This window comes from Halomonas alkalicola (genome assembly GCF_030704205.1).
Lineage (GTDB): Bacteria > Pseudomonadota > Gammaproteobacteria > Pseudomonadales > Halomonadaceae > Halomonas > Halomonas alkalicola.
In genome coordinates this window covers 2,197,614-2,428,299 of the sequence record NZ_CP131913.1, presented here as the reverse complement: position 1 = coordinate 2,428,299, position 230,686 = coordinate 2,197,614, and the positions used below count along the sequence as shown (strand labels likewise).

At 65.9% G+C, this 230,686-nt stretch carries 180 protein-coding genes, 6 tRNA genes, 3 rRNA genes, 9 pseudogenes, 5 CRISPR repeat arrays and 1 riboswitch (2 of these 204 only partly in view); of the genes and pseudogenes, 84 read left to right on the top strand and 114 right to left on the bottom strand.

Annotated elements, in window-relative coordinates:
- From rpoB to B6N23_RS11420, 22 genes are all read right to left on the bottom strand, one after another.
- Positions 1-36 carry the 5' portion of a DNA-directed RNA polymerase subunit beta gene (rpoB, locus tag B6N23_RS11525; protein ID WP_305498997.1) on the bottom strand. Its footprint begins 4,044 nt before the window's first position, so the window shows 36 of its 4,080 coding nt (coding positions 1-36); its start codon is at positions 34-36; its stop codon lies off the left edge, out of view.
- 236 nt (positions 37-272) lie between these two features.
- Positions 273-644: a 50S ribosomal protein L7/L12 gene (gene rplL / locus B6N23_RS11520; protein WP_305498995.1), complete on the bottom strand. Its 372-nt coding sequence runs from the start codon at positions 642-644 to the stop codon at positions 273-275.
- A gap of 119 nt (positions 645-763) precedes the next feature.
- Complete coding sequence (gene rplJ, locus B6N23_RS11515; RefSeq protein WP_305498993.1) at positions 764-1,267, bottom strand: 50S ribosomal protein L10; 504 nt, start codon at positions 1,265-1,267, stop codon at positions 764-766.
- A 277-nt stretch (positions 1,268-1,544) separates the two neighbouring features.
- Complete coding sequence (rplA, locus tag B6N23_RS11510) at positions 1,545-2,237, bottom strand: 50S ribosomal protein L1 (protein WP_119022619.1); 693 nt, start codon at positions 2,235-2,237, stop codon at positions 1,545-1,547.
- Positions 2,238-2,239: 2 nt separating this feature from the next.
- Complete coding sequence (rplK, locus tag B6N23_RS11505; protein ID WP_305498990.1) at positions 2,240-2,671, bottom strand: 50S ribosomal protein L11; 432 nt, start codon at positions 2,669-2,671, stop codon at positions 2,240-2,242.
- 89 nt (positions 2,672-2,760) lie between these two features.
- Positions 2,761-3,294 carry a transcription termination/antitermination protein NusG gene (gene nusG / locus B6N23_RS11500; protein WP_119022620.1) on the bottom strand — a complete coding sequence of 178 codons (534 nt, stop codon included), beginning with the start codon at positions 3,292-3,294 and terminating at the stop codon, positions 2,761-2,763.
- A gap of 8 nt (positions 3,295-3,302) precedes the next feature.
- On the bottom strand, positions 3,303-3,671 hold the full coding sequence (gene secE, locus B6N23_RS11495; RefSeq protein ID WP_162899963.1) for a preprotein translocase subunit SecE: 369 nt from the start codon (positions 3,669-3,671) through the stop codon (positions 3,303-3,305).
- 71 nt (positions 3,672-3,742) lie between these two features.
- Positions 3,743-3,818, bottom strand: a tRNA-Trp gene (locus tag B6N23_RS11490).
- Positions 3,819-3,960: 142 nt separating this feature from the next.
- Positions 3,961-4,035 (bottom strand) — tRNA-Thr (locus B6N23_RS11485).
- A gap of 23 nt (positions 4,036-4,058) precedes the next feature.
- Positions 4,059-4,132: transfer RNA gene (locus tag B6N23_RS11480), tRNA-Gly, on the bottom strand.
- A gap of 49 nt (positions 4,133-4,181) precedes the next feature.
- Positions 4,182-4,265, bottom strand: a tRNA-Tyr gene (locus tag B6N23_RS11475).
- 121 nt (positions 4,266-4,386) lie between these two features.
- On the bottom strand, positions 4,387-5,226 hold the full coding sequence (locus B6N23_RS11470; protein WP_305498988.1) for a type III pantothenate kinase: 840 nt from the start codon (positions 5,224-5,226) through the stop codon (positions 4,387-4,389).
- Entirely contained in the window at positions 5,223-6,206 is a 984-nt protein-coding gene (locus tag B6N23_RS11465; protein WP_305498987.1) for a biotin--[acetyl-CoA-carboxylase] ligase, read from the bottom strand. Before B6N23_RS11465 ends, B6N23_RS11470 begins: the two co-directional genes overlap by 4 nt.
- A gap of 152 nt (positions 6,207-6,358) precedes the next feature.
- Positions 6,359-6,474: ribosomal RNA gene (gene rrf, locus B6N23_RS11460) — 5S ribosomal RNA — on the bottom strand.
- A gap of 90 nt (positions 6,475-6,564) precedes the next feature.
- A 23S ribosomal RNA gene (locus B6N23_RS11455) occupies positions 6,565-9,456 on the bottom strand.
- Between the two features lie 227 nt (positions 9,457-9,683).
- Positions 9,684-9,759 (bottom strand) — tRNA-Ala (locus tag B6N23_RS11450).
- Positions 9,760-9,951: 192 nt separating this feature from the next.
- Positions 9,952-10,028: transfer RNA gene (locus B6N23_RS11445), tRNA-Ile, on the bottom strand.
- A 93-nt stretch (positions 10,029-10,121) separates the two neighbouring features.
- Positions 10,122-11,660, bottom strand: a 16S ribosomal RNA gene (locus tag B6N23_RS11440).
- Together the 16S, 23S and 5S rRNA genes with 2 tRNA genes alongside form the textbook arrangement of a ribosomal RNA operon.
- Before the next feature lie 584 nt (positions 11,661-12,244).
- Positions 12,245-15,097 (bottom strand): FAD-binding and (Fe-S)-binding domain-containing protein, encoded by a 2,853-nt coding sequence (locus B6N23_RS11435; RefSeq protein WP_305498985.1) that lies wholly within the window; start codon positions 15,095-15,097, stop codon positions 12,245-12,247.
- On the bottom strand, positions 15,097-15,774 hold the full coding sequence (locus tag B6N23_RS11430; protein WP_305498983.1) for a LutC/YkgG family protein: 678 nt from the start codon (positions 15,772-15,774) through the stop codon (positions 15,097-15,099). The genes B6N23_RS11435 and B6N23_RS11430 overlap by 1 nt, the downstream gene beginning before the upstream one ends.
- Entirely contained in the window at positions 15,771-17,225 is a 1,455-nt protein-coding gene (locus tag B6N23_RS11425) for a LutB/LldF family L-lactate oxidation iron-sulfur protein (RefSeq protein ID WP_305498981.1), read from the bottom strand. The genes B6N23_RS11430 and B6N23_RS11425 overlap by 4 nt, the downstream gene beginning before the upstream one ends.
- Complete coding sequence (locus tag B6N23_RS11420) at positions 17,222-17,977, bottom strand: (Fe-S)-binding protein (RefSeq protein ID WP_305498979.1); 756 nt, start codon at positions 17,975-17,977, stop codon at positions 17,222-17,224. Before B6N23_RS11420 ends, B6N23_RS11425 begins: the two co-directional genes overlap by 4 nt.
- 294 nt (positions 17,978-18,271) lie before the next feature.
- Here B6N23_RS11420 and B6N23_RS11415 point away from each other — a divergent pair, with 294 nt between their 5' ends.
- Genes B6N23_RS11415 through B6N23_RS11405 form a run of 3 tightly spaced genes read left to right on the top strand, consistent with a single transcriptional unit; the run spans position 18,272 to position 22,339 of the window.
- On the top strand, positions 18,272-19,063 hold the full coding sequence (locus B6N23_RS11415; protein ID WP_305498977.1) for a GntR family transcriptional regulator: 792 nt from the start codon (positions 18,272-18,274) through the stop codon (positions 19,061-19,063).
- Positions 19,060-20,964: a sensor histidine kinase gene (locus tag B6N23_RS11410; RefSeq protein ID WP_302139687.1), complete on the top strand. Its 1,905-nt coding sequence runs from the start codon at positions 19,060-19,062 to the stop codon at positions 20,962-20,964. Before B6N23_RS11415 ends, B6N23_RS11410 begins: the two co-directional genes overlap by 4 nt.
- Positions 20,957-22,339: a sigma-54-dependent transcriptional regulator gene (locus tag B6N23_RS11405; protein WP_305498974.1), complete on the top strand. Its 1,383-nt coding sequence runs from the start codon at positions 20,957-20,959 to the stop codon at positions 22,337-22,339. The genes B6N23_RS11410 and B6N23_RS11405 overlap by 8 nt, the downstream gene beginning before the upstream one ends.
- On the opposite strand, the gene B6N23_RS11400 is transcribed toward B6N23_RS11405, so the two are convergent.
- From B6N23_RS11400 to B6N23_RS11390, 3 genes are all read right to left on the bottom strand, one after another.
- Positions 22,315-22,986: a metal-dependent hydrolase gene (locus B6N23_RS11400; RefSeq protein ID WP_305498972.1), complete on the bottom strand. Its 672-nt coding sequence runs from the start codon at positions 22,984-22,986 to the stop codon at positions 22,315-22,317. The genes B6N23_RS11405 and B6N23_RS11400 overlap by 25 nt on opposite strands.
- A gap of 138 nt (positions 22,987-23,124) precedes the next feature.
- Complete coding sequence (locus B6N23_RS11395; protein WP_302139691.1) at positions 23,125-23,676, bottom strand: gamma carbonic anhydrase family protein; 552 nt, start codon at positions 23,674-23,676, stop codon at positions 23,125-23,127.
- Between the two features lie 20 nt (positions 23,677-23,696).
- A complete protein-coding gene (locus B6N23_RS11390) occupies positions 23,697-25,037 on the bottom strand; it encodes a sodium-dependent transporter (protein ID WP_305498969.1) in 1,341 nt (446 codons plus the stop codon).
- 139 nt (positions 25,038-25,176) lie between these two features.
- Between B6N23_RS11390 and prlC the strand changes: the two genes are divergently transcribed.
- The 5 genes from prlC to B6N23_RS11365 all read left to right on the top strand — a co-directional run bounded on the left by prlC (position 25,177) and on the right by B6N23_RS11365 (position 32,822).
- A complete protein-coding gene (gene prlC / locus B6N23_RS11385) occupies positions 25,177-27,225 on the top strand; it encodes an oligopeptidase A (protein WP_305498967.1) in 2,049 nt (682 codons plus the stop codon).
- A 91-nt stretch (positions 27,226-27,316) separates the two neighbouring features.
- Positions 27,317-27,562 (top strand): YheV family putative zinc ribbon protein, encoded by a 246-nt coding sequence (locus B6N23_RS11380; protein ID WP_302139695.1) that lies wholly within the window; start codon positions 27,317-27,319, stop codon positions 27,560-27,562.
- Position 27,563: 1 nt separating this feature from the next.
- Complete coding sequence (locus B6N23_RS11375) at positions 27,564-29,270, top strand: Na/Pi cotransporter family protein (protein ID WP_305498965.1); 1,707 nt, start codon at positions 27,564-27,566, stop codon at positions 29,268-29,270.
- Between the two features lie 276 nt (positions 29,271-29,546).
- Positions 29,547-30,530, top strand: coding sequence for a TAXI family TRAP transporter solute-binding subunit (locus B6N23_RS11370; RefSeq protein ID WP_305498963.1), 984 nt, complete (start codon positions 29,547-29,549; stop codon positions 30,528-30,530).
- A gap of 96 nt (positions 30,531-30,626) precedes the next feature.
- Complete coding sequence (locus tag B6N23_RS11365) at positions 30,627-32,822, top strand: TRAP transporter permease (protein WP_305498961.1); 2,196 nt, start codon at positions 30,627-30,629, stop codon at positions 32,820-32,822.
- A 105-nt stretch (positions 32,823-32,927) separates the two neighbouring features.
- Here the strand turns inward: B6N23_RS11365 and metF are convergent, their stop codons facing one another.
- The gene (gene metF, locus B6N23_RS11360) at positions 32,928-33,770 is read right to left on the bottom strand and encodes a methylenetetrahydrofolate reductase [NAD(P)H] (RefSeq protein ID WP_169956630.1); all 843 of its coding nucleotides are present in this window, start codon (positions 33,768-33,770) and stop codon (positions 32,928-32,930) included.
- A gap of 181 nt (positions 33,771-33,951) precedes the next feature.
- Here metF and B6N23_RS11355 point away from each other — a divergent pair, with 181 nt between their 5' ends.
- Positions 33,952-34,887 (top strand): AEC family transporter, encoded by a 936-nt coding sequence (locus B6N23_RS11355; RefSeq protein WP_305498958.1) that lies wholly within the window; start codon positions 33,952-33,954, stop codon positions 34,885-34,887.
- On the opposite strand, the gene ahcY is transcribed toward B6N23_RS11355, so the two are convergent.
- Together ahcY and metK are read right to left on the bottom strand one after the other, a co-directional pair.
- A complete protein-coding gene (ahcY, locus tag B6N23_RS11350; RefSeq protein WP_305498954.1) occupies positions 34,888-36,297 on the bottom strand; it encodes an adenosylhomocysteinase in 1,410 nt (469 codons plus the stop codon).
- 102 nt (positions 36,298-36,399) lie between these two features.
- A complete protein-coding gene (gene metK, locus B6N23_RS11345) occupies positions 36,400-37,620 on the bottom strand; it encodes a methionine adenosyltransferase (RefSeq protein WP_305498952.1) in 1,221 nt (406 codons plus the stop codon).
- 228 nt (positions 37,621-37,848) lie between these two features.
- Between metK and tkt the strand changes: the two genes are divergently transcribed.
- Positions 37,849-39,843, top strand: coding sequence for a transketolase (gene tkt / locus B6N23_RS11340; protein ID WP_305498949.1), 1,995 nt, complete (start codon positions 37,849-37,851; stop codon positions 39,841-39,843).
- 78 nt (positions 39,844-39,921) lie between these two features.
- Here tkt and B6N23_RS11335 read toward each other — a convergent pair.
- Positions 39,922-40,595, bottom strand: a pseudogene (locus B6N23_RS11335) (beta/alpha barrel domain-containing protein).
- A 231-nt stretch (positions 40,596-40,826) separates the two neighbouring features.
- On the opposite strand from B6N23_RS11335, the gene B6N23_RS11330 reads away from it, so the two are divergent.
- From B6N23_RS11330 to fba, 5 genes are all read left to right on the top strand, one after another.
- Complete coding sequence (locus B6N23_RS11330) at positions 40,827-41,186, top strand: CidA/LrgA family protein (RefSeq protein WP_169956623.1); 360 nt, start codon at positions 40,827-40,829, stop codon at positions 41,184-41,186.
- Positions 41,179-41,895, top strand: a complete 717-nt coding sequence (locus tag B6N23_RS11325) for an LrgB family protein (RefSeq protein WP_305498946.1) — start codon at positions 41,179-41,181, stop codon at positions 41,893-41,895. Before B6N23_RS11330 ends, B6N23_RS11325 begins: the two co-directional genes overlap by 8 nt.
- Positions 41,896-41,961: 66 nt before the next feature.
- Positions 41,962-43,005, top strand: a complete 1,044-nt coding sequence (locus B6N23_RS11320) for a type I glyceraldehyde-3-phosphate dehydrogenase (protein ID WP_305498944.1) — start codon at positions 41,962-41,964, stop codon at positions 43,003-43,005.
- 34 nt (positions 43,006-43,039) lie between these two features.
- Entirely contained in the window at positions 43,040-44,209 is a 1,170-nt protein-coding gene (locus B6N23_RS11315) for a phosphoglycerate kinase (RefSeq protein ID WP_305498942.1), read from the top strand.
- An 85-nt stretch (positions 44,210-44,294) separates the two neighbouring features.
- Positions 44,295-45,359: a class II fructose-bisphosphate aldolase gene (gene fba / locus B6N23_RS11310; RefSeq protein ID WP_305498940.1), complete on the top strand. Its 1,065-nt coding sequence runs from the start codon at positions 44,295-44,297 to the stop codon at positions 45,357-45,359.
- Between the two features lie 159 nt (positions 45,360-45,518).
- On the opposite strand, the gene B6N23_RS11305 is transcribed toward fba, so the two are convergent.
- Positions 45,519-45,827, bottom strand: a complete 309-nt coding sequence (locus tag B6N23_RS11305; protein ID WP_302139704.1) for a hypothetical protein — start codon at positions 45,825-45,827, stop codon at positions 45,519-45,521.
- A gap of 401 nt (positions 45,828-46,228) precedes the next feature.
- On the opposite strand from B6N23_RS11305, the gene B6N23_RS11300 reads away from it, so the two are divergent.
- Together B6N23_RS11300 and B6N23_RS11295 are read left to right on the top strand one after the other, a co-directional pair.
- Positions 46,229-46,921 carry an HAD family hydrolase gene (locus tag B6N23_RS11300; RefSeq protein WP_305498935.1) on the top strand — a complete coding sequence of 231 codons (693 nt, stop codon included), beginning with the start codon at positions 46,229-46,231 and terminating at the stop codon, positions 46,919-46,921.
- A 104-nt stretch (positions 46,922-47,025) separates the two neighbouring features.
- Positions 47,026-47,400: a translation initiation factor Sui1 gene (locus B6N23_RS11295; RefSeq protein ID WP_305498932.1), complete on the top strand. Its 375-nt coding sequence runs from the start codon at positions 47,026-47,028 to the stop codon at positions 47,398-47,400.
- Positions 47,401-47,406: 6 nt separating this feature from the next.
- On the opposite strand, the gene B6N23_RS11290 is transcribed toward B6N23_RS11295, so the two are convergent.
- Positions 47,407-48,270, bottom strand: coding sequence for an NAD-dependent protein deacetylase (locus B6N23_RS11290; protein WP_305498930.1), 864 nt, complete (start codon positions 48,268-48,270; stop codon positions 47,407-47,409).
- Positions 48,271-48,393: 123 nt separating this feature from the next.
- Here B6N23_RS11290 and B6N23_RS11285 point away from each other — a divergent pair, with 123 nt between their 5' ends.
- A complete protein-coding gene (locus B6N23_RS11285) occupies positions 48,394-49,296 on the top strand; it encodes a nuclease-related domain-containing protein (RefSeq protein ID WP_305498928.1) in 903 nt (300 codons plus the stop codon).
- A 13-nt stretch (positions 49,297-49,309) separates the two neighbouring features.
- On the opposite strand, the gene B6N23_RS11280 is transcribed toward B6N23_RS11285, so the two are convergent.
- Complete coding sequence (locus B6N23_RS11280) at positions 49,310-50,659, bottom strand: deoxyguanosinetriphosphate triphosphohydrolase (protein WP_305498926.1); 1,350 nt, start codon at positions 50,657-50,659, stop codon at positions 49,310-49,312.
- Between the two features lie 97 nt (positions 50,660-50,756).
- Between B6N23_RS11280 and B6N23_RS11275 the strand changes: the two genes are divergently transcribed.
- The 6 genes from B6N23_RS11275 to B6N23_RS11250 are packed head-to-tail and all read left to right on the top strand — an operon-like array spanning position 50,757 to position 58,066.
- Entirely contained in the window at positions 50,757-52,232 is a 1,476-nt protein-coding gene (locus B6N23_RS11275) for a DUF3375 domain-containing protein (protein WP_305498924.1), read from the top strand.
- A complete protein-coding gene (locus tag B6N23_RS11270; RefSeq protein ID WP_305498922.1) occupies positions 52,229-52,834 on the top strand; it encodes a DUF4194 domain-containing protein in 606 nt (201 codons plus the stop codon). The genes B6N23_RS11275 and B6N23_RS11270 overlap by 4 nt, the downstream gene beginning before the upstream one ends.
- A 1-nt stretch (position 52,835) precedes the next feature.
- On the top strand, positions 52,836-56,219 hold the full coding sequence (locus B6N23_RS11265) for an ATP-binding protein (RefSeq protein WP_305498920.1): 3,384 nt from the start codon (positions 52,836-52,838) through the stop codon (positions 56,217-56,219).
- A gap of 1 nt (position 56,220) precedes the next feature.
- Positions 56,221-57,432 carry a Wadjet anti-phage system protein JetD domain-containing protein gene (locus B6N23_RS11260; RefSeq protein WP_305498918.1) on the top strand — a complete coding sequence of 404 codons (1,212 nt, stop codon included), beginning with the start codon at positions 56,221-56,223 and terminating at the stop codon, positions 57,430-57,432.
- Between the two features lie 41 nt (positions 57,433-57,473).
- Entirely contained in the window at positions 57,474-57,743 is a 270-nt protein-coding gene (locus B6N23_RS11255) for a type II toxin-antitoxin system Phd/YefM family antitoxin (protein ID WP_305498916.1), read from the top strand.
- Between the two features lie 2 nt (positions 57,744-57,745).
- Positions 57,746-58,066 (top strand): type II toxin-antitoxin system RelE/ParE family toxin, encoded by a 321-nt coding sequence (locus B6N23_RS11250; RefSeq protein WP_305498914.1) that lies wholly within the window; start codon positions 57,746-57,748, stop codon positions 58,064-58,066.
- Positions 58,067-58,095: 29 nt separating this feature from the next.
- On the opposite strand, the gene ntrC is transcribed toward B6N23_RS11250, so the two are convergent.
- The 4 genes from ntrC to glnA form a co-directional block, all read right to left on the bottom strand.
- Positions 58,096-59,508 (bottom strand): nitrogen regulation protein NR(I), encoded by a 1,413-nt coding sequence (ntrC, locus tag B6N23_RS11245; protein ID WP_119021372.1) that lies wholly within the window; start codon positions 59,506-59,508, stop codon positions 58,096-58,098.
- Positions 59,501-60,547 carry a nitrogen regulation protein NR(II) gene (glnL, locus tag B6N23_RS11240; protein WP_119023602.1) on the bottom strand — a complete coding sequence of 349 codons (1,047 nt, stop codon included), beginning with the start codon at positions 60,545-60,547 and terminating at the stop codon, positions 59,501-59,503. Before glnL ends, ntrC begins: the two co-directional genes overlap by 8 nt.
- Before the next feature lie 426 nt (positions 60,548-60,973).
- On the bottom strand, positions 60,974-61,540 hold the full coding sequence (locus B6N23_RS11235) for a DUF4124 domain-containing protein (RefSeq protein WP_169956593.1): 567 nt from the start codon (positions 61,538-61,540) through the stop codon (positions 60,974-60,976).
- Between the two features lie 168 nt (positions 61,541-61,708).
- Positions 61,709-63,115 (bottom strand): glutamate--ammonia ligase, encoded by a 1,407-nt coding sequence (glnA, locus tag B6N23_RS11230; RefSeq protein WP_305498908.1) that lies wholly within the window; start codon positions 63,113-63,115, stop codon positions 61,709-61,711.
- Between the two features lie 539 nt (positions 63,116-63,654).
- On the opposite strand from glnA, the gene B6N23_RS11225 reads away from it, so the two are divergent.
- From B6N23_RS11225 to B6N23_RS11175, 11 genes are all read left to right on the top strand, one after another.
- Positions 63,655-64,200, top strand: a complete 546-nt coding sequence (locus tag B6N23_RS11225) for a hypothetical protein (RefSeq protein ID WP_305498906.1) — start codon at positions 63,655-63,657, stop codon at positions 64,198-64,200.
- Between the two features lie 139 nt (positions 64,201-64,339).
- The gene (locus B6N23_RS11220) at positions 64,340-64,807 is read left to right on the top strand and encodes a hypothetical protein (RefSeq protein ID WP_305498901.1); all 468 of its coding nucleotides are present in this window, start codon (positions 64,340-64,342) and stop codon (positions 64,805-64,807) included.
- 1 nt (position 64,808) lies between these two features.
- On the top strand, positions 64,809-66,332 hold the full coding sequence (locus B6N23_RS11215; protein ID WP_305498892.1) for a tripartite tricarboxylate transporter permease: 1,524 nt from the start codon (positions 64,809-64,811) through the stop codon (positions 66,330-66,332).
- A gap of 54 nt (positions 66,333-66,386) precedes the next feature.
- Complete coding sequence (locus B6N23_RS11210; protein WP_305498885.1) at positions 66,387-67,355, top strand: Bug family tripartite tricarboxylate transporter substrate binding protein; 969 nt, start codon at positions 66,387-66,389, stop codon at positions 67,353-67,355.
- Between the two features lie 213 nt (positions 67,356-67,568).
- On the top strand, positions 67,569-69,416 hold the full coding sequence (gene typA, locus B6N23_RS11205; RefSeq protein ID WP_305498882.1) for a translational GTPase TypA: 1,848 nt from the start codon (positions 67,569-67,571) through the stop codon (positions 69,414-69,416).
- A 128-nt stretch (positions 69,417-69,544) separates the two neighbouring features.
- Positions 69,545-69,889 (top strand): hypothetical protein, encoded by a 345-nt coding sequence (locus B6N23_RS11200; protein ID WP_305498880.1) that lies wholly within the window; start codon positions 69,545-69,547, stop codon positions 69,887-69,889.
- Positions 69,890-70,014: 125 nt separating this feature from the next.
- The gene (locus tag B6N23_RS11195; protein ID WP_305498878.1) at positions 70,015-71,460 is read left to right on the top strand and encodes a sodium-dependent transporter; all 1,446 of its coding nucleotides are present in this window, start codon (positions 70,015-70,017) and stop codon (positions 71,458-71,460) included.
- A 107-nt stretch (positions 71,461-71,567) separates the two neighbouring features.
- Positions 71,568-72,347 carry an ABC transporter ATP-binding protein gene (locus B6N23_RS11190; RefSeq protein WP_305498876.1) on the top strand — a complete coding sequence of 260 codons (780 nt, stop codon included), beginning with the start codon at positions 71,568-71,570 and terminating at the stop codon, positions 72,345-72,347.
- Positions 72,334-73,038 carry an ABC transporter ATP-binding protein gene (locus tag B6N23_RS11185; RefSeq protein ID WP_305498874.1) on the top strand — a complete coding sequence of 235 codons (705 nt, stop codon included), beginning with the start codon at positions 72,334-72,336 and terminating at the stop codon, positions 73,036-73,038. Before B6N23_RS11190 ends, B6N23_RS11185 begins: the two co-directional genes overlap by 14 nt.
- A 24-nt stretch (positions 73,039-73,062) precedes the next feature.
- Complete coding sequence (locus B6N23_RS11180; protein ID WP_305498873.1) at positions 73,063-74,070, top strand: branched-chain amino acid ABC transporter permease; 1,008 nt, start codon at positions 73,063-73,065, stop codon at positions 74,068-74,070.
- Positions 74,070-75,380, top strand: a complete 1,311-nt coding sequence (locus B6N23_RS11175; protein ID WP_305498870.1) for a branched-chain amino acid ABC transporter permease — start codon at positions 74,070-74,072, stop codon at positions 75,378-75,380. Before B6N23_RS11180 ends, B6N23_RS11175 begins: the two co-directional genes overlap by 1 nt.
- A gap of 218 nt (positions 75,381-75,598) precedes the next feature.
- Here the strand turns inward: B6N23_RS11175 and B6N23_RS11170 are convergent, their stop codons facing one another.
- On the bottom strand, positions 75,599-76,804 hold the full coding sequence (locus B6N23_RS11170; RefSeq protein ID WP_305498869.1) for an ABC transporter substrate-binding protein: 1,206 nt from the start codon (positions 76,802-76,804) through the stop codon (positions 75,599-75,601).
- 193 nt (positions 76,805-76,997) lie between these two features.
- On the opposite strand from B6N23_RS11170, the gene B6N23_RS11165 reads away from it, so the two are divergent.
- The 4 genes from B6N23_RS11165 to B6N23_RS11150 all read left to right on the top strand — a co-directional run bounded on the left by B6N23_RS11165 (position 76,998) and on the right by B6N23_RS11150 (position 81,577).
- Positions 76,998-77,753, top strand: a complete 756-nt coding sequence (locus B6N23_RS11165; protein ID WP_169956571.1) for a dienelactone hydrolase family protein — start codon at positions 76,998-77,000, stop codon at positions 77,751-77,753.
- A 2-nt stretch (positions 77,754-77,755) separates the two neighbouring features.
- Positions 77,756-78,817 carry a C45 family autoproteolytic acyltransferase/hydrolase gene (locus B6N23_RS11160; RefSeq protein ID WP_305498866.1) on the top strand — a complete coding sequence of 354 codons (1,062 nt, stop codon included), beginning with the start codon at positions 77,756-77,758 and terminating at the stop codon, positions 78,815-78,817.
- Between the two features lie 140 nt (positions 78,818-78,957).
- On the top strand, positions 78,958-80,382 hold the full coding sequence (locus B6N23_RS11155) for a bifunctional enoyl-CoA hydratase/phosphate acetyltransferase (RefSeq protein ID WP_305498864.1): 1,425 nt from the start codon (positions 78,958-78,960) through the stop codon (positions 80,380-80,382).
- Position 80,383: 1 nt separating this feature from the next.
- The gene (locus B6N23_RS11150; protein WP_305498862.1) at positions 80,384-81,577 is read left to right on the top strand and encodes an acetate/propionate family kinase; all 1,194 of its coding nucleotides are present in this window, start codon (positions 80,384-80,386) and stop codon (positions 81,575-81,577) included.
- On the opposite strand, the pseudogene B6N23_RS11145 reads toward B6N23_RS11150, so the two are convergent.
- Positions 81,574-82,161, bottom strand: a pseudogene (locus B6N23_RS11145) (DUF4202 domain-containing protein). The gene B6N23_RS11150 and the pseudogene B6N23_RS11145 overlap by 4 nt on opposite strands.
- A 122-nt stretch (positions 82,162-82,283) precedes the next feature.
- Between B6N23_RS11145 and B6N23_RS11140 the strand changes: the two are divergent.
- Positions 82,284-82,598 (top strand): antibiotic biosynthesis monooxygenase family protein, encoded by a 315-nt coding sequence (locus tag B6N23_RS11140; RefSeq protein ID WP_305498860.1) that lies wholly within the window; start codon positions 82,284-82,286, stop codon positions 82,596-82,598.
- 282 nt (positions 82,599-82,880) lie between these two features.
- Here the strand turns inward: B6N23_RS11140 and B6N23_RS11135 are convergent, their stop codons facing one another.
- Together B6N23_RS11135 and B6N23_RS11130 are read right to left on the bottom strand one after the other, a co-directional pair.
- Positions 82,881-83,627: an HIRAN domain-containing protein gene (locus B6N23_RS11135; RefSeq protein ID WP_305498857.1), complete on the bottom strand. Its 747-nt coding sequence runs from the start codon at positions 83,625-83,627 to the stop codon at positions 82,881-82,883.
- A 1-nt stretch (position 83,628) separates the two neighbouring features.
- On the bottom strand, positions 83,629-83,934 hold the full coding sequence (locus B6N23_RS11130) for a hypothetical protein (protein ID WP_305498854.1): 306 nt from the start codon (positions 83,932-83,934) through the stop codon (positions 83,629-83,631).
- 89 nt (positions 83,935-84,023) lie between these two features.
- Between B6N23_RS11130 and istA the strand changes: the two are divergent.
- Positions 84,024-85,337, top strand: a pseudogene (gene istA, locus B6N23_RS11125) (IS21 family transposase).
- Positions 85,337-86,131: an IS21-like element helper ATPase IstB gene (gene istB / locus B6N23_RS11120; protein WP_305499182.1), complete on the top strand. Its 795-nt coding sequence runs from the start codon at positions 85,337-85,339 to the stop codon at positions 86,129-86,131. Before istA ends, istB begins: the two are co-directional and overlap by 1 nt.
- A 29-nt stretch (positions 86,132-86,160) precedes the next feature.
- Here the strand turns inward: istB and B6N23_RS11115 are convergent, their stop codons facing one another.
- The 10 genes from B6N23_RS11115 to B6N23_RS11070 all read right to left on the bottom strand — a co-directional run bounded on the left by B6N23_RS11115 (position 86,161) and on the right by B6N23_RS11070 (position 105,423).
- A complete protein-coding gene (locus B6N23_RS11115) occupies positions 86,161-86,463 on the bottom strand; it encodes a hypothetical protein (protein ID WP_305498852.1) in 303 nt (100 codons plus the stop codon).
- 13 nt (positions 86,464-86,476) lie between these two features.
- A CRISPR array of direct repeats spans positions 86,477-88,832; the repeat unit is 33 nt; unit sequence GTTTCTATCCGCGCGGCCCGGGCGGGCCGCGAC.
- Positions 88,833-88,940: 108 nt separating this feature from the next.
- Positions 88,941-90,624: direct repeats of the CRISPR family, unit length 33 nt; unit sequence GTTTCTATCCGCGCGGCCCGGGCGGGCCGCGAC.
- 105 nt (positions 90,625-90,729) lie between these two features.
- A CRISPR array of direct repeats spans positions 90,730-91,779; the repeat unit is 33 nt; unit sequence GTTTCTATCCGCGCGGCCCGGGCGGGCCGCGAC.
- Between the two features lie 111 nt (positions 91,780-91,890).
- Positions 91,891-94,106: a CRISPR direct-repeat array (repeat unit 33 nt; unit sequence GTTTCTATCCGCGCGGCCCGGGCGGGCCGCGAC).
- A gap of 107 nt (positions 94,107-94,213) precedes the next feature.
- A CRISPR array of direct repeats spans positions 94,214-95,133; the repeat unit is 33 nt; unit sequence GTTTCTATCCGCGCGGCCCGGGCGGGCCGCGAC.
- A gap of 189 nt (positions 95,134-95,322) precedes the next feature.
- The gene (gene cas2, locus B6N23_RS11110) at positions 95,323-95,613 is read right to left on the bottom strand and encodes a CRISPR-associated endonuclease Cas2 (RefSeq protein WP_305498850.1); all 291 of its coding nucleotides are present in this window, start codon (positions 95,611-95,613) and stop codon (positions 95,323-95,325) included.
- A gap of 24 nt (positions 95,614-95,637) precedes the next feature.
- On the bottom strand, positions 95,638-96,678 hold the full coding sequence (gene cas1c, locus B6N23_RS11105; protein WP_305498849.1) for a type I-C CRISPR-associated endonuclease Cas1c: 1,041 nt from the start codon (positions 96,676-96,678) through the stop codon (positions 95,638-95,640).
- A 5-nt stretch (positions 96,679-96,683) separates the two neighbouring features.
- Positions 96,684-97,322 (bottom strand): CRISPR-associated protein Cas4, encoded by a 639-nt coding sequence (cas4, locus tag B6N23_RS11100; protein ID WP_169956559.1) that lies wholly within the window; start codon positions 97,320-97,322, stop codon positions 96,684-96,686.
- 9 nt (positions 97,323-97,331) lie between these two features.
- Entirely contained in the window at positions 97,332-98,201 is an 870-nt protein-coding gene (cas7c, locus tag B6N23_RS11095; RefSeq protein WP_169956558.1) for a type I-C CRISPR-associated protein Cas7/Csd2, read from the bottom strand.
- 11 nt (positions 98,202-98,212) lie between these two features.
- Positions 98,213-99,997 carry a type I-C CRISPR-associated protein Cas8c/Csd1 gene (gene cas8c, locus B6N23_RS11090; RefSeq protein WP_305498844.1) on the bottom strand — a complete coding sequence of 595 codons (1,785 nt, stop codon included), beginning with the start codon at positions 99,995-99,997 and terminating at the stop codon, positions 98,213-98,215.
- Entirely contained in the window at positions 99,994-100,662 is a 669-nt protein-coding gene (gene cas5c / locus B6N23_RS11085) for a type I-C CRISPR-associated protein Cas5c (RefSeq protein ID WP_305498842.1), read from the bottom strand. The genes cas8c and cas5c overlap by 4 nt, the downstream gene beginning before the upstream one ends.
- A 340-nt stretch (positions 100,663-101,002) precedes the next feature.
- Positions 101,003-103,234: a CRISPR-associated endonuclease Cas3'' gene (locus B6N23_RS11080; protein WP_305498840.1), complete on the bottom strand. Its 2,232-nt coding sequence runs from the start codon at positions 103,232-103,234 to the stop codon at positions 101,003-101,005.
- A gap of 433 nt (positions 103,235-103,667) precedes the next feature.
- The gene (locus B6N23_RS11075; RefSeq protein WP_305498838.1) at positions 103,668-104,051 is read right to left on the bottom strand and encodes a DUF4168 domain-containing protein; all 384 of its coding nucleotides are present in this window, start codon (positions 104,049-104,051) and stop codon (positions 103,668-103,670) included.
- Between the two features lie 121 nt (positions 104,052-104,172).
- On the bottom strand, positions 104,173-105,423 hold the full coding sequence (locus B6N23_RS11070; RefSeq protein ID WP_305498837.1) for a YbfB/YjiJ family MFS transporter: 1,251 nt from the start codon (positions 105,421-105,423) through the stop codon (positions 104,173-104,175).
- 210 nt (positions 105,424-105,633) lie between these two features.
- Here B6N23_RS11070 and B6N23_RS11065 point away from each other — a divergent pair, with 210 nt between their 5' ends.
- Both B6N23_RS11065 and B6N23_RS11060 read left to right on the top strand, forming a co-directional pair.
- Positions 105,634-106,227, top strand: a complete 594-nt coding sequence (locus B6N23_RS11065) for an SAM-dependent methyltransferase (RefSeq protein WP_305498835.1) — start codon at positions 105,634-105,636, stop codon at positions 106,225-106,227.
- Positions 106,228-106,244: 17 nt separating this feature from the next.
- Positions 106,245-107,249: an aldo/keto reductase gene (locus tag B6N23_RS11060; protein ID WP_305498833.1), complete on the top strand. Its 1,005-nt coding sequence runs from the start codon at positions 106,245-106,247 to the stop codon at positions 107,247-107,249.
- 73 nt (positions 107,250-107,322) lie between these two features.
- Here the strand turns inward: B6N23_RS11060 and B6N23_RS11055 are convergent, their stop codons facing one another.
- From B6N23_RS11055 to B6N23_RS11045, 3 genes are all read right to left on the bottom strand, one after another.
- Positions 107,323-108,009, bottom strand: coding sequence for a phosphate signaling complex PhoU family protein (locus B6N23_RS11055; protein WP_305498831.1), 687 nt, complete (start codon positions 108,007-108,009; stop codon positions 107,323-107,325).
- 24 nt (positions 108,010-108,033) lie between these two features.
- A complete protein-coding gene (locus tag B6N23_RS11050) occupies positions 108,034-109,233 on the bottom strand; it encodes a Na/Pi symporter (RefSeq protein WP_305498829.1) in 1,200 nt (399 codons plus the stop codon).
- Positions 109,234-109,350: 117 nt separating this feature from the next.
- On the bottom strand, positions 109,351-110,403 hold the full coding sequence (locus B6N23_RS11045; RefSeq protein WP_305498827.1) for a DUF4349 domain-containing protein: 1,053 nt from the start codon (positions 110,401-110,403) through the stop codon (positions 109,351-109,353).
- Positions 110,404-110,564: 161 nt separating this feature from the next.
- Here B6N23_RS11045 and B6N23_RS11040 point away from each other — a divergent pair, with 161 nt between their 5' ends.
- The 10 genes and pseudogenes from B6N23_RS11040 (at position 110,565) to B6N23_RS10995 (ending at position 121,269) form a co-directional block, all read left to right on the top strand.
- The gene (locus B6N23_RS11040) at positions 110,565-111,242 is read left to right on the top strand and encodes a hypothetical protein (RefSeq protein WP_305498825.1); all 678 of its coding nucleotides are present in this window, start codon (positions 110,565-110,567) and stop codon (positions 111,240-111,242) included.
- 86 nt (positions 111,243-111,328) lie between these two features.
- Positions 111,329-111,481, top strand: coding sequence for a hypothetical protein (locus tag B6N23_RS11035; protein ID WP_302139763.1), 153 nt, complete (start codon positions 111,329-111,331; stop codon positions 111,479-111,481).
- A complete protein-coding gene (locus tag B6N23_RS11030) occupies positions 111,481-112,215 on the top strand; it encodes a metal ABC transporter ATP-binding protein (RefSeq protein ID WP_302139764.1) in 735 nt (244 codons plus the stop codon). The genes B6N23_RS11035 and B6N23_RS11030 overlap by 1 nt, the downstream gene beginning before the upstream one ends.
- A complete protein-coding gene (locus tag B6N23_RS11025) occupies positions 112,199-113,089 on the top strand; it encodes a metal ABC transporter permease (RefSeq protein ID WP_305498820.1) in 891 nt (296 codons plus the stop codon). The genes B6N23_RS11030 and B6N23_RS11025 overlap by 17 nt, the downstream gene beginning before the upstream one ends.
- A 42-nt stretch (positions 113,090-113,131) precedes the next feature.
- Positions 113,132-114,181, top strand: coding sequence for a metal ABC transporter solute-binding protein, Zn/Mn family (locus tag B6N23_RS11020; RefSeq protein WP_305498818.1), 1,050 nt, complete (start codon positions 113,132-113,134; stop codon positions 114,179-114,181).
- 274 nt (positions 114,182-114,455) lie between these two features.
- Positions 114,456-115,679: an ABC transporter substrate-binding protein gene (locus B6N23_RS11015; RefSeq protein WP_305498816.1), complete on the top strand. Its 1,224-nt coding sequence runs from the start codon at positions 114,456-114,458 to the stop codon at positions 115,677-115,679.
- Between the two features lie 12 nt (positions 115,680-115,691).
- A complete protein-coding gene (locus B6N23_RS11010; protein WP_305498814.1) occupies positions 115,692-117,236 on the top strand; it encodes a fatty acyl-CoA synthetase in 1,545 nt (514 codons plus the stop codon).
- A 44-nt stretch (positions 117,237-117,280) separates the two neighbouring features.
- The gene (locus B6N23_RS11005; RefSeq protein ID WP_305503781.1) at positions 117,281-118,387 is read left to right on the top strand and encodes an acyl-CoA dehydrogenase family protein; all 1,107 of its coding nucleotides are present in this window, start codon (positions 117,281-117,283) and stop codon (positions 118,385-118,387) included.
- Positions 118,388-118,402: 15 nt separating this feature from the next.
- A complete protein-coding gene (gene bktB, locus B6N23_RS11000) occupies positions 118,403-119,590 on the top strand; it encodes a beta-ketothiolase BktB (RefSeq protein WP_305498812.1) in 1,188 nt (395 codons plus the stop codon).
- A gap of 22 nt (positions 119,591-119,612) precedes the next feature.
- Positions 119,613-121,269 (top strand): annotated as a pseudogene (locus B6N23_RS10995) (fatty acid--CoA ligase).
- A 17-nt stretch (positions 121,270-121,286) separates the two neighbouring features.
- Here the strand turns inward: B6N23_RS10995 and B6N23_RS10990 are convergent.
- Positions 121,287-122,294 carry an AraC family transcriptional regulator gene (locus tag B6N23_RS10990; protein WP_305498809.1) on the bottom strand — a complete coding sequence of 336 codons (1,008 nt, stop codon included), beginning with the start codon at positions 122,292-122,294 and terminating at the stop codon, positions 121,287-121,289.
- Between the two features lie 147 nt (positions 122,295-122,441).
- Between B6N23_RS10990 and B6N23_RS10985 the strand changes: the two genes are divergently transcribed.
- The 4 genes from B6N23_RS10985 to B6N23_RS10970 all read left to right on the top strand — a co-directional run bounded on the left by B6N23_RS10985 (position 122,442) and on the right by B6N23_RS10970 (position 127,664).
- Complete coding sequence (locus B6N23_RS10985) at positions 122,442-123,122, top strand: ABC transporter ATP-binding protein (RefSeq protein ID WP_305498807.1); 681 nt, start codon at positions 122,442-122,444, stop codon at positions 123,120-123,122.
- Positions 123,122-125,647 carry an FtsX-like permease family protein gene (locus tag B6N23_RS10980; protein WP_305498805.1) on the top strand — a complete coding sequence of 842 codons (2,526 nt, stop codon included), beginning with the start codon at positions 123,122-123,124 and terminating at the stop codon, positions 125,645-125,647. The genes B6N23_RS10985 and B6N23_RS10980 overlap by 1 nt, the downstream gene beginning before the upstream one ends.
- Entirely contained in the window at positions 125,647-126,828 is a 1,182-nt protein-coding gene (locus B6N23_RS10975) for a lipocalin-like domain-containing protein (RefSeq protein ID WP_305498802.1), read from the top strand. Before B6N23_RS10980 ends, B6N23_RS10975 begins: the two co-directional genes overlap by 1 nt.
- Positions 126,829-126,926: 98 nt before the next feature.
- On the top strand, positions 126,927-127,664 hold the full coding sequence (locus B6N23_RS10970; protein WP_305498799.1) for a DODA-type extradiol aromatic ring-opening family dioxygenase: 738 nt from the start codon (positions 126,927-126,929) through the stop codon (positions 127,662-127,664).
- A 75-nt stretch (positions 127,665-127,739) separates the two neighbouring features.
- Here B6N23_RS10970 and gloA read toward each other — a convergent pair whose 3' ends face one another.
- The gene (gloA, locus tag B6N23_RS10965) at positions 127,740-128,273 is read right to left on the bottom strand and encodes a lactoylglutathione lyase (RefSeq protein ID WP_305498796.1); all 534 of its coding nucleotides are present in this window, start codon (positions 128,271-128,273) and stop codon (positions 127,740-127,742) included.
- 206 nt (positions 128,274-128,479) lie between these two features.
- Between gloA and B6N23_RS10960 the strand changes: the two genes are divergently transcribed.
- The 4 genes from B6N23_RS10960 (at position 128,480) to thiE (ending at position 131,012) form a co-directional block, all read left to right on the top strand.
- Positions 128,480-128,824 (top strand): DUF6482 family protein, encoded by a 345-nt coding sequence (locus B6N23_RS10960; RefSeq protein ID WP_119021328.1) that lies wholly within the window; start codon positions 128,480-128,482, stop codon positions 128,822-128,824.
- A 64-nt stretch (positions 128,825-128,888) separates the two neighbouring features.
- Positions 128,889-129,383 carry a C40 family peptidase gene (locus tag B6N23_RS10955; RefSeq protein ID WP_305498792.1) on the top strand — a complete coding sequence of 165 codons (495 nt, stop codon included), beginning with the start codon at positions 128,889-128,891 and terminating at the stop codon, positions 129,381-129,383.
- Positions 129,384-129,445: 62 nt separating this feature from the next.
- A riboswitch (TPP riboswitch) is annotated at positions 129,446-129,548 on the top strand.
- A 35-nt stretch (positions 129,549-129,583) separates the two neighbouring features.
- Positions 129,584-130,405, top strand: coding sequence for a hydroxyethylthiazole kinase (gene thiM, locus B6N23_RS10950; protein WP_302139785.1), 822 nt, complete (start codon positions 129,584-129,586; stop codon positions 130,403-130,405).
- Positions 130,395-131,012 carry a thiamine phosphate synthase gene (thiE, locus tag B6N23_RS10945; protein WP_305498772.1) on the top strand — a complete coding sequence of 206 codons (618 nt, stop codon included), beginning with the start codon at positions 130,395-130,397 and terminating at the stop codon, positions 131,010-131,012. The genes thiM and thiE overlap by 11 nt, the downstream gene beginning before the upstream one ends.
- Positions 131,013-131,146: 134 nt before the next feature.
- Here thiE and mntR read toward each other — a convergent pair whose 3' ends face one another.
- Positions 131,147-131,623 (bottom strand): manganese-binding transcriptional regulator MntR, encoded by a 477-nt coding sequence (gene mntR, locus B6N23_RS10940; RefSeq protein ID WP_169959439.1) that lies wholly within the window; start codon positions 131,621-131,623, stop codon positions 131,147-131,149.
- A 215-nt stretch (positions 131,624-131,838) separates the two neighbouring features.
- Here mntR and B6N23_RS10935 point away from each other — a divergent pair, with 215 nt between their 5' ends.
- From B6N23_RS10935 to B6N23_RS10925, 3 genes are read left to right on the top strand one after another with little or no spacing between them, the layout of a single operon-like run.
- Positions 131,839-132,708, top strand: a complete 870-nt coding sequence (locus tag B6N23_RS10935) for a metal ABC transporter solute-binding protein, Zn/Mn family (RefSeq protein ID WP_249322229.1) — start codon at positions 131,839-131,841, stop codon at positions 132,706-132,708.
- Positions 132,689-133,489 (top strand): metal ABC transporter ATP-binding protein, encoded by an 801-nt coding sequence (locus tag B6N23_RS10930; protein WP_305498768.1) that lies wholly within the window; start codon positions 132,689-132,691, stop codon positions 133,487-133,489. Before B6N23_RS10935 ends, B6N23_RS10930 begins: the two co-directional genes overlap by 20 nt.
- 43 nt (positions 133,490-133,532) lie before the next feature.
- Entirely contained in the window at positions 133,533-134,411 is an 879-nt protein-coding gene (locus tag B6N23_RS10925) for a metal ABC transporter permease (protein ID WP_169959438.1), read from the top strand.
- Here B6N23_RS10925 and B6N23_RS10920 read toward each other — a convergent pair.
- The 7 genes from B6N23_RS10920 to B6N23_RS10890 all read right to left on the bottom strand — a co-directional run bounded on the left by B6N23_RS10920 (position 134,406) and on the right by B6N23_RS10890 (position 142,464).
- A complete protein-coding gene (locus B6N23_RS10920; RefSeq protein ID WP_305498766.1) occupies positions 134,406-135,281 on the bottom strand; it encodes a DMT family transporter in 876 nt (291 codons plus the stop codon). The genes B6N23_RS10925 and B6N23_RS10920 overlap by 6 nt on opposite strands.
- 126 nt (positions 135,282-135,407) lie before the next feature.
- Positions 135,408-136,772 (bottom strand): D-alanyl-D-alanine carboxypeptidase, encoded by a 1,365-nt coding sequence (locus tag B6N23_RS10915; protein WP_169956520.1) that lies wholly within the window; start codon positions 136,770-136,772, stop codon positions 135,408-135,410.
- Positions 136,773-136,916: 144 nt separating this feature from the next.
- Positions 136,917-137,957 carry an ABC transporter ATP-binding protein gene (locus B6N23_RS10910; protein WP_305498763.1) on the bottom strand — a complete coding sequence of 347 codons (1,041 nt, stop codon included), beginning with the start codon at positions 137,955-137,957 and terminating at the stop codon, positions 136,917-136,919.
- Positions 137,954-138,982, bottom strand: a complete 1,029-nt coding sequence (locus tag B6N23_RS10905) for an ABC transporter ATP-binding protein (RefSeq protein WP_305498761.1) — start codon at positions 138,980-138,982, stop codon at positions 137,954-137,956. Before B6N23_RS10905 ends, B6N23_RS10910 begins: the two co-directional genes overlap by 4 nt.
- A 61-nt stretch (positions 138,983-139,043) precedes the next feature.
- Positions 139,044-140,021, bottom strand: coding sequence for an ABC transporter permease (locus B6N23_RS10900; RefSeq protein ID WP_305498759.1), 978 nt, complete (start codon positions 140,019-140,021; stop codon positions 139,044-139,046).
- Positions 140,018-140,998 carry an ABC transporter permease gene (locus B6N23_RS10895; protein WP_305498754.1) on the bottom strand — a complete coding sequence of 327 codons (981 nt, stop codon included), beginning with the start codon at positions 140,996-140,998 and terminating at the stop codon, positions 140,018-140,020. The genes B6N23_RS10900 and B6N23_RS10895 overlap by 4 nt, the downstream gene beginning before the upstream one ends.
- 68 nt (positions 140,999-141,066) lie before the next feature.
- On the bottom strand, positions 141,067-142,464 hold the full coding sequence (locus B6N23_RS10890; RefSeq protein ID WP_305498751.1) for an ABC transporter substrate-binding protein: 1,398 nt from the start codon (positions 142,462-142,464) through the stop codon (positions 141,067-141,069).
- Between the two features lie 74 nt (positions 142,465-142,538).
- Between B6N23_RS10890 and B6N23_RS10885 the strand changes: the two are divergent.
- Positions 142,539-143,963: pseudogene (locus tag B6N23_RS10885) on the top strand (IS1380 family transposase).
- Between the two features lie 528 nt (positions 143,964-144,491).
- Here B6N23_RS10885 and B6N23_RS10880 read toward each other — a convergent pair.
- The 13 genes from B6N23_RS10880 to B6N23_RS10820 form a co-directional block, all read right to left on the bottom strand.
- Entirely contained in the window at positions 144,492-145,871 is a 1,380-nt protein-coding gene (locus B6N23_RS10880; RefSeq protein ID WP_305498749.1) for an L-serine ammonia-lyase, read from the bottom strand.
- Positions 145,872-145,908: 37 nt separating this feature from the next.
- Positions 145,909-146,775: a formyltetrahydrofolate deformylase gene (gene purU / locus B6N23_RS10875; RefSeq protein ID WP_305503777.1), complete on the bottom strand. Its 867-nt coding sequence runs from the start codon at positions 146,773-146,775 to the stop codon at positions 145,909-145,911.
- A 54-nt stretch (positions 146,776-146,829) separates the two neighbouring features.
- Positions 146,830-147,174, bottom strand: coding sequence for a cupin domain-containing protein (locus tag B6N23_RS10870; protein ID WP_305498747.1), 345 nt, complete (start codon positions 147,172-147,174; stop codon positions 146,830-146,832).
- A gap of 14 nt (positions 147,175-147,188) precedes the next feature.
- On the bottom strand, positions 147,189-147,857 hold the full coding sequence (locus B6N23_RS10865) for a sarcosine oxidase subunit gamma (protein ID WP_305498745.1): 669 nt from the start codon (positions 147,855-147,857) through the stop codon (positions 147,189-147,191).
- On the bottom strand, positions 147,850-150,912 hold the full coding sequence (locus B6N23_RS10860) for a sarcosine oxidase subunit alpha family protein (RefSeq protein ID WP_305498743.1): 3,063 nt from the start codon (positions 150,910-150,912) through the stop codon (positions 147,850-147,852). Before B6N23_RS10860 ends, B6N23_RS10865 begins: the two co-directional genes overlap by 8 nt.
- Entirely contained in the window at positions 150,909-151,277 is a 369-nt protein-coding gene (locus tag B6N23_RS10855; protein ID WP_305498741.1) for a sarcosine oxidase subunit delta, read from the bottom strand. The genes B6N23_RS10860 and B6N23_RS10855 overlap by 4 nt, the downstream gene beginning before the upstream one ends.
- A 12-nt stretch (positions 151,278-151,289) precedes the next feature.
- On the bottom strand, positions 151,290-152,540 hold the full coding sequence (locus B6N23_RS10850) for a sarcosine oxidase subunit beta family protein (RefSeq protein ID WP_169956495.1): 1,251 nt from the start codon (positions 152,538-152,540) through the stop codon (positions 151,290-151,292).
- A 49-nt stretch (positions 152,541-152,589) separates the two neighbouring features.
- Positions 152,590-153,894: a serine hydroxymethyltransferase gene (gene glyA, locus B6N23_RS10845; protein ID WP_305498738.1), complete on the bottom strand. Its 1,305-nt coding sequence runs from the start codon at positions 153,892-153,894 to the stop codon at positions 152,590-152,592.
- 307 nt (positions 153,895-154,201) lie between these two features.
- Complete coding sequence (locus B6N23_RS10840) at positions 154,202-155,257, bottom strand: GlxA family transcriptional regulator (RefSeq protein ID WP_305498736.1); 1,056 nt, start codon at positions 155,255-155,257, stop codon at positions 154,202-154,204.
- Positions 155,258-155,384: 127 nt separating this feature from the next.
- The gene (locus B6N23_RS10835; RefSeq protein ID WP_300270446.1) at positions 155,385-156,086 is read right to left on the bottom strand and encodes an isochorismatase family protein; all 702 of its coding nucleotides are present in this window, start codon (positions 156,084-156,086) and stop codon (positions 155,385-155,387) included.
- 170 nt (positions 156,087-156,256) lie between these two features.
- Positions 156,257-157,774: an NCS1 family transporter gene (locus tag B6N23_RS10830; protein WP_305498731.1), complete on the bottom strand. Its 1,518-nt coding sequence runs from the start codon at positions 157,772-157,774 to the stop codon at positions 156,257-156,259.
- An 86-nt stretch (positions 157,775-157,860) separates the two neighbouring features.
- The gene (locus B6N23_RS10825) at positions 157,861-159,621 is read right to left on the bottom strand and encodes a hydantoinase B/oxoprolinase family protein (RefSeq protein WP_305498729.1); all 1,761 of its coding nucleotides are present in this window, start codon (positions 159,619-159,621) and stop codon (positions 157,861-157,863) included.
- An 18-nt stretch (positions 159,622-159,639) separates the two neighbouring features.
- Entirely contained in the window at positions 159,640-161,733 is a 2,094-nt protein-coding gene (locus B6N23_RS10820) for a hydantoinase/oxoprolinase family protein (protein ID WP_305498727.1), read from the bottom strand.
- 223 nt (positions 161,734-161,956) lie between these two features.
- Between B6N23_RS10820 and B6N23_RS10815 the strand changes: the two genes are divergently transcribed.
- Positions 161,957-162,865 carry a LysR substrate-binding domain-containing protein gene (locus tag B6N23_RS10815; RefSeq protein ID WP_305498725.1) on the top strand — a complete coding sequence of 303 codons (909 nt, stop codon included), beginning with the start codon at positions 161,957-161,959 and terminating at the stop codon, positions 162,863-162,865.
- A gap of 91 nt (positions 162,866-162,956) precedes the next feature.
- Here the strand turns inward: B6N23_RS10815 and codA are convergent, their stop codons facing one another.
- The 4 genes from codA to B6N23_RS10795 all read right to left on the bottom strand — a co-directional run bounded on the left by codA (position 162,957) and on the right by B6N23_RS10795 (position 168,558).
- Positions 162,957-164,234 carry a cytosine deaminase gene (codA, locus tag B6N23_RS10810; RefSeq protein ID WP_305498722.1) on the bottom strand — a complete coding sequence of 426 codons (1,278 nt, stop codon included), beginning with the start codon at positions 164,232-164,234 and terminating at the stop codon, positions 162,957-162,959.
- A gap of 19 nt (positions 164,235-164,253) precedes the next feature.
- On the bottom strand, positions 164,254-165,447 hold the full coding sequence (locus tag B6N23_RS10805) for a PucR family transcriptional regulator (protein WP_305498720.1): 1,194 nt from the start codon (positions 165,445-165,447) through the stop codon (positions 164,254-164,256).
- A gap of 23 nt (positions 165,448-165,470) precedes the next feature.
- Positions 165,471-166,727, bottom strand: coding sequence for a cytosine permease (codB, locus tag B6N23_RS10800; RefSeq protein ID WP_305498719.1), 1,257 nt, complete (start codon positions 166,725-166,727; stop codon positions 165,471-165,473).
- Positions 166,728-167,106: 379 nt separating this feature from the next.
- Complete coding sequence (locus B6N23_RS10795; RefSeq protein WP_305498717.1) at positions 167,107-168,558, bottom strand: sodium:solute symporter family protein; 1,452 nt, start codon at positions 168,556-168,558, stop codon at positions 167,107-167,109.
- A 273-nt stretch (positions 168,559-168,831) separates the two neighbouring features.
- On the opposite strand from B6N23_RS10795, the gene B6N23_RS10790 reads away from it, so the two are divergent.
- Positions 168,832-169,716, top strand: coding sequence for a LysR family transcriptional regulator (locus B6N23_RS10790; protein WP_251309176.1), 885 nt, complete (start codon positions 168,832-168,834; stop codon positions 169,714-169,716).
- A gap of 13 nt (positions 169,717-169,729) precedes the next feature.
- Here B6N23_RS10790 and B6N23_RS10785 read toward each other — a convergent pair whose 3' ends face one another.
- Complete coding sequence (locus B6N23_RS10785) at positions 169,730-170,938, bottom strand: M24 family metallopeptidase (protein WP_305498712.1); 1,209 nt, start codon at positions 170,936-170,938, stop codon at positions 169,730-169,732.
- 448 nt (positions 170,939-171,386) lie between these two features.
- Between B6N23_RS10785 and B6N23_RS10780 the strand changes: the two genes are divergently transcribed.
- The gene (locus B6N23_RS10780) at positions 171,387-171,839 is read left to right on the top strand and encodes an META domain-containing protein (RefSeq protein ID WP_305498710.1); all 453 of its coding nucleotides are present in this window, start codon (positions 171,387-171,389) and stop codon (positions 171,837-171,839) included.
- Between the two features lie 285 nt (positions 171,840-172,124).
- Here B6N23_RS10780 and B6N23_RS17140 read toward each other — a convergent pair whose 3' ends face one another.
- Positions 172,125-172,310, bottom strand: coding sequence for a hypothetical protein (locus tag B6N23_RS17140; RefSeq protein ID WP_379687926.1), 186 nt, complete (start codon positions 172,308-172,310; stop codon positions 172,125-172,127).
- 116 nt (positions 172,311-172,426) lie between these two features.
- Here B6N23_RS17140 and B6N23_RS10770 point away from each other — a divergent pair, with 116 nt between their 5' ends.
- From B6N23_RS10770 to B6N23_RS10755, 4 genes are all read left to right on the top strand, one after another.
- On the top strand, positions 172,427-173,347 hold the full coding sequence (locus B6N23_RS10770; protein ID WP_305498708.1) for a beta-keto acid cleavage family enzyme: 921 nt from the start codon (positions 172,427-172,429) through the stop codon (positions 173,345-173,347).
- Positions 173,344-174,300 carry an L-carnitine dehydrogenase gene (locus B6N23_RS10765; protein WP_305498705.1) on the top strand — a complete coding sequence of 319 codons (957 nt, stop codon included), beginning with the start codon at positions 173,344-173,346 and terminating at the stop codon, positions 174,298-174,300. The genes B6N23_RS10770 and B6N23_RS10765 overlap by 4 nt, the downstream gene beginning before the upstream one ends.
- Positions 174,300-174,755 (top strand): thioesterase family protein, encoded by a 456-nt coding sequence (locus B6N23_RS10760; protein WP_305498704.1) that lies wholly within the window; start codon positions 174,300-174,302, stop codon positions 174,753-174,755. The genes B6N23_RS10765 and B6N23_RS10760 overlap by 1 nt, the downstream gene beginning before the upstream one ends.
- A gap of 165 nt (positions 174,756-174,920) precedes the next feature.
- Complete coding sequence (locus B6N23_RS10755) at positions 174,921-176,534, top strand: BCCT family transporter (RefSeq protein WP_305498701.1); 1,614 nt, start codon at positions 174,921-174,923, stop codon at positions 176,532-176,534.
- A 23-nt stretch (positions 176,535-176,557) separates the two neighbouring features.
- Here B6N23_RS10755 and B6N23_RS10750 read toward each other — a convergent pair whose 3' ends face one another.
- The 12 genes and pseudogenes from B6N23_RS10750 to B6N23_RS10695 all read right to left on the bottom strand — a co-directional run bounded on the left by B6N23_RS10750 (position 176,558) and on the right by B6N23_RS10695 (position 190,746).
- Complete coding sequence (locus B6N23_RS10750; protein WP_305498699.1) at positions 176,558-177,532, bottom strand: GlxA family transcriptional regulator; 975 nt, start codon at positions 177,530-177,532, stop codon at positions 176,558-176,560.
- Between the two features lie 15 nt (positions 177,533-177,547).
- Positions 177,548-178,535, bottom strand: a pseudogene (gene moaA / locus B6N23_RS10745) (GTP 3',8-cyclase MoaA).
- The gene (locus B6N23_RS10740) at positions 178,532-178,942 is read right to left on the bottom strand and encodes a putative zinc-binding protein (protein ID WP_305498697.1); all 411 of its coding nucleotides are present in this window, start codon (positions 178,940-178,942) and stop codon (positions 178,532-178,534) included. Before B6N23_RS10740 ends, moaA begins: the two are co-directional and overlap by 4 nt.
- Positions 178,943-178,986: 44 nt before the next feature.
- Positions 178,987-179,730, bottom strand: coding sequence for a Crp/Fnr family transcriptional regulator (locus B6N23_RS10735; RefSeq protein WP_119021293.1), 744 nt, complete (start codon positions 179,728-179,730; stop codon positions 178,987-178,989).
- Positions 179,690-180,943, bottom strand: a complete 1,254-nt coding sequence (locus tag B6N23_RS10730; RefSeq protein ID WP_305498685.1) for a molybdopterin molybdotransferase MoeA — start codon at positions 180,941-180,943, stop codon at positions 179,690-179,692. Before B6N23_RS10730 ends, B6N23_RS10735 begins: the two co-directional genes overlap by 41 nt.
- Positions 180,940-181,536, bottom strand: coding sequence for a molybdenum cofactor biosynthesis protein B (gene moaB / locus B6N23_RS10725; RefSeq protein ID WP_305498683.1), 597 nt, complete (start codon positions 181,534-181,536; stop codon positions 180,940-180,942). The genes B6N23_RS10730 and moaB overlap by 4 nt, the downstream gene beginning before the upstream one ends.
- Positions 181,537-181,617: 81 nt before the next feature.
- A pseudogene (locus B6N23_RS10720) lies at positions 181,618-182,441 on the bottom strand (peptidylprolyl isomerase).
- A 12-nt stretch (positions 182,442-182,453) separates the two neighbouring features.
- Entirely contained in the window at positions 182,454-183,143 is a 690-nt protein-coding gene (gene narI / locus B6N23_RS10715) for a respiratory nitrate reductase subunit gamma (protein ID WP_302139814.1), read from the bottom strand.
- Positions 183,144-183,156: 13 nt separating this feature from the next.
- Positions 183,157-183,936, bottom strand: coding sequence for a nitrate reductase molybdenum cofactor assembly chaperone (gene narJ, locus B6N23_RS10710; protein WP_119021288.1), 780 nt, complete (start codon positions 183,934-183,936; stop codon positions 183,157-183,159).
- Positions 183,929-185,509 carry a nitrate reductase subunit beta gene (narH, locus tag B6N23_RS10705; RefSeq protein WP_305498680.1) on the bottom strand — a complete coding sequence of 527 codons (1,581 nt, stop codon included), beginning with the start codon at positions 185,507-185,509 and terminating at the stop codon, positions 183,929-183,931. The genes narJ and narH overlap by 8 nt, the downstream gene beginning before the upstream one ends.
- Positions 185,506-189,261, bottom strand: a complete 3,756-nt coding sequence (locus B6N23_RS10700) for a nitrate reductase subunit alpha (RefSeq protein ID WP_305498678.1) — start codon at positions 189,259-189,261, stop codon at positions 185,506-185,508. Before B6N23_RS10700 ends, narH begins: the two co-directional genes overlap by 4 nt.
- Positions 189,262-189,474: 213 nt before the next feature.
- Positions 189,475-190,746 (bottom strand): MFS transporter, encoded by a 1,272-nt coding sequence (locus tag B6N23_RS10695; protein WP_305498676.1) that lies wholly within the window; start codon positions 190,744-190,746, stop codon positions 189,475-189,477.
- A gap of 139 nt (positions 190,747-190,885) precedes the next feature.
- On the opposite strand from B6N23_RS10695, the gene B6N23_RS10690 reads away from it, so the two are divergent.
- Positions 190,886-192,823, top strand: a complete 1,938-nt coding sequence (locus B6N23_RS10690; RefSeq protein WP_305498674.1) for a type IV pili methyl-accepting chemotaxis transducer N-terminal domain-containing protein — start codon at positions 190,886-190,888, stop codon at positions 192,821-192,823.
- A gap of 7 nt (positions 192,824-192,830) precedes the next feature.
- Positions 192,831-193,496: a two-component system response regulator NarL gene (narL, locus tag B6N23_RS10685; protein WP_305498668.1), complete on the top strand. Its 666-nt coding sequence runs from the start codon at positions 192,831-192,833 to the stop codon at positions 193,494-193,496.
- Between the two features lie 74 nt (positions 193,497-193,570).
- Here narL and brxL read toward each other — a convergent pair whose 3' ends face one another.
- Genes brxL through B6N23_RS10650 form a run of 7 tightly spaced genes read right to left on the bottom strand, consistent with a single transcriptional unit; the run spans position 193,571 to position 205,765 of the window.
- Positions 193,571-195,622 carry a BREX system Lon protease-like protein BrxL gene (gene brxL / locus B6N23_RS10680; RefSeq protein WP_305498665.1) on the bottom strand — a complete coding sequence of 684 codons (2,052 nt, stop codon included), beginning with the start codon at positions 195,620-195,622 and terminating at the stop codon, positions 193,571-193,573.
- A gap of 12 nt (positions 195,623-195,634) precedes the next feature.
- On the bottom strand, positions 195,635-198,148 hold the full coding sequence (pglZ, locus tag B6N23_RS10675; RefSeq protein ID WP_305498664.1) for a BREX-1 system phosphatase PglZ type A: 2,514 nt from the start codon (positions 198,146-198,148) through the stop codon (positions 195,635-195,637).
- On the bottom strand, positions 198,145-200,025 hold the full coding sequence (locus B6N23_RS10670) for a DUF262 domain-containing protein (RefSeq protein ID WP_305498662.1): 1,881 nt from the start codon (positions 200,023-200,025) through the stop codon (positions 198,145-198,147). Before B6N23_RS10670 ends, pglZ begins: the two co-directional genes overlap by 4 nt.
- Positions 200,026-200,045: 20 nt before the next feature.
- Positions 200,046-201,797: a BREX-1 system adenine-specific DNA-methyltransferase PglX gene (pglX, locus tag B6N23_RS10665; protein WP_305498660.1), complete on the bottom strand. Its 1,752-nt coding sequence runs from the start codon at positions 201,795-201,797 to the stop codon at positions 200,046-200,048.
- Positions 201,790-202,074 carry a hypothetical protein gene (locus B6N23_RS10660; RefSeq protein ID WP_305498658.1) on the bottom strand — a complete coding sequence of 95 codons (285 nt, stop codon included), beginning with the start codon at positions 202,072-202,074 and terminating at the stop codon, positions 201,790-201,792. The genes pglX (B6N23_RS10665) and B6N23_RS10660 overlap by 8 nt, the downstream gene beginning before the upstream one ends.
- Entirely contained in the window at positions 202,071-205,109 is a 3,039-nt protein-coding gene (locus B6N23_RS10655; RefSeq protein WP_305498652.1) for an RNA-directed DNA polymerase, read from the bottom strand. The genes B6N23_RS10660 and B6N23_RS10655 overlap by 4 nt, the downstream gene beginning before the upstream one ends.
- A complete protein-coding gene (locus B6N23_RS10650; RefSeq protein WP_305498650.1) occupies positions 205,106-205,765 on the bottom strand; it encodes an Eco57I restriction-modification methylase domain-containing protein in 660 nt (219 codons plus the stop codon). The genes B6N23_RS10655 and B6N23_RS10650 overlap by 4 nt, the downstream gene beginning before the upstream one ends.
- Positions 205,766-205,894: 129 nt before the next feature.
- Here B6N23_RS10650 and B6N23_RS10645 point away from each other — a divergent pair.
- A pseudogene (locus B6N23_RS10645) lies at positions 205,895-207,318 on the top strand (IS1380 family transposase).
- Positions 207,319-207,528: 210 nt separating this feature from the next.
- Here B6N23_RS10645 and pglX (B6N23_RS10640) read toward each other — a convergent pair.
- The 8 genes from pglX (B6N23_RS10640) to B6N23_RS10605 form a co-directional block, all read right to left on the bottom strand.
- Entirely contained in the window at positions 207,529-208,644 is a 1,116-nt protein-coding gene (gene pglX, locus B6N23_RS10640; protein WP_305498648.1) for a BREX-1 system adenine-specific DNA-methyltransferase PglX, read from the bottom strand.
- 5 nt (positions 208,645-208,649) lie between these two features.
- On the bottom strand, positions 208,650-210,029 hold the full coding sequence (locus B6N23_RS10635) for a DNA-processing protein DprA (RefSeq protein ID WP_305498646.1): 1,380 nt from the start codon (positions 210,027-210,029) through the stop codon (positions 208,650-208,652).
- Between the two features lie 3 nt (positions 210,030-210,032).
- Positions 210,033-212,129 carry a RecQ family ATP-dependent DNA helicase gene (locus tag B6N23_RS10630; RefSeq protein WP_305498644.1) on the bottom strand — a complete coding sequence of 699 codons (2,097 nt, stop codon included), beginning with the start codon at positions 212,127-212,129 and terminating at the stop codon, positions 210,033-210,035.
- Between the two features lie 141 nt (positions 212,130-212,270).
- On the bottom strand, positions 212,271-213,941 hold the full coding sequence (locus tag B6N23_RS10625; RefSeq protein ID WP_305498642.1) for an ATP-binding protein: 1,671 nt from the start codon (positions 213,939-213,941) through the stop codon (positions 212,271-212,273).
- A gap of 40 nt (positions 213,942-213,981) precedes the next feature.
- Positions 213,982-217,563 carry a BREX system P-loop protein BrxC gene (gene brxC / locus B6N23_RS10620; RefSeq protein ID WP_305498640.1) on the bottom strand — a complete coding sequence of 1,194 codons (3,582 nt, stop codon included), beginning with the start codon at positions 217,561-217,563 and terminating at the stop codon, positions 213,982-213,984.
- Between the two features lie 43 nt (positions 217,564-217,606).
- On the bottom strand, positions 217,607-218,218 hold the full coding sequence (locus B6N23_RS10615; protein ID WP_305498638.1) for a DUF1788 domain-containing protein: 612 nt from the start codon (positions 218,216-218,218) through the stop codon (positions 217,607-217,609).
- A complete protein-coding gene (locus tag B6N23_RS10610) occupies positions 218,215-218,829 on the bottom strand; it encodes a DUF1819 family protein (RefSeq protein ID WP_305498636.1) in 615 nt (204 codons plus the stop codon). Before B6N23_RS10610 ends, B6N23_RS10615 begins: the two co-directional genes overlap by 4 nt.
- Positions 218,826-219,035 carry a helix-turn-helix domain-containing protein gene (locus B6N23_RS10605; protein WP_008174223.1) on the bottom strand — a complete coding sequence of 70 codons (210 nt, stop codon included), beginning with the start codon at positions 219,033-219,035 and terminating at the stop codon, positions 218,826-218,828. Before B6N23_RS10605 ends, B6N23_RS10610 begins: the two co-directional genes overlap by 4 nt.
- A gap of 157 nt (positions 219,036-219,192) precedes the next feature.
- Here B6N23_RS10605 and B6N23_RS10600 point away from each other — a divergent pair.
- The 8 genes and pseudogenes from B6N23_RS10600 to B6N23_RS10565 form a co-directional block, all read left to right on the top strand.
- Positions 219,193-219,360 (top strand): annotated as a pseudogene (locus tag B6N23_RS10600) (LuxR C-terminal-related transcriptional regulator); the annotation flags it as partial.
- A gap of 275 nt (positions 219,361-219,635) precedes the next feature.
- A complete protein-coding gene (locus B6N23_RS10595; protein WP_305498627.1) occupies positions 219,636-221,228 on the top strand; it encodes an MFS transporter in 1,593 nt (530 codons plus the stop codon).
- Between the two features lie 85 nt (positions 221,229-221,313).
- Positions 221,314-221,772, top strand: coding sequence for a universal stress protein (locus B6N23_RS10590; RefSeq protein ID WP_305498625.1), 459 nt, complete (start codon positions 221,314-221,316; stop codon positions 221,770-221,772).
- Between the two features lie 58 nt (positions 221,773-221,830).
- Positions 221,831-223,330: an MFS transporter gene (locus tag B6N23_RS10585; protein ID WP_305498622.1), complete on the top strand. Its 1,500-nt coding sequence runs from the start codon at positions 221,831-221,833 to the stop codon at positions 223,328-223,330.
- 178 nt (positions 223,331-223,508) lie between these two features.
- Positions 223,509-223,931, top strand: coding sequence for a DUF4870 family protein (locus B6N23_RS10580; RefSeq protein WP_302139824.1), 423 nt, complete (start codon positions 223,509-223,511; stop codon positions 223,929-223,931).
- Between the two features lie 12 nt (positions 223,932-223,943).
- Positions 223,944-224,510 carry a hypothetical protein gene (locus B6N23_RS10575; RefSeq protein WP_305498619.1) on the top strand — a complete coding sequence of 189 codons (567 nt, stop codon included), beginning with the start codon at positions 223,944-223,946 and terminating at the stop codon, positions 224,508-224,510.
- 59 nt (positions 224,511-224,569) lie between these two features.
- Positions 224,570-225,172 carry a cytochrome c oxidase subunit 3 family protein gene (locus B6N23_RS10570; RefSeq protein ID WP_305498617.1) on the top strand — a complete coding sequence of 201 codons (603 nt, stop codon included), beginning with the start codon at positions 224,570-224,572 and terminating at the stop codon, positions 225,170-225,172.
- Positions 225,173-225,176: 4 nt separating this feature from the next.
- Entirely contained in the window at positions 225,177-225,488 is a 312-nt protein-coding gene (locus B6N23_RS10565; RefSeq protein WP_302139828.1) for a cytochrome C oxidase subunit IV family protein, read from the top strand.
- A gap of 153 nt (positions 225,489-225,641) precedes the next feature.
- Here B6N23_RS10565 and B6N23_RS10560 read toward each other — a convergent pair whose 3' ends face one another.
- The 5 genes from B6N23_RS10560 to B6N23_RS10540 all read right to left on the bottom strand — a co-directional run.
- A complete protein-coding gene (locus B6N23_RS10560) occupies positions 225,642-225,854 on the bottom strand; it encodes a hypothetical protein (RefSeq protein ID WP_305498614.1) in 213 nt (70 codons plus the stop codon).
- Positions 225,855-225,866: 12 nt separating this feature from the next.
- On the bottom strand, positions 225,867-227,807 hold the full coding sequence (locus tag B6N23_RS10555) for a nitric oxide reductase activation protein NorD (protein WP_302139830.1): 1,941 nt from the start codon (positions 227,805-227,807) through the stop codon (positions 225,867-225,869).
- A 399-nt stretch (positions 227,808-228,206) separates the two neighbouring features.
- Positions 228,207-229,247, bottom strand: coding sequence for an IS110 family RNA-guided transposase (locus tag B6N23_RS10550; RefSeq protein WP_169957516.1), 1,041 nt, complete (start codon positions 229,245-229,247; stop codon positions 228,207-228,209).
- A gap of 165 nt (positions 229,248-229,412) precedes the next feature.
- Positions 229,413-230,222: a CbbQ/NirQ/NorQ/GpvN family protein gene (locus tag B6N23_RS10545; protein WP_305498607.1), complete on the bottom strand. Its 810-nt coding sequence runs from the start codon at positions 230,220-230,222 to the stop codon at positions 229,413-229,415.
- 61 nt (positions 230,223-230,283) lie between these two features.
- Positions 230,284-230,686, bottom strand: partial view of a cbb3-type cytochrome c oxidase subunit I gene (locus tag B6N23_RS10540; protein ID WP_305498605.1) — the 3' end only. It continues 551 nt past the right edge of the window; the window shows 403 of its 954 coding nt (coding positions 552-954); its start codon lies off the right edge, out of view — the gene reads right to left on this strand; its stop codon occupies positions 230,284-230,286.

Below are 230,686 nucleotides of genomic sequence, written 5' to 3'. Positions count from 1 at the left end.
GCGGATGCGTTTTTTCTCAGTGTATGAGTAAGCCATCTGTATTCCCCAGCTTGTTCACCATGGGTGACCGATGCGTGGTCGGCGCCACCCGACGGACGCGACGCCGTCAGGCGATGAAGGCAAGCGCCTGGCATGGGCGCTCGCCTTCGGAATTCGGCTGGCGGTTCTGCCCTGTCGGCAGAGGCCAGTGACAACAGAAAAAGGCCGGCAGCGGGTGTCCCGCCACCAGCCATGGAAGCTTACGCAGCGCGTGAAGCCATGGAGCCCAAGTCTTACTTGAGTTCCACGCCTGCGCCGGCTTCTTCCAGCTTGGCCTTGGCCGCTTCTGCGTCTTCCTTGGACATGCCTTCCTTGATGGTCGCCGGCGCGCCATCGACGGCACCCTTGGCTTCCTTCAGACCCAGGCCGGTGATCTCGCGAACGACCTTGATCACGTTGACCTTCTTGTCGCCGGCGCTGGTCAGCACCAGGTCGAACTCGGTCTGCTCTTCGGCAGCGGCTTCACCGCCGGCAGCCGGGCCAGCCATGACGGCGGCAGCGGCAGAGACGCCGAACTTCTCTTCCATCGCTTCGATCAGCTCGACGACTTCCATGACGGACATGTCGGCGACGGCGTTGATGATGTCTTCTTTGGTCAGTGCCATTGTCACGTTTCCTAACTTTGCGGGAGTCGCGGTGACCCGACGACTCGGGATTCAATATACGATTCAGGCGGCCAGCAGGAGTTCGCCAATCAGACGGCCTGCGATCAGACGGCCTGCGATCAGGCGGCTTGTTCCTGCTTCTGGTCGCGCAGGGCGGCCAGGGTACGGACCAGCTTGCCGGCAGACGCTTCCTTCATGACGGACATCAGCTTGGCGATGGCCTCGTCGTAGGTCGGCAGGGTCGCCAGGCGGTCGATATCAGCAGCCGGGATCAGCTCGCCTTCGTAGGCCAGCGCCTTGACTTCGAAGTCCTTCTCCGACTTGGCGAACTCCTTTAACAGACGGGCGGCGGCGCCCGGATGCTCGGTGGAGAAGGCCAGCAGGGTCGGGCCAACAAAGCTCTCGTTCAGACACTCCCACTGAGTGCCTTCGAGGGCGCGGCGTGCCAGGGTGTTGCGAACAACACGCAGCTGGACGCCATTCTCGCGGGCCTGCTTGCGCAGATCGGTCATCTTCTCGACCGTGACGCCACGAGAATCGGCAACTACGACGGAGAGCGCACCCTTGGCCGCTTCACTGACCTCGGCAACAATCGCCTTCTTGCCTTCGAGTGCTAGTGGCACAGTGATCACTCCTTCGTGCCGGAACCTCGCGATGAGGACTCCGGTGGTTACCATCTCCCCCACCGCTTGCCCGGAGGCGCCTGGCGGGGGTCCTGGGTGATGGTGCTCACCAGACACCTGGCGGCCACACCATCTGCGCAGGCCATCCCGGAGGGATGATTAAGCCGCCCTTCACGGGGAAGGGCGGCACCTGCGGTCTTTGACGGTGCCCCGCCGGCGAATATCGACTCCGCTCGGGGACCGCAAAGTTCTTGCAATCGTTCGATCCGCTGCCCGATCAGACCAGGGCAGAGTGATCCAGAGTCACGCCCGGGCCCATGGTGGTGGACAGGGTGATCTTCTTGAAGTAGATGCCCTTGGAGGAGCTCGGCTTCAGACGCTTCAGGTCAGCGACCAGCGCTTCCAGGTTGCCCTGGATGGCAGCGGCGTCGAAATCGACCTTGCCAAGGGTGGTGTGGATGATGCCGTTCTTGTCGGTACGGAAACGCACCTGACCGGCCTTGGCGTTCTTGACCGCAGTGGCCACGTCCGGGGTCACGGTGCCGACCTTGGGGTTCGGCATCAGGCCGCGCGGACCGAGGATCTGGCCCAGCTGGCCGACCACACGCATGGCGTCCGGGGAGGCGATGACCACGTCGAAGTCGAGCTGGCCCTTCTTGACCTGCTCGGCCAGGTCGTCCATGCCGACGATGTCGGCACCGGCTTCCTTGGCGGCATCGGCGTTGGCACCCTGGGTAAAGACGGCAACGCGCACGTCCTTGCCGGTACCGTTGGGCATCACGGTTGCACCGCGAACCACCTGGTCGGATTTACGCGGATCGACGCCCAGGTTGATGGCGACGTCCAGCGACTCCTTGAACTTGACGGTGGAGAGCTCGGCGAGCAGTGCCACGGCCTCTTCCAGAGAGTAGGCCTTGGTCGGATCGACCTTCTCGCGAATCAGTTTTGCACGCTTGGTCAGCTTGGCCATGATCAGAGACCCTCCACGTTCAGGCCCATGCTGCGGGCGCTACCGGCAATGGTACGCACAGCGGCGTCGAGATCGGCAGCCGTCAGATCCGGCTCCTTGGTCTTGGCGATCTCTTCGAGCTGCTCACGGGTCACGGTGCCGACCTTCTTCTTGTTCGGCTCACCGGAGCCGGACTTGATGCCAGCGGCCTTCTTCAGCAGGACCGCGGCGGGCGGGGTCTTGGTGATGAAGGTGAAGCTGCGGTCGGAATAGACGGTGATCACCACGGGAGTGGGCAGACCCGGCTCGATCTCCTGGGTCGCGGCGTTGAACGCCTTGCAGAACTCCATGATGTTCACGCCGTGCTGACCCAGAGCGGGACCGACGGAGGGACTCGGGTTGGCTTTGCCAGCTGCAACCTGCAGCTTGATGTAAGCCTGTACTTTCTTGGCCATGGTAAGACTCCAGTTGGGTAGTAGCGCCTTGCGGCTCCCCGGTGATGCGGCCACCTCGGCGGCCGCCTTGCTTGGTCAGGCCGAGCGGATTATTCCTTCTCGACCTGAGCGAATTCCAGTTCGACGGGAGTCGAGCGACCGAAGATCAGCACGCTGACCTGGACGCGGCTCTTGTCGTAGTTGACCTCTTCGACGACGCCGTTGAAGTCGGCGAAGGGGCCGTCGATGACACGCACGGACTGACCCGGCTCGAACAGCGTCTTGGGACGCGGCTTGTCGGTACCGTCCTGGACGCGACGAAGGATGGCATCGGCCTCCTTCTGGGTAATCGCGGCCGGCTTCTCCTTGGTGCCACCGATGAACCCCATGACGCGCGGGGTCTCGTTGACCAGGTGCCAGGTCTCGTCATCCATCTCCATCTCGACCAGCACGTAGCCGGGATAGAACTTGCGCTCGCTCTTGCGACGCTTGCCGTCACGCATCTCGACGACTTCTTCGGTCGGCACCAGGATCTCGCCGAAGCGATCTTCCATGCCGTACATCTTCACGCGCTCCTTGAGGGAGCGCATGACATGCTTCTCGAAGCCGGAGTAGGCGTGAACGACGTACCAACGCTTGGACATGGAGACTCCTAACCAATGACGCCGGACATCGCCCAGCCAAGAAGGGTGTCGATCAACCACAGCATCAGGCCGACCACCAGCACGGCCACCAGCACGATGGCGGTGGTCTGCACGGTCTCGGGACGCGTCGGCCAGACCACGCGCTGGATCTCTTTCTTGGCGGCGCGGGCCAGTTCGGCGAGCTCGCGGCCGCGGGCGGTGGTCAGGGCCACTACGCCAGCCAGCGCACACAGCGCGACGACACCCAGCACGCGGTAGAGCAGGGCCTGATCGGCGAAATAGGTATTACCGACCACGGCCAGAACCAGCAGAGTGACGACAGCCGCCCACTTGAGCCCGTCGTGGCGCGACTCCTGCACCTCGGCGCTATGCTTCATGAAAAGAGACTCCTCAGGGTGCGGCAATCGAAACATGAAATCTTTCGGGGACTCGCCAGCCTGGGGAAGGCTGGCAGGCCAGGAGGGAATCGAACCCCCAACCTGCGGTTTTGGAGACCGCTGCTCTGCCAATTGAGCTACTGGCCTGTATCTGCCTCTCGACCACCCTTTGCAGGCGGTCCGACACAGCGGGCGCCATGATAGCGGATAGGCATCCGCCTGGCAACCCCTTCCGCCAGAGGGGGGGGGCGGAAAGAGAAAAGGCGAGCCTCGGCTCGCCTTTTCAATGTGGAGCTCATGGACGGATTTGAACCGTCGACCTCACCCTTACCAAGGGTGTGCTCTACCCCTGAGCTACATGAGCAAAACCTTTGCATCCGGAGATGCTGGAGCGGGCAGCGGGAATCGAACCCGCACCATCAGCTTGGAAGGCTGAGGTTCTACCATTGAACTATGCCCGCCTACCCACTCTTGCTGCCTGCGCGCCTCGAGAGGCGCCTGGCGAAAATCTGGTGGAGGGGGAAGGATTCGAACCTTCGAAGCTTTCGCGGCAGATTTACAGTCTGCTCCCTTTGGCCACTCGGGAACCCCTCCAGCTGGTGGCATATCCTACCACCCTTTCTCTCGGTGTCAAGATGCTGTTTTATCAGCCTTCCCGACCGGAAACCTGTCGCCTTGCCGGCGCCGGCTTCCCCTTGGAACGCGGCGCATTGTGTCAAAGCAGCATGGAGAATGCAAGCCCAGCGCGAATCTTTTCCAGCGCCACCGGCGCCGGCACCCTGGGCGCCCCTGACATCCCGCCGGCACGCTCGGCGGCCGTGAGCGGGAAGCAGGCCTCCAGTCCGCCATAGACCATATCCGGCCACACCGCATGGGGCACCTGGAGGCCCCTGGCGACCACCCGCGCATCGCCGCCGGTGAGCAACAGCGGCAGCGCCACCCCCTCCATGTCGCAGACCTCGGCGTAGACGCGGTTGATGGCGCTCACCGCCGCCATGTAGATGCCGTGGTTGACCGCCTCCACCGTCCGCCTGCCGGGCACCAGCAGCTCCTCGGCCTCGCTGTCGGGATCGATCGCCACGTTGCGGGTACCCAGCTTGAGACTCTCCTTCATCAGCCGCAGCCCGGGCAGGATATAGCCCCCCAGAGGGCGTCCGCCCGGCAGCACGAAGTCGATGGTGATGGCACTGCCGCAGTCCACGGCACAGCAGCCGCCCGCCAGCTGGTAGCCCGCCAGCGCCCCGAGCCAGCGGTCGACGCCCAGCCGCTCGGGCTCCTCGTAGCCGTTGGTCACCCCGAGCGCCTCCGGGGTCGAGCGCGCCACGTGAACGTGCCCCACCTGGCGATGGAGCAACGCCACGGTCTCCTCCAGCACGGCGCGTCGCGCCACGCTGGAGATGCGCACCGCCTCCACGATGTCCAGATCGGGGATATCGGCGCCCGGGCGCCACTCCTCCCGGGTCCATACCGCGCCCCGGGAGCGAATCTCGCTGCTGTCGGCATCCTTCAGCCGCCACTTGGAGAGAGTGTTGCCGATATCGAGGTCGAGGATCATGAGCGCGCTCGCACGCTGATCTCGCCGCCAGCCAGCCGCTCGAGCCGACCCTCCCGGCGTACCAGCAGGTTGCCCGAGCCATCGACCCCTTCGGCCACCGCCGCCTCGCGGCGCTCGCCGCGCAGGATATCCACCTCATGATCCGCGAAGGCGTGACGCTCGTTCCAGGCCGCCTGCCAGGCGGGAAAGCCCTGCGCCTCGAAGCCGGCCATCAGCGACAGCAGCGCCTCGATCAGCTCCACGGCGAGCTCATTGCGCGACACGCCGGGCGCCTGGTCATGCACGGCGGCGGCGGGCTGATCCAGCCCCGCGCGAAACGCCGCGGGCAGGCCGACATTGATCCCCATGCCGATCACCACCTCGCAGGGCCCCGCGGTATCCCCCGTCACCTCGACCAGGATGCCGGCCAGCTTGCCGAACCCACCGTCCGGCTGCTCCAGGAGGACATCGTTGGGCCACTTGAGGCGAGGCGCCGCGCCGTGGCGCTCCAGCGCCTGAGCCAGCACCACGCCTATCGCCAGGCTCAGCCCCTCCAGCGCCGTCACACCGGAATCGACCCGCCAGCCGAGCGACAGCATCAGGCTCTGCCCCCAGGGAGTGTTCCAGGGGCGCCCCCGCCGGCCGCGCCCTGCGCTCTGCTGCTCCACCAGGCAGACCTCGCCATGGCCGGCGCCCTGGTCGAAGCGCTCACGCAGGAAGGCGTTGCTCGACGGCAGGGTCTCCTCGACGAACAGCCGCGTCAGCAGCCCGCGCGACTCCCGCGACAGGCCGGCGACGATGCGCGCCCCGTCGAGGAGCTCGAGCGGCTCGGCAAGCCTGTAGCCCTGCCCCTTCACCGCCTCCATGGCGATCCCCAGCGCCTCCAGCTTGCGCAGCTGCTTCCACACGGCCGCCCGCGCCACGCCGAGCCGCTCACCGAGCTGCTCGCCGGAGTGGAACTCGCCGTCGCTGAGCAGGCGAATCAGGTCTCCGATGGTCATTCGTAACCCTCAGACGGGAAAGGGCATCATTCTAGCGGATGCGAGGCGCCCCCGGAAACGTCGGAGATACAAACCTCCCCACCGGCGAGCCCGGGGCCCAAACGCGAAAAGCCCCGACCATCTCACGATGATCGGGGCTTTTCTCTATAAGTGCCTGACGATGACCTACTCTCACATGGGGAGACCCCACACTACCATCGGCGCTGAGCGGTTTCACTGCTGAGTTCGGCATGGGATCAGGTGGTTCACGCACGCTATGGTCGTCAGGCGAAAAGGGGGTGAATCATGCTCACGTCGAGACGTCTCTTGCGTATCCGCTGTCATCTGTCATCGACAGACAGACACACTTGGGTGTTATATGGTCAAGCCTCACGGGCAATTAGTATCGGTTAGCTCAACGCCTTGCAGCGCTTCCACACCCGACCTATCAACCAGCTGGTCTCGCTGGGCCCTTCAGGAGGCTCAAGGCCTCAGGGAAGTCTCATCTTGAAGGGGGCTTCCCGCTTAGATGCTTTCAGCGGTTATCCTGTCCGCACATAGCTACCCGGCAATGCCACTGGCGTGACAACCGGAACACCAGAGGTGCGTCCACTCCGGTCCTCTCGTACTAGGAGCAGCTCTTCTCAAACTTCCAACGCCCACGGCAGATAGGGACCGAACTGTCTCACGACGTTCTAAACCCAGCTCGCGTACCACTTTAAATGGCGAACAGCCATACCCTTGGGACCGACTTCAGCCCCAGGATGTGATGAGCCGACATCGAGAGGTGCCAAACACCGCCGTCGATGTGAACTCTTGGGCGGTATCAGCCTGTTATCCCCGGAGTACCTTTTATCCGTTGAGCGATGGCCCTTCCATACAGAACCACCGGATCACTAGAACCTACTTTCGTACCTGCTCGACGTGTCTGTCTCGCAGTCAAGCACCCTTATGCTCTTGCACTCAATGCACGATTTCCAACCGTGCTGAGGGTACCTTCGTGCTCCTCCGTTACGCTTTGGGAGGAGACCGCCCCAGTCAAACTACCCACCACACACGGTCCTCGATCCGGATAACGGACCTGAGTTAGAACGCCAATGATGCCAGGCTGGTATTTCAAGGTTGGCTCCACCCGAACTGGCGTCCGGGTTTCAAAGCCTCCCAGCTATCCTACACAAGCAACATCAGCGTCCAGTGTGAAGCTATAGTAAAGGTTCACGGGGTCTTTCCGTCTAGCCGCGGGTACACAGCATCTTCACTGCGATTTCAATTTCACTGAGTCTCGGGTGGAGACAGCGTGGCCATCATTACGCCATTCGTGCAGGTCGGAACTTACCCGACAAGGAATTTCGCTACCTTAGGACCGTTATAGTTACGGCCGCCGTTTACCGGGGCTTCGATCAGGAGCTTCGCTTGCGCTAACACCATCAATTAACCTTCCGGCACCGGGCAGGCGTCACACCCTATACGTCCGCTTGCGCGTTTGCAGAGTGCTGTGTTTTTAATAAACAGTTGCAGCCACCTGGTATCTTCGACCGCCTCGTGCTCCGGGAGCAAGTCCCTTCACACTAACGCGGCGTGCCTTCTCCCGAAGTTACGGCACCATTTTGCCTAGTTCCTTCACCCGAGTTCTCTCAAGCGCCTTGGTATTCTCTACCTGACCACCTGTGTCGGTTTGGGGTACGGTCCCACTGTATCTGAAGCTTAGAGGCTTTTCCTGGAAGCGTGGCATCGATGACTTCCTGACCGTAGTCAGTTCGTCTCGCCTCTCGGCCTTAGGATCCCGGATTTGCCTGAGATCCCAGCCTACTGGCTTTCACCAGGACAACCAACGCCTGGCTCACCTAGCCTTCTTCGTCCCCCCATCGCAATACAGTGAGGTACGGGAATATTGACCCGTTTCCCATCGACTACGCCTTTCGGCCTCGCCTTAGGGGCCGACTCACTCTGCTCCGATTAGCGTCGAACAGAAACCCTTGGTCTTCCGGCGGGGGAGTTTTTCACTCCCCTTGTCGTTACTCATGTCAGCATTCGCACTCGTGATACCTCCAGCAGACTTCTCAATCCACCTTCATCGGCTTACACGACGCTCCTCTACCGCTCATCCAGAGGATGAACCCGTAGCTTCGGCACCTGGTTTGAGCCCCGTTACATCTTCCGCGCAGGCCGACTCGACTAGTGAGCTATTACGCTTTCTTTAAAGGATGGCTGCTTCTAAGCCAACCTCCTAGCTGTCTGAGCCTTCCCACCTCGTTTCCCACTTAACCAGGATTTCGGGGCCTTAGCTGACGGTCTGGGTTGTTTCCCTTTTCACAACGGACGTTAGCACCCGCTGTGTGTCTCCCACGCTGCACTCACCGGTATTCGGAGTTTGCCTCGGGTTGGTAAGTCGGGATGACCCCCTAGCCGAAACAGTGCTCTACCCCCGGCGGTGATACGTGAGGCGCTACCTAAATAGCTTTCGAGGAGAACCAGCTATCTCCGGGCTTGATTAGCCTTTCACTCCGATCCACAAGTCATCCAAATCTTTTTTCAACAGATCCTGGTTCGGCCCTCCAGTTGATGTTACTCAACCTTCAACCTGCTCATGGATAGATCGCCCGGTTTCGGGTCTATTCCCAGCGACTGGTCGCCCAGTTAAGACTCGGTTTCCCTACGCCTCCCCTATACGGTTAAGCTCGCCACTGAAAATAAGTCGCTGACCCATTATACAAAAGGTACGCGGTCACAGAACAAGTCTGCTCCCACTGCTTGTACGCACACGGTTTCAGGATCTATTTCACTCCCCTCTCCGGGGTTCTTTTCGCCTTTCCCTCACGGTACTGGTTCACTATCGGTCAGCCAGGAGTATTTAGCCTTGGAGGATGGTCCCCCCATATTCAGTCAAGGTTTCACGTGCCCCGACCTACTCGATTTCACATGATCAGATTTTCGACTACGGGGCTATCACCCACTATGGCCGCGCTTCCCAGCGCGTTCGTCTAATCAGTCACATGCTTAAGGGCTGGTCCCCGTTCGCTCGCCGCTACTGGGGGAATCTCGGTTGATTTCTTTTCCTCGGGGTACTTAGATGTTTCAGTTCCCCCGGTTCGCCTCCCAACACCTATGGATTCAGTGTGGAATACCCTGCTTATGCAGGGTGGGTTTCCCCATTCAGAAATGCCCGGGTCACAGGTCGTTTGCCACCTCGCCGAGCCTTATCGCAGGCTACCACGTCTTTCATCGCCTCTGGCTGCCTAGGCATCCACCGTGTGCGCTTCATCGCTTGACCATATAACCCCAAGGGGTCTGATCTGCGATGACAGTTTGACAATTGCCGGATACGCTTGAGACGTATCTCATGTTCTTCCTGAATCTCTCCAGGAAGGAACGTTTGTCAGCATGATTCACATTGTTAAAGAGCAGACTGTCAATCGACAGTCATAAACCGGTCATTGCAAAGTGCAAGGTTGGCTTATGACTGCGGATCCGATCAGGTAATGACTGTTGTGGGGGGGATGGTGGAGCCAAGCGGGATCGAACCGCTGACCTCCTGCGTGCAAGGCAGGCGCTCTCCCAGCTGAGCTATGGCCCCGAGGCAATTTGTGTGAGACAAGGCGCTTCGATGCGACGCATAGCCTGCTATGCGAGTATCGGAGCAACGCGGTATCACGCAAATTTGGTGGGTCTGGGCAGATTTGAAACAAACCCCGCGACCTCACCCTTCTCTTCACAGAACTTCCGGGGGTGCGCTCTAACCAACTGAGCTGCCCGGCCGTTCAGAGAATGGTGGGTCTGGGCAGATTTGAACTGCCGACCTCACCCTTATCAGGGGTGCGCTCTAACCAACTGAGCTACAGACCCATTGGTCACGCTGGGCCTATACCCAAACAGTCTTTGCTCTGGTCGATCAGGTAATTCATTGTGAGCACTTGCCGCGTGTCGGGACGTCGTCGATAAGGAGGTGATCCAGCCGCAGGTTCCCCTACGGCTACCTTGTTACGACTTCACCCCAGTCATGAACCACACCGTGGTGATCGCCCTCCGAAGTTAGGCTAACCACTTCTGGTGCAGTCCACTCCCATGGTGTGACGGGCGGTGTGTACAAGGCCCGGGAACGTATTCACCGTGACATTCTGATTCACGATTACTAGCGATTCCGACTTCACGGAGTCGAGTTGCAGACTCCGATCCGGACTGAGACCAGCTTTTCGGGATTAGCTCCACCTCGCGGCTTCGCAACCCTTTGTACCGGCCATTGTAGCACGTGTGTAGCCCTACCCGTAAGGGCCATGATGACTTGACGTCGTCCCCACCTTCCTCCGGTTTGTCACCGGCAGTCTCCTTAGAGTTCCCGACATGACTCGCTGGCAAATAAGGACAAGGGTTGCGCTCGTTACGGGACTTAACCCAACATTTCACAACACGAGCTGACGACAGCCATGCAGCACCTGTCTGTGCGTTCCCGAAGGCACCAAGGCATCTCTACCAAGTTCGCACGATGTCAAGGGTAGGTAAGGTTCTTCGCGTTGCATCGAATTAAACCACATGCTCCACCGCTTGTGCGGGCCCCCGTCAATTCATTTGAGTTTTAACCTTGCGGCCGTACTCCCCAGGCGGTCGACTTATCGCGTTAACTGCGCCACAAAGCTCTCAAGGAGCCCAACGGCTAGTCGACATCGTTTACGGCGTGGACTACCAGGGTATCTAATCCTGTTTGCTACCCACGCTTTCGCACCTCAGCGTCAGTGTCAGTCCAGAAGGCCGCCTTCGCCACTGGTATTCCTCCCGATCTCTACGCATTTCACCGCTACACCGGGAATTCTACCTTCCTCTCCTGCACTCTAGCCTGACAGTTCCGGATGCCGTTCCCAGGTTGAGCCCGGGGCTTTCACAACCGGCTTATCAGACCGCCTACGCGCGCTTTACGCCCAGTAATTCCGATTAACGCTCGCACCCTCCGTATTACCGCGGCTGCTGGCACGGAGTTAGCCGGTGCTTCTTCTGTGGGTGATGTCCTTCCTCGAGGGTATTAGCCCCAAGGCTTTCTTCCCCACTGAAAGTGCTTTACAACCCGAAGGCCTTCTTCACACACGCGGCATGGCTGGATCAGGCTTTCGCCCATTGTCCAATATTCCCCACTGCTGCCTCCCGTAGGAGTTCGGGCCGTGTCTCAGTCCCGATGTGGCTGATCATCCTCTCAGACCAGCTACGGATCGTCGCCTTGGTGAGCCATTACCTCACCAACAAGCTAATCCGACATAGACTCATCCGATAGCGCAAGGTCCGAAGATCCCCTGCTTTCTCCCGTAGGACGTATGCGGTATTAGCCTGGGTTTCCCCAGGTTATCCCCCACTACCGGGCAGATTTCTATGCATTACTCACCCGTCCGCCGCTCGCCACCAGGAAGCAAGCTTCCCGTGCTGCCGCTCGACTTGCATGTGTTAGGCCTGCCGCCAGCGTTCAATCTGAGCCATGATCAAACTCTTCAGTTTAAGATCATATAGTCCTTACCCTTCGAAGAAGGAAGCGGACCAAACTTGGCTCAAGGTTCAAACGTTCTCAAAAAGATCCGAAGATCTTTGACGAGTCGCTTGCCTTGATGTTTCAGTGACTGGTCACCGACACATCGACAAGCGCCCACATGAATTACCTGATCGATTGTTAAAGAGCGGCTCCCGTCTCGGCATCCGAGTGGAGCATCTCGCTTGCTGTCGGTGAGAGTGAACTCTCTGTCACCAGCGCCCTGCGAGGAAGGCGTATTCTACCGATTCGCTTCAGCGTGTCAAGCGGCGGTTGGCGGTGCGTGGCACCCCGTCCGATTTCCGCTGACTGCCCGCCTCATCTTGCCGAGGCGCTGCGAATAGAGCCCTCAGCGAGCCCTGCAGAACAAGTGGTGCGCATTCTAGCGAATCCGCGGCGAGTGTCAAGCGAGAAGATTTTCGAAACTTTCAAAAACCTCAAGCAGAACAACCACTTCTACCACCTTTCACCGCCTGAAACCTTGCTGGTCACCGGCAGCGGATGCGTACTTTACGGCTTCCCCCGGCCCGGGGCAAGCCCTTTTGATAAAAAAGTGTCAGGAGCCCGGTCGGCTCGCCCGATCCAGCAGGGAGAGGATGGAGCGATAGGGGATTTCGCCATGTCGCGCCAGCCCGATCTCGCAGGTTCGCGAGTTGGAGTAGCCGGCACTGCACCCCTTCACCTGGTCGGCGAGCCCCGCCAGCGCCGAGGCGTTCAGCTCCGGCGTGGTGAAGCCCTTGTCGCCGGCGAAGCCACAGCAGGTGATCTCGGCGGGCACCACCACCTCCCGGGCACAGGCGCGGGCCAGGGCCACCATCTTCTCGCCGAGGCCCATGTGCGTGCTCGAGCAGGTCACATGGACCGCGACCTTCTCGTCCAGCTGGACCAGGGAGAGGCGCTCCAGCAGGTGATCATGGGCAAAGGCCACCGGCTCGCTGACCGCCAGCCGCTTGTCCAGGCGCGCCTGCAGGTGCAGCACGCAGGGACTGGTATCCATCAGGATCGGATAGCGGCCGTTCTGGCTCGCCACCAGCAGCTCGCGGTTGAGCTCCCGCGCCTTGTGGGTCGCCTCCTCGAACTGCCCCTTGGAGTTGAAGGCCATGCCGCAGCAGAGGTGCCCGACCATCTCGGGAATGATCACCTCGAAGCCGGCCCGTTCGAGCAGCGCCAGGGTGATCTCCATCGCCGAACGCGTCTCCTCGCCATCCTGGCGGCTGGCGCCGAATACCCGGGTCGCACAGCTGGGCAGGTAGACGACCTTGTCGCGACCCTGGCCCGAAGGCGGCTGCTTGAGCACGCGGACCGGCGCGGCCTGGGGCAACGCCGGCGTCCACTGGGGCAGGCGCCCGCCGCTGAGGCGGCGCGCACTACCGCTGGCCTTCTCCATCAGGTCGTCGCCGAGCACCCGGTTGGCCGCACCGGCGACGCTCAGGGCCCCACGCGCCATGCGGGTCACTCCGGAGAAGTGGCGGCCCACCCGATGGGCCAGCCCAGCTCGGCTCGCCAGGCGCTCGTGACGCAGTTCGCGCACCAGGTCACCCGTATTGATGCCCACCGGGCACTGGGTGGCGCAGAGGCCATCGGCGGCACAGGTCTCGTCGACCGCGTAGCCGCAAGCGGCGCGCAGCGCGGCCAGGCGCTCGACCTCCTCGCCGCTGGCCGCCTCGCCCAGCGCCTCGAGGCGCGCCATCTCGCGGGCGATGACGATGCGCTGACGGGGCGTCAGGGTGAGATCCTTCGACGGGCAGACATGCTCGCAGAAGCCGCACTCGATGCACTTGTCGACGATCTCGTGAGCGGCCGGCAGCGGCTTGAGGTTCTCCAGATGCAGGGTGGGGTTACGGCTGAGAATCACCTCGGGATTGAGCAGGTTCTCGGGGTCGAACAGCGCCTTGATCTCCCACATCAGGGCATAGGCCTCGGGACCCCACTCCAGCTCCACATAGGGGGCCATGTTGCGCCCGGTCCCGTGCTCGGCCTTGAGCGAGCCGCCGTACTCGACGCCCACCAGCTGGGCGACCTCGTCCATCAGCCCCTGGTAGCGCTCGACCTCGCCGGGCTTCTCGAAGCCCTGGGGGAAGACGAAGTGCAGGTTGCCCTCCAGGGCGTGGCCGAAGAGGATCGTCTCCGGGTAGCCGTGGCGATGGAAGACTTCGGTCAGCGCCAGCACGCCCTCGTCGAGGCGCTCAACGGGAAAGGCCACGTCCTCGATGATCACCGTGGTGCCGGTATCGCGCACCGCACCCACCGCCGGGAAGAGCCCCTTGCGGATCTTCCAGTAGAGCTCGTAGGTGGCCGGCTCGCGGGTGAAGGTGACCGGCTCCAGGGTGCGGATGCCCTCCAGGCTCGCCTGCACCTCTGCCATGCGCGACTCGAGATCCGCCTCATCGTGGCCGCGCACGTCGATCAGCAGCGCCGCGGCCCCGTCGGGGAGGGTGCGCAGGGACTCCGGCATGCCGGGCTTGTCCTGCACCGAGCGCAGGGCGGCACGGTCCATCAGCTCCACCGCGGAGACCGGCGAGGGCTTGAGTGCGATGGTGGCGCGACAGGTGGTGGCCATGTCGGGGAAGAAGGCCAGCGCGGCCGCCTTGCAGGGCTCGTCAACCACGCTGTCGTAGGTGATGGTGCTGATAAAGCCAAGGGTGCCCTCGGAGCCGATCATCAGGTGCTTGAGGATCTCGATGCCATCCTCGAAGTCGACCAGGCTGTTGAGGGCATAGCCGGTGGTGTTCTTCAGCCGGTACTTGTGGCGAACCTTCTCGGCGAGGGCCTCGTTGGCCCGAGTCTCGGCGGAGAGGCGCTCGAGGCCCTCGACCAGCCCGGCGTGGGAGCGGCGGAAGGCCTCGCGACTGGCGGGATCGGCGGTGTCCAACAGGGTGCCGTCGGCCAGGATCACGCGCAGGTCGCGCAGCGTGCGATAGCTGTTCTGGGCGGTGCCGCAGCACATGCCCGAGGCGTTGTTGGCGGCAATGCCGCCGATCATGCAGCTGTTGATGGAGGCAGGGTCCGGCCCGATCTTGCGCCCGAAGGGCGCCAGCAGCTGGTTGGCCCGGGCGCCGATCACCCCGGGCTGCAGGCGGATCGCGCGCCCCGCATCGAGGATCTCGTGGCCGCGCCAGCCGCGGCCGAGCTGGATCAGCACCGAGTCGGTCACCGCCTGGCCGGAGAGCGAGGTGCCGGCGGCCCGGAAGGTCACCGGCACGCCACGGGCGCGGCACTCGGCCAGCACCCGCTGCAGCTCGTCCTCGCTCTCGGGACGCACCACCAGCCTGGGAATCAGCCGATAGAAGCTGGCGTCGGTGCCGTAGGCCAGGGTGCGCAGCGGGTCATCGATCAGCCGCTCGCCGGGGATCGATTCCGCCAGGACCCGCTTCAGCTCGGCATAGGTGGCCTCGGACGGCGCCTTCATCACGCCTCCCCCGGCGCCGTGCCTGCGTGGCGCACGATCACCACCAGCTCCCGGGGACCGTGGACGCCATAGGCCAGGGTCTGTTCGATATCGGCGGTCTTGCTGGGCCCGGAGATCAGCAGCGCATTGGTGGGCATCCCGTTGGCCCAGCCGTGGCGCTCCACCACGTCGAAGAAGGTCTCCTCGACGGTGTCGGCATCCAGCACCGCGATATGGAGCGGCGGCACCAGGCTGATCAGGCGTGGCTCGTCGGGGGTCGGCCAGAGCCACAGGCTGCCGGTCTCGGCGATGGCACCCAGAGTCGAGGTCAGGCCGGCATCGACGCGCTCGAACTGCTCCTGCTGCCAGCCCTCGATATCGCGGTCGACCTCGACCAGCTCGACGCCGGCATCGGCCAGGGCCTCTCGAGCCTCGGCGGCCACCGGATGCTCGCGCCCCAGGGCCAGCCGGCGCACCCCCCTCTCGGCCAGCACCTCGGCCAGGGGCCGCGTCCAGTCGTCATGGCTGGCATGAACCACCTCCCCGTGGACCGAGGTGATCCAGCGTTCGAAGCGGGCCAGGCGCTCCTCCTGGCTCCAGCCGCGGCCGGTCACCACTGAGAAGTCGCTCTCGGGGGCGCTCAGTGGGCCGTCGAGGCGCTCGCGCAGGCGCTTGAGAATGGCGTTGCGGGCACTCATCGGCGCTCCTCCTCACGGGTTGGCTCGGTGCGGGGCTGGCCCGCCTGGTGCTCCTTGACCAAGGCGTGCAGGGACCTGGCGGCCGGTGCCGGAGCGGTGCGGTAGTCGGTCCAGGCGCCCAGCTTAGACGGCATCAGCGCCTTGAGCTTGCCCGCCAGGGCGGTGCCGCTGCGCCAGGCGCCGGGGTGGGTGGCCAGCCACTGGAACCCCTTCCAGGCGGCAGCCTCCTTGCGAGTGCGCTTGATCCCGGCACCGGGCACGTTACCGCGCCCCTCGCCCACCGACTCCTTGCGCAGCCGCACCAGCAGGTCGGGGATCGGAATCTTCACCGGGCAGACTTCGCCACAGGCGCCGCACAGGCTGGAGGCGGTGGGCAGGTCCTTGGTCTCCTCGAGCCCCATCAGGTGGGGCGAGAGGATGCTGCCGATCGGGCCGGGGTAGGTGGTGCCGTAGGTGTGGCCGCCCACCCGGGTATAGACGGGGCAGTGGTTCATGCAGGCGCCGCAACGGATGCAGCGCAGGGTGTCGAGCAGTTCGTCATCCTGATAGATGCGCGAACGGCCGCTGTCCACCAGCACCAGGTGGACCTCCTTCGGCCCGTCGTGCTCCCCCTCCCTGCGCGGCGAGCTGATCATGTTGAAGTAGGTGGTGACGTGCTGGCCGGTGGCGGAGCGGGTCAGCAGCGCATAGAGCGGCGGCACGTCGCGCAGGTGCTCCACCACCTTCTCGATGCCGGTCACGGCGATGTGCACCGGCGGCACCGTGGTGGTCATGCGCCCGTTGCCCTCGTTCTCCACCAGGCAAAGGGTGCCGGTCTCGGCCACCGCGAAGTTGACCCCGGAGATGCCCACATCGGCGGCCATGAAGCGCTCGCGCAGCTGCTGGCGTGCCGCCGCGGTCATGTAGTCGACGTCCCGGGTGCGCTCGGTGCCGGTCTTCTCGTGCATGATCTCGGAGATCTCATCGGTGTTGAGATGGATCGCCGGCATGATGATATGGGAGGGAGTCTGCTCGTTGAGCTGCACCAGGTACTCGCCGAGGTCCGACTCCAGCGCCTCGATGCCCGCCGCCTCGAGGTGGGCGTTGAGGTGCATCTCCTCGGAGACCATGGACTTGCCCTTGATCACCGACCTGGCACCGTGGGACTCGCAGATCTCGCGGATGATGCGGCACGCCTCCTCACCATTCTCGGCCCAGTGCACCCGGATGCCGTTGGCCTGGCAGTTGGCCTCCAGCTGCTCCAGCAGGTCGGGCAGCCTGGCCAGCGCCCGCAGGCGGATGTTGGCACCCAGCTCGCGCAGGGTCTCGAGGTCCCAGTCCGCGAAGGCGTCGCGGCGCTTGGCCATCAGACCGTCCATGGCGCGACGGAAGTTGCCGCGAATCTGCGGATTGCCGAGGGCGTCATGGGCTTGGCGGTGGAACTCCCGGGGGGTGAAAGTCTGTACGCTCATGAGGTTCTCCGCCACAGGTAGCTGGCGATGTGCTCGCCCTTCACGGCCTTCTTCTGATGCGCGAAGCGCCCGCCGATGTTCATCAGGCAGCCGCAGTCGGAGCTGACGAAGCGCTCGGCCCCGGCCGCCTCGATGGCCAGGGTCTTGTCCTCCACCATGGCGGCGGAGACCTCCGGGTGGCGCACGGCGAAGGTGCCGCCGAAGCCGCAGCACTCGGCGGCACGCGCCTGCTCGACCAGCTCCACCTGGCCGAGCTGGGCCAGCAGCGCCGGGCCGGTTTCGGCCAGGCCCATCTCGCGGCGTGCGCTGCAGGAGGTGTGCATGGCCACCTTCTCGGGCGCACCGCGATCCTCCAGCTTCAGGTGGGAGACATGCACCAGGAACTCGGTCAGTTCAAAGATGCGTCCGGCCACCTCGTTGGCCTTTGCCTCCTGAGGGGTGCCGGCGAAGAGCTGTGGGTAGTGGGTGCGCATCATGCCGCCGCAGGAGCCGGAGGGTACGATGATCGGCCAGGGCTCGGGGAAGAGACCAAGCTGTGCCGCCGCCACCGCCCGCGCCTCCTCCTGGTAGCCGGAGGTGTAGGCCGGCTGGCCGCAGCAGGTCTGGTCCTGGGGAAAGAGCACCTCGATGCCCTCCCGCTCCAGCAGGCGAATCCCGTCCAGGCCGGCTTCAGGATAGAAGAGGTCGATCAGGCAGGTACCGAAGAAGTAGACCTTCTCCGGCCTGGGCGGGTAGCACTTGACTGGCGTCATCGGCAGAATCCTCGTCAGACAGGACGGCGGCGCTGAATGAATTGGTCAAACCAATTTACAGCAGGCGAATGGGCGCACCTTAGGAGGGGCACCCCGACAGTGTCAAACCTGGACGGGCCTTTTTCCTGCCCCACAGCGCTATACTTTGGTAGTGGGGCATTTGCCCTCCACGGCAACCTACTGAAAGCCGGAAAGAAAATGACACGCTCCCGTGCGGCGCCACGGCGGAGATATTGGTATTACCAATTCAATGTCGTACCCTGACACCGGCACCATCGATCCGGAGTTCCCCCCATGGCCTATCAACCCGTACGCCAACCCCGCCTCGCCGACGTGCTCACCGAGCGGATCGAGGCGATGATCCTCGAGGGCAGCCTCAAGCCCGGGCAGCGCCTGCCCCCGGAGCGGGAGCTGGCCGAGCAGTTCGGCGTCTCCCGCCCCTCGCTGCGCGAGGCGATCCAGAAGCTCTCCGCCCGCGGGCTGCTGATCAGTCGCCAGGGCGGCGGCACCTTCGTCTCCGAGGCGCTCACCAGCGGCTACAGCGACCCCATCCTGGAGATGCTCTCTCGCCACGGCGAGTTCCATCTCGACCTGCTCGAGTTTCGCGACGCCATGGAAGGCATCTCCGCCTACTATGCGGCGCTGCGCTCCACGCCCACCGACCGGGCGCTGCTGATCAAGCGCTTCGAGGAGCTGGACGCCTGCTTCCAGGGCAAGGACCCGGTGCGCGAGGCCAAGGCCGATGCCGCCTTCCACCTGGCCATCGCCGAGGCCGCCCACAACGTGCTGCTGCTGCTGCTGCATACCATACGCGGCATCTTCCACCTTCTGGAGCGCAGCATCGTCGACAACCTGGCCCACCTCTTCGAGAACCCCGAGTCGCGCCCGAAGCTGATGGCCCAGCACCGCGCCCTGCTCGACGCCATCCTCGAGGGACGCGCCGAGGACGCCCGAGACCGTGCCCATGAGCACCTGGTCTACGTGGAGGAGGGGCTGCTGGAACTGGCCCGGGCCGAGACCCGCGCCCAGCGCGCCCTGCGCCGCGCCCAGGCGATGCCCGCGACGCGGCGAGAAGCCGCCTCGTGAGACGGCCTCGACGCTGGCGGGCCCTGCTGCTGCTGGCCGCCCCCCTGGGGCTGGCTCTGGTGATGTGGCAGGCGGCCCAGGTGGCCCGGGACCAGGCGCTGCAGACCCTCGAGCAGGACGCCGAGAACGAGCTGCGCCTCTCGGCGGCGGGCCTGATCGGCCACCTCTCCCGCCACGACTACCTGCCCCGGCTGCTCGCCACCCGCGAAGGGGTGCAGCGCTTCCTGGCCTCCCCCCACAGCCAGGACGCCATGCCCCTCAACCTGCTGCTGGACCGCTTCCGGGCCACCGCCGACGTCTCGGACGTCTACCTGCTCGACCGCCACGCCGACACCCTGGCCGCCAGCAACTGGCACCTGCCCAACACCTTCATCGGCCAGAACTACGCCTTTCGCAGCTACTACACCGACGCCATCGCCGGCGGCCAGGGGCGCTTCTATGGCCTCGGCGTGCAGTCGCTGGAGCGCGGCTACTACTTCTCCGCGCCGGTCTGGCTGGATGACACCCAGCCCGACTCGAGCCCCGACGGCGTGATGGTGGTCAAGGTGCTGCTGGATGAAGTCGAGGAGAGCTGGGCCGACCAGGACGCCGAGCTGCTGGTCACCGACAAGGACGAGATCATCTTCATGGCCAGCCGGGAAGAGCTGCGCATGACCTCCCTGCACCCGCTCTCCGAGGAGGAGCGCCAGGCGCTGCTGGCCACTCGTCGCTACGCGGATGAGCCCCTGACCCACTCCGGGGTCGAGCTGCTCGAGCGCCGCGGCGAGCGCACCCGCCTGGTGGGCTTCCGCGGAGGGCCCCTGTCCGGCCCCCGCTATCTGGCCGTCTCCCGCCCCCTGGAGGAGTTCGGCTGGGAGATGCATATCCTCAAGTCGGTGAGCCCGGTGATCCAGGCCCAATGGGTCTCGGCGCTGCTGGCCGGCGGGCTCTACGGCATCGTGCTGCTGGGCGGCGGCATCGGCTGGCAGCGCCTGCGCCTGCGCCGCGAACGCGAGCAGTTCGCCGAGCGCGAGCGCCAGACCCTGGCCCGCGCCCGGGACGAGCTGGAGCGCAACGTCGAGCGCCGCACCCGGGACCTGCTGGAGACCAACCGCCGACTCTCCGCCGAGATCGACGAGCGCCGGCGCGCCGAGGAGAGCCTGCGCCAGACCCGCGACGAGCTGATCCAGGCCGCCAAGCTCGCCGTGCTCGGCCAGCTGGCCGCCGGCATCAATCACGAGCTCAACCAGCCCCTGGCGGCGATCCGCGCCTATGCCGAGAACGCCCGCACCTTCCTGGCCCGCCAGCGCCTGGAGAGCGTCGACCTCAACCTCGAGCAGATCGTCGAACTGACCGCACGAATGTCGGAGATCAGCGCCCAGCTGCGCCAGTTCTCGCGCAAGAGCGGCGAGACGCTCACCGCCGTCTCCCCCGTCGCCTGCTTCGACTACGCCCTGCGACTGTTCCAGACCCGGCTGCGCGACAGCGACGTGGAGGTGATCCGCCGCTGGCCCGACCAGGAGGCCTGGGTGCGCGCCGACCTGGTGCGCCTCGAGCAGGTGCTGGTCAATCTGATCGGCAACGCCCTGCAGGCCATGGCCGACACCCCTGCCCCGCGCCTCGAGCTGAGCGTCGAGGTGTGGGACGACCGGGTGGTGCTGGGGGTGGCCGACAACGGGCCGGGGATCGCCGAGGAGAACCTGACCCGCATCTTCGAACCCTTCTTCACCACCAAGTCATCCGGCAAGGGGCTCGGGCTAGGCCTGTCGATCTCCTCGCGGATCGTCGACGACCTGGGCGGGCGCCTGAGTGCCGCCAACCGCCCCGAGGGCGGCGCCCTCTTCACCATTCGGCTGCCCCGCGACGAAGGCCGGCGCACCGTGAACGCCCAGCCCGATCAGGAGACCCTCCCCCATGCATGACCCGGCCGCCATCCCGGTGATGATCATCGATGACGAACCCCATCTGCGGATCACCGCCGGCCAGACCCTGGAGCTTGCCGGCTATGCCCCCGAGCCCCATGCCAGCGCCGAGGCGGCCCTTGAACAGCTGGCCCCGGACTTTCCCGGCGTGGTGGTCAGCGACATCCGCATGCCCGGCATGGACGGCATGGCGCTGCTGCGCGAGGTCCGGCTGCGCGACCCGGACCTGCCGGTGATCCTGATCACCGGCCACGGCGACATCTCCACCGCGGTGGAGGCGATGCGCGAGGGGGCCTGGGACTTCCTCGAGAAGCCCTTCGCCGCCGAGCGGCTGGTGGAGGTGGTGCGCCGCGGCGTGGAGAAGCGTCGGCTCAGCCTGGAGAACCGCGAGCTCAAGGCGGAGCTGGAGGCCCAGCAGTCGGCCCTGGGCCCGCGGCTGGTGGGGCGCACCCCGGCCATCCAGCGGCTCGCCTCCATGGTGCAGCGCATCAGCCAGGTGGAGGCCGACGTGCTGCTCTTCGGCGAGACCGGTGCCGGCAAGGATCTGGTGGCCCGCGCCATCCATGAGCGCAGCCACCGCGCGCCGCGACCCTTCGTGGCCATCAACTGCGGTGCGGTGCCCGAGAGCACCATCGAGTCGGAGCTGTTCGGCCACGAGAAGGGCGCCTTCACCGGCGCGGTGGAGCGGCGGGTCGGCAAGTTCGAACACGCCGACGGTGGCACCGTCTTCCTGGACGAGATCGAGTCGATGCCGCTCGCCCTTCAGGTCAAGCTGCTGCGGGTGCTGCAGGAGCGCAGCGTGGAGCGGCTCGGCTCCAACGTCCCGGTGCCCCTGGACATCCGGGTGATTGCCGCCACCAAGGTCGACCTCAAGGCCGCCGCCGAGGCCGGCGAGTTCCGCGAGGACCTCTACTACCGACTCAACGTGGTGACCCTTCCGATCCCGCCGCTGCGCGAGCGCCGCGAGGACATCCCGCTGCTCTTCCAGCACTTCGCGGTGGTGGCCGCCAACCGCAGCGGCCTCGAGGCGCCGCCCCTGGACGCCGCCGGCATCAGCGCCCTGCTGGCCCACGACTGGCCGGGCAACGTGCGCGAGCTGCGCAACCTCGCCGAGCGCTACGTGCTGCTCGGCGCCGCCTTCGACTACCGGCTGCAGGCGCTGCTCGAGGGCGCCGAGAGCGAGGCCGGCGAGCTGCCCCTGCCCCAGCAGGTGGAGCTGTTCGAGAAGAGCCTGATCGACCAGGCCCTGGCGCGCCAGCGCGGCCGGGTCACCGAGGTGGCCGAGCAGCTCGGCCTGCCCCGCAAGACCCTCTACGACAAGCTCAGGAAGTACGGCCTCAAGGCCGAGGACTACCGCCAGAGCGCAGCACCCTGAGCCAGCAGCGCCCACAGCGGCGCCAGCGGGGGTAGCCAGGGCAGCAGGTTGACCGCCGCCAGCAGCATCACCAGGGAGTTGCCCGGCGAGCGCCAGTCGAAGGGCTTGAGGGCGGTGCCGAAGGAGCGCTTGATGCGCGCCCCGGTGAGGTCGACGCTGTAGAGCTCGTCGAGCAGCAGGTGGATGACGAAGCCCAGCGCCACCGCCAGCCCGTGGGCCCAGGCCAGGATATCGGGCTGGGCGAAGAGCCGCTGGCTGAGCGCCACGCTGATCAGGCCGCACAGGGCGGCCGCCAGCAGCGAGTGCCACAGGCCACGATGCACCGTGAAACGCGAGAAGAGGGCCCCGGCCAGGTAGCGCACGCCGAGATAGATCGCCCCGCACGCCAGCAGCAGGCCGCCGGCGTCGAGCCGCCCCTGCAGCAGCAGGGCGCCGGCCACCACCCCGGGCACCGCCAGCAGGTTGAAGATCAGCCGGATCGCCTTGGAACGGTCGGCGTCGATATCGGGCAGGATGCCGCCGAAGGTCACCAGCGCCAGCATCGGCAGGGCCTCCCAGGCCGTCCACAGGCCCGCCTGCCAGCCGCCATGGGCGACCACGGCACCGCCGGCGGCGGCCACGCCAAGATGGGTGCGGAAGTCGGCCATGCCGGGGCGAGCCCTCGATGTACTGGAGAAACATGCACTGGATAAATCACCAGATTATCGCGCGTCACGGCATGGCGAAACAATGGGTTAGGAAGGTATTTCGGCGTCGTAACCGCCCCTCGGGCCGGGTTAGGCCCGCTAAGCGCCCATCGCCGCCAGGTACTCGTCCTTGAGCCGAACATAGTTGCCGGCGGTATAGGGGAAGAAGGCGCGCTCCTTCTCCTTGAGCGGACGCAGCGCCTTGGCCGGGTTGCCGGCGTAGACGTAGCCGCTCTCCAGGCGCTTGCCCGGGGTCACCACGGCCCCGGCGGCGATGATCACCTCATCCTCCACCACGGCGCCGTCCATGACGATGGCGCCCATGCCCACCAGGATGCGGCTGCCCAGGGTGGCCCCGTGGAGGATCGCCTTGTGGCCGATGGTGACATCGTCGCCGATGGTCAGCGGGAACCCGCCGGGGTTGAAGTCGCTGGCGTGGGTGATGTGCAGCACGCTGCCGTCCTGCACGCTGGTACGCGCGCCGATGCGGATGCGGTGCATGTCGCCGCGCACCACCGCCATGGGCCACACCGAGCTGTCGTCGCCCAGGGTCACGTCGCCCAGCACCAGGCTGGCGGGGTCCACATAGACCCGCTCGCCCAGGGTGGGGGTGGTGCCCTTCCAGGGGCGGATCGCCGTCGTCTCGCTCATCGTGAAATCCTCGTGTCGGTTCAGACCAGGCCGGCCACCAATACTACCAGCGTCAGCGGAATCGCGACCCAGCGCACCAGGCCACGCCACAGGGTGAAGCCCCCGTGCCCCACGCCCAGCGCCCGGCGGGCCGCCGCCTCGGGCATCACCCAGGCGGCGAAGATGCCGATCAACAGGCCCCCGAGGGGCAGGAAGATCTCCGGCGGAATGGTGCTGACCAGCTCGAAGGCGTTCATGCCGAACAGCGGGCGCCACTCCGCCAGGGGCGAGAAGGAGAGCACCGTGAGCAGGCCCACCAGCCAGACGGCGAGCCCCACCAGGGCCGCCGCCTGGCCGCGCTTGAGGCCGATGCCCTGGAGGGTCGCCACCATGGGCTCGGCCAGGTTGATCGACGAGGTCCAGGTGGCCAGCAGCAGCAGCAGGAAGAAGATGCTCAGCCACAGCGCCCCCCAGGGCAGCTGAGCGAAGGCGATGGGCAGGGTGACGAACATCAGCCCCGGCCCCTCGCCCGGGTCCATGCCCTGGGCGAAGACCACCGAGAAGATGGCGATGCCGGCCAGCAGCGCCACCGAGACGTCCAGCACCGCCACGGCGCCAGCGGCCCGCGGCAGGCTCTGCTGGTCCGGCATGTAGGCGCCATAGGCCATCAGCGCGCAGGCCCCCACCGCCAGGGTGAAGAAGGCGTGGCCCATGGCGTGCATCACCACCAGCGGGGTCACCGCCGAGAGATCCGGCATGAATAGCCAGGCCAGGGCGGGGCCGAAGCCCTCGGTGGTGGCGGCATAGCCGGCCAGCAGCAGCAGCAGCAGGTAGAGCAGCGGCATCAGCAGGTTGTTGAGGCGCTCCAGCCCCTTGGCCACACCGGCGGCCACCACCAGCATGGTCATGGCCAGGAACAGGGTGTGGTTGAAGGTCATCCTGGCGGGGTCGGCCAGGAAGGCATCGAAACCGGCGCCGATCTCGGCGGGGGCGGCGCCGACGAAGCCTCCGTTGATGGCGGTGACCAGAAACTCGATGGACCAGCCGGAGACGACCGAGTAGAAGGAGAGGATGCAGAACACCGTGAAGGCGCCGAACAGCCCCAGCAGCCGCCAGTGGCGGCTGGCCCCGGCCTGGGCGGCCAGGTGGCCCAGTGACTGCACCGGGCTGCGCCGGCCCGCGCGGCCGACCATGATCTCTGCCATCATCACCGGCAGGCCGAGCAGCAGCACGAAGCCGATATAGAGCAGCAGGAAGGCGGCGCCGCCGTTCTCGCCGGTGATGTAGGGAAACCGCCAGATGTTGCCCAGCCCCACGGCGGCACCGGTCACCGCCAGGATAAAGGCGCGCCGCGTGCTCCAGCGCTCCAGGGTCTCGTTCATGGTCTGCTCTCCTGCCGGGCCATCGTGAAAGGCGGCAAGCCTAGCAGGCCCGCCCCTGCCGGCCAAACGCCCGCATTGAAACCCGGGCCCGGCGCCCGCATCTAAGCGTCATTACACTCCCCCGACCCCCGAGGTGCGCATGTCCCGCAACCCGCTGCTCGAACCCCATGAGCTTCCCCCCTTCGATGCGATCCGTCCCGAGCACGTGGTGCCGGCCATCGAGGAACTGCTGGCCGAGAACCGCACCGCCATCGAGGCGCTGGTGGCCCGCGCCGGGGACGAGGCACCCAGCTGGGCGAGCCTGGCCGCACCGCTGGAGTCCCTCAACGACCGACTCTCCCGGGCCTGGTCGCCGGTCTCCCACCTCAACGGCACCATGAACAGCCCCGAGCTGCGCGAGGCCTACCAGGCCTGCCTGGGCAAGCTCTCCGAGTACAGCACCTGGCTGGGCCAGCACGAGGGGCTGTTCCGCGCCTGGCAGGCCCTGAAGGAGGGCCCCGCCTGGGCGGCGCTCGACGATGCCCAGCGCCGCGCCGTGGACAATACCCTGCGCGACTTCCGCCTGGCCGGGGTCGACCTCCCGGCGGAGAAGAAGCAGCGCTACGGCGAGATCAAGGCGCGCCTCTCCGAGCTCGGCAACACCTTCTCCAACCAGCTGCTCGACGCCACCCAGGGCTGGCACCTCGACCTGGCCGACGAGACCCGCCTGGCCGGCCTGCCGGAGAGCGCACTGGCCGCCCTGCGCGCCAACGCCGAGGCCAAGGGCCAGGCCGGCTACCGCATCACCCTGGACTTCCCGAGCTTCTTCCCGGTGATGACCTACGCCGAGGATCGCGAGCTGCGCCGCGAGGTCTATACCGCCTTCGTCACCCGCGCCTCCGACCAGGGGCCCCTGGCCGACCAGTACGACAACGCCCCGGTGATGGAGGAGACCCTGGCGCTGCGCCGGGAGCTCGCCGAGCTGCTGGGCTTCGCCACCTACGCCGACTATTCGCTGGCCACCAAGATGGCCGAGTCCCCGGCCCAGGTGCTCGAGTTCCTCGAGGACCTGGCGCGCCGCGCCGTGCCCCAGGCGAAGGAGGAGTTCGCCGAGCTCGAGGCCTACGCCCGGGACGAACTGGCCATGGGCGAGCTCGCCCCCTGGGACGTGGGTTTCGCCAGCGAGAAGCTGCGCGAGGCGCGCCACGCCATCTCCCAGGAGCAGCTGCGCCCCTACTTCCCCGCCCCCCGGGTGGTGGACGGCCTCTTCCAGGTGGTGGAGCGCCTGTTCGGCGTCACCTTCGCCGAGGACGACCAGGCGCCGCGCTACCACAAGGACGTGCGCTTCTTCCGCATCCTCGAGCAGGGCGAGCCCATCGCCGGCTTCTACCTCGACCTCTACGCCCGCGAAGGCAAGCGCGGCGGCGCCTGGATGGACGAGTGCCGGGTGCGCCGCCTGGAGGGCGAGGCCCTGCAGCTGCCGGTGGCCTACCTGACCTGCAACTTCACCCGCCCGGTGGGCGACAAGCCGGCGTTGCTGACCCACGACGAGGTCACCACCCTGTTCCACGAGTTCGGCCACGGCCTGCACCATATGCTGACCCGCCAGACCGTCGCCGACATCTCCGGCATCAACGGGGTGGCCTGGGACGCCGTGGAGCTGCCCAGCCAGTTCATGGAGAACTACTGCTGGGAGCGCGAGGGCCTCGACCTGATCGCCGGCCACGTCGAGAGCGGCGAGCCGCTGCCCGCCGAGCTGCTGGCGAAGCTGCAGGCGGCCAAGAACTTCCAGTCCGCCATGGGCATGGTGCGCCAGCTGGAGTTCTCGATCTTCGACCTGCGCCTGCACCACCAGCTGGCCGCGCCCTCGGCGGCGGAGATCCAGGCGCTGCTCGACGCGGTGCGCGACGCCGTCTCGGTGGTGCCGCGGGCCGAGTTCAACCGCTTCCAGAACGGCTTCGGCCATATCTTCGCCGGCGGCTATGCGGCGGGCTACTACAGCTACAAGTGGGCCGAGGTACTCTCCGCCGATGCCTGGAGCGCCTTCGAGGAAGCGGGTATCTTCGACCCGGAGACCGGCCGGCGCTTTCGCACCGAGATCCTCGAGCAGGGCGGCGCCCGGGATGCCGCGGAGCTGTTCCGCGCCTTCCGCGGCCGCGAGCCCAGCGTCGAACCGCTGCTGCGCCACAGCGGCATCCGCGCGGCCTGAGCCGCCCCCTGCCGCCGAGCCGGGCTCGGCGGCACCGCTTCCTGATACTCTGGTTTTCTGACACCTGGCTTCCTGACCCCCTGGAGAGAACATGGCCCAAGCCAAACGCTTCATCGCCGGTGCGATCTGCCCGCGCTGTGCCGAGCTGGACCGCATCCGCAGCTGGGAGCAGCACGGCATCCGCTACCGGGAGTGCGTGAGCTGCGACTTCTTCGAGCAGCTGCCCATCGAGGACGAGGCCGCCCCGGAGCTGGCCACCCGCGTCAACCAGGCCCGCGAGGAGCAGAGCCGCCAGGACTTCCAGCCAGTGAAGATCCTCGACCCCAAGGGCCACTGAGTTGACACGCCAGGGAGTGGCACAGGCGCTGCTGTCGCGGCGCCATCATCTCGAGCTGCTCGGGCTGGCCGCGGCCGCGGCGCTGCTGCTGGCACGGCTTGATCTCGCCACCCTGGCCGCCGGCCTGGGCCTCTTCCTGTGGGGCATGACCCACCTGGGCGACGCCATCAAGCGCCTCTCCGGCGGCACCCTGGACCGCTGGCTGCACACCGCCACCCGTCACCCGCTTCGCGCCATCGGGGTGGGGGCCGCCGCCACGGCGCTGGTGCAGTCGAGCTCCCTGGTCACCCTGCTCTCGCTCTCCTTCGTCGGGGCGGGCCTCGTCGCCCTGCCCGGCGCCATCGCCCTGCTGTTCGGGGCCAACCTCGGCACCACCACCGGGGCCTGGCTGATCGCCGGCTTCGGCCTGCGCTTCGATCTCGCTCAGTTCGCCATGCCCTTCCTGGCCCTCGGGCTGCTCGGCTCCCGGGTGCTCAAGGATGGCCGCGCCGCAGCGGCCGGGGTGCTGCTGGGCATCGGCCTGCTGTTTCTGGGCATCGACTTCATGAAGCTGGGCTTCGAGGCGTGGCAGGACGGCCTCTCCCTGGACGGCCTGGCCGGCGACAGCGCCTGGCACTGGCCGCTCTTCGTGCTGTTCGGGGTGGTGGCCACGGTGGTGATGCAGTCGAGCCACGCCACCCTGCTGATCACCCTGGCGGCCCTGGCGGGAGGACAGCTGCCATACCTGCCGGCCCTGGCCATCGCCATCGGCGCCAACGTCGGCACTACCGTCACCGCGGTGCTGGGGGCGCTGGGCGCCGGTGCCGCGGCGCGACGGCTGGCCGGGGCCCACGTGGTGTTCAACCTGGCCACCGCCGCCGTGGCCCTGGCACTGCTGGTGCCGCTGGCCTGGCTGGTGGACGAGCTCGGCGAGCTGATCGGCCTGGCCACGGATGCCTGGCCGCTCAAGCTCGCCCTCTTCCACACCCTCTTCAACCTGCTCGGCATCGTGCTGATGCTGCCGCTGATCCCACGGCTCGCCGCACGCCTGGAGCGATTCTTCCCCGAGCCCTCGCGGATCCCTCCCGCCCAGGCCCGCTACCTGAACACCAACGCCCTGGAGCACGCCGACACGGCACTGGCCGCCATGGAGCAGGAGTGCCAGCGGCTCAACCGCCGCGCCTACCACCTGCTCTGCTCGGCGATCCTGATGCCCAGCGCCGAGGTGATCGGCCATCCGCCCTCTCGGGAGGTGGTCAAGGCGCGGATCGACACCACCGCCTGGCCGATGGTCAACGCCCGCTACCATGAGCAGATCAAGCCGCTGATGGCGGAGATCCTCGACTTCTACGCACGGCTCAACATGCCGCTCACCGAGGCGCAGCAGGCCAGGCTCGAGAGCCTCTATGCCCGCACCCTGCGCATGGTGGAGGCGGTGCGCTTCGGCGAGGTGCTGCAGCGCAGCCTGATGCGGCATGCCGCCCCGGCCAGCCCCCTGCGCGAGGCCCATGACGATATCCGAATGGCCCTGGCCCAGGGCCTCAACCGCCTGGCCGCCGCCCCCGACTCGGCGGATGTCACCTCGCCCATCGACGAGGTTCGCCAGCACTGGCAGCAGGCCCTGGCCGAGCGCCTGCGCCAGCACCGCCTCGACCCCTGGCTGGCCTCCTCGCTGATGAACGACCTGCACCAGGCCACGCGCCTGATGGGGGCCCTGGCCCCCGCCTGAACCCGCTGTGCGGATTTCCGCACACCCTCGCCTCGACCGGCGTGCGGCTTTCCAGCCTGGGCGCCTCCGCGGCGCTTCGACCATGGTCGAAGGCAGTGATTTCAAGCAATTGAAATAGAAATACTTTCCAGCCTATGGCCCACCGTTTGCCATGGATAACGTTGAATGAACACCCCGCCCGGCACCGGCGGGCACCGGAGGAGCTGCCAGACTACAGGCACCCCTCCGGGCCCCGGGGCCCGGTTTACCAACGACAACATGCAACGGAGTCACGCCATGCGTCACCTCTCCACCAAGCTTCTCGCCGGCACCGTCGCCGGTTCCCTGCTGGTCGCCGCCGCGGCCGCCCAGGCCGACCGCAGCGACTGGCCCTCCAACTTCACCGTGGGCACCGCCAGCCAAGGCGGCACCTACTACGTCTACGGCTCCGGCTGGGCCAACCTGGTCGCCGACGAGCTGGGCATCTCCGGCGGCGGCGAGGTGACCGGCGGCCCGACCCAGAACCTGGCACTGGTGCATACCGGCGACATCTCCTTCGGCCTGACCACCATGGGCCCCGCCTCCGACGCGGTGAAGGGCGAGAGCCCGCTGGCCCCCGGCGTGCCCATGGACAACGTCTGCGCGCTCTTCCCGATGTACGAGACCCCGTTCTCCATCACCGCGCTGTCCAGCACCGGCATCACCAGCATCTCCGACATCCCGGATGGCGCCCGCATCGGCTTCGGCCCCTCGGCCTCCACCTCCGACACCTACTTCCCGGCCATCCTCGAGACCCTGGGCGTCGACTTCCAGCGCCGCAACGGCGGCTGGTCCGACCTGGGCGGCCAGCTCCAGGACGGCCTGCTGGACGTTATCGCCTTTGCCGCCGGCATCCCGATCCCGGCCGTCAGCCAGCTCGAGGTGCAGACCAACGTGAACATCATCGAGTTCACCGAGGAGGAGATGGACACCGTGCTGGAGAACTTCCCGGTCTCCGAGTTCTGGATTCCCGCCAGCACCTACAGCACCCTGGAGGAGGATGCCCGCGCCGTCTCCATGTGGAACTTCGCCATCTCCCGCTGCGATCTGCCGGAGGACTTCATCTATGAAGTCACCAAGGTGACCATGGAGAACAACGACAAGATGCGTAACATGCACCGCTCCGCCGAGACCTCCATCCCGGAGAACGTCGTGCACAACACCGTGCTGCCCTTCCATCCGGGTGCGGCGCGCTGGTACCAGGAGAACGGCTACGAGATCGACGAGTCGCTGATCAACTAAGCCCGCCCACTGGCACATCCCGCCCCGCCCCGGCAGTGCCGGCGCGGGGGGGCTGTCGTCCCCCCCAAGCCGTCCCCATCCAAGGGTAAACGTCCCATGAACCACACTCCCGACCCGCGCCACGGCGACGAGGACCCCGCCGCTCACGCGCCCGAGACGATCGCCGAAGGCATCGACGAGGAGATCGTCGAGTCCAACCGGCGCCTCTACGTCGGCTGGCAGTGGCTGCTGTTCGGCGCCCTGGCCATCACCTACGCCACCTTCCACCTGGTCTCCCTCAACGTCTATCCGATGGAGACCTGGTCGTTCCGCATCGTGCACGTCGCCGGTGCGCTGATCCTCGGTTTCGCGCTCTACACCGGCACCCGCTTCGCCGGCGAGGGCAGCGTCAAGCAGTCGCCGGTCTGGCTCGGCTGGATCAGCTACGCGCTGCTGATACCCGCCGGCTATGCACTCTTCCAGGTCTGGCGCATGAACCAGATGATCGCGGGCGGCGCCATGCGCATCGACCCGGCGATCGAGGCCTGGCACTACGGCTATCCGCTGATCTTCGCCACCAGCGCCGCCATCCTGCTCTCCTGGACCTACCGCCAGGTGCGCCAGCGCCTCTCCCCCCCTGACCTCGTGCTGATGCTCTGCGCCATGGGCGTTGCGGGCTACCTGATCCTGATCTTCGGCACGCCGCTGCGCGCCTCCACCGGCACCTCCTTCGCCCCCATCGGCATCTCCTATGCGGCCCTGGCCGGCTCGCTGCTGATCCTCGAGCTGACCCGCCGCGTCGCCGGCATGGCGCTGGTGGTGATCTCCGCGCTGTTCCTGGCCTATGTGTGGGCCGGCCCCTACCTGCCGGGCTTCCTGGGCTACCCGGGGCTGTCGTTCAACCGCTTCTTCAGCCAGCTCTACACCGACACCGGTATACTGGGGCCGACCACCGCGGTCTCGTCGACCTACATCATCCTCTTCATCATCTTCGCGGCCTTCCTGCAGGCCTCCAAGGTGGGTGACTACTTCGTCAACTTCGCCTTCGCCGCGGCCGGCCGCGCCCGGGGCGGCCCCGCCAAGGTCTCCATCTTCGCCTCCGGCCTGATGGGCATGATCAACGGCACCAGCGCCGGCAACGTGGTCTCCACCGGCTCGCTGACCATCCCGCTGATGAAGAAGGTGGGCTATCCGGGCCGCAGCGCCGGCGCCATCGAGGCCGCCGCCTCCACCGGCGGGCAGATCATGCCGCCGATCATGGGCGCGGGTGCCTTCATCATGGCCGAGATCACCGGCATCCCCTACACCGAGATCGCCGTCGCGGCACTGATCCCCGCCATCCTCTACTTCCTCTCGGTCTACTGCATGGTGGACTTCGAGGCGGCCCGCAAGGGCATGCGCGGCATGCGCAAGGACGAGATCCCGCTGTTCTCGAAGCTGGTCAAGCAGGTCTACCTGTTCGCGCCGATCATCATCCTGATCGCCGCCCTCTTCATGGGCTACTCGGTGATCCGCGCCGGCACCCTGGCCACCGCCGCGGCCGCCGTGGTGAGCTGGATCTCCCCCAACAAGATGGGCATCCGCGAGATCCTCAAGGCGCTGCAGCTGGCCGGCACCATGTCGATCCAGATCATCGCCGTGTGCGCCTGTGCGGGCATCATCGTCGGCGTGATCTCGCTGACCGGCGTCGGGGCGCGCTTCTCCTCGCTGCTGCTGGGCCTGGCCGGGGTCAGCCAGCTGCTGGCGCTGATCTTCGCCATGCTGATCTCGATCCTGCTGGGCATGGGCATGCCGACCACGGCGGCCTATGCGGTGGCCGCCTCGGTGGTCGCCCCGGGCCTGATCAACATCGGCATCCAGCCGCTGGTGGCGCACTTCTTCGTGTTCTACTTCGCGGTGGTCTCGGCGATCACCCCGCCGGTGGCGCTGGCCTCCTACGCCGCGGCAGGCATCTCCGGCGACAACGCCATGGGCACCTCGGTGGCCTCCTTCAAGATCGGCCTGGCCGCCTTCATCGTGCCCTTCATGTTCTTCTACAGCCCGGCGATGCTGATGGAAGGCACCTGGCCGCAGATCCTGCGGGTCGGCATCACCGCCACCCTGGGCATCGTGCTGCTGGCGGGCGTGGTGCAGGCGTGGTTCTTCGGGCCGGTGAAGCTGTGGCAGCGCCTGGTGATGTTCGTGGGCGCCATGTTCATGATCTATGGCGGCATCTACACGGATGTGGCCGGCCTCGCCATCGGCGCCGCGCTGTTCATGATGCAGCGCAAGCTGCACGGCAGTGGCGCACCGCAGGCGGCCGAAAGCGGCTGACCCTGCTGCCGCCCTGCGGGGCGGCCTTCCGCCAACCCTGCCGGAAACGCAACGGGGCCCCGCCATGGCGGGGCCCCGTTGCGTTGGCAGCCGACGAGCCGAGGCTCAGCCGACGATATTGTCGAGGATCTTCAGGCTCGGCTCGGCCTGGTTCAGCGTGTAGAAGTGCAGGCCCGGGGCGCCGCCGTCGAGCAGGCGCTGGCAGAGGCGCGAGATCACCTCCTCGCCGAAGGCCGCGATGGAGGCGCTGTCGTCGCCGTAGGCCTCGAGCTGCTTGCGGATCCAGCGCGGGATCTCGGCGCCGCAGGCGTCGGAGAAGCGCGCCAGCTTGGCGTAGTTGGTGATCGGCATGATGCCCGGCACGATGGGGGCTTCGACCCCCAGCGCGCGGGCCCGCTCGACGAAGTGGAAGTAGGCGTCGGCGTTGAAGAAGTACTGGGTGATGGCGAGGTTCGCGCCGGCCTGCATCTTGCGGGCGAAGTTCTCCAGGTCCCGCTCGAAGCTCGGCGCCTGGGGGTGAGACTCCGGGTAGGCGGCCACGGCGATCTCGAAGTGGTCCCCGGTCTCCTCGCGGATGAACTCCACCAGCTCGTTGGCATAGCGCAGCTCGCCGATGCCCCCCATGCCCGAGGGGAGGTCGCCGCGCAGGGCCACCAGGCTATCGATGCCCTCCTCGCGGTAGCGGGCCAGCAGCTCGCGCAGCGGCTGCTTCTCGCTGCCGATGCAGGAGAGGTGCGGCGCGGTGGAGATGCCGCTCTCGCGCACCTGGCGCACGGTAGTCAGGGTGCGGTCCTGGGTGGAGCCACCGGCGCCATAGGTGACCGAGAAGAAGCGCGGCCCGCGGGCCGCCAGGGCATCGCGCACGCCGGCCAGCTTCTCGCGCCCCGCCTCGGTATTGGGGGGAAAGAACTCGAAGCTGATACCCAGCGGATGTTCCTGCGCGCTCATGATGCCACCTCTGTGTCGTAGGTCGTGATTGGCCACCATTCTGACGAGCGCCGGCGCCGTCGACCAATGAAAGTTCCGGCGGCCCTGTATCAATTTCATTCATGTTGGGTCGCTGACAGCGACGCCATCGGCAGGCATGATGCGCTCTGACAGGGATGCCGACAAACGACAGGGAGGCCCGATGACCGCGCTCGACCCCACCACGCTGATGGGCCCGCTCTGGACCCTGCTGGCCTACATCCTGCTGGGCTGGCTGGCCACCCGCCGCCTCTCGGTGGATCCGCGCCCCATCGCGACCCTGCTCATCTACCTGGTGGCACCGCTTACCTTCTTCCGCGGCCTGGTGCTGGGCGGCCCCACGCCCGGATACCTGCTGCTGACCCTGGCCGCCTTCGCCACCGCCAGCCTGCTGGCGGTGATCGTGCACCGCCTGACGCGCCGCGCCTTCGCCCCCCAGGAGAGCGCCCTGCTGGCCTTCTCGGCCGGCACCGGCAACACGGGGTACTTCGGCCTGCCGGTGGCCATGGTGCTGCTGCCCCCCCAGGGGGTGACCCTCTACCTCTTCTGCGTGCTGGGCATCACCCTCTACGAGTTCACCGTGGGCTTCTACCTCTCCGCCCGCGGCCAGTTCTCGGTAGGCGAGAGCCTGGCCAAGATCCTGCGGCTGCCGCTGGTCTACGCCTTCCTGGCGGCCCTGCTGTTCAGCGGCCTGGGCCTTGCGGTACCGGCGGCGGCCATGGAGGGGCTGGCGGTATTCCCCGCCACCTACACCCTGCTGGGGATGATGATCATCGGCATGACGCTGGGCCGCGTGACCATCCGCGAGATTGATCCGCGCTTTATCGGGGCCTGCGTGGCGGTGCGCTGCGTGGCCTGGCCGCTGCTGGCGCTGGCCGCGGTGCTGGGGCTGCAGGCGCTTGCACCGCTGTCGCAGGAGCTGGCGCTGGCGATCCTGCTGCTGGGGGTGGGGCCCATGGCCGCCAACGTGGTGGTGGTGGCAATGGAGCTCGGCATTGCCCCGGCCAAGGGGGCGCTGGCCGTGCTGGCCACCACCCTGGCCGCGCCGCTGCTGATACCGCTCTACCTGACGCTGATGATGCGCCTGGCCGGTTTGTGATCAGTAGCGATAGCTGTCGGGCTTGTAGGGGCCCTCGGCCGGCACGCCGCTGCAGGTCTCCTGGGCCGGGGTCAGGCGGGTGATCACCCCACCGAAGCCCTCCACCATGTAGCGGGCCACCTCCTCGTCGAGGTGGCGCGGCAGCACCGTGACCGCCAGCGCCTCGGGCTTCTCCTCCTCGGGCAGGTCGGCGAAGCGCCCCTGGTAGAGGTGCATCTGCGCCAGCACCTGGTTGGCGAAGGAGCCATCCATCACCCGAGACGGGTGGCCGGTGGCGTTGCCCAGGTTCACCAGCCGCCCCTCGGCGAGCAGGATCAGGTAGTCGCGGCTCTCGGGGTCGAAATCCCCCGGTGTGCTGTCGCGATAGACCTTGTGCACCTGGGGCTTGACCTCCTCCCAGTGCCACTGGCGGCGCATGAAGGCAGTATCGATCTCGCTGTCGAAGTGGCCGATGTTGCACACCACCGCCCCCGGCTTGAGCGCCTCGAGCATGGGGGCATCGCAGGCGTCGATGTTCCCGGTGGCGGTGACCACCAGGTCGATGCGGCCGAGCAGCGCCCGGTCGATGCTCTCGCGACCGCGGTTGACGCCCTCCCGGTAGGGCGAGACCACCTCGAAGCCGTCCATGCAGGCCTGCATGGCGCAGATGGGGTCGACTTCCGCCACCTTGACGATCATCCCCTCCTGGCGCAGCGAAGCCGCCGAGCCCTTGCCCACGTCGCCATAGCCCACCACCAGCGCCTGCTTGCCGGCCAGCAGGTGGTCGGTGCCGCGCTTGATGGCGTCACTGAGCGAGTGGCGACAGCCGTACTTGTTGTCGTTCTTCGACTTGGTGACGGCGTCATTGACGTTGATGGCCGGCACCCGCAGCAGGCCGTCGCGCAGCATCTCCTCGAGCCGATGCACCCCGGTGGTGGTCTCCTCGCTGATGCCGTGGATGGCGTCGAGCAGGTCCGGGCGCTTGTCATGCAAGAGGGCGGTGAGGTCGCCGCCGTCGTCCAGCACCAGATTGGGGGTCCAGCCCTCGGGGCCCGCCACGGTCTGCTCGATGCACCACCAGAACTCCGCCTCCGTCTCCCCCTTCCAGGCGAACACCGGGATGCCGGCGGCGGCGATGGCCGCGGCGGCGTGGTCCTGGGTGGAGAAGATGTTGCACGACGACCAGCGCACGCTGGCGCCCAGGTCGATGAGGGTCTCGATCAGCACCGCGGTCTGGATGGTCATGTGGATGCAGCCGGCGATGCGCGCCCCCGCCAGCGGCCGGGCATCGTGATACTTGGCGCGGATCGCCATCAGCGCCGGCATCTCGGTCTCGGCGATACGGATCTCGCGACGCCCCCACTCGGCCAGGGCGAGGTCGGCCACCCTGAAGTCCTGGCGGGCGGGCGTGGTCACGGCGGGCTGGTTCATGGATCACCTCTTCGCAGGGACTGGGGTGATCTTCACTATAGCCACAACGACGACGCCCGGCGCAGGCCGGGCGTCAGAGGGGGTCGAAGCACGTCGCCAGGCTCAGAGGCCGGCGGCCTGGCGCAGGGCGCTGGCGCGGTCGGTCTTCTCCCACGGGAAGGCGGTGAAGGTCTCGATGTGCTCCTGGCCCTGGGGATCGGTCCAGCGGTAGGAGGTCTCGAAGGGCTCGCGACCGAAGTGGCCGTAGGCCGCGGTGAGCTGGTACATGGGATGCAGCAGGTCGAGCATGCGAGTGATGGCATGGGGGGGCAGGTCGAAGTGCTCGCGCACCAGCGCGATGATGCGCTCGTCATCCACCTTGCCGGTGCCGAAGGTGTTGACCGAGACCGAGGTGGGCTCGGCAACGCCGATGGCGTAGGAGACCTGGATCTCGCACTTGTCGGCCAGGCCCGCGGCGACGATGTTCTTGGCCACGTAGCGGCCGGCATAGGCGGCGCTGCGGTCCACCTTGGAGGGGTCCTTGCCGGAGAAGGCACCGCCGCCGTGGCGCGCCATGCCGCCATAGGTGTCGACGATGATCTTGCGCCCGGTCAGGCCGCAGTCGCCCACGGGGCCGCCGATCACGAACTTGCCGGTGGGGTTGATGTGGTAGCGGGTGTGCTCGGAGAGCCACTCGGCGGGGATCACCTGCTCGATGATCTCGCGCTTGACCATCTTGCGCAGCTCGTCCTGGTCGATGCCCGGATCGTGCTGGGTGGAGAGCACCACGGCGTCCACGGCGCAGGGCTTGCCCTGGTCGTCATAGCGGAAGGTGACCTGGCTCTTGGCGTCGGGGCGCAGCCAGGGCAGCAGGCCGTGCTTGCGCAGCTCGGCCTGGCGCTCCACCAGGCGATGGGCATAGTGGATCGGCGCCGGCATGAAGGAGTCGGTCTCGTTGGTGGCGTAGCCGAACATCAGCCCCTGGTCACCGGCGCCCTGATCCTCGGGCTTGCTGCGGTCGACCCCCTGGGCGATGTCCAGGCTCTGCTTGCCGATCAGGTTGAGCACGCCGCAGGTCTCGCCGTCGAACCCCACATCCGAGGAGGTGTAGCCGATGCCGGTGATCACCTCGCGCACGATCGCCTCGAGGTCGACCCAGGCCGAGGTGCTGATCTCGCCGGCGACGATGGCCACGCCGGTCTTGACCAGCGTCTCGCAGGCCACCCGGGCCTGCTTGTCGCGAGCGATGATGGCGTCGAGCACCGCGTCGGAGATCTGGTCCGCGATCTTGTCGGGATGACCCTCGGAGACGGATTCGGAGGTAAACAGGGAGTATTCGCTCATGGCGTCCTCGACCGAGTGTGAAGCAGTCTTTAGGGGGCAAGAGTCTACACGCTGGGGCCTGGCGGGGCATCCACGATTTGATGCCGGGCGTCAAGTCGGCGACAATATGACACCGAATTCCATCGCGCCGCACGCGTCCCGCGGCGACTCACCCAGCCAGACTGCATGCCCCGCTGTCCGCCGGCGGTGGCCATTACCCTTATTCTGCCGCAGGCGAGGAGCTACCCAATGCCGTCCCGTTTCGAACTGGCCAACGCCATTCGCGCCCTGTCCATGGATGCCGTCCAGCGGGCCAAGTCCGGCCACCCCGGCGCACCCATGGGCATGGCCGACATCGCCGAAGTGCTGTGGAACGACTACCTCAAGCACAACCCGGAAGACCCCAAATGGCCCGACCGCGACCGCTTCGTGCTCTCCAACGGCCACGGCTCCATGCTGCTCTACTCCCTGCTGCACCTCAGCGGCTATGAGCTCAGCCTCGAGGAGCTGCAGAGCTTCCGTCAGCTCCACGCCAAGACCGCCGGCCACCCGGAGTTCGGCTATGCGCCGGGCGTCGAGACCACCACCGGCCCCCTGGGCCAGGGCCTGGCCAACGCCGTGGGCATGGCACTTGCCGAGAAGACCCTGGCGGCCCAGTTCAACCGCCCCGGGCATACCATCGTCGACCACAATACCTATGTGTTCCTGGGCGACGGCTGCCTGATGGAGGGCATCTCCCACGAGGTGTGCTCCCTCGCCGGCACCCAGAAGCTGGGCAAGCTGGTCGCCTTCTACGACGACAACGGCATCTCCATCGACGGCGAGGTCGAGGGCTGGTTCACCGATGACACCGCCAAGCGCTTCGAGGCCTACGGCTGGCACGTGGTGCCCAACGTCGACGGCCACAAGCCCGAGGAGATCAAGGCCGCCATCGCGCTGGCGAAGAGCCACGACGACAAGCCGAGCCTGATCATCTGCAAGACCGTCATCGGCTTCGGCGCCCCCAACAAGCAGGGCAAGGAGGAGTGCCACGGCGCCCCCCTGGGTGAGGAGGAGGTCGCCGCCGCCCGCCAGCAGCTCGACTGGCCCCACGCCCCCTTCCACATCCCGGAGCCCGTCTACCAGGGCTGGGACGCTCGCAAGCAGGGCAGCGCCGCCCAGAGCGAGTGGCAGGCGCGCTTCGAGCGCTATCGCGAAGAGCACCCGACACTGGCCCGCGAGTTCCAGCGCCGCCTGCAGCGCAAGCTGCCCGCCGACCTGAAGAGCGAAGCCCTCCAGGAAAAGGCCAACCAGGCCGAAGAGAGCATCGCCAGCCGCAAGGCCTCGCTCAACTGCCTCAACGAGCTGGGCCCGCAGCTGCCCGAGCTGCTGGGCGGCAGCGCCGACCTGGCGCCCTCCAACCTGACCTTCTGGGATGGCGCCCGCGCGATCACCCCGGAGACGCCGGACGGCAACTACCTGCACTACGGGGTGCGCGAGTTCGGCATGGGCGCCATCATGAACGGCATCGCCCTGCACGGCGGCTTCGTGCCCTACGGCGCCACCTTCCTGATCTTCATGGAGTACATGCGCAACGCCGTGCGCATGGCGGCCCTGATGGACCAGCAGGCGATCTTCGTCTTCACCCACGACTCCATCGGCCTGGGCGAGGATGGCCCCACCCACCAGCCCATCGAGCAGCTGGCCAGCCTGCGCTCCACCCCCAACCTGGCCACCTGGCGCCCCTGTGACGCCGTGGAGACGGCTGCCGCCTGGGATGCCGCCCTCAAGCGCCACTCCGGCCCCTCCGCCCTGGTGCTCTCCCGTCAGAACCTGCCCCACCAGGCGCGCACCAAGCAGCAGCTGGGCAATATCCAGCGCGGTGGATACGTCCTCAAGGACAGCGAAGGTACTCCGGAGCTGATCCTGATCGCCACCGGCTCCGAGGTCGGCCTGGCCATGGACGCCGCGGCCGAGCTCGAGCAGGCGGGCCACGCCGTGCGCGTGGTCTCCATGCCCTCCGCCTTCCGCTTCGACGGCCAGGAGGCCGAGTACCGCGAGAAGGTGCTGCCGAGCAGCGTCACCAAGCGGATCGCCATCGAGGCGAGCCATCGCGACTACTGGTACAAGTACGTGGGCCTCAACGGCCGCGTCATCGGCATGAGCACCTACGGCGAATCCGCCCCGGCCGGCGACCTGTTCAAGCATTTCGGCTTCACCGTGGAGAACGTGGTCAAGCAGGCGAGCGAGCTGCTCGAGGGCTGAGCGTCGCGAGGCACGCAACATCAAGGGCACGGCCGAGAGGCCGTGCCCTTTTTCATGCCCGCGGGGTCGTGGCGGCGCTCAGGCGACGGTGACGGTCGGATCCAGGTAGACGTCCTGGATGGCGTGCAGCAGGGCCACGCCCTCATCCATGGGCTTCTGGAAGGCCTTGCGCCCGGAGATCAGCCCCATGCCACCGGCGCGCTTGTTGATCACCGCGGTGCGCACCGCCTCGGCCAGGTCGGAGGCCCCCTTGGAGCCCCCACCGCCACGCAGCCCATGTCGAAGGCCTGCTCGACCTGGGCGAAGAGCGTCTGGTCGTAGATCGCCGGATGGCTCAGGGTCTCGTTGTGGTTGAGCTTGAGCATCATCGGGATGCGGTGGGCGTAGCGCCGCGCCACCGAGGCCAGCACGCCCAGCGTCGAGGCCACGCCGTTGCAGCCTCCCTCGATGGCCAGCTCGACGATATTGGCCGGATCGAAGTAGGCGGGGTTGGGCGCAAAGGAAGCCCCGGCGGAGTGCTCGATGCCCTGATCCACCGGCAGCAGGCTGAGGTAGCCGGTGCCCGCCAGGCGGCCGTGGTCGAACAGCGCCTGCAGGTTGCGCATCACTGCGGGGCCGCGGTCGCTGTCGGCCACCACCCGGCCGACGAAGTCGGGCCCCGGCAGATAGAGGCTCTCCCGGGGGATGCCCCGGCACTGGTGGGTCAGCAGGGACTCGGCCTCGTCGCCGAGCCAGTTGGCGATATCGGTCATGGCGTTCCTCTCCTTGGTCGGGTTGACGTCGCTCTTCCCAGCGTAGTGGATGACCGTACCCACCGCGGGTCGGGCCTTGCAACCTGTCGCCAGCAGAGGACAAGGGGCCCGCGGTTAGCGACCGCTCCCGGCCGGTGCCTCGGCCGCAGGCGCGACGGCGGATCGCGGCCGACACACCGCTAGCGTGCTAACATGCTCGATCTCTGCCGTTGTCACTCTCGAGGATCATCGATGGCCGTTCTGCGCGGTTTTCTCTGGCTGCTGGGCTTCCTGCTGCTCGGCGATGTGCTGGTCACCCTCGCCGGCCTGCCGGTCTCCGCCGGGGTGGCCGGCATGCTGCTGCTCACCGCCTGGCTGATGCTGCGCGGCACGGTATCGAGCGATATCGCCGCCGCCGCCCGGCCACTGATCGGCGTGCTGGCCATGCTGATCATGCCCGGGGTCGTCGGCGTCTTCTTCATCCTCGACACCCTCGGCGGGCAGTGGGCGGCGATCCTCGGCGCCCTGGTGGGGGGCACCCTGCTCAGCGTCTTCACCACCCTGTGGCTGATGCGCCGCCTGATGGGCAGGGAGGGCCTCGACCATGAGTGAGCTCCTCGACCACCTGCTGGCCACCCCGCTGCTGGCCATCGCCCTGACCCTTGCCGCCTACTTCGCCGGCGACCGGCTGTTCCGCCTGGTCGGCGCGCCGAGCTGGTGCCCGCCGATCCTGGTGGCCGCCCTGCTGCTGGCCGGCGTGCTGGCGCTGGCCGGCATCGACTACGCCGACTACCGGGAGGGCGCCGGCTGGCTGATGCTGCTGCTGGGCCCGGCCGCCGTGGCGCTGGGGCTGCCCCTCTATCAGCAGATGGGCCATATCCGCGACCTGTGGCGCCCGCTGCTGGTCTGCCTGCCGGTGGCCGCCGGCATGGCCGCGCTCTACGCGGTGGCCATCGCCTGGCTGCTGGGGGCCTCGCCGGAGGTGCTCGCCTCGCTGGCGCCGAAGTCGGTCACCGCGCCCATCGCCATCGGGATCACCGAGCAGCTCGGCGGCTCGGTGGCGCTGATGATGGGCGGCCTGCTGCTGACCGGCGTGGTGGCCATCGCCGGGGTGGAACTGCTTTCGCGCTGGCTGGGCATCCGTGACGAGCGCCTGCTCGGGCTCACCCTGGGCATCAACGGCCATGCGCTGGGCACGGTGCGCGCCTTCGAGATCGGCCCCACCGCCGGCGCCTTCGCCTCCCTGGGCATGAGCCTCACCGGTATCCTCACCGCCCTGCTGCTGCCGCTGGCCTGGCGGCTGCCGGGACTCGTCGGCTGAAGTGCGCTAGAATCGCGGCCTTGATTTCCTTCGCCACCCTCGCGACCAGGAGCCCCTGCCACCGCCATGGCCCACCGCATCGCCATCAACGGTTACGGCCGCATCGGCCAGTGCGTGCTGCGCGCTCTGATTGAGCAACAGAGAGCCGAGCAGGGGAGCGGGCCGGCGCTGGAGATCGTCGCCATCAACGAGCTCTCCGACCTCGCCACCATCGCCTACCTGACCCGCTACGACACCACCCACGGCCGCTTCCCCGCGGCGGTGGCGCAGGGTGACGCGGGGCTGGTCATCGACGGGCGCGAGATCCGGGTGCTCAGCGAGCCCGACCCCGACCGCCTGCCCTGGCGGGAGCTCGGCATCGACCTGGTGCTGGAGTGCTCCGGCAGCTTCAAGGACCGCGCCACCGCCGAACGCCACCTGGCCGCCGGCGCCGGCCGCCTGCTCTTCTCGCAGCCGGCGGAGAGCGACGTGGATGCCACCATCGTCACCGGCATCAACGACCATGAGCTCGCCCCCGGGCAGCGCATCGTCTCCGCGGCCTCCTGCACCACCAACTGTCTCGTGCCGGTGCTCACCGTGCTGGACGAGGCGCTGGGCATCGCCCATGGCGTCACCACCACCATCCATTCGGCGATGAACGACCAGCCGGTGATCGACGCCTACCACCAGACCGACCTGCGCCTGACCCGCTCGGCGATGCACTCCATCGTGCCGGTGGACACCGGCCTGGCGCTGGGCATCAACCGCCTGATGCCCCACCTGGCCGGGCGCTTCGAGTGCCTCCATGTGCGGGTGCCGACCATCAACGTCTCGGCCATGGATCTCGCCATCACGGTGAACCGCGACACCAGCGCCGCCGAGGTCAACGCCCTGCTCGCCGAGGCGAGCCGCGGGCGCCTGGCCGGGCTGCTCGGCTACACCGAGGAGCCGGTGGCCTCGGTCGACTTCAACCACGATCCGCGCTCCGGTATCGTGGACGCCACCCAGACCCGGGTGGCCGGCGGCCGCCGGATCAAGCTGCTGTGCTGGTTCGACAACGAGTGGGGCTTCGCCAACCGCATGCTCGACGTCGGCCGGCGCCTGGCCGCGATGCCCCTCGAGACCCCCTGACCCCTTCCGGTTTCCAGATGAGGACCACGCCCCGATGAACGTGCGCAAGATGACCGACCTCGACCTCAGTGGCCAGCGCGTGCTGATCCGCGAGGACCTGAACGTGCCCGTCAAGCACGGCAAGGTGACCAGCGATGCCCGCCTGCGCGCCGCCCTGCCCACCATCCAGGCCGCCCGCGATGCCGGCGCCAAGGTGATGCTGATGAGCCACCTGGGCCGCCCCACCGAGGGCGAGCCTGCCGAGGAGTTCTCCCTGGCGCCGGTGGCCGAGCACCTGGGCGAGCTGCTGGGCCGCCCGGTCACCCTGATCAGCGACTATCTGGACGCCGCCCTGGACCTGGCCGATGGCGAGGTGGTGCTGCTCGAGAACGTGCGCTTCAACAGCGGCGAGAAGAAGGACGACGAGACCCTCGCCCAGCAGTATGCCGCCCTGTGCGACATCTACGTGATGGACGCCTTCGGCACCGCCCACCGCGCCCAGGCCTCCACCCACGGGGTGGCGCGCTTCGCCCCGCTGGCCTGCGCGGGCCCGCTGCTGGCCGCCGAGCTCGACGCTCTGCAGAAGGCGCTGGCCACCCCGGCGCGCCCCATGACCGCCATCGTCGGCGGCTCCAAGGTCTCCACCAAGCTCGACGTGCTCAACGCCCTCTCCGAGAAGTGCGACCAGCTGATCGTCGGCGGCGGCATCGCCAACACCTTCATCGCCGCGGCGGGCCACAACGTCGGCAAGTCGCTGCACGAGGCCGACCTGATCGACCAGGCGAAGGCCCTGATGGCGAAGGTCGAGATTCCGCTGCCCACCGATGTCGTGGTGGCCACCGAGTTCTCCGAGTCCGCCACCGCCACCGTCAAGCCGGTGGACCAGGTCGCGGATGACGAGATGATCCTCGACATCGGCCCCGAGACCGCCGCACGCCTGGCCGCCATGCTCAAGGACGCCGGCACCATCCTCTGGAACGGCCCGGTGGGCGTGTTCGAGATCGACCAGTTCGGCCGCGGCACCGAGGTGATCTCGCGGGCCATCGCCGAGAGCCCCGCCTTCTCCATCGCCGGCGGCGGCGACACCCTGGCCGCCATCGACAAGTACGGCATCGCCGAGCGGGTCTCCTACATCTCCACCGGCGGCGGCGCCTTCCTCGAGTACGTGGAGGGCAAGACCCTGCCGGCGGTGGCCGCCCTCGAGGCAGCCGCCGAGCGGGCCTGATAGACTCCAGGCACTCATTACCCCATCTCCCCCACGACCGACTCGCGGCGCCGCCAGGCGCCGCGACCACGCAAAAGGTGACCCCATGGCACTGATCAGCATGCGCCAGATGCTGGACCACGCCGCCGAGTACGGCTACGGCGTTCCGGCCTTCAACGTCAACAACCTCGAGCAGATGCGCGCCATCATGGAAGCGGCCGACCGCACCGACTCGCCGGTGATCGTCCAGGCCTCCGCCGGTGCCCGCAAGTACGCCGGCGCCCCCTTCCTGCGCCACCTGATCCTGGCCGCGGTGGAGGAGTTCCCGCATATCCCGGTGTGCATGCACCAGGACCACGGCACCAGCCCCGCGGTGTGCCAGCGCTCCATCCAGCTCGGCTTCTCCTCGGTGATGATGGACGGCTCGCTGGGCGAGGACGGCAAGACCCCGATGGACTATGACTACAACGTCGACGTCACCCGTCGCACCGTGGAGATGGCCCACGCCTGCGGCGTCTCCGTGGAGGGCGAGCTGGGCTGCCTGGGCTCCCTGGAAACCGGCATGGCCGGCGAGGAAGACGGCATCGGCGCCGAGGGCAAGCTGGAGATGGAGCAGCTGCTCACCGACCCGGAGGAGGCCGCCGACTTCGTCAAGGCCACCGGCGTGGACGCCCTGGCCATCGCCATCGGCACCAGCCACGGTGCCTACAAGTTCACCAAGCCGCCCACCGGTGACACCCTCTCCATCCAGCGCATCAAGGAGATCCACGCCCGCATCCCCGACACCCACCTGGTGATGCACGGCTCCTCCTCGGTGCCCCAGGAGTGGCTCGAGGTGATCAACCGCTTCGGCGGCGAGAGCCCCGAGACCTACGGCGTGCCGGTCGAGGAGATCGTCGAGGGCATCCGGCACGGCGTGCGCAAGGTCAACATCGACACCGACCTGCGCCTGGCCTCCACCGGCGCGGTGCGTCGCTTCCTGGCCGAGCACCCCAGCGAGTTCGACCCGCGCAAGTTCCTCAAGGAGACCGTCTCCGCCATGCGCGACATCTGCATCGCCCGCTACGAGGCCTTCGGCACCGCCGGCCACGCCTCGAAGATCAAGCCGATCAGCCTCGAGGCCATGGTCGCCCGCTACGAGAGCGGCGAGCTGGCGCCCAAGGTCAAGTAAGGCACTGACGCCTGCTCATCAGGCAGGCGACAGCAGGGGCGGCCCAGGGGCCGCCCCTTGTCGTTTCCGTACCCATCGTTTCCGCACCCACCAACGACGCCGGCCAGGGCCGGGGGCGGCAGCGAGGAAGCAGCTTCCTCGGAGGTGGGTGCGAGGCGATTACCAGGTGGATTCCTCGTCGTCCTCGTCAGGGGTCTCCCACTCCTCCTCTTCTTCCTCCTCCTCGTCGTCGAAGGTCCACTCCTCTTCTTCCTCCTCTTCCTCGTACTCGGAGGCTTCGAAGTCGGTGCTCTCGAAGGTGTCGTCGGCACCGGCGCTGCCGTAGTTCTCATCGGGAGCCGGCTCCTCTTGCGGCACCGGATCCTGCGGCTCTTCGTCGTGGAAGTCGGCGAAGGCCAGCGGGCTGGCGGCCAGGCCGAAGGTGATACCGACGATACCGAGTTTCTTGAGGAATTCCTTGGACATCATGTTCGCGCCTCCTATGGGGTCTGAACTTGAGTTTTCCTGTGAGGAAGCCTGCGGCCTCCATCCTTGAGGAAGCCTGTGGCCTCCATATCGACGGGCCGGATAGTGCGTGGCGCCGTCGCTTCCTGCTCACCCTGAGCAGTGCAGGCGGCGGGCCAACACCCGGCCAATTTTTAAAAAAAATATTCAATATCAATGGACTGCAAAAAATCGCGGCGTGCCGGATGCATGCCATGACCCTCGCCGGGCATGGTGAAATCTGGCACATGGGGCCCGCCGACACAGCCGGGCGACACCTTTCGGCAGGGCCCGGAGGCCGCCAACGGAAACACTGTTCACAAAGTCGTGAAACTGGGCTTTAATATAAGGGTGATCACGCCCTGTACTCTCCGCGAGGTTAGGTGATGGCCGGCCCCCTCTGTCTGCTCTTCGATTGCGACGGCACCCTGGTCGACAGCGAGCCGCTGCTCGCCGACGAGATGGCCACCGCGCTCAACGCCGTGGGCCTGCCCTTCCAGCCCACCGACTACATCGGCGAATTCCGCGGGGCCCGCTTCCGCCGCATCGTCGCCGCCCTCGAGTGCCGCCACGGCAGCGTCGACCCCGAGGCGCTGGAGCCCCTGGAGGCCACCATGCGGGCCAACCTCAACCAGCGGCTGGCCACCGAGCTCACCCCCATCGATGGCGCCCCCGAGGCCCTGGCCGCCCTCCACGCCTACCCCATGGGCGTGGTCTCCAACGGGCCGGTGAACAAGATCCGCACCTCCCTGCAGGCCACCGGCCTCGCCGACCTGTTCGGCGAACGGCTGTTCAGTGCCTACGAGGCCAACTGCTGGAAGCCCGACCCCGGCCTCTATCGCCACGCGGCCAGCCAGATGGACGTTGCCCCGGCGCAGTGCCTGGCCATCGAGGACTCGGTGGTGGGCGTTCGCGCCGCCCTGGAGGCGGGCATGATCGTGGTTCATCTCAACCGCTACCCGGATGTGGAAGAGACCCCGGAGGGCGCCATCATGATCACCAGCATGTTCCAGCTGCCCACCGTGGTGGCCAGGCTTGCCCTGGAGGCCGCCGCCTCGCGCCGCAGAGCCAGCCGCTGAGGCCGCTCCCCACCGAGCGTCCCACATGCACGCAGCGCCCGCGGCCGCTATCATCGCCCTGCACATGTTCAGCCACCGCCACCCACCCGCCAGGGAGCCTTGTCATGCCCTCACTCCAGGACCAGCTGCGCGGCCTCGTCTACTCCACCGAACATGGCGAGCTCTGCCCCGACTGCCGCCAGCCGGTGGCCGAGTGCCGCTGCGCAGAACTCGCCGAGCAGGCCCGCCTGGCCGAACTCGACGGCATCGTGCGTATCCGTCGCGAGACCAGCGGCCGCAAGGGCAAGGGGGTCACCACGATCGCCGGCGTGCCGCTGCCCGAGGCGGAGCTCAAGGCCCTGGCCAAGCAGCTCAAGAAGGTGTGCGGCACCGGTGGCGCCGTAAAGGAGGGGGTGATCGAGATCCAGGGCGACCATCGCGACCGCCTCAAGGCGGAGCTTCAGGCGCGCGGCTATACCGTCAAGCTGGCCGGCGGCTGAGCGGCGTCAGGCGTCGCCCCCGCAGAGGCCGCACAGCGCGGCCAGGGACGCCTCCACCGGCGCCTCCAGCTTGAGGGCGTAGAGGTCATCGGCACGGGTGCGGCCGAGGTTGAAGCAGGCGATCGGCTTGCCCTCCCGGGCCGCCGCGCGGGCGAAGCGGAAGCCGGAGAAGACCATCAGCGAGCTGCCCACCACCAGCAGGGCATCGCTCTCCGCCAGCAGGGCGAAGGCCCGCTCCACGCTCTCCCGGGGCACGCTGTCGCCGAAGAACACCACGTCGGGCTTCCAGATGCCGCTCCCGCAGCGGGAGCAGCCGGGCACCCGGAAGTCGGAGAAGTCCGCCTCCAGGTCGGCGTCCCCATCGGGTGCCGCCCGGGCCGCCACCTCGGCCCAGCCGGGATTGAGCCGCGCCAGCTCGGCGTGCAGGTCGTGGCGCATGCGGTTGGCGCCGCAGCCCATGCAGCGCACCCGGTCGGCGCGGCCGTGCAGATCGATGACCCGCCGGGAGCCGGCACGCTGGTGCAGGCCGTCGACGTTCTGGGTGATCACCCCGCTGACCCGCCCCATGGCCTCCAGCTCGGCCAGCCGCCGATGGGCCGGATTGGGGCGCGCCGTGCCGAGCACCCGAAAGCCCGCCAGGGCCCGCGCCCAGTAGCGCTGGCGCGCCGCATGGCTGCCCATGAACTGTTGATGCTGCATGGGCGGTGAGCGCTTCCAGGCGCCGGCGGCATCCCGATAGTCGGGAATCCCGCTGGCGGTGCTGATGCCGGCACCGGTCAGCACCGCCAGGCGCGGATGGCGCAGGACAAAGTCGCCGAGTGCCCGCTGGGCCTCGCTGCCGAGCGTCATGCCCTGGATGGCTGTCGTCATACCGCGCTCTCCCCGGGGTGTCGTTGATGCCGAGTGCCGAAAGAGCATGGCCCCGAAGGGCAGAGGTTGTCTAGAATGGGCCCGACACTCCGCCTCTCCCCGACTGATGGGCAAGGAACCCCGATGGCCTGGCTGGAATACCTGCTTCCCCTGATCTTCCTGTTCCCCCTTGCCGCGCTGGCGGTGATCGTGGTGGCGCTGCGCAACCTTCACGACGCCCGGGTACACTCCCCCTTCGACGCCCACCCGCTGCGCGAGCCCGGCCAGGGCCTGCGCGACCGCCTGGACCGCGCCTTCGCCGGTCTCTTCCTCAACGGCGCCCTGGGCCCGATCGCCACCCTGGCACCGCTGGTCTACGGCATGGGCCGCATGCTCTTCGCCAGCGAGCAGGACTGGGTCGAGTGGTCCCTCTACGGGGTGCTCAGCACCCTGCTGGTGCTGCTCTTCTGCTTCCTGCTGATGCGCGACTTCCAGCGCATCCGGCGCCTCAAGCTGGGCCTGGCCTGCGAGCTGGCGGTGGGCCAGGAGCTCGAGCGACTGATCCGTCCCGAGGCCCACCCCTACTATGTGTTCCACGACGTGCCGGCCCGCGGCACTCGCATCGACCACGTGGTGGTGACCCCCTGCGGGGTCTTCGTGGTGGAGACCCGGGCCCGCACCCGCCCCTTCACCCCCTCAGGCAAGGAGATCAACCTGGTCACGGTGGAGAAGACGCGTCTGCGCTTCCCCGGCTGGAGCGAGCATGCCCCGCTGGAGAAGACCCGGGAGCTGACCCTGTGGCTGGGTAACTGGCTCTCCGAGCTGACCGGCCGCACGGTGCCGGTGATGGGCGTGCTGACCCTGCCCGGCTGGGAGGTGGACGCCCGCCAGGGCCCCGAGGACCTGCTGGTGGTCAGCGGCGAGCGCCTCGCCGATCAGCTCGGTGAGCTCTGCCCTGGCGACTTCGATACCGAGACCCACGACGCGGTGATCGGCGTGCTGCTGGAGCGCGCCGCTCGCCTCGAGCGCCTGCCCGAGCGGGGCTGAACCGCCTTGGGGCTCAGTCGCCCCTGAGTCGCCCGCCCATCTCCTGGGCCAGATCCACCGCATAGTGATCGGTCATGCCGCCGATGAAATCGAGCATGCGCCGATAGCTGTCGTAGAGCGACCAGGAGGGCCGCGGGGTATTCTCGCCGATCAGCGCCAGCACCCGCTGGTGCTTGAAGGTGGAGTGGCCGGTATGGTGCAGCTCATGGGCCGCGCCGATGAAGGCCTCCAGCAGGATGCCCAGGGTCGTGTAGGCGCCGATCTCCAGCTTGGCCTTGCGCTCGTTCTGGAAGATACGCTCCCGGGCCAGCTGCTTGGCCGAGGCCACGCCCCAGCCCAGGTCCGGGTGGCAGAGCTCCAGCAGGTCCTGGCGCAGGCGCCCGCCCAGCAGCTCCGCCTCGTGCTGCACGAAGACCGCCCCCACGTCGTTCACCGCGCGCTCCATGGCCGCCCCGCGCAGGGCGGCGATGCGCCGCCGCTGGGAGACCCCGAGGCGCTGCATGGCGGCGTAGTCGTCGGGGGCGCCGCCGGCGATCTGGATCAGGATCTCCGCCACCTCCTCATAGCGCAGGATGCCCATCTCCAGGCCATCCTCCAGGTCGAGCAGCGCGTAGCAGATGTCGTCGGCGGCCTCCACCAGCCAGGCCAGCGGATGGCGACACCAGCGCCCCGTCCCCTGGGGCAGCAGCCCCAGCCGCTCGGCCACCTCGACCAGCAACTCCCGCTCGCTCTGGTAGCAGCCGAACTTGCCGGCCGCCCCGCCGTGCTCCACCGTCCAGGGGTACTTGAGCATGGTGCCGAGCGTCGCCGTGGTCAGCCGCATGCCGCCGCGGAACTGGTTGTACTCGACCTGGGTGACGATGCGAAAGCCCTGGGCGTTGCCCTCGTAGGTGAGCAGGTCCTCGCGCTCCAGGGGCGAGAGCCCCTCCAGCAGGCCGCTGCCGTCGCTCTCGGCGTGCTTGAACCAGTCGCGGATGGCGTACTCGCCGGCGTGACCGAAGGGGGGGTTGCCGATGTCGTGGCCCAGGCAGGCGGCCTGGACGATCACACCGAGGTCCGCCGGGGTGATCCAGGCCGGCAGCCGGCCGCTGAGCCGCTCGCCGACGATCATCCCCAGCGAGCGACCCACGCAGCCCACCTCCAGGGAGTGGGTCAGGCGGGTGTGGATATGGTCGTTGTCGGTCAGCGGGTGCACCTGGGTCTTGCGCCCCAGGCGGCGGAAGGAGCCGGCGAAGACGATTCGATCGTGATCCTTGTGGAAGGGGCTGCGGCCGATCTCGTCGCGGCCCCCGCCGGGGCGCTCGTCGCGCCGGTCGTGCAGGCGGCTCGGGTCCAGCAGCCGCTCCCAGCTCATCTGCGTCATGGGCATTCTCTCCTTGAGAATCCCATTCTGGCACTCCCGGCGGGCGCTTTGCCATCATCGGCTTGGGCCACGGCACATGCCAGGCTATCCTGTGCCAATGATGCGCCACCTGGATTTCGACTACCTGCAGCAGCTACGCCATTCACATCCGGCGTGGACCCTGTTGCGTGCCGAAAACGCCCCGATGATCATCGGCTTTCTGCAGCGCACCTTCATCGTGCCGAACCTGCGCAGCATTGCCGAACAACCCCTGGGCGCGCAGCTGGAAGACTGGCTCCATCATCTGCGTCAGGAGCTCGGTGAGGCGGCCTTCCCCCGCGAGGCCATGGCCTATCTCAACGAGTGGGCCGACGATCGTCACCGTTGGCTGCGCAAATACTACCCTGCCGCGGGCGACGAGCCGCACTTCGACCTTACACCGGCCGCCGAGCAGGCCCTGCACTGGCTGTCGGGTCTCGAGCAGCGCCAATTCATCGGCGCGGAATCGCGCCTCAAGCAGGTCTTTGACCTGCTGCGCGAGATCGACCAGGGTAGCGAGACCGACCCCGAGACCCGCATCCGTGACCTGGAGCGGCGCCGCGATGCCATCGACGGCGAGATCGCCGAGATCCGCGCCGGACGCCTCGACCTGATGGCGACGACGGCCCTGCGCGAGCGCTTCCTGCAGATGACCGACACTGCGAGGGCCCTGCTAGCCGACTTTCGCCAGGTCGAGCAGAACTTCCGCCACCTCGATCGCGAATTACGTGAGCGCATCGCCACCTGGGAGGGAAGCAAGGGCGAGCTGCTCGAAGAGGTCTTCGGCGACCACGATGCCATCCGCGACTCCGACCAGGGACGCAGTTTCCATGCCTTCTGGGAGTTCCTGATGTCGCCGGCTCGCCAGGAAGAACTCACCACGCTGCTGGAGCGCATCCTGAGCCTGGAGCCGGTCGCCGAGCTGGCCCCCGACCCGCGCCTGGCACGCATCCACTACGACTGGCTGTCGGCCGGCGAAGTGGCCCAGGGCACCGTCGCCCGGCTCTCCGAGCAGCTGCGGCGCTATCTGGACGACCAGGGCTGGCTGGAGAACCGCCGCATCATGGGCATCCTGCACAACATCGAGCGCCACGCCCTGGCACTGCGCGAGAACGCCCCCCTGGAGGAGATGATGAGCCTCGACGAGCCGGCACCACGCCTCGAGCTGCCCATGGAGCGACCGCTGTTCCACCCACCCATCAAGCCATGCCATGCAATCGTCGCCGAGCGTCTGACCAGCGGCAACGACCAAGAGATCGGCGCCCAGGCGCTGTTCGACCAGCACCATGTGGACAAGGAGCGCCTGCGCGCCCGAGTACGCCGAGCGCTACAGACCCGCGACCAGGTCACCCTCGATGAGCTGTTGGCCGAGGAGCCGCTCCGGCAGGGGCTCGCCGAGCTGGTGGCCTGGCTGGCCATCGCCACCGAGGGGCACCAGGGGCTGCTCGACGAGGCCCACCCCCAGGAACTCACCTGGCACGACGACCAGGGGCGCTGGCGGCGCGCCCGGCTCCCGCGCGTTATTTTTACCCGTCAACAGGTGCCCAGCCCATGAGCGACATCATCTCAGACACCTCACCGCCCTCCGGCGAGCGACGCTTCTCGCTGGTCCTGATCGCCCTTGTGAAGGGTGTCCTCTATCAGGACCGCGACCCCGGTCAGTGGCAGGATCTGCTCGACCACCAGGCGCGACTGCGCGACCACCTGGCCCCGCTGGGGCTGTCGCTGATACTCGACGAGGCCGAAGGCCACGCCTACCTGATCCAGCGAGCGGACGACGACGAGCACCCGCTGCCCCGCCTGGTGCGTCGCCAGCCGCTGAGCTATCCGGTCAGCCTGTTGCTGGCACTGCTGCGCAAGAAGCTTGCCGAGCAGGATGCCGGCAGCGACGAGCCGCGCCTGATTCTCTCCCGCGAGCAGCTCCAAGAGATGCTCGCTCTATTCCTCGCCGACACCAGCAACGAGGCGCGCCTGCTTGATCGACTCGACGGCCACATCAACAAGGTGGTGGAACTGGGCTTCCTGCGTCGCCTCAAGGGCGAGCAGCCACGCTTCGAGGTGCGCCGCCTACTCAAGTCCTTCGTCGATGCCCAGTGGCTCGCCGAGTTCGAACAGCGCCTGGCCGAATACCGTGAACATGCCGAGGAGAAAGGCTGATATGCAGCTCGGTGAACTCGACTTCGGGGCGCCGCCGGGACGCGCCGGCTTTCGCCTGCAGCGCCTGGAGGTCTACAACTGGGGAACCTTCCACCAGCGCGTATGGCGCCTGGAAGCCGGCGGCGACAACGCCCTGTTGACCGGCGACATCGGCTCCGGCAAGTCCACCCTAGTCGATGCCATCACCACTTTACTGGTGCCCGCCCAGCGCATCACCTACAACAAGGCGGCCGGCGCCGAGGCCAAGGAGCGCAGCCTGCGCTCCTACGTGCTGGGCCACTACAAGAGCGAACGCGGCGAGGCGGGGCTCAGCGCCAAGGCCGTCGGCCTGCGCGATCACAACAGCTACTCGGTGATCCTCGGCCACTTCTACAACGAGGGCTTCGACACCCACGTGACCCTGGCCCAGGTATTCTGGATCACCGATACCCAGGGCCAGCCTGATCGCTTCTACGTGGTGGCCGACCGGGAACTGGCCATCGCCGGCGACTTCGACGACTTCGGCAGCGATCTCAAGTACCTCAAGAAACGCTTGCGCGACAGCCCCCCAGTGGAACTGCACGACAGTTTCCCGCCCTATGGGGCCGCCTTCCGCCGGCGGTTCGGCCTCGGCGCCAGCAACGACCAGGCCATGGAGCTGTTCAACCAGACGGTGTCGATGAAGTCGGTGGGCAACCTGACCGACTTCGTGCGCACCCATATGCTCGAGGCGCTGTCCATGGAGGAGCGCATCACCGGCCTGATCCGCCATTTCGACGACCTCGACCGCGCCCACGCCGCCGTGCTCGAGGCACGCCGCAAGATCGAGGCGCTGACCCCGCTGGTGGACAACCTCGACCGCCACGCCGAACTGGCGGTCCAGCAGGCCGAGCAGGTCGCCGATCGCGAGGCGCTGAAGAGTTACTTCGCGAGCCACAAGGCCACCCTGCTGGAACGCCGCCTGGAGCGCCTGGACGCGGACCTTGCGCGGCTGGCCACCCGGCTCGACGAGCTGACCGAACAGCGTCGCCGAGAGGCCAGCCAGCGTGACGACCTGCGCCAGGCCATCGCCGACAGCGGCGGCGACCGCCTGGCCCAACTGGCCCACGAGATCGAACAACTCGGCGAGGCGCGTGACTACTGTCGCCGTCGTGCCGACCGCTACCGGGAGCTGGCCGAAGCAGTAGGCCTGGAGGTCGCCGAGGATGCCGAGGCCTTCCAGGCCAACGCTGCGAGCGTGGACCGAGCGCTGGCCAGCCTGGACGACGACGAGCACGTCCTGACCGAACGGCGTACAGACCACGAGTTGACGCTGCGCGGCCTGAAGGAGCAGCATGATACCCTCGACACCGAGCTGGCCTCGCTGCGTGAGCGCCGCTCCAACCTGCCGGCGCGCATGCTCGCCCTGCGCGAGCGGCTCTGTGAGGCCACAGGCCTGGAGGAGGGCACCCTGCCCTTCGCCGGCGAGCTACTGCAGGTGCGCGAGGACGCCCGCGACTGGGAAGGCGCCGCCGAACGGGTGCTGCACAACTTCGCCCTCTCGCTGCTGGTGCCCGACGCCCACTACGCCGAGGTCGCCGACTGGGTCGAACGCACCCAGCTACGCGGCCGACTGGTCTACTACCGGGTGCGCGACACCCAGGTCGCCGCCCCCTCCCTGCATCCCGAGTCGCTGGTACGCAAGCTGGCCATTCGCCCCGACAGCGACCACTACGCCTGGCTGGAACAGGAGCTGGGCAAGCGCTTCGACTATGCCTGCTGTAGCGAACTGAGCCAGTTCCGCCGCGAGCAGCGCGCCCTGACCCGCAACGGCCAGCTCAAGACCGGCGGCGAGCGTCACGAGAAGGACGACCGCCACCGCCTCGACGACCGTACCCGCTACGTGCTGGGCTGGAGCAACGAAGCCAAGATCGCTGCCCTGGAGACGGAAGCCGACGCCCTGCGGCAGCGCATCCAGGCCAGCGCGGTCCGGGTGGCCGAGGTCCAGGCCGAGCAGCGCCGGCTCGGCCAGCGCCGCGGCGACCTCAGCCGCCTGCAGGGCTTCGAGGACTTCGCGTCCCTCGACTGGCGCACCCCGGCGGCACGGCTGGCCCGTCGCGAGGCGGAACGCCGCAATCTCGAGGAGAGTTCCGACCGGCTCAGGACGCTGCAGGCCCAGCTACAGGAACTGGAGGCCGCCAGCGCCGCCACCGAGGCGGCCTGGAGCCAGGCCCAGAACGAACAGGGCAGCCAGAGGCCGCGACGCGAGGCGGCCGATATCCAGCTCGCAGAAGCCCGATCCCTGGTCGAGAGCCTCGACGCCGAGCAGCGCCAGGCCTGCTTCCCGCGCCTCGATACTCAGCGCTCAAAGGCCTTGGGTGAGCACCAGCTCAGCGTCGAGTCCTGCGACAACCGCGAGCGGGAGATGCGCGACTGGCTGCAGGCGGCCATCGATGCCCGTCAGAAGCAACTAGACCGGCTGAGCGAGACGATCGTCAAGGCCATGCAACACATTCGCACCGCCTGGCCCCAGGACACCGAGGAAGTGGACGCCAGCCTGGCCGCCGGTGACGACTATCGCGCCCTGCTGGCGTCCCTCCAGGCTGATGATCTGCCGCGCTTCGAGGCACGCTTCAAGCAGTTGCTCAACGAAAATACTATCCACGAGATCGCCGGCTTCCAGGCCTTCCTTAACCGCCAGCGCGAGGAGATCCGGGATCGCGTGGCGACCATCAACGCCTCATTGCACGACATCGACTATAACCCGGGGCGCTTTATCCGCTTGGTCGCCGAGCCCAGTTCGGATGCCGAGGTTCGCGACTTTCGCCAGCAGCTGCGCGCCTGCACCGAGAGCACCCTGAGCGGCAGCGACGACGAGCAGTATTCCGAGGCCAAGTTCCTGCAGGTCAAGGCGATCATCGAGCGCTTCCGCGGCCGCGAGGGCAGCAGCGAACTGGACCGGCGCTGGACCCGAAAGGTCACCGACGTGCGCCACCACTTCCTGTTCTCGGCCTCGGAGCGCTGGCGCGAGGACGACAGCGAGCACGAGCACTACTCGGACGCCGGCGGCAAGTCGGGGGGCCAGAAGGAGAAGCTCGCCTATACCGTGCTGGCCGCCAGCCTGGCCTACCAGTTCGGCCTGGAGTGGGGCGAGAGCCACTCACGCTCCTTCCGTTTCGTGGTCATCGACGAGGCCTTCGGCCGTGGCTCCGACGAATCCGCCCGCTACGGCCTCGAGCTGTTCGCCCGGCTCAACCTTCAGCTGCTGATCGTCACCCCGCTGCAGAAGATCCACATCATCGAGCCCTATGTCGCCAGCGTCGGCTTCGTGCACAACGAAGCGGGGCGCCAGTCGATGCTTCGCAACCTGACCATCGAGGAGTACCGCGAGGAGAAGGCCGCCCGGGAACGGATCGAGGTGCTGTGAGGTGACTTGGACCACGCCGGCGGAGATCCGCCGCCAGCTCCAGCGCCACTGGGACAGCGGCGCCCTCCTCGCCGCGCGCCTGCCGGCAGAAGACGACGAGCCGCTGTTTCCACTGGACCTGCGCCTGCGCCGCCCCACCGCCAGGGACATCACCGAACGCTTCGCCGAGGTGGCCGCCTGGGTCCGGCGGCTGCGCGACAACAGCCTCGATGCCCTGGGCCACGGCTACGTAATCGAGTTCCGCCGCCAGGGCAACCGCGTACAGGGAAGCAACGAGCTGCCCGCCGCGCTGATCGTTCCCACTAGCGAGGACGCCCTGCGGCTGCTAGATCGGCGGCGTGATGCCGAACGCTTCGATGCGCTGGCCACGGAGATCCTCGCTCGCCAGCCGCGACTGGCCAACTGGCTGCGCCGACAGCCGCTCAAGGTACTGAAGCACGCGGAGAGCTGGCCTCGGTTACTCGCCGTGCTCGACCATTTCCAGCGCCACCCGCGGCCCGGCTGCTATCCCCGCCAGTTGGCGATTCCCGGCGTCGACACCAAGTTCATCGAGATCAGGCGCGGCCTGCTCGCGGTGCTCCTCGACGAAGTATTGCCTGCTTCGGCCATCGACGCGGCGGCCAGTGGGGTGCGCGGCTTCAACCAGCGCTTCGGGCTGCGCAGCCCTTCGCCGCTGGTGCGCCTGCGCCTGCTCGACCCGGCCCTCCACGTGCAGGGGCTGAGTGATCTGAGTCTCCCCGCCGAGCAGTTCGCCACCTTCCGGCCGACGGTGGAGCGCGTCTTCATCACCGAGAACCAGACCAACGGCCTAGCCTTTCCCGACGTGCCCCGCTCGCTGGTGGTATTCGGACTGGGCTACGGTCTGGAGCATCTGGTACGTACCCCCTGGCTCAGGGAGGTCGAGGTACATTACTGGGGCGATATCGACACCCACGGCTTCGGTATCCTCGACCGGGTGCGTGCCTCGCTGCCCGACGCCCGCTCGCTGCTGATGGATCAGCAGACGCTGCTGGCACACCGCTTGCTATGGGGCGAGGAGCCCGCCGATAAGCGACTCGGGCATACCCCCACCCGACTCACCGACGCCGAGCTCGCGCTGTTCCTTGCGCTGCGCGACGATACCTGGGCCGAGCGGGTGCGGCTCGAACAAGAGCATATCGACTTCGGCTGGCTGAGGCAGAAGCTTCCTGATGCTTGCCGAGAAACTGAATAAGGACTAAATTCAGTCCACACGCCCGTGCGGAACCAGACACCATGAAATACTCAGAGAACATCAAGCCCATCAGCTATCTGAAGGCCCATGCCGCCGAGATTTCCCGCTCGCTCAACGAGCTGCGCGAGCCCATGCTGATCACCCAGAACGGCGAGGCCAGGATGGTCGTACAGGACATCCGCAGCTATGAGCAGACCCAGGAGACACTGGCCCTGCTCAAGATCCTGGCGCTTGGCAGCCAGGAGGTCGAGCAGGGCAAGACCCTGGATGCGGCCGAATGTTTTAACCGGCTGCGCCGAGGAGATCGCTAGCGGTGGCGCTGCGGGTCGAACTCACGGCCTCGGCCTTCGAGGACCTTCGCGAGCTCTACGAATTCATTGCTGAGGACTCGCCGCCAGCGGCCGAACAGCTACTGACCGCCATCGAAGGGCGCCTTGCCTCGCTGGGGGAGCTACCCGAGCGCGGCAGCCACCCCCGCGAGCTGCTGGAGCTTGGCATCCGTGACTATCGGCAGGTCATCGAGCCGCCGGTACGCATCCTCTATCGTCAGCATGGCGAGCGACTCATCGTCTATCTGATTGCCCACAGCCGCCGTGACATGCAGCGGCTGCTAGCGCGGCGACTGCTCGGCTAGCTTCCCCTCATGACCGCTTGGCGCTCAGCCTACTCCCCGTCGGCCAGCGCCGGCAGCAATACCTTCAATTTTCGGGTCAGGGTATTGCGTCCCCAGCCCAGCAGCTCCGCGGCCTCCCCCTTGCGCCCGCCGGTGTGGCGCAGGGCGGTCTCGATCAGGATCTTCTCGAAGTCCGGTACGGCCTCTTCCAGCAGGTGGGTATGCCCCGCCGCCAGGGCCCGGTCGGCCCAGTCCCGGAAGGCGGTGCGCCAGTCGCCGCTGGGGACGCTGCTGCCGTCCTCGTGGCGCAGCTCCGGGGGCAGGTCCTCCACCAGGATCTCGCGCCCGGAGGCCATCACCGTCAGCCAGCGGCAGGTGTTCTCCAGCTGGCGCACGTTGCCCGGCCAGGGCAGGCGGGTCAGGTGGCTCTCGGCCTCGGGCGTCAGCACCTTGACGTCGGTGGAGAGCTCCTTGGCGGCCTCGGCCAGGAAGTGACGGGCCAGCCGCGGGATATCCTCGCGGCGCTCGGCCAGCTTCGGCAGGTGCACGCGGATCACGTTGAGGCGGTGGAAGAGGTCCTCGCGGAAGCGCCCATCCTCCACCAGGCTCTCGAGGTTCTGGTGGGTGGCGGCGATGATGCGCACGTCCACCTTCACCGGCGTGTGGCCGCCGACCCGGTAGAACTCGCCGTCGGCCAGCACACGCAGCAGGCGGGTCTGGGTCTCGGCGGGCATGTCGCCGATCTCGTCCAGGAAGAGGGTGCCGCCGTCGGCCTGCTCGAAGCGGCCCTGGCGCTGGGCGGCCGCGCCGGTGAAGGCGCCCTTCTCGTGGCCGAACAGCTCGGACTCGATCAGGTCCTTGGGGATCGCCGCCATGTTCAGGGCGATGAAGGGCTTGCCGGCCCGCGGGCTGTGCTGGTGTAGCGCCCGAGCCACCCGCTCCTTGCCGGTCCCCGACTCGCCGTTGATCAGCACGGTGATGTGCGAGTGTGACAGCCGGCCGATGGCGCGGAACACCTCCTGCATGGCCGGCGCCTCGCCGATGATCTCGGCATCCAGCCCCTCGGGCACGATGACCGGGCGCTGGCGCTCCCGAGCGTGGGCCACGGCACGACGCACCAGGGCCAGCGCCTCGTCGACGTCGAAGGGCTTGGGCAGGTACTCGAAGGCCCCGCCCTGGTAGGAGGCCACCGCGCTGTCCAGGTCGGAGTGGGCGGTCATCACGATCACCGGCAGGTCCGGATGGGCCTCGCGCACCCGGGCCATCAGGTCCAGGCCATCGATGCCGGGCATGCGGATGTCGGTGACCAGCACGTCGGGCGGATTGTCGAGCAGGCGCTGCAGGGCGGTGTCCGCGCGCTCGATGCACTCCACGTCGAGGTCGGGTTGGGCGAGGGCACGTTCGAGCACCCAGCGGATGGCGCGGTCGTCATCGACGACCACCACGCGAGCGGCGTCAGTCATGGCGCTTCTCCAGGGGAATCAGCAGTCGGAATTCGGTCTGGCCTGGCTCGGAATCACATTCGATCAGGCCCTGGTGCTGGTGCAGGATCGCCTGAGCGATGGAGAGCCCCAGGCCGCTGCCCTCGGCGCGGCCGGAGACCATGGGATAGAAGAGCGTCTCGCGCAGCGCCTCGGGAACGCCGGGGCCGTTGTCGATGATCGCCACCTCGCACACCAGGCGGTGGCGCTCGGCGCCCAGGGTGAACTGGCGGCGCGCCCGGGTGCGCAGCACCAGCCGCGGCTCGGGCGTCCCCGACTCGGTCATCGCCTCCACGGCATTGCGGGCCACGTTGAGCACCGCCTGGATCATCTGGGCCTCGTCGCCGGCCAGGTCCGGCAGGCTGGGGTCGTAGTCGCGCTCGACCCGCACCTGGGGGTGCTCGACGCTCAGCAGCGAGCGCACCCGCTCCAGCACCTTGTGGATATTGAGCGGCTCGTGGCGGGTCACCCGGTTGGGGCCCAGCATGGAGTCCACCAGGTCGCGCAGCCGATCCACCTCCTCGACGATGATCCGGGTGAACTCCTTCAGGTCCGGGTCGTCGAGGTCGCGCTCCAGCAGCTGGGCCGCCCCGCGAATGCCGCCCAGGGGGTTCTTCACCTCGTGGGCCAGGCCGCGGGTCAGCACCTTGATGGTCTCCTGACGGGTCAGCAGCGCCTCCTCCCGGGAGATGCGCATCAGCCGGTCGCGGGGCTCGATCTCCAGCAGCAGCTCCTCCCGGGAGAGCGGCGTGACCGTGTAGTCCACCGTCAGCGCCTCGCCGCCCAGCATGGTCAGGCGCGCCTCGCGCTGGGTGAAGGGGTGAAATTCGTCCCGGGCCTTGCCCAGTACCGCGCCGAGTCCATCATCGCTCTCCATCAGGGCGCACAGCGCCACACCCTGCACCCGGCTGAGGCTGTTCGCCAGCAGCGCCTCGGCGGCAGGGTTCATCCATCGCAGCCTCAGCTCGCCGTCCAGCAGGACCACGGCGGTGGTGAGGTGCTCCATCAAGCGTTGATACATCGAAGGGGCCATATCGGATCCAGGGTAGACACCAAGCGATTGCAAGAAGCGCGCCAGACTCGCAAGGCCCGCCACCAGGGGCTCCGCGGCGGCGGATCGCCACCCCGCCGCACCAAAATAGTGCAGAAAAGGAAGGGCTGCACGGCGCGGCGGACGATGTCGGTGCACCGAGTGCCCCGCAAGGGCTCAGCGGGAGGTGCCGCGCTCCTCATGACGGCGCAGCGGCGGGTCATCGTCCGGCAGCCGTCGAATGGATTCCGCACCGCGCCGCAGCGGCGAGGGCGCCTCGGCAGGTGGGGGCGGCGGCTTCACGGGCGGGTAGAGCGGCCCGCCGCCATGGGGTGGCCAGCGGTCGCCATGCGGGGGGCGACAGGGCCTCGGGCTGCCGTCCGGGCACCACGGCCAGGGCGCCCAGCGAGGGGGCAGCTAATCGGCGGGCCGGTTGACGCTGGCCCGGTGCACATAGATGGTCACCGGCGAGCTGCGGTGGCGAACGGCGCCGCTGCCGTCGAGCAGCTCCGCCTGCAGCACGTGCTCGCCGGGGTTCATGTTGGCCACCATGAAGGCGGTGGTGTGCATCGCCGTCTGGCTCACCTGGCCGTCCACCAGCAGGCGCACGCGATGGTCCTCGCGCAGCTCGGGCTGGATGCCCAGCTCCACCGGCACGTTGCCCGCCGCCCCCACCGGGAAGGCCTGCTCATGACTGGGGGAGAGGATGCGGAAGCTGTCGTAGGGCATGAAGGGCTGGCCGGGCGAGCCCGTCGCCGCGGCGGCACCGCTGGCCTCGAGCCGTGGCGCCGGCTCGCCGCGGCGCACCTCGCCGCTGGAGGGCACCACGGTCAGCGGCGCCAGCTCCACCTGCTCGCCGCCCCGGTCCGGGTTGTCGGTAAAGACCACGTTGCCCTGGGCGTCGGTGGTGCGATAGATCGTCTGGGCCTGGGCCGCCAGGCTGAACGACAGCCCCACCGCCAGGGCCATCAAGGCCTTGTTCATGGATACCCCCTGCGTGCCGCCTTCCTGGCGGTCTGTGGATGGTGTTGCCTTACCCCTGCTTGGATAGTGAACAAGATAAAGGGGTTCCGCCATGGCGGAACCCCTTTTCGATCAACGCCGGGGCGTCGATGCCGGGCCAGGTCGCGTCGCGCCTGGCCGCTGCCATCATCAGCAGCTGTAGTACATGTCGAACTCGATGGGGTGGGTGGTCATGCGAATGCGCTCCACGTCCTCCATCTTCAGCTCGATGTAGGCATCGATCATGTCGTCGGTGAAGACGCCACCTTCGGTCAGGAAGGCGCGATCCTTGTCCAGGGCATCCAGGGCCTGGTCGAGGCTGTGGGCCACGGTCGGCACCTTCTTGCCCTCTTCCGGCGGCAGGTCATAGAGGTTCTTGTCCATGGCGTCGCCGGGGTGGATCTTGTTCTTGATGCCGTCGATGCCGGCCATCAGCATCGCCGCGAAGCACAGGTAGGGGTTGGCGGTCGGGTCCGGGAAGCGGGCCTCGATGCGCTTGCCCTTCGGGCTCGCGGTGTACGGAATGCGGATGGAAGCGGAGCGGTTACGGGCGCTGTAGGCCAGCATGACCGGCGCTTCGAAGCCCGGCACCAGACGCTTGTAGGAGTTGGTCGAAGCGTTGGTGAAGGCGTTCAGGGCGCGGGCGTGCTTGATGATGCCGCCGATGTAGTAGAGCGCCATCTCGGAGAGACCCGCGTACTCGTCGCCGGCGAACTGGTTCTGGCCATCCTTCCAGAACGACTGGTGCACGTGCATGCCGCTGCCGTTGTCGCCGACCAGCGGCTTGGGCATGAAGGTGGCGGTCTTGCCGTAGGCGTGAGCCACGTTGTGGATCACGTACTTCAGTTCCTGAACTTCGTCGGCCTTCTTGACCAGGGTGTTGAACTTGACGCCGATCTCGTTCTGGCCGGCGTTGGACACCTCGTGGTGATGCACCTCGACGCTCTGGCCGATCGCCTCCAGGGTGTTGCACATGGCACCACGGATATCGTGGAAGCTGTCCACCGGGGGCACCGGGAAGTAGCCGCCCTTGACCCGCGGACGGTGACCCAGGTTGCCGCCCTCGACCTGACGGTCGGTGGCCCAGGCGCCCTCCTCGGAGGTGATCTTGTACATGGAGCCCTCGATATCGGCCTTCCAGTGCACCTCGTCGAAGATGAAGAACTCGGGTTCGGGGCCGAAGAAAGCGGTGTCGCCCAGGCCGGTGGACTGCAGGTAGGCCTCGGCGCGCTTGGCGATGGAGCGCGGGTCACGCTCGTAGCCCTGCATGGTGGCCGGCTCGATGATATCGCAGCGCAGCACCAGGGTAGCGTCCTCGGTGAAGGGGTCGAGGAAGGCGGTGCCATCTTCCGGACGCAGGATCATGTCGGACTCGTTGATACCCTTCCAGCCGGAGATGGAAGAGCCATCAAACATCTGGCCGTTCTCGAAAAACTCCTCGTCCACATCGCGGGCCGGGATGGTGACGTGCTGCTCCTTGCCACGGGTATCGGTGAAGCGCAGGTCGACCCACTTCACGTCATGTTCTTCAATCAGGGCGAGAGTCTTGGCAGACATGGTGTCCTCCGGGGTTGAACTTGGCTCGAAGCCTTGGTGATGCGAGATCGGGATACGTCGAATTCGGGGTACTGCGAAGTTGTAGCACGCCGTGGACACCCTGCCCACGGCAGCCGGCATTCTCTCCGGCGCTGCCCAATACAATGCACGCCTCATGCCAACACTGCACCCCGATGCGGCAAAACAAGAGCAACTTGCTGATTTGAACAATGAAAACGAAACGCTTCGGCGCACCAGCCTGAATCAAGCCCCTTCTGGCGCCCCTGGTAAGCATCGTCCAGCCCCATTCTTTGCACCATGAAAGTGCGAAATGATTCGCCAATGCACCTCTGAAGGGCGCTCGAGGCGTCTCAGGCCCCTCAGCCCTCCCGGCGGGGACAACACCATCCTGTAGCGCCCAGAGATTTCCCACCGAACCCCTTTGATACTCTGAGACACTAACGGCTACACTTCATTACACCACCCCTCGAGGTACCGGCAGCGAACTCCTGGCAGCCGACCCACGACCCAAGGGTGCGGCCTACTGGAGCGGAGTTCGCATGGCTGACATCACCGGCTGCATTCTGATCGACGCCCGCAGCGCCGGCTCCCGCCTGCCGCGGCAGCTGGCCGTCGTCGCCCCGCTGGCCCGTGCCGACACCTTCTTCCTGGGGATCATCGACGACACCGGCGATGCCCGGCTGCCACGCATGGCGCACCGCTACGGCGCACGCCTGCTCAGCGTCCTTCCCGCCCCCCCGGGCCAGCGCATCAACGACGCCATCGCCCACAGTCAGGGCCCGGTGCTGATCTTTCCCGGCATCGGCAACGCCACCAGTTCCGAGGCGCTCTCCCGGCTGGCCGCCGAGGTGGCCGCGGGCCGGGTCGATGTCGCCCTCCTCCCCACCCTGCAGCGCGGCCCGCTGTGGCGCCTGCTGGCCTGGCTCAGACTCGGCCGTCTGCCGCGAGGCGAGGGCCTGTGCCTGTCCCGCGCCTGGTTCGAGCGCATCGGCGGCTGCGACCCCGAGCTGGATGATGCCGCCCTGGACGAACTGCTGGAGCGCCTGCGCGCCTGCGGTGCCCGGACAAGGCCCACCGACGCCTGACACTGGCCGCCGGCCCCGCCCGACCGTCGATCGACTATCCTGCATACGTTGACTGCCCGTCGTGGGCCCGCATTGAGCCGGCCATCCGGCGCCGATAGGGTACGGACTTTACTGACCAACCGGCCGTACACGACAAAAAATGACCGCCAATCCCTCCATCCAGCGCAAGAATTTCTGGTCCGGCCTGGGCGTTGCCGCCGTCGCGGTGCTCCTGCTCACCTGGGTCATCCCCACCTGGGGCGGCCGCGGCTTCGCCGTCGGCATGCACCCCCGCACCCTGGCCACCCTCGGCGCCTGGGTCATGCTCGTCTGTGCCCTCGCCCTCAGCCTGCTCAGCGCCATCGCCCTGCTGCGCACCCGCGAGCCCTTCGTGGCCCGGCCCGACCTCGCCGGCCTCTGGCACCAGACCTGGCCCTTCCTCTATGTGCTGGCCTTCATCGTGGCCATCGACCGCCTGCCGCTGACCTGGGTGGCCCCGGCGATGATCGCCGGCCTGCTGCTGATCCTCGGCGAGCGGCGCTGGCATGTGCTGGCCCTCACCGCGGCCATTCCCACCGGCGGCCTCTATGTGCTGACCGTCCACCTGATGCGCATAGGAGTGGTGTGAGATGGGATTCGATGCCATCCTCGGCTCCTTCGCGGCCGCCCTGCACTACGAGTCCATCGCGGTCATCCTCGGCGGGGTGCTGCTCGGCTATATCGTGGGGGTGATCCCGGGTCTCAACCGGGCGGTGGCCATCGCCATCGCCATCGCCATTCCGCTGACCTTCTACATGTCGGCCTATGCGGCCATCGCCTTTTTGATCGGGCTCTCCAAGGGCACCGCGGCGGGCAGTGCGGTCTCGGCGATCCTGCTCAACACCCCGGGGGAGCCCTCCTCGGCGGCCACCTGCCTGGACGGCTACCCCATGGCGAGCTCGGGCAAGCCGCGCAAGGCCCTCAAGGTGGGCCTGCTGGCCTCGGTGATCGGCGACCTGCTGGCCACCCTGTTGCTGATCGCGGTGGCCATTCCCTTCGCGTCGATCGCGCTGAAGTTCGGTCCCTACGAGCTGGCCGCGATCCTGCTCTTCGCGCTGGTGTTCATCGCCGGCATGGCGGGGGGCTCCTTTCTCAAGGGCCTGGCCGCGGGGGGCATGGGGGTGATCCTCGGCACCGTGGGCCTGGACCCGGAGACCGGCGCCATGCGCCTGACCTTCGGCCATGCGGAGCTGATGGAGGGGGTGCCGATCCTGCCGCTGGTGATCGGGACCCTGGCGCTCGCCGAGATGTTCGTGCAGCTCGACGAGTACCGCCGCAACAAGGGCGGCCGCGTGATCACGCTGGGCAAGGAGGCCGATGACGACCTCTCCTGGCCGGAGTTCAAGGGCACCCTGCCGACCATCTTCAGGAGCACCGGCGTGGGGGCCTTCGTGGGGGCGCTGCCGGGCCTGGGGCCGTCGGTGGGGGCCTTCATGGCCTATGGCCTGGCCAAGCGCACCGACAAGGACCCGGACAGCTTCGGCAAGGGCAACCCCAAGGGCATCGCCGCCGCCGAGGCCTCGGACAACGCGGTGATCCCGGCCAGCTACATTCCGCTGTTCGGCCTGGGCATCCCCGGCAGCGTCTCGGCGGCGCTGCTGGTGGGGGCCTTCATGATCCACGGCATCCAGGTGGGGCCGCTGATGCTGCGCGACCACCCCCAGATGCTCTTCACGCTGTTCTCGGGAATGATCGTGGCCAGCGTGCTGATGCTGGCGGTGGGCTGGTACGGCCTGCGCCTCTTCGCCAAGGTCACCAGCGTGCCGGCCCATATCGTGATCCCGGTGGTGATCTTCCTGTGCCTGGCCGGCATCCAGGTCCAGGGCTACGGCACCTTCGGGCTGGTCACGGTGTTCGCCTTCGCGATCTTCGGCTACTTCCTGAAGAAGTTCGACTACTCCTTCGTGACCTTCCTGGTGGCCTTCATCGTGACCCCGATGCTGGAGATGAACCTGCGCCAGTCGGTGATCCTCTCCGGCGGCGACATCGCCATCCTGCTCGACCGGCCCATCGCCCTGGCCTTCGTCATCTTCACCCTGCTGATGGCGCTGCACCTGGGCTGGAGCAGCTACCGCCAGTCGCTGCGCAAGCGGCTCAAGGCGCCCGAGGCATGAACGATCGCCGGCCATGAGCCGGCGCTACAACAACGCAACCGTGAGGTTCTGACCATGACCATGAAACTGCTGGGTTCCGCCCTTCTCGCCTCCGCCGTGGCCCTCGCCGGCACCGGCCTGGCCCAGGCCGACGACTTCCCGAGCAAGCCGCTGACCCTGGTGGTCGGCTGGGGCGCCGGCGGCAGCACCGACATCCAGGCCCGCGTGCTGGCCGACATCATGAGCGAGGACCTCGGTCAGCCGGTCAACGTGGTCAACCAGCCCGGCGCCGGCGGCGGCGTGGCCCTGGCCCGCCTGGCCAACAGCCGCGACGAGGGCTACACCTTCGTGTTCGGCACCTCCATGACCATCACCTTCGGCCCGCTCTCCTCCGAGACCACCTACGACCTCGACGACTTCCGCTACGTGGCCGGCGTGACCCTCGGCCAGTCGGCCATCGTCACCGGCGAGGATCGCCCCTTCGGTGACAGCTGGGAGGACCTGGTGGCCTATGCCCAGGAGAACCCGGGCACCAGCTACGCCACCCAGACCGCGCTCGACCGCATGATCATCGAGTACATCGCCCAGCAGGAGGGCCTCGACCTGCGCATCGTGCCCACCTCCGGTGGCGCCGGCATGGCCCCGCTGATCCTCTCCGGCGACGTCGACTTCGCCTACAGCGGCGGCACCCACTCCGGCTACGCCGAGACCGGCGAGATGCCGGTGCTGCTGAGCCTGGCCGAGGATCGCCTGGTGGCCTTCCCCGACGCCCCGACCCTGCCCGAGGCCGGCTACGACATCAACGCCGCCGAGATCCGCGTGGCGATGGTGCCCAAGAACACCCCGGACGCCCACGTCGAGCGCCTGGCCGAGGCCCTCAAGGCGGCCACCGAGGACGAGCGCTTCATCGAGATCACCGAGGAGCGCATCCTGATGCCGGTGACCTGGATGCCCGAGGAGGAGGTGACCCAGCTGCTCAGCGACCAGATCGAGGGCTACAAGGCGCTGATCGAGGAGCTCGGCGGCCTGCCCGGCCAGGAGTGAGCCGTGCCGGCCCGGCCTCGCCGGGCCCGGTGACACCCGATGACGGGCGCCCCCGGGGCGCCCGTCTCGCGTTGACAGCCCATCGAAAGCGCGAATCCGCTATTCGCCGGCCAGGGTAGCCTGTACAATGCCGGCCCGACATTCCTACCCCCGCGCCTAGGGCACTGACACAACCGTGTACATAGGTGCGACCCCTTAGATGAGCAGCAACCTATGAACACCGCAACGCCTTCCGAGATCGCCAATCTCCGGAACATCGCCATCATCGCCCACGTTGACCACGGCAAGACCACCCTGGTCGACAAGCTCCTCAGCCAGTCCGGCACCCTGGACCGCAAGGCCGAGGGACAGGAGCGGATCATGGACTCCAACGACCAGGAGCGTGAGCGCGGCATCACCATCCTGGCCAAGAACACGGCGATCCGCTGGAACTCTCCCGACGGCGAGGAGTACCGCATCAACATCGTGGATACCCCCGGACACGCCGACGTCGGCGGCGAGGTCGAGCGGGTGATGTCCATGGTGGACTCGGTACTGCTGCTGGTGGATTCGGTCGACGGCCCCATGCCGCAGACCCGCTTCGTCACCCAGAAGGCCTTCGCCCAGGGCCTCAGGCCCATCGTGGTGGTCAACAAGATCGACCGGCCCGGCGCCCGCCCCGACTGGGTCATCGACCAGATCTTCGACCTGTTCGACAACCTCGGTGCCACCGACGAGCAGCTCGACTTCCCGATCATCTACTGCTCGGCCCTCAACGGCATCGCCGGCCCCGACCCCGAGGAGCTGGCCGAGGACATGACCCCCATGTTCCAGGCCATCGTCGATATCGTCGAGCCGCCCAAGGTGGAACTGGATGGTCCCTTCCAGATGCAGATCTCAGCGCTGGACTACAACAGCTACGTGGGCGTCATCGGCCTCGGGCGCATCAAGCGCGGCTCGGTGAAGCCCAACCAGCAGGTCACCGTGATCGGCACCGACGGCGCCACCCGCAAAGGCAAGGTCGGCCAGGTGATGACCCACATGGGCCTGGAGCGCGTGCAGACCGACGTGGCCACCGCCGGCGATATCGTCTGCATCACCGGCATCGACCCGCTCTCCATCTCCGACACCCTGTGCGACCCGGCCGCCGTCGAGGCGCTGCCGCCGCTCTCCGTCGACCAGCCCACCGTCTCCATGACCTTCCAGGTCAACGACTCGCCGATGGCCGGCCGCGACGGCAAGTTCGTCACCAGCCGCAACATCAAGGATCGCCTCGAGCAGGAGCTGATCCACAACGTGGCGCTGCGCGTCGAGCAGGGCGAGACCCCGGAGAAGTTCAAGGTCTCCGGCCGCGGCGAGCTGCACCTCTCGGTGCTGATCGAGACCATGCGTCGCGAGGGCTTCGAGCTGGCCGTGGGCCGCCCCGAGGTGATCATCCGCGAGATCGACGGCGTCAAGCAGGAGCCGTACGAAGAGGTGATCATCGACTGCGAGGAGCAGCACCAGGGCTCCATCATGGAGGAGCTCGGTTACCGCAAGGGCGAGCTCTCCAACATGAATCCCGACGGCAAGGGCCGGGTTCGCCTGGACTTCATGATCCCCGCCCGCGGTCTGATCGGCTTCCGCGGCCAGTTCATGACCCTGACCTCCGGCACCGGCATCCTCACCAGCCGCTTCGACCACTACGGCCCGCTCAAGCCCGACGCCGCCATCGAGCGTCGCAACGGCGTGATGGTCTCCATGGTCGACGGCAAGGCGCTGGCCTATGCGCTCTACGCCCTGCAGGATCGCGGCAAGCTGATCATCGACCACGGCACCGAGGTCTACGAGGGCATGCTGGTGGGCATCCACAGCCGCGCCAACGACCTGGTGGTCAACCCCACCAAGGGCAAGAAGCTCGACAACATGCGCGCCTCGGGCAACGACGAGAACATCGTGCTGACCCCGCCGGTGAAGTTCTCGCTGGAGCAGGCCATCGAGTTCCTCGACGACGACGAGCTGGTGGAGATCACTCCGAACCACATCCGCCTGCGCAAGAAGTTCCTCAAGGAAAACGAGCGCAAGCGCGCCAGCAAGAAGTAAGGCGAGGCCATCGCGCCACGACGCCCGCCCGGGGTACTCCCCGCGGCGGGCGTCGTCGTTCTCGGCCCCGGCATCTTCTATGCTGGTAGCCTGCCAACTCGATCCGCCGCCCAGAGAGGAGAACCGGCATGCACAAGCACGTGGAGTGGGACGACCCCGGCGCCGACAGCGTGATGCGCCACTTCGCGAAGGACCCCATGGGCCACTCGGCCCCCGGGCCCGGCGACATCCTCTCGGCGCGCTACCAGGGCGCCGTGGTCCGGGTGAAGGTCGAGGCCTACGTGGAGGGCACCAGCATCGGCGAGGTGGCGGCGATCATCGCCGTCAACAACGGCCGACGGCTGAAGTCCCACGGCAAGCTGGCCCTGGGCGACACCGTTCGCCTGCCGGACGCCTCCCGCGCCCTGGAGCCCCGCGTCGGCAGGACCCGGGACGACGACGAGGATGACGAGGACGACGACCAAGCGCGCTAGTCGATAGCGACACCATCGCCGAACTTAACGGCCGATAAACGCTTGGCGGCTGGCTCCTGACCGCGTTTTGCCGCAAAGTTGCGGCACGGGCCCACAAGGCCATCGATTCGCGTTCTGGAGCCACCATGAGCAAGCATAACGTCTGGACCCACAAGGGCACCTTCCTGCTGGCTGCCGTCGGCTCGGCGGTGGGTCTCGGCAACCTCTGGCGCTTTCCCTACCTGACCGGGGAGAACGGCGGCGGTGCCTTCATCCTGGTCTACGCCCTGACCATCTTCGCGGTGGGCATCCCGATCCTGATCGCCGAGACCATGCTTGGCCGCAGCAGCCGCCGAAGCCCGATCATGGGCATGCGCTTCCTGACCCGCACCCACAACACCTCGCGGGCCTGGGAATCCATCGGCTGGCTGGGGGCCGCTTCGGCCTTCCTGATCCTCAGCTTCTACTCGGTGATCGCCGGCTGGGCGATCCACTACACCTGGCAGATGCTCACCGGCTCGCTGGCCGGCGCCGATGCCGCCACCATCGGCGCGGGCTTCGAGGCCCTGCTCGCCTCGCCGGGGCTGCTGACCCTCTACCACACCCTGTTCATCATCGCCTCGGGGCTGATCGTCGGCATGGGTATCCACAAGGGCATCGAGAGCGGGCTGCGCATCATCATGCCGGCGCTTTTCGTCATCCTGCTGGTGGTGCTCGCCTACGGCGTGGCCAACGGCGACTTCGGCGCCGCGGCCAGCTTCCTGTTCACCTTCAACCTCGCCGACCTGAGCCTGGAGGGCTGGCTGGCCGCCATGGGGCAGTCCTTCTTCACCCTGAGCCTCGGCATGGGCGCGATCATGGCCTACGGCGCCTACATGTCCAGCGACCTCTCGCTGACCCGCACCGCCGTCACCATCGCCATCGTCGACACCGCCGTGGCCATGGTCGCGGGCCTGGCGATCTTCTCGCTGGTGTTCGGCGCCGGCCTGGACGCCGGCCAGGGCCCGGGGCTGATGTTCGTCACCCTGCCGCTGGCCTTCGCCGAGATGCCCTTCGGCGCGCTGATCGGCGGGGTCTTCTTCATCCTGGTGCTGGGTGCGGCCATCAGCTCCTCCATCTCGCTGATCGAGCCGGTGGCCGCCTTCCTGGTGGAGCGCTTCGACATGACCCGCCCCCAGGCGGTGTTCGCCATGGTGGTAGCCAGCTGGGCGCTGGGCCTGCTCACCGTGGTCAGCTTCAACGTCTACGCCGAGGGCACCCTCTTCCATGCCCTGTTCGGGCGCAGCGCCTTTGACTTCATCGAGCTGCTCACCAACATCTTCATGCCGCTGGGCGGCCTTCTGATCGCGCTCTTCGCCGGCTGGGCGTTGACCCACAGCGAGGTGATGAAGGAGATGCGCCCCAACGAGACCTGGTTCGCCATCTGGCGCTTCCTGGTGCGCTTCGTGGCCCCGGCGGCGGTGGCCTTCGTCCTCCTGCGCGCCATCCCCCAGGTGGAGGGCTACCTGATCCCCACCGTCGGCGCCCTGGTGATCGTCGGCGCCTTCGCCGCCGGCCGCACCTTCCTGGTGGAAGACAGCCAGGAGCAGTGACGGTCGCGCCGCCGCCCCGGGCGGCGGCGCCTCGACCGCGCGAGCGGCAGCGAACTCGACAAGCACCATGCAACAAGAACCATGCAACAAGAACAATGGAAGCATCCATGACACCCATGATCGACGTGCGGCACGTCCACAAGGCCTTCGGTGGCCTCAGGGTCATCAACGACTGCTCGCTCTCGGTGGCGAAGGGCTCCATCACCGGGCTGATCGGCCCCAACGGGGCCGGCAAGTCGACCCTGTTCAACATCATCGCCGGCGCCCTGCCTCTGGACAGCGGCCAGGTGCTCCTCGACGGCGAGGAGATCACCAACCGCCCCGCCAACGCGCTGTTCCACAAGGGGTTGCTGCGCACCTTCCAGATCGCCCACGAGTTCTCCCAGATGACCGCCCTGGAGAACCTGATGATGGTGCCCCCCGCCCAGGCCGGCGAGGGGCTCTTCAACGCCTGGCTCAAGCCGGGGCTGGTGCGGGCCCAGGAGGAGGGGGTGCGCCGCAAGGCCTTGGAGGTGATCGACTTCATCGGGCTCTACCACGTGCGCAACGAGCTGGCCGGCAACCTCTCCGGCGGCCAGAAGAAGCTGCTCGAGCTCGGCCGCACCATGATGACCGACGCCCGGGTGGTGCTGCTCGACGAGATCGCGGCGGGGGTCAACCGCACCCTGCTGGGCGACCTGGTGGAGAACATCGAGCGCCTCAACCGCGATCTGGGCTACACCTTCCTGGTCATCGAGCACGACATGGACATGATCGCGAGGCTCTGCGACCCGGTGATCGTGCTGGCCCAGGGCAGCGTGATGGTGGAGGGCACGATACAGGAGATCCAGAGCAACCCCGAGGTCATCGAAGCCTATTTTGGAGCCCCCCACGATGCCACTCCTTGATGCGCGCGACGTCCACGGCGGCTACGGCGGCATGAACATCCTCAACGGGGTGAACATGGCCATCGAGGCCGACGAGATCGGCGTGATCGTCGGCCCCAACGGCGCCGGCAAGTCCACCATGCTCAAGGCCGTGTTCGGCCTGCTGACCGTGACCCAGGGCGAGATCCTGCTGCGCGGCGAGCCGATCCACAACCAGCCCCCCAACAAGCTGGTGCAGCAGGGCATGGGCTTCGTTCCCCAGGAGAAGAACGTCTTCCCGAGCATGACGGTGAAGGAGAACCTGGAGATGGGCGCCTTCCTCAAGCCCCAGAACGTCAAGCGCATGCTCAAGCAGATCTACGACTTCTTCCCGCCGCTCTATGACAAGCGCCACCAGCCCGCCGGCGAGCTCTCCGGCGGCCAGCGCCAGATGGTGGCCATGGGCCGGGCGCTGATGGCCGAGCCCAGCCTGCTGCTGCTCGACGAGCCCACCGCGGGCCTCTCGCCGCTCTCCATGAACGAGATCTTCGAGCAGGTGAAGCAGATCAACGCCGCCGGCGTCGGCATCCTGATGGTGGAGCAGAACGCCAAGCAGGCGCTGGCCATCGCCGACAAGGGCTTCGTGCTGGCCGCCGGACAGAACCGCTTCACCGATACCGGTGCCGCCCTGCTGGCGGACCCGGAAGTGGCCAGGAGCTTCCTGGGCGGCTGAGCCAGGGACAGGAGAACAACCGTCGTGAACGAACTCGTCTTCTTCATCAACAACGTGATCATTGCCGGCAGCGTGACCGGCTCGATCTACGCCATCGGCGCCATCGGCGTGACGCTGATCTTCAGCATCATGCGCTTCGCCCACTTCGCCCACGCCGACATGATGACCTTCGGCGCCTTCATGGTGCTGCTGCTCACCGCGGCCTTCCCGGGCGTGGGCGGCATCGTCGGGCTGCCCACTCCGGTGGTGATGCTGCCGGCGGCCATGGTGCTCACCGCGCTGCTCGCCGTGGGCATCGACAAGGCCTTCTACAAGCCGCTGCGCGCCCATGGCGTGAAGCCCATTGTCATCGTGATCGGCTCGCTGGGCGTCACCCTGATGCTGCAGGGGCTGATCCGCCTGTTCGCCGGCACCAGCGGCCAGAGCCTCTACATGGCCGGCGAGCGCAAGGAGATCTACCGCCTCGCCCTGCCCTTCGAGGGAGTGCGCGCGCCGATCGTGATCACCGAGCCCCAGATCATCCTCTTCGTGCTGACCATCGCCTGCGTAGTGGGGCTGCACCTCTTCCTCAACCGTTCGCGGCTGGGCAAGGCGATGCGCGCCATGTCCGACAACCCCGACCTGGCCCGCGCCTCGGGCATCAACACCAACGCCATCGTGGCGGTGACCTGGGTGATCGCCGGGGGGCTCGCTGCCATCGCCGGCACCCTGCTCGCGCTGGACGTCACCTTCAAGCCGGACCTCAGCTTCTTCCTGCTGCTGCCGATCTTCGCCGCGGCCATCGTCGGCGGCGTGGGCCACCCCTACGGCGCCATCGCCGGGGGCTTCGTGGTGGGCTTCGCCGAGACCCTGGCGGTGTTCAACTGGGCGGTGCTACTGCGGCCCATCGCCCACCACTTCCCGGAGTGGCTGGAGCTGCCGCGCAACCTGGCCTTCGTCGGCACCGAGTACAAGATCGTGGTGCCCTTCTTCATCCTGGTTGCCATTCTGGTATGGCGCCCCACCGGTCTGTTCAAGGGGAAGGTGATCTGATGAGCACTCAAGACAAGCGCCGCGAGGACCTGGTCGCGGCCCCCTCGCGCTTCCCGCTGCGCGAGGTGGTGCTGTTCGCCGCCCTGCTGGCGGCCATCCTCGGGGTCTACATGGCGATGGGGGCGGCCTACAGCACCCGCATGCTGGTGGAGGCCGCCTGCTACGCCATCCTGGCCCTCGGCCTGACCATCCAGTGGGGCTACGCCGGCCAGTTCAATGCCGGGGTGATGGGCTTCGTGGCCCTCGGCGGCTACTGCGCCATGGCCTTCAGCGTGCCCGTGAACCCCGCCTTCTGGGAGAGCGAACTGCCCGGCGAGCTGGCCCGGGTGCTGCTCTACGCGGCGGCGGCCGCCATGCTGGTGTTTGGCGCCACTAGGCTCGACCGAATCGGCGTGCCCAAGCGGCTGCGCACCCTGATCGCCATCGTGCTGGCGGTGGTGCTCTACCTGGTGGTGATCAGCCTGCTGCGCGGAGTCACCGGCGAGATCCAGTCCCGGGCGGGCTTCGTCGGCGGCCTGGGCCTACCGGCCTGGACCGGCTGGATCGTCGGCGGGGCACTCGCCGGCGCGGTGGGCTACTTCATCGGCCATATCTGCCTGGGGCTGCGCAGCGACTACCTGGCCATCGCCACCCTGGGCATCGCCGAGATCATCAAGGCCTTCCTCAAGAACTCCGACTGGCTGACCCGCGGCACCGCCACCGTCTCGCCGTTGCCCTGGCCCACCCCAGGGCCGGCGGAGCTGGGCTTCACCCTGGCTCGGGCGCTCTACCTCTCGGTGACGGCGGTGATGATCGCGGTGATCTTCTTCCTGCTGCACCGCGCCTACAACGCCCCCTGGGGACGGATGATCCGCGCCATCCGCGACAACGAGGTGGCCGCCTCCGCCATGGGCAAGGACATCAACCAGCGCCGCCTGGAGATCTTCGTGCTGGGCTGCATCCTGATGGGCATCGGCGGCGGGGTGCTGGCCACCTTCAACAGCCTGTTCGACCCGGACGGCTACCTGCCGCTCAACCACACCTTCCTGGTGCTGGTGATGGTGATTCTCGGCGGCCCCGGCAACAACCTGGGCACCATCTTCGGCGCCGTGGCGGTCTACCTCATCTGGATCATGTCGGAGCCGCTGGCCCTGGCGCTGATGAGCCTGGCCGTGCACCTCGGCGACCTGTGGTTCGCCTGGGAGCCGCCGCGCAACATCGAGAGCCGCGCCCTGCAGGCCCGGGTCTTCGTGATCGGCCTGCTGATCACCCTGGTGCTGCGCTTCGCGCCGCAGGGACTCTTGCCTGAAAAGGTCAGGCACCACGGGTAGGCTTTATCGAAAACTGTCTACGCTCGGCCATACGGCGTTAAAAATCAGCTCAAGGTACTCATTTACAGCTGTAAACTCCGTCCTTTCGCTGATTTTTGCCTTGTCTGGCCTTCGCTCGACGACTTTTCGAAAAAAGCCTTATCAACGTGAAAGGCCCCGGCGGGAAACCGCCGGGGCCTTTCTGGTCAGAGAGCTCGGATCAGCTCAGCGCGGAGCGCTCAGGGCTCGACGAAGCCCTTGCTGACGAAGCGGCCGTCCTCGACCACCATCTCCACCACCACGCCCGGCACGTCGCCATCCTCGTCGAACTCGTGGCTGCCGGAGGCGCCCTCGTAGTTGATCTCGGTGCCGGCGGCGATCAGCTCCACGGCCTTCTCCCACTCGCCGGGCAGGATGATCTCGCCCGGAGCGCTGGAGACGCTGCGCAGCGCCGCGGAGAGCCCCTCGCGCTCGGCGCTGCCGTTCTGCTCGATGGCCAGCGCCACCAGGAAGGCGGCGTCGTAGGCCTGGGCGGCGAACACCGCACTGGGGTCGATGCCGGCGGCCTCGGCGGCCTCGTTGAAGAGCTCGGTGCCCGGCAGGTCGGGGCTGCCCGGGCGGGTGGCGATCATGCCCTCGAGCACGTCAGCGCCGATCGCCTCCACCAGGCTGTCGCCCACCATGCCGTCGGCTCCCACGTACTGGGTGAAGGTGCCGGCCTCGTAGGCCTGGCGCAGCACCGTCTGGCCGGAGGTGTCGGCATAGGCCAGCACCACCAGGGTGTCGGCGCCGGTGGCGGAGAGCGAGCCCAGCTCGGAGCGGTAGTCGGCGCGGTTGTCCTCGTGGGCCAGGTTCTCGGCCACTTCGCCGCCACCCGCCTCGAAGGCCTCGGTGAAGGCCTCGGAGAGGCCGCGACCGTAGTCGTTGTTCACGTAGGTCACGGCCACGTAGTCGATGCCACGGTCGAGCACCAGCTTGGCCAGCATCTCGCCCTGGAAGGCATCCGAGGGCACGGTGCGGAACACCAGGTCGTTGTCGTCCAGCTCGCTGACCGCCGGCGCCGTGGAGGCCGGCGAGACCATCACCACCCCGCCGGGAATGCCGGCATTGTTGGCCGCGGCGATGGTCGCCCCGGTGCACAGCGCGCCGACGATGGCGGTGACGTTCTCGGTGTTGACCATGCGATCCGCTGCGTTGGAGGCCGCCGAGGCGTCGCCGCAGGTGGTATCCCCGCTGGGCATCACCAGGGTCTGGCCGCCCAGGATGCCGCCCTGCTCGTTGATCTGCTGCACTGCCAGGCGGGCACCCTCGTAGATGGGCGGCGTGAGGCTCTCGATGCCCCCGGTGAAACCGCCGAGGAAACCGACCTTCACCTCGGCCTGGGCCGCGCCGGCCATGCTCAGTGCAGAGGCCGCGATGGCCATCGACAGGATGCTCTTCTTCATGTTGTTGTCCCGTTGGTTGCGAATAATGTGCTGGTGACTCCCACGCTCAATCTGGAACGCCCCGCGGGAAATCTCAAGCCGCCCCTGCCAACGCTGGCAAGCCCGGCGGTCAACTCCCCGCGCCAACGGCAGGGCCCGCCATCGCGCCTATACTGAAAGGCCCCTGACACCGCCCGTTGCCTGGAGCCCCCACATGCGCACTCTCGCCCTGCCCCTGACCGTCGCCCTGGCGCTCGCCGCCGGCGGCGCCCACGCTTTCACCCCCGCCGGCACAGATCTCGTCTACGAGGTGGAGGGCGAGGCCTTCGAGGGGTATCTCGTCACCGCCGAGGGCGAGGCCCGCGGCACGGTGCTGATCATCCATGACTGGGACGGCCTGGACGACTACGAGCGCCAGCGCGCCGACATGCTCGCCGCGCAGGGCTATGACGCCTTCGCCGTGGACCTCTACGGCCAGGGCAACCGCCCCCAGGAGATCGAGAAGAAGCGCACCGAGACCGCCCGCCTCTACGAGGATCGCGAACGCATGCGCGCCCTGACCCTGGCGGGCCTAGCCGAGGCCCGCGCCCAGGGCGCCGCCGAGCCAAGCGTGATCATGGGCTACTGCTTCGGCGGCGCCGTGGCCCTGGAGATGGCTCGCTTCGGCGAGGCCGAGAACGTGCACGGCTTCGCCAGCTTCCATGGCGGCCTGGCCACCCCCGAGGGGCAGAGCTGGCCACAGGGCGCCGGGCCCATCCTGATCGCCCACGGCGGCGCCGACAGCGCCATTCCCATGAGCGAGGTCGCCACCCTGGCCGAGGAGCTGGAGGCCGCCGAGGCGACCTACGAGATCCAGGTCTACTCCGGCGCGCCCCACGCCTTCACCGTGTTCGGCAGCGACGCCTACCGGGCCCACGCCGATGCCCGCGCCTGGAGCGCCTTCCTGATCCTGCTCGACGAGGCACTCTGACCATGCTGCAGCAGCTGCTCACCGTCACCGAGCTCGGCGGCAGCCGCCGCGAGATCGGCCTGGCCCACGGCCGCACCCACGCCCGGCTGATCCAGCGCAGCCTGGAGGTCTACGACCGGCTCTTCCACGACTTCGTGGGCATCCGCTGGGTGCGGGCCCGGGTCGAGGCGGCGCGCTTCGGGCGGATGATCGAACGCGGCTTTCCCGAGATCCTCGAGGAGATGGACGCCATCGCCGAGGGGGCCGGGGTCGAGCCCCTCGATATCCTCACCCTCAACTGCCGCAGCGAGATCTCGCTGACCCGCGCCAGCGGCGGCTGCTCCGCCTTCGCCCTGCAGCGCGCCGGCACCCAGTGGCTGGCCCAGAACTGGGACTGGCGCACCGACCAGCTGCACAACGTGGTGGTGCTGAAGATCCGGGGCGAGACCAGCGCCCCCCTGGTGAGCGTCGGCGAGGCGGGCATGGTGGCCAAGATCGGGCTCAACGCCCACGGCATCGGCGTCTGCCTCAACGCCATCCGTTCGCAGACCTGCGGCGAGGGGCTGCCGATCCACGTGGCGCTGCGCAAGATCCTCGAGAGCCCCGACCTGGAAAGCGCCCTGGCGGTGGCCAGCCGCGACCGGGTCTGCTCCCCGGCCCACTTCCTGGTGGCGAGTGCCAAGGGCGAGGCGGTGGGACTCGAGGTGCACCCCGGCGAGCCAGGCCGGCTGCCGGCCGAGGGCGGCGTGGTCACTCACACCAACCATCTCTACGCGCCGGACGCCACCGCCCAGGTGGAGGATTTCCCCCGGGCCGACTCGCGCCCACGCCTGGCGCGACTGGATGCCCTGCTGCGCCGGGAGCCGGCGCCGAGCGCCCCCATGGACGAGCGCGCCCTGTTCGAGATCCTCGCCGACCACGACGGCGAGCCGCTGTCGATCTGCCGCCACTTCAACCCCGCCCAGCCCCCGGAGGAGCGCATGGAGACGCTGTTCGGGGTGGTGATGAACCTCACCGAGCGGCGCCTCGCCGTGCGCCACGGCAAGCCCTGCGAGTCCGAGGAGACGCTGGTGGTGACCCTGTAGGGCACGCTGGCATACACACAGCCCCGGCACAGTCGCCGGGGGAATCGCAACGTCCCGCGGGTCAACGCAAGGGCGGCCGGGACAGGCTATGATGGGGGCTGAATTTCCTGCATCGCAGTAACCACCCCCGGAGCCGCCCCATGGATGCCCCCCACGACGACCGCTACATCGAGAACCGCACCTTCGACGAGATCCAGGTAGGCGACGAGGCGCACCTCGAGAAGCGCCTGACCCTGGATGACATCAAGCTGTTCGCCATCATGTCCGGCGACATCAACCCCTCCCATGTGGACGACGACTTCGCGCGCAGCTCGCGCTTCCAGGAGGTCATCGCCCACGGCATGTGGGGCGGCGCGCTGATCTCCACGGTACTGGGCACCCAGCTGCCCGGCCCCGGCACCCTCTACCTGGGCCAGACGCTGAGCTTCCGGGCACCGGTCGCCCTCGGCGACGTGCTCAAGGTCAGCGTGCGCGTCAGCGCCAAGGACGACGCCCGCTCGCAGCTGACCCTCGACTGCCGCTGCGAGAACCAGCGGGGCAAGGTGGTGATCGAGGGCGAGGCTCGCGTGCTCGCCCCCACGGAGAAGATCCGCCGGCCCCGTGCCGTGCTGCCCACGGTGCGCCTGGCCGAACGCGGCCGCCTGCACGAGATCCTCTCCGCCGCCGACCACCCCCCCGCCATCCCCGTGGCGGTGGTGCACCCGGTGGACGATGTCTCGCTGACCGGCGCCGTGGCCGCCGCCCACCAGGGCCTGATCATTCCCCTGCTGGTGGGCCCGGAGGCGAAGATCCGCGCCGCGGCGGATGCCGCCCGGCTCGATATCAGCGAGTTCGAGCTGATCGACGTGCCCCACAGCCACGCCGCCGCGGAGCGCGCCGTGGCGCTGGTGCGGGAGGGACGCGCCGAGGCCCTGATGAAGGGGGCCCTGCACACCGACGAGCTGATGCACGAGGTGCTCAAGCGCGACGGCGGCCTGCGCACCGAGCGCTGCATCAGCCACGTGATGGCCTTCGACGTGCCGACCTACCCGCGCCCGCTGTTCATCACCGACGCCGCCATCAATATCTCGCCGAGCCTCGACCAGAAGCGCGACATCATCTGCAACGCTATCGAGCTGGCCCACGCCCTGGGCAACCAGGACCCCAGGGTGGCCATCCTCTCCGCGGTGGAGACGGTCAACCCCCGGATCCCCTCCACCCTGGACGCCGCCGCCCTGTGCAAGATGGCCGACCGCGGCCAGATCTGCGGCGGCACCCTGGACGGCCCGCTGGCCTTCGACAACGCCATCTCGGAGAGCGCCGCGCGCACCAAGGGCATCGACTCCCCGGTGGCCGGGCGCGCCGATATCCTGGTGGCCCCGGATCTGGAGTCCGCCAACATGCTGATGAAGCAGCTGACCTACCTGGCCGATGCCACCGGCGCCGGCCTGGTGCTGGGCGCCCGGGTCCCGATCATCCTCACCAGCCGCGCCGACGAGGCCATCACCCGCATGGCCTCCTGCGCCCTGGCCCTGCTGGTGGCCGACCACCAGCGGCGCCAGGGGCTGCCCGAGCAGGGAGCCTGAGATGCGTCATATCCTGACCCTCAACAGCGGCTCCTCCAGCCTGAAGTTTGCCCTCTACCCGCTGGCGGGGGCCGCTTCACTCGACGCCCTGACGCCCCGCTATCGCGGCAAGTTCACCGGGCTCAACGGTGGCGCCCCCGGCTTCAGCCTGGCGGATGGCGAGGGCCACCCGGTGGCCGCGGAGATGGGCGAGCTGCCCCCGAGCCTCGACCTGCCTGGCGCCACCGCGCGCCTGCTGGGCTGGCTGGATGCGCACCCCGACCTGGCGCTCGCCGCGGTGGGGCATCGGGTGGTCCACGGCGGCCGTGCCTACCATCGCCCGGTGCGCCTCACCCCCGAGATCACCGACGCGCTCAAGGCCTTCGAATCGCTGGCACCGCTGCACCAGCCCTTCTGCCTCGCCCCGGTGGCGGCGCTGGCCGAGCGCTACCCCGAGCTGCCCCAGGTGGCCTGCTTCGACACCGCCTTCCACGCCGACCAACCCGAGGTCGCCCGCTGGTTCGCCCTGCCCCGGGAGATGACCGAGCGCGGACTGATCCGCTACGGCTTCCACGGGCTCTCCTACGACTACATCAACCAGGTGCTGCCGGCCTGCCTGGGCGATGCCCCCCGCGAGCGGGTGATCGTCGCCCACCTGGGCAACGGCGCCAGCCTCTGCGCCATCCGCAACGGCCAGAGCGTGGCCTCCACCATGGGCTTCACCGCCATCGAGGGAATGCCCATGGGCACCCGCAGCGGCAGCCTCGACCCGGGGCTGGTGCTGCACCTGATCCAGCAGGAGGGAATGAGCGCCGACGAGGTCACCGAGCTGCTCTACAAGCGCTCCGGCCTGCTCGGCGTTTCCGGCATCAGCGGCGACATGCGAGAGCTGCTCGCAAGCCCTGCGGAGGAGGCCCGCGAAGCAGTGGCGCTCTACGCCTACCGCGCCGTGCGCGAGATCGGCAGCCTGGCGGCCGCCCTGGGCGGGCTCGACCAGCTGGTCTTCACCGCCGGCATCGGCGAGCGTGCCGCCCCGGTGCGCGAGGCCATCTGCCGGGGCTGCGAGTGGCTGGGCCTGGCCCTCGACCCAGACGCCAACCGCCGCGACGCCCTCCGCATCAGCCGCGCCGACAGCCGCGTCAGCGCCTGGGTGATCCCCACCGACGAGGAGCGCATGATCGCCTGGTACAGCGCCCGCCTGCTGGGGCAGGCCTAGCCTGCCAGCGCCTCCTCCACCAGGCTGCGCGCCGCAGCGCTCATGGGCAGGCCAAGCGCCAGCTCATGGGCCTTGGGCGACATCTTCTTCCAGGTCATCTGCACGATGCGGATCAGGTGGTCGTGGTCGATCTGCTTCGAGAAGTCCGCGAAGTAGTTCTCCAGGAACACCAGGCAAGCGCAATCCTCTACCGCCTGGGCGCCCGGGTCGCGCCCCAGGCCCTGCTTGCGGATCATCCGCTTCACCGCCTCGGCCGACTCGTCATCGAAGCCCGCCTCGCGCATCAGCGCGGCAGTGGTCTCCCCGGCGCGCTGGCCCTGGTCGCGCCGCCAGGTCAGGTAGCCCACCCGCCCCTCCGGGTAGTCGCTGCGCGGCACCTGCCAGCGCTGCAGGTGCTGGCCGCGCACCGCCAGGCGAATCAGCTCGTCGGGGTGCTCATGCAGCCGCTCCAGCCAGGCGCTCATGCGCCCGGCGTGCCACAGCTCCCGGGGCACGGGCGCCCCCTACACCTCCACATGGCGCGGGTCCTGCGCGTGCAGCGCATCCAGGGCGGCCAGGGTCTTCGCATAGGGGGTATCGGACATGCTCACTCCTTGTGGTCGATGAAGGGCCAGTTGCCCCCAGCATATTAGCGGACGCCCGCAGCGGGGCGAAGCCACATCCTCGGGGAGATACACTGAGCGGAGAACCGACCGGGAGAGGCGCCATGAAATACATCTTCGAGGTGCATATCCGCGACGGCTACCCGGCCGAGGAATACGCCGAGGCCTGGGTGCGCGCCAGCGAGATCATCCAGCGTGCGCCGGGCGCGCGAGGCACCGAGCTGCACCGCAAGATCGACGACCCCACCACCCTGATCGCCATCGCCCACTGGGACAGCAAGGCCAGCCGCGACGCCATGGAGGCCAAGCGCGACCCGACGGTGAAGGCGATCATCAAGAGCGCCGCCCCCTGCTGCGAGATCCGCCTGATCGGCGAATTCGAGGAGCCGGAGTGGGTGGTGATGCCCCCCGAGGAATAGGGGCAGGGAAGAGGGGCAGGTCCCCGATTGCGACGCGTCCCCCGATTACGATGCCTGGCTGCATGCCGTCAGCCACAAGGAAGCCTTCAGCGAGGTGAGGCTGCTCGGCAACCAGAACATCGTCTGCAAGCCGACCAAGCCCAAGTGGTCCCACACCGTGGAGCGCCTGAAACAGCTATGGCGCCTCGGCGACGGCAGCACCTAAGAACCCCCGCGTAAGCTCGTGAGAGCCAAGAGGCGGGGGTCGTGTTGACACATGTGGAGGCGCTCAGCGCGAAAGGCTCAAGCCTGCATCCGGAACACATTGGCCGGCATTGCCGGTCGGTCATCCAGTCGGATCCGAGTCAGTACATAAACCAGGGGGCGCTCTGGGCTGCCATTGATGCGAAATACCTCGCCGTCGAGGGCAGCACCCCGGCCCAGCATGCGGTGAAGCATGTCCAGGTGCCCCCGCGGAGCATAACCCAGCTTTCGTCCGGCGCTCTCCATCCTGATGGCGTGTGCGTCAATCTGGTTTTCAGGTTCCGGCACGAACTGCACGGGGTCGCCCTGGCTCAGCTCTGAGGCGTCGAGTTCGGCTTCATGGCGGAACCCAGCCACCTCCACCAGCACCTCGAAGGCTTCAGGCGGATCATCAAAGGGATGCACCAGCTCGAAACCATCGTTGGGTAGCTTGGCACCGCTGTACCCCAACAGGGCGAAGTCGCTGATCTCGGCATCGGCAGGGATGGCACGCAGCTCCAGATAGCGACTGAAATCGCCTCGGCTTCGCGGCGGCAGGCGCCGCTTGAAGGCCTCCATCACCTGGTGGCTGTGCTCCACCTGCTTCAGCGGGAAGGCGGGATAGCCTTCGAAGCCCATTTGCTTCGCCTCTGTCATCTCGGGGCCGTGGTCATATTGAAGCACTACCTGACCGCCCTTCGTCACCAACTGGCCCACGCGATAGCGAGAGCGCTTCTTGCTCTCGCGGGCCTGCCAGAAGAGCAGCAGCCGCTGTGGTTCTACCAGATGTTCGATAAAGCGGGCCATGTCAGTTCTCCAGCGCCTCTAACAGGCGCGCTCTCCTTGTCAGCGTCAGGAAGGCAATAAATTCAGCACGTTGAGCTGTAAGCGGGTGCGGAAGGTCAAATTGCGTGAGGCGGTACAGCATGGCCTCCAAGTCATCTTCGCACCATCTCTGCAGCCGTTCTATCAGTATCGGTCGGATATGCGGAAAGTGCCGGCAGTACTCGGCGACTCCTTCGATCAGGTGTAAACGCCGGCTGTCGCTTCTGGACCAGCGCATCTGATGCTCACCCCTGCGCAGGTATCCCGCGAGCTCGTTCGGGTCACGCATCATGCGCTGCTGTCAGGCGACATGGAAAACTGCCCCCCAAGCGACACCGAAAACTGACCCCTCCGTGAGTTCACCAGGAGGGTCCGCCCATGAAGAAATCCGGATATAACGTTCCCCACACTCAGGTACGAGGGGAACCGATGCAGAGCCCAGAGGATGTCGCCGCCATGCTCCGCCTGAAGGCCTGTGGCTGGGGGACGAAACGCATCGCCGATGAACTCGGTATCAGCAGGAACACCGTCAAGCGCTACCTGCGCCAGGGCGGCTGGGCGCCCTACGCAAGCCCGCAGCGCAGCAAGTCGCTGGAAGGGCTGGAGGAATGGCTGAAGGCCCGCTTCCTGCAGCATGCCGGCAACGCCGCCGTGGTCCTGCAAGACCTGCAGCTCGAACACGGCCTCACGGTCAGCCTGCGTACGGTGGAACGCGCCTGCGCGCCCTTCCGTCAGGCCCTGGCCGCCGAAGCCAAGGCCACGGTGAGGTTCGAGACTCCGCCCGGCAAGCAGCTCCAGATCGACTTCGGCAGCCGCCACATCACCATCGATGGGGAGTCGGTCAAGGTCTTCCTGTTTGTCGCCACCCTGGGCTACTCCCGCCGCCACTACGTCCGCGCCTTCCGGCACGAGCGGCAGTCGGCGTGGTTCGCCGGCCTGGAAGGCGCCTTCCGCCACTTTGGCGGCGTGCCGGAGCAGGTACTGCTGGATAACGCCCGGGCGCTGGTCGATCACCACAACGCGGCGACCCGCGAGGTGGTGTTCAACGAGCGGCTGGCGGCCTTTGCCCGCTACTGGGGGTTCCGACCGGTGGCCTGTGCGCCGTACCGCGCCCGCACCAAGGGCAAGGACGAGCGAGGCGTCGGCTATGTGAAACGTAACGCCATCGCCGCCGCCCCGCACCTTTGCCTCCTGGGCGGCGCTGGAGGCCCACCTGATCTGGTGGATGCGCGAGATCGCCGACCAGCGGGTCCACGGCACCACCGGAGAGCTGCCGGCGGTGCGCTTCATCGCCGAACAGGCCAGCCTGCAGCCGCTCAACGACCGGGCGCCCTTCGAGCAGGCACGAGAGCTGAGCCGTCGGGTCCAGCGCGACGCCACCGTGGAGGTCGACACCAACCGCTACAGCGTGCCCTGGCGCCTGATCGGTGAGCCCGTCCAGGTCAGCGTGACCGACGGCGAACTGCGGGTGCACCACGCCGGCCGTGAAGTGGCCCGCCACCCGGAGCTGGGCGGGCGCCGCCAGGTGCGCTGCCTGCCGGAGCACCTGCAGGGCATCGTCGGCTACCGATCCCCCAAAGCGGACGCCGAGGAGGTCGTGGCGTCCAGCGAGATCGTGGCCACCTTGCCGCCGGCCGTGCTGCAGCGCGACCTGACCGAGTACGAAGCCGTGGTGGGGGAGGTGGCTGGTGATGACGATGCCCGAGACGGAGCGCCTGGATGCCATGCTGACGCGTCTCAAGCTGACCGCCATCCGCGAGCGGCTCGACACGCTGCTTGACGAAGCCGCACGCCGGGAGCTGACCCTGCGCGAGACGCTGGCCTACCTGTGCGAGCAGGAGGTGGCCCACAAGGAGCAGCGGCGCATCCAGATGGGCCTGAGCATCGCCCGCTTCCCGTTCCTGCGCACTCTGGAAGGGTTCGACTTCAGCGCCCAGCCTGCCGTCGATCCCGGTCAGATCCGTGAGTTGGCCTGCGGACGCTGGATCGCCAACGGCGATGCTCTGCTGCTGCTCGGCCCGCCGGGCGTGGGTAAGAGTCATCTCGCTGTGGCACTTGGCCGGGAAGCGGTCAAGGCCGGCTACTCAGTGCTGTTCACTACCGCCACGGCACTGATTACCCAACTGGTCCAGGCCCATGCCAATGGCGACCTGGAGGAACGGCTAAGGCACTTCGCCAAGCCCAAGCTATTGATCATCGACGAGCTGGGCTACCTGCCGCTGGAGCCGGGGGCGGCCAACCTGTTCTTCCAGCTGGTCACCCGGCGTTATGAGCGCGGCAGCCTGTTGGTCACCAGCAACCGAGCGGTCAGCGAGTGGGGCGAGGTGTTCGGTGACGCCGTGGTCGCCACGGCGATCCTTGACCGACTGCTGCATCACAGCCACGTCATCACCATCCGAGGCGACAGTTACCGACTGCGTGCCAAGCGCAAGGCCGGGCTGATCAAGCCCGACACCATCCACCATCACGATCAGGTCGTCAGGTAAGGGGGTCAGATTTCACTGTCGCCAGGGGGTCACTTTCTGATGTCGCTTGACAGCTGCATCTTCTCCGGTAACAGCTCATGCCCCAGGCTGGTGCCATTGTCGAAGTAGGGTGTGAACCGTGCCGTCGGCCCTTCCTCGCTCCAGATCAGCCCCCAATTCTCCTGATGGCGGTCAGTGTTACCGATCAGCGCATCGAAACAGAGACACAGGCCCCAGTAGCGCCGCCAGTCATGGGTCAGCCACTTGCCGCGCTCGAGGACTCGACTGAGCTCGATGATGGTAGCCAGGTTGTGCTGCCTCCCCTTTTCTCGGTCATAGCCCGGGATACGCACCACCTACCTGGTGGTTTCTATCCGCGCGGCCCGGGCGGGACGCGACTCGGCGCCCACCACGCCGCCGTAGTGTTTGGCCAGGTTTCTATCCGCGCGGCCCGGGCGGGACGCGACCCCCGTGTTCAGCATGAGGGGGGCGGGGCTCTGAGGTTTCTATCCGCGCGGCCCGGGCGGGACGCGACGTGGTGCACAACACCCAGCGCACGCCCTGGCCGCTGTTTCTATCCGCGCGGCCCGGGCGGGACGCGACGCTGGACGCCAAGCTGAGCAAGCCGAGCCCGAAGTTTCTATCCGCGCGGCCCGGGCGGGACGCGACGGGCCGCCAGCGACGCCCAGGCCGAGCAGGAACGGTTTCTATCCGCGCGCGGCCCGGGCGGGCCGCGACACCCGCATGGAGGAGCGCCAGGACAGCCACGGGGGGTTTCTATCCGCGCGGCCCGGGCGGGCCGCGACACCCGCATGGAGGAGCGCCAGGACAGCCACGGGGGGTTTCTATCCGCGCGGCCCGGGCGGGCCCGCGACCCGTGCATGGGCTCATGCTCATCCACCCACGCCAGGTTTCTATCCGCGCGGCCCGGGCGGGCCGCGACCCGTGCACCACGCCACCCTTGGCGACAGCGATGCTGTTTCTATCCGCGCGGCCCGGGCGGGCGACGACGCGCCCCCGACACGCAACCTGCTGCGCCAGGTGTTCGTTTCTATCCGCGCGGCCCGGGCGGGCCGCGACGATCCGCCGCCGTAGTGTTGAAGCTGTTGCCGAGGTTTCTATCCGCGCGGCCCGGGCGGGCCGCGACGCCGGCGCCATGCACCGTATCCCGCGCCTGCAATGGTTTCTATCCGCGCGGCCCGGGCGGGCCGCGACACCTGCTGCTCATGCTCATCGCCGACGGCTACCGCGTGTTTCTATCCGCGCGGCCCGGGCGGGCCGCGACGAGATGGCCTGGGTCAGTCACCTAGCCTGCTGCGTGTTTTCTATCCGCGCGGCCCGGGCGGGCCGCGACGCCCCAGGCTTTCACCTTCGGCGAGCCGGAGCCGGTGTTTCTATCCGCGCGGCCCGGGCGGGCCGCGACCATGTCGTCAACGCCGATGACGTTGATGCGGCTCAGGTTTCTATCCGCGCGGCCCGGGCGGCCGCGACCACCAGTCTGCCCGGGCGGGTCGTCAATCTCATAGAGGTTTCTATCCGCGCGGCCCGGGCGGGCCGCGACTTGAGCCACAGCCGGAGCACACCTGAGCCGTCAAGGTTTCTATCCGCGCGGCCCGGGCGGGCCGCGACCATCACCCGGTTGACGAGCGCCTGATACTCGGCGGTGTTTCTATCCGCGCGGCCCGGGCGGGCCGCGACCAGGGGTGGCGAAGGTGGCGAAACAAGGACTTACCGTTTCTATCCGCGCGGCCCGGGCGGGCCGCGACATGTCGCTCAGCGACCTCTGCCGCCGGGTAGGCCTGTTTCTATCCGCGCGGCCCGGGCGGGCCGCGACGCGGGCGCTTCCCCCAACACCGCGCCGCCCTGCACGTTTCTATCCGCGCGGCCCGGGCGGGCCGCGACTTCCCAGCTATCCACGGCGCCGGCCTGCTCCTTCCAGTTTCTATCCGCGCGGCCCGGGCGGGCCGCGACCTCACCGCCTGGGCCTGAGCGAGCCGAGCCGCCAGTTTCTATCCGCGCGGCCCGGGCGGGCCGCGACTCGAGCCGCTCGCCCTGCTCCTCGCGCAGGCGCCGGTTTCTATCCGCGCGGCCCGGGCGGGCCGCGACCCGCCTCCATGGCCTTGTCATGGCGAACGCTGGCGTTTCTATCCGCGCGGCCCGGGCGGGCCGCGACGGGGCATGGGGTCCATCTCGGCGGGGCCCCAATGTTTCTATCCGCGCGGCCCGGGCGGGCCGCGACTCGGGCTTGAGGTAGCGGGCGATGCGGTCCTTGCGGTTTCTATCCGCGCGGCCCGGGCGGGCCGCGACGCGGAGATCGGGCGGCTCTCGCCGGCGTCGACGTCGTTTCTATCCGCGCGGCCCGGGCGGGCCGCGACCTCCTATCGGGTTCAGGCGGCGGCGACGCGGTCGGCGTTTCTATCCGCGCGGCCCGGGCGGGCCGCGACGCCATGCCGAGCTGGGCGTCGAGCAGGGCGTCCTTGTTTCTATCCGCGCGGCCCGGGCGGGCCGCGACCTTCACTCCGGCGACCACGGCGGGGAGGGTCTTGGCGTTTCTATCCGCGCGGCCCGGGCGGGCCGCGACTCTCGACCTTGTCCTGGCCATTCACGGTGAGCTTGTTTCTATCCGCGCGGCCCGGGCGGGCCGCGACGCTCGCCGGCGATCGGCGATCTCGTAAGGCAGGCCGGCGGCGTTTCTATCCGCGCGGCCCGGGCGGGCCGCCGCGACCGGTACATGACGGCTTCTTCGACGGTTTCGCACTCGTTTCTATCCGCGCGGCCCGGGCGGCGCCGCGACCTGCCAATGGCGTCGGCAGCGCGACAACCAGGAGAGAGTTTCTATCCGCGCGGCCCGGGCGGGCCGCGACCGCCGGCCACGGTGGTGCTGGCCGGCGGGTTGCTGTTTCTATCCGCGCGGCCCGGGCGGGCCGCGACCCGGCTCCTGCCGTAATCTCCCTACTTGGCTCAACGTTTCTATCCGCGCGGCCCGGGCGGGCCGCGACCTGTAATGGCGGGGTTTACAGAGGGGGGGGGGGGGTGTTTTTTCTATCCGCGCGGCCCGGGCGGGCCGCGACCTCAATGGATTCATTGGCTTGGGCTTCTACCGACGAGTTTCTATCCGCGCGGCCCGGGCGGGCCGCGACCTGATCGCCCTTCTCGAAGCAGAGCCGGACGGCCTGTTTCTATCCGCGCGGCCCGGGCGGGCCGCGACAAACCCTGGGCCAAGACCCGGCAGGGTAAAGTGTTTGTTTCTATCCGCGCGGCCCGGGCGGGCCGCGACTCGACTACGACTACACCCCGGTGCCCCCGCTCGAGTTTCTATCCGCGCGGCCCGGGCGGGCCGCGACGTCATGGCCCTGGTCTATGCCGGTTACCTGCTGTGGTTTCTATCCGCGCGGCCCGGGCGGGCCGCGACCCGCCGTGGCCGCCCTCGCTTTCACCCTGTGGAAGTTTCTATCCGCGCGGCCCGGGCGGGCCGCGACCTGTGAAAACCACCAAAGACGCCAGCCAATGGCACAAGTTTCTATCCGCGCGGCCCGGGCGGGCCGCGACTTGTGCAAGCGCGGGGGCGTCTTCTCTTTTTCCCTGTTTCTATCCGCGCGGCCCGGGCGGGCCGCGACATGCTCAGGCGGCACGGGGCTGGTGCCCTTGAACAGTTTCTATCCGCGCGGCCCGGGCGGGCCGCGACGTCAGCATCAAGACCCGCGTTTCTGGCCAATTGTGTTTCTATCCGCGCGGCCCGGGCGGGCCGCGACGAGCCGGCAGCATCACGATCCTCGATGACGAGCCCGTTTCTATCCGCGCGGCCCGGGCGGGCCGCGACCATATATATCCCAGCCTGTTGCAAGGCGAGCCCATCGAGTTTCTATCCGCGCGGCCCGGGCGGGCCGCGACATGCCGAGGACATCACCACCGAGCACGACCCGCTAGTTTCTATCCGCGCGGCCCGGGCGGGGGCCGCGACTTGCGGCGCGGGAGTTGTTGATCATACTTTGAGTGTTTCTATCCGCGCGGCCCGGGCGGGCCGCGACCCCAGAGTCTGTCGCCCAATAAACCCAATCCTTGGTGTTTCTATCCGCGCGGCCCGGGCGGGCCGCGACCTGGCTGGCGGTATCGCTGATCAAGGGCGATATGTCGGTTTCTATCCGCGCGGCCCGGGCGGGCCGCGACCTGGCTGGCGGTATATCGCTGATCAAGGGCGATATGTCGGTTTCTATCCGCGCGGCCCGGGCGGGCCGCGACCTGACCCTTGTACACGGTGCCGGGGCTGCCGTTCAGGTTTCTATCCGCGCGGCCCGGGCGGGCCGCGACGCGGGCGCCTCATCCAACAGGATGGCATCGTGATCGTTTCTATCCGCGCGCGGCCCGGGCGGGCCGCGACTCTCGGTATTCGTCTACGTCGATGCGTCCTTGCATGTTTCTATCCGCGCGGCCCGGGCGGGCCGCGACGTGGTCCGCCCCAGCACGAAGTTGGGGTCGTGGTTGTTTCTATCCGCGCGGCCCGGGCGGGCCGCGACTCCAGCGGGATGCCGAACTCGTCCAGTATCAGCCGGTTTCTATCCGCGCGGCCCGGGGCGGGCCGCGACACCACCTCGATGCCGGGGCAGTCGAACCCCTCGATGTTTTTCTATCCGCGCGGCCCGGGCGGGCCGCGACTTGCCTATATGCCGATGGTTGCCGGCATCCTGAAGTTTCTATCCGCGCGGCCCGGGCGGGCCGCGACGCGGTGTGGACGAGTTTGAGCGCCGCCCTGGTGAATGGCGTTTCTATCCGCGCGGCCCGGGCGGGCCGCGACCTGGTGGCGTTTGCCCGCCCGATCAAGCAGACCATGTTTCTATCCGCGCGGCCCGGGCGGGCCGCGACGCTTCAGCACCATGTAGCGCACGCGGCGGATGATGTTTCTATCCGCGCGGCCCGGGCGGGCCGCGACCTACCCCTCGCTGTTCGGCGGCGACACCGAAGGCGTTTCTATCCGCGCGGCCCGGGCGGGCCGCGACCTGATCGCGGGGTTGTCGCTCTGCACCCACTGGCAGTTTCTATCCGCGCGGCCCGGGCGGGCCGCGACATGTACAGAGCCGGGTCATGGGTCTCGCTCGGGTCGTTTCTATCCGCGCGGCCCGGGCGGGCCGCGACTGTTCGCCATCGTCGCCTTCGTCGTCAGCCTGGTGTTTCTATCCGCGCGGCCCGGGCGGGCCGCGACTCGCCGCCTGCTGGCTCCACTCGTCCCAGATCGGGTTTCTATCCGCGCGGCCCGGGCGGGCCGCGACTAGGCAACGCTCGCCGCATGGTCAAGGGTCCAGACGTTTCTATCCGCGCGGCCCGGGCGGGCCGCGACGGTCGCGCGCGCGCGGATCCACTCGGTACCCAGGTTTCTATCCGCGCGGCCCGGGCGGGCCGCGACCACCAGGTCAACGAAGCCCGCACCGCCTATGACTACGTTTCTATCCGCGCGGCCGGCCGGGGCCGCGACTCACCGCCTTGCGGGCCTCGGTCATGTAGCGGCGGTTTCTATCCGCGCGGCCCGGGCGGGCCGCGACGCCACGACGATACTGGCTATTCGCTGCCGCCAATGTTTCTATCCGCGCGGCCCGGGCGGGCCGCGACTCACGAGGCGCGCGAGCTTTGAGCTTATCGGCGAAGTTTCTATCCGCGCGGCCCGGGCGGGCCGCGACTTCACTGAGGACGAGATTCGCGCCACGGTGGGCATGGTTTTCTATCCGCGCGGCCCGGGCGCGGGCCGCGACCCGCCGATGGGGAGAGGGAGTGATGACAGACGAAGACGAAGTTTCTATCCGCGCGGCCCGGGCGGGCCGCGACAAGATGACGCTGGATCAGGTCATCGCCCACTGCCAGTTTCTATCCGCGCGGCCCGGGCGGGCCGCGACCCGCCCACACGGCGGTCCACAACCACCAACAAGGGGTTTCTATCCGCGCGGCCCGGGCGGGCCGCGACCCGGAAATATCACCCAAGGTTGTTCGGGAGCTGCTGTTTCTATCCGCGCGGCCCGGGCGGGCCGCGACGACCATGCGCGCCGCTACCCGTTTTTCTTCGCCTGGTTTCTATCCGCGCGGCCCGGGCGGGCCGCGACCCGACAATGCCGTTCCCGGTCAATTCTGCCATGGTGTTTCTATCCGCGCGGCCCGGGCGGGCCGCGACATGACCGACCGGCCCGTTTGTCCGGAGTGTGTGGTGGAGGTTTCTATCCGCGCGGCCCGGGGGGGCCGCGACCGGAGCCGATCCCGGCGAAGCCGCCGGTGCGGCCGTTTCTATCCGCGCGGCCCGGGCGGGCCGCGACTCTGGATGAAAAGGTCTCATGGGATAGTCGCCGGGGTTTCTATCCGCGCGGCCCGGGCGGGCCGCGACACGAACCTCGAGCGGGGCCTCGTTTTCGCTGTTGTAGTTTCTATCCGCGCGGCCCGGGCGGGCGCGACGTGTTTGCAGAGCCGGTCTCTCAGGCCGCCGGCGTTTCTATCCGCGCGGCCCGGGCGGGCCGCGACTCGACTACGACTACACCCCGGTGCCCCCGCTCGAGTTTCTATCCGCGCGGCCCGGGCGGGCCGCGACGCGATCCATCCAGCCGTCGGTGATGGCGGCGTGGTAGTTTCTATCCGCGCGGCCCGGGCGGGCCGCGACGTGATGTCGCCCAGGAACTCGGCCTGGTCGTCTGCGTTTCTATCCGCGCGGCCCGGGCGGGCCGCGACGAGATTTATCAGTACGTGCGGGAGAATTACGAGATTGTTTCTATCCGCGCGGCCCGGGCGGGCCGCGACGCGCACTCCGAGGCGACCTGATCTAGCAGGTGGTGTTTCTATCCGCGCGGCCCGGGCGGGCCGGGCGCGACCATACCGGCAGTTCCCCGTTCTGGTCCCAGGCCGCGTTTCTATCCGCGCGGCCCGGGCGGGCCGCGACGTCGATGCGGCCCCTGACCATAGCCTCTGCTAGCAGTTTCTATCCGCGCGGCCCGGGCGGGCCGCGCGACTTCAGGCCGGCGGCCTCTTCTTCCTGCATCATGGCGTTTCTATCCGCGCGGCCCGGGCGGGCCGCGACGATATTGATGCGACTGACGGCTGGGTCCAAGTGGCTGTTTCTATCCGCGCGGCCCGGGCGGGCCGCGACCCGGAGGCAGCACACTCCGGCGCCGCTTGCGTTGTTTCTATCCGCGCGGCCCGGGCGGGCCGCGACAGGCGGCTCATCGAGGCGGCGAATGTCGTCGCGCATGTTTCTATCCGCGCGGCCCGGGCGGGCCGCGACAGGTCGCGGGCGATGCGCTCATACTGCTTGAGCGGTTTCTATCCGCGCGGCCCGGGCGGGCCGCGACCGCACGTTGTCGGCCGTGCCCATGAGGTAGGCGCGGTTTCTATCCGCGCGGCCCGGGCGGGCCGCGACGAGGATGTGTATGTGCTGGGCGTCCGATGCCTGGTGTTTCTATCCGCGCGGCCCGGGCGGGCCGCGACGTTGGCCGTGGCTGTCATTTCTTCCGGGCGGCGGATGTTTCTATCCGCGCGGCCCGGGCGGGCCGCGACCTCAGTGATGCGGTGGACGATGGCATGGGCGAGCGTTTCTATCCGCGCGGCCCGGGCGGGCCGCGACGTGACTGCGCATACGCTTTTCCATGTCTTGCGTGTTTCTATCCGCGCGGCCCGGGCGGGCCGCGACGCGCGCTCAAGCGGCAATCGACAGTTGACAGCGGAGGTTTCTATCCGCGCGGCCCGGGGGGGCCGCGACGCCCTTCTTCATGTTGTCTTTTTAGCCCACAATGGCTGTTTCTATCCGCGCGGCCCGGGCGGGCCGCGACGTCGAAGGCCCCGTGACTATCTGGCCGACGGGCGGTTTCTATCCGCGCGGCCCGGGCGGGCCGCGACCGTTTCCAAACTCAAACGGGCTGCCGCAAATCGAAGTTTCTATCCGCGCGGCCCGGGCGGGCCGCGACCCGGCCTCATAGGCGTCGTCCGGTCCTTGATCGTAGTTTCTATCCGCGCGGCCCGGGCGGGCCGCGCGACGTGTTGGTGGAGATGGATGGGCGCATGGGCGTGCTAGTTTCTATCCGCGCGCGCCCGGGCGGGCCGCGACCTTGCGCTTAGACCAGCTATTAGGCATGGGCAGGATGTTTCTATCCGCGCGGCCCGGGCGGGCCGCGACTCGATGCGGCCCCTGACCATAGCCTCTGCTAGCAGTTTCTATCCGCGCGGCCCGGGCGGGCCGCGACATGGATGCGCGCTCGCCAAGGCCAAGGGCATGCAGGTGTTTCTATCCGCGCGGCCCGGGCGGGCCGCGACTCGTCTGGATGTGGATGACCGACGACCCACTTCCTGTTTCTATCCGCGCGCGGCCCGGGCGGGCCGCGACGCTGGCCCCGGTCATCCAGCTCGCCGGCGCGGTCGTTTCTATCCGCGCGGCCCGGGCGGGCCGCGACTTCCACCCTGCGCATCTGCAGGTCGATCTCGTGGCTGTTTCTATCCGCGCGGCCCGGGCGGGCCGCGACGCGCCACGCTGGCCGCGGCGCGCACGATCTTGCGGTTTCTATCCGCGCGGCCCGGGCGGGCCGCGACGTACATCACGCAGCCGCCTGACACGCTCAATTCAGGTTTCTATCCGCGCGGCCCGGGCGGGCCGCGACATGCCCTTTGCGCTATAAACACGCCGTTTTTATAGTTTCTATCCGCGCGGCCCGGGCGGGCCGCGACCTCCGGGTCGGCCTCGCCGGTGATGATCTCCGGCGTGTTTCTATCCGCGCGGCCCGGGCGGGCCGCGACGCCCGCCGATGCCGTGACCGCCGATGGCAAGAGCCGTTTCTATCCGCGCGGCCCGGGCGGGCCGCGACCGTAGTTGTGGCCGATATGCGATTGAGGTGACCATGTTTCTATCCGCGCGGCCCGGGCGGGCCGCGACGCTTGCAAAAAGGACTTCCTTTCTCTACTTTATAGGTTTCTATCCGCGCGGCCCGGGCGGGCCGCGACGTGGGGTCGGCGCAGGCTGCCCACTGCTCCATGTTGTTTCTATCCGCGCGGCCCGGGCGGGCCGCGACTGTTCCTTTATAACGCTTTGATGAGACGAGCAAAATAACCGTGGATCAGCGAAACAGATCTTCCATAAGGTTCTAATTTTCTACCAAACAGACCATCACTCAAGAACATCAATGAAAACATATTGTTAAAGAGCTGCGAACCCACCAGTGAAATGCGGGACGCTTAGGGTTCGCAAGACAACAGGAAAATCAGAAAAAGAGGGGGCCGTTCATGTCCATGGCAGGCTTGGCACCGATATGTTCGATACGGTTCTTCCAGTTCCTGCCCAGGAAATAGAAACGCAGGCTATCGACTTCATCGTCGATCAGGTCGATCAACCGCTGCCGTAGGCGCACCCATTGGTCGGGATCGACCTCGATCTCGAACACCGAGAATTGCACTCGCTGCCCAACATCACGGCAGGCTTTCGCGACGCGACGCAGTCGACCCTCGCCACCTTCGGAAGAGGTACTGACATCGTAGCTGACCAGAACCATCATCGCCGCGCTCTCCTTAGCGACAAGTCATTTCCACAGGAAGGGTGGGTAGGCATCCAGATCACCACGCAGATGACGCGCCAGTAGTTGCGCCTGGAGCAGCGGCAACATCCCGATCGGGGCCTTCTCACCGACAAAGGCATGGTTGAGCTCCTCGCGCTTCCGCTCCTGATAGGCAGTCAGCACCGTCTTGCGCGCTTCATCGGTTAGTGCCACGCCGCCACTTTCGGCAACCGTGAAGTCCTTCTCCCGCAGCTGCCGACGATTGACCAGTGATAGTGCCAGGCGGTCTCCCAGCAGTGGCCTGAACTCCTCGGCAAGGTCCAGAGCAAGGCTGGGGCGCCCAGGACGATCCCGATGCAGAAACCCCACCGCCGGGTCCAGCCCCACGCTTTCCAGCGCCGAGCGACAGTCGTGCGTCAACAGAGTATAGAGAAACGACAGCAACGCATTGAGGCGATCACGCGGTGGGCGACGGTTGCGGCCGGTGAAGCGGAAGGCTTCTCCGTTGTGACGAACGAGGCTATCGAAAACGCTGAAATAGACCTGCGCGGCTTCACCCTCCAGGCCACGCAACCCATTCGTCGTGGGCTCACGCAGTAGGTCCCGCGCGATCCGGCCCAGGCGAGTCCGCACCCTTTCCAATCCTTCACGCTCGGACGGGTCCAGCTTGCTACCGTAGTCACGCAGCCCCCTGGAGATCACCGCGTGCTGCTTGTGCACCTTGCCGATCAGCACGCCGCGGACGATAGCTGCACAGGCGGTTTCGTCATCGCTGGTGCGGTACTGGGTGCGCCTCAGCAGCACGTTGCCGGATACCGGCCCTTCGATACGCGCGAGGAACTTACCGTTAGGCGACAAGTGGGTAATGGTGACCCCTTGTTCGGCACAAAAGCCCATCAGCGGTGGCGATACCAGCACCCTGCCGAAGCACACCAGTGATTCGAGCATATGGATAGGTAGCCGCGCCCGCTCCTTGCCCTCTACATTCATGACCACGTTGGCTCCGTCCTTCTTGAGCCAGGCACCTTCGGTGGTGATATACAGCGTGTTGAGCTGACGGCGCATGCGATTCACTCATCAAGCGATTGCAGTTGACGCGCTAGCCAACGGCTCGCCGAGCGCTGCTTCCCCATTACTTGCGGTTGGCAGGCATCGATCAACGAGCAATGGTCACAGCGCTTGGGCTCATAGATGGCAGTTGGCGTACGGTTGTTATCGAAGAGCGCGCGAGTATCGGCGATGACGCGTAGGGTCAGTGCCCGCAATTCATCGTCGAACGCGACGGTCTTGCGCCGCCGCGTCTTGCCATAGTAGAGCGCGCCCTGCTCGATACTGACGTCCAGCATTTCTTCCAGGCACAACGCCTGGGCACAGAGCTGGACTTCATCGGCGCGATGGGCCTTGGGCCGGCCACGCTTGTACTCTATGGGCCGGACCCCTGTGGGTTGCTGGGACTCATCGAACTCGACCACATCGGCAACCCCGGTCAATCCCAGTGTTTCACTGGCCAGCGGAAGCGCCATGGCGGTATGAATGCCCCGCCGACGCTCATGCCCCAGATTATCAGCACGTTCATGGAGGATACGCCCTTCCGCCGTATAGCGGTTTTCCAACCACTGCTGTTCGAGGTGGATCAACGCACACTGGCGTGGACAGAACAGCATATGCTGCAGCGCCGAGAGCGGGATCAGGCGAACGTCATCCTCCATCCGGTTCACCTATAGCTTCTCGTCAACGCTGACCCCGGCCGGCAAGGCCTCGGCATCGATGGAGACGCGATAGTCGCTGTAGTGACGAGCCGGTGTATCTTCCTCGCCTTCGACACGCACGACTTTCACGCTGTCGAACAACCGGTGCGCCGGGGCATTGCCCATCGGGTGGTCATGCTTGAAGACGATCAGCTTGCGTGCCGACATCTCACCCCTGGCGGCCGAGCGGTCATGCTCGAACATATTGATCAGAGCGCGCCACAGCAGCTCGAGATCGTCTTCCGAGAAGCCGGTACGCTCGGCGAGCTTGGCCGATATGTAACCGTGCGCACGATAGAGGCCATAGGGAATAATGTGCTTGCGGCCCATGGTGCGCTCCTTCTCGAGGTCGCGCTCGTTGGTGACCGCCATGCGGGTGATCGAGACCTCCATCGGCACCACCGGGTCAATGGAGCTGGCAAAGGCCATCTGCACCGGGCCACGCACCTGCCCGGAGTTGACCTCGGTGGTCATCACCGCGCCGAAGGTGCGCACGTCGAAGAAATTCCGGCACATCCACTCTGTCAGCGCACGGGCCTTCTCCACCTCCTTGGGCAGCTTCTTCGGCTCGGGCTTGATGTCGAGCGCATCATAGGCCTTCTTGTGCTGGTTGTTGAGTACCGACTTTTCCTGCATATAGATGGCGTAGCCGGCGTCTTCTTCCTTCTCGAGGGCAACGTAGTTGCGGATCTTGCGCTTGAGGCAGACATCGGTCACCAGTCCCTGATTGGTCTCCGGGTCGAGCCTCGGCAGGTTGCCGGCATCCGGATCACCATTGGGATTGCCGTTGGTGACGTCGAACAGCAGCACGAATTCATAGCGATTGGCGATGGCACTCATTCTGACTCTCCCTACTCGTCTTCTGCGTTTTTATAGGCACTATCTTTCTTGGCAAAGCGGGCTTGCGACTGGTGATAATAACCTATCGCAAAACGCCCTTGGTCCTCGATGCGCAAGCTCCTGGGGAACCTGTCGCTCAAGCCGTCGATGATAGTGCCTATCTCGCCTTCGATCTTGTGTGCCAGCCCGCCCTTGTCCTTCTTGCGCATGTTCGACAAATGATGCTGTAAATTACGCAACAGCATGGGGAAGACGCTGGCCGGTGTCGCCGAGGCGGCACCGTAATAGCGATCACGAATGGTGGCATTCACCTCGTTACCTAGCGCGCCGCGCTGAGCACTTTCCAACTCGGCGAATAGCCTGCCAAGCAAATAGCCGGGGTGGGTGGAATGAGGATCGAGACTCACGGGCACCTCCTGAGTGGTTGAGTTCGAATGCACCGCGAGACGACCCTCTCGCGCGCGTACAGCCTTGCAGAGTGCAACTCGAATACCGCTGATTTTTCCGTCATTGCGGAATCTCATGACGATGTTATTGAGAAGTGAGCGCGGATAACGGGAGCCGGTAAGAATGGAACGCATCAACTCTCCGGCTAGTTGTGGTAGCACGTCCTCAGCATTGGGCCTGTCGCCATGAATGGGTGCCGTCTGCAGTGCAAGCCGCCACGCTCCCGGCGTCATCCCCTTCCAGGGGGAAGGCTCAAGCGACATGTCCTGGTAGTGATGGGCATAATGCTGCGCCAGGTGCTCCAGACTATCGACATACCAGAAGCGCACCGATAGGCGCGCTGCGTTGGGCGCCAGTCCCAGCACGAAGAACTGGGTATCCGCTTCCAACATCGGATCGAGCTCTGCCAGGATGCGTCCCTCGGAGACCTGCTTCATCAAGGTGCCTAGCTTGGCGGCCTCCTGCTCATCGCTGGGCGGTTCGTTGAGCATGGCGAAAAAGCCCTCGGCAGCCTCGGCATGAGCCGTATCCCTGGCCTTGGCCCAGAACACCACCGTCGCATCGCCGATCTGCAAGCGCTGATGGTTATCGGTATCGCCTCGAAGCAAATGATTCAGCGCCGTCGAGTAGCCGAAGATGGCTGCCTTGGAGATCGAGGCGTTTTGATTCTTGCTGTAGCCGTATGACTCATAGGCATCGCTGTTGAATGAAACGAGCGAGGCACCAGACGACTGCGCGTCTCTGACACCACGGATTGCAGGATGAACGGTACCCAAGGGGGCGATGTCTCCGGTTATCAGGCACTGCCCCGACACCCCTTCGCCGCCTTCCAAGGCAGCTCCCCATAGCCGGCGCGCTTCCCGGTTCTCATGCAGATACTGCCGCTGGCCATCGAGCCGGAATATGACGTTAGTATCCAAGACCTCTTCGCTATATCCGGGTAACTCAGAGAGCTGCTCCGGCTGCCATTGATCCAGCAGTCTCAAAAAGGCCATCAGATCGGGATCATCGCTCTCGCCGAACAGCGCTAATTGGCGCGCCTTGAATGCCGCATGCTCATCGGCCAGACGCTTGCCTTCACCAGCAGTAACACCAAGGGAATAGGCGGTCTTGTCCCACAGCGGATAGGCGTGGATGCCCGAGGTACGCCGCTTGTCCACAGGTACCTGGCAAGGGCTTGGTCGAGGCTTCTTTCCGGAGGTATCGCGCAGATCGACGACCTGTAGCGGCTTCCCCTCCTGGGAAAAGATCAGGCAGAAGCTAACTTTCTCGCTGCTGAAGCCTGGCAGCGGCACCTTGTCTTCATCTGCCAGCCGCTGGTAGTAGTCATTGAGAGCCGTAAGGATCATGCCAGTGCCTCCTCGAAAGGCGGCACCTCAATCACGCCATCCTGCATCCTGGCGCGAAAGAAACGTGGCGTCTTGCCATTGGCGAAGTCGATATCGTGCAGCATATAGCCAAGATCACGCTCACCGCTCAAGCGGTCATCAATGGCTGGCACAGCGGCATCGGCTTCGATCAAAGCAAAACTAGCGGGGAACTCCCGTGTGCCTAGGCACGGCATATGGAAACACTGCCCTTGCCGAGCGCGGCGGTTGAAGATATCCAGATGCTTACCAGGCGTATCACTATCGTCGGCGCGCGAGGTGAACTCGAAGTGCGCTTCGATCGTATAACCCACGTCACGCAAGATCGTGGCAGCACGCTGCTGACGGTTCTGGTCGACGAAGTAGGCCACATCATCGACACGCCCTGACTTCATCGCCTTGGAGACGGTGGAGGCTGGCAGCTTTCCTGCCACTTCGTTACGGCGCAATGACTCGAAACGGATCGGTTTCAGCACATGGATACGATCCACGCACCAGCGAATCGCCGGCTTCCAGTGTATTGCCTCCAGGATACCGCGTGCCGCCGACGGCGTAATCACATCGTAGGACACCCGTTCTGCTTTCATCTCAGGCCGCGTAAAACAGGCCCGCTCCCCCCAGATATGCAGACGAACTCCAAATGTCATGGCTGTATCCTTTATCAGATCCGCGCCCCGGCAGGACGGGGCGACATTTTACCTATTAATTTCCAAGGGAAAATTTCAACCCTCTCTCACTCATGGAAGCCAAGCTTTAATCCCTAATGCGGCTATGACCAAGCTGAGCAACGAGACAAGCCAAGATAGTTTGAAAGGGCACTGAAGCTCTAAAGTGACATATCCCCTCTGAATCTTGCACAGCAAGGACCAGTCACTTTGCTTACTCCCGTCACCATCTTCTGATGAGCTCATGGCAGTGCCCTCAGGCTTCTTGACAAAGCAAGCCTAGGACAAGGGCGCCAAAACTTCCAATTCTTTCCCTTGGAAATTACAAGATCAGGCTTTCAGCCCTCATAAACGTGGGCTCACTCCAGTTCAGCCCTAGCCGCCCGTCATAGAGATCCTCGTTAACCAGCATCATGAATTGCTCACCGAACTTGGCGGATTCTACGGCAACGATGGCCCCCACCCGTTCCAGCGCAGCGAAGCCCTGCTGCGGCACCTGCACCGTATAGGGCTGGAGCTCACGAGCGATGCCTCCCACCCCCTCGGCATAAGCCAACTTCCTCAGCGCATCCCGGGCCTTGTCATCGAAAGGGATGATCACGGCGCGCTGGTTGTTCTCAATCATTCGGAACTTCTGTTCAAGGGTATCGAAGGGCAGCCCTTCGATACGGCCATCTTCGACCAGCTTCAGCAAGCCATGCTTATCCAGCTCCTGGGGACCTTGTTGCCAGTACAGCAGCCGGAAATAGGCCTCTATCGCCGCCAACGACAGCGGATCGTCGCCGTGGTGCCTAAGCACTTCGATAGTGGCCTGTGCAAACATCTTGAGCTCAGGCGGAGGTGCCCAGTCATCGTTGGCGGTGGCAAAGATGGCGACCTCACTGTCCGACGCACTGCGTCTGCCCTCACGGTTGCAGCGCCCGGCCGCCTGGGCAATGGAGTCCAGGCCAGCCTCAGCGCGCAATACACGGGGGAAGTCGACATCGACGCCAGCCTCTATTAGCGATGTCGATATGACTCGACAGGGCTCGCCAGCCTGGAGGACCTGACGTATCTCGGCTAGTACCCGGCGGCGATGCACGGCGCACATCGAAGTGGTGAGGTGATAGGCACCAGACCGATCCGCTATCGCTATCGACTCGAACAGCGCCCGAGCATGGCGACGGTTATTGACGATGCACAGCACCTGATCGGTCACAAGCAGTTCGTCGCGCAGCGCCGTATCGTCCAGCGGGCCGATATGGCGCACGGTAACGCGCTTGAAATCGCGGTATAGTCGGTCCGGCTCCGGCGCCAGCTCCCGCAAGTCACGCAAACCACCGACGAAACTACGCTCGGGATCGTCGGTCTCGGCCAACGCCGGCTGGGTCGCGGTGCACAGCACGACGCTGGTGCGATAGTTCAACGCCAGTTCGTCCAAGGCCGCCACACTGGGCCGCAGCAGCGGCAAGGGCATGGTCTGCGCCTCGTCAAGGATCACCACGCTGCGCGCGATATTGTGCAGCTTGCGGCAGCGCGAGGTCTTGGCAGCAAACAGGCTCTCGAAGAACTGGACCGCCGTGGTGACGACGATCGGCGCATCCCAGTTCTCGCTGTCGCGGCGCAGCTTGTCGATGCTATGGTGGTCACGCGGGTTGCCAGCGTCGAAGGCGCTATGGTGCTCCAATACCGCCGTCTCGCCATGCTTCCCCAGGGCATCGCGAAACACCGCGGCGTTCTGCTCGACGATACTGGTAAATGGAATCACGTAGATCACCCGATCCATGCCGTGAGCGATGGCATGATCGAGAGCGAAGGCCAGCGAGGCCAGCGTCTTGCCGCCACCGGTCGGCACCGTCAACGTAAACCGTCCAGGCGACAGCTCGGCTTGGGAACGTACATGGGAGAGAATCTCGCTACGCAGGCGATTGACGTCGCTATCTGCCGTGAAGGTGGCCAGACGCTGATTCAGGGCATCACGCAGCAAGTCCAGCGACGGCCCGCCACCACGCGCGTAGGGCACGCCTTTTTCATGCACGGCATAGAAGGCCTCGGTATCGACAAAGTCGGCATCGACCAGGCAGGAAAACAACATCCTCGTTAGAAAGGCATACTGGAAGAAGGCCCTGTCGCGGCGCTGTTGAAAGTGGGCCGGAGGCAACAGATTGCGGGGAAGGGCTATCTCTTGCTGCCATACTGGATCGAGTGGCGGCAAGTCTGCTTCCAGACGGTTCTTCAGTGGCGTGCGCTCCCCCATATCCCGACCATTGGCCAGCCCCGCATGGTGACCCGCGATAAGGTAGGCCAACAGGTAGCCTACCTGAGGAAATGTCTCGATGGCGATATGCGCGCCGGCCGTGGAGTGATCCACGCGCTCCGGCGAGCCCTCCAGGCGTCTTTGGAAGGGAGCCGTGTACTTGCCGATATCATGGAGTAAGCCGGCGGCCTCACCCCAAGGGCCTGCACCAAAGCGGGCTGCTCGCTCCCCAGCCAATTCCCCTACAGCAATCAAGTGGCTGGCCAATGTCTGCCAGTCCGACTTGTTTCCCTCCGAAGTCGAATGTGCGTAGAACATGCGTTCCTGCCTGCATTCCAGTTCCTGAATTCAGATTCTTCTATTCAACCTAAGCATCCTGAAGCCTTCTTTGCCAGCTATTTCTAAAAGAAAGGTCATTGGCCAGACTCAAGCTGCTTCATATCTGATTTTCGCTGGGGACGATGATGTGATCGCGATAACTGATTGAAATACCACGACTTCGCTGGGCTGTCTGAGCCGCGAATTCGAGAAGCCTACATGAGTGGCGAGGCCGCCGGCAGCTCGATCGGATAGCTAGCAATCTCGCAACCGAGACTCATGCGAGCTCGCGAGCAGCCACGAAAAGCCCCCGCAGGGTGCGGGGGCGAAGGACGCGGTCCGGCCGGACATGCCGAGGGGACGGGGGGAACCTGGACCGGCCGCGTCGGGGAACACCATACATCGGGACCGGGCCTGGGCCGGTCCGCGAGCCTTACGACTCGACCTTCTCCTGAACGCGCTGCATCAGCTCGGGGTCCTGCTGAACCGCCATGCCGATGGCGTTGAAGGTATCCACGTCGAGACCACCCTTCTCGACCGCTTCGACCATCTTGTCGTTGGCCTCCATCTGCACTTCCTGCTGGGCGGCTTCGTCCTCGGCGGCCTGCAGGCGCTCGGTGTACTCCTGGGAGATCACGACGATTTCCTGGGAGACCTCCGCAAACTGCTCGAGCTGCTCATCGGTGAAGTCCGTCGCCGGGGCCGCGGCCTGGGGCTGCTCGGGAGCGGCGGCCGGGTCCTGCTGGGCGTGGGCGGTGGCTGACATCAGGCCGGCGCTGAGCAGGGCGGCAGAGAAAAGGGCTGTCATCCGTTTCATTGATACCTCCAGAGAATCACCCCAGGGGGGCGTTACGTGCATGTGCCCCCTGTGACGACACTCAGCCGCTCGCGTTCAACATTTTCCGGTAACCCTTGGTAACGGGTTGATTCATCAGGTGTCAGGCCACGTTTCCCCTCGCCTCGGCATCCAGCCGCTGGGCGGTCTGATCCACCGCACGCAGCCAGATCAGCAGCAGCGCCCCCAGGGCCACGAAGCCGCCGGCCAGCCACAGGCCGGTGTAGTAGTGGCCGGTGGCCTCGGCGAGCAGGCCGGTGAGCGCCGGGGCGACGATCTGCGCCACGCCGTAGGCGAGCGTCATGCGCCCCATCATCCGCGCCGGGCTCTGCGGGTAGAGCCGGCCGGCCATGGTCAGCACCAGGCTCACACAGCCGAGGAAGGTGCCGCCGTAGAGCACGGCGCTGATCAGCACGCCGGCCAGGCTAGAGGTGAGCGCCGGCAGCACGATGCCCACCACCTGCAGGGCCATGGCCGCGATCAGCGCGCCCAGGTAACCGAAGCGCCGGGCGATCAGGTCCCACACCATCACCGCGGGGGCGGCGGCCAGGCCCACCAGGGCGAAGGTCCAGTTGCCGGCGCCGGCCAGCAGCGGCTCGCGCTCCACGATGGCCACGATGAAGGTGGCGCTGATCACGTAGCCGTAGCCGGCGCAGAAGTAGGCGGCCAGCATCAGCCGCATAAAGGTGCGGCTGCGCGGTATGGCCGCGGGCGCGGCACTCGCGGCGGCGCCTTCTACAGGCTTCGTCGGTCGCGGCAGCCAGCGCCAGGCAGGCACCAGCAGCGCCGCGGCCAAGGCGGTGAAGCCCCACCACTGGGCCTGCCAATCCAGCGCGAGGCGCAGCATCAGCTCCACGGCCAGGGCGGCGAACAGCATGCCGAGCCCGACCCCGGCGAAGTGGATGCCCAGCTCGCCGCGCTGGCGATGCTGGATCAGCCAGTGCAGGATCAGCCCGGAGGCCAGCAGCATGGCGCCGCTGCTGGAGAAGCCCGCCATGAAGCGCATGGCCGCCCACAGCCAGAAGCTGTCGGCCAGGGCCATGCCGGCGGTGGAGAGCACCGCCAGCACCAGGGTGAGGCGGTAGAGGGTGTCCTTGAAGCGGATGCTATGGATCGAGGCGGCGGTGAGCGCCCCCAGCATGTAGCCGGCGTAGTTGAGGGCGGCCAGCCAGCCGCCCTGGGCGTCGGAGAGCCAGGCCTGCTGCTGCATCACCGGCAGCAGCGGCGTATAGGCGAAGCGCGCCACGCCGATGCAGAGGAGCTGGCTGAACACCCCGGCCAGCAGCACCCGATAGCGCGGAGAGAGGAACCCCGGGGATGGTCCCCCGAGGGAGGGTGACGAAGGCGTGGCCATGCCTGGCGCTCCTGAGGTCCGTGTTGTCGTTGTGTCGTTATGACGCTAAGGGTTCTACCTTAACCCGACTCGCCCCACACCACCCCCCCGACGAAAGCCAAGGAAGCGCCCCGCTGCATGCCGTCGCCGAACACCGACATGTTGCTGCCACATTGTCGGCATAACTTGCTACTCTCGTGCTCTGATCACCCCCAACAGGAGAGTGCCCCCATGTGGGACGACCGCTACAGCACGGATGACTATGTCTACGGCACCGAACCCAACGACTTCCTGCGCGAGCAGGCCGGCCTGATCGGCGAGGCGCCGAAGCGCGTACTCTGTCTGGCGGACGGCGAGGGGCGCAACGGGGTCTACCTGGCGGGGCTGGGCCACTGGGTGACCTCGGTGGATGCCTCCTCCGTGGGCCTGCGCAAGGCCGCCCAGCTGGCCGAGGAGAAGGGAGTGGCGCTGACCACCCTGAATGCCGACCTCACCGAGCACGAGTTCCTGCCGGAGAGCTTCGATGCGGTGGTGTCGATCTTCTGCCACGTGCCGGCGGCGGGCCGCCCTCACCTGCACCGCCAGGTGCTCCGCGCCCTCAAGCCCGGCGGCGTGCTGATCCTCGAGGCCTACACCCCGGACCAGGTGCCCCGCGACACCGGCGGCCCGGACACCCCGGACCGCACGCCCACCGCCGCCGAGCTCGACGCGGCCTTCGCCGAGATGGAAATCGAGCTCAGCCGCGAGTGCGAGCGCGAGGTGGTGGAGGGCCGCGGCCATACTGGCCTGGGCGCCGTGGTGCAGTTCATCGCCCGCAAGCGCTGAGAACGAGGAACCCCGTGATGACGCTTTTCTCCCGCCTTCAGGACGTCGGCTCCCCCGCCATCGGCCTGGGCTGCATGAACCTCTCCCACGGCTACGGCCAACCGGTGCCCGAGGCGGAGGCGCTGCGCGCCCTGGATGCCGCCTTCGACATGGGCTATCGCCACTTCGATACCGCCACCCTCTACGGCGCCACCGCCAACGAGCGGCTGGTCGGCAAGGCCCTCTCCGCCAAGCGCGGCGAGATCCTGCTGGCCAGCAAGTGCGGCATGGCCATGGACCCCGAACAGGGCAGGAAGGTGATCGACGGCCGCCCGGCCACCCTGCGCCGCCAGTGCGAGGAGAGCCTCGAGCGGCTGCGCACCGACCATATCGACCTCTACTACCTGCACCGCTGGGACCGCCAGGTGCCCATCGAGGAGAGCGTGGGGGAGCTGGGCCGCCTGGTGGCGGAGGGCAAGATCGGCGCCGTGGGGCTCTCCGAGGTCTCGGCGGCCACCCTGCGCCGGGCCCGGGCCGAGCATCCCATCGCCGCGGTGCAGTCGGAGTACTCGCTGTGGACCCGCAACCCGGAGATCGCGGTGATCGAGGCGTGCCGCGAGGTGGGCGCGGCCCTGGTGGCCTTCAGCCCCCTGGGCCGCGGCTTCCTGAGCGGCGCGGTGAGCGATACCAGCCGGCTGGCGGAGGGCGACATGCGCCGCACCATGCCGCGCTTCAGCGCCGAGCACCTGCCCCACAACCTGGCGCTGCTGGCCGAGCTTGAGGCCGTGGCAGAGCGGCTCGAGGTGACCACCGGTCAGCTCGCCCTGGCCTGGCTGCGCGCCCAGGGCGACGACATCCTGCCGATCCCCGGCACCCGCTCCATCGCGCACATGGGCGAGAACCTGGCCGCCGGTGAGCTGCGCCTGGAGGCCACCACCGTGGCGCGGCTCGATGCGCTGCTGGCCCCGGGCCGGGTGGCCGGCGGGCGCTACGCCGAGGCGCAGCAGGCCGAAGTGGATACCGAGGAGTTCCCGCCGGCCTGAGATACGGCCCGCAACACGAAGAACCCCGCGCAGGCTCACGCCTGCGCGGGGTTCTTGCGATCAGAGGCCGGGCTCAGTCCAGGGCGCGGTCGTCGGCGTCGCTGGGGAAGTCCAGGTCTTCCAGGCGGCCGGTCACCGCGGTGGCGATGTTGGCCAGGTGCGAGGCCACCCGCTTGTAGTGGCGGGCCAGCAGCGAGTAGGCCACCGCCTCGTGGAACTCGACCGCCTCCTCCTCGCGCAGCAGCGCCTCGATCAGCTTGTCGCAGCGGCTGCGGATCTCGCGGGTGGCGGTGATGACCCGGTGGGCCTTGGCCTCGTCGGAGTCGCGGGTGGCGGCGATCAACTCCTGGAACAGGCCGTTCAAGCGCTCGGCCATCTCGTCCAGCGGCTTCTGGTAGCTGGGCACGTGGAAGCCTTCGCTGTAGAAGACGCCGACCTCGAAGACGTTCTTGCAGTAGTCGCCGATGCGCTCGGCGTCCTTGGCCACGCTCATCAGCGCCAGGCAGATGGCCACGTCGTGGCCGGGGTTGACGGTGAGATGGCGCAGCACCTTGCGGCGGATGGAGCGCTCGAGCTCGTTGACGGCGCCATCGCGCTGGTAGAGCGGCTGGCGCACCTCCTCGGCGGGCACGGTGCTGTAGAGCACCTCGTTGGCGCGGGCGAACATCCAGGCGCCGTGCTCGAGCATCCGGGTCAGGTCCGCGTAGGCCTGGTCGATGCTGTTCTCGGAGGTGAGGGCGCTATAGAGCTGTCGAAACATGGGGAACCTCCCGGTTGGCCGCGCTCAGCGCAGGCTCATGAACAGTTCGGTGAGGGTGATGCCGACCAGCGGCACCACCAGAAATACGCCGATCAGGAACAGGAAGGCGTAGCGGATCTGCTTGCCGGCCAGGCGGCCGTACCAGGTGGCGATGCGCAGCGGGATGACCCGCAGCGGCCACCAGATGGCGGTACCCGTCAGGTTGAAGATGACATGGAACAGCGCCACCGTCATCGCCGCGGCGATGGGATTGGCGGTGGCGGCCAGCACGCTGGTCACCGTGGTGCCCAGGTTGGCGCCCATCATGAAGGGCAGCACCCGGCGCAGGCGCACCACCCCGGCCCCGGCCAGCGGCACCATCAGGCTGCTGGTGATGGAGCTGGACTGCACCAGCACGGTGGAGACCACCCCGACCCCGTAGGCGCGGGCATCGGTGCGGAAGAAGTAGGTACGAAACAGGCCGTCCATGTGGCGCAGCAGGGCACCGCGCAGGTTCTGCACCATGAACACCAGGGCGGCGAACATCAGCAGCAGGCCGAGGCCGGCCACCAGCAGGCCGGCGGAGGCCGGGCTCGGCATCAGGGTGGCACCGATCCAGTTGGCCCCGTCGACGATGGGGGCGGTGATCACCTTGATGGGGCTGCTGGGGCGGGCGACCTCCTCCAGGCCGATCAGCTCCGCCAGCCAGGCGGCCAGCCGGGTGAAGATGCCCCGGCCGCCCTCGTGGAACATGCCGGTGAACCACTCGATCGGGAAGACGATCAGCACGGTCAGGATATTGAAGAAGTCGTGCATCATCGCCGCGGTGAAGGAGCGGCGGAAGTTGCGCTTGATGCGCACGTTGGCCAGCGCCACGATCACCCCGGTCACCGCGGTGCCGATGTTGGCGCCCATGATGGCGAAGACCGCCGTGCCCAGCGTCATCTCGCCGCTGGCCACCAGGGTGACGATCAGCGCCGAGGTGAACGACGAGCTCTGCACGATCATGGTGACCAGCACACCCGCCATCAGGGCGATGAAGGGGTTCTCGCCATAGGCGAAGGCGCGGGTCAGCATATCGCTGTCGCTGCCGAAGGTGCCGAGCCCGGCGCCCAGCACGTTGAGGGCGGCCAGGAACAGGTAGAGGCACAGGCCGGCGTAGATGCCCCTCAGCCAGGCAGGCACCTCGTGAGTGGCCTGGCGGGCGAGAGCGGGACGATCGGTGGAAGGTCCTGGATTCGACATTAGCGGTCTGCCGTGTAGGTGAACGGTCCCTTCGTGACGGTTACGTGACGATTCCGTGTCAGTGGGCGCAACGTAGCGCCACTATGTGACACTTTGATGACATGCGCATCTTAACCGTCAGGTGTCGTCCTGCGAAGCGGCCCGCCGCGCGCGGCGGCGCTGGCCCAGGCGGCCGAAACCGCGGCGCACCGGGCGCCACAGCCGGGTGAGCAGCCACAGTGCGGGAATGCCCAGCACCAGCCAGGGCGTCAGGAAGACCACCACCAGGATCACCTGGCCCACCGACTCGAAGAACAGGCTGACGCTGCGGTCCAGGGCGCGCCACAGCGGGGCCAGGGGACCGTGCTGATGGGGCTCGACCCAGCGCTGCTGATGGAAGCTGGCGGTCACCGAGACGCTCTCGGTGACCCGGGAGAGATGGCGCTGGCGGCCCTGCATCGACTCGATCTCGCCCTGCACCCGGGCCAGCTCCCGCTCCACCTGCAGCAGGTCCTGGATGCGCCGCTCGCTGAAGCCGCGCCCCTCCTGGGCCAGCTCGGCGAGCCGTTCGCGCAGCACCACCTGCTGGGCCAGGCGCGCCTCCAGGTCGATCATCTGCTGGGTACGGTCCTCGCGGGTGATCTCCACGCCGCTGAGCGCCGGGGAATCGCCGAGGCGCTGCACCGGCTCTGCCTCGTCGACCCGGTCGCGGTCGATGCGCATCACCAGATTGCCGCTGGCCAGCCCCTGCCGCGGGGTGCCGAGCCGCCCCTGCTCCACCTGGCAGCCGCGCATGGCCAGGCAGGCCTCGTGAACCTCCTGGTAGGCGGCCACCAGCGCCTCGGCGGCATCGAACTGCAGCTGATAGAGGCGCCGCTCCTCGATGCGCGAGGCGTCCGCCTTCCCGCCGGCCTCCGGGACCCGGGCGGCACCGGCCAGGTCGGCCTGGCGCACCATGGCCTCGCCGGCGAACTCTTTGCCGGAAAACTCCTGGCCGGTGGCGTAGGGGTCGGAGTAGGGCGAGGAGACCTCGCCGCCATCGAAGGCGTCGCAGCCGGAGAGCCCCAGCGCAGCCAGCAGACCGAGGCCCGGCAGGCCCAGGCGCGGAAAAGCACGACGCGGAAAAACAAGTCCCGGAAAAACAAGGCCCGACAGGCGGGAGCGGAAGGAGAGGAAAGCACGGGAGGGCATGCCGGGGTCGTCCATGACAGTGAGGATGCCTGAAGCGTAGCACTTCACCGCGGCCCGCCGCTGCGCGGCGTTGCCGATGGGCGACGGTGGGCTCCCCCCGGCCGGCGGTGCTAGGCTTCCCTGGCCGGGTCCCGATGCGCCCCGATTCGCTGGAGATCGCCATGCCCCGTCTCGCCCGCTTCACTCGCCTCACCCGCCTTTGCTGCCTGATCGGGCTGCTGCTGCCCCTGCCCGCCCTGGCCCAGGCGCCGGACGGCGAATGGCAGGCCTATGAGGCCGCCCTGAATGACGGCGCCCGCCACGCCAACCTCTGGCAGGCGAGCTGGACGACGATCTACGCGGGCAGCCTGGCGCTCAACGCCTGGCAGGCCAGCGAGGCGAGCGACCGTGACGATCGCTTTGATGCCCGCGTCGGCGTGGTGAAGTCGGCCCTGGCGCTGGGCGGCATGTTCCTCGACCGCCAGCCCCATCCCGCCGCCGCCCGGGAGCTTTCCGCGGGCGAGCCGGGCGATATCGACGCCGCCCGGGCGCTGCTGGAGTCGGTGGCCGCCGAGGAGCAGCGGCGCCGCAGCTGGGAGGCCCGCCTGGGGTCTCTTGCCGTGAACACCGCGGCGGGGATTCTGATCGCCGTGGGCGATGGCCGAGAGCGCGACGGCGCCATCAACTTCGCCACCGGCATGCTGATCAACGAGCTGCAGCTGCAGACCCAGCCGCGCCAGGCCACGGCGGCGGTGAACCGCTTCCAGCCGGCCCGGGTGAGCCTCGGCGACCTGCATCTCGAGGGGGAGTACGCCCTGCTGGTGGGGCCGGCCCAGCTGGGCGTGGCGCTGCGCTACTGACGCCCCTCGCCGGAGCATTCTCGCGACGGTGGCCAGCGCCTCTATTGTTATGTTATAACCTCCGCCATTCCGACGGAGGTTTCCCCATGGCACACCGTGCACACCGGCACCGCCCGGAAGGGCCCTGCCACTTCTCGCTGATGTCGCTCTCCGCTGCCCGCCGGCTGCTGCTGGCGGCGGCGCTGCCCCTGGCCGGCCTGTGGCTGGCGGTCTCCTGGGCCGCCGGGTGGTGGTCCTGATGTCGCGCCTGCAGCTCGAGGACCTGCAGCTCGCCCGGGGCGGGCGCACCGTGCTGGAGCACCTGGACGGCCGCTTCCAGGATGGCGCCATCACCGCCCTGATCGGCGCCAACGGCGCCGGCAAGAGCACCCTGATCAGCGCCATCATGGGCATGCTGCGCCCGGTGGCCGGCCGCGTGGCCTGCCAGGTGCCCCGGGAGCGCTGCGCCTGGCTGCCCCAGCAGCTGGCCCTGGACCTCACCTTCCCGATGAGCGTGGAAGAGCTGATCATGACCGGCACCTGGCCCAGCCACGGCGCGCTGAAGGGCTACTGTGCGGCCCACTACCGCCGCGGCCGCGAGATCATGGCCCGCCTGGGCATCTCCCAGCTGGCCCACCGCCAGTTGGGCGAGCTCTCCGGCGGCCAGCGCCAGCGCGCCCTGCTCGGCCGCACCCTGATGCAGGAGGCCGAGCTGCTGCTGCTCGACGAGCCCTTCGCCAATGTCGACATCGAGACCGTCGACGTGCTGATGGACGTGCTGCGCGACATGGCCCGCGAGGGCGCCACCATCATCGTGGTGCTCCACGACATGGAGCAGCTCGCCCGCCTGGCCGACGACGTGCTGCTGCTGGCCGGCGGCCACGGCCGCTGGGCCAGCCCGGAATCGCTGCTCGAACGCTACGCCGGCCAGCCGCCCCGGGCGCCGCGCCTGCCCTTCACCTTCCCGGATACCCTGCATGCTGGAACTGCTTGACGCCTGGCTGCTCGCCCCCTTCGACTACGGCTTCATGAGGCGCGCCCTGGTGGCGGGGCTGGCGCTGTCGCTGGCCGCCCCGCCGCTGGGGGTCTTCCTGATGCTGCGCGGCATGAGCCTGATCGGCGACGCCATGGCCCACGCCATCCTGCCCGGCGTGGCGCTGGGCTTCCTGTTCGCCGGCTTCTCGCTGCCGATCATGAGCCTGGGCGGGGTGCTCTCGGGCCTGCTGGTGGCGGTGCTGGCCGGCAGCGTCTCCCAGATGACCGGCCATCGCGAGGACTCCGCCATGGCCAGCTTCTTCCTGATCTCCCTGGCCGCCGGGGTGATGCTGGTCTCGCTGGGCGGCAGCAGCGTGGACCTCACCCACGTGCTGTTCGGCTCGATCCTGGCCGTGAACACCACCGCCCTGGTGCTGATCGCCGCCATCAGCAGCCTGATCGTGGTGACCCTGGCGGTGATCTTCCGCGCCCTGGTGGTGGAGTGCCTGGACCCACTCTTCCTGCGCGGCCAGGGACTGCACAGCGGGCTGATCCACGGCATCTTCCTGGGCCTGGTGGTGCTCAACCTCACCGCCGGCTTCCAGACCCTTGGCACCCTGATGGCGGTGGGCCTGATGATGCTGCCGGCCACCACGGCGCGCTTCTGGAGCAAGCGCCTGGAGGGGCTGATCGGCATCGCCGTGGCCATCGCCCTGGTCGCCAGCACCGGTGGGCTGCTGCTCTCCTACCATCTGAGCCTGCCCTCGGGCCCGGCGATCATCCTGCTGGCCGGCGCGGCCTACCTGCTCTCGGCGCTGCTGGGCCGCCACCACAGCCTGCGCGAGCGCCTGCAGCGCCGCGCCGCCCCCCCGGGCGCTCCTGAATCCCACTGACGCCTCCGACTCCACCGATACACACTCGAGGACCCCTGCCCCATGCGCATCGTGAACGCCTCCGCCGCCCTGCTCGGCGTCTCCGCCCTGCTGGCCCTGCCCACCGCCTTCGCCGCCGAGCGCGTGCAGGTGGTCACCAGCTTCAGCATCCTCGCCGACATGATCGAGAACGTCGGCGGCGAGCACGTCGAGGTGACCTCGCTGGTGGGCCCCGACAGCGACGCCCACGTCTACTCGCCGCGCCCCACCGACGCCCGCGCCCTGGCCGAGGCCGACCTGGTGGTCTTCAACGGCCTGCAGTTCGAGGGCTGGATGGAGCGCCTGATCGACGCGAGCGACTACGCCGGCCCGCTGGTGACCACCACCGAGGGGATCCGCAAGCTGGCGTATCACGGCCACGACCATGGCCATGCCCACGGCCACGACGATCACGGCCACGACGACCACGGTCACGACGACCACGACGGCCATGATGACCATGACCATGGCGACCAGGACCCCCACGGCTGGCAGGACCTGGCCATGGGCAAGATCTACGTGGCCAATATCCGCGACGGCCTGATCGAGGCTGACCCGGACAACGCGGCCGCCTATCGCGAGAACGCGGAACGCTACATTGCCGAGATCCAGGCCATGGACGAGGAGATGCGTCGCCTGCTCGGCGAGATTCCCGCCTCCACCAGCGTGATCACCGGCCACGACTCCTTCGGCTACTTCGCCCACGCCTACGGCCTGCGCTTCCTCTCGCCGGTGGGTCTCTCCACCGAGGCGGAGCCGAGCGCGGCCAACATGGCGCGGCTGATCGACGTGATCCGCGAGCAGAACGTCCAGGCGCTGTTCCACGAGAACATGACCAGCCCGGCGATCATCAACCAGCTCGCCGAGGAGACCGGCCTGGCCATCGCCGGCACCCTCTACGCCGACGCCCTGGCCGCGGAAGGCGAGGCCAGCACCTACCTGGGCATGATGCGCCACAACGCCCAGACCCTGCATGACGCCCTGGCCCAGCCCGGCCATGACGACCATGGCCACGATGGCCACGACGACCACGACCACGACCACGACGATCATGGCCACGGCCATCGCCACTGAGCGCAAGACTCGGCGGCAACGCACAGGGGGCGCCTTCGGGCGCCCCTTGACGTTTACGGCACCCCTTCTCCCGCCTGGCCGGTTATGTCGGCATCCGGCCCCTTTCGTTTGCCTGCTTGATAAAAGCGCCCGCCAGATTGGCACGAAATGCAAAAACTCTGGCTCGATAGGTCAATTCCGGCCCGGCCTTTGCCCCTACCATGGGTGTCGGGCGCCGGCCTCGGCGCACCGGAAGAGACGCACAACAACAACGCGACCACGCAAAGGCCTCTCCATGATCAAGACCCGTCAGTTTGCCCTGGGCACCCTCGCCGCCTCCGTCCTGCTCGCCTCCCAGGCGGGTGCCACCGAGATCACCGACAACGAGATCCGCATCGGCTACCTGGCCGACATGTCCGGCGTCTACCGCGACCCCATCGGCCCCCTGGGGCTCGATGCCATCCAGATGGCCATCGAGGACGTCGGCGGCAGCGTGGCCGGCGCCGACATCGTGGTGTTCAGCGCCGACGACCGCAACAGCGCCGACGTGGGCTCCAGCGTCGTGCGCGAGTGGATCGACGAGCGCAACGTCGACATGGTCACCGGCCTGGTGGCCTCATCGGTCACCCTGGCCGCCGTGCGCCTGCTGGAGGAGGAGAACCGCCTGGGGCTGGTCAACGGCGCCGTCTCCTCCGGGGTGACCAACGAGAGCTGCTCGCCCAACCATATCCACTGGGTCTACGACACCTGGGCGATGTCCAACGGCACCGCCCGCGCCATCACCCAGGAGGGCAACCCCAACTGGTACCTGCTCAGCGCCGACTACTCCTTCGGCCACGCCCTGGAGAGCGACGTGGAGCGGGTGGTCCTCGAGAACGGCGGCACCATCGTGGGCAAGGCGCGCCACCCCTTCCCGAGCACCGACTTCTCCTCCTTCATGCTCCAGGCCCAGGCCTCCGGGGCCGATGTGATCGCGCTGAACAACGCCGGTGGCGACACCATCAACGCCATTGCCACCGCCAGCGAGTTCGGCATCACCCAGGCGGGCCAGATCCTGGCCGGCATGGTGCTGTTCAGCACCGATATCCGCAGCATCGGCCTCGAGGATGCCCAGGGCCTGCAGTTCACCAAGGCCTGGTTCTACGACCGCGACGAGGAGTCCCGCGCCTGGGCCGAGCGCTTCCGCGAGCGCACCGGCAGCATGCCGACCATGGTCCACGCCGGCCTCTACTCCAGCACCCTGCACTATCTGCAGGCGGTCGACGCCATCGGCACCGACGAGGCCCAGGCGGTACGCGAGCAGATGGCCGCCACGCCGATCAACGACATCTTCGCCACCGGCGGCTATATCCGTGAAGACGGCCGCATGGTGCACGACATGTACCTGGTGGAGGTGAAGTCGCCGGAGGAGGCGGTCGACGAGGACGACCTCTTCCGGCTGGTGCGCACTATCCCCGCCGAGGAGGCCTTCCGCCCGCTGTCCGACAGCCAGTGCCACCTGGTCAACAACGGCGCCTGAGGGGGGAACGACATGAGCCTCAACCCGAAGATCCAGCAGAACACCATCGGCGCCGCCCTCAACCGCAGCGCCCGCAAGCACGGCGACCAGCTGGCCCTGGCCTTCCATGACCGCCAGTGGACCTATGCCGCGCTCAACCGGGCCGTGAACCGCGTGGCCAATGCCCTGCTCGGCGCCGGCCTCGCCCCCGGCGACCGCCTGGCGGTCTACGGCAAGAACTCCGATGCCTACGTGATCGCCTGGCTGGCGGCGACCCGCGCCGGCCTGGTGCACGTGCCGGTGAACTACGCCCTGACCGCCGACGAGCTCGGCTACATCCTCGAGCAGTCCGGCGCCGCCGGCCTGCTCAGCGACCTCAGCCTGGCCGACACCGTGGCCGCCGCCACCAGGGGCAGGGCGCTGGCGCTATCGGGCACCCTCCATGCGGGGGAGAGCAGCGGCTTCGATGTGCTGGCCACGGCCACCGGCGAGGGCAGCGCCGCCGAGCCGGAGGTAGCCGTGGAGGGCGCAAGCCTTGCCCAGCTGCTCTACACCTCCGGCACCACCGCCGCCCCCAAGGCGGCGATGATGACCCACCAGGCGCTGCTCGCCGAGTACCTGGCCTGCATGGTGGAGCTGGACCTCAAGGGCGACGAGCCGATGCTGGCCGCCCTGCCGCTCTACCACTCCGCCCAGATGCACGTCTTCCTGATGCCGGCGCTGCTGCTGGGGGCGCCGGTGCACCTGCGCGAGGCGCCGCTGCCGGACGACTGCCTGGCCCAGATCAGCCGCCAGGGCATCGCCTCCTTCTTCGCCCCGCCCACGGTGTGGATCAGCCTGCTGCGCCACCCCGACTTCGCACGCTCCAACCTCAGCCGCCTGAAGAAGGCCTACTACGGCGCCTCCATCATGCCGGTGCCGGTGCTGGAGGAGCTGCGCCAGCGAATCCCCGGCGTGGGGCTCTACAACTGCTACGGCCAGAGCGAAATCGCCCCCCTGGCCACGGTGCTGCGCCCGGAGGAGCACGGCGCGCGGCCAGCCTCGGCGGGCCGCCCGATCCTCACCGTGGAGACCCGCATCGTCGACGCCGAGATGAACGACGTCGCCCCCGGGGAGCACGGCGAGATCGTCCACCGCTCGCCCCAGCTGCTCACCGGCTACTGGGACAAGCCGGAGATGACCGAGGAGGCCTTCCTCGGCGGCTGGTTCCACTCCGGCGACGTGGGCTACTTCGACGAGGCGGGCTACCTCTACATCGTCGATCGCATCAAGGACGTCATCAATACCGGCGGCGTGGTGGTGGCCAGCCGCGAGGTGGAGGAGGGGCTGTTCCAGCACCCCGCCGTCTCCGAGGTGGCGGTGATCGGCCTGCCCGACGAGAGGTGGATCGAGGCGATCACCGCCGTGGTGGTGCTCAAGGAGGGCGAGCAGGTGAGCGAGGAGGCGCTGATCGCCCATGCGAAGTGCGTCATGGCGCCCTACAAGGTGCCCAAGCGCGTGCTCTTCGCCGACGCCCTGCCCAAGAGCACCGCCGGCAAGATTCTCAAGCGACACCTGCGCAAGGAGCTGAACGCGTGACCGAGGCCATCCCCCAGGACGAGCTGACCCCGCTCTTCCACGACATGATCTGCCGCTTCCTGGAGCAGGAGGTGGCGCCCCACTACGAGGCCTGGGAGGCGGCCGGCGAGCTGCCCCGCGAGCTCTGGCAGCAGATGGGCGAGGCGGGGCTGCTGGGCATCGACATGCCGGAGCCCCTGGGCGGCGCCGGCGCCGACTTCGCCATCACCCAGCTGGTCATCGAGGAGATCTCCCGGCAGGGCTTCGGCGGCCTGGCCAGCGCCTACAACATCCACGCCAATATCGTGATGCCCTACCTGCTGCATATCGCCACCCCGGCCCAGCAGCAGCGCTGGCTGCCGGCCATGGCCCGCGGCGAGGTGATCGGCGCCATCGCCATGACCGAGCCCGGCGCCGGCAGCGACCTGGCCGCCATGAAGACCCGCGCCCAGCCCACCGAGGGCGGCTGGCGACTGGACGGCAGCAAGCTCTTCATCACCAACGGCCAGGTGGCCGACCTGGTGATCGTCTGCGCCAAGAGCGACCCGGAGGCGGGCGCCAGGGGGGTCTCGCTCTTTCTCGTCGACACCACCCTGCCCGGCTTCTCCCGGGGCCAGCCGATCAAGAAGATCGGCCAGCACGCCAGCGATACCGCCGAGCTCTTCTTCGACGGCATGGAGCTCCCCGCCGACGCCCTGCTCGGCGAGGAGGGCCAGGGCTTTGCCTACCTGATGCAGGAGCTGCCCCGGGAGCGGCTCGGCGTCGGCGCCCAGGCCCTGGGCGCCATGGAGGGGGCCCTGGCGCTGACCCTGGAGTACGTCCAAGAGCGCCGCGCCTTCGGCCAGCGGGTGGGCGACTTCCAGAACACCCGCTTCACCCTGGCCGAGGTGCAGGCCGACATCGAACTCGGCCGCGCCTACCTCGAGAAGTGCATGGCGCAGTATCGCCAGGGCGCCATGGGCCCCACCGAGGCCGCCATTCTCAAGCTGCGCCTCACCGAGATGCAGTGCGCCACCGCCGACACCTGCCTGCAGCTCTTCGGCGGCTACGGCTACACCCGCGAGTACCCCATCTCGCGCTTCTATCTGGATGCCCGGGTACAGACCATCTACGCCGGCACCTCGGAAATCATGAAGGAAGTCGTTGCCCGCTCGCTGCTGGGCAAGGCCTGAACCGGGAGAGACCTCATGCAACTGGACTCCGTTGTCATTCTGGGCGGTGCCCGCACCGCCATCGGCGGCTTCGGCGGCAGCCTGGCCGGCCTCGCCCCCCACGAGCTCGGCACCATCACCGCCCGGGAGGCGCTGGCACGCTCGGGCGTCGAGGCGGCGGCCATCGACCACGCCGTCTACGGCCATATCATCACCACCGGCCCCGAGGACGCCTACCTGGCGCGCCATATTGCCAGGGAGGCCGGCGTGCCCGACGAGGCCGGCGCCTTCAACGTCAACCGCCTGTGCGGCTCCGGGGTGCAGGCGCTGCTCTCCGCCGCCCAGCAGATCACCCTGGGCGACAGCCGCCTGGCACTGGCCGGCGGCGCCGAGTCCATGAGCCGCGGCGCCTACCTGCTGCCGCCCCAGGCGCGCAGCGGCCTGCGCATGGGGCACGCAGCGGTCACCGACCTGACCCTCGGGATTCTCAGCGACCCCTTCGGCAGCGGCCACATGGGCTGCACCGCCGAGAACATCGCCAGCCGCCACGGCCTGACCCGCGAGGCGGTGGACCGCTTCGCCCTGGAGAGCCACCGGAAGGCGGCAAGGGCCATCGCCGAGGGGCGCTTCGCGGAGCAGATCGTGCCGGTCACCGTGCGCGAGGGCCGCCAGGAGCGCGTCTTCGCCCAGGACGAGCACGTGCGCGACGGCGTCACCCTGGAGGACCTGGCCCGACTCCGACCCGCCTTTCAGAAGGAGGGCATCGTCACCGCCGGCAACGCCTCGGGCCTCAATGACGGCGCGGCCAGCCTGGTGCTGGCCCACGCCGACGAAGCCGAGCGGCGCGGCCTCTCGCCCCGCGCACGCTTCCTGGTAGGCACCACCGCTGGGGTCGAGCCCCGTCTGATGGGGCTCGGCCCGATTCCCGCCGTGCGCCGCTGCCTGGAGCAGGCCGGCATCGCCATGGCCGATATCGACGTCATCGAGTCCAACGAGGCCTTCGCCGCCCAGGCCATGGCGGTGGCCGACGAGCTGGGCTTCCCGGCCGAGAAGCTCAACCCCAACGGCGGCGCCGTGGGGCTGGGCCATCCGGTCGGCGCCACCGGTGCCATCCTGACCATCAAGGCGCTGGCGGAGCTGGAGCGCACCGGCGGCCGCTACGGCCTGATCACCCTCTGCATCGGCGGCGGCCAGGGCATCGCCCTGCTGATCGAGCGCCTGTGACAAGACGCCAGGAGAGAGCACCATGACCACCGTCCACCCGAAGATCCTGCCGCCCACGCCCTCGGCCACCAACCCGCCGCTGCTGATCGGCGAGCTGCTGGAGAGCGGCGTGCGCATGGCCGGCGACAATCCCATCGTCTACCGCGACCTGAGCCGCCACAGCTACCGCCGCTTCCGCGAGCGGGTGCACCAGCTCGCCCACCTGCTCACCGCCCGGGGCGTGCGCGCCGGCGATGTGGTGGCGGTGCTCGACTGGGACAGCCACCGCTACCTGGAGGCCTTCTTCGCCGTGCCCATGCTGGGGGCCATCCTGCACACCGTGAACGTGCGCCTCTCCCCGGAGCAGATCCACTACACCATGGAGCACGCCGAGGACGCCTTCGTGCTGGTCCACCAGGACTTCGTGCCGCTGCTCGCCTCGCTGCATGAGCGGCTGCCGCGCATCCACGGCTACCTGCTGTGCCAGGACGAGCCCGGCGAGGTCGACACTCCCCTGCCGCTGGTGGGCGAGTACGAGGCGCTGCTGGCCGAACAGCCCGGCCACTACGACTTCCCCACCTTCGACGAGAACGCGGTGGCCACGCTCTTCTACACCACCGGCACCACCGGCAACCCCAAGGGGGTCTTCTTCACCCATCGCCAGCTGGTGCTGCACACCCTGGGCGAGGCCAGCACCTTCCAGGCGCCGGGGTTCGAGCTGCTCAACCGCGACAAGGTCTACATGCCGATCACGCCGATGTTCCACGTGCATGCCTGGGGCGTGCCCTACACCGCCACCCTGCTCGGCGCCACCCAGGTCTACCCGGGGCGCTACGAGCCGGAGATGCTGGTCAAGCTGCTGGTCAGCGAGAAGGTGGACTTCTCCCACTGCGTGCCCACCCTGCTCGGCATGGTGGTGGTGGGCCGCCGAGGCGATCGCCTCGGGTCGGGTCGACCTCTCCGGCTGGAAGGTGCTGGTGGGCGGCAGCCCGCTGACCGAGGCGCTGTCGCGCAGGGCCTGGGAGCTCGGCATCGATACCCGCAGCGCCTACGGCATGTCCGAGACCTGCCCGCTGCTCACCGCCGACATCCTGCCCCGGGACATCGTCGAGGCGGACTTCGAGACCCAACTGCCGTGGCGCTGCAAGGCGGGCGTGGCGGTGCCGCTGGTGCACCTGCAGGTGGTGGATGAGAGCGGCACCCCCCTGCCCCAGGACGGCGAGAGCGTCGGCGAGGTGCGGGTCCGCGCCCCCTGGCTCACCCAGGCCTACTACAAGGAGACCACCCGCAGCGAGGAGCTGTGGCGCGACGGCTGGCTGCATACCGGCGACGTGGCCACCCTGGACGAGCGCAGCTTCCTGCAGATCCGCGACCGCATCAAGGACGTGATCAAGACCGGCGGCGAGTGGGTCTCCTCCCTGGAGCTGGAGAACCTGATCGCCCAGTGCCCCGGGGTGGCCGAGGTGGCGGTGATCGGCGTGCCCGACGAGCAGTGGGGCGAGCGCCCCGCCGCCCTGGTGGTGCCCACGGACCTCAATGCGCCGCCGACAAGCGACGAGATCCTGGCCTTCCTCAAGCGCTTCGTCAGCGAGGGGCAGATCAACCGCTGGGCGCTCCCCTCCACCGTTCGCTGCGTCGACGAGATCCCCAAGACCAGCGTCGGCAAGCTCGACAAGAAGCGCATCCGCCAGGAGGCGTGAGGGCGCAGGCCCGGGCGCTACCGGGGCGTGGCCAGCGCCCGCCGATAGGCGGCGGGCGTATCGCCGGTCCAGGCGCGGAAGGCGCGGCTGAAGCAGGCCAGGTCCTGGAAGCCGAGGGACTCGGCGATGCCCGGCAGCGGCTGGTCGCTGCGGGTCAGGGCCTGGATGGCGAAGTCGCGCCTGCACTCGTCCTTGACCGCCTGGAAGCGGGTGCCCTCCGCCGCCAGGCGGCGCGACAGGCTGCGCACCGACATATGCAGCGCCTCGGCCACTTCCGCCACGCTGGCCGAATAGGCGTGCTGGCGGCTCAGGTGCTCGCGCACCCGGTGGGAGAGCAGCCGCTCCTCGAAGGAGACGTAGAACCAGTCCGCCGGGGCCCGCTGCAGGAAGGCCCCCAGGTGTCGCTTGGTCTGGCGGATCGGCTCATCGAGAATCGCTCGATCGAAGTAGATCGCGGTCTGCGGCCGATCGAAGGCCAGCTGCCCGGGATAGAAGTAGCGGTAGTCGGCGCTGTGCGCAGGCTGGGGATAGGCGCATTCCATCATGATCGGCGGGATCTTGCGGGCGATCATCCAGGAGGCGATGCCGTGCAGCAGCTTGAGCATCAGCTCGTGGACCAGGATGCGGTTGCCGGCGGGGAGCCGGCTCTCCACCAGGCCGATGCGCACCAGGGCGTCGCCGTGGCTGACCTCGTAGCCGAAGTCGTCCAGCAGGATGCGGAAGAAGAGCTGGTAGCGATGCAGCGCCACCTTGAGGGTCGGCGCCTCCAGCAGGCTCAGGCAGAGCAGCTTGAGGGTGCCGCCACGCAGGGGCCGGGCGAAGAAGCCCGGCGTCTCGTCGTCGCACTCGTTGACCAGCAGGCGATAGAGGGTGGCGAACTGGTCGACGGTGACCCGCCCGTGGGGTGACTCCAGCAGCCGCGGCGAGATGCCGGCACGGCGCAGCAGGGCGGCACGCTCGGCCGCGAGCGCCGGGACGCCCAGGAACAGCTCGCTGACAAAGTGTCTCGAGACGGTAACCGTCACGCCTTCTCCTCCCCCGGCCATGGGGCCGCCCATCCAGGTGTCCGGTTATACCCGATCGCCCGCTCGGCTTCATTGCTCCGTGAGTCGTCTGTGGCGGCGGGGCGTTCTGTGCCACCATGCCGGAGGGAACGCCACCGGGAACTCGCCATGCTGGAATTTCGCCAGGTCCACCGCGCCTACGCCACGCCCCAGGGGCCACTCGAGGTGCTCGCCGGGGTCGACCTGACGCTGGCCCCCGGCGAGAGCCTGGCGCTGATGGGCGAATCGGGCAGCGGCAAGTCGACCCTGCTGCACCTGGCCGCGGGGCTCGACCTGCCCGATGCCGGCGAGGTCCGCCTGGGCGGCCGGATGATCTCGTCGCTCAGCGAGCCCGAGCGGGCCCGGCTGCGCCGCGAGGCAGTGGGCCTGGTGTTCCAGCAGTTCCACCTGGTGCCGAGCCTCTCGGTGCACGACAACCTGCGCCTGCAGGCGCGGCTGGCCGGCGTGGAGGACCCGGACTGGTCGGCGGAGCTGATCCGTCGGCTGGGGCTGGCGGGCCTGGAGCGGCGCTACCCCGAGCAGCTCTCCGGCGGCCAGCAGCAGCGCCTGGCCATCGGCCGCGCCCTGGCCCCGCGGCCCGCGCTGCTGCTGGCCGACGAGCCCACCGGCAACCTCGACGAGGCCAGCGCCGGCGAGGTGCTCGAGCTGCTGCTGGGCCTGGTGCGCCAGGCCGGCTGCACCCTGCTGATGGTGACCCACAGCCCCCAGGTGGCCGCCCCCCTGGACCGCTGCCTGCTGCTCTCCCGTGGGCGGCTCGCTCCCCGCGAGGCCGCCGAGGCAGACGCCTGATGGCCGTGGTGCTGGCCACCCTGCTCTCGCACTATCGGCGCCACCCCGGCCAGCTGGTGATGCTGCTGCTGGGCCTGTGGGTGGCCAGCGCCCTATGGAGCGGCGTCCAGGCGATCAACGCCTCGGCCCGGGACAGCTACGCCCGGGCCGAGGCGCTCTTCTCCACCGGCCTGGACCGCCTGGAGCGCCGCGACGGCGAGGCGCTGACCCGGGAGGACTACCTGGCCCTGCGGCTGGCGGGGCTGCCGGTCTCGCCGCTGCTGGAGGGCACCCTGGCGGCGCCGGACGGCACCCGCCTGACGGTGATCGGCATCGACCCGCTCACCCTGCCCGGCGACAGCGAGTTCGCCACCGCCGGCAGCCATTCCACTTCACACCCGGGTGAGCTCACCGGATTCCTCTCGCCTCCCTGGCAGACCCGGCTGGCGCCGGATCTCCTGGTCGCCTTCGGTCTGGCCCGGGCCGATGCCGAGGGCGCCACCCCGCGGCTGGCCGACGGCCGCCCGCTGCCGCCGCTGACCCTGGCCCTCTCGCTGCCGCCGGATACCCTGGTGATGGATATCGCCGCCGCCGCGGCCCTGCTGGAGAGCGGCGCGCGGATCACCCGGCTGGTGGCCGCACCGGGGGCGCTCGGCGAGGCGCCGCCGGGGCTGGCCCTGACCCGGGCCGATGTGCTGGTCTCGCCGGGCCAGCTCACCGAGAGCTTCCACCTCAACCTCACCGCCCTGGCCCTGCTGGCGCTGGTGGTGGGGCTCTTCATCGTCCAGGCGGCGCTGGGCCTGGCCCTGGAGCAGCGCCTGGGGATGCTGCGCACCCTGCGCGCCCTGGGGGTCTCCGGCCGCGCCCTGGTGGCGGCGCTGGCGCTGGAGCTTGTGCTGCTGGGCCTGATCGGCGCCCTGGCCGGCATCGCCGGCGGGGTGTGGCTGGCCCGGGCGCTGCTGCCCGACGTGGCCGCCACCCTGGGCAGCCTCTACGGCGCCGGCGTGGGCGCCGAGCTGCGCCTGCCCTGGCACTACTGGGTCGGCGGCGTGGCGGTCACCCTGGGCGGCCTGCTGCTGGCCGGCAGCGGGGTGCTGTGGCGGGCGGCGCGGCTCAGCGTGCTGGGGCTGGGGCAGGCCCAGGCCTGGCGCTCGGGGTTCCGCCGCCAGCTGGCGCTGATGGCCGCCGCCGGCGCGGTGGCGGCCCTCGTCGGCCTGGCGCTGGCGGCCTGGCTCTGGCGCCTGACGCCGGGCGAGGGGCTGGTGGCCGGCTTCGGCCTGGTGGGCGCCCTGCTGCTGGCCTGCGCCCTGTGGCTGCCCCCGCTGCTGGGCGCCGCCCTGGCCGGCCTCACCCACCTGGCGAGACGTCGCCCCCTGGCCCAGTGGGCCCTGGCCGACCTGCAGCTGCAGCTGCCGCGGCTGTCGCTTGCCATGATGGCGCTGCTGGTCGCGCTTTCCGCCAACCTGGGGGTGAGCAGCATGGTGGGGGGCTTTCGCCTCACCTTCCTGGAGTGGCTGGACCAGCGCCTGGTGGCCGACCTCTACCTGCGCCCACCGGCGGAGCAGTTCGCGGCGATCGACGCCTGGCTGGCCGAACGCCCGGAGGTGGCCGAGCGCCTGGCCACCCGGCGCAGCGAGTCGCGCCTGCTGGCCATCGAGCCCGGCAACGAGGCCTCGCGCCCGGCCCGGGAGCGCGACCTGCCGGTGGGGCTCTACGCCATCACCCCCGGCGAGACCCTGACCCCGAGCTGGCCGCTGGTCGCCACCCAGGACGGCCGCGAGGCGGCCTGGGGGGCATTTCGCGACGGCGCGGCCTTCGTCAACGAGCAGCTGGCGGTGGCCGAGGGCATCGCCCCGGGGGACCGGCTGCGCCTGGAGGCCCCGGGCGGCGAGACCCGGCTCGAGGTGGCGGCGATCTACCCGGACTACGGCAACCCCCGCGGCGAGGTGCTGCTGGCGGTTCCCCACCTGGCCGAGCGCTTCGGCGCACCGCCGGGCTCGCTGGGCATCGTGCTCGGCGATGGCGCCGACGGCGCGGCCCTGGCCGAGGCGCTGGCCGGGGAGTTCGGCCTGGGCCGCGACAGCGTGCAGGACCAGCGCGAGGTGAAGCGCATCGCCACCGGCATCTTCGAGCGCACCTTCACCATCACCCGGGCGCTCAACGCCCTGACCCTGGGGGTGGCGGCCCTGGCGCTGCTGGCCAGCCTGCTCGCCCAGGCTGCGGAGCGCCGCCGCCGGCTGGCACCGCTGTGGGCCCTGGGCGTGCCCCGGGCCGAGCTCGCCCGGGTCCAGCTCGCCCAGTTGGGCGGCGCGGCGCTGACCACCGGTCTCATGGCGATTCCGCTGGGCATCGCCATCGCCTGGGGGCTGGTGGCGGTGATCAACGTGGCGGCCTTCGGCTGGCGCCTGCCGCTGCACCTCTTCCCCGGCGAGATCCTGCTGACCCTGGCCACCGCGGTGGGGGTGGCGCTGGCCGCCGCCGCCCTGCCGGTGCTGCGCCTGTGGCGCACGCCGCCGCGCGACCTGCTGGCCGAGGAGGCTGCCTGATGCCCCCTTTCCTGCGCCCTCGCCTCGCCGCCCTGCTGCTGGCCCCCGTGCTGGCCCTGGCCGGCTGCGGCGAGGCACCGCCCGCGAGCTCGGGCGCGGGGTTCGCCGGCCTGGGCGAGAGCGCGGAGGGCTATACCCAGGCACGCCCCGGCACGCCGCTGCGCTTCCCCGAGGACCACGGCGCCCACCCGGACTACCGCATCGAGTGGTGGTACCTCACCGCCAACCTCGAGGACGAGGCCGGCGACCCCCTGGGGGTGCAGTGGACCCTGTTCCGCCAGGCGCTCTCCCCTCCTGAGGAGGCACCGCCGGAGGCGCGCCCGGCGCAGGCCCCCTGGGTGGCCGACCAGCTGTGGATGGCGCACCTGGCGGTCTCCCGGGGCGAGCGGCACGCCGTGGCCGAGCGCTTCGCCCGCAGCCACTCCGCCGACCCGAGCGAGGGCCGCGCCGGCCAGGCCGGCGCCGTGGCCCAGCCCTTCCGCGCCTGGCTCGACGACTGGACGCTGGCCACCCGGGTGGAAGACCCGGACGCCGACACCTTCGAGCGCCTCACCCTGACCGCCTTCGACGGCGAGGGGCAGGAACGCGTCGGCTACCGTCTCGAGCTCACCGCCGAGGGTCCCCTGGTGCTGCACGGCGACGCCCGCTTCAGCCAGAAGTCCTCCGATGGCCAGGGCTCGATGTACGTCAGCCAGCCCTTCTGGCGCGTGGAAGGCGAGGTGGTGCTGGAAGGAGAGACCCATGCGGTGAGCGGCCAGGGCTGGCTCGACCGGGAGTGGAGCAGCCAGCTGCTGGGCCCCGAGCAGGCGGGCTGGGACTGGTTCTCGCTGCACCTGGAGGACGGCCACCGGCTGATGGCCTTCCAGCTGCGCGGCGGCGGCGAGGCCGGCGGCGACTACCGCTCCGGCACCTGGATCACCCCGGCAGGGGAGCCCCGGGCGCTGGCGCCGGACGAACTCGTCCTCACGCCGCTGGCCACCTCGTCGGTGGCCGGCCGCGAGGTACCCACCCGCTGGCGACTCGAGGTGCCCGCGGCGGGGCTCGACCTGATCGTCGAGGCGCCCCATGCCGAGCGCTGGATGGCCACCACGGTGCCCTACTGGGAGGGGGAGGTGGTCGCCCGCGACCATGCCACGGGGGCGCCTCTCGGCCTCGGCTACCTCGAGATGACGGGCTATTGAGATGACGGGCTATTGACAGGCGATTCTTTCATAAGCCTGCTATCGATACTTCCGACCCGAGCCGCTATCCTGAAGGCATCCCTCTCCTGGAGCGCCCCATGCTGCCCAGCCTCTTCATCTCCCACGGCTCCCCCATGCTGGCCCTGACCCGGACGCCAGCCCATGACTTCCTGCGCGGGCTCGGCCAGCGGCTGCAGCCGAAGGCGGTGGTGGTGGTCTCGGCCCACTGGGCCAGCCGCCAGCTGCTGGTAAGCACCAGCGCCCACCCCGAGACGATCCACGACTTCGGCGGCTTCCCCCGGGAGCTCTTCGAGTGCCAGTACCCTGCCCCCGGCGAGCCCGAGCTGGCGCTGCGCCTGGCCCGGGAGCTCAACGCCGTCCCCACCGAGCGCGGCCTTGACCACGGCGCCTGGGTGCCGCTGTCGCTGATGTTCCCGCAGGCGGAGGTGCCGGTGGTGTCGCTGTCGCTGCCGGCGCAGTGGTCCAACGCCGAGCTGGCGGCCCTGGGCGAGCGGCTCGCCGCGCTGCGGAACGAGAACATCCTGGTGATCGGCTCCGGCAGCCTGACCCACAACCTTTACGAGATGCAGGCCCGCGACGCCGCCATGCCGGCCTGGGTGGGCGAGTTCGCCGACTGGGTCGAGGCGCGGCTCGCCGAGGACGATCGCGAGGCCCTGCTGGCCTGGGAGTCCGCCCCGAAGGCCCGCGAGAACCACCCCACGCCGGAGCACTTCCAGCCCCTGCTGGTGGCCATGGGCGCCGGGGGCCAGGCCGAGCGCCTGCACCACAGCGTCGAGCACGGCGTGCTGGCCATGGACGTCTACGCCTTCGGCTGAGGCAAGCGCCGGCCCTGAAACGCACGAAGGCGCTGCCCCGTTGGGGCGGCGCCGTCGCATCAGGCAGTGCCCCGGTCAGTCGCCCAGGGCGGCCAGCCGGTCGGCCTGGACCACCTCGATCCAGTAGCCGTCTACGTCCTTCACGAACACCACGTTCTTCATCTTGCCCTGGTCGGAGCGCTTCACGAACTCCACGGCGTTGGCGTCGAACCAGGCCTCGGCGGCCTCGAGATCCGGCACGCTGAAGCAGATATGGCCGAAGCCCTGGGGCTCGGCGTTGCCGTCATGGTAGCAAAAGTCGGCCTGGTTCTCGGTGCCCCAGTTGTGGGTCAGCTCCAGCAGCCCCTTCTGGCTGAAGGTCCAGACGGTGCGCTCGCCGGTCGCCTCGGGGACCGGCTCCCCCTCCTCCACCCGGGCCAGGAAGTAGAGCGAGAACTGCATCTCCTCGAAGTCGAGGCGGCGCAGCACCCGCATGCCGAACACCCGGGTATAGAAGGCCAGCGCCTTCTCGGGGTCCTTCACCCGCAGCATGGTGTGGTTGAGACGAAAACCGGCGCTATCGGCGGTGGGGGTCTGGACGCCGGGATGCTGCTCTCCATTGAAGCTCATGGGCTACTCCTGTCTGCCATGGGGAAACTGTCTTGTGTAGATGGGGACAGCGGCAGGAGTTTTCCAGTTCCGGCGACGGACAACTTGTACAACACCTTTCATTACTAAATCACGAAGCCACGATGGCGAAACAATCACGGCAACAGCGCCCAAATAGCTCTACATTGATTATACAAGATCGACAATCCACCCCCCTGGAGGTACCCATGTCTGCCCATGCCTATCAGCTGAGTGACCACATCACCCTCAAGGAGCTGGCCCGCGCCCTCTCCCAGGGGTTCTCGCCCATTGTCGAGGTGGAGTCTCTGGACGGCATCTATACGGTACGCCTCCACCATGGCACCGGCGTCTCTGAGCTCTCGGATGCCGAGGGACGCACCCTGACCTTCCTGGGCACCGGCGAGATTCGCGACAAGCTCGGCGAGCTCGGCCTGACCCACGGGGTGCTGACCTGGTCCGACCAGTGCGGCGACGAGATGATCGGCGTGCCGGGCCATGCCATGACGCCGGACGAGATGCTCGCCAACGGGACCCGCATCGCCTTTCGCTGAAGCTTTCCGAGCCGGGCGGCAGGCGCTAATGTAGAGGCATGTCCGTCTCTGCGGAGCTCCCCGCATGCCCACCCTGCCCCGTCCGGCCGCCTGGCGACTCACCGCGACCCTTGCGCTGCTCCTGCTGCTGGCCGGCTGCGCCGGCCGGGAACTTGCCGTGCATGACCCGGCCCCCGCAGAGGGGCTCTCCATCGAGCGGGCGCTGATCCTGGCCGCCGCCCAGAACGCCCTGGGCACCCCCTATCGCTTCGGCGGCAACTCCCCCGCGGGGCTCGACTGCTCGGGGCTGGTGGAGCTGGCCTACCGCGCCGCCGGCATCCCGGTGCCGCGCACCGCCGACGACCAGTTCCGCGCGCTGCCGTCCGTGGACCGGGCCCGCCCCGGCGACCTGCTGTTCTTCGATACCGCCGGACGCGGCAAGGCGAGCCACGTGGGCATCTACCGCGGCGACGGCCAGATGATCCACGCCCCGGGGCGCGGCCGCCGGGTGGAAACGGCGCCGGTGGAGATCGCCTACTGGCAGGAGCGCTTCCTCGGCGCCGCCGCCGCGGCGCCCTGAGACCCTCACCTCAGCCCCCTTGCCTGGCCCCTCCAGCCGCGTATGATCGAACACCAGCATCATCACCACGACAGGGGCGCCGCGCAGCAGCAGCTGGGCGGCTGAGAGGCACCCTTGGAACCTGAACCGGATCATGCCGGCGTAGGGAGTCGTGCAGCCCGGCGCTCGCCTGCCTGCACCTCCCGCGCCCGGGAGGCCCCATGCTCACCCCCCTTTCCCCAGCGCTGGATGTCGCGGCCCACCTGACACGGGTGCGCGAGCGCGCCCCGCTGATCCACAACATCACCAACCTGGTGGCCATGAACACCATGGCCAATGTGCTGCTGGCCATCGGCGCCTCGCCGGCCATGGTCCACGCTCGGGAGGAGGCCGCGGAGTTCACCGCCCTCGCCGACGCCCTGACGGTCAATATCGGCACCCTCTCGCCCCACTGGGTGGACGCCATGGACGAGGCCGCGGAAGCGGCCCGCCTGACCGGCAAGCCCTGGGTGCTGGACCCGGTGGCGGTGGGTGCCACCGCCTACCGGCGCGAGACCGGCGCGCGCCTGCTGGAGCGCCTGCCCACGGTGATCCGCGGCAACGCCTCGGAGATCATCGCTCTGGAGGCCCGCGGGGCCGGCGGGCGCGGCGTGGACAGCAGCGACCCGGCCGAGGCCGCCGAGCAGGCCGCCGTGCGCCTGGCTCGGCGCATCGGCTGCGTGGTGGCGGTGACCGGCGAGGTGGATCTCGTCACCGACGGCCGCCGCCTGGCCCGGGTGCGTGGCGGCCACCCGCTGATGCCGAGGGTCACCACCCTGGGCTGCTCGCTCACCGGGGTGGTGGCCGCCTTCCTGGTCGGCGCCGAGCATCCCTTCGAGGCCAGCGTGGCGGCGCTGGCCTGCTACGCCGCGGCCGGGGAGCTCGCCGGCGAGAGTGCCCGGGGGCCGGGCAGCTTCGCCGTAGCCTTCCTAGACGCCCTGCACGCCCTGGATGGCGAGACCCTGAGGGACCGACTGCGACTGGAGATGACCGATGAGACTTGATCTATCCCTGTACCTCGTCACCGACCCCGGCCTGTGCGCCGAGCGCGGCATGCTGGAAACCGTGGTGGTCGCGGTGCGCGGCGGCGTGACCGTGGTCCAGCTGCGCGACAAGCACGCCAGCGACGGCGAGATGATCGACCAGGCACGCCGGCTGAAGGCGGCCCTGGCCGGCAGCGGCGTGCCGCTGATCATCAACGACCGCCTGGCGGTGGCCGTGGAGAGCGGCGCCGACGGACTGCATATCGGCCAGGGCGACGGCGAGGTGGCGGCCGCCCGCGCGGCGCTGGGCGAGCGGGCGCTGCTCGGCCTCTCGGTGCAGACGCTGGAGCAGATGGCACGGGTGGACGCCGAGCGGCTTGACTACCTGGGGCTGGGGCCTGTTTTCGCGACCCCGAGCAAACACGACCACGCCGAGCCGCTGGGCTTCGACGGGCTTGCCCGGCTGGCAACGGCAAGCCCCCTGCCGGCGGTGGCCATCGGCGGGCTCAAGGCCGAACACGCCGCGGCGGTCCGCCAGGCCGGCGCCCAGGGCCTGGCGGTGATCTCGGCGATCTGCGGCCGCCCCGACCCGGAGGCCGCGGCGCGAGCAATCCGCGGCGGCCGATAACCACAGGCGCGGTGCCGGGGTAACCCAGGGCACTCGAGGCCGAGGCGCCGGGGCGGTCGGAAGGGAGCGGGGGGGGGGGGGCCGGAAGGGAGCGGGGGGACGGCCGTAACGAGGGGACAGGCGAAACGTCCGGATCAGGCGTCGCGGTGCGCCTCGGTAAAGCGCTGCATGATGTCCAGAGTCTCCTGGCTGACGTGGTGCTCCATGCCCTCTGCGTCGATCCGCGCCGTTTGATCACTGACCCCCAGCGCTCGTAGAAAGCGCAGCAGGATGGCATGCCGGCGACGCGACATTTCCGCCATTGCCTCGCCGCTCTCGGTCAGAAAAAGGGAACGGTAGGGCTGGCTAGAGACCAGTCCGTGGGCCTTGAGGCGCGTCACCATCTTGGAAACCGTGGCCTGACTGACACCCATGCGCGCCGCGATATCCGTGGCGCGGGCCTCCCCCTGATGCTTCAGCAGATCGCCGATGAGCTCCACATAATCCTCGAGAAGCTCGGTTTCGTGGGCGTTGCGTACGGCCGCATACTGCCGCGCGTGCTCTTCGCAAGGCGGCAGGGCATCCGCCTTGCTCAGGCGATCCGGCATCACATCGGCTGGGGTATCGTTCATCGCGCCAATATAGCCAATGTCTACCTGGCGCAGCAACTGAGCGCCGATAGGAATTTCCAATTACCCTACAAGTTAGCCTTGGCTAAGATATGGGTGTTACGCTCGCCGCTGAAACGCCCCGACCAGCAGCGGGACATCACCCTGATTCGGAGAGCAAGACGATGCCGATTCGCCCGCGCCCGATGCTCATCGCAGCCTGTGCCCTCAGCCTTTCGATGACGACGCAAGCCGACGAGTCCCCGCTCAGGGTGGTCACCACCTTTTCCATCCTCGGCGACCTGGTACAGCAGGTGGCCGGGGGCGACGCCCGGGTAGACACTCTGACCCCCGTGGGGGCGGAGGTGCACGAGTGGGAACTGATCCCCAGCAACTTCATCGCCCTGGAGGAGGCCGACCTGGTGTTCTTCAATGGCTACAGCCTGGAGCAGTGGATTGGCCAGGTGCGTGCCACGGTTGGGAGCGACGTACCGGTCGTCGCCCTGGCCGAGGAGAGCGGCTATGCCACCCGGCCCATCGTGACCGGCGATTATGCCGGCGACGCCGATCCCCACCTGTGGATGGACCCGCGCGCCGCCGCCGAATACGTGCGCGTCATTGCCGAGACGCTTGCCGAGGCACGCCCCGAGGCGGCAGAGGACTTCAGTGCACGCGGCGATGCCCTGAGCCAGTCGCTGCATGAGCTGCACGCCGAGCTGCTCGAGAGCATGGCGGCCATCCCCGATGACCGGCGCCTGCTGATCACCAGCGAGGCCGCCTTCATCTATTTCGCCGAAGCGTTTGGCTTCGAGCACGACGGCATCTGGGGCACCAACTCCGAGGATGAGGGCACGCCCAGTCAGATCATGCGTATCGTGGACCTCATCGAGGAACGTCGCCCTGCGGCCATCTTCTGGGAGAGCACCATATCCGATCGCCATGTACGCAGTGTGGCCGGCGAGACCGAGGTCGACATCGCCGGCCCCTTGTTCGTCGACTCGCTCAGCGAGCCGGACGGCGAGGCGCCCGACTATGCCAGCATGCTGCGCCACAACGCCCGCCTGCTTACCGAAACGCTGGGAGAGTCCAATGGTGAGTCCGGCCACTGATGGCATCCCTGCCCTCGAGATCAAGGGGCTCTACGCCGCCTACGGCCAGGAGCCGGTGCTCGAGAATATATCGCTGTGGCTGCCCCGGGGCCAGTGGACCGCCATCGTGGGGCCCAACGGCGGGGGCAAGTCCAGCCTGCTAAGCGTGGTAGTAGGCAGCCTCTCGCCCTTGCGCGGCGAGCTCAGGATCCTGGGCCAACCCTCGCTGGCCCAGCGCCAGGCCGGCTGCATTGCCTACATGGCCCAGCAGGAGCGCATGGAGTGGGACTTTCCCATCTCGGTGCGCGACACCGTGATGACCGGCCGCTTCGGGCTGATGCGTCAAGACCCGCTATGGCGGCGCCTGCTGCCCAGGCACTGGGCCAATCCCGAGCATCGGCTGGCCGTCGAGGAGGCCCTGGAGGCCGTCGACATGACCGAGCTGTCCGCTCGGCCCATCGGCGCACTGTCGGGTGGGCAAAAGAAACGCGTGATGCTGGCCCGCGCCCTGGCCCAGCGAGCGCCCATTCTGCTGCTGGATGAGCCCCTGGCCGGGATCGACCCGCCCAGCGAGGCGCTGATCATGGCCGCCCTCCAGCGCCAGCGCCGCGCCGGCACCACCATCATCATGGTGACGCATGACCTGGCAGGCGCTCGTCGCCATGCCGATCAGGTGCTGCTGATCAACCGCACCGTGGTAGGCATGGGAGCACCGGAGGAGATGCTCAAGGACAGCATGCTCGCCCGGCTGGCGGTCGGTGCCACCCGCATGCCTGCCGGAGAGGCCCCCGTTGCCGCTTGACGACCTCGCCACGAGCCTTATCGAAGCCCTCACGGCGGCACTGATGCTGGCGGTGGGCCTGCTGCCCGACAGCCTGGCCGCCCCCTTCGAGTACCGCTTCATGCAGCGGGCCCTGCTCACCTCGGTGCTGGTGGGAGCCACCTGCGGGCTGCTCTCCTGCTTCGTGGTGCTCAAGCGCTGGTCGCTGCTGGGGGATGCCATTTCCCATGCGGTACTGCCGGGCGTCGCGATCGCCTATCTGCTGGGCTGGCCCTTCTTCGTCGGCGCCTTCGTGACCGGCGCGCTGACGTCGCTTGGCATCGGCGCAATCGAGCGCCACACCCGCATCAAGTCGGATGCTGCCATGGGCCTGATGTTCACCGCCGCCTTCGCCCTGGGCATCGTGATCATCAGCAAGATCACCACCAGCACGCATCTCATGCACATCCTCTTCGGCAACGTGCTGGGCGTGCAGGCCCAGGCGTTGATGCTGACCCTGCTGGCCAGCCTGGTGGCCGTGCTGACGATCTGGCTGGCCTATCGGCCGCTGCTGCTCTACACCTTCGACCCACAGCAGGCCCAGGCACTGGGCTTCAACGTCAGCGCCATCCACTACGGCCTGATCATGCTGCTGACCCTGACCATCGTGGCCAGCCTGGAGACCGTGGGCATCATCCTGGTGGTGGCCATGCTGGTCACCCCAGGCGCCACGGCCCACCTTCTGACCGACCGCTTCGGTACCATGCTGGCGATCTCCGTCGGCGTCGGCATCGTGTCGGCGGTCGCCGGCCTGGTGCTGTCGGTGCGGCTAGACGTGGCCTCAGGGGGGGCCATCGTGCTGGTGGCCTCGGGGCTCTTCCTGGTGGCCCTGCTCGCCGCGCCCCGTCACGGGCTGATCGCCCGCCGCTGGCGGCGATGGCGCTTCAACCGCCCGACCTCATGAGGTCGGACGCCGCTTGAGGGTCGTGCGTCCCTCGCGGTAGGCGATGGCCAGGCCGCTGCCGATGATCAGGGCGCTGCCGACGAAGACCCAGAGGTCCGGCATCTCGCCCCAGAACCACCACCCCAGCAGCACCGCCCAGAGCATGGCGCTGTAGTCGAAGGGCGCGGCGATGGCCGCCGGCGCATGGCGGAAGGCCAGGGTGATGAAGGCGGTGGCCCCCACCCCGAACAGCCCCGACCCCAGGAAGGCAAGCCAGTGCCAGGGATGGGGCGTCTGCCACACCCAGGGCAGCGCCAGGCCGGTGATCACGAAGGGCACCAGGGTCATGTAGAAGACCATGGCCCAGAGGTGCTCGCGCCCACCCCAGCGGCGCGCGGTGATCATCATCAGCGCATAGAAGAGCGCCGCCCCGATCAGCACCAGCGAGCCGGGATGGAAGGCCCCGCCCCCCGGGCGCACCACGATCAGCACCCCCACGAAGCCCACCAGAGAGGCGACCAGTACCGGCCCCTCGATGCGCTCGCCGAGCAGCGGCACCGAGAGCAGGGTGACGAACAGCGGCGCCACGAAAGCGATGGCGGTGGCCTCGGCCAGCGGCAGCAGGGTCAGCCCCAGCACGAAGCAGACCATGGTGCCGGTGTAGATCAGCCCGCGCAGCAGGTGCACCCTGGGCCGGCGCGTGCTCAGCTTGATCAGGCCGCCACCGAAGTGGGCCAGCAGCGCGATCAGGGGCAGCGAGACCAGGGTACGAAAGAAGATGATCTGCAGCGGCGAGTGCACCTCGCCGAGCCACTTGGCGATGGCGTCACCGATGGCCAGGCAGAGCACGCCCAGGCACATGAAGCCGATTCCCTTGAATGACGATGACATGCTCCCTCCCTGCGCGACGCAACCGCGGACCCAAAGCGACCACCCCGCCGACCAGAGGGCGGCGGGGTGGTGGTCCCGTGAGGCTAGCGACTCTGCCGGCAGGCGGCAAGGCCGTGCGGGGTCGGGTCAGAGGCCGGCGTTGATCACCATGCAGTCGATGCCCTCGCGCGCCAGGTTGCGGCAGGCGCGATAGGCCTGGTTCTCGTCGAGGTTGACCAGCCGGGCGCGGAAGATGGCCTGGGAGCCGCTCACCTCGTCGATATCCACCCGGGCATTGAAGAGCTCCTGGCTCAGGCGGTCGGCGGCGCGGCTGGCGTGCTGGCGGGCGTTGTCGGGATTGGAGAAGGCCCCGACCTGTACCCCCCAGCTGGCGCTTGCGCCCACCGGCTCGAGCCGGTGCAGGGTCTCGGCGCGAGGCGCCTCGGGCGCCTCGCTGCGGGCGATCAGGTCGCGAATGGGGTCGTTGGCCGAGCCCTGGGCGGTCTGCGGCAGCGAGGGCTGGACCGTGGGCAGCGGCTCCGGCGCCTGCAGGCTGGCCAGCTGGCGCTCGAGCTCCGGCGAGGGGCCGGCCGGCGTCACCGGAGCGGCCGCCGGCAGGCCATCGCCACTCATCCGGTCGCCGGAAAAGTCCGCCTGGGCCACCCAGTCGCCGCGCCCGAAGAGCGAGGCACGCACGAAGCCGCGATCGAGCAGGTCGGCCATGTGGGTATCCCGGGAGGCCGCGGTGAAGCCGCCCATCACCACCGAGACCAGGCGGCGGTTGTCGCGCACCGCCGAGGTGGCCACGTTGAAGCCGGAGGCGCGGATGAAGCCGGTCTTCAGGCCGTCGGCCCCCGCGTAGTTGCGCACCAGGCGGTTGTGGCTGTTGTGGGTGGTGCCACGGTAGGTGAAGCTCTGCCGCGAGAAGTAGTGGTAGTACTGCGGGAAGTCCTGCATCAGGCGGATGGAGAGGGTCGCCATGTCCCGGGCCGTGGTGGTCTGGCCGTTGTCGGGCAGGCCCGAGGCGTTACGGAAGACGGTATTGGGCATCCCGAGCTCCCGCGCCCTGGCGGTCATCATCTGACCGAACTGGCGCTCGCTGCCGCCCAGCGCCTCGGCCACCACCACGGCCACGTCATTGGCCGAGCGCACGACCAGCGCCAGGATCGCCTCCTCCACGGTGATGGTGGAGCCCCGCTTGAGCCACAGCTTGGAGGCCGGCATCGCCTCGGCCTGGGCCGAGACCGGCAGCGGCTGGTTGAGCCGCATGGTGCCCTTCTCCAGCTCCTCGAAGAGCAGGTAGAGCGTCATCATCTTGGTCAGCGAGGCCGGATAGCGCGTGGCATCGGCATTCGCCGCGTGCAGCACCTCGCCGCTCTCGACGTCCACCACGATGGCGGCGTAGCGCGGATTGGCCTGGGCCGTGGCGGTGATGGATATGGCCAGACACGCCAGCAGCGCGATCACGGCGATGCCATGGCGCCGGATTCTGGTTATGGTTGCGGTCACCATCTGTATTCCCTCTGGGTTCCCTGCGTGCTGTCAAAAACGGCACTGCCTCATCAAGCATTATGAACGGGAATACTCGAGTGTACAGGGCGCCAGGGCAGGAAAAACGCCGCTATTTCGCGCTTTCACATTTCTCCTGCCCCGAGTTCAGTCGATGCGCCCCTCCTCCACGGCGTGGCAGGCCACCTCGCTGCCGTCGCTTCTGGCGATCAATGCCGGCACCTCGGCCTTGCAGCGCGCGTTGGCGTGAGGGCAGCGCGGGTGGAAGGCGCAGCCCGAGGGCGGATGCACAGGGTTGGGCACCTCGCCCTCGATCATGGTCCGCTGCTTGCCCGCCCCCTCCAGGGACGGCACGGCGTCCAGCAGCATCCGCGAGTAGGGGTGACGAGGCGTGGCGAAGAGCGCCTCGGCGGGGGCGATCTCGGCGATGCGCCCCAGGTACATCACCGCGATGCGGTCGGCCATGTGCTTGACCACCGCCATGTCGTGGCTGATGAACAGGTAGGTGAGGCCGTAGGCGTCCTGCAGGTCGCGCATCAGGTTGAGGATCTGCGCCTGCACCGAGACGTCCAGCGCCGAGGTGGGTTCGTCGCAGACCATGAACTCCGGCTCGTTGGCGAGCGCCCGGGCGATCGAGATGCGCTGGCGCTGGCCGCCGGAGAACTCGTGGGGGTAGCGCAGCGCATCCGCCGCCGACATGCCCACCTGCTCGAGCAGCTCGCCCACCCGGCGGTGGCGCTCGCTAGCGCCCATCTCGGGGCGGAAGAAGCGCAGCGGCTCGCCGATGATGGTGCCCACCCGCCACAGCGGATTGAGGCTGGCGTAGGGGTCCTGGAAGATCATCTGGAAGCGCTGGCGCACCCCGGCGGCCTGGCGCCCGGTGCGACCGGCCAGGTCGCTGATCTCCTGGCCGTCGAACACCAGCCTCCCGCGGGTCAGGCCGTGGAGACCGACGATCAGCCGTGCCACCGTGGACTTGCCGCAGCCGGACTCGCCCACCAGGGCCAGGGTCTCGCCGCGGCGGATGGTGAAGCTCACCCCGTCCACCGCCTTCAGCGTCAGCCTCTCGCCACCCTCCAGCAGCCGGTTGAGCCAGGGCCGGGAGACGTCGAAGTGACGGGCCAGGTCGCGGGCCGCCAGCAGCACCTCACCCCGTGCGACCACGGGCCGGGATTCGCCACGGCTCATCGGGCCACCTCCTGACCGGCACGTCGCGGCACGGGATGCTCGGGATCGTGCAGCCAGCAGGCGGCCCGGCTGGTGCCCGCCGGCAGCAGTTCGGGGCGCTCGCGTCGGCAGCGCTCGGCGGCGTGGGGACAGCGCGGGTTGAAGGCGCAGCCCGGCGGGATCGCCGCCAGGCGCGGCATGGCGCCCTCGATCTGGTAGAGCCGCTCGCGGCGCTCCGCCAGCCCCGGGATGGAGGCCATCAGCCCCTCGCTGTAAGGGTGCTGCGGGCGGCGAATCACCTCGTTCACCGGGCCGATCTCGATCAGCCGCCCCGCATACATCACGGCGACGCGATCCGCGGTCTCGGCGATCACCCCCATGTCGTGGGTGACCAGCATCACCGCCGCGCCGCGCTCGGCGCAGACCCGCTTGAGCAGGGCGAGGATCTGCGCCTGCACCGAGACGTCCAGCGCCGTGGTGGGCTCGTCGGCGATGATCAGCTCGGGCTCTGCGGCCAGCGCCAGGGCGATCACCACCCGCTGGCGCATGCCCCCCGAGAACTGGTGGGGGTAGCTGTCCAGGCGGGTCTCCGGGGCGGGAATGCCCACCTCGGTGAGCAGCGACACAGCCCGGGCCCGGGCCTGCTTCTCGTTCATCGGCAGGTGGGCGCGGATGGTCTCCACCAGCTGGTCGCCGATGGAGAAGAGCGGGTTGAGGCTGGTGAGCGGGTCCTGGAAGATCATGCCGATATGGCGCCCGCGCAGGGGCACGAAGTCCTCCTCGGCGAGATCGTCGATGCGTCGCCCCGCCAGGTGGATCTCGCCGCCGGCGATATGGCCCGGCGGCTCGAGCAGCTGGATCACGGCGTTGCCGGTCATCGACTTGCCGGCGCCGGACTCCCCCACCACCCCGAGCACTTCGCCCGGGGCGATATCGAAGGAGACGTCGTCCAGCGCCACCAGGGTGGCGTGGCGGGTGGGGAACTCCACCCGCAGGTGGCGTACGCTGAGCACGGGCTCCCGCTCGCCGTCGGGCTTGTGGCCCATCGCGGCGGCGCTCCGGTCGCCCGGCACTTGCTCGGCGGCGCTTGGCTCGACGGTGCTTGGCTCAACGGAGCTTGGGGTTGAGGACATCACGCAACCAGTCTCCCAGCAGGTTGACGGAGAGCGCCAGCAGCAGCAGCGCCACCCCGGGGAAGAGCAGGATCCACCACTCTCCCGAGAACATGTAGTCCTGGCCGACCCGGATCAGGGTCCCCAGGCTTGGCTGGGTGGCCGGCATGCCGACCCCCAGGAAGGAGAGCGTCGCCTCGGCGATGATGGCGAGCGCCAGGCCAATGGTGCCGATCACCAGCACCGGGCGCAGCACGTTGGGCAGGATGTGCTGGAAGAGGATGCGGCGATCCGGCAGGCCGATCACCCGCGCCGCCTGCACGTACTCCTTGCCCTTCTCCACCATGGTCGCCCCGCGCACCGCCCGGGCGTACTGCACCCAGTCGGAGAGGCCAATGGCGATGATCAGCACGATGATCGCCACCTCCGCGTGCATGGAGCGCGGCAGGAAGCCGCGGATCACCCCGAAGATCAAGAGCGCCATCAGGATCGACGGGAAGGTGAGCTGGACGTCGGCGATGCGCATGATCAGGGCATCCCGCCAGCCGCCGCGGAAGCCGGCCAGCAGGCCCAGCGCCGTGCCCAGCGCCAGGGCGAAGAGCACCGCGGCGAAGCCCACCAGCAGCGAGATGCGCGAGCCGTAGAGGATCGCCGAGAAGACGTCGCGGCCCTGGCTGTCGCTGCCCAGCAGGTAGAAGTTGCCGGTGAAGTCCGAGGTGGTCAGCGGCGGTGTGAAGGCGTCGATCAGCTCCAGTTGGCGCGGGTCGAAGGGGTTCTGGGGGGCGATCCAGGGGGCGAACAGGGCAGCGGCGAACATCACCAGGGTGACCAGGGTGGCGAGAATCACCACCGGCTGGCGCTGCCAGGAGTAGACGATGTCGCTATCGAGGAAGGTCCTGAGTCGGCCCGGCGGCCTGGGCGCGATGGGCGCCGCGACGGCCGCGCTCTCGCGGGGCTTCATGTCCTGGCTCATTTGGCACCTCCCTGCACGCGCAGACGCGGGTCGACGGCGTAGTAGAGCAGGTCGACGATCAGATTGATGACCACGAACACCAGAGCAATCATCATCATATAGGCGGCCATCACCGGGATGTCCACGAAGCGCACCGCGGTGATGAACAGCGCCCCCACGCCGGGCCACTGGAACACCGTCTCGGTGATGATGGCGAAGGCGATGATGGTGCCGAGCTGCAGGCCGATAATGGTGATCACCGGAATCAGGGTGTTCTTCAGCGCATGGCGCAGGTTGACCACCCGCTTCGACAGCCCCCGGGCCCGGGCGAACTTGATGTAGTCGGTGCGCAGCACCTCGAGCATCTCGGCGCGCACCAGGCGCATGATCAGCGTCAGCTGGAAGAGCCCGAGGGTGATCGCCGGCAGGATCAGCGAGCGTAAGCCGCTGGCCGTGAGTAGGCCGGTGGTCCACCAGTCGCCCAGGCGTACCGTCTGGCCGCGACCGAAGGCGGGCAGCCAGCCCAGCTCCACGGCGAAGACGTAGATCAGCAGGATGCCGATCAGGAAGGTGGGCAGCGACACCCCGATCAGCGAGGCGGTCATGATGAACTTCGACAGCCAGCTGCCGCGCTGGATGGCGGTGTAGATGCCGAGCACGATGCCCATCACCACGGCGAAGATCGCCGAGATGATGGCGAGCTCCAGGGTCGCCGGCAGGCGCTCCATGATCAGGTCGGTGACCGGCCGCGCCGAGCGATAGGAGATGCCGAACTCGAACTGGGCGGCATTGACGATGAACTGCCAGAACTGCACCACTACCGGCTGGTCGAGTCCGAGCTGGGCACGCAGCGCGGCGCGGTCGGCCTCGGTGGCCTCCTGGCCGAGCATGTTGAGCACCGGGTCGCCGACGTAGTGGAACAGCGAGAAGGAGATGAGCGCGACCACGAACATCACGAAGATAGCCTGCAGCACGCGCTGGATCAGGAAAGCGAGCATGGGGTTACCACAGCGTTGTCCCCCCCCGCTGCTTGTGGCGGCCGGGGGGCTTGGGCGTTACCAACGACTCAGTCGTTGAACTTCAGGTACTTGAAGTGCGGCGTGTTCTCGCTCTGCACCTTGAAGTCGATATCGTCGCGCATGGACCAGGTGAGCATCTGGTGGTGGATCGGGATATAGACGATCTCGTCGTGCACGATCTGCCACGCCTCCTCGATCATGGCGTTGCGCGCCTCGATGTCGGTCTCCTGGCCCCTGGCCACGGTCAGCTCATCGACCCGCTCGTCGGAGTAGCCGGTGAAGTTCCAGCTGCCGCGATCGCCCTCCTTGGTGTGGTAGAGGTAGTTGAAGACGTACTCGGAGTCCATGGTCGGCACGCCCCAGCCGAGCATGTAGAAGTCGTACTCCTCCCGGGCCAGCTCGGCGAAGTGCAGCGAGCGGGTCTGGGCCACCAGGTCCACGGTGATGCCGATGCGCGCCAGCATGCTGACCACCGCCTGGCAGATCTGCTCGTCGTTGACGTAGCGGTCGTTGGGGCACTGCAGGGTGACGCGGAAGCCGTCGCCGTAGCCCGCCTCCGCCATCAGCTCGTTGGCCCGGTCGAGGTCGGCGGGCACCACCACGTCGAGTTCCTCGGAGTAGCCGTTGACGAAGGGGGGCGCGATCATGCCGGCGGGCTCGGCGTTGCCGCGCATCACCGCCCGCTGGATGGTGGTCTGGTCCACGGCGAGATCGATCGCCTCGCGCACGCGGCGGTCGGCGAAGGGGTTGTCGTCGGTGTCGGCGGTGCGCAGCTCGGCGGAGCCCAGGTCCATGCCCAGGAAGATGGTGCGGTTCTCGGCCCCCTGCTCGTTCTTCAGGCCCGGGGCGTTGGCGAGGCGCTCGATGTCCTGCACCGGGGTCTCCTGGAGCAGGTCGACCTCGCCGGAGAGCAGCGCCGCCACTCGGGTGGCCGCCGACTCGATGGGGGTGAAGATCAGCTCGGAGATCTCCATGGGGTAGTGATCGATGCCCCAGTAGTCGTCGTTGCGGACCAGCACGGTGCGCACGTCGGGCTCGCGGCTCTGCACCCGGAAGGGGCCGGTGCCGTTGGCATTGCGCACCGCATGGGTCTCCTCGCCCGCGGCGTAGTTCTGCGGCTCCTCGACGCCGTGCTCCTCGGCCCACCCGCGGCTCATGATGAAGAGGTTGGTGAGGTTGTTGGGCAGCAGCGGGTTGGGGTCGTGGGTCTCCACGTGCACCGTGTAGTCATCCTCGGGGCGCACCTCCTTGATGGAGGTGAGCAGGCCGCGCATGTCGGCGTTCTCGTGACGCGCCCGGTTCAGCGAGAAGACCACGTCATCGGCGCTCAGCGCCTGGCCCTCGTGGAAGGTGACCCCCTCGCGGATCTTGAAGACCCAGACGTGGGGGTCGTCCTCGTGCACGTGCCACTCGGTGGCCAGGCCCGGCTGGTACTCCACGTCCATGTCCTGATCCCGCCTTATTCATGAGACCGGCCTGAAAACGAAGATAGCGGATGGTATCCTCTTGAAAATTCAGTGTGTTCCGCCAAGAACCTGATCCAAGGGAGCCATCCGCTATGGGTGAAAGCCTATCCACCTGGACGCCCTCGTGCAACGGCTCTGTCCGTGTCGAGCTGAGCGGCCACCGCACCACCAGCGACAGCGGCGCTTTGTTGCTGCGTGAAGCCCTCGACAACAGCGGCGTGATTGAGGCGCTCGAAGACAACCTGGTCGATCCGCGTCACCCGCTGCCGTATCCGCCACTCCCTGGCCAGTCAGCTACGCACCCTGGTGCTGCAGCGCGCGATGGGCTGGATCGATCTCAGCGATACCGACACGCTGCGCCGTGACCCGCTCTGGCAGTTGGCCTGTAGCGACGCGCGCGGGACGACGCCATTGGCGCAGGACCGGCCGTCTCAAGCCACGCTGTCGCGGCTGCTGACCTGCCTCGGCCGCAACGACAACATCGATGCCGTGCACGAAGGCCTGCTGCGGCTGGTGCTCTGGCGCCTGACCTCGCTGAAGAACGGCGAGCGCCCCAAGCAGCTGACGCTGGACATCGACGGCCTGCCGATCGAGGTCCACGGTCACCAAGGTGGCTCGGCCTACCATGGCCTTTACGGTACCCGCATCTACTCGCCGCTGGTCGCCTCGCTGGCCGAAACAGGCGACATGGTCGGTGGCCTGCTACGCGAGGGCAACGCCGGCCCGGCTGAGAATGCCGATACATGGATCCCCCATCTGGTGACCGGCTCAACGAGAGCACTGGCGCCCAGGTTCGGGTGCGCATCGATGCCGGATTCACCGACAACGACACGCTGGAGGCGCTGGAAGAGCGCGACATCGAGTATCTGGGCCGGTTACGCAGCCACAAGGGCCTGCAAAAATTGGCGGCGCCCTACCTGAAGCGGCCCCGCGGCCGACCGCCTGAACAGCCTCGAGAATGGTGCCATGACCTTGAGTACCAAGCCGGTTCCTGGCCGGCACCACGGCGCGTCGTGCTGGTCGTGCAGGAGCGCCCCGATGACCTGCTGCTGCATGCCTTCTTCCTGGTCACCAACCTCAGCAAGTTCGACTGGCCGCCAGAGAAGGTCCTAGCACTCTATCGCAAGCGCGGCAGCGCCGAGGCGCACATGGGCGAAGTGAAGTCGGCGCTCGACGTGCACCTCTCGTCGACCGATCGCGGCGCCTCCACCGTTCAGGACGTGATGGCGCGCAACGAGGTGAGCTTGCTGCTCAGTCAGTCTCTCTACGCCTACCAGGTCCTGCATGGCCTGCGCTGCCTCCTGGAGCGGCAAACCCGACAAGGCTGGAGCCTGAGCCGGATGCGCGAGCAGGTGCTCAAGGTCGCCGCCACGCTGAGGCTGCACGCTCGGCGAATCACCGTTCATCTGGGTGCCGCCGCCGACAAGTGGTGGCCGACGCTGCTGAAGGGGCTACCGAAGCTGACCGCACTGAGCTGACGCTCCTGCGAGACCACCACAGCATCAGAAAGCGAGCGACCGGAGCGGCGGTCGGCGATCACGGCTGCTTGGACGGCCGCCATTGATTCCAAAGAGCTATAAGTAAGTAGGAAAAGGGCTGCGTTCTGGCATTACTCAACAGCCACTCGCGCTGAAGAGGCGAATCCTGATAAGCAATGCCAACAGCCAGTACCTTCAGACCGCTCAATCAGCGCCCTCGTGAATAAGGCGGGCTGATAGATCAGCACGTCGAAGATCTGATGGTTCAGCGCGTGGGGCCGGCCCCTCGTTCTGGGAGTGGGGATCGAGGGTCAGGCCGTCGGCGGAGCGGGTCCAGCGCAGGGTATCGGCATGGGCAGCGGAGGCGACCATGGCGGCCGCCATGGCGGAAACGAGCAGTGTCTTCCTGAACATCTTGTTGTTCCTCGTTCAAGCGTTTGATGGGCACAGGCCCTGACAGGGTTTCTCCCATAACGTAGACGAGAAAGGAAGGCACCGGCCGTCAACGCTTTCAGCGCTGCCCCGCCCTCAACACTCGATGGCGTTGACCGCCAGCCCCCCCATCGAGGTCTCCTTGTACTTGGCCTGCATGTCGGCCCCGGTGTCGCGCATGGTGCGGATCACCTTGTCCAGGGAGATGAAGTGCTCGCCGTCACCGCGCAGCGCCATCTGGGCGGCATTGATCGCCTTCACCGAGGCGATGGCGTTGCGCTCGATGCAGGGCACCTGGACGAGCCCGCCCACCGGGTCGCAGGTCAGCCCCAGGTTGTGCTCCAGGCCGATCTCGGCGGCGTTCTCCACCTGGCCCACGCTGCCCCCCATCACCTCGGCGAGGCCGGCGGCGGCCATGGCGCAGGCGGAGCCCACTTCTCCTTGGCACCCTACCTCGGCGCCGGAGATGGAGGCGTTCTTCTTGCACAGGATCCCCACCGCCCCAGCGGCGAGCAGGAAGTCCACCACGTCTCGCTCGCAGGCGCCGGGCTGGAACTGCATGTAGTAGTGCAGCACCGCGGGAATGATGCCCGCCGCGCCGTTGGTGGGGGCGGTGACCATGCGCCCGCCGGCGGCGTTCTCCTCGTTGACCGCCAGGGCATAGAGGTTGACCCAGTCCATGGCCGACATGGTAGAGGCAATCAGCGAGGGGCTCTCCTCGGCCGCCAGCAGCCGCTGGTGCAGGGAGCGGGCGCGCCGACGCACGTTGAGCCCACCGGGCAGCACCCCTTCGGCCTCCAGCCCCTTGGCCACGCAGGCTTTCATGGCTTGCCAGGTTCGACACAGCTCGGCGCGCACCTCGGCCTCGCTGCGCCACACCTTCTCGTTCTCCAGCATCAGCTCGCTGATGCGCAGACCGCTCTCCCGGCACATGCGCAGCAGCTCTTCCGCCGTCTGGAAGTCATAGGGCAGCACGGTGGCGTCGCTATCGAGCTCGCCCCGCTCGGCCTGGGCCTCATCGATGACGAAGCCGCCGCCCACCGAGTAGTAGGTGTTCTGGTAGAGCTCGCCGGCGTGGCCGTGGGCGATCAGCCGCATGGCGTTGGGGTGGTGGGGCAGGATGTCGGTGTGCAGCTGCATATCCCGTGCCCACAGGAAGGGCACACTGTGGCGCCCGTCCAGGCGCAGGGCGCCACACTTCTGCAGCTCCTCGATGCAGGGAGCGATGATGGCGGGGTCGATGCGATCGGGCCGCTCGCCCATCAGCCCCATGATCACCGCCCGGTCGGTAGCGTGGCCGATACCGGTGGCGGAGAGCGAGCCGAACAGCTGAACCTCGAGGCGACAGACGCGCTCGAGCAGCTCGCGCTCCCGGAGTTCGCCGACGAAATCATGGGCCGCCCGCATGGGCCCCACGGTATGCGAGCTCGAGGGCCCGACGCCGATCTTGAATAGATCGAAGACGCTGATTGCCATGGCTTGTCACTCTCGAAAACGGTTGTTGTTGTCAGGATTAGCGGTCGAAGACCACGGTACGACTGGCGTGCAGGAAAACGCGGCGCTCCACGTGCAGTGCGACGGCCCGAGCCAGGGTGAGGCACTCGATATCGCGCCCCTTGGCGACGAGGTCCTCCGGGTAGTCGGTGTGGCTGACCGACTCGACCCCTTGGGTGATGATCGGCCCCTCGTCGAGGTCGTCGTTGATGTAGTGGGCGGTGGCGCCGACCAGCTTCACGCCCTTGTCGTAGGCCTGGTGGTAGGGCTTGGCGCCCTTGAAGCCCGGCAGCAGCGAGTGGTGGATATTGATCGCGCGGCCGCTGAGCCTTTCGCACATCTCGCTCGACAGGACCCGCATGTAGCGGGCGAGGATCACCAGCTCGGCGCCGGTCTCCTCGACCACCACCCACACCTTCGCCTCCTGCTCGGCCTTGCTCTCCGGCGTGATGGGAAAGTGGTGATAGGCGATGCCGTGCCACTCCGCCAGGGAGGCAAGGTCCGGGTGGTTGGAGACGATGGCGCAAATGTCGATCGGCAGCTGGCCGATGCGATAGCGATAGAGCAGGTCGTTCAGGCAGTGATCGGCCCTGGAGACCATGATCACCACCGGCATTCGGGTGCCCGGGGCGGTCAGCTCGAAGGTCATGTCGAACTCGGCGGCGCGCTCGGCGAAGCCGGCCTCGAAGGCCACCCGATCGAACCCTTCCGCCTCGGGACGAAACTCGGTGCGGATGAAGAAGCCGCCGCCCTGGCGGTCATCGAAGGAGTGCTGCTCGGTGATATAGCAGCGGCTCTCCTTGAGGAAGCGGGTCACCACGTCCACGGTGCCCAGCCGGCTCGGACATTGAGCCACCAGAATCCAGTTGCTTTCCTTGGGCCCCATCATCCTCTCTCCTCTGTTTGTCGCGCCGAGCGTCTGGCTCGGCGCGACGCTGGCTCAGGCGAACACGAAATACTTGCGAACGGTCTCGACGACTTCCCAGGTGCCCTTGAAGCCGGGCTCGACGATGAAGATGTCGCCGGCCTTCAGGTGAATCGGCTCGCCGCCCTCCGGCGTGAGCACGCAGTACCCCTCGCGAAAATCGCAGTACTCCCACTTGGTATAGTTGACCGCCCACCGGCCCGGCGTGCAGATCAAGGTGCCCATCGTCTTGGTGCCGTCCTCGGACGCATAGGCATTGAGGTTGACGGTGTGGGGGTCGCCGGAGAGCTTTTCCCAGGAGCTGGCGTCCAGCAGCACGTCCGGCTGGGCGTCACGCAACAGCTTGATCTTGTTGGTCATCATCCTTCCTCTTCTCAACGTTCAACGCCGATGGCGTATTCGCTGCCCGCATCCAGGATCCAGCGGTAGCAGTAGTCGGCGAAGCTGCGCCGCAGCACCAGTTCCCAGCGTTCCTCGCTGGGGCGGCGCAGGATCAGGTTGGCCTTGGCGAACACCGTGGTGACGCCCTTACCCACCGGGAAGGCATCCGGGTGGACGTCGTAGGGCGTCGACTTCATCAGAAGCTCCCGGGCCATCTCGCCCTCGAGCTCGAGCAGGGTCTGGCCGCCGCTGACGTTGACGATGGCGTAGTTTTTGACAGAGGTATCGCGGGCGTCGCCCAGGGCCTCGCGCAGCCTGCCCTCCAGGGCGAACTCCTCGCCGCCGGGGACGATCAGCAGCCACTCGTCCGGCGAGAGCCACTGGATCGAGCGCTCGCCGCCCTCGTCCTGGGTCAGGGTGTTGGGGCGCCCCGGCAGGCCGAAGCCGAGCACCCCGCGGACGGCCTCGTCGAGGACAATGGCGCCGCCGCGCAGGATCAGGTGGCCGAGCATGGCGCGTTCGCGCAGCACCACTCGGCTCTTCTGGCTGACCGCCGGGCGGCCACTCTTGTGGTAGGACCAGGCCAGCGGCGACTCCGCCGGCACCTCAACCTCGGGACGGGCGTCGTAGTGGTTGAACCAGGTGGCAGTTTGCTCAGACATGCTGGCGCTCTCCCTTGGGGTCGTAGAAGATCGGGCTGACGATTTCCGCGGCGTGGGTCTTGCCATCGGCCATGGGCAGGTAGACGGTCTCGCCCAGGCGCTGATGTCCCCCCTTGACCACGGCGAGGGCAAAGCCGCTCTTCAGGGTCGGGCTGTAGTAGCTGGAGGTCACGTGGCCCACCATGGGCATCGGGATGGCATGGTCCGGGTCGAAGACGATCTGGGCCCCCTCCTCCAGTACCACCGACGGATCTCTGGGCTTCAGGCCCACCAGCTGCTTGCGGTCGACGCGGCGGGTATCGGAGCGCGACAGCGCCCGCTTGCCCACCCAGGAGTAGGGCTTGTCGTAGCCGACGGCCCACTGCATGCCGAGGTCCTCCGGGGTCACCGAGCCGTCGCTCTCCTGGCCGGCGATGATGAAGCCCTTCTCGGCGCGCAGGACGTGCATGGTCTCGGTGCCATAGGGGGTCAGGCCGTACTTCTCGCCGTGCTTGAACAGGGTCTTCCAGACGTGCAGGGCGTAGTTGGCCTGGACGTTGATCTCGTAGGCGAGCTCGCCGGTGAAGGAGATGCGGAAGACCCGCGCCGGCACGTCGGCCACCCTGCCCTCGCGCCAGTCCATGAACTTGAACTTCTCGCGATCGAGGTCGATGTCGGTGATCTCGGCGAGGAGCTTGCGCGCCTCGGGCCCGGTCACCGTCATGGTCGCCCAGTGGTCGGTCACCGAGGTGAAGGTGACGTCGAGCTCGGGCCACTCGGTCTGGTGCCACAGCTCGAGCCACTCCATGACCCCCGCGGCGCCGCCGGTGGTGGTGGTCATCAGGAAGTGGTTCTCGCCCAGGCAGCTGGTGGTGCCGTCATCCATCAGCATGCCGTCGTCGCGACACATCAGCCCGTAGCGGCACTTGCCGACGGCCAGCTTCTCCCACTTGTTGGTATAGATACGGCCCAGGAACTCACGGGCGTCTGGCCCCTGGATGTCGATCTTGCCGAGCGTCGAGGCGTCGAGGATCCCGACCTTCTCGCGCACCGCCAGGCACTCGCGGGCCACCGCCTCCGCCATGCTCTCGCGTTCGCCGTTCGCGGCGTCGGGGCGTACTTGTGGAAAGTACCAGGGGCGCTTCCACTGGCCCACGTCCTCGAACTCGGCGCCGTTCTCCACGTGCCACTGGTGCAGGGCGGTGTAGCGCTCGGGGTCGAAGAGGTCGCGGCAGTGGCGGCCGGCGATGGCGCCGAAGGTCACCGGGGTATAGTTGGGCCGGAACACCGTAGTGCCCACCTCGGGGATCGACCTGTTCAGGCAGCGCGCGGCAATGGCCATGCCGTTGATGTTGCCGAGCTTGCCCTGGTCGGTGCCGAAGCCCATGGCGGTGTAGCGCTTGACGTGCTCGATGGACTCGAAGCCCTCGCGGGTGGCCAGCTCGATGGCCGCCGCGGTGACGTCGTTCTGCAGGTCGACGAACTGCTTGGGCGCACGCAGGGTGGGCTTCTCGTGGGGCACCTGATAGAGCGCACAGGCCTTGCCCTCGCGGCAGGCGTCGACCTGGGGCAGCTCGATGGTGCTGGCCGTGCGGCCCAGCGCGGCCAGCGCCTCGCACGCCCTGGCCACGCCGTCGGCCAGCCCCTCGGCCAGGTCGTGGATCCCCCGGGCGCTGCCGGCGGCGTGCACGCCCTTCACCAGGCTGGGTACGAAGCCGAGGATCTCGTCGTTCCAGGTCGGCCGGGCACCGGTGTGGGAGGCCAGGTGGATCACCGGGCTGTAGCCGCCGGAGCTGGCGATGGTGTCGCAGGCCAGGGTCTCGGCCTGGCCGGTCACCTTGAAGGCCTGGGCATCGATGGTGGCCACGCGGGCGCCGCTGACGCGGCTGCCGCCCTTGGCCTCGATCACTGCGGCACCTTCGATGATGCGAATGCCGCGGGCGCGGGCCTGCTCCACCAGCTCGCCGTCCGGCGCCTGGCGCGCATCGACGATGGCCACCACCTCGCGGCCGGCGTCATCCCAGTCCAGGGCGGCGCGATAGGCATGGTCGTTGCTGGTGGAGAGCACCAGCCGGTTGCCCGGCACCACGCCGTAGCGGCGGATATAGGTGGAGACGGCGCCGGCCAGCAGGTTGCCCGGCACGTCGTTGCCGGCGTAGACCAGCGGCCGCTCGTGGGCACCGGTGGCCAGCAGCACCTGGCCGGCGCGCACGCGATGCATCCGCGACCGGGAGGGGCGGACGCCGTCGACCAGCGGCGCGGTCTCGCCGAGGTGCTCGGTGCGCCGCTCGTGCAGGGTCACGAAATGATGGTCGTGGTAGCCGTTGGCGGTGGTGCGCGGCAGCAGGGTGACGTTGTCGAGCCCGGCGAGCTCCTCTACCACGCGCTGCACCCACTGGGCGGCGGGCTGATGGTCGAGCAGCTCGCGGCTGTCCAGCAGCGAGCCGCCCAGCTCCTCCTGTTCGTCACAGAGGATCACCCGGGCGCCGCCGCGCGCGGCGGTCAGCGCCGCGGCAAGGCCAGCGGGGCCGGCGCCGATCACCAGCAGGTCGCAGTGCTGGTTGAGGTGGTCATAGGTATCCGGGTCGGACTCTATGGGGCTGCGGCCCAGGCCCGCGCCCTTGCGGATGAACTTCTCATAGGTCATCCACATGGAGGCCGGGGCCATGAAGGTCTTGTAGTAGAAGCCCGGCGGCATGAAGCGACCGCCCAGCTTGCCCACCAGGCTCATGGCGTCGCGCTGGACGTTGGGCCAGCCGTTGGTGCTGCGCGCCACCAGGCCGTCGAACAGCGCCTGCTGGGTGGCGCGCACGTTGGGCACCTGGGCCGCCTCGCTGCTGCCCAGCTGGACCAGCGCATTGGGCTCCTCGGCGCCGGCGGCGACGATGCCCCGGGCGCGCGCATACTTGAAGCTGCGGTTGACGATATCTACCCCGTTGGCAAGCAGCGCCGAGGCCAGGGTGTCACCGGCATAGCCCTGATAGCGCTTGCCGTTGAAGGTGAAGGTAAGCCGGCGGGAGCGATCGATGCGCCCGCCCTCGTTGAGGCGATTCGGCTGATTGGACGACTGGCTCATGCCTTGACTCCTTCCTTGCGCTCGACCACTTCCGCCCTGGGGGCGACGCTCTCGGCGGCCTCGGTCGGCCGGCCATCGGGATGCTCGGCGGTGAAGCGCGGCCGCTCGCCGACCTTGTAGCTCTCGAGGATCTCGTAGCTCACGGTATTACGCGTGATGTTGAAGAACTTGCGACAGCCGACGGCGTGCACCCACAGCTCGTGGTGAATGCCGCGCGGATTGTCACGGAAGAAGAGGTAGTCACCCCACTCCTTGTCGGAGCAGGCCTCGGGCTCCGCGGGGCGCGCGATGTGCGCCTGGCCCTTGGGACGGAACTCCTCTTCCTCGCGGTGCTCCTCGCAGTGGGGGCAGTAGATAAGAAACATGGGATTGCCTCCTTAGTGAGCCACGCCGGCCGCACCGTGCTCGTCGACGAGAGCACCGGTGTGGAAACGGTCGATGGAGAACGGGGCCGCGAGGGGGTGGGCCTGATTCTTGGCCAGGGTCCAGGCGAACACGTGGCCGGAGCCGGGGGTGGCCTTGAAGCCGCCGGTGCCCCAGCCGCAGTTGAAGAAGAGCCCCTTCACCGGCGTGGCGGAGAGGATCGGGCAGGCGTCCGGGCAGGTGTCGACGATGCCGCCCCACTGGCGGTTCATGCGCACCCGGGAGAAGATCGGGAACATCTCGACGATGGCCTGCAGGGTGTGCTCCACGGTGGGGTAGCTGCCGCGCTGGCCGTAGCCGTTGTAGCCGTCGATGCCGGCGCCGATCACCAGGTCGCCCTTGTCGGTCTGGCTGATGTAGCCGTGCACGTGGTTGGACATCACCACCGTATCGAGAATCGGCTTGAGCGGCTCGGAGACCAGCGCCTGCAGCGGGTGGGACTCGAGCGGCAGTCGGAAGCCGGCCATCCCGGCGAGCACGCCGGAGTTGCCCGCCGCCACGCAGCCCACGGTCTTCGCCTCGATGTCGCCGCGGTTGGTGTGCACCCCGTAGACGCGGCCGTCGCGGATCTTGAAGCCGGTCACCTCGGTGTTCTGCAGCAGGTCGACGCCGAGGGCGTCGGCGGCCCGGGCATAGCCCCAGGCCACGGCGTCGTGGCGCGCCACGCCGGCCCGCGGCTGCCAGGAGGCGCCGAGGATCGGGTAGCGGGCATTCTTCGAGCAGTCCATGATCGGCACGATCTCCTGGATCTGCGCCGGGGTGAGCACCTCGCCGTCGATGCCGTTCAGGCGGTTGGCGTTGACTCGGCGCTGGATGTCACGCATGTCCTGCAGGGTGTGGCCCAGGTTCATCACGCCGCGCTGGGAGAACATGACGTTGTAGTTGAGGTCCTGGGAGAGCCCCTCCCACAGCTTCATGGCGTGCTCGTAGAGCGCCGCCGACTCGTCCCATAAATAGTTCGAGCGCACGATAGTCGTATTACGAGCCGTATTACCGCCGCCCAGCCAGCCCTTCTCGACCACCGCCACATTGGTGATGCCGTGCTCCTTGGCCAGGTAGTAGGCGGTGGCCAGGCCGTGGCCGCCGCCGCCGACGATGATCACGTCGTACTGCTTCTTCGGCGTGGGATTGCGCCACTGGCGCTCCCAGTTCTCATGGTGGCTGAGCGCGTGCTTGGCCAGCCCGAATCCTGAATAGCGTTGCATCTCGTCTCTCCTCGACCGGCCCCGCCGAACGGGGCCGGTTCCACGGGGTTCAGGCGGTGGCGGTTTCGCGTGCCGGGGCTTCGCTGGAGGCGGTGGCGTAGACCGGATGGCGCTCGCAGAGCGCGGCGACCTTCTCGCGCACCTCGGCCTCCACGGCATCGCTGTTGCGCTGCTCGGCCAGCACATCGAGGATGTCGCAGATCCAGCCGGCCAGCTCGGTGCACTCGGCCGCATCGAAGCCGCGGGTGGTCACCGCCGGGGTGCCGATGCGCAGGCCGGAGGTGACGAAGGGGCTCTGGGGGTCGTTGGGCACGGCGTTCTTGTTGACGGTGATATGGGCGCGGCCCAGCGCCGCATCGGCGTCCTTGCCGGTCACACCCTGCTTGATCAGCGAAACCAGGAAGAGGTGGTCGTCGGTGCCGCCGGAGACGACGTCATAGCCGCGCTCCACGAACACCCCGGCCATGGCCCGGGCGTTGTCGATCACCCGCTGCTGGTACTGCACGAACGCCTGGCTCATGGCCTCCTTGAAGGCCACCGCCTTGGCGGCGATGACGTGCATCAGCGGACCGCCCTGCTGGCCCGGGAAGACCGCGCCATTGAGCTTCTTGTAGAGGTCCGCATCGCCGTGGGCGGAGAGGATCAGGCCGCCGCGGGGGCCGCGCAGGGTCTTGTGGGTGGTGGTGGTGACCACGTGGGCGTGGGGCAGCGGGCTCGGGTAGAGGCCGGCAGCGACCAGGCCCGCCACGTGGGCCATGTCGACCATGAACCAGGCGCCCACCTCGTCGGCGATGGCGCGGAAGCGGCGCCAGTCGACGACCCGGGCGTAGGCGGAGAAGCCGGCGATGATCAGCTTGGGCTTGTGGCTGCGCGCCAGGCGCTCGACCTCCTCGTAGTCGATCTCGCCGGTCTCCGGGTTCAGGCCGTACTGCACGGCGTGGTAGTGCTTGCCGGAGAAGTTCGGCGCCGCCCCGTGGGTCAGGTGGCCACCGTGGGCCAGGCTCATGCCCAGCACGGTGTCGCCCGGCTTGACCAGGGCCATGAAGGCCGCGGCGTTGGCCTGGGCGCCGGAGTGCGGCTGGACGTTGGCGTAGTCGGCGCCGAACAGGTCGCAGGCGCGGTCGATGGCCAGCTGCTCCACCACGTCGACGTGCTCGCAGCCGCCGTAGTAGCGCTTGCCCGGGTAGCCCTCGGCGTACTTGTTGGTCAGCTGGGTGCCCTGAGCCTCCATCACCGCCCGGCTGGCGTAGTTCTCGGAAGCGATCAGCTCGACGTGCGCCTCCTGGCGTACCACCTCATCGGCGATGGCGGCGGCGACCTGGGAATCGAAGGCGGCGAGAGAAATCGGGTTCATGACGGACTCCTGTTGTTATCGGTAGTGACGTGGCAGGCAGGTTATGACTCGAATCTATCGGTGACCCGCCCGCGTTAAAAATTTGAAATCCTTATGCGCAGATAACCGCTGCGCAGCTCATCGGGCTCACCCTCCGATTAAAGGCGAGGCAGGAAGACAAGAATTGAACAGATGCGACAGACTTCCGGAACGCCCGGGCCGAGCGGGAATCCCGAAAGCCTGCCTGCGCGGGCACGGGGGCGCCTCACGCGGGAGACATGGCACTCACCGTGACACTGGGGAAGGCGGCTGATCCGCCATGAGAAGATCAGAGCGCCGGACGGCCCTCGATATGCAGGAAGAAGGGGTCGACGCGATCGCCGCCCGGCTCACCGGCGCGCTTGCGCATCTCCGACGGCGGCATGCCGAAGGCGCTGCGGAAGTGGCGTGAGAAGTGGGCGGTATCGGCAAAGCCGCAGCGCTCGCCGATCTCGGTGATGCTCTTGCCGGTGTAGTGCAGCAGCCATACGCCGTAGCGCAGACGCAGGTCCCGGGCGAACTTCTGGGGCCCCACGCCCAGGGTTTCCTGAAAGCGGCGCTCCAGGTTGCGCCGCGAGGTGCCGACCCGCTCGGCCAGCGCCTCCATGGAGATCGCCTCGCCCAGGTGCTGCTCGAGCACGGCGATGGCGCGGCGCACCAGACGATCCTCGATCTTGCCGAACACCACCGGCTGCGGCTGGGGCTGGGTGCCGGCACGAGCCTCGTCGAGCAGCATGATATGCAGGCTCTTCATGGCCCAGGCCTTGCCCAGGTGGCGCTCGACCAGATAGGCGGCCAGATCGGCCGCCGCCGCGCCGCCCGCACAGGTGAGCCGGTCGCCGTCGTCGATGTAGAGGCGGTCGGCCACCGGCTGGATGGCCGGAAAGCGCTGCACCATGTCGCGGTGGTGGTACCAGCTGACGCAGCAGCGCCGCCCCGTCATCAGCCCCGCCTGGATCAGGGCGAAGACCCCGGTGCACAGCCCCACCAGCGGTACCCCGGCGCTGGCCGCCTGGCGCAGGTAGGCCAGGGCCGTGGTATCCGCCCGGTCGCGCTCGTCCTGAACGCCACCGATCACCACGATGTAGTCGAACTCGGCGGGCTCCCGAAACGACAGGCAGGGGGAAATGGCAGCGCCACAGCTGGAGACGGCCTCCTGGCCGGTGCTGGTCATGAAGGTCCAATGACAGTGCAGCGGGCGGCTGCGGTCCCCCTCGTCGGCGGCCAGCCGCAGGCAGTCGACGAAGGCGGCGAAGGGCAGTAGGGTGAAGCGGTGCAGCAGGACGAAGCCCACGGAGAGGGGCTCGCCTTGAGGGGAAGGATTGAGGGTCATGCCTGCCAGCATCGCATTACCGCCTGAGGGTCCGGTTCCGGCTGCCAGCATACTTTGTCGTGCAGCCAACCCGCCAAGCACAGAAAGCAGGCAGCGAGCCCGCGGGGCTCGCTGCCTGTTCGAAGAGCCGAGGAAAGGCTCAGGATTGGGACTGGGCGATGGTCTCGATGTAGTCGATGCAGCGATCGACGGACTCGACATCCCCGAACTTGGCATCGATATCGAACAGGTTCCAGGCGACGGCTCCCGGCACACGATCGCCGATGCACTCCTTGACCGCGATGGGACGGAAACCGTCGGCAATGCCGTCACAGATCGTCTGGCGCACACAGGCGCAGGCCGTCACACCGGTCACGAGGATGGTGTCGACGCCGTTGGCCCGCAGGATGCCGGCGAGTTCGGTGCCGTGGAAGGACGAGGCACGCTTCTTCAGCAGCGTATATTCACCCTCGACCGGGGCGATGCGCGAATCGATGGCCCACAGCTCCTTGTCGGCAAGATCGACGACATCGACGGGGATCTTGTTGTGCCACAGGCCCATATCGGTGAAGGGCGCGTTGCGATCGGTGATCTCGTAGGCCGTCGTCACGTGGATGACCGGCAGCTTCGCGGCGCGGAATGCCTTGAGGAGCCGCTGCATGCCGGGAATGATCTCGTTATCCATCTTCTCCTGGTCGCAGGTGAAGGGATTACCCGGACGGGTCCAGGCGTTGGCGAGATCCACACTCACCAGCGCCGGCTTCTTGCCGAAACCGACACGGCGTTGAAAGCCACGCTCCTGATAAAGCTTGGTAGATTCGTCGAAAGCCTGGGTCAGCATTGCCATCAGATCTTGGGACATTTCATTTGCTCCAGATAAAAGAAACTTGTTGCCTGGTTGAATGCACTTATAAGTCTTGTGCCGTTGGCAACTTGAAGATTAACCATACCGTTTGATGCCGTCTAATTACATTTTTGGGAAGATTGATGCCGCTCAGATCAACAATGCGTCCTGACCGGCATCGAGAAAGCTTATAGGTCCTCGCGAGAAATCCCTTTTTCCAGTTCACTGGATTGGACTCGCTTGAAGGCTCGCGTTTCCCGCTCATAAACCCAGTTATAACCCACGGTGGTTCCTAGGTAGTTATCGCCATCAGCCGCGGAACACTCAACCTGTGTAAACCGCTTCATCACGAACAGCCGCATGATGGCGAAGTAAATCAGCGCACCCAACAGGAAACCGAAGACAAATGCCCACTGCGACGAATAGAAGGCCACAGTGCCCGCCACCGCCCACGCAATGATGCCTGCCGGATTGAATCCCTTGAAGTAATAGAACTGGCCGCCCTCCCGATAAAGCTCGGGTACGTTCAGGCGCCTTTTCCTGAGAAGATAATAATCGGCCACCATGATGCCACCGATGGCAGAAAGAAAGGCTCCATAAGAGAAAAGGAAGGTGAAAAGGTTATCAAGAATCTTCCAGGGCATGAACAGCGTACCCCCTACTGCGGCCATGGCCACCGCAACAGGATAGGACACCCTGGGTGCTCCAGCATTGACAAAGGCGAGCGCCGCAGGGATCAGGTTGGCCGCATTGTTGGTGGACCATTGCGCAAGTATTACGAGAACCAGGAGAATAATCAGGCTCAGGCCCTCACCCTGCCCCTGGATGACGGTGACAGGGTTCCAGTCACCTGCGGCAATAAAGGATACGGCACCGATCAAGGCGATCCAGGCTTGAGTGGCGGGAAGCGCAAGCAGCTGCGCCAGCAGTACATTCTTGTTACGATGAAAGAAACGCCTTTCGCCAGAGGGAGATTTTACAAAGCGCGTAATGTTAGGAATATCAATGGCCAAGGTAGACCAGAACGCCACATTGGCGAGAAAGAGAGTGAGAACCGTTATATTCTGATCGCCGACAAACCTCCATATATTGATACCTTGAGTTTGTGCAAGAACATCTAGCGTAAAGTACATCCAGATAGAAATCGCCAGAATGGCAGGGGCCGCAATAGCGGCGAGTCGTTCGACCGCCTTGATGCCCATCGCCGTATTGGCCACCTGAACAGCAGCAAAAACAACATACCAAAGGGCCCAGCTTGAGAAACCGGTCAGATACTCAAAGATACCGTTTAGCGCCAATGCCCCGAGATAAGTTTGAATGCCGAACCAGATGGCTGCCACGATACCGCGAAACACAGATGGGAAGTGGGTGCCGTAGACACCGAAGGGAGCTCTCAAGTAGACAGAGAATGATAGCCCATGCTCGGTCCCTATGTCAGCGGTCAACAGCATCAACAAGGCCAGCACCACATTGGCAAAGAAAATTATCAGCACAACATTCGCGAGTGGCACACCGGTAATGCCATTGGCGCCTAGCTGAAAGGTGGCAATCATTACAGCGATACCCACCCAGATCCATACGAATCCGAGGGCGCTAATCGGCCTCTGATTATTGGAAACGGGAAGTATGGATTCTTCCAGGAGATGATTCTTTTCAGACTCTTTTGACAAAGAGCTGCTGGCAACACCAGTATCTGATGTAGTCATGGGTTTACCCTTGAGATATTGAGATTGTTCGTCGGGAAAGGAAACAGGGGTGAGAAGTGACCCTTCACCCCTGTTTTCTGGTGGTCTCAGCCCCCCATTTCACTGCGCCTCGCGGCCGTTGCTAATCGATCGATCTCGAGGTTCTTGTCGAGTACGACACCATAGGCCTCATAGGCGTGTTCTACGGTACAGAAATCATCAAGAACGTCTTCCCTCACCTGTTCAGGGGGGCGCTCCAGGGGGTTGCCATACCCTCCACCACAGGGAGCATAGAATGCCATGACATCATTGGCCTTGGTGGCATACCCGGAGAACTTGGAGGGCATGCTCTTGACCTCTCCCTTGGAGTCGTAGTTGTAAATGTCACATTTTCCAACGGCCCCCTCCGATCCACCGAAGGCTCCCCAGGGAACATGGGTATGTCGCTCACTTTCGTGTGTGATGAAGCCTGGCGTCAGAACGCGCTGGGCTTTGACAACACCGATACCGCCCCGGTACTTTCCTGCACCAGGCATGACATCATCGCGCAGCTCGTACCGATCACAGATCATTGGCAGATGCATGCCCAGGTCCTCGATGGGATTATTCCGGGTATTCGCCATCAGGTTATCGATCGAGTCCGGGCCGTCAGAGTGGGGTCGTCCACCATAGGCGCCCTCGTTGACTTCGAGGAAGACCCAGTAATTCCCATCGTCCTTCACGCCGGCATAGGAGGCAAAGGAAATGGCAGCGGAACTTCCAGCGATGGTCTGGTCAGGAAGAACCGGAGCCAACGCCTTGATGATCAGGTCGATCATCATATTACACTGCGTAAAGCGCGCCTCAGCGGCTGCCGGGAAAATGGGGTTGAATATGGTGCCCTCTGGTGCGAAGACATCAATGGGTCGAAAGGAACCCTCATTCGACGGAATGGGAACTTCCAGCTTGCTGGCGTCAAGAAGCAACTTCCTGAAACCGGCATAGGCCGCCACCTTGCAGGAGCCTTCGAAAGGAACATTGTATGCGGTAGGCGTCTGATCGGCTGACCCTGTCAGATCGACGGTCACGGAATCTCCCTTGACCTTTACCGTTACCACGACGGGCAGCTGCACCTCACGGTTTCTTCCATCGTCGTCAAGAAACCCTTCTGCCCTGTACTCACCGTCGGGTATCTCGGCAATCTTGTTTCTCAGCATTTTCTCGGAGTAGTCCATCAGCTGGTAAATGGCCGAGAATGTGAACTCTTTCCCATACTTATCAAGCAGCTGCTGAAACCGTCTGACCCCGAGCTGGGCCGAGGCTATCTGAGCCTCGATATCTCGCATCAGCTGCACAGAGGCCCGGCTGTTAGCCGTGATCATCTTCGCAAGGCCTTCGTTCTTCTGGCCCTTCTCATAAAGCTTCAGGCCTGCAAACAGCATCCCTTCTGCATAGACATCGCCCACATCGATGATAAGCCCAGGCGTTGCGGCACCAATATCGATATGGTGAGCCGTATTGGCAGAGAACCCGACCAGCTCTCCTTGATAAAAAATCGGGATAATGATCGCCAGGTCCGGAGTATGACTTGAACCGTAGTATGGATGATTATGAACAACCACATCCCCCTCATGCCACTCGCCGCCCTGGAGGGTCTGCTCGACGCCTCTCAGGTAAGCCGGGATTGACCCGATGTGCATTGGCGTCGACTCTGACTCACAGATCGTCTGATAGTCTTTATCAAACAGGCCGGCACCCAGGTCCTGTGACTCCCGAATGATCGAAGAGAACGACATCCTGTAGAGAACATGCCCCATTTCTTCGGCAATGGTGTCCAGTGCGCCACTTATCACTTGCATGGTGATAGGGTCAACTTTCTTGTTTTCCATCTTGCTACCCTCTCTGCCTTAGCTGGATTTCGAGATCATCAGATTTCCGAATCTTGATACAGATGCGCTCCACCCCGGCGGCACTAGAGACGTGGAGTCATCCTGCATGATCAGTGCAGGACCGGAAATAACATGGCCCCTCATGAGTTTGCTTCGGTCGTAGCGAGGCGTAATGAGAGTTTGACCAGCGTCAAACGTGGTTTCTCTTTCATACATGAAAGCTTCTTCAAGACTGTTGCCTTCGGCTGGCGCCAGCTCCTTCCATTCCAGAATTCTTGAGGCAGACTCGCCGACGACACGAAGTGTCACGAGCTCGACTTCAGCCTCATCGTATCGATAGCCGTAATCGGTATCATGCTGCCGGTGGAAATTCTCGATCACTTGTTGAATCGAATCGCTGCTCAGTTCACCGTCTGGTATTTCGGCTCGAAGCTCGAAGCCTTGGCCATGATAGCGACACTCGGCAAACCGAGTCAGTCTGATGTGAGAAGGCTCCACACCATCCTTGATCAGCTTGTTTGTGGCCTCGTCATCAAGATCCTTGAGCAGCGACTGAAGCACCTCGAACTGATTGCCACGAATTGAGGTCAGTTCGCACAGATATGACCTCGTCACCTCGTACTGAAGGCTGGTGGTCAACAGCCCGGCGGCTGACGTGATGCCAGGTGCAGGAGGGGCGATCACGCCTTTTGCATTCACTTCCTCTGCCAGTGCTGGGCCATGAACGGGCCCAGCCCCTCCGAATGGCATCAGCATGAACTCCCTGGGGTCCACTCCCCTGGCGACCGAATTGGAGCGAATGGCAAGTGCCATGTTGTTATTGACGATCTTGATTATTCCGAGCGCAGCGTCCTTGACACTCATTCCGAGGGGGTCAGCAATCTTTTCCTTGATGGCCTTATGGGACAGGCTAGCGTCGATCTTCAGATCCCCACCCAGCATCTGGTCCGGATCCAGCCGGCCCAGAAGAATATTGGCGTCTGTTACCGTCGGCTCTTCCCCTCCACGCCCATAGCAGGCCGGGCCAGGCATTGACCCCGCCGAGCGCGGTCCCACCTGAAAACCACCTGCCTCATCGATATAGGCAATTGAACCACCGCCGGCACCGATGGTGATCAGGTCAATCATGGGAACCATCACCGGATGCCCAGCCACATAAGAATCCCGTGGATTCATGATCTTGATATCACCCTCTGCCAGGGTAGATATATCGGCCGAGGTCCCACCGATATCCACGGTGATAATATTCTTTTCCGCATCGAGATCGGCAAAGAAGCTTCCACCGATAACACCGCCGGCCGGCCCTGACATCAGAATATTTACCGGCTTCTCACAGCAGCTATCTACTGTCGCTAGCCCGCCATTGGATTGAATGATTCTCAAGTCAGCATCAATGCCATGCTCCTTGAGCTGACGCTCGAGATTATTCAGGTACATTGATGTCTTGGGACCTACATAGGCGTTCATCGCGGTGGTGGAAAACCGCTCGTATTCCCTCATGGCATCTACAACTTCACATGAGCAACACACATAAGCGTCCGGCATCTCTTCCAGTACGATCTCTTTCGCCCTGAGCTCATGGTCCTTGTTGAGAAAGGAGAAGAGAAAACCGACAATTACCGACTTGATCCCTGCGTCCTTGAATTTTCTGGCTGCCTGCCGGACCTCTTCTTCATCGAGGGGCACTTCCACCTCACCGGAGGGGGGCAGGATTCGCTCGGAAATGGGAATTCGGTGCCGTCGCTTCACCAGCGGATTGGATTGCCAGGGAACATCAAAGTGGAGGGAAAAGTTGTGAGGCCGCTTGTGCCTGCCGATATGGAGAATATCCCTGAAGCCCTTGGTGGTCAGCATGCCCACTTCGGCCCCGTTGTGTTCTATGGAGATATTCGTCGCCACGGTTGTGCCGTGCACGATAGTGCTGACCTCACTCCTCTGGATTCCTGCCTTGTCACATACCTCCAGAACACCTTGCAGAACGCCTATCGACTGGTCCTGCGTCGTACTCGGCACCTTGTGCCGGAAGGTTCCAGCGCCTACGGAATCAGAAGAGAAAGTCTCCAGAATGATATCGGTGTTGGTCCCTCCGACATCTCCTCCAATACGAGCCATCTTGCACCTCACAATAATTGTTTGATCAAGCTACAGACAGCAAGCCAATGGCCTGATACATCGCCAAGGTCTTGAGCCGTCATCGTGGTATAATTCCCTGTTACTCCCCAGGCCATGGAACCAGCTTAGAGGCCATATAATCACGACTTGACATCTGAAATCCTAGAATCTATCACTCATTACGTCTAATGCCGTTTCCACAAAGATTATTGCCGGTGAGCGCATGAATATACGATTCGATCTACGCCAGGTGAGGGCCTTTCTCGCCGTCGCCAGCACCCTGCATTTCAAGCAGGCTGCGGAGACACTGTGCATCACACAGCCCGCCCTCAGCCGCCTTATCAAGGGCTTGGAAGAGAGCATCGGGGCCGAACTTTTCTTAAGAACAACCCGGCAGGTAGAGCTGACCATGGCTGGCAAGCTCTTCATGGAGGAGTGCCAGCAAGCCATCACCCACCTGGAGCGGGCCACCCATCTTGCTCAGCAGGCCGCCAGCGGCGATATCGGCCATCTCTCCATTGCCTATAACGACTTTTCCATCAATGGCGTACTGCCCAGCATCCTGGACACCTTCAAGGAGAAGTATCCCGATATCTCTGTAGACCTTGTCTATATGCCATCACACACTCAGCACAAGGCGCTGCTGGATCATGAGATCGATGTGGGCTTTCTCATTGGCCCACTGGCACTTGATGGCATAGATACCTTTCGTGCGGCCCTCGAGCGCATCGTGGTCATTCTTCCCAAGCGCCACCGCCTGGCCGGGAGAAAGCAGCTGAGCCTCAAGGAGCTGGCTGACGAGAAGTTCATTCTCGGCACGGAAAGTGGCTGGAGTGAGTTTCGCCACTATATATTCACGATCTGCATGAACGCCGGCTTTACTCCCCAGGTGGTACAGGAGGCCAGTACCAGCAGCGGTATCTTTGGCCTGGTAGCAGCCAACATGGGCGTCTCCTTGTATTCTGACTGCATCAAACGTTTCCAACGTGATGACATCGCCATTGTTCCATTGGATCGGGATGATTACTCCGTTGAAACCATTGCCGCCTGGAGCTGCGCTTACGCCACTCCCAGCTCCCGGCTTTTTCAGGAACTACTTCACGACAAGCTCAGCGGCCATGATCTCGGCTGATCCAACGCCGGGAGCCGTCTGTCATCAAGGTGGACAAGACCCCTTTCATTCTTGAATGGCCACGGACAAGCTCCCTCCATGGCCATTTGGCTCAGGCCAGCTCGGCAACCGCGCGTCGGGTGTCACGGGGTTCACCCGTCGGGACGACCTGCGCTGGCACCCGCTGCATCAGGATGCGCCCCTGACGAACCGACATCAGCACCTCGCCCTGCTTGCGCACCACGCTGTAGTCATCTTCCCCATCCAGCAGGATGAAGTTGCCCGGCCTGCCCACCTCGATGCCGTAGCGCGCGCTGATGTTCAGGGTCCGGGCGCCGTTGTCGGTGATCAGGTCGAGTGAGCGACTGAAGTCCTGATAGCCCATCATGTGGCAGATGTGCAGCCCGAAATCGAGCGTCCTCAGCAGCTTGCCGTTACCCAGGGAGTACCAGGGGTCACAGATCGAGTCTTCGGCGAAGCAGACGTTGATACCCGCCTCGTCCAGCTCCTTGACGCGGGTCAGGCCGCGCCGCTTGGGATAGCTGTCGAACCGCCCCTGCAGATGGATGCTTTCCGTCGGGCAGGAGATGAAGTTGATTCCAGAGCGCTTCAGCAACCGGAACAGTCGAGAGCAGTAGGCGTTGTCATAGGAGCCCATGGCAGTGGTATGACTGGCCGTGACCCTGGGCCCCAGGTCATTGAAGAGCGCCTCGGCGGCGAGCACCTCGAGGAAGCGCGAGTTCGGGTCGTCGATCTCGTCGCAATGGACATCCACCAGCCTGTCGTACTTGATCGCCAGTTCGATGACCTTCTTCATGGAGGCCTCGCCCAGCTCACGGGTGTACTCGAAGTGGGGAATCCCGCCAATCACGTCGGCACCGATCTCCAGCGCCTCTTCCATCAGCGCCAGACCACCGGCGAAGGAGAGCAGGCCCTCCTGGGGGAAGGCGACCACCTGGATCTCTACCCGGTCCTTGAGCTCGTCGCGCATGGCACACAGGGTACGCAGGCCGATCAGGCTGGGGTCCGTGATATCGGCGTGGGTGCGGATATGCTGCACGCCGTTCTCGATGAGCAGTGTCACCGTCTGCTGCACGCGCCGGCGGATATCCGCCTCGGTCAGCATCGGCTTGCGTTCACTCCAGCGCTCGATGCCTTCGAACAGCGTGCCGGTCTGGTTCCAGTTGGGCTCACCGGCCGTCATCGCGGCATCCAGGTGGATATGCGGCTCCACGAAAGGGGCACAGAGCAGCTTCCCCCCGGCATCGACCTGTCCTCCGTCAGCGGAGAGTCGGCTGCCCTGAACCCTTATGGCCGAAAAGACGCCGTTGGTGATGGTCAGGGTATGGAGGTCGGACGAGTGCCGCAGACGGGCATTGATGATTTCCATGGTCTACCTCTTGCTGGTATCACGGGGTGTCGAGGGTGTGATGCGCAAACAGCATCTGTTCGATCAGCAGTGCATTCTGGACATTGAGGCGTGCATGCGGGTCCTGGAGCGAAATACCCACCAGCTGCTCGAAGCGCTTGAGCCGCTGCCGCAGCGTATTGCGGTGAATCCCGAGCGACGCAGAGGCCTGCTGCAGATTGCCGAAGCTGTCGAGAAAGCGCCTGAGCGTCTGCTTCAGTTCATTGGCATCACCATCGCGGGCAAAGCAGAGTGGACCCAGCTGCTGCTGGCAGAACGTCACCAGCGCGCTCCGCTGAGGAATGGCGGCAAACAGCCGCGCGATGCCCAGCCGTTCATGGAAGAAGAGGCGGCTGCCCTGGTGCTGACGGGCAAACTGCAGCGCCTGGCAGGCCTGCTCGGCCGCATCGGCAAGCTGGCACAGGTCAGCGTGCCGCTCGCTGACACCGGCATGCAGAGTCCCGTCGGGCTGCAGCGACTGAAGGGCCGCCAGCGCCTGCTCCAGTTCGTCGGGAAGCTCCGCCATGGCCTCCGAGCTGGCAGGCCACAGCATGAGCCAGCTCTGCGCCTGCTGAAGGACTGGCCACCGGATACCGCGTCGCTCGAGCAGGGCCGTGATCCGCTGTTCCAGCAATTCCTGCTGCTGGGCAGTGGGGGCGAGGCTACCCGCCTCGTCCGCGGCACCCTGCAGACGCACGGCCATCACCACGTAACCGCCCTCGACGCAGAGACCTAGCTCCCTGGCACGCAGCTCGATCAACTCTGGCGCGCCTGCCGCGCCATTGAGCAGTCGCGACAGGAACAGCTTCGCCGACTGGCCCGCCAGGCGGTCCTGCACGATGGCGTTGCTGAGCGTTTCGGTCACCGACACCAGCGGCAGGGCATAGGGCTGTTCGAAGAGTGGGCAGCCAAGCGCATTGGCCAGGCTGATGACGCTGGAGGGTATCGCCGCCATGCCCTCGGGGCCGACGAGGAAGACGACACCCGCCACCCGCTGCTCCACCGCCTCGCGAAGCAGCTGCTGCAGCTCCTCCTCGCTCCGCCGCCGCCCGATGCCGGTCACGAAGACCAGCTCCCCACCGCGTACCCAGGGCGAGAGGCTGGGGCTCTCGGCAATATAGGGCCAGCGAATGACATTCTGGCTGCCCTGTAGACCGGCCTTCAGGCGAATGCCTTCCAGGCCGGGCAGGCGCACGATGTCGGCACAGCAGATCGCCATCAGCCCTTCACCATTCGCAGCGAGGCCATGCGCAGCGGCAGGTGATGAAGCACCCCGTAGCCGACCACGGCCGCGAGCACACCTACCACCGGGGGCAGCACGGGAGAGCCGTAGGCGACCGCTGAGCCGAAGGCGTAGGCACCCAGGCCTTGCCAGTTGAAGGCGGGCAGGTTGGCCTCGGCCAGGGTGGGATACTGACCCTTATGCTTGAGCCAGAAGTCGGCCATGATCACGCCGCCGATGGGGGGGATGAAGGTGCCCAGCAGCAGCAGGAAGGGAATGAGCAGGTTGTACATGCCACCGATCGCCAGCACGGTCCCCACCAGCGCGCCGGCCACCGTGACAACCCGGCGCTTGTCGATCCGCAGCAGATTGCAGCCGGCAACGGCAAAGTTGTAGATGGTGTTGTCCTGGGTGGTCCAGATGTTGAGGAACAGCATCAGCACGGCGATGGTCACGAAACCCTGTGCCATCAGCACATCCACGATATCCGCCTGCTGGTAGACCAGCGCACCGAAGGCGCCGGTCAGCACCATCAGTCCGTTGCCGACGAAGAAGGCGGCCAGGGTCGCGATCACCGCAATCTTGGGCGTGCGAGCGAAGCGGGCCCAGTTGGTCGCCTGGGTGCCCCCGCTGATGAAGGTACCGATCACGATGGTGATGGCCGCCGTCACATTCATGCTGCCAGTGGGGGTCTGCGCGGCCAGGCCGCCGAACCCGCCGATATCGATCAGCCCCCGGTAGAGGCTGATCAGGATGAACACCAGCATGGCCGGCACGGCAAACCGGGAGAGCAGGTCCAGCCCCCGGTAACCCACCATGGCCGTCAGGCAGAAGGCCAGGCCGAAGGCCACCATCAGCGGCATCGTGAAGGCATCCGGGATACCTGTGGCCTTGACCAGCACCAGGGCAATGGTCGCGGTGCCCCAGGCGTACCAGCCGATCTGGGTAAAGCCGAGAATGGCATCGGACAGCTTGCTGCCCAGCTCACCGAAGCAGAAGCGGCCCATCAGCACCGAGTTGAGGCCGCTCCGGCAGGCAATATAAGCCAGCGTGGCCGCGTAGCCGCCCAGCAGCAGGTTGCCGATCAGGATGATCCACAGCAGCTCGCCAATCGCGAAGGCTTCGCCGAGGGCGCCGCCGGCCCACATCGTGGAGGTGAAGAAGGTGAAGCCCAGCAGCACGAGCGAGGTAGAGATGAGCCCCTTGCGGGCCTCCCGGGGAACTTCGCTGAGGGGGTAGTCGGAATTTTCCATGCGTCACTCCTGGATTCGGGTCATCGAGGAACTGTCTGCATGGATCTTTGCAAGGGGTGTGCCATCGCCCGGCATCCGAGGAGTACGATGGCTGGAGCTGTCGATGATGGCCAAGGAATGACTGGCCCAGGTGTGCATAGTGCACACCCGATCGCCCTCACGCCCCCGAGCGTCGGGCGAGCGCTGCGTCCCATGCACCAGCACCGACCATCAGGCACTGTTGCGGTGCAGCATCTCCTCTGCCCGAGCGCATCCTCAAGCCAAGATAACAACACACGTCGGAAGGAGGAGCCTGCCAGCTCCTAGCTGAGGGCGCTGGACAGGCTGAAGACGCCGAGCCATTGGTTCAGCGTCTTCATACAGGCTTTAGCGACAAGATCTAGGCACGCTGACTTTGACCGCTCGGTTGGCGGTTCAGCAGGGAGATGCCCACATAGCAGGCCGAGGAGACGGCACAGCCGGTCAGCGGACCGATCAGCCAGCCCACGTCGGCGAAGAGCATCATGTAGCCGCTGGTGAAGAAGCCCACCAGCATGGCACTGAGTGCCCCCCAGGCGCTGCCCTGCCAGAAGGTAGAGATGAACACCGGGCCGATCATGCTGGCCAGCAGGGTGCCGGAGCCGAGGATCCCCAGCCAGGAGAGCATGAAGGGCGGGGCATAGAGCATCATCAGCAGGGCCACGATGCCCAGCACCACCACCGCCGAACGGTTGATCGTCAGCGCCAGACGCTCGCTGGAGACCGCTCCGAACAGCGACAGGCGCAGGTCATGGGAGGTCGCCGAGGCCACCGTATGCAGCAGCGAGTTGGCGGTGGACTTCATGGCGAAGATGATGAACAGCGTGATCACCCCCTGGATCGCCGGGTGCATGAACTGCTCCAGGTAGACCGGCATCGCCATGTCGGGGTCGGCCAGGTCGGGCACATGCATGCGCACGTAGAGCCCCACGATGGGGATCAGGCTCAGCAGGGCCCCCAGGATGGCCCCATAGACGCCCACCTTGTGCAGCTTGACGTCCGGCCTCATGGCCAGGAAGCGGATGGCCATGTAGGGCAGCACGGCCGCGAACAGGAAGGCATAGGGCAGCACCAGGAAGACGGTGCCGATGGAGTCGCCGTAGTGTGCCCCGGTGGTGGGGTTGAGCAGCTCCGGGTCGATGGCGTTGAGCGACGCCTCCCAGGTGCCCAGGTCCACCGAGGTGAGGATCTGCACCAGGATGATGACCGCCGCCAGGGCCATGCCGCAGACCATGACCGTATCGGTCCAGGCGACGGCAGCCAGGCCACCGAGCATGGTGTAGATGATGATGACCGAGACCATCAGGAAGGCGCTCTGGTTGAGCTCGATCCCTAGCCAGCTGGCACCGAGCAGCCCCACCGCCTTTATCTGGCTGGTCAGGAACACCATCAGCAGCAGGATGGTGATGAACCCGGCAACACCCTGGAGCACCCGCCCCATGGCACCGCCGCCATGGCTCTGGGCGATATACTCAGGAATGGTGTTGCTGCCCATCTCCAGAGCGCGTCGCTGCAGGAAGCGCGCGAAGTAGAGCACCGCGATCATCATGGCGGGGGCGAAGAAGAAGTTGCCCAGCACCTCGATGGCGCCGAACTGGTAGGTGACGCCGGGGGAGCCCATGAAGCCCCAGCCGCTGAAGCCGGTGGCCACGATGGTGCCGGCCGCCACGAAGGCCCCCAGCGAGCGCCCGGCCACCAGAAACCCGCCCTCATCGCTCTTGTTCATGTATTTTGACGAGAGAAAGCCCAGATAGATCAGCAGGCCAAAGGTGAGGAGCAGAAGCCCCCAATTGAAAACCTTGTAAGCATCCATGGTCACCTCCTCAATGAGCTTTCAGCGGATTTATGCTTCAGCTCCCTGCGGAGGTAGGCTGCACCAGCATGGATCAGCATATAGAAAGTTAGCACCAGAAAGGTGCTCAACACCCAGGAATTCATTTGCACACCCTCTTGTCATTATCGAAAGGTCTCAGCGTCCTGTTACTGCATTGCCTTACCTGGCCCTATCAAGGTATTTTACAGTCATGTTGGCAAGCCAATTTGAAAAACAAATTCTCACATAAGGCACAACAATGGGCTGAACCAGATGAAAAACATACCCACAGACTTGCTGAGAACCTTTGTGACCATCAAGGACCTCGGTGGATTCACCAGTGCGGGCGAGCTGTTAGGACGCTCACAACCCGCGATAAGCCTACAGATAAAGAAGCTCGAAACGCTGCTAAATACTCAGATATTTCTCCGAGGCTCCAGCCTGGAGCTCACAGAAGATGGAGAATATCTTTATGGCGCAGCCAAACAGCTTCTCGAAATCAATGATCGCGTGATATCACGCATGGGAGGGGATAGTGTTTCCGGGAAGGTAAGGCTCGGAATTCCCAATGACTTTGAACTTGCATTTCTTCCCAAGGCACTTAGAAACCTGACACGCACCTATCCGAACATCATGGTCGAAGTAGACTGTGATATCAGCAAGTCAATCTACCAAAGATTCCAAAAAAACCTCTACGACATCTGTCTTGTCATGGAGCCAGAAAAGGAAAATGAAAGCAGGGATGGAAGAGACTACAGACTGGATCAGCTCGTCTGGGTCATGAACCACGAAGGGCTTGTTGAGGAGAGCACTCTGCCACTGGTGACCTACCCACAGGGCTGCATCTATCGAGCAATGCTGGAGTCCAGGCTAGAGCAGATAGCAAGGCCTTACCGTGTTGCCTACACGAGCCCAAGCCTACTCGGAATACTCTCGGCCGTCGAAGAAGGCCTTGGCCTCACGGCCATGGCCTCTTCGGTGGTGCCGTCGCATTTCACTGCAGCAAAGGAGACAGCACAACTGCCTGCTCTCGGCGCTGTGAGTATCGGCCTCTACTATCGTGAGCATGAGCTCAGCGTAGCTACCCGGCACGTTCTTGACTTTCTCCGTGCCGGGCTGGCCAATCTGGCGCCCCCCTCCATGCTGGGAGGGCGCTAGCTCACTGCAGCCATCAGCGGATGATATTGTGCTCCGGGCCGTACGGGAAACCAGTGATGTTCTCGGCCCCGTGCTCGTTGAGCACCAGGATGTCGTGCTCGCGGTAGCCACCGGCTCCCGGCCGCCCTTCCGGGATCATGATCATCGGCTCCATGGAGACGACCATGTTGGGTTCGAGCACCGTTTCGATATCCTCGCGCAGCTCGAGGCCCGCCTCGCGACCGTAGTAGTGGCTCAGGGTGCCGAAGGAGTGGCCGTAACCGAAGGTGCGGTACTGCAGCAAGTCGTGCTTGGCGAAGATCTCGTTGAGCTCGTGGGCGATGTCGCAGCAGCGTACGCCGGGCTTGATCAGCTCCTGTCCACGGCGATGCACCTCGCAGTTCACTTCCCACAGGCGCAGGTGCTCGTCGGAGGCGTGGCCGAGGAAGAGGGTGCGCTCCAGGGCGGTGTAGTAGCCCGAGATCATCGGGAAGGTATTCAGGCTGAGGATGTCACCGGGCTGCACCCGGCGGGTGGTCACCGGGTTGTGGGCGCCGTCGGTGTTGATGCCGGACTGGAACCAGACCCAGGTGTCCATCAGCTCGCTGTTGGGGTAGGTCTTGGCGATCTCGCGCACCATCGCCGCCTGACCGGCCAGCGACACCTCATACTCCGGCACCCCGGCATGGATGGCATCGCGCACGGCCACGCCGCCCACGTCGGCGATGCGCGCGCCCTGGCGAATCAGCGCGATCTCCTCGGCGGACTTGATCATGCGCAGCTTCATGGTGGGCACGCCGATATCCACCAGCTCCACGTCGCCCAGGGCGTCCATCAGCTTCTGCTGGTTCTGCAGGGTCAGGTGGTCGTACTCGACGCCCACTCGCCGCTTGCCTTCGCAGAGCTGCTTCACGGCCTTGAAGAAGTTGTCCTTCTGCCAGTCGGTGTAGACGATGTTGTCGCCGAGGCGATTGCGGCGATAGGGCTGGCCGCCGTCGATGTTGGCCGTCACCGTGGTGAAGCGATCCTGGGTGACCACCAGGCCGTAGTCGCGCCCGAACTTGCAGTAAACGAAATCGCTGAAGTAGTTGATGTTGTGGTAGGAGGTCAGCACCACCGCCTCGACGTCGTTCTGGGCCATGTAGTCGCGCAGGCGGGCCAGGCGGCCCTGCATCTCGGCGTCGGAGAAGGTCGGGGTGACCTTGTCGCCGTTGGGAATCTCGATCAGTGACGGCAGTTTCATGTTGTTGTCTCCTCTGGGTCCGTGGGATCGACTCACCAGCCGGGTGCCTGCGGCCCTCTCGGAGTCGGCCGCCGTTCCCCTTCGCGTGTCTGTGTTGTGTCGACTGCTGGTGATTCGACTATGGCCAGAGGCACCCTGCGCGACCAATGACTAGTGCAAATGCCGCCATTGGTGGTCGAAATACTAAACATAAACAAGGCATTACGAGGCAACCAAGTAGACCGCCGACGAATGGCGAGCCGCATTGGTGAGATCGATTCCGATAGGACCACAGCGCTTAGCCATGTCCCGCCGCTCTGCCGTGCGGTCCAGACTGCTGAGATCCTTCAGGCAGCGCAGGAAAAGCGGACCCGCCGGCAGATTCACCCGAGGCGCACATCACGACCTTGGGAACCTTATGCCGCCGGGCAGTCTGACAAGGCTCCTGAATGGCAATGGAGTGTCCTCGATGAGAAAACAGTATTCGCTTACGGCCCTGCTGGTCGGCTCACTGACCCTGGCCGGTTGCGCCGGGTTTGAGGCGGCCTCGGATGGCGACAGCGTCAACGAGCCCCTGGAGAACACCTACTGGAAGCTGCTGACCGTGGGTGAGCGCGAGGTGGTGGCCATCGATGAGGCGCGGGAGGCGCATCTGGTGCTGCATGCCGAGGAGTCTCGCCTGGCAGGCTCCACGGGCTGCAACCGCATGATGGGCGAGTATGAGCGCGACGGCGACCGGTTAACGTTCGGCCGAGTGGCCACCACCGTGATGGCCTGTCCCGGCGCGGCGATGGCACTCGAACGCGAGCTGCTCGATGCCCTCGGGGAGGTTGCCGGCTGGCAGGTCGATGGCGAGACCCTGACCCTCGTCGACGACGAGGGCGAGTCACGTGCCCACTTCGAGGCCGTACATCTCTACTGAGTCGGCACGAGTCCCGGTGCACGGGACGGGCGTCAGGCTCTAACCCGCCTACCGGGCCCTGGCCGACTACCTGATGACACAAGGTTCGGCCCAATGATCACGCTCGGGCACTCCGGCCGGCATCTTTGCCACGCCGGGTGCCCTGGCCAAGGCTCAACCGCGGGTAGCGCCCCGGTTCGGGGCCGGCGGCAAGCTGGGTGACCTGCCAGCTACACAGCAGAAGAGGGGCGAGAGCCGCCAGTAACACACTGCCGCGCCAGGGTCACCCTTTTCGCCGTGCCGCCATCAGAAGTGCTTCCTCAGGTCCATGCCCGCATAGAGCCCAGCCACCTCCTCGGCGTAGCCATTGAATGTCCGGGTCTCGAGGGTGCTGGGGCTGAACAGGCTGTTGGGAAGGTGCCTTTCGTGTGATACCGAGCGCGGTACCGTCTTCACCCTGTCGCTGCCGCGCCGCGCCGAAGACGTCGGCATCCTCTGAACCAACGCGTCGCATTATGCAGAAATAAGGTCGCCTTTCGACAATCCCTTCCTGCCGCCCTCCCCCACACTGCTCCTGACATCCGCCATCCCTTCCTCAGGAGCCGAGCATGAACCGCAATGTTATCCTCACCTGCGCCGTCACCGGCGCCGGCGACACCACTGCCAAGAGCCCCCACGTGCCGGTCACCCCCAAGCAGATCGCCGACGACTGCATCGCGGCCGCCAGGGCGGGCGCCAGCGTGGCACATATCCACGTGCGCGACCCCGAGACCGGTGGCATCAGCCACTCCGTCGAGCACTTCCGCGAGGTGATGCAGCGGGTGCGCGAGGCGGACGTCGACATCGTGATGAACATCACCGCCGGCGGCGGCGGCGACTGGATCCCCGACGCCGAGGACCCCACCCGTGGCGGTCCCGGCACCGATATCCAGACCCCGGCCGAGCGCCACGCGCCGGTGGGTGAGCTCTTGCCCGAGCTCTGCACCCTGGACTGCGGCAGCCTCAACTTCGGCGACATGGTCTACGTGAACCCCGCCGACTGGCTGCGCGAGCACGCCCGCCTGGTGCAGGCCGCCGGCGTCAAGCCGGAGCTGGAGTGCTTCGATCTGGGCCACGTCTGGTTCGCCCGCCAGCTGCAGCAGGAGGGGCTGATCGACGGCGCCCCCCTCTACCAGCTCTGCCTGGGCATCCCCTGGGGCGCCGAGGCGGACACCGAGACCCTGCTGGCCATGCGCAACAAGCTCCCGGCAAGCGCCCACTGGGCCACCTTCGGCATCGGCCGCCACCAGATGCCCATGGCCGCCCAGGCGGTGCTGCTGGGCGGCCACGCCCGGGTCGGCCTGGAGGACAACCTCTATCTGAAGAAGGGCACCCTGGCCACCAATGCCCAGCTGGTGGAGCACGCCGCCACCCTGATCGAGAACCTCGGCGCCCGGGTCATGACCCCCGCCGAGACCCGCGCCCACCTGGGGCTGCGCGACCCGCAGAGCGGCCAGCCGGTAGCGAAGCGCGCAGGAGGTGAGGCATGAGCCGTCAGCTCTCCGTGATCGGTACCGGGGTGATCGGCAACGGCTGGATCGCCAGGGCCCTGGCCCGGGGCTGGGACGTGGTGGCCTTCGACCCGGCTCCGGAGGCCCCGGCACGCACCCGCGCCTTCGTCGACAACGCCTGGGCCTCGCTGACGCGTCAGGGTCTGGCCGAGGGGGCCAGCCCCGCCCGGCTCACCTTCGTGGATAGCCTGGAGGCGGCCGTGGCCGGCGCCGATCTCATCCAGGAGAACGTGCCGGAGCGCCTGGATCTCAAGCGCGAGATCCTCGCCGCCCTGGACGCCGCCGCGGCGCCGGAGGTGCTGATCGGCTCCTCGACGTCCGGCTTCAAGCCCAGCGACCTGCAGCGGGACTGCGCCAAGGCGCCGGGGCGGGTGATCGTCGCCCACCCCTTCAACCCGGTCTACCTGCTGCCGCTGGTGGAGCTGGTCGGCGGCGAGGCCACCGAGCCCGCCGAGGTCGAGCGCGCCGCGGCGCTCTACCGAGAGCTCGAGATGCGTCCCCTGGCGGTGCGCCGCGAGATCGAGGGGCATATCGCCGACCGGCTGATGGAGGCGCTGTGGCGCGAGGCCCTGCACCTGGTCAACGACGGCGTGGCGACCACCGAGGAGGTGGACGCCGCCGTGGTCTACGGCTGCGGCCTGCGCTGGTCGCTGATGGGCACCTTCCTCACCTTCCACCTCGCCGGCGGCGAGGCGGGCATGCGCCATATGCTCGAGCAGTTCGGCCCCGCCCTGAAGCTCCCCTGGACCAAGATCGAGGCCCCCGAGCTCACCGAGGAGCTGATCGACCGGGTGGTTGATGGGTGCGAGCATCAGGCCGCCGGCCGGTCCGTCAGCGAACTCGACCGCCGCCGGGACGACTTCCTGGTGGAGCTGCTCGACCTGGTCCAGAAGTACTGGCCCGAGGCCGAGGGCCTGGAGGGGCGCATCTGATGGAGATCCTCAACACCCGCGTCGCCCCGGAGTGGGTCGACTACAACGGCCACATGAATGACGCCGAGTACGCCCGGGTCTTCTCACTGGCGGTAGAGGCGCTGATGGAGCATATCGGCCTCGATGCCGAGGGGCGTGCCCGTCACGGCTATACGCTCTACACCCTGGAGACCCACCTCTGCTACCGCCGCGAGGCCCACGAGGGGGAGCCGCTGAGCGTGGCGCTGACCCTGCTGGACCGCGACGCCAAGCGGCTGCACGTCTTCTTCGCGCTCAACGACGCTGAGGGCAACCTGCTGGCCACCAGCGAGCAGATGCTGATGGGCATGAACCAGGAGAGCGGCCGGCCCGACGCCTTCCCGGCGCCGGTGGCCGAGGCGATCACCGCCCTGCCCCAGGCCGAGACGGGCGCCTGGCCGGAGCTCGCCGGGCGCACCATCGCCATTCGGCGCTGACAGCGCAGCAACGCCGGGCCGCCCGCCACCGCGGGCGGCCCACCGGGACTGCCGGCCCGACGCCCGGCCAAGGAGGACAAGAACATCGCTACGCCAACTCCCCCCCACCGCCCCTCATCGCCGCCCAGCGACGCTTCGCCCAGAGCCGAACTCAACACCGACTACATGGTGACCGAGCTCGCTCAGGGCGGCGTCTTTCAGGGCATGCACAAGGGCATGACGCTGACCAGCGGCGGCCTGGTGCTACTCTTCGTACTCTTCACCGGGCTCGGCTCGGAGACGGCCGGCAGCCTGTTCGGCACGGCACGCACCTGGATCGAGACCACCTTCAGCGGCTACTACCTGGTCACGGTGATGCTGCTGCTGGCGGTCTGCGCCTTCATCGTCTTCAGCCGCTACGGCAGCGTGCGCCTCGGACCCGACGACAGCCGCCCCGAATTCAGCAACTTCGCCTGGCTGGCCATGCTGCTCTCGGCGGGTATCGGCATCGGCATTCTCTTCTTCGGCGTCGCCGAGCCGGTCTTCTACCTGGATGACACCGGCGCCTTCGGCTACCCCAACAACCCCCATGCCGACATGGCCGGCGCCACCGCCATCGGCCACGAGCGGGCCATCGATGCGCTGCGCGTCACGCTCTTCCACTGGGGGCTGCACGGCTGGGCGATCTACGTGATCGTCGGCATGTCGCTGGCCTACTTCGCCTACCGCAAGGGGCTGCCCCTGGCGCTGCGCTCGGCGCTCTACCCCTTCGTGGGCGATCGCATCTTCGGCCCCCTCGGCCACCTCTTCGATATCCTCGGCGTGCTCGGCTGCGTCTTCGGCGTGGCCACCTCCCTGGGCCTGGGCGTCAGCCAGATGGCGGTGGGCCTGGAGCGCCTGGTGGGCGTCGGCTCGGGCCTCTCGACCCAGCTGCTGCTGATCGCCGGGATCTCGGCTATCTCCATCTTCTCGGCGGTCACCGGCGTGCGCCGGGGCATTCGCGTGATCTCGGAGATGAACGTCTGGGTCTCGCTGGCCGTGGTAGGCATCTTCCTGGTCGGCGGCCCCACCCTGTGGCTGATCATGGCCTTCGGCGAGACCCTGCTCGACTACGCCATCAACTTCATCCCCATGGGGCTGTGGCACGCCGACGAGCCGGGCACCGCCGAGTGGCAGCAGGGCTGGACCATCTTCTACTGGGGCTGGTGGCTCGCCTGGGCGCCCTTCGTGGGGCTCTTCATCGCGCGCATCTCCAAGGGGCGCACCCTGCGTGAATTCGTGCTGGGGGTGCTGCTGGTTCCCACCCTGATCATCTTCGTCTGGCTGATCATCTTCGGCGGCAACGCCATGTATCAGGAGCTCCACGCCGCGGGCGGCCCGGGCAGCGCCGGCATCATCGAACTGGTCAACGCCTGGCAGCTGCCGGCGGCGCTGTTCGCCACCGCCGACGGCATCGTCGGCACCGGCGCCTTCGGCTGGCTGCTCTCGGCGATGATGGTGTTCCTGTTGATGAGCTGGTTCGTCACCTCCTCGGACTCCGGCACCCTGGTGCTGACCACCATCCTGTCGCTGGGCGACGAGGAGCCGCCGGCGCGCTTCCGGGTCTTCTGGGGCGTGGTGATCGGCCTGGTCGCCGCGGTGCTGCTGGTGGCCGGCGGCCTCACCGCCCTGCAGACGGCGCTGATCGCCGCCGCCCTGCCGCTGAGCGTGGTGATCCTGGTGATGACCGCCGGCGTGCTGCTCTCGCTGTTCCGCGAGAGCCTCGACGCCAGACGGCGGCGCCGCCTGAACGAGCGGTAGGCCGACCTGGCGGTGTTCCGCCCCTAGCCGCTACCGGCCCGCCGCCGTATCTCGCGCGGCGGCTGGCCGTAGCGCTCCTTGAAGGCGCGGGAGAAGCTGGAAGCGGAGGCGAAGCCGCAGGCCAGGCTCACCGCCAACACGTCGAGGTCGGTCTCGGTCAACAGGTAGTAGTCGCGCCCCAGGCGCAGGCCGAGGTACCAGCCCTGGGGCGTACTGGAAAGGGTGTCGGCAAAGAGCCGCTGCAGCTGGCGCGGGGTGATCCCGCAGCGCCGGGCAATCTCGGCAAGGGACAGCGGCGCCTCGAGATGGCGCTCCATCAGCGCTACCGCCTGCACCAGGCGGCGATTATGGGTACCCAGGCGGCGCGCCAGGGTCATGCGCTGCTGGTCGCTGCGGTTGCGCAGCCGGTCATGGATCAGCTGTTCGGAGACATCCACCGCCAGGCGGGTGCCGTGGCGCCGGGCAATCACCTCCAGGGCCATGTCCATGGCGGCGGCGCCACCGGCACAGGAGAAACGCCGCGGCCCCAGCTCGAACAGCTCGTCGGAGGTCTCGACGGCAGGAAAACGCTCGCGGAACGCCGGCAGGCTCTCCCAGTGCAGGGTGACCCGCTCGCCCTCGAGCAGCCCCGCGGCGGCGAGCAGGAAGCAACCGGTGTCGAGCCCACCCAGGGCGCAGCCGGCCTGGTCCAGGCGGTGTAACCAGGCCATCAGCGGCCGGCTCAGGTGCGCCTCGGGCGCGAAGCCGCTGCACACCGCCAGGGACGGTAGGGCGTGGACATCGCCCGCCGGCTGGTCGACCATCAGGGTCATGCCGTTGCTGGCGGTGACCGGCTGCCCATCCAGACCGAACAGGGTCCAGTCGAACAGCGGCCGACCGCTGATACGGTTGGCGATGCGCAGCGGCTCAACGGCCGAGAAGAAGGCCATCATCGAGAAGCGCGGCAGCAGCAGGAAGCCCACCGGTTCGGGCAGAGGCCCTGTGTAGTCCAGTCGCACGCGCCCGGCCTCTCGTTACCCGCCCGTCATGTTCATGAAGCGCACCACCTGGACGTCGCCGTCGGTGGTGAAGTGGTGGCGCTCTGGCTTCTTCGTCATGGCGGCGACGATGGCGGCCTTGAGGCGTTCGGTGTCACCGGGATGGCGGCGCAGCACGGCGCGCAGGTCCACCGAATGCTCGTTGCCCAGACAGCAGCAGGCGCCCCTCGGCGGTGACGCGCACCCGGTTGCAGGCGTCGCAGAAGTTGTGGCTGTGGGGCGAGATGAAGCCGATCCGGCTCTCGGAATCGGCCATGCGGTAGTAGCGCGACGGCCCAAGCGTCGTCTCGGTGGTGGGCACCAGGGCGTGGCGGGACTCGATGATCCCGCGCACCTCGTCGCTCGAGCAGAAGGTGGTGGCGCGGTCGTGGCCGATCGCCTGGCCCAGCGGCATCTCCTCGATAAAGCTGATATCGACGCCCTCGGCGCGGGCGAACGCCACCAGGTCGAGCACCTCGTCGTCGTTGCGCCCCTTGAGGATCACGGCGTTGAGCTTGATGCGCGCGAAACCGGCCTCCCGGGCGGCGCGGATGCCGTCGATCACCCTGGCCAGGTCGCCGGTGCGGGTCAGGGCGCGGAAGCGCGCCGGGTCCAGGGTGTCGAGGCTGACGTTGAGGCGCCTGAGGCCGCCCTCGCGCAGGGCCCGGGCGTGCTTGACCAGGCCCGCGCCGTTGGTGGTCATGGCGAAATCGCGCAGCCCCGGCAGGGCGCCGACCTCACCGACCAGGGTCTCGATGCCGCGCTTGACCAGCGGCTCGCCGCCGGTGAGGCGGATCTTCTCCACGCCCAGCTCGACGAAGGCGCGGCAGAGGGTGGCCATCTCCTCCAGGGTGAGCACCTGGGCGCGGGGCAGGAAGGTCATCTCCTCGGCCATGCAGTAGACGCAGCGGAAGTCGCAGCGGTCGGTGACCGAGAGGCGCAGGTAGCGGACGGTGCGGCCGAAGCCGTCGACGAGGGCGCTCATGTCGTCTGCTCCGCCACTCGGGACTCGGCGTCCATGGGCAGCCGGGCGATCAGCTCGCCCACGTCGCTTGCCACCTCGGCGACGGTGGCCTCGTCATAGAAGTGCCCGCGGCGCTTGCGCAGGCCGCGCTCGTAGAGCCTCACATGCTCGGTGGGGATAACGCCGGCCCTGGTCAGGCAGTGGCTGGCGCAGTGCATCTGGCAGCCGTCGATGGCCACGATAGGGCGCCCGGAGCGGGCGGTACGCACCAGGCCAGGCACCCCGCCGCCGACGCCGGCGATGCAGGACATCTCGGCCACGCCGCCGCGGTCGAGGCGCAGCGCCACGTCGTTGGCGAGCTGGGCCACGTCGGAGCAGCCGGAGCAGGAGTAGACCAGGGTGCGGGGCTTGCTCGCGGGTCGGGACATGTCGGCCTCCGGGGGACGGAACGACGGCCCTGCCAGGGGCAGGCTCAGTCGTCGGTCATCATGAAGTCGCGCAGCTTCTGCTCATCCAGTACGGTGAGCCGCTGACGGTCGATATTGATGGCGCCGCTGTCGCGCAGCTTGGCCAGCAGCCGCGACAGGGTCTCGGGCGTCATGGCGAGCTGGGCCGCCAGCCAGCGCTTGGGGATGGTCAGCCTGATCACCCGGGGCGTTCTCGAGCGTCCCGAGGGCAGCTGGCGCAGCACGTAGCTGACCAGCCGCGACATGGCATCGCCCTGGGTCAGCAGCGCCAGATCCTCGAGGCGGTCGGTGAGCTCCAGGGCCAGGCGGCTCATGAACTCGGCCCGGCAGGCCGGCTGACGATCCAGGATCTCGCGGCAGAGCGCCGCCGGGATCGACAACACGTTGGTCCGCCGCAGCGCCTCGGAGGAGTAGAGATAGACGCCGGCGCTGGAGACCATGCTCAGCTCGCCGAGGGTGCCGCCGCGCTCCACGCAGCGGATGGTGGCCATGCGGCCGTCACCGGCGGCACGCACCAGGCGCACGGTGCCGCTGATCACCACGTGCAGCCACTGGGCCGGGGTCTCCTGGCGGAACAGCCACTCGCGGGGCTTGAGGGTGCGCAGCTCGGATGCCTCGAGCAGCGCCTCGAGCTCGGCCTCCTCCAGGCCGGCGAGCCAGGGCACCCCCAGCACCAGCTCGCGCAGCTGGCGCGGGTTGAACAGCAGCTCAGTCGAGGAACTGGGCGGCGGGACAGTATTCGTAGGCATGGCCGTTCTCCACGTTGTTGTTGGCGTCGATCACCAGGTAGCCATGGGCCTGGCTTGCCGCGCTGAGCATGTGCGACCCCTGGCCGCCGGCCAGGCGCGCCACCGGCGTCCCCGCCACCCAGTCGAGCACCACGCGCAGCAGCTCTCGACGCCCCCTGGGGCCGCGTCGGGAGAAGCCGGCAGTCACCGGGAAGCGCTGCAGCGGCGCCGCCTCACGGCCCTGGCGGACCTGCACGAAGGGCAGTGCCAGCAGCTGCCAGCCCACCAGCGAGGCCACCGGATTGCCCGGCAAGGCAATCAGCGGCGTGCCGGCCTGGAGCGACTCGCCCAGGTAGCCGAGGGCGAAGGGCTTGCCGGGCTTCATGGCCACGCCGTGAAAGGCGATCCCGCCCAGCTGCTCGATGACCGGTCGCACATGGTCCTCCTCCCCCACCGATACGCCTCCGGTACACATTACCAGATCGGCCGTATCACGGGCCTCGGCAAAGGCGTGATGCAGGTCAAGGGGAGCGTCCGGAATGACGCCGAAATCAAGCAGTTCACAGCCGGCCTGGGCCAGCAGGGCCGCCAGCATGGCGCGGTTGCTGTCGTAGACCTGGCCGGGCACCCGAAGGGCACCGGGCTCGATCAGCTCGTCGCCGGTGGAGAGCAGCGCGACCTTGAGCCGGCGCACCACCGCCACCTCGCCGACGCCATGGCTGGCCAGCAGGGCGATGGCTGCCGCGTCGAGCCGGGCACCGGCCGGCAGCAGCAGCTCGCCCGCACGGGTCTCCTCGCCGCGGCGGCGGATATTGGCCCCCTCGCCGAGCTCGCCCTCGACGTGCATGCGCCCCTCGGCATCCAGGGTCACGCGCTCCTGAGGCACCACGGCATCGGCGCCCAGTGGCACCGGCGCACCGGTGAAGATCCGCGCGCAGCCACCCGCCGGCAGGTGCATCACGCCGGCCCCGGCGGGCACGCGCAGCGTCACCGGCAGGCCCTCGGGGGAGTGCTCGGCCAGGCGCAGCGCATAGCCGTCCATGGCGCTGTTATCGACCCCCGGCATGTCCAGGGTCGCGAGGACATCCTCGGCCAGCACCCGGCGGGCGGCCTCGGCGAGGGATACCCGCTCGCTGCCGTCGATGGGGCGGGCCGCCTTGATCATCCGCGCCCGGGCGTCGAAGAGATCGAGCAGGCCCGGGGTGATGACTTCGGCGCAGCCGCAGCCGCTCATGATTCCACCGCCTGACGGGGCGCCTCGCCCTCGGCCGCCGGCCTGGGCGCCTGCCGGCTGGCGCAGCGCTCGGCCTGCGGCAGCACCATGGCCACGAAGTTGCAGGGCCGGGTGCGGGCATCGAGCTGCTCAACCAGGATGCCATCCCAGGCGGTGGCGCAGGCCTTGGGCGAGCCGGGCATGGCGAACACCAGGGTGCGGTCGATCAGCCCGCCCACCGCGCGGGACTGGATGGTGGAGGTGCCGATGCTCGCAAGCGACAGCTGGCGGAACAGCTCGCCATAGCCGTCGATGGCCTTGTCGAACAGCGGCGAAAGCGCCTCGGGGGTCCGGTCGCGCGGGGTAAAGCCGGTGCCACCGGTGACCAGCACCACCTGGATGTCGTCACGCACCACCCACTTCGAGACCACCGCGCGGATGCGGTAGATGTCGTCGGGCACGATACGCCGCTCCACCAGGGCGTGCCCGGCCTCGGTGACGCGCTCGCTGAGCAGATCGCCGCTGCCATCCTCGTCGAACCCGCGGGTGTCGGAGACGGTCAGCACGGCGATACCCAGCGGGGCGAAGGGGGTGTTGGCGTGGACATGGGCCATGGGGTCCTCCTGACCGCCCGCAGGACGGGCGGCGGCAAGCAAAGGGGAATCGCGAAACGGGAGGGCCGGGCGGCCCTCGGCTTACTGCATCAGGGAGTTGGCGCTGTCGTCATCCAGGGCCACCCCCTCGACGCCGATCTCCGACTCCAGCACCAGCAGGTAGTGGCGCAGGGCGCGGCGGGTGGACTGCTCGCGCAGGCTGTGGCGCACGCGCTCGGCCACCTGCTCATAGGGCAGCTCGCGGCCCTCGCGACGCTCGTCGATGCTGACCAGGTGCCAGCCGTAGCGGGAGGCCAGCGGGCGGTCGTGCAGCCCCTCGGGGAGATGCTGCAGGGCGCGGTCCAGCTCGGCGACGGTCTGCCCCGGCGCCAGCCAGCCCAGCTCGCCGCCCTGCTCCTTGGAGGGGCAGGCGGAGTGGCGCATGGCGAACTCGGTGAAGCGCTCGGGAATGGCCGAGAGCTCCTTGAGCAGCTTCTCGCCCTGACGGTAGCCGGCATCCCGGGCCTCGGCGTCGTCCGGTGCCGCGGCCAGCAGGATATGGCGCACCCTCAGGAGGGTGGGCTCGCTGAAGCGCTCGGCGTGGGCGGCATGGAAGCGGCGGCAGTCCTCCTCGGAGGGCTCCGGCACATCCAGCTCACGTTCCAGCAGAGCGGCGATGGCGGCATCGCCCTCCTCCAGCTCGCTGCCGGCGGCCTCGGCCAGGCCCAGTGTCGCGGCGCGCTGGCGCAGCAGCTCGCGCACCACCAGCGCCCGGGCCGCCTTGAGCTGGGCGGTGCCGGCGGAATCCGCCGGGTGGTACTGCATCTCCTGGGCGATATCGGCCTCCTCGATGGTGACCGCGCCGACCTTGATGGGAGGGGGGGGGGGGCGCCCCCCGGGATCATCTCGATATCGATCTTCTGCATGGTGATGGCCCCTTAGCCCCGCTTGCGCACGAGCTGGTAGCGACGAGTGATATAACCGAGCGGAATGCTCCACACGTGCACCAGGCGCGAGAAGGGGAAGAGCAGGATGATGGTCAGCCCCAGGAAGATGTGCAGCTTGTAGATCCAGGAGACGTTCTCCATGTAGGCCGCCGCGCCGCCGCCGAAGAAGACGATGGCCTGGGCCCAGCTGGAGAGGGTGACCATCATCTCGCCGTCCATGTGGCCCAGCGAGAAGATGATGGTGATCATGCCCAGGAAGGCCTGGAAGACGATCAGCCCGAGGATGGCGGTGTCCATGGTGCTGGAGGAGGCGCGCACCCGCGGGTTGGTGATGCGGCGATGCAGCAGCATGGCGCCGCCCACCAGGCACATGGCCCCGGCGATACCGCCCACCACGATGGCCAGCAGCTGCTTGGTGCCGGCGTGCAGGAAGGGCGAGTAGACCCAGTGCGGCGTCAGCATGCCGAACAGGTGGCCGAAGAAGATCACGATGATGCCGATATGGAAGAGGTTGCTGGCCAGGCGCATGTTCTTCGACGAGAGCATCTGGCTGGAGCCGGTCTTCCAGGTGAACTGCCCGTGGTCATAGCGCAGCAGGCTGCCGACCAGGAACACGGTGCCCACCAGGTACGGGTAGTAGCCGTAGATCAGGTGGTCGAGATAGGTGCCGAATGCGGACATGGTGATTCTCCTGTTAACGACCCGTCACCGGAGGCATCGCCTCGGGTGAGAGAATGCGAACGGCCTCGCTCTGCACGCCCTGCTTGCGCTCGGCCAGGCGTCGGCCCTCGGCGGACTGCAGGGCGCAGTCCTGGTCGGACTCGGCGGAGAAACGCACCGCCTCCTCTTCCCAGACCGCATCCAGCGCCTCGGGGGTGTCATCGCGGGACTCGCCCTGGACCTCCTCGCGGTGGGCGTCGGCCTCGGCTTCGGCGCCGATCAGCGCCAGCAGCGCGCGCGGCACCAGGGCATGATCGGCACCGCGCTCCTCGAGGCGCGCGGTGATCAGGCCGAGGATGTGGCGGATCTCGCCCAGCCAGCGGCCGATCTCGGCCTCCTCCCGGGTGGAGAGGTACTCCAGGAAGATCGGCAGGTAGTCGGGCAGCTCCCGGGCATCCAGCTCGAAGCCGGCGGCCTGATACTCCGCCATCAGGTCGACCATGGCCTGGCCGCGGTCGCGGGACTCGCCGTGGACATGCTCGAAGAGCAGCAGCGAGGTGGCACGTCCCTTGTCGAAGCGGGCCACGTACTCGGACTGCAGCTCGAGCAGGTCGCCGTCGGCAATGCGCTGGCACCAGTCCATCAGGGCGGTGCGCAGCGCCGCCGGCAGGCGGCGCTCCTGGTCGATGATCTCGATGAGCTCGCCGGCCGCGGCCTGGAGCTCCTCGGTGGGATAGTCGAGCAGGCGGGCCAGCACGCGCAGGCTGCGCATGCCAACCGCCGGCGCGGCCATCTTCAGGGCAGCATCAGCCATGACGGGCCTCCTCGGCTTTCTCGTCGCGCCGCCCATCGCTCTGCGGATCGAAGGATTCCACCGGCTTGACCAGGGTGGTGGTCTGGGAGCGGCCGTTGAACAGGCTCGGCTTGCTCTCGCCGTGGCAACCGTCGCCGAAGGTGAAGCCGCAGCCGCCGCGCTCCGGGAAGGCCTCGGTGGCCATCTCGCGGTGGCTGGTGGGGATCACGAAGCGATCCTCGTAGTTGGCGATGGCCAGGTAGCGGTACATCTCCTCCACCTGCGCCTCGGTCAGCTCGACGTCCTCCAGCACCGCGGTGTTGGGCTGGCCGTCCACGTGCTTGCCGCGCATGTAGAGGCGCATGGCCATCAGACGCTTGAGCGCCAGCACCACGGGGGCCTCTTCACCGGCGGTGAGCATGTTGGCCAGGTAGCGCACCGGGATGCGCAGCGACTCGATCTTCGGCATCACGCCGTCGAACTCGATCTTGCCGGCCTCGGCGGCGGACTGGATCGGCGAGAGCGGCGGCACGTACCAGACCATGGGCAGGGTGCGGTACTCCGGGTGCAGCGGCAGCGCCAGGCCCCACTCCATGGCCATCTTGTAGACCGGGCTCTCCTGGGCGGCCTTGATCACGTTGTCGGTGATGCCGTCCTTCTTCGCCTGAGCGATCACCGCCGGATCGTTGGGATCCAGGAAGATCTCGCACTGGCGATGGTAGAGGTCGCGCTCGTCCGGGGAGCTGGCCACTTCCTCGATGCGGTCGGCGTCATACAGCAGCACGCCGAGGTAGCGGATACGGCCCACGCAGGTCTCGGAGCAGATGGTCGGCTGACCGGACTCGATGCGCGGGTAGCAGAAGATGCACTTCTCCGACTTCCCGGTCTTCCAGTTGTAGTAGATCTTCTTATAGGGGCAGCCGGAGATGCACATCCGCCAGCCGCGGCACTTGTCCTGGTCGATCAGGACGATACCGTCCTCCTCGCGCTTGTAGATCGCGCCGCTGGGGCACGAGGCCACGCACGCCGGGTTGAGGCAGTGCTCGCACAGCCGCGGCAGGTACATCATGAAGGTGTTCTCGAACTGGCCGTAGATATCGGCCTGCACCTTCTCGAAGTTCATGTCGCGGCGACGCTTGGCAAACTCGGTGCCGAGGATCTCCTCCCAGTTCGGGCCCCACTCGATCTTCTTCATGCGCTCGCCGGAGATCAGCGAACGCGGGCGCGCCACCGGCTGGTGCTCACCGATCTTGGCGGTGTGCAGGTGCTCGTAGTCGAAGGTGAACGGCTCGTAGTAGTCGTCGATCTCCGGCAGGTCGGGGTTGGCGAAGATGTTCGCCAGCACCCGCCACTTGCCGCCGATCTTCGGCTCGATCTTGCCGTCCTTGCGGCGCAGCCAGCCGCCCTTCCACTTCTGCTGGTTCTCCCACTCCTTGGGATAGCCGATGCCGGGCTTGGTCTCGACGTTGTTGAACCAGGCGTACTCGACGCCTTCACGGCTGGTCCAGACGTTCTTGCAGGTCACCGAACAGGTGTGGCAACCGATGCACTTGTCGAGGTTGAGGACCATGCCTACCTGGGAACGAATCTTCATTTCACGGCCTCCTGCACGTAGTCATTGCCCTCGCCATCCAGCCAGTCGATGTGCTTCATCTTGCGAACCATGACGAACTCATCGCGGTTGGAACCGACGGTGCCGTAGTAGTTGAAGCTGTAGGAGAGCTGCGCGTAGCCGCCGATCATGTGGGTCGGCTTCGGGCAGACCCGGGTCACGGAGTTGTGCATGCCCCCGCGGGTGCCGGAGACCTCGGAGCCCGGCACGTTCACCTGGCGCTCCTGGGCGTGGTACATCATCACCATGCCGGCCTTGACCCGCTGGCTGACCACAGCCCGCGCGGCGATGGAGCCGTTGGCGTTGTACAGCTCGACCCAGTCGTTGTCCTCGATGCCCACCTCGGCGGCGTCGGTCTCGGAGAGCCACACCACCGGGCCGCCGCGGTTCAGCGTCAGCATCAGCAGGTTGTCCGAGTAGGTGGAGTGGATCCCCCACTTCTGGTGCGGCGTGATGAAGTTCAGCGCCTTGCTCTTGTAGCCGTTGTCTGCCGGCGCCTCGAAGCTCACCAGGGTCTTGGTGTTGATCGGCGGACGGTAGGTCAGGAGGCTCTCGCCGAAGGCGCGCATCCAGGCGTGATCCTGATAGAACTGCTGGCGGCCGCTCACGGTGCGCCACGGAATCATCTCGTGCACGTTGGTGTAGCCGGCGTTGTAGGAGACGTGCTCGTCCTCGAGGCCGGACCAGGTCGGGCTGGAGATGATCTTGCGCGGCTGGGCGACGATGTCGCGGAAGCGGATCTTCTCCTCCTCCTTGTTGATCGCCAGGTGGGTGTGATCCCGCCCGGTGATCTTGGAGAGCGCGCCCCAGGCCTTCACCGCCACCTGACCGTTGGTCTCCGGCGCCAGGGTCAGGATCATCTCGGCCGCGTCGATGGCGGTCTCGATCTGCGGGCGGCCCTTGGAGGAGCCCTCCAGCTTGCGATGGTTGAGCTTGCCGAGCAGTTCCACCTCGGAGTCGGTGTTCCAGCTGATGCCCTTGCCGCCGTTGCCGATGCTCTCCAGCAGCGGGCCCACGGAGGTGAAGCGCTCGTAGGTCTCGGGGTAGTTGCGCTTGATCTCGATCAGCGCCGGCATGGTCTTGCCGGGGATCGGCTCGCACTCGCCCTTCTTCCAGTCAAGCACTTCGGGCTGGGCCAGCTCGGCGGGGGAGTCATGCTGATGCGGCAGGGTGACCAGATCGGTCTCCTCGCCCAGGTGCCCCACGCAGACCCGGGAGAACTCCTTGGCGATGCCCTTGTAGATATCCCAGTCGCTGCGCGACTCCCACGCCGGGTCGGTGGCCGCGGTCAGCGGGTGGATGAAGGGGTGCATGTCCGAGGTGTTGAGGTCGTTCTTCTCGTACCAGGTGGCCGTCGGCAGCACGATGTCCGAGTAGAGGCAGGTGGAGGACATGCGGAAGTCCAGGGTCACCACCAGGTCGAGCTTGCCTTCCGGCGCCTCGTCGTGCCACTTCACCTCTTCCGGCTTCTGGCCGCCGAAGTCGCCCAGGTCCTTGCCCTGGATACCGTGGCGGGTGCCCAGCAGGTACTTGAGCATGTACTCGTGGCCCTTGCCGGAGCTGCCCAGCAGGTTGGAGCGCCAGATGAAGAGGTTGCGCGGGAAGTTCTGGGGGTTGTCCGGATCTTCCGCGGCGAAGGCCAGCTTGCCGGCCTTGAGCTGCTCGACGGCATAGTCCTTGGTGGACAGGCCGGCGGCCTCGGCGGCCTTGGCCAGGCGCAGCGGGTTGGCCCCCAGCTGGGGCGCGGAGGGCAGCCAGCCCATGCGCTCGGAGCGCACGTTGAAGTCGATCAGGCTGCCGGTGTACTTGCTGTGGTCGGCGAGCGGGGAGAGGATCTCCTTGATCTCGAGCTTCTCGTAGCGCCACTGGGAGGAGTGGTTGTAGAAGAAGGAGGTGGAGTTCATGTGGCGCGGCGGACGGTTCCAGTCCAGGCCGAAGGCCAGCGGGGTCCAGCCGGTCTGCGGGCGCAGCTTCTCCTGGCCGACATAGTGGGCCCAGCCGCCACCGCTCTGACCGATACAGCCGCACATGATCAGCATGTTGATCAGGCCGCGGTAGTTCATGTCCATGTGGTACCAGTGGTTCATCGCGGCACCCACGATGATCATGGACCGGCCCTGGGTCTTGTCGGCGTTCTCGGCGAACTCGCGGGCGATGCGCGCGACCTGCTCGGCGGGCACGCCGGTGATCTTCTCCTGCCAGGCGGGGGTGTAGGGCTTCACCTCGTCCAGGGACTTGGCGCCGTCATCCTCACCGAAGCCGCGGTCGATGCCGTAGTTGGCACACATCAGGTCGAAGACGGTGACCGCCAGCACCTCGCTGCCGTCGGCCTTCTTCAGGCGCTTGGCCGGCAGGCTGTGGTAGAGCAGCTCGTCGCTGGCCCCGCCGCTCTCGACGTGGTCGAAGTGCTCGTGCTTGAGCCCGCCGAAGTAGGGGAAGGCGACCTTGGCGACGTCGTCGTGGTGGTCGGCCAGGGTCAGCAGCGGCTTGATCTCGTCACCGGCGGCGTCGCGGGGCTCGAGGTTCCACTTGCCCTCCTCGCCCCAGCGGAAGCCGATGGAGCCGCGCGGCACCACCAGCTGGTCGCGGGTCTCGTCCCACGCCACGGTCTTCCACTCGGGGTTGTTGTTCTCGCCCATGCCGCCGTCGAAGTCGCTGGCGCGCATCTGCTTGCCCGGCACGTAGCTGCCGTCCTCGCGCTGCTCCAGCTCCACCAGGAAGGGCATGTCGGAGTACTGGCGCACGTACTCGGTGAAGTAGGCGCTGGGCCTCTCGAGATGGAACTCCTTGAGGATCACATGGCCCATGGCCATGGCGATGGCCGCATCGGTGCCCTGCTTGACCGACAGCCACTCGTCGGTGAGCTTGGAGACCTCGGCGTAGTCCGGGGTGATGGAGACGGTCTTGGTGCCCTTGTAGCGCACCTCGGTGAAGAAGTGGGCGTCCGGGGTACGGGTCTGGGGCACGTTGGAGCCCCAGGCGATGATGTAGCCGGAGTTGTACCAGTCGGCGGACTCGGGCACGTCGGTCTGCTCACCCCAGGTCTGGGGGCTGGCCGGCGGCAGGTCGCAGTACCAATCGTAGAAGCTCATGCAGACGCCGCCGATCAGCGACAGGTAGCGGCTGCCCGCGGCGTAGCTGACCATGGACATGGCGGGGATCGGCGAGAAGCCGATGATGCGGTCCGGGCCGTACTGCTTGGCGGTGTAGACGTTGGAGGCGGCGACCAGCTCGTTGAGCTCGTCCCAGTTGGCCCGCACGAAGCCGCCCATGCCGCGGGCGCGCTTGTACTGCTTGGTCTTGGCGGGATCCTCGACGATGGAGGCCCAGGCGTCGACCGGGTCCTTCTTCTCCTTGAGGGCGTCGCGCCACAGCTTGAGCAGCGGCTTGCGGATCAGCGGGTACTTGAGGCGGTTGGCGCTGTAGAGGTACCAGGAGTAGCTGGCGCCCCGCGGGCAGCCGCGCGGCTCGTGGTTGGGCAGGTCCGGGCGGGTGCGCGGATAGTCGGTCTGCTGGGTCTCCCAGGTGACCAGGCCGTTCTTGACGTAGATCTTCCAGCTGCAGGAGCCGGTGCAGTTCACCCCGTGGGTGGAACGCACGACCTTGTCATGCTGCCAGCGCTGACGATAGCTGTCCTCCCAGCCGCGGGACTCCTCGCGGGTCTCGCCATGCTCGTTGGCGAAGGGCTCGCGGGCCTTGCGGAAGAAGTTCAGCCGATCAATGAAGTGACTCATGGTCGATCTCCAGGCTTCTTGGAAAGTGGGTGTGACCGCCCTGGGCCACCCGGCCTGTCGTGCAGCGTGGCGCAGTGAACCGCACGCCAGACAGGAACCTTGCAGAGGATTCTGGGCGAACAATCGACGGATTACTGCCCGGTTACCTCCATATACCGCCCCTCTACCCCCAAGGTGATAGGCCCGCCGAACGAGGGGGATAAGCGCGACGGCTCAGGCCCGCCCGGCGCGGCCGCTGGCGTGGTCCCAGACCATCACCAGCATGCACACGACCAGCGAGCCGTAGAGGAACATGAAGCCGGCGGTGCGGATGCCGACCCACTCGTTGCCCACCACGAAGACCAGCGGCAGCAGGGCGGCGAAGAGCCCGCCCAGGCTCAGCGCCAGGCCGCCCACCAGGGGCATCTCGTCGCGATGGTCGCGGTGGATCAGGCGCATCAGGCTGCCCTTGCCGACCCCCATGGCCGCCCCCATCAGCGAGAGCAACAGCAGGAAGCCCCACAGCGGCGCCTCGTAGTGCAGGGTGATGGGGGCATGCACCCCCTCGACCCGCATGGTGAAGGGGGGGTAGGAGAGCAGGAACAGGCAGACCAGCACGAAGGCGCTGACCCACCAACGCAGGGCACGGAAGTCGCGCCGATCGGCCCAGGCCCCGCCGATCACCTGGCCGATACCCACCGCCAGGACGAAGGGCACCGCCGTCAGGGCGGCCTGCTTGAGTTCGAGGTGGTACTGGGCGCTCAGATAGGCCGGCAGCCACAGTGCCAGCGCCACGAAGGCGCCGTAGAAGAAGCTGTAGACCAGTGCCAGGCGCCACAGCCGCCAGCAGGCCAGGCGGGCCAGCAGTGCCGCCAGCGGCAGCGGCCGCGCGGGGCGAGCGCTCGGCTCCGCCTCGAGGTCGTCGGCAAAGAGCCACAGCAGGGCGGCCACCACCAGCACCGGCAGCAGGTAGAGCAGCGGCGCGCTGCGCCAGCCATAGGCCTGGCTGACCAGCGGCAGCAGCAGGTAGCTGAGCCCTGCGCCCACCATGCCGGCGCCATAGAGGCCCAACGCCAGACCAGCGTGGCGCCGTGGGCAGAGCCCCGCCACATAGACCAGCCCCGCCGAGAGCGACCCGGCGCCGAGGCCCAGGCCGGCACCGGCCAGCAGGAAGTGGTAGTAGTCCCGGGAGTGGGAGAGCCCCCACAGGAAGGGGCAGATCAGCAGCAGGCAGGCGATCATCACCCGCCGCCCGCCTAGTCGTTGTGCCAGCAGCGCCATGGGCAGCGCGGCCAGGGCGCCCATCGCCATGGGCATGGCCAGCAGCACCGCGAAGCGGGCCTCGCCGAATCCCAGCACGCCCTTGAGCTCCACCCCCAGCACCGCAAAGATGGTCCAGCTGGCGAACACCAGCGCGAAGGCCAGCGGCGAGAGCAGCACGACGGCCAGGGGCCGATGGCCCCCGGCAGGATCCAGGTCCAGGTCTGGCGGGTAGGCAGCAGGCATGATCGCGGGCCGGGGAACGAAAAGGAGTAGGGGGAAGTCTCGGTAGGGTGGCCCGCCGGGTCAAAGGGGCATAGGGGGTAGGCGTCATACCCCCATGGGTGTAGTAGACTGGCTGACTCATGCAGGATCGCGAGGCGCAATGAAACTGCTGCGACACTCCCTGGTGGCCCGGATCATCGCCTCGTTGCTGGCCATCAGCGCCCTGGCGCTGGTCAGCATCGTGGTGACCATGACCGTGGCCTCGGACAGCCGCGGCGACGCCGCCGCCATCAACGTGGCCGGCTCGCTGCGCATGAACACCTACCAGATCGTCAGCGCCCTCCAGCGCTTTGATCAGCAGCCAGGCGAGGCGGCTCGAGCGCGGGTTACCGAGCTGGCCGAGCGCTTCGAGCAGCGCCTGGCCAGTGTCGAGCTCACCGGCGCCCTGCCCGACGCCGAGGACCACCCCCTGCGGGAGCACCACCACCGGCTTCAGGCACGCTGGGCCGAGGAGCTGGCCCCCCAGGTGGCACTGGCCACCGCCGGCGGCGGGGTGGAGCCCGATTCCCTGCGCGAGACCCTCGATGAGCTGGTTGCCGAGATCGACGCCATGGTCACCCTCCTCGAGCAGAACAGCGAGTCGAAGATCCAGCTGCTCAGCGCCCTGCAGATCCTCTTCCTGGGCCTCACCGCCGTGGTGGTGGTGATCGCCCTCTACGATATCCGCCACAACCTGGTGATGCCGCTGCGCCACCTGGTGGTGCTGGCCCGGGAGGCCGCCCACCGTAACTTCGGCCACCGCACCCGGCTCACCGGCAACGACGAGCTGGCCCTGCTGGGGCGCACCTTCGACGCCATGGCCGAGGAGCTCGGCGCCAGCTATGCCGAGCTGGAGGCCCGTGCCTCCAGCAAGAAGGCGGAGCTGGAGCGCAGCAACCGCGCCATGCAGGTAATGCATGACGGCAGCCGCGCCCTCTACGGCGGCGGCAACGATCTCTGCGCCAGCGCCGCCCCCATGCTGCGCCGCCTGGAGCAGCTGCTCCAGATCGGCCCCATCCGGCTCTCGCTCCACGACCCCCACGACGAGCGCGATATCCCGATACTGGCCACCCACTCGGCGCGCCGCCCCGAGTACTGCCGCGACCACGACTGCCACGCCTGCCTGCTTGACCCCCAGCCGCTCAAGCTCCAGGAGACCGAGGCCGGGGAGTGCCTGCTGCTGCCGGTGAGCGTGGGCGACCTGATGCTCGGCACCCTGGAGGTGTGGTATCCGAAGAGCTCTCCGCTGCCCGACAGCGTGCGCCGCCTGCTCAACGCCCTCGCCGACCAGCTGGCCACCGCCATCTACCTGCAGCGGCGCATCGAGGAGCAGCAGCAGGTCACGCTGATGAACGAGCGCACCATCATCGCCCGGGAGCTCCACGACTCCCTGGCCCAGTCGCTCTCCTACCTGAAGATGCAGGTGGCCCGTCTGGAGCGCATGCAGGCCAAGGGGGTGGGGCCGGAGATCCAGGCCCCGGTGTTCGACGAGCTGCGCACCGGCCTGGACAGCGCCTACCGCCAGCTGCGCGAGCTGCTCACCACCTTCCGCCTCAAGCTCGAGGGCCCGGGACTCGCCAGCGCCCTGCGCCAGACCGTCACCGAGTTCGGCGAGCGCCTCGAGACCCGCATCGACCTGACCGTCGACCTGCCGCCCCATCTGCTCAATCCCAACGAGGAGATCCACGTGCTACAGGTGGTGCGGGAGTCGCTGGCCAACGTGGTCAAGCACGCCAACGCCCACTGGGCGGCGGTGTCGGTGACCTTCCACGCCGCCCGGCTCCACGTCATCATCGAGGATGACGGCGTGGGCCTCTCGGACGACAGCTCGCCGCCCATGCACTACGGGCTGGTGATCATGCGCGACCGCGCCGAGACCCTGGGCGGCCGCCTCTCCCTGCGCAATCGCGAGGGCGGCGGCACCCGGGTCGAGCTGGTCTTCACCCCGCAGACCGCGCGCCTGATCAGCCGACACGTGGGCGAGGCCGGCGTGCCCGCCACCCCCGTCGACCCGCGCCTCGACGCCATCGCCACCGACCACCACGGGAACAGGAACTGATCCAGGCATGACCGACAAGACCCCCGACGCCCCCGCCAGCATCCTGATCATCGACGACCACCCGCTGCTGCGCCGCGGCGTCTCCCAGCTGCTCGAGCTGGAGGATGACATGGCGCTGCTCGGCGAGGCCGGCGAGCCCGAGACGGGCATCCGCCTGGCCCTGGAGCTCGACCCCGACATGGTGCTGCTGGACCTCAACATGCCCGGCATGAACGGCATCGAGACCCTCAAGCGGCTGCGCGATGAGGGCTATGCCGGACGCGTGGTGATGTTCACCGTCTCCGATCACGAGGAGGACGTGGTGGCCGCCCTGCAGGGCGGCGCCGACGGCTACCTGCTCAAGGACATGGACCCCGACGAGATGATCCGCCAGCTGCGCCAGGCGTCACTGGGCCGCATGGTGATCAGCGAGAGCCTCACCGCCCTGCTGGCCGAGGCCCTGCGCAGCCAGCGCAGCAGGCCCACGGCCCCGGACATCCACAGCCTGACCCAGCGCGAACGGGAAATCCTGCGCGAGCTGGCCGGCGGCCTCTCCAACAAGATGATCGCCCGCAAGCTCGACATCACCGAAGGCACGGTCAAGGTCCACGTCAAGCACCTGCTCAAGAAGCTCAACCTGCGCTCCCGGGTCGAGGCCGCGGTGTGGGCCGTGCAGGAGGGGATCGACAGGTAGTTCGCAGTCTGCTCAGCTGGCCAAGTATTTTCCGCTGTGGTGACCCGGCTGGGTTAGCCGACTAGATCATCCAGTTAACCCAGCCTGATAAACGTCACCTCAAAGGCCTTGCTGGAGCGAAACTGCTGCAACCGGTTGGCAAACGCGAAGGCTTCATTCATCTCGTAGTGCTGGAAGATGTCCAGCCCTCGATCCAGTGAAATCTTCCAGCCGTGGTCTGTAACGATATGGCGGGCGTGAATGGTGCCGCTTTCGTCAAACTCCCAGGTGAAGTCGATGCCCACGGTGCGAGCGGATTCCTGGATTTTTTCAAAACTCTCGTCTTGTAAGTCACCCTTGAACTCGTCCCGGACGGTGACGAGATGAACCGCCACTTCATCCTCTTCGGCCTTGTTCTTCACGATGGCCTCGAGAAACTCCATGAAATTGCGGATCTGGTAGAAAAGCCGAATGTAGGGGTCTGTGACGGTAATCTTGCTGGCTCCTTTCAGGTATGCGCCAAACAAACCGTCGAATGAAATGCCTTTTTGATTTTCCTGGAAGGTCAGGTGCTTGTCCTCCAGTACGGGTTCTGAGGCGAGGGGCTCCTTGGGCTCGCGACCTTTAACGTCTGCTGCTGGCTCGGGGTATAACCCCCCGTCATCAGGGGTGGAAACCGTCTGGTGGTAGTAGCCTGGGTACTCTTCCTCCTCAAGTGTGGTGACAAGCGTTTCCTGGCCCTGCTGATCTTGGTAGGAAAAGCGTACTTCACCGTAGGTGGTGTCAATCCGCTGTAACTGGTCCTTGACCCGCTTGCGCCCCTCGATGGCAAAACGCAGCACTTCTTCAACCTCATCCCTGGTTGCTCCGCCCTGGGGGAACAGGATCTTCATCAAGCCGGAAAAGGTCTTGTTGATACCGTCCCGGTCACGGGTCGAGATATCCGAAGAGAGGGTAAAGTGCTCCCGGTACTGATCGGAATAATCGTAGTTCCGCATCGAGCGCAGGATTTCTGCAAGGTAGTCCACCACGAAGCCATAGCCGTCGGAGAACATCTCGCCCCGGATGATGTCGACCTCCCACCCGGGGATGTAGAAGTGGATCCGGTCGAGGAAGGCAGAGTCATAGAACTTGTCCGGCAGCTCATCGAACAGGTCCGAATGCTTCAGCATGTACGGAACGGTATGCCGGGTGTTCCCCACGAACACCATGGACGCCTCGGCGCCCAGGGTTTCCACGCCCCGGGAGAAGGACTTATTGGCCATGTAGTTCTTCATGATGTCGACCAGGGCCTTGTCGACGCGCTTTTGCTTGCCGGCAAACTCATCAAAAGCTACGCAGTCCCAGTAGCCCACCAGGCCGATTTTGCCGCTGGAGTTATTCACAAACAGCTTGGGTACAGTGACTTCACCACCGGATACCAGGATCCCATGGGGCGAGAATTCGGAGTAAACGTGGGATTTACCCGTCCCCTTGGGGCCAAGTTCGATCAGGTTGTAGTTCCGTTCGCAGAACGGAATCAATCGGACCAGTTGCGTCAGCTTGCTGCGCCGTCCGAACATCTCCGGGTTAAAGCCGATACTCTGTATCAGCAGGTCAATCCACTCATCGGTGCTGAACTGCTGCCGCGCGGCAACGTAGGCGTCGTAGTCGAAGTGAGATAGCTGAATCGGCTTGAGGGTGGACAGAATCCAGGGGCTGACGTTCTGGTCTTCAGAAAATACGTATTCGATATCCGCAATGCACCAGACGCCGCTTACCAGCAGTTTGGGGTGGGCCTTCACGGTCCCAGAATCCACCAACACCTTCTTGATTCCCAGGTTGGAAAACTGCGCCTCGTAGGCATCCGTCTTCTCATTCAGGGCCACGCTGATCTTATCGATGACCTTGTAGCGCCCCTTTTCCTTGATATTCGAGCGCACCAGCCCGGCCTCGTTGCGGTGGACATAGTGCTTGGCCAGAATCTCCTTGACCGTTTCAATCCCGGTTTGGATCGTGGCCTCGTCGTTAGTGGCGCAGTATTGGCCGAGCAGATACTCCAGCACATATGAGGGGACGATGGCATTGCCCTTGACCGTTTTCACCAGGTCTTTGCGCACCACCAACCCGGGGAAGTGTTCGTTGATCTTTTGGTCAAGCGTACTCATTGGCTATAACCCTTAGAAATCAAAATCGCTGGTAAAGGACCGCCGCATCAAATACCTGAGCGACTTGTATTCCTTGTAGTGGGAGGTGCCGGCGTGCTGTTCTTCCAGCTTTAGGAAAACCTCCTGGCCATTGGCCTCATCCGCCTTGCGGCTCAGCACGAAGCGCACCTGAAGCTCCCGCTCGCGGGGGTTCTCCGAGGTCAGGTCAAACGACAGCTCGTGACTGTCCGAAATCAACTCCCCTGACTGGGTGTAAATTCCGGCCCGCAGGTGGCGAGGCTGTACTTTCTCGGTAACCGGTCCGGACTGATACAAGGTGACCGCCAGTTGGCCGGAAGTAATCACCGAGCTGGCCCCCCGGAGGATGTCGACCTCAACGGCGCTGACATCACTCTGGCGCTTCTTGTTAACCTTCAGGACCGGAATCACAACCTCCTGAAGGGATGCGCCGCCATGCACAAAGCGGCTGCCAGAGCCTTTAAGGCGCAGCCGGTTGATGGACTTAGGAATCTGCACTTCCATCTCGCCATCCAGCCCAAGCTGCTCAGACGAGAAGTGATGGAAGGCCGGAGAGGCGGACAGCCCCTTACCCAGCACGAACCGACGGTCCCGGTAGCGAATATCATCGCCAGAAACGGCATCGCCCAGGAAATCACTCTCATCCAGCTCACGGTTCTGGTAAATAAAGCCATGATCTGCGGTGATCAGCAGGTTATTGGCGTTGGCCGCCGTGAGCTTCTTGATCAGACGAATCAGGTCATCCAGGGTTTGTTCTGCGGCTTCAAAGGCCTGCCCCTCTGAATGCATCTTGTCGCCAGTGTGATCGATGCGGTTGTGGTAGATGTACAGCACATCATTACCTTTGAGCAGCTCACGGCTGTCTTCCCGGTTGAGCTGCATAAAATCCTCCGCCTTGACGGCCTGGCCCCGACCATCCAAGGCGGCCTGCAGGATTTTGGTACGGTTGACCGTGCCCTGAGAGCTTTGGCCATCCACCAGTACCGTACCGGTGTCGTTGTCGGCGATCGCCAAGGACTTGTTGGGCAGCAGCGCCGCCATACCGAGCTGGGTATAGCTGGGAAGGGTCGAGAGTGCCGGTTCAAGCTCCGCGCTGTAGCGATCTTCCTGCCGGATAAGGCCCAGCAGCTCATCACCAATCTCATAGCGCATGGCGTCGGAAATGACCACACAAATCCGTTTGTCCTTGCGCAGGTACGGGCGAACCCAGTGCTCGAAAAAGGCCTTTTGCTGAACGACCGGATAGGCCTCCCAGCGCGGCGCGGCGTCGACATGAACCTGGAAGCCATCGCCCAGCTTGAGCAGGTAGTTGTTGGAATACAGGTTCTCCACCTGCTCACTGAGCTCGCCCATCAACGATGCCTGGCCGGACATGCGCACATGGTAGGTAAACTTGCGGTAGAGCTGGTCCAACTGGAACCAGGTGCGGCTGTATCGCTGAACGCCGTCGGAGAGGCTGTCCATGGTGAGACGAGCCTCACCCAGCATCTGGACAAAGCGGGCCGCAAACTCAATGGCTTCATACAGGTGGCGGAACTCCCCGTACCAATGGCCCTGGCGCCGCTGCCGCACCCACAGCGCCACATCGCCGCTGGTAACTGTGCGGCTAACCACCGCCCGCACCAGGTCACTGATAATCTTCTGGTCGATTAGCCGGAAGTAGTCCAGCTCAACCAGGTCCCGGAAGTCCCGCTTGCCCAGGTCCTGCTCAATGCCGAGCACCCCGGCACACTCGGCAGACAGGGTTTCAAACCCCTGCTCGAACTGCCGGCTGTCTTTCCAGCGTTTGAGGAACACCAGGGCGTCGCCGGTCAGTTTGACCTCGCCATCCGTACGCTCTCCAACAACAGTCATGGCGTAGCAAGACTTGAACAGCTCAATCACGAAGTCTCGCAGGCTCGGCTCACTGGCCTCGTAGCCGTAGAAACGGGTCAGTTGTTCCCACAGGAAACTATCCAGACCACAGCGCTCAATCAACCGGATGCCATCATCTCGGTCTTCCGCGAGTTGCTGCAGCAGGGTTTCCACCACCGAGTCCATACGGGGCTCACTACCGGCACATACAGCCAGCATCTTCAGGCGAAGCTGACCGGCAGTGTCGTCCGGCTTCAGCAGCTTCTTCAACGCCTCCTTGCGCTTGATCGCCTGGAAAAAATCCGCGTGGGCCTGGGCCACCTCGGCGAACTCCAGTCCCAGCTCCAGTTCGGACAGCCAGATAGCCACCTGGTCAGTCCGGAACTCGCCGTGGGCCAACTGCACATCCAGCAACCAGTTATCCAGATCCTCCGGTTGCGGTCCTTCTTTGTACAGAAGGAACTTCTGGTCGGGTGACTCCCGCAGAACACGATATTTCAGACTGTACTCGTTGTTGGCGATTTCCAGCTTCTCCACGTGCGGGATGGAAACCGTCTCGAAATCACCGCGCAGCTCTTGCTTGGTGTCGTACCAGAAAATGATCCGGTGCTTATCAAACAGTCGCGTCAGAGCCGTTTGAATCTGGCTGCTCATGAGACCACCTCTTCCAGCTCTTCGTCTTCACTGTCAGCCACACTCTCCGCCGCCAACGGCGCGGACATGTAAACTCGGGATATCAAGCGCTGTTTTAGGGCTTCTCGCCTTGCCAGATAGAACGCCTTGAATGAAGTAAATTCCAGATCCACATTCTCGATGAGCAGATCACTAGGGGTCAGGTGCACATTCTGGTCAGAAAGCCATTCCTTCAAAGGGCGGTCTTTCTTCGCAAGGTTTTGCGAATGATTCAATAGGTGAAGATTGGGGATCGCATTCCAGTGGACTGGATTACGATAAAACGCCATCAACTGCTCGTCATCCTGCAGGAAGCTAGCTTTATTTAGCAATTTCTTGTCAAAAGCTGCCCTCGGGTGAAGGTGATCAATGTGAAAAACCTCTGAAACGTTCATTTCTGGGAACAGCAAATGCAGTAACGCGCGGCAGCGCCCCTCTCCGTGCTGCGTTTCCAGCAGTTTATCGAGGGTTTCTTCATCGAAACGCAGATCCTTGTTCGTCGCTTTGTAACGCTCAATGATGGCGGGCAACGGGAAGGTATCGTCGGTGAGGTGTTTTACTAGAACATCCCTCATGCTGCTTAAAATGGAGTCAGCCTGACCGCCGAAGACCCCTTTCAACAGCGCCATGTAAAACCACTGGCTGATTACCGCACGTTGCTCATGGCATTTCGCTAGATTATTAATTTTTCTGAAGAGTGGCTCTCCTGAAGAGCATTTTTTATACAAGTAGTAACAGATCGGAATAACAGCGTTTCTGGAGGTCAGGGACTGCGGCGTAATACCGAACCGCCGCACGAGGCGGAATGTTTCGGTAATACACTCTTTGATATCAGGCCACTCTTGCTGGATTCGGGCAACCTGCTCGCCCTTGAAATTTCTCACTTTGAAACGGACATCGGCTTCCGTGAGCATCAAGCAGGTTTTCAACAACCAGTCACGCTCTATGTAGAAACCCATCTCCGTGTTCTGATGGATGTGCTGGGTCAAGTCGTCAAGTTCTTTCCGAAAATCTCCATCCCAGTGGGCAACGGCAATTGACATCAGCAGGTCAGAAAAGTCCAGCTTGGTGCCTCCGCTGTTGGTTCGGATAAATACATCTAAAACATGGTCGATTTGCTGACTGTTCTCATTGAAGTAGTGAATGATCCGCTGGGATCGGATCACGTCATAAACTTTCAGTAGTGTCTTTCGGGAAAATGTATTTGTGCTGAGTCCTCGTCGCTCGAGCTCTGGCATTACCACCTCCAAAAGCACATCATCGCTACTTTCGTGGTGTGGATACCTGAGTATTTCATGCATGCAAAGCCAGTGGTGGGCCGGGGTCTCTGCAGCCAATGAGTCTTTATATTGCCGGTCTGTGAGGAATCGGAAGTTGTAATACATCAGTGATTCATCGTCTTCCGATTCCAGTGGTGCTTTCAGGTCCAGATACAGTTTGCGAGGCGGTAACACCTTGTCGTCGCGAGTGCTAGGCCACCAAACTCTTGGCTTCTTGTACGCATATGTACCGCAAAGCCCAATGTAGAGGGATGTAAGACGCTGCTGGCCATCGATGACTGCCCTGAAATCCTTATAACTCGCATTGGTTGAGACGTGAGGGTTTTCCTCACTGAAACGTTGGCAGTAGGATTTCAGGAACTCGTAGAACTTGTAGTCGTTCTTGATGCCATCATCTTTGATTTCCCACATCATGAATGTGTTGATGGGGTAACCCCGCATGATGGAGTCGAACAGCACGCAGATCTGATGGCTGCTCCAGACGAACTTCCGCTGTATTGCCGGCAACAGATAGTCTCGCTGATTAATGGCATCAATCGCGTCTTTGATAGTAATGGCCTTTTCGTACTCACCTGCCATGCCGACAGCTCCTTACTGCTTCAGGACAAGCCTGGAATTTTCTTCAAAGCGTCGCCAAATTTCGGATAGTTGGCCTTCACCCCGTCATCGAGATCGATTTCCACCTGCTCTGTAGCCAAGGGATAAAGCACATCCCGCTCGTAGTCATCCAGCTCGGCGAGTATTTTGTTGATCTTCTCGATATCTTTCAGGGCCTTGGTCTTATCACCCTGGGAGGCCCCGGCGCTGATACTGACGGCCTCCAGATGGTTTTTCCGGGCTTGCAGCTTTTCGTCTTTGAAATCGCGCAGATACTCCAGCACCGTGCCCACGGTGTGGGGCTGGTAGCGGTGCATATAGATAAACGCATTGAACGAGCCCTTGGGTGAGGAGAACAGCCAGTAGATGGGTCGCTTCTTGTAACGGCGCACGTGGTCGTTGTAGAAGTCCTTCAGGAAGTACTTTCGGATGTCCTTACCCAGTGCCTGCTCGACAAAGCGGAGGTTTTCGTCATAGTGCTCTTCGCCAAAGGCGATGCGCAGAAATTCACGGAAACGCTCGGTGATGTCGTCTGTGAACCAGTCACCGTCGAGCATGGGGATGACGTTGTCATCGTCTGCCGGGAAGCTGGGCTCCGGGATCTGCTTCAGGTAGTCCTCGATGGTATCTCCCTGATTGGCCAGGATCAGTCCCGGCTTGTCTAGCGCGTAGCGGCCAAACATACAGCCTACGGCGTAGGAGATCAGATCACGCATGGTGTCGGCCAGCAGAAGCGCTTCAAGCTCGTCCTCACTTTTATTGTTACCGTACTGGTAATGGGGGTTACAGGTGAGGGTGATTTCGTTCAGCGGCACTTCGGGGGTCAGCTCATCCTGCAGGTCGTACGCATCGATAAAAACTCGGTTGTTTTCTTCTTCCAGACGCTGCATCTCCAACGTCATCTCGCTCCAATAGGCACGGAGTTTCTGATAGCTAGTTTTCAGCGTTGGCTGGGTAAAGTCGGCATGCAGCAAAGGGAAAACAGTGAAATCCCACGCCGTTTCGAAAGAGTCCCAGTCAGCCTTCCCGAAATCTACAAGCTTCTCAACGTTATGATCTATCTTTTGAGCCTCATCCTTCAGGTTGATGTAGGGCACTCTGGCCATATCACCAACCTGAAATGTTGAGGTTGGATTTAGGATGAGCATGAAATCGTACATCAGCTTGCAGTTCATCAGTCCAAGAACAGATTTCAGCTTGCAAGCTTCCGGGAAACCTGAAGATCCCTTTACATCAAAAATGAAACCCCGAGGGGAATATCTTGCTGCAAAGGAGTTCGTTGTAATGTCAGCCCAGGTGATTCCTTCTCGGAAGTAGTAGTCGGTATTTTGAGGTCTAGACCTCACCTTCCCATTTTCATCCTTGAAGTCTCGGATGCGAGCGCCATCGTCCTGCCAGTCAACAACAAACTCATTGTTTCCATACCACTTTCGCCATTCTCCTCCTTTATTATATGGAAACCATCTTAATCCTGAGGATTGCGCTTGCTCTCTGGAGGCAAATCCGAAACCAATGTTTGTAAAATCAATCTCGTGCCATTCGCGGAGAAAAACTTCATTGCGGCCAGTAGCTAACCCTTGTCTAGGTGTTGCAATTCTTCCGAATGGCTCTCCAGTCTCGAAAGCTTTCCGTACTGCTGAGCTAACCCAGTATGCAATCGGGCTGCCTGAAATTTTTCTAAAATCTTCTGCAGAAGCACGGAAAAAAAGCTTTTCCATACTCTGCTCGGCATTACTTGCTTGAACGTTACTCATCGTTAGTCTCCAAACCCTGCGCCTGCGCTGGCACACTGATCTGTTGCCAGTCATCAGCAATCGTTTTCCAATCCACCTTGCGCTCAACCATCTCGCCGTCGCTGTCTCGACCCGACCACACGGCCCAGAAATCAGGATCATCCGATTTTGGTCGATGGTGCGCGGACAGTGAATTCACCTGAACCAGAACAGGCTGTTCGAAGGTTCGGCCAAATTGGGTGGCATGATGAGACAGGCAGTCATGGCGGCTCCCGAAGGATTGTTGGGCAATGGTCATTCGTCTCCTCCTGTCGGAAGCACTTTTCGGCTATGCTCGATCGAGAACCCGTCAGGCACCGGCTTGAAGGGTTGTGTGGGCGAACGATGGCTACTCTGGAACTGGCGCAAAGCCTTCACATCAATTTCTCCGATCACGCAATAGTCGGTCACACCACCCTTGACCCGCAGTACATCGCGTTTCCAGCTGTTTTTGTAGGGCGCTCGTATTCGGCTATCCCCGTACTGTCGGTCGTTGCATTGGATGATGTAGGCATGGATGTCCAGCGCAGCGGATTCTACAAGCGCATTGAAGGTTTCGGTGTCCTGGTTCCACTCTGGTACAAACAGGGCATCTACTTTGCCCCGCAGGGCCGCGCGATAGCTGATGTTGGTCAATTCGCTGCACACCAGCAGAGCAAAGTGGAAGTCGCCGTGGCGTATAACGGGCGGAACACCCTTGTTCCAAAGTGATCCTGGCTTCATCTCTGCTCCGGCGAGTCGCTTCAGCTCCACCTCTTCGTGCAAAGCGGGGCGCTGTTTGTCTTGCCGGTAGATCATGATAGAGGGAAAGCCCAGGCCATCATGCGACAGAGCTGTCCACACCTGATTGCGCACCCGTGACTTACCCGCATGGAGGTACTCAATGCCTGTAATCAGCGAAATGCCTCGACCTTGCAGCTTGCGGGCGATTCGCATAAACCAATGCGCGGGAAGCGCCAACTCCGGCAGGATAAGGTAACGACTATGCCGGGGCTGTGCGATTAAACTATCGAGCAAGTGGCATAGCCGCGCATAACGGTCAGCATCGGGGTCCGGCATGCGCGTGACGGCTGCCGCCCAGCTTTCGATCCGCGTCTGCCAGCTGGAGACGGCGATGTTGTATTTGCGAGGCTCAGCCCCATCGGGAATCTGAAGCACACCGTTCTTGTCGAAACGGGGTGTTTTGTCGCCGAGACTGAAGCCGCGCAAGGCCAGAACGACGCTGTGCAGAGCGGCTTGCCCTTGTTCGGTGTAGGCGTCTTTGTGCAAGACGAAGAGTTCCGCCAAATTGAAGGGGCGGGTGGCAAACAGCAGCCCATGTGGGAGTCCCTTAATTTTTATCCACTTTGCCAATCGCTGGATGCCTTCTACTGCTGTATCAGGCAGCAGCTCTGAGCCTTGAGCACAATTGAGCACGGTTTTCTTGGCGGGAATTCCGCGTTGCGCGATCATCTCTTTGGGTAATCCCATAAAGCGGAACGGCATATGTGCCAGGTCAAAGGAGAAAAGCCGTGCATGCTGCGACTGAAAGGCTTTGGCCGACACGGGCCAAGAGAGCATGGTTTCGACATCAAGCGTAGGGTGGCAATCCGCCATATGCGCCTCCCATGCCTGCCGGCCCGCCCTGGACAAGCGTGGAGGGAAGGCCGCCGTGATACTTTCGCGAATGGTGGAAAATTGCTTTTCCTGCCAGCAGGCGATGATCTCAGCCTCGGATGGCGCGCTGGCAGATGGACAAGCTTTTATCTCAACATGACAATGTTCACCGACTTGCTGGCAAAGGCGTTCCAGCGCGTCGATGATTCTGCGCAGATCGCCAAAATCCTCACACGCTGTGGCCAATCGAATCACTCGCGGCAAGTAAACAGCCAAGTCGAAAAAATGAGGCAGCACCAAAACATGCTGAATAAAGGCGCGAAAGAAAGCCCGGCGATGCGCTTGCCAGGCATCGGGATGCAAATCCCGCTCATACGCCTCGAAGTCGCGTAGCTTGATGGCGAAGCCGGCGCGCCTCATGGTCAACGCATCGGCTTTACGTAAGTTGTCGGCGGCCTCCCCATCGCTTTGTGTGGCAGCTAGAAGGTCAGTACTAACATGGCCGGCAGACCGCGGTAATCGGGGCATCGCCCGCCATTCGCTGGCACGTTCGTGAATCTGGTGTGCAATGGCATCAACCAGCGTTTTGCCAGGCTCGTCAGCCAGCATGAACACTTTATTTTTAGCATTGGCGAAATAGATCCTACTTTTGTTTTTGCCATTTTTCAGGTAATCAGGCTGAAAGCGGATTTGGCTCTGCTCTTGAGCGTTCACCCAGCCCAGCTTTCCGCCGGAGCGTGCAAACAGCCACTCCCAAAGCTCAACCGTGGAGCGAAACCCAGCGCCATTTTCCATGACCAAAAGAATGTCATCCACATAGCGACCGTAATACAGGGGAGCAACCTGTCGTTCGATGATTCGGTCCAGTTCGATCAGTGCCACATTGGCCACCACAGCAGAGGCGGGCAACCCGACCGGTAGCCCTTTTCCCAAAGGCGTTGCCTCAGCCCAAGCCTGCAAGGCACGGATAAACAGGCGGTGAAGCTTCGCTTGTTCTTCATTGAGTTCCAGCTTCAGAACAGTCTCCAGGAACTCTGGATCCAGCATAAAGCCAGGGTTTAGCTCGTGATAGAAGGAGCTGACATCGGCCGTAAGTGCAACAATTTTTTTGCCCTCATCCAACGCAGTGCGCATGGTGGAGATGCCTTGATCACGCCAATCACGAAACGGCTTCAGGTAGGGCGCGAACGAACCCAACGACAATGGGTTGATGCGTTTTCCGTCCTGTGTGCGCCGCAAGCGGTTGCCATAGGCGCAACCTGTGAGCTTGGCGTCAAACAGATGACCGACCTCCATCATCCACAAAGAGGACAACACGTGGAAATCCATACTGCACTGCGCCATTACACGAAATTCGGCGACAAGCTTCTCCGGTTCCTTTTGGCCCGCCAACAAAGTACAAGCGTACTCCCATTCATCGGCGGGAGATGAGAAGATCAAACCACTACCATGTACTTCTCGGTATTTTTGCCAAGGTGACATATCCACGGATTTCGTGGCCAGCGTCCAACTACCCAGGAACTCCGAAGAAGTAACCCAGGATTCGTCGTCGCCATTATATTGCGCCTGCAACGCTGCGAGATTTTCATAGAGGTCTTCCTCGTAGTCTGCGATAGCATCAAGGGACGCATGGGAGGAGTAATACAGATCGACCTTTGCCTTTCTGTAGGCAAGTCCGTAGCTTTCTAGGCTAATCATGTCGAACGACCCTGCTCAATAGCCTGAGTCATCATGGCCATCTTCTCGGCTTCCGAATTGCCATCGACCAGCCGGAGATAAGCCCCTCGATAGTGCGGCTTGTGCGCGTTTTCGAGTACGAATGCTGTCGTCGAGACCACTTCACCACCAATGCTGTCAAAGGCTCGCGCGCCCAGATGGGCCATCGACAAAATAGTGTGCTGATCGAGAATGCGACCGCGCAAAGCCTCGAAAGAAGACAGGAACATCCAGCTCTGCATCGTGATCATGGCGACAGCACCGCCAATCACCGCCATATCCAGATTACGTTCTATGAACATTGCAAACAGGTCGGACTTGCTCTTTGGGTAGTTCTCCTTGGCCCAGGCGCCAAGCCGTCCATTCATACCCTTGCCGCCCATATAGGGCGGGTTGGCGACGACCACGGCGTAGCGCGGGCTCAAGGCTTCGGCCATGCGCAGTACTTTCAGTACTTTGCTGTGCGTGTCGGCCAGGAACAGGTTACTACCCAGATTCTTGGTCTCCAGCTCGGCCAGCACGTCAGTCACGTTGGTAAGCTTGGGCAAGATCAGGGAGCCGAAGTTGTCAGCCTCCTCGAATTGTTGCAAGGTTTCACGTAAGCCCTGGGTGAACAGGTCGCGGCCCACGGCGCTCATGTACTCTTCCAGTTCATCTGGAGTGAAGCTAACTTTTTCCAACACGCAGATGTTGGGCTTGATCCCGCCTTATTCATGAGACCGGCCTGAAAACGAAGATAGCGGATGGTATCCTCTTGAAAATTCAGTGTGTTCCGCCAAGAACCTGATCCAAGGGAGCCATCCGCTATGGGTGAAAGCCTATCCACCTGGACGCCCTCGTGCAACGGCTCTGTCCGTGTCGAGCTGAGCGGCCACCGCACCACCACCAGCGACAGCGGCGCTTTGTTGCTGCGTGAAGCCCTCGACAACAGCGGCGTGATTGAGGCGCTCGAAGACAACCTGGTCGATCCGCGTCACCCGCTGCGTATCCGCCACTCCCTGGCAGTCAGCTACGCACCCTGGTGCTGCAGCGCGCGATGGGCTGGATCGATCTCAGCGATACCGACACGCTGCGCCGTGACCCGCTCTGGCAGTTGGCCTGTAGCGACGCGCGCGGGACGACGCCATTGGCGCAGGACCGGCCGTCTCAAGCCACGCTGTCGCGGCTGCTGACCTGCCTCGGCCGCAACGACAACATCGATGCCGTGCACGAAGGCCTGCTGCGGCTGGTGCTCTGGCGCCTGACCTCGCTGAAGAACGGCGAGCGCCCCAAGCAGCTGACGCTGGACATCGACGGCCTGCCGATCGAGGTCCACGGTCACCAAGGTGGCTCGGCCTACCATGGCCTTTACGGTACCCGCATCTACTCGCCGCTGGTCGCCTCGCTGGCCGAAACAGGCGACATGGTCGGTGGCCTGCTACGCGAGGGCAACGCCGGCCCGGCTGAGAATGCCGATACATGGATCCCCCATCTGGTGACGCGGCTCAACGAGAGAGCACTGGCGCCCAGGTTCGGGTGCGCATCGATGCCGGATTCACCGACAACGACACGCTGGAGGCGCTGGAAGAGCGCGACATCGAGTATCTGGGCCGGTTACGCAGCCACAAGGGCCTGCAAAAATTGGCGGCGCCCTACCTGAAGCGGCCCCGCGGCCGACCGCCTGAACAGCCTCGAGAATGGTGCCATGACCTTGAGTACCAAGCCGGTTCCTGGCCGGCACCACGGCGCGTCGTGCTGGTCGTGCAGGAGCGCCCCGATGACCTGCTGCTGCATGCCTTCTTCCTGGTCACCAACCTCAGCAAGTTCGACTGGCCGCCAGAGAAGGTCCTAGCACTCTATCGCAAGCGCGGCAGCGCCGAGGCGCACATGGGCGAAGTGAAGTCGGCGCTCGACGTGCACCTCTCGTCGACCGATCGCGGCGCCTCCACCGTTCAGGACGTGATGGCGCGCAACGAGGTGAGCTTGCTGCTCAGTCTCTACGCCTACCAGGTCCTGCATGGGCCTGCGCTGCCTCCTGGAGCGGCAAACCCGACAAGGCTGGAGCCTGAGCCGGATGCGCGAGCAGGTGCTCAAGGTCGCCGCCACGCTGAGGCTGCACGCTCGGCGAATCACCGTTCATCTGGGTGCCGCCGCCGACAAGTGGTGGCCGACGCTGCTGAAGGGGCTACCGAAGCTGACCGCACTGAGCTGACGCTCCTGCGAGAGACCACCACAGCATCAGAAAGCGAGCGACCGGAGCGGCGGTCGGCGATCACGGCTGCTTGGACGGCCGCCATTGATTCCAAAGAGCTATAAGTAAGTAGGAAAAGGGCTGCGTTCTGGCATTACTCAACAGCCACTCGCGCTGAAGAGGCGAATCCTGATAAGCAATGCCAACAGCCAGTACCTTCAGACCGCTCAATCAGCGCCCTCGTGAATAAGGCGGGTTGATGCCTTTGTTGAAAAAACGCCGCTGACGCGCTCGGGCTTTCATGGTCAGAGCGAAGGCGGCCAGCTCACCGGCGCGCTCATCCAGCTCAATACCGTAAAGGTTGTGTGTCAGAATCTTTTCCGGGATTTCGGACGGCTCGTAGCCTTCTTCTTCATAAATGGCGTAGAGCAGATCGAAAGCATAGGTCAGCATATGGCCGGAGCCGCAGGCTGGGTCGCAAACCTTGAGCTCTTCCGGGCCTTCAATTTTCAGAAAATCGGCCTCAGTCTCCTCCGGAGGAATGTAATACTCCATCTGGTTCACCAAGGCTGAATTTGGTCTGTTAAGCATCCACAAGCGGCCGAGCGAGTTATCCACCAGGTATCGCACAATCCAGTGCGGCGTGAAAAGCTGGGTGGCCGCAGGAATATTTTCGGGAGTAATCTTCTTGTTCTTCTTGAGATCAGCGAATACCTGGTCTTTCTTCTCGGAGATATAGAACTGATACAGCCAGCCGATTACCTCGACATCTTTACAGGCATCCGGCGTCATGGCTTCGCGGGTATAGGCCAGGATTGAGTTGCCTGAGAGCAGATCATCCGGCATCAAAAGCTCGGTGTAGTCGTCAATACGCTCGAACAAGAACGGCATTGCGCTGTACCAGTAGTTACAGGCAGCTACGACCAGTAGGCGATAAGCTTCCCCCTGCGGGTCCTGGCTGGGTGTCTTTCCGTCCAGCAGTGCGAAGATCTTTTGACGGGTTGACTCCGAGACCATTTCTTCATCGATATGGCCCATTTTGGCATCAGCCAGGATCTCGGGCTGGAACTGCCCCTCAGCAGGGGAAACAATGCCAATGCGGTTGTAACGGTTGACGTCCATAAAACGCAGGGCACAGAAGCGGTTGAACCAGATATAGGCCACCCGTTCGATAATCTGCTCTTTGCCTTGGCCTGTTACCGCCTCTTCCAGCTTTTTAATCGCCTTTGGCCTTTCTCGCCGGGCGGAACTCTCTTCGGCTAGTACCAGTTTGAGCTTGGCGGTAACCTGTTCGAGGAGGCTGCGACGAGCGAATTGGGCGAACTTTTTAAGTTTTGCAGTTTCCATGGAGATTACTGATCCTCGAACATCTTGCGCTGATTGTCTTCCACCCACTGATACCGAACCGGGCGATTTAACTTGGTCACCTTGTCATCCGCGACAGCCTGTTTTAACCATTCGGTAAGCTGGGTTTTGTGAAGCTGTGTAGCTTCCAGCAATTCATCAATGGTTTTTGGTGAGCCTGTTTCATTTCTAAGCATCAGGAGAAAGTGGTCGTACAAGGAAAGCTGCGTAAGAGCTGTTTTTTCTTCGCATTGGTCACTCGAAACCGGCGAGGGGGTTGCGTGTTCCTGCTTCGGTGAAGGCTTGGAAGCGTCTTCAGCAGTCTCTTTGGCAACCTCATCCGACGCCACTTCGTTTTCTTCTTGTTGACCCGTATCAGCCATAGGTTCGTTTACAGTCACCTCGGGCACGGTTTCTGTCTGGTTTTGAGCAAATAAGTCAGCACCCTGATCTGCAGATGAATCTGCGGTTCGCAGCAAATGGTCAAGGTCGATTTCAGCGAGATTTTCAGGTAGCCATTTAGCGCCTTTTTGCACCAGTGTGGCATTGCCGGCCTCCGGGTCGTCGGTAGGCTTGATCCACATGGGTACCCAGTTGTGCTTTATGTTTTCTAGCACCCCGTTCCAGGTTCCACCTGAGTTTCCGGAATGCACAGCAATGGCTGCATCCGACAGGCAATAGATGTACTTGTTGCGCTGCATCGCATTGCCCGCATTGAAACCAGCCTCAGGATAAAAGGGTGAGAGGAGAATCAGATTGTTCGCCATCAGGTACTTTCTGTACTTTACGGAGGTGGCGGCGCGCAGCAGGTCATTGGCGAGAACCCCAATTGCCGTACCTTCAGATTCAAGAGCACCCAGCATGGCGGCTTCATCGACGCCTTTTGCACCGCCGGATACGACAGATCGTCCATCGTTTGCGGACCTAGCTCCAAGATCGCGGCTAAACTGAAGGTCCGCGTCAGAGGTCTTACGGGAGCCGATGACAGCAATGCCACCTTGGTTCAAGAGATTGCGGTTGCCACACCCGAAGAAGACAGGGGGTGCATCATTACCGAGGCGTGCTTTAAGACGTTTGGGGTAGTCACTGTCTGAGCGCGTCAACACCCATAAGCCGGAGCGGGTCCATTTTTCCATCGCCATTGCCAGGGCGGACCCACGATTGAGCAGGGTTTGAATGCGGTCGGATGTAATCTTGGAGTCTGTCCATCCCGCCAGTTTTTGACTGAGGTCCCCTGTCAGGAGATCCTCGGGGACCATTTCCTGGTTCTTCAACCAGAAGGCAAAACGCCCCCACTCTTTATTCGTGAGAGGCTTTGCTTCTGAGCTTGTTGACCTGGAAAAATAGGCGGTCAGTAACAGGATTGCCTGTGTTTTAGCAGCGAGCATTCATTAATCTCCCCTTGCAGAAGAGGCAAGAGCGACCGGATAGACTTCGCCACTGCCTTGTTGCCGAAGTAAGGCTGCCAGAACGGTCATGGTCCAACCGGAATCGACGACATCGTCCACCAATAGGACTGGGCCGGAAGGGAGGCCTGCATCAACCGCGAACACTCCATCCAGGTTGCTGCACTGGTGATAGCGGTTGTTCTGTAGTTTTTGTGGTTCGTTATCCTGCACTTTGGAGATTACCGGATGGAATGGCAGACCCAGTTTATTCGCCAGCCGCCGCGCAAACTCCGGCACCAATTCGGGGTGCTTGAGCGAGGGTACGCAGGTGACCCACTCAGGCCGTGGCGTTGGCTGCCAACGCTGCTGAATCATTTCCGCCATGGCGTCCACTAATTCATCCCGGAAATAGCCCCCATGTTTGTCCTGTTCGACGAAACCGCCCCATGCTGCGTCAGCCCACCGACTAAGTACTCTGCCTTCCTGCGCTCTGAGGTTTTGTGGCAGGTTCCCTCGCAATCCGTATCGCGGAAACCCATTGGCGGCCACTTGAACCTTGGGTTTGAAAACGAATTCTGAGTGGCGAAGGAACTGCGCTGCAGCAATGACTCTTTGGCGATCGGGCGAGGCACTGACCAGCGGCGCACCAAGACAGTTAGCGCACTTGCCACAGGGTTGCGCCTCCGGGTCATCAAGAGACCTTCGCAGATATTCCATCAAGCAGCCCGAAGTTGTCGTGTACTCCTGGATTTCTTGCCACTCCTGCTCTCGCATGTTCGTGAGCCGCTGGACTTGGTCATGATCTAGCTGATAAGCAACCGGTGTTCTTGTCCATTGGCTGCCCGCTTTGTATACAGGCGCAGGGTTCTCCACACTCAGAAATTTAAGGACTTTTTCGATTTGCCCTTTGCGCATATTCAAGTGCTCTTCCAGTTTCGGTACAGATAAGCCATCACTGTCTTCGAGAACCGAAAGCACCTGGTTAATCTGCGATTGATTCGGGAATGCGGAGCGACGGAAGAAGTCGTGGATACGCTCATCTTCCGCGCCTGAAAGTAGAATGCCGAGAGATTGATCAATACCGCGTCCGGCCCGGCCTACTTGCTGGTAATAGGATACGATGGAGCCCGGTGTTTGGTAGTGAATAACGAAGTGAAGATCTGGTTTGTCGTACCCCATGCCCAGCGCCGTTGTGGCTACAAGCACTTTTAGCTGGTTGTTGAGCAGCAAATCTTCCAGATGCTCTCGGTACTGATCGGAGTTCTCGAAATCAGAATGCTCAATGCCGCTGTAGTAGGCCTTGGCATCAATTCCCTGACTCAACAGCCAGCTTCTTACCTGTTCTGCATCTCGCTTTGTAAGCACATAGACGATCCCAGCCCCCTGCAGAGTCGGTATCGTTTCTGACAGCCAGGCGAGGCGACTTGCCTGATCTGCAAGGGCAATGTTTTGAAGAGACAAGCTATCGCGAACCAAGGGGCCGCGGAGCACCTCAATATCACCCAACTGATCAACAACATCTGTGATGACCCGATCATTGGCGGTGGCCGTTGTACCTAATACCGGCATGTTGGGGGGCATCTGGCGCAAAATATTGAGCAGGCGACGATAATCCGGCCTAAAGTCGTGCCCCCAGTCCGAGATACAGTGCGCTTCATCCACAACCAATAACCCTACGTTATCCAGAATAGGCTGGAGCGCTTGCTCAACAAACTGCTCGTTGGCCAGCTTTTCTGGGGAGATCAACAAACAATCCACCTGGTTTGTATGTACCTGCTGGATCAACGCTTCCGCTTGATCATGGTTGGTAGAGTTGATGGTGATCGCGTAAATACCCAGTCTTCGAGCTGATTCAATCTGATTACGCATCAAGGCCAGCAAAGGCGAGACAATGATGGTGGGCCCATAGCCCTGATCACGCATGATTCGGGTCGCTATGAAATAGACAGAGCTTTTGCCCCACCCGGTTCGTTGAACCACCAGTAGCTTTTGGCGCTGATTTACCAAAGCATCAATGGCTTCCCATTGGCCACTACGGAAGCTTGCGGCTGCGTTTCCCACCGCAGTACGCAGCAATGCTTCAGCATCGGTTCTCTTCATACGTCATCCTTATGTAGCGTTGGGAAGTCATTTCGCTCAAATATCACTATGGGGCTCGGCTCCAAACTATGGTGCTGACAGCACGAAAATACGCGCACCGCTCGTATCTGCTCGTATTTTTCGTGCGACGCACGTATTTTATCAGCTTCGCTCATATCGAGTCCCCTTGCCCTGGCCCACCGGGCGTATCACGCCCTTGTCTTTCAAGCGGTTGAGCAGCCGAGTGGCCTGGAAAGGGCTGATATGGCACAGATCGGCGGCATCCGCTCGTTTGATGCTGCCGTGGGTATCGATGAAGTTGAGCACCATCTGCTCCTGCTGGATAGCATCGAAGCCCGCCTGGCGCACATAGGCGGCCTTTTGTCCCGCCCCCCGGTATACCTTGGCGCTCAGGGTGTAGGTGCGGCCCTTGCCGGTGCCATGGGCTTCCACCATCCCGGCTTCCACCAGCTTTTCCAGGGTGCCCCGGACCACGGTTTCCGGCTTCTGCACCGACTTGGCCAGGTCTGCCGTTCTTAAGCGCCGCTCATTGCGTAGCCGGGACAGGATGATCAGGCTGTCAATGGGCATGGCGGCGCCGGTCTGCTCCTCGCGCTCGACGATCATGCGCAGGAATTCGGCGTCCGCGTCCGCTGCGCTCATGCGCACGGAGACGGTGTGAGCGGACGACATGGAGTAGTCGGGGGCGGTGCGCCCGTAGCGGAGCATACCCTCGAAGATCCGGTCGATGCCCCGGCCAGTGCGTTCGGCAAGGCCGATGCGCTTGATAATGTCAGCCAGCAAGGGGTTACGGGAGCGAGGGTCGGCCACCAGCAGGTTGTCCAGATTAACGCCCTCCACAAAACCACCGGGATTGCTGATGCTCAGGCCGTCGTCGTCCAGTTTGACGTGCACGGCGCCCAGGGCACTGTAGTCGCGGTGAACCAGGGCGTTTACAAAGGCTTCCCGGAAGGCCCGGCGGTCGAAGTTGGGGATGGGCACGCGAAACAGCCCAACCTGAATCTCCTCTTCCTCCACCCTGGCGCGGAATAGCACTTCGACCTCTTCAAAGGTCTCCAGCAGCGGTTTGCGGTAGAACTCATTGACCAGGACATCGGTACCGCGCAGCACCTGGAAGGCTACCTCGTGGGAGGGCAGGTGTTGCCGGAGCTGCATTTCGCTCCCCAGCAGCAACAGGCCTGCAACCGTGGGGCGGCGCCTGCCTCCCACGCTCACAGTCAGCCCCAGGGCGCCGTCCAGCTCATCGTCCGCCAGGGGCATCAGGCTCTGGTCGCCGCCGTACTTCTTGATGGCGTTACGGATGCGGATGCGCTGAATCGGGTCCAGGTCTTCAACCGCCAGGTTTTCCACCGGCAAGGCCGAGGGGTCGGTTACCCCCAGGCTGGACTGGCGCTGAACAAACTCATGGGGGTAGAAGGGCACGGCCTCCGGAGTGCCGTCCATTCTCAGGCGCCGACGCTGTAGCAGGCCATCCGAGGTGGATACAAGCTGCCGAGATTTGGGCACCTGGATCCTGGCGACGGGTTGCCCTTCCAGCTCAAGGGCCTCAACGCGCACAGCCAGCGAGGGAATGGTCTTGTTGGCAATCAGAGCGGGCAGGCCAGCGAGGTTGCGGTGATTGGCATGCAGCCCAGTCGGGGTGCCATCGTCTTCAACGCCCAGGAACAGGTCGCCGCCCTCGGTGTTGGCCAGGGCCACCACCACGGCTACCAGATCCCGGTCCGGCAGGCTCTTGACGTCGCTCTTGAATTCGACGGCAAGGTTTTCGCCGCCGCGAATGAGCGCCTGGATTTCCTGTTCGGCTTCGTGCATGGCTATCCCCAACTTTGACCGATTAGACGGTTCGGCACGCTTAGATCTGGACCTTGCGCCCTTGCTGGACTTCAACCAGCAGGGCCTCGCGCAGGGCATTCAGGTACCGGTCCACATCCCCCTCGTCGGCCAACCAGGCCTTGTCGAACGCGACACGGAGGTTGCGGGTGTGAACATAGTCGGCGGGCGATTCCTTGACCTCGGGAGTCCCCCCGTCACTCTGGTCTTCACTCTGGCTACCTGGGTGCTGATCGGGGTCGTCTGCCGGTGCTGATTTCTGATTGGCCAGCGCCACCATTTTGCCCAGCAGCTTCTGGTAGCCCTCTTCTTCAAAGTACCGGGTACGGTCCTTGATCACGGCAATCAGGCGCTCCTGCCCAATGTAGTCGACCAGATCCCGGAACGGTTTGTTGAGTTCATCCTGGCGTGGCTCCGGCAGGGACTGGTATTCGTCCATGCTTTGCATGCGTTCCTGCATGGTCTTCAGGGAGGTTTCCGCCTGAGCTCGGGTTTGCTGCACTTTCTCGTCGATGCGCTCCTGCAGGCTATCCAGTTGGCCCTTGAGCTGCTGAATGCGATTCCCTTTGTAGCAGTTGGGGTCGTTCAGGATGGTGCGGATCTGCTCAATCTCGTCCCCGGACACATAGATGAAGTTGGGCTCCTGGCTCTGCAGGAAGGACCGAGCCTGGTTGTAGATGTCTTTTTGTGAACCGCCCATAAACTTGCGGATGGGGTCGATGACATCCTCTTTCAGGTCCAGCAGTTGGTCTTCCTGCTTGCCCAATTCCGTCAGGTGCCAGGTGTAGGGCTTTCCGCAGACCTCTTTCAGCGTCACCAGGGCAGGTTTCAAGGCATTGAGAAACGGGTACTGATCGACTTGCGCTATCCGCCGATCCAGGTCGTGGTACATGTCCTGGAAGGCTTCGCCGGCCTCTTTACCCAGGGCCTTGGCTTCGCTGGTGCGGGGCGGGCTGTCGAAGAAGTCCTCGTAGAACGACTTGAGGACTCGGACCTGAGAGGCGGTGAACTCAATCTGTGGTTCCAGCACCACGTTGCCGTGGCCGTGAGTGTTACGCAGAGCGCGCTCCAGCTCGCTGTCCTCCAGGATATTACCGTCGAGACGAACTTCCACCTTGCCACGGGCACAAAGGTTGGCCAGCGTGCAGAGAATCGCGGCGTAATACCAGCCGTAGGGTTTGCGTTCGAACTTTTCCAGCAGGCTCTTCAAGGTGGTGCGAACACCGCCCCGGTTGTTGCTCTGAATGAACGCCAGCACCTCCTGCTCGGATTCCGCCAGGGCCGTGGCGTCGTTACCGAAAAGGCCATCGTCTGTACGGTTGAGGCAATTGCTGATGTCGTTTACCGTGTAGGAAACGCCGCGCAACATGCGGAGGTTCGGGTAAGCCCGTGAAATCAGCTCATGGAAGCCCCGAATAATGCGGGTCTGGGGGTCCTCATTCGCCACTTCCACATCAGCGCCGCCAATGAGCAACTTGGACTTGCCAATGAGGGTCTGAACCTGCTGCCGGAGCCTGGCCTCGCGCTCACGGTTCTGAAAGCCCTTGTCATTCAGGATCCGCTTGACGGCTTCCTGCTGGGTAACGGAGATGTTCTGCTTGATGTATTTTTCGGTGCGCTTGAACATGAGCAGGTCCCGCACCAGGCGCTCGTCCGACGGCATGAGCACGAACAGCTCGTCCGCCTTGTAGGTCGAGGCTGTACGGAGCATCTGCTCGTTGTCAGTATGCTCGTGGAACGGACTGATGACATTGATCGAGAGCTCGTATTCACGCCCATGCAGACGATCATCCAGTTTGCGCGAATAGGAGTAGTCCTGCCCCTGGTTCTGGGAGGAGCCGGCGTCATAGCGGATTTTGCGCTGTTTTATAACAAAGTCGAAAACGATCTTTTCCAGCTCGTCCGCAACGTCCGATGACTCAACCTCTGTGTTCTTGATCTCCTGCTCGACGTCCTTTTCCTCGTCCGTCAGGTACTCGTACTGGTCCCCGTTGCGCTGTATGTAGGTCTGTTGCTCCAGAAGGCTCAGGGCTTCCTCGACCTTGGTGCGAAGTGCCGGCAGATCCTGATCGAAGGCATCCAGCATCAGCACGCAAAGGTTACGCACCGTGGACTTGAATTCCTTGACATATTTGACCAGGAACAGGGCCTTCAGCAGCCGGACGGCGAAGGCATTATCGAGGTGGTTCTCTGCCTGAATAATCGCCCGCTGTATTTGTGATTTCAGTGCAGAGCGGATGCCTTCAAACATCAGGTCAAAGGTGGCCAGCTGGCCCACCTCATGGTTGCCGATGTGGATGGCCACCTGCTGGAAAACCCCTAGCATGGAGCGTTCACCGACGGAACTGTGTTTACCCTCGAAGGCGTTGTGCTGCGACAGGTTCTGGATCGCCGATTGAAACAGCGCGAACTGGTAGGGGACGAAGGGGTAGCTGTGGATGAAGTGGTCCCTGTCCCGGAAGTTCCGGTAGGTAGCCGATCCATCCGCGAAGTCAAAGAGGGTTTTGAAGTTGTTCGCCTGTGCGTGGTAGACGTCCGACAGCTGATTGACGCCTTCTTCGGTCTTGGTTAGCAGGCGCTTCTGGATAACCTCCGCCACGTCCGCGCTGGACAGCTTCATGCGGTTATTGAACCGTGCCTGAATTTTCGAGAAGTCGTTGCCCTGCTGCTTGCCCATTTCGCCAACCACGTTTTTCATTTCTTCCTGGGCGGTGACGATAATCCAGGCCCGGCCCCGACACTTGGTGGCGAGGCTCTCGGCAATGGTTTGCAGGTTGGTCATCAGCTTGGTGTTGTCGGCAATGTACTGGCCGACCTCGTCCACAAAGAAGTTCAGGCGGAACTCTTTGTGGCCACCCTCTTTTGCCTGCTTCTCGATATAGGCATTCACATTGTCCGCGAAGTCTTCAATCGAGACTCGGTATTCGCTGCGGTACTTGTCCAGAATGCCCGCTGCCGACTGCGGGTCGCCACCGGTCACAGCGGCGTAGGCTTGGGCAATATTCGGGCCTTCCAGAAGGGCTTGCTCCCGGCCTTTCTGCCAGGGGCGGCCGGCGATGGTCTCGTACTCGGCTTTGAATTGTTCGTACAGGCCACGGCCGTCCAGATCGCGCTCAAACTGGGCAATGTGCCCTTGTTTGCCGTAGTAGCCGCACATTTCGTCGAAGACTTTAACGAACACGGCCAGAAGCGCATCGATCTGGGTTTTGCTGATGACATCGGCTTTCTGATCGATGTTGAACAGAATGCTCTTCGCCGGAATTGAGACAGCTCGCTTCAGGTCGCCCCGGAGAATTTCATTCTCGCTGCACTTGGGAAGGAACAGGCCCAGGGTTGTAGCACCGTCCATTTCCCGGTTTTCAAGCAAAAGGGCCAGCATTTTGAGCAGGTGAGACTTACCGGACCCGAAGAAGCCGGAGACCCATACACCGTTGGCCCCTTCGTAATTGTTGTAAGCGTCCAGGAACTCTTCGAGGCGTTTCTCAACTTCGTTGGTCAGTACGTATTCTTCAATTTCGAGGCGAAGACTGGCTTCATCGTCGGCTTTGATAACGCCTTCAATGGGGCGGTCAACGGGCTTTAGAAAAATATTCTTCAATGTCATTGTACTTTCCCTTAATGATTACGCCTCGAATCGTATCGTCCGCTCAGGCTTCGTAATGAAAGATGTTGAACGCACGGTAGTACTTGTCGTCATGCAGCCTGCCGAACAGATCCAGCGATGCACCGGTTTCCAGCGAGTGGGTATAGGAGCCCGGGAAGAACATCACCGTTGGCTGGTCTTTGGCGGTGCTCTGCAAGTTGTTAAGCACGTTGTGGGAGCGTATGTAGGGGAAAACCTCGCCCACCCCTGAGAGAAACAGCACGTCAAACTCAACGGACTGGAGTTTTGCCGCAATAGCGGGCACCAAATGGGCTTCCGGGTCCAGCACTCCCTGTAGCAGTTCTTTCAGTTGATCCTTTGAGACCGTGGGCTCGAGCTCCAACACCTGCTCCCAGATGTCTCTGTCTTTCAAAATATCGACGGCCAGGTCGTACAGATTGATACTCAGGATCCGGATGCCCGCCTGCTCCAGCCGGTTAACCAACTGCCGCTGAAGACGCTCCATTTCGACCGCTTCTTCAGGCCGGTAGGGACAGATGAAGAAAGGCACTTCATTACCCAGCCCCTGTTTGTTCAGGAACCGCTGGCCGGAAACCACGCTAAACAGGTGCTGTAGTCGCTCCTGCATCGGCATTTTGGCAATGTCCTTTCTCAAGCTGACATCCCCCTGATATCGGATTCATAGACTGGGAAGTAGAAAAACTCGTCAGGATTGTTCTGACGCAGCAACTCAACCAGCCTGGGGCTTAGCAGAACTGCGTTTATGGTTTTGTCCTTAGCTAACAACCCTGCCTCCCGCAGCATTCTGAACAGGACCTGCCGCAATTTATCGCGCGTTGAGGCGCTGGCATTATCAAGCTCGTCATGCCATTCCGATTTACGGTTATAGAAGGCATCGAAATCCTCAAAACTGAGATCCAGCTTCATCGCGACAAACCGTTCGTGTAGCACTTCCACCGCAAAGTCCGCGATAAAGCGGTACAGTCGGCACACGGCAACCCACAGAAGGTGAGCCTGGTCCTGGTGGTTTGCCTCGGCCAGGAAAGTCCGTTCGCTTTCGGTCAACGTCTTCAGGCGTGCAATCGCCTCTCTACAGGTGCGCTTTGCCGTGCTTTCCGTTCTGGCCTGTAGCAGGTTGTCATGCATCGCTTGAGCACGCACCTCATCCCAGTCACGGAGCGACAGGTACAGCTCGGCCAGCTTCACCGATTCGCGGTGATACAGGCTGCCGGACGTGAAGGAGATGCGATACCGGCCTTGGGTCATTCGGAACGCTCACCCTTGCTCGTCTCGGCGGCGCCACCGCCCTTGACCCACTCATCCACTTCGACTTTTTTGAACTTCCAAAAACGCCCCATACGGTGGGCGGGCATTGCGTGCTTGTCGATCCAGCGGTACACGGTGTCATTGCTGACACCGAGGTGCTTGCCTATTTCGTCTACGGATAACCAGCGATCTTCCATCTCGGCCATGTTTTCGCTTCCTATGGGCGATGGTGTTGCCACCTTATCTGAGGCGGCACGGTCTCATGGGCGGAACCGCCCTACACTACATTGACTGATCAATATATAGAGGTACCACGCTGCTTTCAACCGAATTGATCTGCATAGATAGGCATAGATATGCTTTATCCTGCGCGAGCTGGCCGGCGGCCTCTCCAACAAGATGATCGCCCGCAAGCTCGACATCACCGAAGGCACGGTCAAGGTCCACGTCAAGCACCTGCTCAAGAAGCTCAACCTGCGCTCGCGAGTGGAGGCCGCGGTGTGGGCGGTGCAGGAGGGGGTAGACCGCTAGCCGGGGCGGTTCTGTGTGGATACCTCCAAATAATCCGGGGGCACCGCCAGCCCCCCGCCGCCCCCCCCTCCCCGCCACAAAGCCTTTCATAAACAGTCACCTGTAGATTATCCCCCCCTACCTCCCTGGAGGTATCCCCCCGCCTGGCGGCCGCCTGGGCCACGTTTCGCGCGCCCGTACGGCGGCGTATCTTTGCCCCAGAGCTCCTGCCCTTGATACCGGTCAACCGCTATCGGGCACCACGAGCACACCGCTGGACCTCAAGGGGATACGCCATGACCAGGAAGAATGCCGACATCGAACACTGGGATGTCGAGAACGAGGAGTTCTGGGAGAAGGAGGGCAAGCGGGTTGCCAATCGCAACCTGTGGATCTCCATCCCGAGCCTTTTGATGGGCTTTGCCGTCTGGATGATGTGGGGGATGATCACCACCCAGATGCAGAACCTCGGCTTCCCGTTCACCGTGAGCGAGCTGTTCACCCTGACGGCGCTGGCGGGCCTCTCCGGTGCCACCCTGCGCATCCCGGCCTCGTTCATGATCCGCATCGCCGGCGGGCGCAACACCATCTTCCTGACCACCGCCCTGCTGATGATCCCCGCCGCGGGGACCGGCTTCGCGCTGATGAACCCCGAAACGCCGCTGTGGGTATTCCAGGCCCTGGCGCTGCTCTCCGGCATCGGCGGCGGCAACTTCGCCGCCTCCATGAGCAACATCTCCACCTTCTACCCGAAGAAGCAGCAAGGCTATGCCCTGGGCATGAACGCCGGCCTCGGCAACTTCGGCGTCACCTCCATGCAGATCCTGATCCCGCTGGTGATGACCGTGGGCATCTTCGGCGTGATCGCCGGCGGCCCCATGGAGCTGCAGAACGCCAGCGGCACCCTGATCGGCCGCATCGAGGCGGGCACCGACACCTGGATCCAGAATGCCGGCTTCGTCTGGCTGGTCTTCCTGATCCCGCTGGCCTTCGCCGGCTGGTTCGGCATGAACAACCTGCGCACCATCACGCCGGCCCCGGGCAGCCCTGCCCAGGCCTTCGGCAAGATCCTCGGCCTCTACGCCGTGGGCGCGGTCGCCAGCATCATCGGCATGTTCGCCCTCAACCTGCTGGGCATGTGGGTCGCCCTGCCGCTGACCATCGTGCTGACCCTGGTGCTGCTGCGCCCGATTCCCGGCGATATCAAGCCCAATATCCAGAAGCAGTTCGCGATCTTCTCGAACAAGCACACCTGGTCGATGACCGTCCTCTACATCCTGACCTTCGGCTCCTTCATCGGCTTCTCCGCCGCCCTGCCCCTCTCCATCAACGTCATCTTCGGCAACATGATGGAGGTAGCCGCCGACGGCACCGTCACCCGCGTCGCCAACCCCGACGGCCCCAGCGCCCTCACCTGGGCCTGGATCGGTCCCTTCGTGGGCGCCCTGATCCGCCCGGTAGGCGGCTGGATCTCCGACAAGGTGGGCGGCTCCATCGTCACCCAGATCATCTCGGTGATCATGGTGGTGGCCTCCGCCGTCACCGGCTACGTGATGATGCTGGCCTACAACTCCACCGACCCGAACAGCTACTTCGCGATCTTCATGATCATGTTCGTGATCCTGTTCGCCGCCAGCGGCATCGGCAACGGCTCCACCTTCCGCAGCATCGGGGTGATCTTCGATGCCCAGCAGAAGGGCCCGGTGCTGGGCTGGACCTCCGCGGTGGCCGCCTACGGCGCCTTCATCGCCCCGGTGGGGATGGGCGACCAGATCCGCGCCGGCACGCCCGAGCTCGCCATGTACGGCTTCGCGATCTTCTATGCGGTCTGCCTGGTGATCAACTGGTGGTTCTACCTGCGCAGGAACGCCTACGTGAAGAACCCGTAACGCCGCTACCGTCCATCCGGCGGCCGGCCAGGGCCGGTCGCCGCGATACCCACCACAGGCCCCGACTCCAGCCAAGGAGAGTCCCATGAAGATCATGGTCGCCTATGACGGCTCCCGAAACGCCAAGCTCTGCCTGGCCCAGGCCGTCGAGATGTTCCGCTGCACCCAGCCCAGGCTGCTGCTGGTGGCGGTGGCCGAGAACCCCCGGGACTATACCGACGCCAACGAGGATCTCTTCCAGGAGGAGGTCCAGGAGCTGACCGCCGCCCTGGCCGAGGCCAAGACGTTCGCCGAGGCCGAGGGCTGCGAAACGGAAGTACATATCGCCGAGGGGGATCCCCGCAAGCAGCTGCTCGAGGCCACCCGCAAGCTGGCCCCCGACCTGCTGGTGATGGCACGCCACAGCCAGAAGCCCGACGGCGGCATCATCGCCCAGTCGCTGAGCTACTTCGTCGACGAGCTCGACTACATGACCTTCGGCAGCGTCAGCTCCTTCCTGGCCCGCCGCGCCGAGGTCCCGCTGCTGATCTTCCCCAGCCCCTAGGCGGAGAGGATTCCCTTGTCCGTGTCATCACGTCCTTCGCTTAAAGGATGACTTCACCATGAAAGTCGCTGACCTCTTCAAGGTACGCACTCCTGAGATCAGGGCCCTGCACCTGACCTGGATCGCGTTCTTCATCACCTTCTACGTCTGGTTCAACATGGCGCCGCTGGCCACCAGCATGCTGCGCGACGTCGACTGGCTGACCCAGGACCATATCCGCCTCTTTGCCATCTGCAACGTGGCGCTGACCATCCCGGCGCGCATCATCGTCGGCATGGCGCTGGACCGCTTCGGCCCCCGTCGGGTCTTCTCGATCCTGATGGTGACCATGGCGATTCCCGCCCTGGCCTTCGCCTTCGGCAACTCCTTCACCCAACTGCTGGTCGCGCGCCTGGTGCTGAGCTCCATCGGCGCCAGCTTCGTGGTCGGCATCCACATGACCGCGCTGTGGTTCAAGCCCAAGCACATCGGCTTCGCCGAGGGCTTCTACGCCGGCTGGGGCAACTTCGGCTCCGCCGCCGCCGCCATGACCCTGCCCACCATCGCCATCGTCTGGTACGGCGGCGACGAGGGCTGGCGCTGGGCCATCGCCCAGAGCGCCTTCGTGATGGCCGCCTACGGCGTCTACTACTGGTTTGCCATCACCGACGGCCCCTCCGCCACCTCCCACCGCAAGACCCGCAAGGCGCTGGCCATGGAGGTCAGCAGCTGGGGCGACATGATCAAGCTGATCCTTTGGACCATCCCGCTGGTGGGCTGTCTCGCCATCCTGGTGTGGCGGATTCAGGACATGGGCTTCATGTCCATGACAGCGGCGGTGATCTCCTACCTGGCGATCCTGGCGATCGTCATCTACCAGGTGGTGCAGATCATCCGCGTCAACGTGCCGATCCTGAAGAAGGGCGTGCCGGAGGACGACAAGTACCACTTCAACAGCGTGGCCGCGCTCAACACCACCTACTTCGCCAACTTCGGCGCGGAGCTGGCGGTGATCTCCATGCTGCCGATGTTCTTCGAGCAGACCTGGGGGCTGACCGCCGCGGCCGCCGGCCTGATCGCCTCGTCCTTCGCCTTCGTCAACCTGGTGGCGCGCCCCATGGGCGGCGCGGTCTCCGACCGCATGGGCAACCGGCGCTTCGTGATGCTCAGCTACATGTTCGGCATCGGCATCGGCTTCACCCTGATGGGCATGATGAACGAGACCTGGCCGCTCATCCTGGCCATCGCCATCACCATCTTCACCTCCTTCTTCGTGCAGGGCTCCGAGGGCGCCACCTTCGGCATCATCCCCTCGATCAAGCGCCGCATCACCGGCCAGATCTCCGGCATGGCCGGCGCCTACGGCAACGTGGGGGCGGTGGTCTACCTGACCATCTTCACCTTCGTCACCCCGACCCAGTTCTTCTACATCCTGGCCGCCGGCGCCTTCCTCAGCTGGCTGGTCTGCTTCATCTGGCTCAAGGAGCCGGAGAGCGGCTTCGCCGACGAGTACTACCTCTCCTCGGTGGACAAGATGATCGAGGAGCAGGAGCAGCTGAAGGCCGAAGGCAAGGCCTGACGCTCACACCCACCACCCGACCCGCTGCGCCCGGCCCGCCCGGCCCCGCCGGGCGCAGCCGTTTCCGGCCTCACCGTCCGCGACCTTGATTTCCGACAAAGACGCCGGCGGATGCGGGCGTCATAGTAGTATCCAGAATGCATCAAATCAGGCAGCACTCGACAGGAGCCAAGGCGACATGTCCCACACCGACACCACCCTCGCACCCGACACCCGGGGCCGTGGCCTGGCCGCGGCCATCTACGTGCTCTACCTGGGCAGCATCATGGCGGTGATCACCGCTCCCATCGGCGTAGTAATCGCCCATATCCGGCGCGGCCGCGTCCCGCCCATGGCCGACAGCCACCTGCTGTTCCAGATCCGCACCTTCTGGCTGGGGGCCCTGGGCGGCGCCATCGCCCTCGCGGCCTGGAACCTGCTGGGCTGGATCGGCGCCCCCGCCTGGGCCTCCTGGGTGCTGGGCTACGGTTTCTTCACCGCCTGCCTGATCTGGACCATCGCGCGCTGCGGCGTCGGCATCCAGCGGCTGATGGCCGCGCGCCCCGTCGACAACCCGCGTAGCCTGCTGTTCGGCGGTGCCGCCGTTCGCCTCGGCGACTGAGGGAGCCCCACCATGACGCACACCACGCTATCGCACCGGCCATCCGTGCCGCGCTCCCCTGCCGTGACCGGCCTGGCCTGGGGCTTCATCCTGTTTGCCCTCGCCACCCTGCTGCTGGTGATCCTGAGCCGCGCACCGGGCGATGCCCTGGCCATGACCCTGGGCGTCGATTCCAGCAGCGGCGGGCTGACCGGGGGCGTGGCCTGGATGATCGAGCGCAGCACCCGGGTCGCCAGCCTGCTGCTGCTCGGCGCCCTGGTCACCCTGGGCCTGGCCGTCGCCCTGCTGCGCCGCCTGCCCTGGGCGAGGCGCGCCTTCATCGCCCTGATGGCGACGGGCTTCGTCGGCGTGCTGGGCGGCGCGGCCCTGACGCCGCTGACCTTCAGCCTGCTGCCGGACACCGCCACCACCGAGGCGGTCAACGTCGAGGACCCGGTCGCCGGCCTGATCGGCCTGCTCGGCGGGCTGATCCTCCTTGCCACCCTGCTCACCGCGCTCTTCGCCTGGGCGGGCTGGAAGCTGACCACCCCGGCGGTGCGTGCCGAGTTCGAGCGCACGCCCCTCCCCGCCGAGGGCTGAGATGACAAGGTCCGACATGGAGGGCCGACGTGGATAGGGCTGAAATGGACAGGGCTGAGATGGAAAGGGCCGAGCGGAGCGAACAGGACGCCGGCCGGGAGCGCCCGCTGCCCAACCCGGGCTGGGGGCCGCTCTCGGCGCTGCCGGGCAACCCGCTGATGTGGGTACTGATCTTAAGCGAGATGCTGGTCTTCGCCGCCTTCTTCGGCATGTTTGCCTGGCTGCGCGCCGGCGAGCGCGAGGTGTTCGATGCCTCCCAGCAGCTGCTCGACCCGGTGGCCGGGGGCCTCAACACCCTGGTGCTGCTGACCAGCGGCCTCTTCGCCGCCCTGGCATCCCAGGCCATCGCCGCGGGAGAGGTTCGCCGCTGCCGCCAGTGGCTGGGGGCCGCCTTCGCCCTCGGGGTGCTCTTCTGCGTGGTCAAGGTGGTGGAGTATGCCGACAAGCTGGGGCAGGGCATCCTGCCCGAGACCAACACCTTCTTCACCTTCTACTACCTGTTGACCGGCTTCCACTTCGCCCATGTGCTCTTCGGCCTGGGGCTGATCGCCCTGGTGGCCTGGAAGGTCTCCCACGACAACGTGGAGACCGCCGCCGCCTTCTGGCACATGGTCGACCTGATCTGGATCCTGCTCTACCCGATCATCTACCTGCTGAGGTAAGCCGATGAATGTCTCGACGAAGGCCGCCCCCGATGGCGCCACCCGCCGGCTGTTGATCACCTGGGCGGTGCTGATGGGCCTGACCCTGATCACCATGGCCTCGGCCCGGCTGGGCGGCGAGGCGCGCCTAGAGGCGCTGCCGCTGTGGTCGGCAGGCCTGCTGCTGGCCACCACCTTCTTCAAGGCTCACCGGGTGCTGATGGTCTACCTGGGCCTTCACGCCTCGACGCCGGCCTGGCGCGGCGCCTTTACCGGCCTCACCCTCTTCACCCTGCTGCTGGTGGGCGCCGGCTACCTGGTAGCCCAGGCGGCTTGAACTAGCCTGTCGCGAGAGGCGCCGGGGGCAGACCGAAGAGGAGGTCCGTGGACCAGGGATGGTCTAGGTAGCCTCCAGGGATGGATTCGTGGCGCCTCCTCACAGGTCTGACGCCGGATCAGCCTCGAGCGCCATTGCCAGGAACGGAAGGGGTCAGGGCGGCGGGCCGACGCCGGCCCAGTCGGCCAGGCGGCGCCCCAGCCAGATCAGTCCCCACACCGCGAAGGGCACCACGAACATCACCAGGATGCCCCAGTCGCGGGTGTTGATCAGCCAGGACAGCGGGGTGATCACCGCCAGGGCGACCAGCAGGCCCACGGCGACGGCGATGGCGGGACGGCGATTCGGCACGGCGGCGTTGCGCATGATGGTCGCTCCTCAGTGGCCGATGATCTGGCGGTAGATGCCCGGCAGCGCAAGGGCGAGGTGCTCGGGCCGATTGACGATGGCGTAGCTGCCGCGGCCGAACAGGTGCGAGACGTACTGATGCGCCTCACGGTCCACGGTGACGCCGAACACCCTCACCTCCTGCTGGCGCGCCTCGAGCACCGCCTTGCGGGTGTCCTCGATGCCGTAGCGCCCCTCGTAGTAGTCGGTATCGTTGGGCTTGCCGTCGGTGATCACCAGCAGCAGGCGATGGCGGTTGGGGCGCTTGGCCAGCTCCTGGGTCACGTGGCGGATCGCCGGCCCCATGCGGGTGTAGTGGCCCGGCTTCAGCGCCGAGATGCGTCTCGCCACCCGCTCGCTCATGCCCTCCTCGAAGGTCTTGAGGGTGTTGACCCACACCTTCTGGCGGCGGTGGGAGGTGAAGCAGTGGATGGCATAGTCGTCGCCGCAGCCGGCCAGGCCGTGGCCCAGCACCATCAGCGCCTCCTTCTCCACGTCGAGCACCCGGCGATCGTCCAGCCAGGCATCGGTGGAGAGCGAGACATCCACCAGGATATCCACCGCCAGGTCGCGGGCCTGCTCGCGGGCCGTCATGTAGAGGCGGTCGCTGGCCTCGCCGGTGGCGGCCAGGTCGCAGCGGGATCGGATCACTGCGTCCATGTCGAGCTCGTTGCCGTCGACCTGGCCGCGCAGGATCTCGCGGCGCGGACGCAGCGCCTCGAACTCCCGGCGCACCCGGCGGATGCGCCGCCGGGTGGCGTCGTCCGGCTCCCACTGCTCGCCCTCCTCGCTCTGCAGGTCGGTGATCACCTGGCAGTGGTCGGGCAGATAGCACTGCTTACGGTAGTTCCACTCGGGGTAGAGCTGCTTGCCGCGTAGCCGCTCGCCCAGCGCCTCGTCCGGCGGCAGGTCGAGGTCGACCTTGAGCCGGGTCGCCGCCCGCTGCTTGTGCGGGCTGATGACGATCTCCTCGATCTGCTCGGCGGCGCGCTTGGCCTCCTCGTCCTCGTTGTCCTCCACCAGGCGGTTGAGGTTCACCATCTCGGTCCAGGAGAGCATCTTCTCGAAGCGGTTGGCGATCAGCGGGTCGTCGCGCTCCGACTGGTCCTGGCGGCGGCGCTCCGCCTTGCGCTTGCCCTCGCTGGCCTGCTGGGCGCTGTTGGTCTCGCCGTCGTGGGGGTCCTCGTCGCTCTCCTCGCGGCCGTGGCCCACGCCCAGGTGCACCACCTGGCCCCACAGGGGGACCGGCAGCGGGGGACGATAGCCCCGCGGCGCCTGGAACGCCTCGAGTGACGCCTGCGGGTCGGCCACGGCCGCCGCCATGGAGGCGGCCCAGCCCTCCAGGGGGGAGTCATCCCCCAGCAGGGCGCGCAGGGTGGCTTCCAGGGCCTGCTCCATGGGCGGCAGCTTGCGGCGCACCGGGCGCACCGCCAGCAGGGCCGCACAGAGGTCGCGATAGCGCCCGGCGAGGCCCGGAAAGCGCTCGAGGGTCGCCTCGGTGGCGCGCATCCCCTCGCGCAGCCGCGCCAGGTCATTCTGCAGCGGGTCGGCGTGAAGGCCCGGATGCCGGGAGACCGCCAGGAAGGCGGTCAGCCAGAAGTAGAGGTCGCGGTTGAGGCGTGCCTCGGGAAAGAAGTCCAGGGTCGGCGGCAGCAGCAGCGCCTCCTCGTCGCGCCGCGCCTGGTCGATGGCTTCGTCATCGAAGCCGAGGCGCTGGCGCAGCGAGAGGCGGTGCGCGGAGCTGCGCGCCACGATGGCGGCGACCTCCAGGCCGCTCTCGCCACCGCTGGCACGGAAGAAGACCCCGAGCACGTGGCGCAGCTCCTCCAGGGCCACGGCGGCCTCCGGGTAGCGCCGATAGCTTGCCGCACCGGAGGCCCAGCGGTGCCAGTGGCGGCCGACGAACTCCTCGACCTCGAGAAAGTGCAGCATGATCGATCTCCTGACTCTGAAGGCGCTGACTCGTATCGGCGCCTCCTTGCTCGCGGCTGATTCGGCGGCAGGCCCCGGGGCGCCGGACCGACGAGGAGGCGCTGTGAATACATCCCTGTACGTATATGGAGTCCTCCCCGTTTGCAAGCACGAGGCACGATGGTCGGTAGGTACGACTGCACACGTATATCCGGTCTCAGTAATGATGCTCTCATGAACATCGGACCTTGATGGGCTATCCGCACGTCAGCTCCCAATCGCTACCTCGAGCTCAAAAGGCTCAGCGTCCAGAAGGGGTTGTCTGACGTCGGTTCGACCTGTTCGCCATCCTGCAGCATGCTCAGCAATCGTGGTGGACGGTGCTCAATATTATATTAACGTGCTAAATCCAATGGTTTTTCATGCCGAAAGCCGGGACGCCAGCGACGCATCATAGGCGCTCTCATGGCGGGTTACCGCCCAGGCGATACGTGCCGTCTTGTTGGCCAGTGCGACGACCGCCACATTGGCATGTTTGTGCTCGGCCAGGTGCCTGACCCACTGGCTCAGGCCGTCGTCCTTGGTACCCACATGCCGGAGCACCGATCGCGCACCATGCACCAGTAGCTTGCGCAGGTAACTGTCGCCGCGTTTGCTGATGCCCAGCAGGCGGTCTCGCCCCCCGGTGCTGTGTTGTCGAGGCGTCAAGCCGAGCGAGGCGGCAAAATCTCGCCCGCGCCGAAAGCTCTTGCCATCGCCGAGGGCGCCGGCCAGCGCGGTGGCGGTCAGTGGACCGATACCCTGCAGCGTCATCAGCCGCTTGGCCACGGGGTCTGCCTTGGCCTGTCGCTCGAGGCTCGCCGTGACCGTCGCGATGCGCTCATCCAGGTGTCGCAGATCCTCGGCAAGGCCGGCAAGCAGGACACGAAAGGCATCCGTCAGCCCGTTGTCTGCCTCTTCCAGCCAGCGAGGCAGGGCGGCACGCAACTGACCGATACCCACCGGAGCGACCAGGCCATACTCCCCCACCAGCCCACGTATCTGATTGGCCTTGGCCGTGCGCTGCCGTACCAGCTCTTCACGAATGCGGTGTGCCGCCTGGGTATCCTGCTGAGCGACGCTCTTGACGGCCACGAAGCGCATGCTGGGCCGCCCCATGGCTTCACAGATCGCTTCGGCGTCGACTCGGTCATTCTTGTTGCTCTTCACGTAGGGCGTCACGAACTGTGCGGCGATCAACTTGACGCGATAGCCTCGCTCCTGCAAGGCCCGCGCCCAGTAGTGAGACGAGGCACAGGCTTCCATGCCGATTTCGGCTCCCGCCGGCACCCGCTTGCTGACCTCATCCAGCCATTTTTCGCGGGTGTACTTACCTTGCCACTGCACCTGATCATGGCGATCGACGCCGTGGACATGAAAAACAGACTTTGCGATATCGACGCCGACACGGGTAATGTTCATGACGAGTTCTCCTCACCCTCAGGCTGGTTGGTGTTCCTGCCCACCAGTGTGGCGCAATGACGCCGATATAGGGTGGGGAGGACTCCATCCCATTGCTACCGACGCCATCCCTGGCGTAGGACCTCCTCTTCGGCCTGCCCCCGACGCCCCTCGCCATAGAATGCTTCAACCGAAAGTGGCGTTAATCGCTTCCATAAGCCCTTCCTGGACGTCCAGATCGTCGGTCAGGGGCTCCACCAGGGTGGCCCGAGCGGCGGTCAGGATCGGCATGCCGGCCTGGATCAGGGTGGCGCAGTAGACCAGCAGGCGGGTAGAAACCCCCTCCTCCAGGTCCTGGCCCTTGAGCTCGCTCAGGCGGGTGGCCAGGTTGACCAGGGCGGCGCAGCGCTCATGGGGCAGGCCACTCTCGCGGGCCACGATGCCGCACTCGATATCCGGCGGCGGGAAATCGAAGGACATCGCCACGAAGCGCTGGCGGGTACTGGGCTTCAGGGACTTGAGAATGTGCTGATAGCCGGGGTTGTAGGAGACCACCAGCATGAAGTCGTCGGGCGCCTCGAGGAGTTCCCCGGTGCGCTCCAGGGGCAGCAGGCGGCGGTCGTCGGTGAGCGGGTGCAGCACCACGGTGACGTCCTTGCGCGCCTCGACCACCTCGTCGAGATAGCAGATGCCACCCTCGCGCACGGCGCGGGTCAGCGGGCCGTCGACCCAGCGGGTCTCGCCACCCTGGAGCAGGTAGCGGCCGGTGAGGTCGGCGGCGGTGAGATCATCGTGACAGGACACGGTGTAGAGCGGTCGACCCAGCTTGGCCGCCATGTGGCTGACGAAGCGCGTCTTGCCACAGCCGGTGGGGCCCTTGAGCAGCAGCGGCAGGCGCTGCTGGTAGGCCTGCTCGAAGAGGGCACACTCGTTGGCGACCGGTTGGTAGAAGGGTGCCTCCTGGTCGAGCTCGGGCAGGGGTGCGATATGGGACATGAGTCACTCCAGAAGCCGGAAGGAAGCGGGCCACGGCGACCGCCGCGGCCCGCCGGGGGCCTTACTCGGTAGCGGTCAGCGGCCTGCTGGTGGCGGGCACCTGCTCACGCGCCGGCCCGAAGACCGCGTAGATGAACATCAGCGCGGCGATGCCGACGAAGATGCCGGTACCGAAACGCATCACGTAGAAGAGGTTCAGCTGGTCCTGGACCTGCATGAAGTTCATGCCGAGCACCCGCTGCAGGTGGGTCTGGACGACACCTGCGAAGGTCAGGGTGAAGGTCATGAACCACATGGCGGAAGTCATGATCCAGAAGGCCCACATGTTCAGCACCTGGTTGTAGGGCTGCACACGACGGAGCTGCGGCATGGCGTAGGTGATGATGCCCATGATCAGCATCACGTAGGCGCCGTAGAAGGCCAGGTGGCCGTGGGCCGCGGTGATCTGGGTGCCGTGGGTGTAG

Coding starts and splice junctions, on each gene's coding strand:
- rplL (WP_305498995.1), bottom strand. CDS start 644: ATGGCACTGACCAAAGAAGACATCATCAACGCCGTCGCCGACATGTCC.
- rplA (WP_119022619.1), bottom strand. CDS start 2,237: ATGGCCAAGCTGACCAAGCGTGCAAAACTGATTCGCGAGAAGGTCGAT.
- rplK (WP_305498990.1), bottom strand. CDS start 2,671: ATGGCCAAGAAAGTACAGGCTTACATCAAGCTGCAGGTTGCAGCTGGC.
- nusG (WP_119022620.1), bottom strand. CDS start 3,294: ATGTCCAAGCGTTGGTACGTCGTTCACGCCTACTCCGGCTTCGAGAAG.
- secE (WP_162899963.1), bottom strand. CDS start 3,671: ATGAAGCATAGCGCCGAGGTGCAGGAGTCGCGCCACGACGGGCTCAAG.
- B6N23_RS11470 (WP_305498988.1), bottom strand. CDS start 5,226: ATGATCCTCGACCTCGATATCGGCAACACTCTCTCCAAGTGGCGGCTG.
- B6N23_RS11465 (WP_305498987.1), bottom strand. CDS start 6,206: ATGACCATCGGAGACCTGATTCGCCTGCTCAGCGACGGCGAGTTCCAC.
- B6N23_RS11435 (WP_305498985.1), bottom strand. CDS start 15,097: ATGAAGGCGCCGTCCGAGGCCACCTATGCCGAGCTGAAGCGGGTCCTG.
- B6N23_RS11430 (WP_305498983.1), bottom strand. CDS start 15,774: ATGAGTGCCCGCAACGCCATTCTCAAGCGCCTGCGCGAGCGCCTCGAC.
- B6N23_RS11425 (WP_305498981.1), bottom strand. CDS start 17,225: ATGAGCGTACAGACTTTCACCCCCCGGGAGTTCCACCGCCAAGCCCAT.
- B6N23_RS11420 (WP_305498979.1), bottom strand. CDS start 17,977: ATGACGCCAGTCAAGTGCTACCCGCCCAGGCCGGAGAAGGTCTACTTC.
- B6N23_RS11415 (WP_305498977.1), top strand. CDS start 18,272: ATGGCCTATCAACCCGTACGCCAACCCCGCCTCGCCGACGTGCTCACC.
- B6N23_RS11405 (WP_305498974.1), top strand. CDS start 20,957: ATGCATGACCCGGCCGCCATCCCGGTGATGATCATCGATGACGAACCC.
- B6N23_RS11400 (WP_305498972.1), bottom strand. CDS start 22,986: ATGGCCGACTTCCGCACCCATCTTGGCGTGGCCGCCGCCGGCGGTGCC.
- B6N23_RS11395 (WP_302139691.1), bottom strand. CDS start 23,676: ATGAGCGAGACGACGGCGATCCGCCCCTGGAAGGGCACCACCCCCACC.
- B6N23_RS11390 (WP_305498969.1), bottom strand. CDS start 25,037: ATGAACGAGACCCTGGAGCGCTGGAGCACGCGGCGCGCCTTTATCCTG.
- prlC (WP_305498967.1), top strand. CDS start 25,177: ATGTCCCGCAACCCGCTGCTCGAACCCCATGAGCTTCCCCCCTTCGAT.
- B6N23_RS11380 (WP_302139695.1), top strand. CDS start 27,317: ATGGCCCAAGCCAAACGCTTCATCGCCGGTGCGATCTGCCCGCGCTGT.
- B6N23_RS11370 (WP_305498963.1), top strand. CDS start 29,547: ATGCGTCACCTCTCCACCAAGCTTCTCGCCGGCACCGTCGCCGGTTCC.
- B6N23_RS11365 (WP_305498961.1), top strand. CDS start 30,627: ATGAACCACACTCCCGACCCGCGCCACGGCGACGAGGACCCCGCCGCT.
- metF (WP_169956630.1), bottom strand. CDS start 33,770: ATGAGCGCGCAGGAACATCCGCTGGGTATCAGCTTCGAGTTCTTTCCC.
- B6N23_RS11355 (WP_305498958.1), top strand. CDS start 33,952: ATGACCGCGCTCGACCCCACCACGCTGATGGGCCCGCTCTGGACCCTG.
- ahcY (WP_305498954.1), bottom strand. CDS start 36,297: ATGAACCAGCCCGCCGTGACCACGCCCGCCCGCCAGGACTTCAGGGTG.
- metK (WP_305498952.1), bottom strand. CDS start 37,620: ATGAGCGAATACTCCCTGTTTACCTCCGAATCCGTCTCCGAGGGTCAT.
- tkt (WP_305498949.1), top strand. CDS start 37,849: ATGCCGTCCCGTTTCGAACTGGCCAACGCCATTCGCGCCCTGTCCATG.
- B6N23_RS11330 (WP_169956623.1), top strand. CDS start 40,827: ATGGCCGTTCTGCGCGGTTTTCTCTGGCTGCTGGGCTTCCTGCTGCTC.
- B6N23_RS11325 (WP_305498946.1), top strand. CDS start 41,179: ATGAGTGAGCTCCTCGACCACCTGCTGGCCACCCCGCTGCTGGCCATC.
- B6N23_RS11320 (WP_305498944.1), top strand. CDS start 41,962: ATGGCCCACCGCATCGCCATCAACGGTTACGGCCGCATCGGCCAGTGC.
- B6N23_RS11315 (WP_305498942.1), top strand. CDS start 43,040: ATGAACGTGCGCAAGATGACCGACCTCGACCTCAGTGGCCAGCGCGTG.
- fba (WP_305498940.1), top strand. CDS start 44,295: ATGGCACTGATCAGCATGCGCCAGATGCTGGACCACGCCGCCGAGTAC.
- B6N23_RS11305 (WP_302139704.1), bottom strand. CDS start 45,827: ATGATGTCCAAGGAATTCCTCAAGAAACTCGGTATCGTCGGTATCACC.
- B6N23_RS11300 (WP_305498935.1), top strand. CDS start 46,229: ATGGCCGGCCCCCTCTGTCTGCTCTTCGATTGCGACGGCACCCTGGTC.
- B6N23_RS11295 (WP_305498932.1), top strand. CDS start 47,026: ATGCCCTCACTCCAGGACCAGCTGCGCGGCCTCGTCTACTCCACCGAA.
- B6N23_RS11290 (WP_305498930.1), bottom strand. CDS start 48,270: ATGACGACAGCCATCCAGGGCATGACGCTCGGCAGCGAGGCCCAGCGG.
- B6N23_RS11285 (WP_305498928.1), top strand. CDS start 48,394: ATGGCCTGGCTGGAATACCTGCTTCCCCTGATCTTCCTGTTCCCCCTT.
- B6N23_RS11280 (WP_305498926.1), bottom strand. CDS start 50,659: ATGACGCAGATGAGCTGGGAGCGGCTGCTGGACCCGAGCCGCCTGCAC.
- B6N23_RS11275 (WP_305498924.1), top strand. CDS start 50,757: ATGATGCGCCACCTGGATTTCGACTACCTGCAGCAGCTACGCCATTCA.
- B6N23_RS11270 (WP_305498922.1), top strand. CDS start 52,229: ATGAGCGACATCATCTCAGACACCTCACCGCCCTCCGGCGAGCGACGC.
- B6N23_RS11265 (WP_305498920.1), top strand. CDS start 52,836: ATGCAGCTCGGTGAACTCGACTTCGGGGCGCCGCCGGGACGCGCCGGC.
- B6N23_RS11255 (WP_305498916.1), top strand. CDS start 57,474: ATGAAATACTCAGAGAACATCAAGCCCATCAGCTATCTGAAGGCCCAT.
- ntrC (WP_119021372.1), bottom strand. CDS start 59,508: ATGACTGACGCCGCTCGCGTGGTGGTCGTCGATGACGACCGCGCCATC.
- glnL (WP_119023602.1), bottom strand. CDS start 60,547: ATGTATCAACGCTTGATGGAGCACCTCACCACCGCCGTGGTCCTGCTG.
- B6N23_RS11235 (WP_169956593.1), bottom strand. CDS start 61,540: ATGAACAAGGCCTTGATGGCCCTGGCGGTGGGGCTGTCGTTCAGCCTG.
- glnA (WP_305498908.1), bottom strand. CDS start 63,115: ATGTCTGCCAAGACTCTCGCCCTGATTGAAGAACATGACGTGAAGTGG.
- B6N23_RS11225 (WP_305498906.1), top strand. CDS start 63,655: ATGGCTGACATCACCGGCTGCATTCTGATCGACGCCCGCAGCGCCGGC.
- B6N23_RS11220 (WP_305498901.1), top strand. CDS start 64,340: ATGACCGCCAATCCCTCCATCCAGCGCAAGAATTTCTGGTCCGGCCTG.
- B6N23_RS11215 (WP_305498892.1), top strand. CDS start 64,809: ATGGGATTCGATGCCATCCTCGGCTCCTTCGCGGCCGCCCTGCACTAC.
- B6N23_RS11210 (WP_305498885.1), top strand. CDS start 66,387: ATGACCATGAAACTGCTGGGTTCCGCCCTTCTCGCCTCCGCCGTGGCC.
- typA (WP_305498882.1), top strand. CDS start 67,569: ATGAACACCGCAACGCCTTCCGAGATCGCCAATCTCCGGAACATCGCC.
- B6N23_RS11200 (WP_305498880.1), top strand. CDS start 69,545: ATGCACAAGCACGTGGAGTGGGACGACCCCGGCGCCGACAGCGTGATG.
- B6N23_RS11195 (WP_305498878.1), top strand. CDS start 70,015: ATGAGCAAGCATAACGTCTGGACCCACAAGGGCACCTTCCTGCTGGCT.
- B6N23_RS11190 (WP_305498876.1), top strand. CDS start 71,568: ATGACACCCATGATCGACGTGCGGCACGTCCACAAGGCCTTCGGTGGC.
- B6N23_RS11185 (WP_305498874.1), top strand. CDS start 72,334: ATGCCACTCCTTGATGCGCGCGACGTCCACGGCGGCTACGGCGGCATG.
- B6N23_RS11175 (WP_305498870.1), top strand. CDS start 74,070: ATGAGCACTCAAGACAAGCGCCGCGAGGACCTGGTCGCGGCCCCCTCG.
- B6N23_RS11170 (WP_305498869.1), bottom strand. CDS start 76,804: ATGAAGAAGAGCATCCTGTCGATGGCCATCGCGGCCTCTGCACTGAGC.
- B6N23_RS11165 (WP_169956571.1), top strand. CDS start 76,998: ATGCGCACTCTCGCCCTGCCCCTGACCGTCGCCCTGGCGCTCGCCGCC.
- B6N23_RS11160 (WP_305498866.1), top strand. CDS start 77,756: ATGCTGCAGCAGCTGCTCACCGTCACCGAGCTCGGCGGCAGCCGCCGC.
- B6N23_RS11155 (WP_305498864.1), top strand. CDS start 78,958: ATGGATGCCCCCCACGACGACCGCTACATCGAGAACCGCACCTTCGAC.
- B6N23_RS11150 (WP_305498862.1), top strand. CDS start 80,384: ATGCGTCATATCCTGACCCTCAACAGCGGCTCCTCCAGCCTGAAGTTT.
- B6N23_RS11140 (WP_305498860.1), top strand. CDS start 82,284: ATGAAATACATCTTCGAGGTGCATATCCGCGACGGCTACCCGGCCGAG.
- B6N23_RS11135 (WP_305498857.1), bottom strand. CDS start 83,627: ATGGCCCGCTTTATCGAACATCTGGTAGAACCACAGCGGCTGCTGCTC.
- B6N23_RS11130 (WP_305498854.1), bottom strand. CDS start 83,934: ATGCGTGACCCGAACGAGCTCGCGGGATACCTGCGCAGGGGTGAGCAT.
- istB (WP_305499182.1), top strand. CDS start 85,337: ATGACGATGCCCGAGACGGAGCGCCTGGATGCCATGCTGACGCGTCTC.
- cas2 (WP_305498850.1), bottom strand. CDS start 95,613: ATGATGGTTCTGGTCAGCTACGATGTCAGTACCTCTTCCGAAGGTGGC.
- cas1c (WP_305498849.1), bottom strand. CDS start 96,678: ATGCGCCGTCAGCTCAACACGCTGTATATCACCACCGAAGGTGCCTGG.
- cas4 (WP_169956559.1), bottom strand. CDS start 97,322: ATGGAGGATGACGTTCGCCTGATCCCGCTCTCGGCGCTGCAGCATATG.
- cas7c (WP_169956558.1), bottom strand. CDS start 98,201: ATGAGTGCCATCGCCAATCGCTATGAATTCGTGCTGCTGTTCGACGTC.
- cas8c (WP_305498844.1), bottom strand. CDS start 99,997: ATGATCCTTACGGCTCTCAATGACTACTACCAGCGGCTGGCAGATGAA.
- cas5c (WP_305498842.1), bottom strand. CDS start 100,662: ATGACATTTGGAGTTCGTCTGCATATCTGGGGGGAGCGGGCCTGTTTT.
- B6N23_RS11080 (WP_305498840.1), bottom strand. CDS start 103,234: ATGTTCTACGCACATTCGACTTCGGAGGGAAACAAGTCGGACTGGCAG.
- B6N23_RS11075 (WP_305498838.1), bottom strand. CDS start 104,051: ATGAAACGGATGACAGCCCTTTTCTCTGCCGCCCTGCTCAGCGCCGGC.
- B6N23_RS11070 (WP_305498837.1), bottom strand. CDS start 105,423: ATGGCCACGCCTTCGTCACCCTCCCTCGGGGGACCATCCCCGGGGTTC.
- B6N23_RS11065 (WP_305498835.1), top strand. CDS start 105,634: ATGTGGGACGACCGCTACAGCACGGATGACTATGTCTACGGCACCGAA.
- B6N23_RS11060 (WP_305498833.1), top strand. CDS start 106,245: ATGACGCTTTTCTCCCGCCTTCAGGACGTCGGCTCCCCCGCCATCGGC.
- B6N23_RS11055 (WP_305498831.1), bottom strand. CDS start 108,009: ATGTTTCGACAGCTCTATAGCGCCCTCACCTCCGAGAACAGCATCGAC.
- B6N23_RS11050 (WP_305498829.1), bottom strand. CDS start 109,233: ATGTCGAATCCAGGACCTTCCACCGATCGTCCCGCTCTCGCCCGCCAG.
- B6N23_RS11045 (WP_305498827.1), bottom strand. CDS start 110,403: ATGCCCTCCCGTGCTTTCCTCTCCTTCCGCTCCCGCCTGTCGGGCCTT.
- B6N23_RS11040 (WP_305498825.1), top strand. CDS start 110,565: ATGCCCCGTCTCGCCCGCTTCACTCGCCTCACCCGCCTTTGCTGCCTG.
- B6N23_RS11035 (WP_302139763.1), top strand. CDS start 111,329: ATGGCACACCGTGCACACCGGCACCGCCCGGAAGGGCCCTGCCACTTC.
- B6N23_RS11030 (WP_302139764.1), top strand. CDS start 111,481: ATGTCGCGCCTGCAGCTCGAGGACCTGCAGCTCGCCCGGGGCGGGCGC.
- B6N23_RS11025 (WP_305498820.1), top strand. CDS start 112,199: ATGCTGGAACTGCTTGACGCCTGGCTGCTCGCCCCCTTCGACTACGGC.
- B6N23_RS11020 (WP_305498818.1), top strand. CDS start 113,132: ATGCGCATCGTGAACGCCTCCGCCGCCCTGCTCGGCGTCTCCGCCCTG.
- B6N23_RS11015 (WP_305498816.1), top strand. CDS start 114,456: ATGATCAAGACCCGTCAGTTTGCCCTGGGCACCCTCGCCGCCTCCGTC.
- B6N23_RS11010 (WP_305498814.1), top strand. CDS start 115,692: ATGAGCCTCAACCCGAAGATCCAGCAGAACACCATCGGCGCCGCCCTC.
- B6N23_RS11005 (WP_305503781.1), top strand. CDS start 117,281: ATGATCTGCCGCTTCCTGGAGCAGGAGGTGGCGCCCCACTACGAGGCC.
- bktB (WP_305498812.1), top strand. CDS start 118,403: ATGCAACTGGACTCCGTTGTCATTCTGGGCGGTGCCCGCACCGCCATC.
- B6N23_RS10985 (WP_305498807.1), top strand. CDS start 122,442: ATGCTGGAATTTCGCCAGGTCCACCGCGCCTACGCCACGCCCCAGGGG.
- B6N23_RS10980 (WP_305498805.1), top strand. CDS start 123,122: ATGGCCGTGGTGCTGGCCACCCTGCTCTCGCACTATCGGCGCCACCCC.
- B6N23_RS10975 (WP_305498802.1), top strand. CDS start 125,647: ATGCCCCCTTTCCTGCGCCCTCGCCTCGCCGCCCTGCTGCTGGCCCCC.
- B6N23_RS10970 (WP_305498799.1), top strand. CDS start 126,927: ATGCTGCCCAGCCTCTTCATCTCCCACGGCTCCCCCATGCTGGCCCTG.
- gloA (WP_305498796.1), bottom strand. CDS start 128,273: ATGAGCTTCAATGGAGAGCAGCATCCCGGCGTCCAGACCCCCACCGCC.
- B6N23_RS10960 (WP_119021328.1), top strand. CDS start 128,480: ATGTCTGCCCATGCCTATCAGCTGAGTGACCACATCACCCTCAAGGAG.
- B6N23_RS10955 (WP_305498792.1), top strand. CDS start 128,889: ATGCCCACCCTGCCCCGTCCGGCCGCCTGGCGACTCACCGCGACCCTT.
- thiM (WP_302139785.1), top strand. CDS start 129,584: ATGCTCACCCCCCTTTCCCCAGCGCTGGATGTCGCGGCCCACCTGACA.
- thiE (WP_305498772.1), top strand. CDS start 130,395: ATGAGACTTGATCTATCCCTGTACCTCGTCACCGACCCCGGCCTGTGC.
- mntR (WP_169959439.1), bottom strand. CDS start 131,623: ATGAACGATACCCCAGCCGATGTGATGCCGGATCGCCTGAGCAAGGCG.
- B6N23_RS10935 (WP_249322229.1), top strand. CDS start 131,839: ATGACGACGCAAGCCGACGAGTCCCCGCTCAGGGTGGTCACCACCTTT.
- B6N23_RS10930 (WP_305498768.1), top strand. CDS start 132,689: ATGGTGAGTCCGGCCACTGATGGCATCCCTGCCCTCGAGATCAAGGGG.
- B6N23_RS10925 (WP_169959438.1), top strand. CDS start 133,533: ATGCTGGCGGTGGGCCTGCTGCCCGACAGCCTGGCCGCCCCCTTCGAG.
- B6N23_RS10920 (WP_305498766.1), bottom strand. CDS start 135,281: ATGTCATCGTCATTCAAGGGAATCGGCTTCATGTGCCTGGGCGTGCTC.
- B6N23_RS10915 (WP_169956520.1), bottom strand. CDS start 136,772: ATGGTGACCGCAACCATAACCAGAATCCGGCGCCATGGCATCGCCGTG.
- B6N23_RS10910 (WP_305498763.1), bottom strand. CDS start 137,957: ATGAGCCGTGGCGAATCCCGGCCCGTGGTCGCACGGGGTGAGGTGCTG.
- B6N23_RS10905 (WP_305498761.1), bottom strand. CDS start 138,982: ATGGGCCACAAGCCCGACGGCGAGCGGGAGCCCGTGCTCAGCGTACGC.
- B6N23_RS10900 (WP_305498759.1), bottom strand. CDS start 140,021: ATGAGCCAGGACATGAAGCCCCGCGAGAGCGCGGCCGTCGCGGCGCCC.
- B6N23_RS10895 (WP_305498754.1), bottom strand. CDS start 140,998: ATGCTCGCTTTCCTGATCCAGCGCGTGCTGCAGGCTATCTTCGTGATG.
- B6N23_RS10890 (WP_305498751.1), bottom strand. CDS start 142,464: ATGGACGTGGAGTACCAGCCGGGCCTGGCCACCGAGTGGCACGTGCAC.
- B6N23_RS10880 (WP_305498749.1), bottom strand. CDS start 145,871: ATGGCAATCAGCGTCTTCGATCTATTCAAGATCGGCGTCGGGCCCTCG.
- purU (WP_305503777.1), bottom strand. CDS start 146,775: ATGGGGCCCAAGGAAAGCAACTGGATTCTGGTGGCTCAATGTCCGAGC.
- B6N23_RS10870 (WP_305498747.1), bottom strand. CDS start 147,174: ATGACCAACAAGATCAAGCTGTTGCGTGACGCCCAGCCGGACGTGCTG.
- B6N23_RS10865 (WP_305498745.1), bottom strand. CDS start 147,857: ATGTCTGAGCAAACTGCCACCTGGTTCAACCACTACGACGCCCGTCCC.
- B6N23_RS10860 (WP_305498743.1), bottom strand. CDS start 150,912: ATGAGCCAGTCGTCCAATCAGCCGAATCGCCTCAACGAGGGCGGGCGC.
- B6N23_RS10855 (WP_305498741.1), bottom strand. CDS start 151,277: ATGTTTCTTATCTACTGCCCCCACTGCGAGGAGCACCGCGAGGAAGAG.
- B6N23_RS10850 (WP_169956495.1), bottom strand. CDS start 152,540: ATGCAACGCTATTCAGGATTCGGGCTGGCCAAGCACGCGCTCAGCCAC.
- glyA (WP_305498738.1), bottom strand. CDS start 153,894: ATGAACCCGATTTCTCTCGCCGCCTTCGATTCCCAGGTCGCCGCCGCC.
- B6N23_RS10840 (WP_305498736.1), bottom strand. CDS start 155,257: ATGCTGGCAGGCATGACCCTCAATCCTTCCCCTCAAGGCGAGCCCCTC.
- B6N23_RS10835 (WP_300270446.1), bottom strand. CDS start 156,086: ATGTCCCAAGATCTGATGGCAATGCTGACCCAGGCTTTCGACGAATCT.
- B6N23_RS10830 (WP_305498731.1), bottom strand. CDS start 157,774: ATGACTACATCAGATACTGGTGTTGCCAGCAGCTCTTTGTCAAAAGAG.
- B6N23_RS10825 (WP_305498729.1), bottom strand. CDS start 159,621: ATGGAAAACAAGAAAGTTGACCCTATCACCATGCAAGTGATAAGTGGC.
- B6N23_RS10820 (WP_305498727.1), bottom strand. CDS start 161,733: ATGGCTCGTATTGGAGGAGATGTCGGAGGGACCAACACCGATATCATT.
- B6N23_RS10815 (WP_305498725.1), top strand. CDS start 161,957: ATGAATATACGATTCGATCTACGCCAGGTGAGGGCCTTTCTCGCCGTC.
- codA (WP_305498722.1), bottom strand. CDS start 164,234: ATGGAAATCATCAATGCCCGTCTGCGGCACTCGTCCGACCTCCATACC.
- codB (WP_305498719.1), bottom strand. CDS start 166,727: ATGGAAAATTCCGACTACCCCCTCAGCGAAGTTCCCCGGGAGGCCCGC.
- B6N23_RS10795 (WP_305498717.1), bottom strand. CDS start 168,558: ATGGATGCTTACAAGGTTTTCAATTGGGGGCTTCTGCTCCTCACCTTT.
- B6N23_RS10790 (WP_251309176.1), top strand. CDS start 168,832: ATGAAAAACATACCCACAGACTTGCTGAGAACCTTTGTGACCATCAAG.
- B6N23_RS10785 (WP_305498712.1), bottom strand. CDS start 170,938: ATGAAACTGCCGTCACTGATCGAGATTCCCAACGGCGACAAGGTCACC.
- B6N23_RS10780 (WP_305498710.1), top strand. CDS start 171,387: ATGAGAAAACAGTATTCGCTTACGGCCCTGCTGGTCGGCTCACTGACC.
- B6N23_RS17140 (WP_379687926.1), bottom strand. CDS start 172,310: ATGCCGACGTCTTCGGCGCGGCGCGGCAGCGACAGGGTGAAGACGGTA.
- B6N23_RS10770 (WP_305498708.1), top strand. CDS start 172,427: ATGAACCGCAATGTTATCCTCACCTGCGCCGTCACCGGCGCCGGCGAC.
- B6N23_RS10765 (WP_305498705.1), top strand. CDS start 173,344: ATGAGCCGTCAGCTCTCCGTGATCGGTACCGGGGTGATCGGCAACGGC.
- B6N23_RS10760 (WP_305498704.1), top strand. CDS start 174,300: ATGGAGATCCTCAACACCCGCGTCGCCCCGGAGTGGGTCGACTACAAC.
- B6N23_RS10755 (WP_305498701.1), top strand. CDS start 174,921: ATGGTGACCGAGCTCGCTCAGGGCGGCGTCTTTCAGGGCATGCACAAG.
- B6N23_RS10740 (WP_305498697.1), bottom strand. CDS start 178,942: ATGTCCCGACCCGCGAGCAAGCCCCGCACCCTGGTCTACTCCTGCTCC.
- B6N23_RS10735 (WP_119021293.1), bottom strand. CDS start 179,730: ATGCCTACGAATACTGTCCCGCCGCCCAGTTCCTCGACTGAGCTGCTG.
- B6N23_RS10730 (WP_305498685.1), bottom strand. CDS start 180,943: ATGAGCGGCTGCGGCTGCGCCGAAGTCATCACCCCGGGCCTGCTCGAT.
- moaB (WP_305498683.1), bottom strand. CDS start 181,536: ATGGCCCATGTCCACGCCAACACCCCCTTCGCCCCGCTGGGTATCGCC.
- narI (WP_302139814.1), bottom strand. CDS start 183,143: ATGTCCGCATTCGGCACCTATCTCGACCACCTGATCTACGGCTACTAC.
- narJ (WP_119021288.1), bottom strand. CDS start 183,936: ATGGCTGATGCTGCCCTGAAGATGGCCGCGCCGGCGGTTGGCATGCGC.
- narH (WP_305498680.1), bottom strand. CDS start 185,509: ATGAAGATTCGTTCCCAGGTAGGCATGGTCCTCAACCTCGACAAGTGC.
- B6N23_RS10700 (WP_305498678.1), bottom strand. CDS start 189,261: ATGAGTCACTTCATTGATCGGCTGAACTTCTTCCGCAAGGCCCGCGAG.
- B6N23_RS10695 (WP_305498676.1), bottom strand. CDS start 190,746: ATGCCTGCTGCCTACCCGCCAGACCTGGACCTGGATCCTGCCGGGGGC.
- B6N23_RS10690 (WP_305498674.1), top strand. CDS start 190,886: ATGAAACTGCTGCGACACTCCCTGGTGGCCCGGATCATCGCCTCGTTG.
- narL (WP_305498668.1), top strand. CDS start 192,831: ATGACCGACAAGACCCCCGACGCCCCCGCCAGCATCCTGATCATCGAC.
- brxL (WP_305498665.1), bottom strand. CDS start 195,622: ATGAGTACGCTTGACCAAAAGATCAACGAACACTTCCCCGGGTTGGTG.
- pglZ (WP_305498664.1), bottom strand. CDS start 198,148: ATGAGCAGCCAGATTCAAACGGCTCTGACGCGACTGTTTGATAAGCAC.
- B6N23_RS10670 (WP_305498662.1), bottom strand. CDS start 200,025: ATGGCAGGTGAGTACGAAAAGGCCATTACTATCAAAGACGCGATTGAT.
- pglX (WP_305498660.1), bottom strand. CDS start 201,797: ATGAGTAACGTTCAAGCAAGTAATGCCGAGCAGAGTATGGAAAAGCTT.
- B6N23_RS10660 (WP_305498658.1), bottom strand. CDS start 202,074: ATGACCATTGCCCAACAATCCTTCGGGAGCCGCCATGACTGCCTGTCT.
- B6N23_RS10655 (WP_305498652.1), bottom strand. CDS start 205,109: ATGATTAGCCTAGAAAGCTACGGACTTGCCTACAGAAAGGCAAAGGTC.
- B6N23_RS10650 (WP_305498650.1), bottom strand. CDS start 205,765: ATGAGCGCCGTGGGCCGCGACCTGTTCACCCAGGGCTTACGTGAAACC.
- pglX (WP_305498648.1), bottom strand. CDS start 208,644: ATGGAAACTGCAAAACTTAAAAAGTTCGCCCAATTCGCTCGTCGCAGC.
- B6N23_RS10635 (WP_305498646.1), bottom strand. CDS start 210,029: ATGCTCGCTGCTAAAACACAGGCAATCCTGTTACTGACCGCCTATTTT.
- B6N23_RS10630 (WP_305498644.1), bottom strand. CDS start 212,129: ATGAAGAGAACCGATGCTGAAGCATTGCTGCGTACTGCGGTGGGAAAC.
- B6N23_RS10625 (WP_305498642.1), bottom strand. CDS start 213,941: ATGCACGAAGCCGAACAGGAAATCCAGGCGCTCATTCGCGGCGGCGAA.
- brxC (WP_305498640.1), bottom strand. CDS start 217,563: ATGACATTGAAGAATATTTTTCTAAAGCCCGTTGACCGCCCCATTGAA.
- B6N23_RS10610 (WP_305498636.1), bottom strand. CDS start 218,829: ATGACCCAAGGCCGGTATCGCATCTCCTTCACGTCCGGCAGCCTGTAT.
- B6N23_RS10605 (WP_008174223.1), bottom strand. CDS start 219,035: ATGGCCGAGATGGAAGATCGCTGGTTATCCGTAGACGAAATAGGCAAG.
- B6N23_RS10595 (WP_305498627.1), top strand. CDS start 219,636: ATGACCAGGAAGAATGCCGACATCGAACACTGGGATGTCGAGAACGAG.
- B6N23_RS10590 (WP_305498625.1), top strand. CDS start 221,314: ATGAAGATCATGGTCGCCTATGACGGCTCCCGAAACGCCAAGCTCTGC.
- B6N23_RS10585 (WP_305498622.1), top strand. CDS start 221,831: ATGAAAGTCGCTGACCTCTTCAAGGTACGCACTCCTGAGATCAGGGCC.
- B6N23_RS10580 (WP_302139824.1), top strand. CDS start 223,509: ATGTCCCACACCGACACCACCCTCGCACCCGACACCCGGGGCCGTGGC.
- B6N23_RS10575 (WP_305498619.1), top strand. CDS start 223,944: ATGACGCACACCACGCTATCGCACCGGCCATCCGTGCCGCGCTCCCCT.
- B6N23_RS10570 (WP_305498617.1), top strand. CDS start 224,570: ATGGAAAGGGCCGAGCGGAGCGAACAGGACGCCGGCCGGGAGCGCCCG.
- B6N23_RS10565 (WP_302139828.1), top strand. CDS start 225,177: ATGAATGTCTCGACGAAGGCCGCCCCCGATGGCGCCACCCGCCGGCTG.
- B6N23_RS10560 (WP_305498614.1), bottom strand. CDS start 225,854: ATGCGCAACGCCGCCGTGCCGAATCGCCGTCCCGCCATCGCCGTCGCC.
- B6N23_RS10555 (WP_302139830.1), bottom strand. CDS start 227,807: ATGCTGCACTTTCTCGAGGTCGAGGAGTTCGTCGGCCGCCACTGGCAC.
- B6N23_RS10550 (WP_169957516.1), bottom strand. CDS start 229,247: ATGAACATTACCCGTGTCGGCGTCGATATCGCAAAGTCTGTTTTTCAT.
- B6N23_RS10545 (WP_305498607.1), bottom strand. CDS start 230,222: ATGTCCCATATCGCACCCCTGCCCGAGCTCGACCAGGAGGCACCCTTC.